Below are 230686 nucleotides of genomic sequence, written 5' to 3'. Positions count from 1 at the left end.
ACGCTTGATGAAAAGCTTGAAATCAAGTTAGAGCAATTATTTCATTTATCAGAATTTAGCCATCCATTGTTTAGCGCTGTACCTATCCCAAGACAGGATGATTTCTTTCATTATGAATACGATGATATAGAAGGTTTATTGCAAGCAGGGATAAGAGTATATGCGACACTTATTCACGCAGATAATCCTCTGACCGCCCAATTTAAAATCAATCCATCGCCCCACTTTCATTATGCACAAAACACTAGAGCGATGTATTTTTCAATTCATTCCCATCGACCTGCAGAAGAATTAGTAACGATTAAGCAATTTGAAGGATTGATTAGCCATTTGCATCATTATCCATTTAAATTTATAGAAGAGGTTGTTATAAACGACCAATTTACCATTCATGACCTTCCCGCGCAGGTTAATGGCGATGCCCTGTTTTATCAACAGCCCCAAGCTCTTGAATTATTAAAAACACCCGTTGATTTGCGACGACTTGAATTACGCTATATAAGTCCAATGATTGGTTTTGGTGTATTCAGTAGAACGGTCATTAAAAAAAATGAACACTTATTTATCTATTGTGGCATCAAAAAAATGATTAACCGTGGCAACATGGCTTATGTTTTTGAACATGAAAAAGACTGCCTCAACATGGATATTGATGCACGCCAATATGGAAATATAACTCGATTTATTAATCATGCTGCAGCTACGCATCCTGCTGCCAACCCAGAAGCGTTAGCCGCTAACATAACCTCAATGCCTTATTATCTTAATGGCATAGAACTCGTTGTTTATTCAACAAACCGAGACATCGCCTGTGGTGAACAGTTACTTGTAGACTATGGACAACCATTTTTTCAGAAAACTCTTCCTTATCAGTTTAATCAGCAAGGAAAGATCATCAATAACGATAGCAAGATGCTATTTAGCCACTTCTATCATAAATCAAGGGAGTTAAGAATCATGGCCGCTCACGACATTAAAAAAGCGCAACGTTATTTGTATGTAAGAATTTTTATTGTTCTGGTGTTATTCTTCGTTTTGCTTGAAAGTCTTAATTTTCTATAAATATTATCATAACTTAAAATGACGTTCTTCTTCATCATTTAACGAAGAAGCAGGAGAGCGATTACTTAAAGATTCGCTAGAAGAATAATCAACCGCTGTTAAAAGAGGCTGCTTTAAGCGTTTAGGAGCATCACTACCATATTCTGAAACCTCCCCACGAGGGCGTTCACCAACAGGTAGGCTGGATTGATATCTAGCAGTAGTCATTGTCTCATCATAATCACCTTTTCTTAATCCAGCTAACAATTTTGCTTGCTTTTGCTCAGCTTCGGTTTCTAGTGAAGACATCAAACAATCACCGCCAACCATGCCTCGTGTTTCACCATCATTGGTACCGGCAGTCCCTGTGGCCATTTCAACCTGATCATGTTTGGTTTTTGTTCGGCCATAAGTGGACAGAAATGCTCTTTTTTCTTCTTGGCTATCATTGTAACTGACAATTTTGCCTTCTGCAGCGAATTGCTTTCTCATCGCAACCCGCTGTTCTGCCATTTCCAAAGCCCTGTCGGCAGAACTCATACAACCACCCTGCAACTGCCCCAAATTTTCAGCCAGTATTCCTTCGTAGGCCGCCTTATAAACCGACTTCCTTTCGCCACGGTGTTTCAACATTTGAGGGAGGCTAAAAATACCTGTAACCAGTTTAAGTCCTAATCCTACCAATGTCATTGCTCCTCGAACTACCCAATCCGCTAAATGCCCTATCACCGGTACTTTGCGAAAATAATCACGGGTAAAATTGTCAACATTCCGCCTGAATGACCCTGCCCAGGTTTCATGAACAGTACATTTTAATTCAACCGCCGCCTGCATGCTCAGAGCCAGACTTTCTCTAGTTTCTTTTGGCAAATGACGAAACGCTCCATCTTCTTTTCTTAATTCTGCAGTTAAGCGAACCATCGCCTCTTTAACCGCTGGACCTCGAAATTTATACGGAGTTATGAAAGAATGATCAGATGAGTTTAAAAAGCGAACAATCGTGTTAAGATCCTGATTCGGTGGCTGCGGTTGTGCTCTGGTTAATACTTCTGCGGCAGTACCAATTAATTGCCGAGCATGATTAACGTCATGATTTCGTACGCGGGTTCTTGCACTCCACATATTAATGCCGTTATTGGTTTCCAGCAGATCGACTTTAACTTCTTGCCATCCATCGGGCACAGGACGTGATTCTGATTTAGGATAAATTTCAATCCGCCCATCCGCTTTATTTCTAATAATCTGATGCGCTGCTAACCAGGTACGCATCGCTGCATTGGCTGTTTCTTTAGAATCAATCACACTGCCATGAAGTTTGGACGCTTTTGATTTTTGCTGATCCGGTGAAAATGTCACTTCATCGCCAATTAATGTTTGATGAAGAACGGTAAAAGGAATGACACCCTCTTGATAAAGCGCTCCCCATTTTTCCATAAACGCATTTACACCTGCCTCTAGCCGCTCTTTTGCCAGCAATTGCCGGTGATTCCAGATGGTAATTGGTAAACGGCTTTTGGTTGAACCAACCGCTAAAGGTTCAGCAATTGCCGTTCTTACATGATGACTCATCTGCGCTACTTCATCAGCACTCACCATAAAATCAGTGCAGTCAAATGCATTGGCAGGATTAGGCGTAAAACGTGACATGGAAGTGGGAGACAATCGTTGCAAATCAGCAAGATGTGCTTTAAAAAACGGCTCTAACCAACCGGCACCAACAGAGCTTGCCAGTTTTCTTTTCCAGGGTTGCTCACCGTCCCATAATTGCGAATCCCCTCCATGAAACGTCATAGGTTCAGCATAACGCAGCATGTTGCCATCAAGCACACAACTGGCCGTGCACAAATCCCTTTTCCATAAAAAATCGCGGACAAAACCAATGGCATTATTGGCCTGCTCACGTTGTTCTACAATACCATGCCTGACTAACAAATCCGATAATGCCCCATTAAACCGTTGTAACTCCTCTTTGGCATTTTTTAATCCTGCATCACCCTTTGATTCATGATGTGCCATATTTCTCTGAAATCGCTCAATTAATTCTACAAGCACTCGTTTAGCTGGATGCTCTATTCCCAAATCGCCCATACGGCTTATAGAAATACCTGCTGGTACTAATCGCAAAATTTCGGTTACTGCTCGTGCTGAATCAATACCACGAGCATAGATATCATTGACATCACTATTGATATTTTGACCTGGTGTATCCGGGAAAACTCTGACTGGTTTACCATCAAAATCCACAATCATAGATTTGCGGTCAAGACTAGCTTTACGGATATCGAGCAATCTTTGTTGCAAACCATCAAAGTTAGCTACCGCTCCCAAAGGGGCATCAATCTGCCACCGGCGTCTCCCAACTTCTACTACGTTGTGTATCTCCATGCCACGAATAAGGCCATAAAGACGCTTTGCTTGTGTTTGTCTCAACGGCATTGTTTTTTATCCTCTATATCTATATACAGATTTTGCTTATACTTTTCAAATTATAGACAAATCATTTATTTTATTTGCAAAACCAGACTAAGTATAAATACATTCGGACAAAAGTAATATTTCTTTTTTCATAAGATTGAAATGAGCGGGTTTTCCTTGTTTTTTATTCTTTTGATTTATTAACAGTTGCTGCATCATTACAACCCAGCTAGAATAATAGTTTTACATGGAGTCTATAGCATGCCCGGTTTTTTCCCTACAGAAACAGCAAATGCTTTAACGGCACGTTTTCATCATCTTGTGGACTGGTCTCGTGTGGGTGAACTTCTTGCCTCCGGCCGTCATCGTTATACCACCCGTCAGCTCATTGAGCGAGGGGTCATTATTGCCGCCACGGGTGCAGGCGCCTATATGGGGTATAACTTGGCTGACAGTGGTTTTGGTTTAGGATCTGCCTTATACAGCATGGCAGGAAGTTTTGTTGGATTTGTGCTGTCGCATACGGTTGTCATTATTCCACTTATCTATAAACGATATCAGATGAGTCAGGCATGCAGTGCTGCGCAAGAAAACATTCTAGCCTTACTGCAAGACATCAATCACCTTGAGGGTGATCGGGAAAAAGTAAGTGCATTAATCCGTACTGTCAGCCGTGTGGTTGAAGAAACCATGACTCTTAATCTCTCCGATGAACAACATGCCAGGGCTTCGCAAACATGGGGAACAAGACGAGCCCTAATGGAAAAAATCAGCGACAAGCTCTCAGCCGATTTTGGCCGCCTTCACAATGCAGAAGATCAGGATGCTGTGCTAGATGAATTAAATCGTTTCTGGTCGCAAGAACAATCAGCCCTGCATACTGCACTTCGAGCATTTAAGACACCAGAAATATCATCAGAACTTCAGGAAGCAACTCCTGCATCGATGCATTTTAAAAGCGCTTAATACATTGGAACATCCTATATGGGTAATCGCCTTCATTCTATCTATGTGATTACCCATAGAATCAGAAATGATAGGGCATTTTATACCCTGCTATTATGTTATAAGGCATACCATTGCTTCCTTTAATGACATCTTTTACCCCATCCGCTGCCTTGTAAACAAGGCAAAATCTCCATAACGCTTGCGATCCAGGCATCATTCTCTTTTTTTCTTAATAAATGAGTGCGGCCATAAAGGCGACTACCAAGTTTACAATGAAGCCATTTCATAAGGTATTCATCACAACGAATGGTAAAATATTGTCGGTCGCTATCATAAACCGGAATGTTATTTTTTAGTAAGAGTGTGCCAAAAGGCACGTTACTTGTGAGAATGGCTGCAATAATTTTTTCGGATAATTCATTGAAATTGATGGTAATCAATGCAAGCTCAACAGTCATTGCTTCTTTACGTCGTTCTGCTATCGTTGCATTATTTCGTTGTTTGTCGCTGTCCATTACCATCGTAATGACACGCGAATAGGTGTTATTTTCCCTGTCACGAACAACCTTTATTATCTTAATTTTTCCCGTGCGCTGATAATAATGCTCCAACCCAGGTGTCATGAGTGGCTGCGTGAGTAAGAAATCATACGGTTTGGGTAATTGTTCTTGGCTAATGTTAACCGCGTGCAACCTTGTCAATCGTTGCAGTGGAGAAAAAGAACTGGACAACATGGATTCATCATTTGCCTGAGCTGAGAGAATTTCTTGTGCCAAAACACTTAAAATACCGAAAAGCAAAACGCTTATTCTTTTGAAATACATGAGGTTTCCTATGCTCAATAATGAGCTTCTAGCAAAGCGACTGATTTATAACAAATTTTTTCCTGTCTTAAAGGTCTCAAACCGTAGCATGGTTAGTTCATTAGGGACCTTTTCCGATAGGGCTTAATTGTAGTTTATTAATAGCCGGTCGATAATAAAAGTAATGGTTATATCATTAACTGCCTGCGGACATTATGATGAAATGGATGGTTGCTGTTTTATTATTCCTCATGCAAATAAGCGCCACATGTGCGCTAAAAATAGGTAATATTTTCTTTAATCCCCCATTCATTATGTCACAAGAAACTGGTTTTGATGTTGATTTAATGCATGCCATTTGCGCAATGGATGGCTGAAAAATGCGAATTTCATCCAATGACGTATGCAACCTTGTTCGAGGCATTACAACGGGGAGAAATAGATCTTGCTATCGGCGGCATTACTATTTCACCAGAACGAGAATCACAATTTATTTTTAGCCTATATAGGAAATTACACAGAAAGCATCTCTTATCCTGGAGCCAAGCCTTCTCTCTTCATTTCTGGCGAACAATGGGACGATCAGGAGTGGTTATCTCGACTGATTAAGATATCTTCAGCCGAGCTGCCACCGCCAAAAACGAAAAGCCACAAAAAAGCAAGCGTATTTAAAACTTCTTCGCAGATAACTTTGAATTAGCTATAAAAATAGCTGCAAGCCATCCTGCAGCTATTTCTTGTGTCACTATCTCCTAATTTAGTTAGGAGATTAAATTAAATCCCAGTCGCTCCTCTTCACCATCTGATTCCTTATCAAGGATAGCTAAAGGCTTTGCCGGTTTTGCTGTAAAAATACTCATGGGCCAAGCAACCGAAGAACTGTAGGGGATTGCTCTTGGTAAAGGCATCATGGACTCTTGGTTTTCAAGTTGAGTTAAACTTAATGCCACAGGTAAATACAAGCTAGCTCCTGGCAGTCTAACTGGACCCGTTAATAATTTTGCCAGAAGCCCTTCTCGTTCTCGAGAATCCAAAGGAATCAATTCATGTTGCGAAGTATGCTCATGAGCATCTTGAGCTAAATTATGCAAAAAAACGTGTTGTAAATAACTGCTATGACAATCTGCGTAGGAAGGGGCAACAAATTCAACCGTTCCTACAGGACTAGTATCCGTTTTTCGAAATGAGATGGAGGTAATTTGTGGCGTGGAGTATTGAAAACGCAAGTCTTTTGTATCCTTAATACCAGCAATTTCCTCGCTTATTTCAATCATTGCTGTTTCAGAAACCAAATTTCGACCATCATCAAAGTTGAGTCTTTTTTCATCGCCGTGAGATTCAAGGAAACCACCGGGAACAGAATACAATCCAAGTGCAGCCCTTTGTAATAAGATAGACATACCATTACGCGTTATGAGTGGCGCAAGCACTCCCGTTTTAAAAAAGTTGAGTTCATATAAAGCACTGCCTTCAGGAAATTTTTTATTACTAAGAGTGACAATAAATGAATATGGAACTTTTTTAGCTTCCATGTATAGGGTATTGGAACTCTCGTCATAAACCACTCCCGTGATAATCATTTGTTTCCCATCATAAAAACGTGGATTTCGCGCTTGTTGCTCCTCAACCACTTTCAAACGAGCTTCTTCCTCTTCTCTGGTCAAGGGTATCTCTGGCAAATTCTCATAAAAATCAGCGGACTCTAATGTTTTAATATTTTTTACAAAAATAACGTGAGGAGGTATTTTAAATTCAAAACTTGACTGCGTGGTATGTGCATCAAAATTGATTGCTGCAGGCTTGATATCTGGCGCATAAGAGGCAGGGGAAGGCTCTGCGCTGACGGTTTGCAAGGTTGTATTTTTCCATAATTGAATAAGATCAAACATTTAAAATCCTCTAGCCATTTTTCAAAAAAACTTACGCATTGTACCATAATGGTAAAAATAATTACATATTAAATATTATTTAACCTTTTCGACAGTGTAAAATCTTATCTTCCAATCTATTTAATTGATTCAAACCACCCCTCATGTTTAAATAGCAGTGAATTTGAGTATTATTTGGATTGTTTTATGGAAAAAAATGGCCTGCCTTGCTTTTAGCCGTGATGCCTTTATACGCATATGCAAAAAATTCAATCGAATTACCTTTAGCCATCACTTCAGAATCTCAAAAAATAGCCTACAATGTTTCTTTAGATACGTTGCAAATCAACGTTCTTTATAAAATAACTTGCCGTATCAATAATTTTGAACATGTTAATGTTAAATTATTATTCGAGCCACGCCTGCTTGCCTCGAGCTCTTATGGAAACGTTGAATTAAACGGCCATCCCCTTCCTGGTAATACAAGCTATTTACAAACAGGCCAAAATCAACTGACTTTTCGTGTCTTGATCGAAAAAGAAGATACAGAAAAATACAATCGCTTTGTATTAAGCAATGCCTTGGAAACTCCTTATGAAGTGGAGCAATGCCTTGCTTATCAACAATCGCCAACGTCAGACGCTTTAAAAACCAACATGGCTGCAAATTCAGACGGGGGTTATTTTTTCGCTTACAATGATACAGACCGTTTGGTGACTATTGCCGTAGGAAACTTTTGGCCAACGGCCTATGAAATCAAACCACACGATTGGAAAATCGTGTTTGTTTCCACCGATAATCAAAATATTCATATTAAACAAATAAAATGATTCAATCCTTTTTTAAACAAGGGAAACGCACTACTGTGCTTTCCCTCTCATATCAATATTCCATACATCAATAACAACGTCCTGTTTTGTAATGTAAAATTTATCGAATAAATTAATGGTTGGATCACAGTGGGGAACAATCAATTCCAAAACCTCACCTTGTCTGGGCAAATTGGCATGATCAATCGCCGTGACTTTGCCATGCTCATCGCCAAAGCCACCCCAATCGTATTGAAGATTTTTAAAGTTTATGATTTGTGGTTTATGAGATGAATCAACGTACACACTTTTTGTTCCGGCATCAACCGTAACATGCTCTTGCCGATTACTGCTAATGACTGAGGTAAGAAGCGTCATCGCATGCTTAAAAACAGGAAAAGCAGTGGCATTATGTTTTGAGCCAATCGCATAATACTCAACATCCATCACAGCATAGGAACCCGGTTGAATTTCAGTGACTTCAGGCACTGCAACGTCGATGTCATACGTTCCCGTTCCTGATCCTGTCAGAATAGAGCATTGCAAATGATGCTCCCGGAATAGATTGAGTACCTGCGCAGCCATACGCATCACTGCTATTGATTTTTTCCTGCGCTCCTCATAAGACAAGATGTGTTGCAAATTGCCAGCATAACATTGAATGCCTTGTAAAGTTAACCATGGACATTGGTCAATGGCCATGGCCAATTCCAACGCTTGTGCGGGATTAATCCCTGTCCGCCCAATGCCAGGGTCAATATCCACTAAAACACGAACCGATTGCCTGATTGATTCACCAATCTGATTTAAATCAAAAACATTGTTTATGTTATCAGTAACAACAAGTAATTGCGGAGCCGCAAGCAGTAAATGAGCAAGTTTTTTAAGCTTTTGTTTGGTTATAATGGGCGAAGTAATAAGCACATCCATGACTCCATGACTCACCAAAACTTCCGCTTCAGAGATCTTGGTGGCACAAATTCCTATGGCACCAAATTGCATCTGTAACTTCGCCAATTGCGAACATTTATGGGTTTTTGCATGTGGTCTAATATTCACATGATGATGCAAACCATGCTGTTGCATGACGTTTAAATTATCTTGCAAAGCATCTACATCGATAACGAGGCACGGCGTATCCAGATCGTACTTATGCAATCCTATTTCAGGTTTTTGATTCATGTTTGCTCAATGAAGACAAATTGGCGGCAGCAGATATCATTATATCATTACTGCCTTAATGTCTTAACGCAATGTTTTCATCGCATTCCCCCAAGCAATCACTTGGTCAAATAAAGACTTTAATGAATTTAGATGATGCTCGGCTGGTTTAAAGACGCTAAAATTTTCAAAGTCAGTATATAAAGATAGTGCAACTTGCGCACATACATCTGCGATTTGCAGCTCAGCCATTACCAGACGTAAGTGCTCCACCGCACGCACACCACCGGCGCTGCCATAACCAACAAAACCGGCCACCTTGTTATTCCATTCCTTATAAAGAAAATCGATGGCATTCTTTAAAGCACCTGATGTGCCATGATTATATTCAGGTGTTACAAAAACATACGCATCCAATCCTGCGATTTTCTTAGCCCATGTTTTTGTATGCTCTTTACTGTATTTTCCTAACGAAGGAGGTATTCCTTCATCCAGCAAAGGCAAGTCATAGTCGCGCAAATCAATTAATTCAAAATGTGCGTCTTGCCGCTTTTGTGCCTGTTCATACACCCATTTTGCAACGGCCTCTCCAACCCGGTTTGGCCGAGTACTGCCAATGATAATGCCTATTTTAATCATGGTTCATTCCTTTAACTTTCAAATTTAATGATACGTTTATAGACAAAACATCATCATGAACTAAAAATTATAGTCAGTCTTAAACATTTTATTAGCATGATACATTACAACAAAGGTCAACCTCCTTTGGTGCTGGCAATCAAATCCATCGGAATCTTGCACTTCCGATAATAAATAAATTAGATGATTTATCTCAATGGACTATGTCCCGGCCGGAGAACTGCGCATACTCTTCGCTTGCAAGATTTCGTCCTGAATTACTGTGATTTTCTCCAAATACAATTGATCTTCCATCCTTTTGTCTGTTACACACAATGCTTTTTCTTCAGGCGTGATTCTAAGCATCAATTGAATATAATCATCAGAAGCCGCCTTGGTTTCCGTTGAAAAGGTCGTGGATAAAGTACCATGCATGACCAGATCAATCATTTTTAAATTAATGCCCCGTGACCCGAGTAACGAATGTCTTGTTACTGCCGAATGATTTTCACGTTCAGCCTGACGCTTAAAATTGTTTAAAATATTCTGCATCATGTTAAGAAAGGCGCTCAATCCTTCTATTGGATTTATTATTCCTACGGATACATCATCCAAGATTTTTAAACAACTTTCCCGGCAAGCACTTTCCAACAGATCATCAAAATCATTTACAAAGGAAGGCAGCTCAACCGTTGAATTTAAACTATCCATAAAATGAGTGTTGCAAATCAAGCTCTTTCGTCTTTTTCCACCCCTCTCATAAATGGTCTTATCCAGCAAGGAAGGGATAAGGCTGCTATGGCAAGCTTCGGTTATCGTTCTCTGGGTGCTGGCATGGCGTCCCTTACCATGCTGAAGGTTTGTGTGGCCACTCGTTGGCACAATGCCAGTCTTATAGTAGGCAATTAGCGTATAAAAAATAAATCAACTCGACGATTAGCATGTTCAATCACATTTTTTTTAGACATGGCAAGAAGCGCCTGTTGATCATCTTGCTTTCGTTCCAATTCTTGCTGAGAATAAGGCAGTGCAAGGGCTGCACTGTGATTGTCGCTGTAATCAAACCGCGCACGTTTTTTTCGGGTGAATTGTCGGTGTTCCTCAGCTTTTAATTTTTCAAAAAATTGCGGACTTGGTACTTGAGTAATGCTTGTGGTGAATGCCCTATGTTCAAAAACGCCCGTGGGGGTTTTTGCTTCAACCACTACGGGCATCTTGGAAAGACGCGACAAAGAAGTTAAAGAAACGTTCGTACGTAATAAAATTGCTGTGGGGTTTCTACCAATCCCAAACATTCGCATCATGGTTTTCTCCTAGAATTGCCAGTATGTGGCAGTGCCCATCAAACGCATCCAGAGTTTTCTTCCATAAAGCCTAAAAATTTACCGTAAGAATTGGTGATCCAATGGATATCTTGAGACCTCCTTGCCTTAATTGATAAAAATATTGTCTATCACAGTAGCACAAATTTTACCAAAAATTCAAATTGATTTATCAAACGATGTGATTAAAGGGTGACAATACTCATGAGTTTGCTGCGTTTATTTCTGATAATTCCTGCAAACCTTGTCTAAGACACTCTGAAGAATGGGGGCTACGTTACCGCTGGAATATTTTTGCACCCGTTGAAATGCCTTATACCCCAGTTCTTTGGCGAGTTTTTTGTCCTTTATGATGCGCTCTAATCCATCCGCCATGCGCACAGGATCTCCTGAGGGAACGAATAGTGCGCTGTCTGAATTGCCTATAATTTCCATGGGGCCAGATAATTGAGAAAGAACCATGGGCAATGAATGGAGCATGCTCTCTAAAATGACTAAACCAAACGCTTCCTCGCGCGAAGGTAAACAAAATAAGTCAATATCTTGATAAAATGCATTTCTGTTTTCAATCCACCCTAATAAAATCACCTCATTTTCCAAACCATGGCTATGAATTAATTTCATATAGTTGTCTTTTTCTGGTCCATCTCCAGCGATTTTTGCTTTAAAGGCTATGTTTCTTTTTTTCAGCTCAGCCAGTGCCTCAATAAATACATCAACTCCTTTAATCGCTGTAAATCGTGCACATACGCCAATAACAGGAATCTCTGTTTCTTTAGGTTCCCTATAAACTGAATGCTCGGGAATGTGAACCATATTAGGTACCGTAAATACAGTATGTTCCGGTATTCCAGAATTAATAATGTCCTCACGCATTTGCTCTGTAATGGCAATAATGGCATCCGATCCAAAATCATAATGGCCTTTAACATGGCATACTGCAATTTTAGGAACGCTAGTCCTGGTTTTTTTGAATAAATAAGCGGCTCGATAACTGTGTGTAATAATACAATTTGGTTTATACGCTTTAATCAGCTTTCGCAATTTGAAAATAGCAATAAGATCATGCTGGTTATAATTGTGAATGGTGATGAGATTTTCTTTGGGACAAGCATCTTTTATTTGAGCTTTAGGATGAATAATTGGGATGACCTGATTTCCTTGTGAACATAAAGCGGGAATATAATTCAAAAACACTTGCTCTAACCCACCATTAACTTTGGAAAACATTGCATTAAATATCTTCATCTTAAGCCTTAAATCTTTAGCTAACGAAACAAATCGATGAATGCTATTTTAATTCATTATTAATCATATTGCAGTTAAATCTATATCACGCAATGACTGTTACCTAAGCAGATCCAAGCTTTTCTCCGATGGACACCCTATAACGGACGGACTATCTTTGTAACAGAGCACCGGCAATTGCAATAAGATATACAATATACTTTCTTCACCTACTCCTTCGTCTTCATCTCCATAGATTTTCATCTATTTTTTTCTTTTATCTTTACTATCTTCTGTGCCTTCTCGCTCAATCTCTGACTCCTCTTCTTCACTCTGCACCACTTTTACAGGCGAAAATCCAAACTTGCTTTGTTCCACCTGTTTATGAGAATTTTCCAATCCTTCATCGATGACAGGAAATTCACGAACCACTGCCATCAATCTTTGCGCATCTTCTTGAATTTCAAGTCTCTTTGATGCGTTTGCATTCGTCTCTTGACCTTTAAGAATACCAAAACCAGGATGCCTGATACACACTATTTCATCCATGAAAAAGTTATCTTCTTCCTTATCCTTATCTTCATCCACTACGATAAAATTAGTTTGGTCTTTTTTCTTTTCCTTACTCCTAAGATAAGTCGCCAGTTTTTTTGCATAAGGAAAAACGGCTCGTCCCACCATATAACTAATACCTCCTGCTAATGCCGCACCCATCATAGCAAGACCTGCAGGGGGGAAAAACAGAACAACCACTGCGCCAGCGAGCGCTAATAAACCTAAACCAATGGCAACCCCTTTATCCATAAAGGCAGTCGCCCCCATCTTTTTTAACTTGGCCTCGTATTGCAACTTGGTCGTATTTAACGCATTTAAAATTTTTAATTTTTCATAAGATTCTTCTTTAATCTCGGCCAAGCGACTCTCTAAGGCGTTTTTATTTATGTCTAAAATTTCACCTTTATTCAAGCGCTCAAGCTTGTCTTCTAGGTGCTGAGCTTCTTGAGCTACAGCATCTAGCTCTTTATTGATATTCTCTATTTCTTCTTTAATCGGAACTAATTTTTTCTTGGTTTGTCTCCGGTCATAACTTAACTTGGCCATAGTAAACACACTTGCCCCCATTCCTAAGGCAGCAGCGGCTATACCAATAAAAGGTGCAGCCGGAGGAAAAGCTATGACCATCACAGCTAAGGCTAAAATGACGCTGGAATAAGTAAATTTACCGGCTTTAGACAAAGTCAGCGGAGGTCTTTGGCCAGCAATAGCAGAGGCGATATAAACACCGGGAATACGCAAAAAGTCAATCGCAGCCACCCCTATACCAATGCCATGAATGGCAGTTCCAGCCGTGCTAAGTGCTGCTGTGACTCCTTTTTTTAAAGTAATTAACTGAGTCACAACATTTCCACCCTTATTGATGCGGCTAACCAGATCCGTTATAAACGGGAGCCTCTTAATAATGGAAAGCCAGACCGAGTTTTCAGACGGAGTTTCGCCCTTAGCTCCCTCTTGAAGTAATTTTATTTTCTCAGACAATGTCCCTATTGATAACAACGCAAGAACATCCTCATCTTGTATGCCTAAAGCCAATTTCTCTTCAGCACTTAACATGGCAGCGTCTTTTTTACTCATTGACATGACGCGTTCCGCCCAGAAATTTAATGGTATTAATAATAATATATCAATAAATAATTAACATACGCTGACGTCCTTCTCTTGAAGACAACCATCATTGACCTATCAGACAACCGTACATCATTTAAGTGTTTAACTTACGGCAAAATCATTCAAGATTATCTAAAATAAACAGAACAGTAATAGGGGAAATTAAACCACTTTTTGTAGGCAAGCCTACTTGGTTTATGGAGTAACCATGAATAATTTGGATTGGCGTAATCTGAGTCAGGAAGAGTTGAACCGAGCATATAATAACACCGCAGCAATTCCGAATAGAGATCAGATTTTCGCTGATTGGGAGCAGCGTTCTGCGGACATTAGTGCTCGTCTCCCTGAACATCTTAATCTTCAATATGGTCCTCGCCCACGTAACCGGCTCGATTTCTTTAAAGCCAAAGAAGGAGCTCCCACGCTTTTGTTTATCCATGGGGGTTATTGGCAAATGCATTCGAAAGAGCGCTTTAGAGCAATGGCAAGCGGACCAATGGCGCATGGCATTAATGTAGCAATCATCGAATATACTTTAACGCCTGAAATTACACTGGATCAAATCGTGGAAGAGATCAATCAAGGCCTTGATTTTTTGGTTGCACATTCAAGCTCTTTAGGGGGAGATCCAACGCGGATTGTCGTAGCAGGCTCCTCTGCAGGAGGACATCTGACCGCAATGGTTCTGGCCCATCCTTCCGTAATAGGCGGAGTAGGAATCAGTGGACTCTATGATTTGGAGCCTATTCGCCACAGCTATATTAATGTTGGTCTAAAGCTAAATAAAAGCATGTCTATTCATGAGTCCCCTACTCTGCAAGTGGGAGGCGCTGACACGCCAATTGCTTTACTGGTGGGAAGTGCGGAGTTACCACTCATGCGTAAACAAACCGCAGATTTTGCAATTCATCGTATACAATATCGTTTGCCAGTTACTTATGAAGAAATCCCTCATGCCAACCATTTCACCATTTTAAGTGAATTGATTTCACCCACCGGACGGATTACAGCATTAGTTCGAGCGTTATTGGAGTAGGTATGATTTCCCCAAAACATGGTTGCCAGCGGTGGTCTATATGTGCCAATAGGCAGATGAAACTTCTGGGAGCTGGATGGGCAATCCATTTATTCGTAATCTTTTGAAATACTGCAGCAAAATTAATCGTAACTCCCCACGTCATCCCGAGTGCAGCGAGGGATCTGCCTGCAGTGGCACAATTTTTAAAGTAGCGATGGATACAAATCGTTCCATTCAGGATTCAATGCATTAATCAAATCATGCTTCTTTTTTCGAGACCACCCTTTGATTTGTTTTTCTCGCTCAATAGCCATGACGATGCCTGAACAAACTTCAAAATAAACCAGTCGATCCACATTGTATTTTTGGGTAAATCCAGCCACCAGTTTATTTTTGTGTTCATAAACACGGCGTATCAAATCATTGGTAACACCGGTATACAAAACATTATTGTGTTTATTGGTCAGAAGGTAAACGCAAGACTCCGTACGCATATACTATTCCTTGCTCTGTTGGACTGTATTGTTATCTCAGATTCCTGATAACACAGGGATAGTACCAGAAAATATAGATTGGATGGAACTGATAATGCTTAATCCTTGTTTACGGATCGTACTGATAAATCCTCGGATACGAGCAAATTGTTCAGCGCCTTGAGCGGTCCGAAAACCACCGGATATTTTTTGTTTGCGTTTCATCATTCGTAAATCACGCTCAGCATCATTATTGGTAAATGGAACTGCCAGATCATGAAGAAACCGTAAAACGTCTTGTTTGTAATGAAATAAACGCCACAAGAGGTTGTGACCTGTCCGTCGAGGTTGTCGACCTGTTTGCCTTTGCATGGCAATGGCGGCAGCGTTTCATGATACGCCAGCCCATCTCGAATAATCTTCTTGTAGATGTTGGTCAACCGCTTGATGCGAGCAACAGGTATTGCATGATGTTCATTAAAATGACGACAGCGAAGAGCCACACGTAATAGTCGGGTCATAGCCTGTGCCCATGGTTCTTTGTCATGCTCGGTTATTGCTTTTAATTCACGCAAGTGATGCTGGTTGCATAGGGCATGCTCCACACCTCCCAAATTGTAATAACTTTTCCAGTGATCATGAATGACGGTACCTGAAAGGCCATCCAGTAATGATTTTCGTTTTGGAGATATGTGATAATAAGTTGCCGTTTTAGTCGATGCCACATGCAACCATTGTGTTTTTCCGGCCACACGAAACCCTGTTTCATCCAGGTTTTTTACGGCAGCAGTTTTGACTGCAGACAATACCGATTCTTCAAATGATGCCAATGTATCAAAGGCAATCCGGTTATATCCAGTCCGTGTTGCAGTAGCCAGTTGAATTCCGTACAGGTCATAAAACAACTGTTGCAGCCTGTCTTCTGGAATAAAATGCTGATATTGATAATACACGCTCCAACTACGAATAACTTCACCGTATTGGACAGGGGCAAGAACACCTGCAGGAAATGCTGCTGTTATCGTTTTATTACAGCACTCGCAATATTTTACTTCAGCCTGATGTTCCGTGACTTCAATTTTGGGTAGTGGAATATCAAAAACCTGGCGCTTCACAATTCCAATCATCGGCGTTGAAAGTAATGAACCATAACAATCCGGGCATGTTAGCAATACATGGTTTTTGACAATATCTGGTGATTTAATCTGTTTTAACGTTTCGCCCTTGTGGCCTTTTGGCCACCACTGTTACGTTTCCCATTTTCACGTAGTGATGTCGTACGGCGTAGTTTGCCTAACCCGTCACTTGACGGGGGCTTTGAGCTGTTGCTGCTATTCTTGTTCAGTCGTTTTTCCAGCTCTGCTATTTGTGCAGCTTGCTGTTCTACGATTTTTTCCAGTTCAGCAATCTTTGCCAAAAGCGTTGTGATGATTTGTTCATGGTCTTTCATGCAGCTATTTGATCATAACCGCATAATTTTTCAAGTGTTTTTTACATTAATTTAATACCTGCCAGTTGCTGGAGATCCCTCGCTGCACTCGGGATGACGTGGGGAGTTACAATTAATCAAATAATTCCAGAACTTTCTCAGGTGGACGCCCTATCACCGCTCTGCCTTTATAAGTAACAATTGGGCGTTGCATCAAGATAGGCTCTTTTAGCATGGCCTGTAAAATTTGCACTTCATTGTCCAATGATAACCCCTGTTCCTTAAAAACATGTTCATTGGTTCGAACGAAATCTTTGAACGCAAAATGAGACCGTAATGTCTTCAATTGTTCAAAATCAAGTGGCGTTTTGAGATAGTCGATCACAATAGGATTAAAACCTTTGTTTCGTAGTATTTCCAATGCCTCTCTTGATTTAGAACAGCGAGGATTATGATAAATAGTAATGTCTTGCATAGTATTTGTAAGTTCTTTGCTGAAATTGATTTCCCACTACCCATTAATACAGGTAACTCACGCTCAACAACACATTATGAGTGTATATATGAGATAATTTTGGACCATTATACGTAGCTGGTTCTGAAACGGTAAAAGAAGTCCCCAATATTTGAATATCGTCTTGAACGCCGAACGTGCCACTTCCTAAGCCACTTCGTCCCCAATCGGCAAATTCATACCCAAGTGCCACATTCCAATTTCTATTAATATTTTTCTGGATACCTAACCCAAGACTATACGTGTAGCTAAAAGATTGTGTTTTATCTTCAAACCAAGGAGCAGAAACACTTGAGTTGATAATGGGATAAGTATAATAAGCATGCGCCGTATTAAAAGAGGCGCCAAATGAACCTGTTATAAAAGGTTGTATAGGATAGTTTGGCAAGCAAAATAAGAGCTTATCACGAGCAACCACTTTTCCATGGTTGGTTTGATACTTATATTGTGAACCGCTCGGAACAGAATTAATAGTAATTGTACCTTGCAAATTCGCCTCTCCAGCCCCACCAAAAGCAACACCAAGCTGATTAATAAGCAAAGGGTTGATTGGCCATTGCAAACCCAAAAATACCTCACCTGTTCCCATTACTTGCCAATCTTTCCTGGCATTATAAGTATTGGCAACCGTGTTGGTTATGGACGTTGAACCCACAACGGCAGGCACACCATTGTTTAATCCTATAATAGGAATATTTATTACATTCGTAGGATATAATGTTTGAGTTTCACCAGGCTGGGATATAGCCACTCCCCCAGTAATGGTTATGACTCTTTCGAAACTGCTTGGAGCAACCGTGATTCCCCAGGCAGAGCTGCACAACATGAGCATCAAATAAGAGCAATATTGTTTTATATCCATATTTATGAAATACCTAAATAAAACCTTATTTCTACCTGATTTTGCAAGTCTGAGTCAAATATTACAATGAATCTGTTTAAACATAGTGAACTATCCTTAACGCCTGTTTTCCAGCCCATGCGCTATATTTACACATACACCATGTTTTTCCATAAAAGTATGCAGTTATGCCTATAGATTACTTCTCTTCTAAAGAAGGAACGTTAGCAGAAAGACTTGATAAGTCCTGGGCGAACTATCAAGATGAATCATTAAGTGTAAATGAACGTGAACAAGCCTTAGACTTTATGCTCTATGTTTTCGACATCGATAAATTAACGTTAGAAAAAGACGGTTTAAATCGTTTATTGGTGAAACTAATGGCGGATAGAGCACATAAAAAAGGGATGAATCCTAACTACATCCCTGTCCTGGCCTCAGGACCTTATCGCTTTGATACGGATGCACCGGTATTTCATGCAACCTACTCATCAGGCATATCCTATGATTCTAGAATTCAAGAAGCCTTTTACAGAAAAGACTTGTTGGATGTGACTGATGAAAGCAAAACAGATGACCTTGATTATCGTATAACCTTTTTTAATGTGAAACAAAGAGCTTCTTTTAATCTTGAAATTCGCCATGGATTATTTCATAAATCCGGCATTGTTTTTGACTCGTCCAATTTTGTTGCTCATGGGAAAAAAGGTTATGTGGCATTTACTTTAAATGCCATGGGCGAGCTTTCCGTTTTTAATCATTTAGGAGGACATCCGGATAATTTTGGCAGCCGTATGACCCACTCCTCCATGAATGCTGGTGCTCCAGTCCTTATCGCTGGCGAAATGCAAATAAAACAAGGAAAATTAATGTGTATTAACACTTACAGTGGGCATTATCAGCCTTCACTGTATAGCATCAACCGTTTTTTAAATTACTTAAACGATAGAGGCATGGATATTTCACAATGCGCGGTATTGTTAAGTAGGCCACCTGCCAGCCACTCAGGCTTGTCTGCAAAAGCCATACAGGTAGAGCATGGCGACGGAAGAAGCCATAAAAAAGAAGTGTGGTATCAAATTCAGGCATCACAAATCTTTCATAGCGTTAAACACATCATAAGAAGCAATATTGAATCAATTAATAACTATTTGAACAGTCCTAAAACAATGTTTTATCGCGATGTACTTAAACGTGAAAGCACCATTGCAAAATCCAAACTTGCCGAACACTACCTCGAAGAACTGTCCTACGCCATGAGGGCAATGAAAGACTCTTCTTCTCTATTGGAAATCAGCATTTATTTGGACGTTCTTCATACCATGGCTGAGCGTTATACGACAGAACTGGCAGGAATTGAACGCGACAGTGGACGCCTCGATATTAAATTTGCACACATAAGGCAAACGATTCAGGCCGCCCAAGCCAGCCTGAATGAGGTAGATGAAGCTCAAGAAGCGCTAAGAGAGGATGGTTTTAAAAGAAGTCATTGATACAGCAGTACGCTCAACTGGGCCTTGTACCAGGCTGGAATACCGCTAAGCCACCAGGAATGGTTATGACTTGGGGGTGAGCAGTTAATTAATATGCGTCGATTCTAAAGAATCGGCGCATTTAACCAGCCTCTTTCTATGGACTATGCGAGTAATCATCAGACTACTTACTGTATTACCTGTCACATTTAGCAGGGTTGCAGGAGGATCAATAATTATGCTAATTGCAGCAACGGCAATTAACACGGATGGAGGGAACCCATAAACGGTGAGAATGAGCAACTCTCCCAGCATTCCACCACTTGGAATGGCTCCCATTACCGTTCCGACTAGAATTGAAATAAAAAAAGCGAGACTTAATACAGATAATCCCGAAAAACTTAAATGAAAAATGCCAAATAAAAAGGCAATCTTGAAGACACCGCCAATAACGGACCCATCCTTATGAATAAAAGCTCCTAGTGGTAAGGTTGTTTCATAGATTTCTGCAGGAACTCCCATCCGCAAAGCCGCTATAAGATTAACTGGAATGCTGGCTGCACTACTGCATGTTGCAATCGCCGTAGAAGCAGGAATCAAAACATTTTTCCAAAATAACTTTATACCTGCCATATTACCTGCAAGATAGGCAAATCCTGTGTAGGCAATAACAAAGTAAATTAAGGCGGCGAGGTAGTAGAGAACGGCTATACGAAAATAAATCTCTATGAGTTGCGACCCTAGCTCACTGACTAGCACGGCGAAATAGGCAAAAAATCCAAAAGGCGCAAAATACATGATTATGGAAAAAGCCTGCATAAAAATTAACTCGCCAGATTGCAACAATTTGGCAAATGGCTTGCCTTCGTCCCCAGTCATGGTGACAGCAAGCCCTGTTATTATTGAAAACATAATTAATGCGAGCATGTGCTCATGAGATAAAAGCTTAGCAAACTCCGAAACGGTAAAAATCCCTACGATCTGACTAGCAATATTTGGCAAATGTTCTTGTCCGGCAATTTTTAAGGGTAGATAAACACCTTGTGCAGGAGGAAAAAGTTTGACAATCAATAACCCATAAATCGCAGAAACTATACTCATGATTAGAAAAACAATTGCCATGCAGCTAAGGATTCTTCTTAATCTTCCAACAGAGCCTGATTTAGCAATGGCTGAAGCAACACTGAAAAAAAGGAGAGGGACAATCATGGTAAAAATCAAATTAATAAAGATATCCCCTATAGGCTTAAGCATTTGTGCTTTTTGGCTAAAAAAACTCCCCATTAAGCCGCCTAAAATAATAGAGGAAATTAAAATCAAAGGGAAAATGTAAGCATGAATTTTTGGATATCGATTCGCCACAGTAGCTTCTATTTGGCATGGATTAAATGAAGAATTTGATAACAGAAATCCTGTAATTTGTCACGGAAGTATTAAGAATGTTATTCTTTGCGAACCGAAATAGGCCTGCAAGTTTGGTCTAAAGAGTCCATCACTTCCAGAGTCAATCGTTAATTAAATAAAAAAGTAAAACCCTGGCTTCCTTTGGAGCAAGCACCTGCTGATAAACCGCATGTCCAGCCTGGGGCAGTTTTCCCTTTAGAAAAATAACGATAAACCCGTTTAGCCTCGGCGCATGTTATACCAGCGGAGGTCACTATTTTTTTTCCCATAAATTGACCACAATTTTTTGCCGACAACTCCGCTGAAAAAATGGCTAAAAAAGCAAGAACTGTCATCCTTTTCATACATTTGTCCCCAATGTTCGAGCCTAACATAGTAAATTAATTTTTTCTGCCCAGGCAAAACAAAATCTAACATTGCCTTCCAACCTGTGCCAATTCAATTAAATTTTTATCTGGATCGCGAATATATACCGACAGGATGGGACCTTCAGCACCAGTACGCTCAACTGGGCCTTCTTCAATGGGAATATTTAAATGATTTAAATGCGTGATCACTTCCTGCAACGGTGTATTAACAATAAAACAAAGATCCAATGCTCCGATGGTTGGCGATACTGCCTTTGGTTCAAATTCATGCCCTTTTAAATGCAAATTAATCTTTTGATGCCCAAATTTTAACGCTTTACGTGTCATTTTAAAGGTCTGCACCTCCATCCCTAATACGTTTTGATAGAATTCACAAGTTCTTTCAATATCCTGAACAGTCATAACCAAATGATCTAAATGATTAATTTGAATCATTCGCAAATACTTCCTTATCATTATAAGACGTCATCGTTCTTGTGTTATGAATAGAAAAACGCAGGCATTTATTTCTATTCAATAGTAAACACACCCTTTCGTCAAAATATCCACGGCTCTCTCAGCAAGCCGCGCCTGATCTTCTCCTGTGAAAAAAAGAACATCTGCTTCCTTAATGATTTTTTAAAACGTCTTTCTCATCCGTCTGTTCTCTTTTTCAATATGTATAAAACCCGGTCTGGCAAATCCCACTTTATCAAATGCTTCTTCATGAATGGCTATTCCTCCTCTTTTACAATGAGCGTCTATCCTAGGATTATTAGCTTTCGTACTGAAAAGGGCTATATTTAAATGGGTATTAATTAATCGAGCAGTGAGCACAGAGTCCTTTGATTTCTACCGTATAATTTATAATTGAAAATTGAATGGCATTTGCTGCTTCGGTAATGGCAGAAAAATCAACAAGACACTCTAATTCTTTAACAAAATCACAATCGTTGCAAATGAGAAATTGAGCTTGCCCAACATGATGCCCATGCAAACAAGCAACATAAGATTTAAGGCTGTCAATGCAATGAATAAATCCCTCTTGATGCCAAAACTGAATGGCACGATAGACGGTCGGCGGCTTAGGATTATCAATCTCCATCGATAATTTTTGTAATATATCATAAGCACCGAGAGGCTTTCGTTCATCCACCAATATTTTTAGGACGCGCTCTCTTGGTCCGGTAAAACGATAACCACGGCTTATGCAATGCTTATAGGCCTTGTCCAATAAATTATGTTTCATCAATGATAGTTAAGTTAATAGCTTAATCCTGCCATTTTACCACAATCCCTGTTCCCCAGAGAAATAATCAAATCGTAACCGCATGACTAGCAGAAATGATTTCAATCTAAAAATTATTTTGATGCTTCTTGTTCTTCAGCAAGAAAGTGTTACAATGTAACACTTTTTTTTGCCAGACAGTATGCAACCAATGTCCAACCATTGCCCTATCAGTTTTTTTAAGAACAAGAAAAACCACTACGCTCAAGCCAGAACATGTCTTTTCAAAATGGGAATTCGCAAAAAGTGAACCGTTATCCTCTTAACATCCATATGGTCCTTAACGTGGAGGAAACCAATGCATTATAGTAATCATCGATTTCACCTTTTAGAGGATGTCCAACTTCTCGATGAGGAGCAAACCACAGAAAAAATTGAACGGATATTGGATAAAGTCAAAGGATTGGGATTAGTACGGGCAGCAATCGATTTGACCAGCCAACATAAAAGCGTCAGTTTGCTGTGTATATCCAACGATGCAATGACCATACAAGCCAGAGTAACACAACTTTTGTTGGCCGAGGGTATTGCCGTAAGCGACATGGTAGAGGTAGAAACGTTTTGGGGCAACGAAGACATGATGCATGAAATTCATGCGCATACTTCGCCTACCCCCATTAAAAACGCCGGAAAAATACTAAACACAGCCGCTTCCGTGGTCATTCCCATGACCATTCCCATGACCATTCCCATGACCATTCCCATGACCATTCTCATGACCATTCTCATGACCATTCTCATGACCATTCTCATGACCATTCTCATGACCATTCTCATGACCATTCTCATGACCATTCTCATGACCATTCTCATGACCACTCTCATGACCATGGTCATGAGAATCATTGGCTTAAAGCGGCATTAGGTTTGGTGTGGGGAATAGGCTTGCTCGTCATTTCCATTGGGAGTTTTAATATTCCTGTGATTGCTTACTACATCATAACAGGTCTTACCGCGTTGATGACCTTGTATTTAGGACGTAGTGTTTATCAATCAGCGTGGCGATCGCTCTTTGAAAAAAAATGGGATACTACTACGTTATATGCGATTAGCACATTGACCATTCTTGTGGTCTCTTTCGTAAGCCTATTTGTTCCTGGCTTACCTATGATGTTTGAAGCTGCCCCTCTTGTCTTAGGCTTTTGGCATTTGGGCGAAGGCATTGAACATACCTTAATTGGTGAAATTAGTAAAAAATTAGACGTACGCGATTGCGTACCACCGATCGTCTTATTAAAAGGGAATCCAAACCAAAAAATTTCAGTCAAAACATTAATTCCTAACGATGTTATTATCGTTACCGGCGGGAGTGTTATTCCTGTCGATGGGGTATTAACGACAGATGCACTGCTTTATACCACACGAATCGATGGCTCACCTGATCTTAAAAAATTTAAAGCAGGTGATGTTGTGAAAGCTGGGATGCGTTTAGCGGATCATATTCCTTCATTGAACATGCGTGTCACAAAAACTTACCAAAACTCCTATCTGTCATTAATCGCAAGAAATATTAATCAAGCGAATGCTGAAAAAGCACCCGTTGAAGTATTTGCGAATAAAGTATTGAAATATTTTATCCCCGCTTTACTTGCAATAGCGCTGGTATCAGGCATTGTCATAGGTTTATTGTTTAACCCGGCTCTTGCTATTCAATGTGTAATCTCCGTTCTTGTGAGTGCATGCCCCTGTGCTTTGAGTTTGATTACACCTCTGGCAGTTAAAATCGGCATGAAAAAAGCTTCTGAACAAGGAATTCATTTTAACAATGGCAAAGCATTACAAGCGGCAGCTAACATTGACACCATTGTCTTTGATTTAAATGGCACGCTTACTCAAGGTAAAATGGTGATACACAACTTACGCATCACCGATAAAAAATTTTTGCGCCATATCGCCCTATTAGAAAGTCAATCTGATCACCCAACGGCAAAAATCATTAAGTCTTATATAGAGGGTCAAAGCATTGTTTCCGATGAGCCATTAGAAATAACTTCTGTTGATAAAAGCCATCACTCTGGCATAAAAGGCAAAATTAATGGTGAAGTATTCATGATAGGCAATCAAGATATGTTATTGGCAAATGGCATTACACATATTGATAAGCCTTATGATAATCCTGAGAATGGCTCCATTTACATCGTGCGCGAAGGAACCGTCATAGGACAAATTTCCCTAACTGACCCTTTGCGTGAAGATGCTATAGCCACCGTTGCTCAATTAAAACGCCTGGGTAAAACCGTGCATATCTGTACGGGATCAGATAAAACCTCTGCAGAAAAATACGCCACATTATTAGGCATTTCTAAAGATAATATTTGTGCGAATGCAGTGGGAGCTGCCACTAAACCTGGTGAAGTACCTAAGACAAGTTATATTCAGCAGTTAAAAAGCAGAGGCCGTAAAGTCGCCATGGTGGGTGATGCAGCTAACGATATTACCGCCATTGCCTATTCTGATGTAGGCATTGCTGTTAAATCCAATATTGGCGATGACATCACGCAACAACATGCAGGCATCGTGATTCAACAAGGATTATTATTCCCCATCGCAACCGCCTTCGATGTGGCAGAAAAAACCAAACAAAATATTTTCCAAAACTTATTCGTGAGTCTAGCTTATAACTCGACGATCACTTTAATAGCAGCCGGTTTGTTTGTTGCCTTAGGGTTTACCTTGAATCCTGCCCTTGGGGTTGCCTTGGTGATACTTGAATCCACGCTTGTTTTAGCCAATTTATATCGACTTAAACAACAGGAGGTTGTCTCTGCCGCATCCATTAGCGCCCAGGCAGCAAGACATGAAGAAGTTCCTGGAAATACAACGTCAAAAGTCTTGAGTGCGTTAGGGTATCGTCCTCAACCCACGGCAAGTTTAACCGATGCAACAGAATATAAGAGAGCAGACTTCAGGAGCGGAAGTTTATTTGCGCCTAAAGAAAGTCTTTCTTTTCATTCTCCTGAAAGAACTCAGCAAGAGCTGCTATGTCACTATTAAGCAATAGGATGACTCTTACTATTTTTTAATAAAGTTGCCTTCATATGACTAAATTGCGAGAAACCAAGAGCGTTTTTATTACACATCCAGTGCAAGCAGAACGTCTATAAAATCCTTCTATGATAAGCTTGCAGAACAGGGAGTAATCCCTCAAGGTTTTCCACATGATAAAGCAATACATTGTGGCATTGGTATATTTAATCATAGAACAGAAGAAGTTGAATATGTGTTAGAAGGCTCTGGCAACTGTGAAGGAACACTTGTTCTTTATAAAAATAGAAAATCAACCTTAAATAAACTTAACTTCGGATACTTAAGAACCGCTGATGAGCAACAAGTGTACGGATTTTGGGCAGAAGCATATCAAATTAAGAGGTATCTTATAACAGCTAATGTTGAGTCTGCCATTGCACTATTTAATGAATTTTTTGACGATTTTAATCTGCTTTCTGCAGAGCAGCCTGTTCCCTATGAAGTTGGGAAAACCGATTGTCAAACAGTCGTGCATTATCTATTAAGACGTTTGACAGGAAAACCGTTTGCATCCCCTCATGGGAAATATACTTTGGGATGGGGCGACGGTTTAAAAAGCCCGCACGAACTCTATAATGAGAGCAATACGCTCGAATTTGATTCCCCCTGACATGCCCGTAATATTTCCTTACTCTCTTGCATTTAATGTGTCCCGTAGCGTTTTAGGCAGAATAGCCTGGACTTTTTGTGTAAGCCAGACTTCATTTTTTTGCCATAACGTTCCTAAATAAATAATTAATATTCCAATTGCAGTCAACGCCACAGGAAAAAAAGGGCTGTCGGCAAATACTTGCCACGCCAAATGGCCAAAGTATAAAACGGCTCCTAAGGCACCAAAGATCACAAAGACTCTTCTTACAAGTAACACGCCTACGCCTATCATCAATAAATTAATGCAAAGATAAATAAATTTTGATAATTCACTGTCTGAATGTTGACATGTCAACCCGCCCCAAAAGGCAAGAACTCCAAATATATACAACCAGAATGCATAATCCTTAGAAGGACCTGAACGCAAATCCACCCAAAATGCCAACAAAACCGTGGCTAATCCAAAATACATGGAAACCAGCGAACGCAGCTCAAAATTAAATCCTTCCTCTTGACCTAACATCGCGGCAAGATCCATGGACATATACCATAAAGTCACCGCAATCGGCATCATCATAAATGGATAGCGATACAGCCAAATTAAGATAATACCAACCGCCAATGTACCCAATTCCATGAATATCCAATGCCATTGTATGTATCTATGATAATCCCGATAAACGCTGGAGTCCGGCCACCAACCCATCGCTTGTTGCACGCCATAAATGGCCAATGGCGTTAAACAAATTACAAAGGTGGCACAAATACCCGCAGGCACTTTCAGATTCTTTTTTTCCAATAAAGCGGTGAGCCCTAAACCCAAAATCCCGTAAAGGATGGATAAAACAAAAATACCCCACCCACCCCAATACTCCCACCCCAAGTTCATAAAGAGAGTCATTGCCCCGATGGCCAAGAGTCCGCCGAAATAATAAATAATATAAGTAAAGCTAAAACTTGGGGCTTCATGAGATTTTATTTTTAAAAATTGAAATAAAGATTCAGCCTGCTTGGCATCAAGGATTTTTTCTTTTACTGCTTGATTTAGAAGTTCGCGAGAAATTTTCATGAGGTTCCTTAAGAGTGAACGATGAAACTATAAAAATTTTTTTAACACCTCCTATCGTGGACTAAGAGCTTCGCCTTTTAGGCCTCCTTCAGAGGATACAACAATCGTTGTTTCTATGTCAGAGATTTCCGATAAACTTTTGGAATAGAGGCTCTTAAAATGAAAAACGGTACAGCGCAGAATAAATAATAAAGGCAATAAAGCCCCACGAATCAGGAGTTGAAAAGATTTGTCAAAAGCCAGTGAACTGACAGAAAACTGAGTGAGGGAGGACAATGGCGAGAAATCACATGATTCACTAGGTGATTAACACCATGGGAATATCTAGCAACAGGCGGAGAAACTCTAATTTAGCTGCCACTCAATATTATCCTCCACACCCAACTAAAAGTATTATGCATCCTAAAATAAAGAACTTGTATATGATGTTCATAGTTTTTCCCTAAAAATTATAAAGTATAACTTCGTATTAGGTATTTTGACAACTCAATATAGGCATAACCCATAAGAGGGGCACCATTTTTTTCTCCAGTAACTAAACTTTGTCCATTCCAATAGGTGGTATTCAAAGTGGTAATTTCTTGATTTGTTATTATTGGAATGATTTTTAAATAATAATGATGGTTAGGGATTGTAAGGGTCCAACCAGAGGGATAAGTAGTTTTTGATTTTTCGCTACGCCATGAATTTAACCGGGTGAATTGAAAATCAGCCAAACTCAACAGAGTGGAACTCCCATCAGCATGACTTATAATGCAAAAACTATTAGGGGAAATAAAAAGACTCTTTTTTGAAGCGAAGATATAGAGCAAAATATCGTCACCATTATTTAATTGGATATTAAATTTATCCCAGACTACATCATTATTTTTGTTCATTTGAAATGCATGATCCATTCCACCTCTGACAGCGACTATTTGATATTTATTTTCATTCAACCTTAGCTCTCCATTCCCTTCTAAGTTAGGTAAGGAATAGTAATACAAACCCAACCGGTCAAAAAAACCATTCTGTGCAAATAAAAGAGGTGATTTTGCTGGTCTTAAACGTAAATTAAGCGCGGCATCTTTTGTTTTAGCTTGAAGAACTATATCACTGGCATTCATGAATGCTTGCCATCCTCTATTCCATATCCACAATTGCGTGTCGCTTGCTCCCGCAAAATTAAAGCTAGTACGGTTCGCTTTTTCTTGAGAATAGAATTGTTTTTGCTCACCATCAGTGATGGTAAAATATGAAGCGTAGATGTCTTCTGTTCTCCACAACGAAGGTGGTTGTTGAGAAGTGACACCGAGCCGTAAAAAAGTCAGACTAAATCCAAATACACGATTGTTAGCATCAATTAAATGACCAAAAAAATCCCACGACTCCCAATCTGCTTCACGATGCTTACCATGATCAATAGGAAAAGATAGCGTTTTAGGTATGGCTACTGCAATCATCGGGTTAATCAAGAGGAGGACTATCAAAAGCTTTAATAAGGATTTACTCATACTTCAATCCTTTCACATTAATAAACGTCCTCATTTTAAATGCCGGTAATAATCCATCCAGAACAACAAGCCCTGATAACAAAATAAAAAATGAAATAATCGATTGATATGAGACAACAAAGGTAATGTTAATGCCAAAAAGGAATTGTGTCAGAAACTTAAAAATAAGAAATAATCCAATTATTGTGGGGATAAGCCCACCTAGCACTGCAGCAATATAAATTATGAAAGACTCCCATAAACACATCTTAATAAGTGTATAATCATTAGCGCCTATAGACCAAAAAATGGTGAATTCATGCTTGCGACTAAGAATAAGTTGTTCTAACACATTGAATAAAGTTAATGCCGTTAAAACGAAGATGGCTAATATAATGGCTTTACTAATTTTAAACGTTTGCTCCATCATATTAATACCTCTATTCTTAACTTCCGTTTGATTTTGGATAGGTAAGTTCAAATCAGGAAATGCTTCTTTTAAAGAGTCTAAGAAAGGCTGATAAAGTGCCGGATGTTTCAAATAGAGTAGTGCGGACTCTATTCGTGGATCATCATATAATTGCATGAATAAACTATTGGACATTATCAATATGTTTTGATAATTAGCGTAATTATAAAAAATATTAGCTATTTTTAACTGCAATGAACCATGATGACCAGGAATAAGAATAGTATCGCCAATATGGTAGTTAAACTCATGGGCTAAATGCTCAGAAATAAGTATATTGCGTGGATCAGAAAATATGCTTTGTAACTGTTTTTTATCCATTGGCTGGACCAAGGGAAGCTTATAGTAATCTCCAATGGTTGGAAGTACCATCCCAATGATGCGTAATGATTTATTTTTATAACTAATGTCCCTATGAGTTAATAAATTGGTAGCCTCAACTTCAGGACGATTTACAATAAACTCGACCATTTCATTTGCAATATAGTTTCCCATAAAGGAAAAGGTTGAATTCTTGGTATTAATATAAATATCTGCTGACAAGATCTGATTGATCCAATTGGTGCAAGTATAGCGAGTGCTGTCAATTATAATCATCGCGGATAGATATAAAGAAATAGTAATACTCATTGCTGCAATAGCAACCACATTCTTACGCATAGTGATTTTAATGTGCTCCACTGCCATGATTGCTTCCAACCACAGGGGTGGAATAATTTTTCTTAGAAACACTAACAAATAGCTTAATAACGCAGGAAGAAAAAAAGCAGTCCCTAGTAAAATGCCCGATAATGAAATATAAACGATGTTGATGTTCCACTTTAATATAGCTGGTATTAACCCTAATGAAGATACCAGTATTAAAACCATCGCCAATAAGGTAAATCGAGGGATTTTAGCTTGAAATTGTTGTTCATACGTTTGATAAAAAGTAGTTTGCCTAGTTGAGGTTTTATAAGCTTCTAAACAAGGAAAAATACCGACTAGTAACGCAATAATCGTTACAATCAATATGACTTCCATTGCAAGTGATAAAGGAACGGATACTTCCATTATATCCAATGGCAAAAATAAAGAAGAAAACGTTTGGATAATATAGTGAATATTGAGCCATGTTATTAGATATCCAACTAAAAGCCCGAGAAAGGAACAGAAAACTGCGAGTAGCATGCTCGTTAAGAGAGTAAATATAAATAAATGATTAGGTTGAGCGCCTAAAATCAGCATAATTCCAAAGTCTCTTCTTCGTTCTAAAACATAATGACTGATAGCGTTATAGATAATAATGGCAGTTACTAATAAAGCTAAACACGTTAAAAAATTTAAATTAAATCGGTAGGTCGACGTGATATCTTCAGCATACTGAACATTTTCATTACCTTGGGTTACTGTAAGAGAAGGAGGCAGCACGGAGGTAACCATAGCGATTGCCTTCTTTATGTCAGAAGTATTAAATGTGAGGTGCAACTGATTGACTGTGGAATACTCCTTGAACAAATCTTGAAAATTTTTTATATCAACAATAATTACCTCATCTCCCCAAATCGTCGCATTATCAATTACCGCTTTTACTTCAATAGGCTTATACACGCCATTAATCAACAATTTCAAATGAGAAAAACCAACTTTTCGTGCAAGCCCCTTCGATATCACTGCATTCACAGGTTCATCTTGCAAAAAGCTTACGTAATTAGATAAACCTAATCCTTCAAAGGTATTTTTCGTAGGAATGATTTGATTGAGTGTTAGAATATCAATTCCAATTATTGGGACATAACCAATACTTTTATTATCGCTATATGCTTTTACAAAATGCATACTTAGCGGAGCAATAACATCAATATCAGGTATTTTTAATAGCTCGGGAATAACCGATTCTGCTATAGGCATGGTTGCAGAAATAATAACCGTGTTTTGTTCGCTAATATAGTTTGTGGATGCTTGGAAACTGGTGAGAATATTGTCAGTAGTCAGTCGTATAGTTACGTATACACTCACTCCTAATACAATGCTAACTATAGCAAATAACACACTAAGTTTTTGTTGTTTAAGATGAGAAATAACGACTAAATTAAATAATTGAATCAAATTCATGAACACAACCATTTCTTATGCTAATAACTCTGTTTACATTTTTAATTAAACTCATATCATGCGTGACAATCAGCGCAGTTAATTTCTGACGATCCACTAAACTTTGCAGTAATGCAAAAATTACCTTTGCAGTTTCTGTATCCAAATTTCCAGTTGGCTCATCTGCTAACAATAATTTCGGGTCATTAATTAGTGCGCGGCATATTGCCGTACGTTGAGCTTCGCCCCCAGAAATTTCATGAGGATAATTTCTTAGCAAATGGTGTATGCCAACTTGCTCAGCCAAAGCTTCAACTTTTTTGTTCAACAATTTATTGGCTGTTTTAGCCAAATATCCAGGAACCGCTATATTTTCAAATACTGTGAGCGTAGGGAACAAATTAAAGAATTGGAAAATAATCCCTATTTCATGTAATCGATATTTTGCTAATTGAGCACGATTGAGCCGAGTAATGTTATGTGATCCAACTAGAATTTTGCCAGAATCTGGTTGATCCAAAGCCGCAATTAAATTTAAAAGCGTGCTTTTCCCTGACCCACTAGGGCCAACAATAGCAATCATTTTTTCTTGTGGTTCAATCTTAAATGTGACATTACATAAGGCTTGATTGTTTTTAAACTGCTCATACTTTTTACAAACTTGGCTTAAAGAGATATACATGAATCACATCCGTGTTAAGTCATTTTGAAATCATACAAGATAAATCATCCCATATATAGCTCATACCACTAGAGCAAAATCACCTATTGTTTGCCCTGCTTATCGCATTGACTCAAAGTAAAAGATGAATTACGTTAGGAAATAATAAGATATCTTTATCATTCAATTGAAAATAAAAAATACTCTAGATTTATGAAGCAATTATATGGAAATACAACCATCATGGAGATAAAATATTGCAGAAAAGTCAGGAGAATCTGGAAGAAAAATTAAGTATTCCAGTAAGAGAGTCCACACACTCTGCCCCACTGAGTCTCATGAGCATCCCACAAGGGCAACCTTCAGAACCACCTGGCATGAATGCCGAATTTTTATTGAGTTTAATTGATCCAAGACCTCTTTGTATTCCCTTCAATCGCAAGCGTGTTATTTGGTGGCTTGCATTAACCGGATTGATTGCTTCTTACGCTGTTTTAGAGTGGCAAACAGGCATTACTTCATCGATTCATCATGCCCTATCGTATTCCTCTCTGCCGCTAATGTTGCTGTTGTTGTTGTATGAGCCCTTGATGCTCGCATTCGCACTTGCCTTGGTGAAATACCCGGAACCTGAGCCAGATAGAGATCCTCTTGAGAGAGCAGAAGAAGGCCATTCCAAACAGGATAGCGCAGAATTAACCCAAGAATTGGTTCTCCAAAGAGAAGCCTACGAGCGCAATCAAGCGCTCGTCGTTTTAATCCCATGCCACAAAAGCATTGAAGTCATTCGTGAAACAGTTCTCTCGTGCCTACCTCACGTTCCTCCAAAACGCATTTATGTTGTGGATAATGGCTTAGAAGAAATTGCACCAGACGGCACTCACGAATTGATACGAACAATAAATTCAGAAGTTCGCTACGTGTATTATGGCAATACAGGAAACAAAACGATTGCACTGTTGACTGCCATACAATACATCCATCACCATCATCCAGATAACATACAATATGCCCTACTCATTGATGACGATGTTCGCATTCCAAGACAATATAAGGTTCGTTATGATTTCTTTAGTGATGAAGCCGTGCAAGGAATTGTTTATCCTTTACGCGCAATTTCTGATTTTAAACCCCATTCGCTCTTAACCCGACTACAAGATTTAGAATATCAACTCTCTGACTTGGACATGGCATTCCTTGATCGCACTCATAGTGTGATTCGTCCACATGGAGCCGCTTCACTATGGCGAATTAAAACATTAATTGAAGTGTTATTGCATCATAATGCGGTTTTTAAAGGCGACGATGTCATGATGGGTCTCATTCTCCAACGCATGCGTACCGCTCAAGGTCCTGCCAAATTACGACTTGATCTTAATTGTTGCTTTGAAACGCAAGCTCCTCATACCATCCTTGGACCTTCACCCAATTTATATGAACAGCGAGTCCGTTCCTGGAACGAAGCGCAATTTCTATACTTCTGGAACCTGTCGCTTAAACCACTATTGACGGTATGGCAAAGACCATGCCTATCCTTATTAGCCATTAAAAACCATCAACTTTATAACGTTCATGCACAATTCATGCATGTTCTTCGCTTGCCACTATTAATTGCCTTTTCCACAAGTCCGGTGTATTGGGGAATGCAGGTTGGTTCCTCTCTCCTGCAAGGCTTGTTAGTGGCTGGTTTTAATTACTTAAAATTACCCAAAGAGCGCCGCAATGACTGGATAACTGTCGGTAGTTATCCAGCATATTCCTGGCTTAATGCCAGCTTCGGCACATTATCATTTCTTAGAGTATTATTTGTTAGTGGTCCGGCCGCGCCTTATCCCAGAAGCATACAAACAAGAATCCAACATCATCAATTGGCATTGCCAAACGTCGCTCCATCTCCTAAAACGCCAGCCTCAGACATTCAATCTCAAAAAACAGCAATGACTCATTTACGCAGCCATGGATTATTTAGACCTTCAAGTTTACCGAGGCACGATGAAACCCAGGAGGCAATAGAAGAAGACATTATTGAATTTGAAAGTGTTGAAAGAAGGTCAGAATTTAATTGAAATATAAAAATGATATAGCTAGTCATTAAGCTTTTGCAATCTTCATATTGCTTTACTAACCTTAACAGGCCAATCAAACCACTATTATTTTAAGGACAGAACCATGTGGCTTTATTATCTGGATAAAATTAATTCAAGTATGGATATTATGTATGTCCTTCTAAGAACCGTCATTATTTATATCTATGCTGTTTTTTTAATCCGCGTTGGTAATAAACGATTTAATTTTGAAACAACCATTGATTTTGTTCTAATCATTATTATCGGTGCGGTATTAAGCAGAACAATCAACGGCCCCTCAACATTAATGCAAGCCATTTCAGGAAGTACGTTACTTATTTTTTTACATTGGTTATTTGCTAGATTTTCATTTAATTATCATAAGTGTAACTCCCCACGTCATCCCGAGTGCAGCGAGGGATCTGCCTGCAGTGGCACAATTTTTAAAGTAGCGATGGATACAAATCGTTCCATTCAGGATTCAATGCATTAATCAAATCATGCTTCTTTTTTCGAGACCACCCTTTGATTTGTTTTTCTCGCTCAATAGCCATGACGATGCCTGAACAAACTTCAAAATAAACCAGTCGATCCACATTGTATTTTTGGGTAAATCCAGCCACCAGTTTATTTTTGTGTTCATAAACACGGCGTATCAAATCATGGGTAACACCGGTATACAAAACATTATTGTGTTTATTGGTCAGAAGGTAAACGCAAGACTCCGTATGCATATACTATTCCTTGCTCTGTTGGACTGTATTGTTATCTCAGATTCCTGATAACACAGGGATAGTACCAGAAAATATAGATTGGATGGAACTGATAATGCTTAATCCTTGTTTACGGATCGTACTGATAAATCCTCGGATACGAGCAAATTGTTCAGCGCCTTGAGCGGTCCGAAAACCACCGGATATTTTTTGTTTGCATTTCATCATTCGTAAATCACGCTCAGCATCATTATTGGTAAATGGAACTGCCAGATCATGAAGAAACCGTAAAACGTCTTGTTTGTAATGAAATAAACGCCACAAGAGGTTGTGACCTGTCCGTCGAGGTTGTCGACCCTGTTTGCCTTTGCATAGCAATGGCGGCAGCGTTTCATGATACGCCAGCCCATCTCGAATAATCTTCTTGTAGATGTTGGTCAACCGCTTGATGCGAGCAACAGGTATTGCATGATGTTCATTAAAATGACGACAGCGAAGAGCAACACGTAATAGTCGGGTCATAGCCTGTGCCCATGGTTCTTTGTCATGCTCGGTTATTGCTTTTAATTCACGCAAGTGATGCTGGTTGCATAGGGCATGCTCCACACCTCCCAAATTGTAATAACTTTTCCAGTGATCATGAATGACGGTACCTGAAAGGCCATCCAGTAATGATTTTCATTTTGGAGATATGTGATAATAAGTTGCCGTTTTAATCGATGCCACATGCAACCATTGTGTTTTTCCGGCCACACGAAACCCTGTTTCATCCAGGTTTTTTACGGCAGCAGTTTTGACTGCAGACAATACCGATTCTTCAAATGATGCCAATGTATCAAAGGCAATCCGGTTATATCCAGTCCGTGTTGCAGTAGCCAGTTGAATTCCGTACAGGTCATAAAACAACTGTTGCAGCCTGTCTTCTGGAATAAAAAATGCTGATATTGATAATACACGCTCCAACTACGAATAACTTCACCGTATTGGACAGGGGCAAGAACACCTGCAGGAAATGCTGCTGTTATCGTTTTATTACAGCACTCGCAATATTTTACTTCAGCCTGATGTTCCGTGACTTCAATTTTGGGTAGTGGAATATCAAAAACCTGGCGCTTCACAATTCCAATCACCGGCGTTGAAACTAATGAACCATAACAATCCGGGCATGTTAGCAATACATGGTTTTTGACAATATCTGGTGATTTAATCTGTTTTAACGTTTCGCCCTTGTGGCCTTTTTGGCCACCACTGTTACGTTTCCCATTTTCACGTAGTGATGTCGTACGGCGTAGCTTGCCTAACCCGTCACTTGACGGGGGGCTTTGAGCATGTTGCTGCTATTCATGCAGCTATTTGATCATAACCGCATAATTTTTCAAGTGTTTTTTACATTAATTTAATACCTGCCAGTTGCTGGAGATCCCTCGCTGCACTCGGGATGACGTGGGGAGTTACTCATAAGTTTGGTAAATTAGTAAAAGGGAGACCCACCATTCTGGTTAAAGATGGAGAAATTATTTGGGAAGCATTGGAAAAAAATCAGGTTTCTAAAGACGATTTACTAGAAATGGTCCGAGATAAATTGCATATGATGCATTTGAATCAGATAAAAGAAGCACGCTTAGAACGTACTGGCAAGATAAGTTTTATTATAAAAAATAATAATTAATTTTATAACTTATCATCGAATGCTGGCGTGTAACTCCATAACAAACCCACCCCAAAGCTTCTGTTGCTAAACAGGGCAAACGCATCTTATGACTAAAAATAATCCTAAATATCGTCTTTGCGGTACGTGTTCTAAATCCCATATAAAGGCTCGAAAAGACAAGTTTTTTAACAAATACATATTCAAAATTTAGATGCGTTTGCCCTGGATAAATACGCTTCTCGACGTTGACATCGCCCTGCACAACACTGGTAATAAAGACTTATTGCGGCAAATGTTACACATCATGGGTGGAACAATTAGCTCACAAAATGAAAGGTGGCACCGTCTACCTTGGAACTATTAAAATGAAGTACGCTTGCCAATACCTGGAACGTTATCAGAAAGCAGGCCACAGCACTTTGCTCGAACCTCTCTACCAACAACTCATCAAAGTCTTACAGGATACCAAACAATACCTTCAGCAATGGCCTGAATGCCAATGATGTCATGTCCATTCTTATTGCCATAATGACGACCGTCCTTTAATGATCTTCCATAGCATTTTAATAAACTCAATCGTTTTGCTGCCGTTAAGAGGGAGTTGCACAACGCCCTCATTGGCTATAAAATTGCCACTTTGTTTAACTGCCTTTGCCATTTAATCGTGCCACTTAACATAAAAAACTCTATTTGCCTCAATCAAGACATTCTGGATGCTGCTAATCATTTTAAGTCCCTCATACTATCTGAAACTCAGGGGATGAAGCATGTTTTACCGCGAATTGAAAAAACGATGCGCACCATGCCTCTATCAAGCTGTATAGCCGTTTGTGTTTATGTGGTATTCCATCATTTTTATGAGCAAGAGTTGCATCAAGAAGAACGTTTTTTGGATGCATTCAGTAATCTCAAGATGACTCAACTTCGGCATAAAAGTCATTATTACGAAAAACAGCTCAAAGATGCATTGCAAGATGCGAAAGTAAAACAAAGACGACTCTTAAGTCAAAGTTTTTTTGATTTAAGCAAAGCTATTGAACAAGAAAAGTCTGTTTCAGCGCAGGTTACTCAACTTGAGCGAGACGTGGCTAAATCTTCTCAAAACACCTTATCTCATTTTCTTTTCATTGCAGATATTGTTCTTTATCTTGAAGAGCACAATGAATTAACGAAAGACCAGCAACATCTCAAAAAGAAAATGCTGCAAGACCCGATAACTTTCATAAAAGATCTTGTTCCTTCATTGCTGCAACTTTGCGAATTGGCTTACAGTAAAAAAGAAGATGTTGAAGCCCAAGAAAAGGCAATTTCACAATTTAATGCCGTTATTGCAAATATAGTAAGCATTCTCAATATTCATATGCCTGAGCATGAAGCATGGCTTCTTAACTTACAACATATGCTCGTTGAAAGATTCATCGAAAAACCATGTGACACATTACCCAGCTCACCGTCCTTTGTTGTATGTTGATCACCAAACCCACGGTTAATCCATTCATAAGACAAAGAATATCCCGCATCAAGCAATGCAGATTCTGACAGCAATTCTGGTGGAAATTTAATTCTAAAATCTAGCATTGGGAGAAGTTTAGAGACGAGGTACCATGGCTGTCAATTCTGCCACATATTACTTGGCATATGACGTAATAACACGTCCAGACTTTTAGCCAACTCACTCTTTTTATGCTATTTACTTTAATAACATCCTTAAGTAAAAATGTTTATGAAAAATTATCGTCATGTGGCACAAGGAGAGTTTTTTGTTACGACTGATCCAAATACGGTTTTGATAACAATTGGCATGACAGAATGCATCGCCATAGCATTTATTGACAGAACGAATCCTAGTAATCGACTGTTGGCGCATCTTGATGGACAAATTTTATCTGATTTTGCTAATGCTCAAGAAAATCTTTTAACTTTAAAAAAAGCATTTATTGATAAAACCAAAGCAACGGAATTTGATGTTTATTTATTCGGTGGTCAACGAAAACTGAGAAATTACAGGATTCTTCTTCCAAAAATGCATGAGGTTCAATTACCCATAACATATTCTTTAGATATTAATGAATTTTGTCAGCGATACAATGCAAGTTCTCGCACTAAAATTAATCCTATTTCTGCCTGTTGCACGCTGATTTGCGAAAACACTTTGAAGCCCCTTTACACCAATTATGAGGCTAATTATTTTGTTCCATTTATGTCGGAAAGTGATTTACTGGAAGGAAATGGGCTTTTAGAACGACAAGAAAGAGATGAATATAAACAATTTATCCAAGCCAATGAATACATATTGTCAAAAGATCCAAGTGCCGCTCAACGACTTAGAACATCTGCTGATAAAGATTGGATACAAGAGCATAGTGCTCTCACAACAAAAAAATTTTCAATTTGATTTGAAAATAGCAAACATCATTCTTTGGTTAATTTTAACCAATTACTTTGGACAATCTGACAGGTTAAGAAAAGGTTACAATCCGTTAAAAACGGAACTTTTAAAAGCCCCATCAGGTCAAACTGATAGAGCTTTTTAAAAAGTTACTCACTATCTTACTTGGCAGCAGCGGCTTTCTTTTCTTTTTCTTTGGCGATCACTGCTTCAGCTACGCTGGTTGGACAAGCAGCATAGTGAGAGAATTCCATTGAAAATTGACCACGGCCAGAGGTAAGGGTGCGCAATGTACTGATATAACCAAACATTTCTGAAAGAGGAACATCAGCCTTAATGCGTACACCAGCTGCACTGGGCTCTTGGCCCAAGATCATGCCACGACGACGGTTCAAGTCACCAATTACATTACCGACATCATCTTCTGTACTATAAACGTCAACCTTCATAATTGGTTCAAGCAATTGTGGAGCAGCTTTTGGCATCGATTGACGAAAAGCACCTTTTGCTGCGATTTCAAATGCAATTGCTGAGGAGTCAACGGCATGGTAAGCACCATCGGTGAGGTTAACGACAACATCCAATACAGGGAACCCAGCCAAAGTGCCGGTGTCCATCATCGAGCGGAAACCTTTTTCAATTGCAGGGAAGAATTCTTTAGGCACATTCCCACCCACAACAGAAGTGATGAAAGTGAATCCGGTATTTGGCTCACCTGGTTCAATAGTGTAGTCAATTTTACCGTATTGACCTGCACCACCTGATTGTTTCTTGTGAGTATAGCTGTCTTGAATCGATTTGGTTATGGTTTCGCGGTAAGCAACTTGAGGCTGACCTACGATTAACTCAACATCGTATGTACGTTTCAGAATATCCACTTTAATATCAAGATGTAATTCACCCATACCACGAAGAATGGTTTCACCCGAATCTTCATCCGTTTCTACTCTAAACGTTGGATCTTCTGCAACCATTTTCCCGATAGCGATACTCATTTTTTCGGTTGAGCCTTTATCTTTTGGTGTGACAGCAATAGAAATAACTGGCTCAGGGAAAACCATCGCTTCCAGTGTGCACTCATGATTAGGATCGCAAAGAGTATGACCGGTTCGAACATTTTTCATACCTACGATAGCGATAATGTCGCCTGCTTCAGCACTTTGCAATTCATGACGCTCATTTGCTTGCATTTCAACCATACGGCCGATACGTTCCGTTTTACCAGTAAAGGAGTTAAGGATAGTATCCCCTTTATTCAATCTTCCTGAATAGATACGTACGAACGTTAACGCACCAAAACGGTCATCCATAATTTTGAATGCCAAAGCACGGAATGGCTCATCAGGAGAAACAATAGCGAATTCACCATTTGGCTCACCTTCAGCATTAGTCAAAGGCTGTGGATTCACTTCATGAGGAGCAGGTAAATAGTCAACCACGGCATCCAACAACAGCTGCATCCCTTTATTTTTAAAGGCTGAACCGCAATACGTTGGGAAGAAAGCTAATTCAAGCGTACCTTTACGAATACAACGCTTAATTTCTTCGATTGCAGGCTCTTCTCCCTCTAAATAAGCCATCAGCAAATCATCATCCATTTCAAGGGCCGTCTCAATTAATTGAGCACGATACATTTCAACGTCATCATGCATGTCTGCTGGTACATCAGTAATCTTATAATTTTCTGGCAGGCCAGTTTCGTCCCAAACATATGCTTTACGGGTTAATAAATCAACAACCCCAACGAAGGTGTCTTCAACACCAATAGGCAAGGTCATAATTAAAGGATTTGCACCCAATACTTTTTTAATTTGCTCAGTCACTTTCAAGAAATTCGCACCAACACGATCCAGCTTGTTTACGAAAATCAAACGAGAAACTTTTGAATTGTTCGCATAGCGCCAGTTGGTTTCTGACTGAGGCTCAACACCGCCGGAGCCACAGAATACCCCGATACCGCCATCGAGTACTTTCAGTGAACGATATACTTCTACAGTGAAGTCAACGTGTCCTGGGGTATCGATGATGTTGAAGCGATGACCTTTCCAGAAACAACTTACTGCTGCTGACTGGATGGTAATACCGCGCTCAGCTTCCTGTACCATGAAGTCGGTTGTTGATTCACCATCATGAACCTCACCTATTTTATGGATTCTACCAGTGAGTTTAAGAATACGTTCGGTGGTGGTGGTTTTTCCGGCATCTACGTGGGCGAAGATACCAATGTTTCTATAAAGGTTTAAATCAGTCATAGCACTCTTATAAAATTTAATGGATAAAAAATTGTCACATATTGTACAGTATTTTATCCGGATTTGCATCAAAACTTATTCTATTTACCGTTTTTATGATTATTTTGCCTTTGGCTTACAAACATAACCGCTAACACTCACTACAAAATTAAGCGTGGTAAAATACAAACAAGAAGAATTTTAATAGTGATACATCCATCAAATCCGGTTAAAAACAACAACTTATCTTTTATTTTCAAAAAGTTAATATATTTAAAAAATATAGGTTTACGACACTAAACTTAAATAATTAAAACCTTAGCTCCAGGGTTGGCTTTTACCCAATTCGCCACATACTCGATGTAGTTATTTTTACCAACAGCAATGCATCCACGCGTTGAGCTTGGTAAATTGTTTAACCAGCTAAATCCACTAGACGACTGCGTTGGCCCATGGATCCCTACATCTCTACCAGTATATCCTGCAGCTAATTGCTTTGAAGTCGGATAGAGAATTGGAATAAAGACTTTAAATTGATTGGATTTTCTTGGATAAGCCAACCCATATAAACCAATTGGAGTTTTATTATCACCCGCTCGTTTTTTACCAACGCCTTTATATCCGAGAGCGACTTTAAAGGTCTTAATGACAGTGCCTTGTTTACAAATATTTAAAATTCGCTTTGCAGTATGCACATTGATTCCGTTTGATAAAGGACAAGTCGCCGTATTAGCAAATAAAGCAACTGGAAAAAAAATAGAGATCATGAAGAGAATTGCTTTTATTTTCATATTAATAGACAAAATTTATTGAAATTGGTTAATAATTATTCCATAGTATTCCATTTATTCATAGGGTTGGCAGACGAAATCTTTCACCAACAGTCATAGCAAGAGAGCCTAATATTGTGAGCTATTAAGTCTATCTCTGAATTTGTTGTTTCCAAAGACAATCAAATAATTACATAAAATGCCCTGTAAATTGCATAATCTTAAAGTAATACTATATTTTACGTAGTTGATTATTTTGCTTCTGATATGAAAATATTAATTGCATTTGTGTTGCTGATATTTAATATAAATTACTGCTGGGCGCTACGCTGCAACGGACAGCTAGTCTATGAAGGTGATAAGCAAAAGATAGTATTGAGTAAATGTGGCGAACCTCAGGCTAAAAAAACACTTAGTACCACGCAGGCTTTATATAATGAAGAAGGGGTAAAATTTGGTTTTGCCCCTTTTCTTACCGAAGTGTGGACTTATCATAAGTCTCCCCAGGATTTCGTTTATAAAGTATATTTTACCAATAAAGTTGTGACTTCAATAACGGCTAATTTACCGTCTCCATAAAAAACAATCTACATTATTCGCCTGTCAGCCATTCAACTATAGCCGTCAAGATCACAGAATGGCCAAGAATATTTTGGCTTGTTTTTATCCATATTGGATTTTTTTGTGTTACAATAATTACCTTTTTTATTATCCTATATTTACAAGGAGTTATGTGGTTAAAAAAAATATATTTAGCTGCTTTATTGTGGGGGATGATAATCTCACTATCCAATGTGCAGAAATAATATTAGCGGCAAACCACAAAATACTAGGATTAATCTCTGCATCAAACGATATTAAAACATGGTGTGTTACTCATTCCATTCCTTATATCAGCAACATTAAAGAACTTGAGACTCGTTATAAGGCTCACCTCTTTGATTTTCTTTTTAGCATCGTAAACAGCAAAATCTTGCCTCAAAGTATTTTAAGGCTCCCTCGTTATTACGCAATAAACTATCATAATTCGCCATTGCCCAAATATGCAGGATTATATGCTACGACATGGGCAATTTTAAATGGAGAAACACGCCATGCGATTAGTTGGCATAAAATGGAGGAAATCGTTGACGCAGGTTCTATTTTAAAACAACCGTCGTTTCCAATAGAAGATGAAGACACAGCTCTGAGTTTGAACTTAAAATGCTATGAACATGCGGTTTCGTCCTTTCGTGAACTTATTCATGAGATAGCAACTAATACTATTTCCCCTACCCCGCAAAATTTATCTGTCCGCTCTTATTATGGACTGAGGAACAAACCAAAAAATTTTGGATTTATTTCATGGGAACAGTCGGCTGAACAGATTGATAGGTTGTGCAGAGCATTAACGTTTGGGCAATACCCCAACCAACTCGCAACACCAAAAATCATCATTAAAGAGAACGCTTTTGTAATTAATTCCTATAAAAAATTAAATAAATGCTCTGGGATAAAACCTGGAAGCATTGTATCGATTTCAGATAAATGCATACAAATTTCCACGAAAACAAACGATATTGCCATATTAAAGTTGACTGATCTTAATGGCAAGGAGCAAACAATTAATGCCTTAGTTCATAGATTTGGACTTATGGTTGATTCGTCACTGGATTCTATTAATAACGAATTAATTGCAAAATTAAGTTTGAGTCCTGCTCAAAACCCTACGGCCGAAAAATTTTGGATTAAGGAGTTTTTAGATGCGACTCCCGAGACCAACTTTTTATCTCCCTTGTTAAAGCTGGGGAATTCCTCTTGCAACAGCCAAAAAATCACGCCTATCTCTAAGCCATTACTCAAACAAATAAATAGATTGACCAATGCATCCAATGATTCAAAAAATGTTCTATTAACCACAGCTCTAGTCTATTTCTATCGATTAAATAATTATAAAAATTTATCCATAGCATTTAGTCATGAAGCATTAAGAACGACCTATGCTGATTTAAGTCTATTCTTATCCGATTATGTGCCATTAACCACCCATTTTGACAGTAACATGACGTTTAGACAGGCCCTTCAAGTCGTCTCTGATAGCTATACTAAATTATCTCAAAACAAAACCTTTGCTAAAGATATTTTTATTCGTTATCCAGAATTAAGCGACTCCCTCCATCCAATGGAAGTGAGTGTTGTATTTATAGACAAAGCGAACCCTACTAAATGCCATGTTGATTCGCCATTAACTCTCTACTGTTTTGAAGACGGTTCTGGTTTATACGTCCACCATAAAGCTCAAAATTTATCTACTATCTTATCTCATAATTTTTTAGAAAATATTAATGGTCATCTTTTGACTCTATTAGAGGATGCCATCAACAGCCCTAATAAGAAATTGTTTGAACTATCCCTCTTGGGCACGGAAGAAAAAAATAATCTGGCCATGTGGAATAATACTCAATCCAATTTTGATAAGAGGAAACCTTTACATCACTATTTTGAAAAACAAGTCCTAAAAACCCCGCATGCGATTGCTGCAGTCTTTGAAGACAGCTCATTAACTTATAATGAGCTAAACCAAAAAGCGAATACTCTCGCTCATTATTTGAGAAACCAAGGTGTACAACCCAATCAATTGATAGGGATTTGTTTAAACCGTAGCTTAGAAATGATTGTGAGCATCTTAGGCATATTAAAATCAGGAGGAGCATATCTTCCGCTAGATCCTAATTATCCTGATGATCGTATCACCTATATGCTCCGTGATAGCCAATGTCATTGGTTAATAATGGATAAAGAGTCCATCAAAAACAAACCTCAAGAATGCGGTAAACCCATACTGGAAATCAGTTCTATCTTGAGTCAGAACACACCTTTCCAGGAAAACCTGGAACACCTCAATAAACCGTCAGATTTAGCCTATGTGATCTATACATCAGGAACCACTGGAAATCCCAAAGGAGTTGCTATCCCACATAAAGCCATTTGTAATCACATGATCTGGATGAAAAAAACTACGCTTTTCAAAAATCTGATGTGTTTCTACAAAAAACCCCTTTTTCATTTGATGCCTCGGTTTGGGAATTTTTCATGCCTCTTTTTGTTGGTTCTAAGCTCATTATTGCGCCCAATCATGCCCATACCAGCCCTACACAACTAATTAATTTAGTTCAGAAACATCAAGTCAGTGTGTTGCAATTAGTTCCCTTCATGTTGAAGGAACTAATAATAACCGACGGTTTTCATGCATGCACATCATTACGCCATGTATTTTGTGGTGGTGAAGCCCTAAACCCTGAAACCATACATACCTTTTTTAAACAGAATTTCGCTGGTTCAAAACTACATAACCTCTATGGCCCAACCGAATGCACGATTGATGCGGTTTCCATCACATGCACTGAAGGAGATGGAATACATGATGGAAGTCTTATCGGTCAACCGATTAATAATACTCAAGTGTATGTCTTAGATAACCACATGCAGCCTGTTCCTATAGGCATAACAGGCGAACTCTACATTTCTGGAGAAGGATTAGCACAAGGTTACTTAAATAATCCCAACGCTACAAAGGAAAAATTCCTGGTAAATCCTTTTGGAAAAACAACACAAAATAGATTATACAAAACAAGTGATTTAGTGAAATGGAACTCTAATGGCGTTTTAGAATATCACGGTCGTTGCGATAGCCAAGTGAAAATTAGAGGTTATAGAATCGAATTAAATGAGGTGGAATTTTCTATCGCTAAGATTCCAGCCATTCGTCAGTGCATTGTCGTTCCTGAGTTGAATCAACATGGATCGATGTCATTATCAGCATATCTTGTCATAAATAAAGAAACGGACTTCAATGCTACGTACATTCGTGCTCAATTAAACAAAACACTTCCAGAACATATGATACCAAGTCGGTTTTTTGAAGTAGATCACTTATTAAGTACTCCTGGAGGTAAACTTGATAGAAAAAACATTCCTAAACCCTTAAGACAACTTGGTTTGGAACATCAAAGCAGAGAACCACGCACTGAATTCGAGCATGGACTTAAAAATTATGGTGTACTTCCTTAAAATTAGATCATATCGGAATTGATGATGATTTTTTTAACTTAGGTGGTAATTCATTATCAGCAATGGAAATCATATCGTCGATTAAAGATAGATTTGATGTAAACGTAACGATTAGAACCATCTTTGAGTACCCCACAATTTACAGCTTATCCGCAGCAATAGAAAAACTTCAGGGCGATATTACTGCCGAGCTAACTGATGATCATCGATCTAACGTTCCTGTTGTGCCCATTAAAAAAGAGGGTAGTGCCCCCCCTCTATTTTTAATTCATCCCATTGGAGGCAGCGTATTTTGGTATAAAAGACTTGGCAAATACCTTGATACAAAACAACCTTTATATGGAATACAAGATCCTGGGCTAGATAAGCATGATTTCATCTTTCATAATCTCGAAGAAATGGCAAGTTACTACATCAATGCAATACAAACCATTAAACCCAAGGGCCCTTATTTATTAGGTGGAGCATCTTTTGGCAGCACAGTCGCTATTGAAATGTCTAAACAATTACAAGAACAAGGTGAACATATAATTGCTATCCTCTCTCTTGATGGATGGGCCTATTACCCTTCTTTGCAAAACGATGAGCTTTATTTTCAGAAAATGATGCAAGCGCAAAACGCAAGGCTTTTAAAAAATTACCTAGAACATAATATCGCCAATGCCCAATTCTTACTGGAACTTCAATGGCATAGGGAACAAATGCTAACTCGCTATCAATTACCTTTGATTCAAACAAAATTTATTTTATTTAAGGCAAAAGAACTCTCTGAGATGTTTCAGTATGAGGCAGATTTGAATTGGTGGGAAAATTATGCAAAACACTCTATTGACCTTTATACAGTACCAGGAGATCACGAAAGCATGTTCTCTGAGCCGAATCTCCAAAACTTAGCAACTAAAATGAATAAAGCACTCAACAAACTGCTCTTTGAGTTTGGTAATTTTACCAAGACGACGGGCGATTTCTTAATGGAATCCACGTCCTCTTAAGCCTCATCTCTTTTATTTTCCTGTTGCCTAAATTTGTTTATTCCTACACCCTGTCTTATGATTTATATAAGATTCTCTTTATATAACATTGTATTAGGTCATTTCCTAAGTTTAAACATATAAATTCATTCTTGGCTTGTGCAACAACGCTACACTCAAGATGACAAGGACTTAGATGAATAAAAAAAACAAATCAAAAAACAAAGCTCCCCAAGAGGAAAATAATGAATTCACTTATCATGAAATAGCCTATCAAATGCTAACTGGGCATGTTTTTGAAAAAAACAAAACCACACAAACAGATGTAAATACCATTTACCGGTACATAGAAAATATCTTGGCGCAAATACCCGTGAGTGTTGATTGGATGAACAGGGATTTTGTGTATCTAGGCTGCACCAACAGCATGGCTAAATTGTTACGGCTTAAATCAAGGCATGACATTGTTGGGAAAACTTATGCTGATCTCTTTGATGAAAAATCAGCCTCTTATTATAAGAGAGCCGATAGAATCGTGATGGAAAAAGGTACTCCTTTACTATTAGAAGAGCCATTATACCACCCTGACGGCAAGCAAGAGATTTATTTATCCCAAAAAGTACCGCTTCACGACTTACAAGGCGAAATCATTGGTATGCTGGGTGTTTCAGTAGATATTACTGATCGAAAAAAAATGGAAGAGGAATTACATTTCGCAAAAAATCAGGCAGAAACCGCAAGCCAAGCCAAAACTGAATTTCTGGAAAACATGCGCCACGACATCAGAACACCACTCACAGGCATTGTAGGCTTTTCCGACATTATTAAATCAGAAGCCGAAAACCCGAATATTAAAGAATATGCGGATAATCTGGTCGCATCCAGCCACGCTCTACTTTCATTGATGGATGAAGTACTTGAAGCAGTTCGTGTAAGTTCTGGTGAAATTCCAGGAGTCAAAAAAAAGTTTTCTTTAAAAAAGACACTGCAACACATCATTGATTTAAACAAAGCTAAAGCGCTCAGCAAACACCTTGATTTACAATTTGATTATGATGAGTCACTCCCTAATTATGTCATAGGAGATAACGTCCGAATTCACCGTGTTGTGCTTGAATTAGTATCGAATGCTCTTAATTTTACCGATACAGGATTTGTAACCGTTAAAGTAGAGTTTGCTAAAAAAGAAGACTCAAAACTTATTATTAAAATCATCGTAAAAGATAGCGGGATAGGCATACCTCCTGAAAAAAAGCAGGAAATTTTCTTGCAGTTTAAACGTCTCACCCCTTCCTATCAGGGAATCTATAAAGGAGCCGGTCTTGGTTTGTCTGTGGTGAAACAATTTGTTGATGATATTCAAGGTGAAATCTACGTTGAAAGCCAACCTAATAAAGGTTCCATTTTTACGTGTATTATTCCACTGCAAAAACCTTTATTAGACGATGACAGTGGTGTTGAACAGGACGATTCTCTGGCTGATGATTTATCCACCAAAACGGGGGCGGTACCTCAAAGTTTATTTGCAACAAAAGAGTCCAAGGAATCAGCATCCAAATATCGTGTATTAATCATTGAAGACAATTATATTGCCCAAATCGTAGCCAAAAAAATTCTAGCCCAATTACATGGTGACTCAGACATTGCTGAAACAGGTAAAAAAGCGGTCGAGCTATGGAAACAAAACCACTATGATTTAATTTTCATGGATATAGGACTACCTGATTTGGATGGTTATGAAGTAACTCACTTGATTCGTGTGCAAGAATTGACAAGCAACACCCATGTCCCAATCATAGCACTCACGGCACATGCCGGTGATGAAAATAAAAAACGCTGCATTGATGCTGGAATGAATGCCGTGCTTACTAAACCACTGACTATAAAAAGCTGTACGGATATCGTTGATGCTTTTATACCGGGGCGGCATAAAGAAGAAATGGCACAAAGTACTGATCATTATCTATCTGATTTACCAGAACATGAGGAAGGATTGTTTAATTTATCTGAATTTTCAACCCTGGACATTGAAGAAGGAATTAAAACCACTGGGAATGAATCCATGTTAGCTGAAATGCTAACCTTTATGATCAATGATTCATTGCCCAATGATTTAGCCCTGATGAAAGCCGCTTATGAATCTCATGATTGGGACAAAACCCAACAACTTGCTCATAAAATTAAAGGAGGTGCTGTATACGTTGGCACCATTAAAATCAAAATGGCTTGTCAGTTCCTTGAACGTTATTGGAAAACTGGTCAGCGTGATTTACTGGAAAAACTATACCATCAAGCCGTGGCCACCATTGAAGAAAGCATGCAAGAAATAAAACGTTGGTTAGGGAATCAATAAATCAGCAATACTTAATAAAACTTCCACCAATTGCAATGATCAGTGGCGTTTAAATAGATGATTATTGATCAAGATTAGACAGTTATTAAATCAAGGGGCAGGAATATGCAGAAAATAGTTCCGCATTTATGGTTTGACAAGGAAGCCATTGAGGCAGCAGAGTTTTACACATCCGTTTTTGACGATTCGGCGGTTACATTTACGAGCCATATACATAACACGCCTTCAGGAGATGTGGACATCGTTGGTTTCAAAATAATGGGCTTCGAATTCATGGCAATCTCTGCAGGGCCATTTTTCAAACTAAATCCCTCGATATCATTTACAATATCATGCAGATCAGCCAAAGAAGTCGATGAATTATGGGAAAAGCTCTCTCTCGATGGAAAAATACTCATGGAACTCGGCGAATACCCCTTTAGTCCAAGATATGGATGGATACAGGATAAGTATGGAGTTTCCTGGCAAATAATCTTCTTTAATGAAATACGCCTAGAACAGAAAATAATACCGCACCTGATGTTCACAAAAGATCTTTGCGGCAAGGCTGAGGAAGCCATGAATTTCTATGTTTCGATTTTTCCCAACTCAAACGTAGAGGAAATATTCAGGTACCAGAATCAAACACCCGACAAAGATGGGACAGTCGCTCATGCTTTCTTTGAATTGGGAGAACAGAAGTTTGGTGCAATGGATTCTGCCCAGTCTCATGAGTTCAAATTCAATGAAGCCATTGCATTCATAGTCAACTGTAAGAACCAAAAAGAGATTGACTATTTCTGGGAGAAATTATCCGCAGTTCCTGAGTCAGAGCAATGTGGTTGGATTAAGGACAAATATGGAGTCAGCTGGCAGATACTTCCAGAAAATATGAACGAGCTGATGTCGAAGAATCCTGAAAAAACAACGCCAGCAATGCTTAAAATGAAGAAGATAGATATTGAGGATCTTAGAAAGGCAGGAGAAGAATATGAAACAGAGGACTAATATGCTAAAAGATTGATGCTGATGAGCTGAAAAAAGCAATGATACCTCGAATGGCCTAAGCATTATATGGTTCAAGGATCCTGCCGGAAATATCTTTTCATATTGCAGGAATAAAAAGGATTGAGAATGAAAAATAAAGAATCTGCTATCAATTTCCTAAATAAAGTTGTTGAAGGAAAAATCGACGAAGCTTATGAGAAGTATGTAAACACGAAAGGGATGCACCACAGCATGTACTTCGCATCGGGATTTCCCGCTCTAAAAAAAGCAATGAAGGAATCCCATGAAAAACAACCTAACAAGCAGTTCATTATCAAGCATGCTCTCGAAGATGGCGACATGGTAGCAGTACATTCTCATATTATTTTCAATCCAAAAGAGCCAGGCATGGCTGTTGTGCATTTATTTCGTTTCAAGAATGGAAGGATTATAGAGTTCTGGGATCTTGGACAAGAGATATCTACGGACTCTCCCAACCACGATGGGATGTTTTAACTAGCCCGACCAAGACTTTTTAATGGGTGACCCCATGGTGTCTTAAAGGAGAAATCCGTGAATGATGGTCCAGTGACCATACAACGTATTCAAACCGTTCAGGAGCGCATAAAGCAAATCATTAGTAGTTAGAGGAGGGCATCCTTTGCATCAGATTATTTAGATCAAGGAAAATATTTAGTAAAAATGTTGTGAATGAAAGGGTATTTAAAATACACAAAAAGGAATATTATTTATCATTTTTCTTGATATATTCAATGGTTTTAATTTAAAATTAGGATTAATTGGAAAAACCATCATAAATTAGGTTTAAAAAGCCATGAAAATTACATCTTAAGTACGCCCGTCTATAGGGCAAAGTGAACAAGTCATTTTTGACTTTGTGTTTTTTATTGTCCAAAACGACATACTTAAGAGTAAATCATGCACTATAAACCGATTCAATTTAAAGATCTAAGTCTTATTTATCCTCATAAAACCTGTTTTCAAGACTTTCGTAGTGAAATCCATGTTGACGATCGCATTGCACTAATTAGCCGTCCTGGCTCAGGAAGTAATTCATCCTTCTATCATTCTTTTTTAGATTCCATTCACATTGAAATCAAATATCAAACTCATCAAAGGAGGATACCTTGTTTCAATGATGCACATTTTTTCGAGGTAATCCATCATGACTAATCGTTTACCTAATCGATTGAGCTCTTTTACGTGGCATTTTTTAAAACCTTATAGAAACATAGTGATTTTATTTATTCTGCTTGCTCTATTAGCTGGGTTTTGGGGGCCGTTTAATAGTTTATTAATTAAGTCTTTCATTAATACTTTGGCCGCAACGACAACTCAGGACATATCCTCTTTGTATTGGATCGCTGGATTACTGGTATTGAACTTTATTGTTTTTGACAATGTAACCTGGCGAACGCTTGGGTACTTGAACTATAAATATGAAGCGGTTATCAAAAACCAAATCATTAGCCAAACGTTTGAGTATGTGTTAGGAGGAAGTACGCAATTTTTTCAGGATAATTTATCTGGGCGAATTGCTGATCAAATTACGACCCTTGCTGATAATCTTGAAATTATTTTGCATCGCGTGTCTGTGGATTTTCTTCGTGGTGCTTCATTGCTGGTGGTTTCATTTATTACAGCCTATTATGTTAATGCCTTGTTTTTTTATATTTTATTCCTCTGGTTCATTGCCTTTGCCTCATTTAGTATTTGGATGTCGGCGCAATTGGTCCATAAGTCTCACGATCATGCCAGCTCCGAATCGCAGCTTTCTGGGCAATTGGTGGATAGCCTGGCTAATCAATCCAATATTCGTATTTTTTCACGAAAAATCTATGAAGTAGAGCGCATGAACCATTTCTTCCGCTTGGTGCAACGAGCTTTTCAAAGAAAAGAACTTTTTATTGTTTTGTTATGTTGTGCACAAGGTGGAATGATTGCGGTAATGATGGGTTTGGCTTCTTTTACTTTAATCCATTTGTATAGCAAAGGTCTTGTAAGCATTGGGGATTTTGCTTTAATTCTTGGAATTTCCATGGAATTGGGCCATATGATGTGGTACACCATGTACCAAGTGGATCAATTTAACCAAGCCTTAGGCAAAGCAAAACAAAGTTTAAATGCCTTAGTGATCCCGCATGAAATTAAGAATAAAAACAATGCATCCCAATTAGTCGTCACTCAAGGGAAAATTGAATTTTCCAAGGTAAAATTTCATTACCAAGGTGGTTATTCTCTGTTCCAAAATAAGTCCGTAACGATTGCAGGGGGACAAAAAGTGGGTTTGGTAGGCTATTCAGGCAGTGGCAAATCCACGTTTGTAAATTTGATTTTACGACTTTATGAGCTAGTAGACGGGGAAATTCTCATCGATGGACAAAACCTATCCGATGTGACTCAAGAAAGTTTAAGACAAGCCATTGCTATGATTCCTCAAGACCCAACGCTTTTTCATCGAAGCTTGATGGATAATATTCGTTATGGCAAGACAGAAGCTTCGGATGAGGAGGTTATTTTAGCTTCCAAGAAAGCCCATGCTCATGAGTTCATCAGTCTTTTGCCAGAAGGTTATGAGACCTTGGTCGGTGAACGTGGAGTCAAGCTTTCAGGTGGTCAGCGCCAGCGCATTGCCATTGCACGAGCCATCTTAAAAAATGCTCCAATTTTAATGCTGGACGAAGCTACATCTCAGCTGGATTCCATTACAGAATCTAACATTCAAGACAGTCTCTGGATATTGATGCAAGGCAAAACAACCCTGATAGTTGCTCATCGTTTATCTACTCTGTTGCAGATGGACCGAATTTTAGTATTCGATAAAGGCCATATTGTTGAAGATGGGACGCATCATGAACTATTGAATCTTGGCGGTTTGTACAAAACCCTGTGGGATGCTCAGGTAGGTGGGTTTTTACCTGAGGAATGAAAAGAAGAGCCCGAATAGTCCATGACTTGACTAACAAAACCTATCAAGAAGTCACGACATTTGTTAATGAAATAGTTCAGCGTATTCAAGAGGGATAATAAATGATGTCAGTCAAACAAAAACAACGACTTATCGAAGTGGTTCCTTATGATTTCAATTGGCCTCTGCAATTTGAGCAAGAAGCAAAGAAAATTAAAAAAGCATTAGGCAATAATTGCATTGAAATTCATCATATTGGCTCCACCTCAGTACCTGATTTAGCTGCAAAACCAATCATCGATATGATTCCTGTTGTTTTGGAGCTCGATAAAGTAGATAGTGCCAATGCTGCCATGCAAGCACTTGGCTATGAAGCAAAAGGAGAATATGGGATTCTTTTTCGTCGCTATTTCCAAAAGGGAGATAATCTACGAACTCATCATGCTCATATTTTTGAGCTTGGAAACCCCGAAATCGAGCGACATTTAAAATTTAGGAACTGGATGAGAGCACATCCAGACGACAGAAAAGCTTATGCGCATTTAAAAAAAGAGTTGGCACATCAATATCCCTATGATATTACCGCCTATTGTTTGGGAAAAGAAAACTTTATTACAGCAATTGATAAAAAAGCTGGGTTTAATGGATTAAGAATGGTTAAGGCATTAACAGCCCGTGAATGGAATAAAGTACGCCATTTCAGACAATTCTATTTTTTGACAAAGCAGGGCTTTCTGACCCTTACACCTGGACTTTTGAGCATGATGCTCATGTTCATTTTGTCTTATTTCAAGGAAGTGGCGACATCATTGGTTATGCCCATCTGCAATTATGGCCACACAAAAGAGCCGCTTTGCGTATCATTGTTATTGATGAGACAAAAAGAAACCATCGATACGGTAGCCGGTTTTTGGCATTATGTGAACAGTGGCTCAAAAGCCAAGGGAATCATAGTTTGCACGTCGAGTCATCACCAGATGCACTAAAATTTTATAGAAAAAATGGTTATATCGATATGCCATTTGATGACCCTGATGGCTATGAAAGTGATGCTCGAGATACTGCGGTAGGGAAAGTATTATGATTTCAATTGAAATGTTTATTAAGACAGGACTATCCAGCATCCCCCTTCCAGTCGATGCCTTATTGGCAAAAACCTGCGTCATTGTTTGAAGCTTATTATCGGAACAACAACACTCAAAAATGGTTGGACTGGTATTAAACGATATAGATAAAACCACTCGCTTAATGGATTCAGATTTTAGCATACACTTTACCGACGTAACATTAAATGAAATCAGAAAGATCTACATTTTCTTCTTTTAAATTCAATAAAGTTTTTACACAGCGCTCAAAATTATTGTTCCTTGGGCGTTCAATGATTGATGTAATTGCATCAATATCTCCATCATTGACTCCATTAAATAACTGCGGATAGCAATTATCAACCATACCCTGAATAATCCTTTTCCATTCTGTCATCTCTTTTTCTATAGGCAGATCAACGTCAGATACGGCATGAAATGAATAAGAAAAGCTATTTCCAAAAACTTTGTCAAAGCTGTATTTAACAAGAGGAAAGTGAAATTGATTTGAAATAATAAAAATTGATTTAGGAAAAAGTTTGTTGTTCTTTATAGTCAAATAACCATAATAGGCGTTACCAAACGTGGTAGTAGATTGTTCCTCCTTATAGATTTTTTCTGCAGGAATTCCTTTTGCAATCAGATAATTTTTCATTGCCTCTGCTTCCGTGGTTTTTTGGCATGGTTCTGGAACCAAAGCCTTGGGCGGCCCATTACCACAAACCAAAATATTATCCTCTTTTTGGTAAAGTAAAATAGCCTTATCTAATCTAGATTGTAAAATGGGCTGTATCGAACAATCCCTATTTAGTGTGTAACCAAGGACAATAATTAATTTAATTGACATAAAATAGATCTCATAATCGATAAATAGCACCAATGTGATTTACTTGATCCAGTATCAAATTATATTCCTGCGTTTGCGCAGCTTAAGGTATTATAAAAAGATGCCACTAGTGTGGAACGGTTAGTGGATCTAAAGCAGCCTGTTACGATTCAGCATTTACTGACGCATACGTCAGGGTTGGTTTATGATATTTATGAGGATTTTTCTGTCAATGATTTATATCGAAAAAATAATTTATTATCACCAGAAAATTAATGAGAGAATGGATATTTCAGCATCATCACCAATTGATAACCCTAATTTCAGGCGAGGTGGATATGGATTGGTATCGACTGTAGAAGATTTTTTTCGCTTTTCGCAAATGTTATTAAATCAAGGTCAACTCGATGGAAAACGTATTTTAAGTCGGAAAACACTCGAGTTAATGCATATGAATCATCTGCCCTCAGAATTTTTACCTATTGGTTTTGCTTCTGATGCAAAATTGATGGGATATGGTTTTGGATTGGGCTCTAGAGTCATGGTTGATGTTGCAAAATCTGGAATAATAGGTTCCGTTGGTGAGTATGGGTGGGCTGGTGCCGCGAAAACCTATTATTGGATAGATCCTAAAGAAGAATTAATTGGGCTGTTTTTCACACAAGCAATGCTTAATTTTTCGATGATACTGCGACACTTTCAGACACTTGTCTATCAAGCGATTATAGATTGAACCAATCATCTTGCATAACACTACTTCGGTGACAATATGCCGCTATTTTCAAGTTTCCTAACAACATGACATACAGCTTTTCTGACTGTCGCTCTTCAAATTAGAATGATCACCTCTCCCCTGATTTGAGAAAGAGCCCGGATATTCCCATTCCATTGATACTATCTTATCAATTTGTTGATAAGCTTGATTGATAGCAGCTAGTTTTTTATCTTTTCCCCTGTTCACTCCTTCGGCACGAATGAACCTAATATCATGAATTCCCAGGAAATTAAAAACAGTCACCAGATAGTTTTCTTGATGATCCATCGCTTTAAGACTTGGTAATATTTCATACTCACCACCACGAGTAGATATAATATAAACTTTTTTCTCACCAGCTAAACCAATTGGACCCTGCTCTGTATATTTAAAAGTTTTTCCCGCTATCATAATCCGGTCAATCCATGCTTTCAAAACCGAAGGGATGGAAAAATTATACATGGGTGCTGCTATAACCAATCGTTCGGCTTCCAGAAATTCATTTAAATAAATCTTAGACAGATTAATTTGATAAGTAGTTTCATCAATCATTGAATTATCAATTGTATTCTTTTCTATGAATTCAAGAGATAAATGGGCGGGATTTTCTTCGACCAAATTTCTGTATTTGATTTCTGATTGATCACGTTCGATAAAATAACGCATCAGCTGCCTTGAAACAGAATGTTGTCCCATCATGCTTGAATCGATAGCTAATGTTTTCATGACTTAATCCAGTATGTTTACCTAGTATAAGTATATAGTTTCTATTTAAAAGATAATTATTATAAAATAACATTTACTGTTGCTTTATTTGCAACAGTAATTAGGAGCCCTGATGGATTTAAATGACATGTATTATTTTTTCACGGTAGTTGAGCATGGTAGTTTTACCAAAGCCAGCATATCCCTAGGAATTAATAAATCGATACTCAGCAGGCGTATTTCCAAACTTGAAAAAACTTGCAGGTAAAATTGTTGTATCGTACCACCCGCTCCCTATCTTTAACTGAATTGGGGCAGGCATTTTATCAGCATTGTCAAAGCATCATGCAAGAATCAGAAGCGGCATATAGGACTATATTACACGTCAGAGAAAAGCCATCAGGACGTATCCGAATCAGCTGCCCCACTTTATTTTCCCAGTTTCAATTTGGTCAGTATCTGATTGATTTTATGCACCAATATCCCGAGATACAAATTAACTTAATCGCAACAGAACGATTTGTTGATCTGAATCAGGAAGGCATTGATGTCGCAATACGATTTCAAACGTATCCCCTAACTGACTCTTCCTTGATTGCAATCAATCTTGGGCCATCTGAACATATTCTGGTTACCAGCCCAGATTATTTAAAATATAATCCACCAGTCATAACCCCTCAAGATTTACCTCAAGCAAAAACATTATTTAAGTCGCGTGCAGATGGTGCATTACAATGGAGCATTAAACATCAAAAAACAGCCCAACAATTATCTATTACCATCAATCCACTAATACAAAGTGATGAATGGCTAATACTAAAAAGAAGTGCCCTGGCTGGTCTTGGTGTTACTGTCATGCCACAAAAATATTGCCAACCCGAACTTGATTCTGGAGAATTAATCAGATTATTACCCGAATGGTCTGTTCCAACAGCAACGCTCTATTTAATTTATCCTTCAAAACGATATATGATTCCTTCTGTTCGACATTTTATTGACTTTATGTCTGCAAGATTGAATAAACCCTAATTACTCTACATCACTGCAATTTTAATTAAATAAAGAATTTTAATATTAACTGAGTTAGAAATGATTACACTTCGTGAACCTTCCGCCCAGGATGAAGCCATATTTGTTTCTACAATGAAAAATAGTCGCGATTTTCATTTTCCTTTTATAACGGCGCCCTGTTCTTCCGAAGAATTTCAAACTTATTTAACTAAAAGCCAACTGGAGAGTGAGCAATATTATATTGCCTGGGATAGCAATCAACAGATTATTGGAGTGTTTAATATCAGTGGTATCATGCATGGTGTCTTTAAAAGTGCTTACTTAGGCTATTATGCATCGGTAGATCATGCTAAAAAAGGCTTAATGAGTCAGGCATTAAAACTTGTCCTTAAAGAGATATTCACTTCTTTAGATTTACATCGAATTGAAGCAAATATTCAACCAGGTAATTCTGCATCCATCCATCTGATAACAAGAAATGGTTTTTAAAAGAAGGTTTTTCTCCTCGCTATTTAAAAGTTAATAATATCTGGCAAGATCATTTTCGTTTTGCATTAACCTTTGAAGATTGGTTAGCAAATCAAACATCTGCCCCCTAGGCGCAGATAAGTACAAAAGCGTTGTCGATCCTTCATCGACAATTGAGTATAATCCCTCATGCGGCAAGCTCCTTTGCTAGTTATTCAAGTTTCCGAAGAACATGAATATACTGCATTTTGCTTGCCGCACTTCTAGTTAGAGTTTGCCAAATGTGTTACTCATTGACGATTTTCTTTGCAAGAAATATCTTTATTTCTTGCGATCTATTAATTATGTATATTTAAAATTAAGTTATTTATAAAGGTCATCTCGATAACATTTAAAACTTATATTTAAATATCTGTAGCGGAAGTAGAAGATAACTTTATGAACTATTATGCGATTTTGTTGACCATTAACCGACTCATTACAAGCTTACTCCTAATACTACTGGTTGCTTGTACGCATCAGCAATCTAATGGTCCGGATCACTATGTGATCAGAGGGAAAACATATTATGTGATGAAGTCTGCCAAACACTACAAAGCAAAAGGAATTGCTTCCTGGTATGGGTCACACGCTCGGAATCAAAAAACATCGACCGGAGAGCGCTACAACATGTATGCGATGACAGCAGCTCATCCAACACTCCCACTTGCTACACGAGTACGGGTCAAAAACCTTAATAATGGCCGGTCGATTGTGGTTCGAATTAATGATCGAGGTCCTTTTTTATCGAATAGGCTAATTGATTTATCCTTTGCTGCAGCTAAAAAACTCGGTATAAAAGGTCTTGCTCCTGTTGAAATTGAAGTAGTTTGAAATTGCTAAGAAATCCATCGCGTTGTGAAATGGGATTTCATATAAACTAAGGTCTATTTGATAAATTTAAACTAGAGAAGAAACCCATGCGAACTCTTTGAAGGAGAAATATATAAAAAATTTTTTAAAAACAATAAATTATGATGTAGACAGGAATCGAACCCACTCACAAAGAATTTAAAGAATTATTTCTTAAATTTTAGACAATTGAAATATTTTCTACAAAAAATTCCAGTATTTAATAAAGGCACAGTGATATGAAATGTTTATAGTTTCACCTTGGATTTACTCATTTTTTTATGTGTTTTTGGGACACAGACAATAATGGATCGTTTTAAGGAAAATGGAGTCATGCTGATCGGTTAGAGCTATCATATTGATAGCAAGGCCAACCAACCTACAAGTCCAGATTTAGGATTAATCAGGCCTAAAGATAAAAACTCGAATCATCAAGGTAGATCTAAGTGTAACTTTAATGCAGAATTGATCTTAGATAGGATTAAATTGCTAACGATGCCCTGAACCTTCATGTTAGAAATTCTATTTTTTGAAATAGTTCTAATTTGATGACATTGGGCTTTTGAAGTTTTTGACAAGCCACTATCATTACTGTTAAGCAGGACTTCAAATGGATAAACTTTATTTACATTTGATGTAATTGGCACAATGGTAATTGTGTTAGCAACATTGTTATTAGCATTATTACTTATAATAAGTACCGGGCGAATTTTTTAGTTTCATCGCCCACTGTAGGATCTAAATCAGCATAATAAATCTCACCACGTTTCATTTTCTTCAAGTCCATCTAAAGATGTATTCTCAAATGCTAAATCAACCTCCTGATTCGCCTCTCTGTAATAAGCTTCAAGTTGCTTTTGTTGCAACAAATAAAGTGCTTCTTTAATAACCTCAGAGCGACTTTTTAGATGATGATCGACAAGGTAATTTTCAATAAATTCACATTGCTGTTGAGGCAAGGAAATAGATAGTTTTTGAACAAGCATAATATCTTCCTCCTTATATTCTTACTTTTAAGAATACCATAAGTAGGAAAAATTTCAAGTGCGCGTCAATAAAAGAATTATTTTCAACGTATAATGAGGAATAGTTGTTAACAAACCGCTTAAGAATTTTAATTATCGCTATATTCTTGAAGACAACTTCTCAATTTTTTTAATGTCAAGTTACAATTTAAATATTTATTTCAAAGAAACAAAAATCAGCGGGAGCGTTTTTATTAAAAATTATTAAAAATCAATAAGTTGTTTGGACGGGGGGATCGAACCCGCTACACCTGATTTTGGCCCAGATCATGATAAACAACGAAAGGCCATCAAAAACCATAAAAAATCATATAGTTAACGTGAATTTTAAAATGATCGTTAATGATTCAATATTTTTCTGAGCGGAGCTTTTATTCACGACCCACTGGAGCCCCGCGGAGCTATAGGCGACATATAAAATTAATAAAATCAACAAGTTATATGTAGGCATCGGGAATCGAACCTGCGACAATTTTTCGTAATCTATTGATATTGCTGCATTTTATTTTTATCCCAACTTTTTTGGGCAGAAAATGGGTAGTTTTAAGCGCGTTTTCGGTGGCCCGAACCATTTGGTGTAATGGATAAATGAAATCCCAATGCATGCAAGATTTCATTAGTATTTCTTAAATAAGGGTTTCCATTACTGGATATCGTTTTATAGAGACTGTTTCTCCCTTTAGATGTTTTCTCAGATAATTTAGTCATACCGCCATGAGCCTCTACTACATTACGCAGCGCTTCCAAAAAACCATCGATATCACCATCATCAAGCGCTGCATTTAAGTATCCAGCTGCCTCAGAGGGTTCTTTTAAGGATTCAATCAAATAATCATGATAATCAATACTCTTAATCATGATTCTCTCCCTTCAAATAATCTTTTAAATATTCTTTTGCCTGCTTAATGTCGCTGCTTTGTGACTTCTTATCACCAGCGCAGAGCAAAAGGACGATCACATCATCCAACTCGCTATAATAAACTCGATAGCCTGAGCCAAATTTAATGACTCCAGCCATAAAATAAAAGGGCAATCGCCATTATCCTTTTGATAAATCTTTATTGTTTTTCTTTTTATTTCTTTCATGTATTAATTGTATCCTTCAGGATACAAAATGGCAAGTTTTTGCTCACGTTTGCTTGCCTGACATACTGATGTTCAAATAATATCGGGTTGATTTGCGTTCACCTGTTTTTCTGAGCAAGTTTTTCTCAACCAAGTCTCGTAAATCCCTTGTCGTGGTGGCAATCGTAGTACCTGAAATACTCATATAATTTTTTGCACTCAAACCACCAATAAATCCATCTGGGCCTGCTCGAAATAAACGAAGCAATACTTTTTCTTGGCGTTCATTAATTAGACCTTGAGCCTTGCGCATAAATCTGACCTTCTCAATGATCCAATGAACCCATGACTTAGTATTTTGTTGTGCGACCATTCCCATCTTCAAAAGGATGAATACTTTCAAACCATAAATGAGCAATACCCGCTCTTGTGAGTGAAAGTAATGGATTATTTCCATTGGGTGATGTATCTTCAAACCACTTTATAAACCAACTCATTTCATCTGGCACAGTTTTTGATGGTGGCGCTACAAAATGGACTTTCTTTGCATAATCAGGACCAGATACAATTTCCATTGGTTCTTCATGCGTGCGATATGCCCCAACCACTTCTATACGATGATCATGCCTCATTAACAACCTGTGCCAATGATATAATGTTTCATGCGTCAATGGTTCATCAATTGTGCAGTATAAATCAACCATCATCATCGCGATACTTCTCTCAGCAGGCGTCGATTTTTTACCATCTACCGACAATCCCAGCTCTTTTTTAATAGATGACTGAACACTATCTCGATTTAAATGCTCACCCTCTATTAAAGAAGTATCCACTGCTTCAGAAGATAACAATTGTACAAATAATTCTTGCTTATCTTCTTTTGAAATGTGCTCAGATGAACCAATAATAACACCTGCACTTAAAATAAATTCGTGCTCATATTTTTCTAAATTGTCTTCATTCCACGTAAAATTCGGCCAATTTTTTAATTGCCAGTTCCAAGCCATGATTAATAACCTTATCTTTTATTAATCATTATATCACTTAAATTTGATTAATAAATGTAAGCTTTATTAATCATTAAAGTAAAATTCAGGATGTTATGTGTATATTTGGGCAGGATATTTGAAATCATCTCCGATAAGTATTAATTTTTGGTGCTTATCGGAGATCAAAACAAATAAAAAGGATTTTTATTATTATTGTCTATGATGATAAAGACATCCTTGTAAAATCGGTTAATAGCGCACATAACCACCCATTAATGCACGGGGAACTATCTGTTATTCATGACTTATATAATAACGGGTTTGATGGTGACCGCAGTAAATTAAGTCTTTATACTGCGGAACCTTGTCCGATGTGTGCTGCGGCAATCTATTGGGCGATAATTCCTAAAGTAATTTATGGTTCTTCGATTGCATTTTCGCATGAGTTATTTGGTCGACAGATTCAGGTTGGAGCTGAGGAAGTTTTATCCAAAACACCAGATTTTTATAGCTGTCATTTACTTGGTGGGGTGATGGTAGATGAGTGTAACCAGCTGTTTATTGATGCAAAGAGACTCAGAGATGGTATATAGACACTAAGCCAGTTTTATTTGATTGGAGGGAGCTTTCAAATTTATTGATAATTTTCGCTCATTTATTCTACTTAACATAAAATCTGCACATGTTTTTACAAATCCATCGAGATCATCCCAATGCTCTTCTTCATCACCTGTACATATTGATTTGGCTCTTTTCATCACAGGTCGGTATTTCGAAGGTAAGCGTTCAATCACCCAGTCAGCTGCATCTGGCTTGGAGCTAATCATATTAGTTTCTAAGGTGCTCCAAATTCGTGCGATGGTTAGCAATACATTTCGAGTATCCTCTTCAAGATCAGCTGCCAGTCTATCCACATCGTTGAGCATAGCTTTTATAAAGTCTTGGTATGGGACAGGTACTAACAATTGTTCAGGTTCTTCTCCCCATAATGTATGACTCTTCAATAAGATTTGAGTGATAATCAAAGCGAGGTCTGGCATTTCTCGACTCTGCCATGGTTCGAAATTTCCCATTTCAAAAGATTCGCGCAGCCACTCACCATATTGGAAATCAAAAAGAGGAGGATAATGCCAAGGGTTTACTGCTGCTTTTTCTACAAACGTCATTTCAATGGGTGGCTTGGTGCCTTTCATGTAAATACCAGATATTTGAAGAAGGTGGTTAGTTAGCTCTATTTTTTCTTCTGTTGTAGTGGAACGGTTTGTTATAACAAATAAGTCAATATCACTATATTTTTGTAAACCGCCAACAAGATAAGAACCATAAAGGTAAACACCCAGTAAATCAGCTCCTAAGACATTTGTTAATATTTCTAGGCACGCACTCAGTTGCTGATTCACAACATTGTTATTAAGCATAAAATAATCGACCATTTTTTAATCGTATAAAAATTTCATCTTTAATGAGGTCAACGCCTCTCAAAAGAGGACTCATTACTTATTTATCTTTGTGTCTCTCATACCTTTCAAAGAGGCCATAATAACATTCCTCAATACCTATGAATTGGAAATTACATTTTTCTAGAACTCTTTTTGAAGCAATATTTTCAGGCTCAACAAATGAGACAATTGTGTCGATATCGAGATGTTGAAATCCTCATTTAGCCAGTGCTGTTACAACTTCTGTTGCATAACCTTTATCCCAGTATTTTTTATGGAATCGATAACCTATTTCTATTTCTGGCTGTAAGTCATAATGTCCAATGTGGAATATGCCAGCTTGGCCAATAAATTCCCCGCTATCGCTTAAGAAAACAGAAGCCATGCCATGGCCATGCTTATCTTGATAGAGCAGAATCATTTCCATAAACCTTTCCATGTCTTTGCGACTCTGTTGTTTCTGGGTAGTATATCGCTGAACTTGAGGATCGGCACGTAATCGAAGAATATCATCAAAATGACTTTGTTCAGTGTAGCTGATGGTTAGGCGCTTGGTTATTAAAAAGTCAGTCATGGATGTGTAATAGGCAACAAATGACTAATGATAACGATGCTATAACGATACTGGCTTTTTTAATATAGCCAATCGGAATTGCCCTATGACTTGAAAGCCTAATGAGCGGTATACATGTGTAGCAGGAGGATTGTTGGTAAAAAGTATTGCATTATCAACTTGGTTCATTTTTGCTCGATTCAAGCAGAGGGCCACGATGACTTTTGCATATCCTTTATTCCTTAATTCTGGTGGCGTATATACTGGGCCAATTTGAACGATATCTTGCATATGAGCATTAAACCCACATAGCGATACCGGATTATTTTGTAGTATAAAACCCATCTATTTTTATTAACGCTTTCATCATTAATTTCATCTAAAACTTCAATTTCTAACTCTGGAGAGGATGTAGCACCTAAAGCTTCAATTTTATAATCAATGAACCATCTTTTGAGTATTGAAATGTCACACTGTTCTATTGATCTCAGCTGAAAGCTATTCTCTTTCGCTTTTTCCGGTACATTTAAATGATTAAGCGAGAGTGAAAATAAGTCTTCTGTGTAATTTATAGCAAATTGTGATGGTTTAATATCTAGAGATTGAATAACAAAACCCGCTTGAGAGTCATCCCCCAATATTCCAGCTATAGGCTTTATTTGATTAGTTTTGTATCTATTAATTAATGCATATAATATATTATTGTTTTCTGCTTGCATCATCAAATTGCCATTCCAATAATGGACCAACACACCATTAATGTTATTGGCATCATCAAATGAAGCCCAGTATTCTCCATGATAAGGAGTATTTTGATATTCAATACCGGAGTGATATAAATTGCTTCTAATGAACATACATGTTTCAACATGGTTATCAAGATAATCATTAAGTATGCCAATATGCGCTTTAGACAGCTTTTGAATATTCATAATAATTGCTAAGTTATAAATGGTTCCAATTGTTTTTATTTACGTAAATGCAGACTTCAGAATCCCTTTCATCTCAGAATCTTCGTTAAAAAACTTTACGAAAAAAGTCTTACTTAATTTAGGATTTTTTTTATTTATTCTCGTGAATTCTGCCGTAAAGCCACACTTCTTATAAAATTCCGGCGCTTGAAAAGCACTGGTCACTAAATTGATATTATTAAACCCCTGGCCTTTAAAATGATTTTCAAGGGCTGACAATAACTGCCTACCATAGCCTTTGCCACGGTAGGCACTGTCCACCCAGATATCATCAACATAAATTTCTGCAAACGCAGTATAGGCATTAATAACGCCAAGAATCTGCTCATTTTCATTGGAAATAACCACTGAAAATCGTTGGTAATTGACATCAATACCGTGCCTTGCTTCATAAGCAATGAGGTCCTTAGTCATTTTTTCTCAGTAGCCTCATCTATTTTTTCAACAAATCTAATCTGGCATTTTCCTTGAGTTTCTAATGGCTTTTGATCTAGGTGTGTACTAACATCAAGCTCCATTGATGATTTCAATTTTTTGTAAACCACAAAACCAAATCATCATCTACTGGAACACTGCTTCCTGGTTTAATCTCTTGATATTGATAAGTTAGACCATACCCATCAGGTGAGTACCCCTTTTTAATATACAATTTTTGTGCATTGCCATAATCGCGGTATAGTCCAACACCCAAGCCAACAACATCGCTGCGCGTTGCGGCCAATTGTTCAGCCATTTCTAGCAGTTGTGATCCAATCCCCTTGTTTCGATATGGAGGAAGCACATTTAGGTCCATAATTTCAGGAATTTTTTTTCTCGGAAAAGTTGATAACAGGAGTCCCATTTTAAAGTGGCATAACCAGCAAGCTGGTCTTTATAAAAAGCCACCCACATAGTCCGTTCATGTAGAGTTTGTTCATGCCAATACAATTCAAACGTCGATTTGGGTTTAGGCCAATGGTGACGTGCAAATTCATCGACCAATTGAGCTATATCCTTTTGGGAAAAAAGGCGTATTTTTATTTGACTCATGTTTAATTCAATCCCACATATTGTAAGTCTGTTCTGAAACTATCTGATTCATTTCTATCTAATAGTCTGATTTTTTGAGTCGATATAGTACATGTCTGCTTAAAGGGCTATCCAGAGCAAGTTTTGGATGATCAAAATCATCATCTGGGTTATGTTTTAAACCAATTTTCTCCATCACACGCCTGGAAGCATAATTATTTACGACAGTGAATGAAACGATTTCAGGGATTTGTAGAACAGTAAATGCATAATGCAAAACTGCACCTGCTCCTTCTGTTGCATAACCTTGATTCCAGTATTTGGAAGAAAGCCGCCAGCCAATTTCAACTGCGGGGGTAAAATGAGCTTCAAAAGATGGCCTCATCAAACCAAGAAAACCTATCATTTCCCCTGTTATTTTTAATTCAACAGCATAAAGAGAAAATCCTTTTTTCTGATGATGTTTCATAATACGGTTGATTAACTCTTCGGTTTCTTCTCGGCTGCCAATTGAAGGTAAATATTCACACACTTTGGGATCTTGATTAACCGCAGTCATGGCATCAAGATCGGATTTTTCAAAGGTGCGTAAAATTAAGCGCTTTGATTCAAGTATTTTCATGGCAAATCTTTAGATGGAGAAGCCAAAAATTTATCATGATAAGGCTATCTGGATCTTGACTAAATATTGTCTTCTTAAAACCCAATGGGGTTGATGCGGATCATAATTTATCGTCTTAATTTCTTCCTGATAATTGCCTACTGTAACACTTGAAATAGTTTTGCGCCAAAAGACAAGTGCTTGCTTATTTTCCGGAATCATGGAAACTTCCCATAGCTCTGGATGCATTTTCCATAGTTCAGAAGCAGCCAAATACCCTAAATCTTTGCCCTGAAACCTAGCAGTAATAAAAAATTCTCCCATATTCCATGCTGTATCCGGATACAGTCCTTTTTGATTTAATAGAGCAAAACCTGCCAATTCATTACCTACTTTGATAAGAAAGGCTTTTCTTGTCGGTTCCTCAAAGTAATTTTTAAAATCAAAGCTTTCATACAGACCATCGGCAGGTAAGGCCCAATCATCCGAAATAAAACCAAAGTTACGTGAGAGCTCGTATACATAAAATCATGCCATATTTTGGATAATAGGATAATCATCCAAGGTTGCTGTCTCAACTTTTAAAGCAGCGTGTAATCCTTTGATTTTCTTAAATACAATTCATCAAACAATGCATTGCGGATAATCAGTTCAGTAGACACTTTAGGGCTCCAGATTAACTCTATCTTTTGGTAAATGAGGAGATGATATCACCAAAAAAGAAACCGAATTTTTGAAGCTGTTTTTACTTTATGGGCTACCCCTGCTTTAATACTGATTCCTTCTTGTTCCTGCAGCACTTGCGCATAACTCTCAAGCTCAATAATCAATTTACCTTGCAAACAATAAAAAAACTGTTCTGTTTCCTGATGATAATGCTTTATCTCACAACTTCCTGCAGGCATCGTTTCATAAATAACAGTAAATTGACCATCATTTTTTAGCCACCATCCATCGCAACTTTGTCCCCATTTAAAATGGGGCGCATTGTTTAATGAGACAGGTTCTTTTCTCACTACCGATTCCAATATAGGCGATTTCAGGCTTTGATTTAAGCAAGAGATTGAATCATCTTTTAGGAGTCTAATATCTGTTGTTGCCTGAAATTCTTTACGCAAAAATAAAAACAGAGTTCTTTTGAAATCCATGTCGTTCAAATTCAAGTTTGAATCCTAATTTTTTATAAAATTCTATTGCTTCCCAATCCATGGTATTTACTGTTGCAAAAGCACAGCCTTTTTCACTGCCATACTTCAATGCCGCTTGCATGAGTTTTGTTCCCCATCCTTGATGCCTTATTTGCTCACTCACCCACAGATTATCGATGTGAAGACCCCCATAGAGTGTTCCACCACTGCAACCACCCACAATGCTATTGTCTGCATCACGAATAAAGCATGCAAAGAAATCTAAAGAGTCGAAGCTCCTTTGTTGTTTGGCATAAGCCTTAATCCCATTCGTCAATATTTGCACATCATCAGGGTCTGGATTTTCTAGAAACGATAATTTAAAAGTCATTGTGTTATTCCACTGTAGGAAGCCAAGCACCATGCTCCACATAATTTGCTTCATCACTTCCTGACCAAGGTGGCATCGTAACGCAAATAAACACCAAATCTGAAGCATCACTTCGGTATTGAAAATGTGCTCCTAAGGGAATATCAATGCTGACTCCAGCGGTTAAAGGAGTAATACTCTCTTTGTCATTCAACTTACGCCAAATAGCACCTTCCCCTGAAAGGACATGCCAAAATTCAGATACTGTTTTATGACGAACTGTTTTGGAAATCGTTCCTGCCTTTAAAGTACAGTGAGCCATTCCACCTAAATGATTATTCATCAGCAATCGAACTTCAGCACCTGCTGGAGATATGTGTTGATACTCTTTGGGTATTTCTTGTGTATTCATTTATTACCTCAATTATTTTCTGCACTCAAAAACAATGCTTTCATCTGTTTCATTAGGCGATGTATGTCGGTCAAAAGCTTTAACCATTCGTACCTCGCTAAAACCAGCCTCAGTAAGTAAATTGATCAAGAAAGAAGGGTCTTGATAAATACGAATTTTGTATTCTTCGATTTCTGCTTGAATGATACGGTTGTTATCAATCAGTTCATATTTACCTATAGAGTAACAAGCCTCTTCATCCAGCATAGCTAATTGGCTGAGTAGGATGATTGTACCATCTTCTTTTGGCCATCTTGTGCCTCTCCATATACCTAATTCTTTAGGAACCGCATGAAGTGTTTCTACTTCAAATACAAAAAGTCCTTTATCTTCCAAATGTTCATAAATAATTTTTAAGGTTTTTTGAATATCCGCCTTTTCTGTGATGAGGCAAAATGAACTACTTGGTATAAAAATTAAAGAATATTTATCAGATTGAATTAAATCTTCAATAAAACCATACCAGACTTTGGGATTAAGATTTTTGCTACTGGCTTTTGCATGCAGCCGCTCTAGCATTGGCTGACTTGCATCAAAGCCATGAACATCGAATCCTTCTTCAGCCAAAGGCAATAAAAATCGACCTGTGCCGCACATAAGTTCTAAAATCAAGCCTTTAGCCTCTGCAGCATTAGCTTCGGTAGAATAAGTACGCTTCTTGTGACGCATTAGGTTTACTTAAATCATAAACTTCAGTACAAAGGCTCAGATAGGTATCCAGTTTTTTCATGGGTTCCTCATTGAAATCCAATACCATTAAATATTCATCATAGAAAGTATCATTAATTTTAAGTGCTATAGGTTCGGTACCATGGCACTTCTTCATAAGAAAAGCCAAAACTTTCTGGAGAGTTCTTCCGAGCATCCAAACGAATTTCTTTCCATAGATGCCAATTTGAATCAAACAATTGTCTAATCTTCACAACATGATCTCCATGACTGTTACAGGATGTCCTTTAAATTCATCCATTCCAATCGGGCACCAACCAAGACGACAGTAATATTCAGGAATGGTAGGATCAAAAGCAAAAAGATAAAGATTTTTAAACTCTAATCTTTGTGCTTCCTCTTTTGTTCGATTAATAAGTTGTCTTGCAATGCCTTGTTTTTGGTGAGTTGGTGATATCACTAACGAACCTAGCCATGGGGTTAACTCAGGACGAATTCCATCATTCGCACGTAAAGAGCACATCCCAACAAGTTTGTCCTCATTAAAAGCAACGAAAGTGAGCGGCAACTGTTCGGTGTTTAAATGATTTCGTAAATTTTCTTCTACACGCAAAATGGGCACATCAGGAACCCAAATTTTTCCTAATACTTCATGCCAAATCTTGGCAAGCTCTGGGATGCAGTCTGAGTGATGTTTTAGATAGTCGATTGTTACCATGTTAACACCTTAAAAATTAACTTATTGCTTTGAAGGTACAGTGTTCTGTTTTCAATATACTCACTATCAATCTTTAGGCAGCAATAAGTATTTTATCATGACGTGATGGTTTGGATCCTCACTGAATCCTGTTTGACTAAAACCCGCTTTTTCATAGCAGCGAATAGCTTGGAGATTATTGACATTTGGATCGACGATTACGGCTTTAAATTGAGTAAAAAATTTTGAAATAAATTGATTAATCAGCAACACTCCTAACCCCTTACCTCTAGCTGTATCGGGTGCAATAAAAAGGTCGATTCCTACTAATTTATTCGTCTGGCATTGTTTAAAAAGCGGATGATTATAATCATCAATACCATCAGGTAAAGAGTTAGCGAGTAAATAATATTGAATGAATCCCAGAGGTGTATTATCGTGGTACACGATAAAACTTGGTACCTGTTCCTTGCCTAAAACTCTGGGTTCGTATTTTTTCTTTATTTCATCAAATGACCAGTTTTTATCTCTAGCATACCAATGCTTGATGGTTGGCTCCTGAAACCAGCGATGGAGTAAGGTTAAATCGCTCTGTCTAAGTGGTTTAAATTCAAAATGGCTCATGCTTTATGCGACCTCGTGTCTAAATCTGTTGACGCATAACGGAAAAATTACGCTTGTCAAAGCAACTAAAATGAGTAAGGTCTAAAACGCTATGAGAAACACTCAAGCCCTTTCAAACCAATTTGATTACTGTAGAAAACAGAATCAATTGCACATAGGTAATGTGCAATGTCTCTGGAATTATACAGAACTCATTTGGATGGGCTCAACTTAACTGATGAAGAGAAATCAGATCTAATTGAAGCTACAACTGTGCTTGTAGCAAATATTCTAAATGATCTTTTCTCCCATGGTAACGAACACAAGGTAAGCATGTATTTCATAATCCCCGTACCAATAAAGCTTGGGAAACGGATCATCAGATCAGAAGAACGGCATGGAGCTATGCGCTTGAACGTGCTGGCGTTCGATATCGTAATCCTTACCAAACACGCCATACATTCGCATCTATGATGTTATCAGCAGGAGAAAATATAATGTGGGTTGCGAGTCAAATGGGGCACGTTGATACGGAAATAGTTATGAAAACTTATGGTAAATGGATACCTGATAATTCACTTAGACTTGGATATAAACCCTTAAACAATTGGGGTGCGTTTTTTGGTGAAATAAACCCGCTGGAACCCCGCGGATTAGATGAATGCGGTAAAAATACTTATAAATCAACAAGTTATACGGTGGAGGCGGCGGGAATCGAACCCGCTACAATGGGTTTGTTACGTATTCATGAAAAACAACCAAAGACCATGAGAAACCACGCCAATTCAGGTTTATCGTCATGTTTTTAAAATATACAAAGTTGTCTTTCACGGTCTTTAATTGTCTGCAAATGGTGCCGTTTTGGTGCCGGTGATTATGCTGCTTCTAATTCAATATGAACACGTTGCCCAATAGCGGCAGCAATATTGACCAAGGCATCTAATGAAAATCGAGAAATACGACCACGTAACATGTCATTCAATCTTGGTTGGGTGATTCCGCAATGTTTCGCGGCTTCAACTTGTTTCCAGCCATTTTTTTTAACAATCGCTACAATTTGGCGCATCAATTCCGCTTTTGCTTGCATATTAGCTGATTCTCCAGCGGTATCAGCAATTGCATCCCAAATATTATCGAAGCTTTCTGCTTTACTCATTTCTGTTTGCTCCTCATCAGTTCAGTAAAACGTGCTTTTGCAAGATCAATATCACGTTTTGCTGTGGCTTGAGTCTTTTTCTGGAACGCATGTAAAACATATACCGCATCTGCAAGTCTTGCTGTATAAACGACACGATACGTTCCCGATTCATCCCAAATTCTAATTTCTTCAACACCCTTGCCGATTGAAGGCATGGGTTTAAAATCATCGGGTTGCTCACCACGTTGTATTTTATCCAGCTGGTAACCCGCATCCTGTTTCGCATCAGCATCAAACTCTCGTAAACGAGCTAACGAATCACCTAAAAATCGTATTGGTTTCATATTATTTTATATCCACTTTGATATAATTATATCTGTTTTGATATAATTTGCAAGTTTTCCAGAGATTGGTATGAATAGCAATTTCAATATAATGTATTAGTCATTATGACAAGGGTGGGAAGAAATCAAATGAACACACTAAAAAATTACTACGATAATGATTTTCAGAGTACTTTAAAATTATCTAAAACATTCACTAGTAATCAAAACAACTCTCAAATAATTGGGACATTGCATTTAGACTTTATGAGCAATAGTAAGTTCATTTCATATTATATTCCTGATAATAAAATAAATATACTAGATCAGGGGCTACAAAATTTTTTATTAGATACAAATCAAATATTAGATTGGTCAAAAGAGTTTTTAGTAAGTGGAGGGTTGTTTTTTGAACATCGAAGAACTAATGAGAAAATGATTTTCACAAACATAGTTTATATCTATTCAAATACTACTTTCAGTGATCAAGAAAAAATCTTTACATTCAAAATGCCTACAATAAAGGGCTAATACTTTTAATTAGGGACAGCGTGTATATAAAAAACGAGCAGAATTAGAAAAACCACGAGCATTTATTTCGCATGACTCACGTGATAAAAATGATTTTGTCCGACCTTTATGTGAAAATTTAAGAAGTCGATTATGTACTGTTTGGTATGATGAGTTTTCTCTGAGAGTTGGAGATAATTTAAGAGAAAGTATCGAGGATGGAATTAAAAAATGCAATAAATGTATTGTAATTATTTCACCAGCTTTTATATCCAATACAGGTTGGTCAAAAAAGGAATTTGAATCTATATTCCAACGTGAAATATCAGATGGAAAAACTGTTGTATTGCCAATTTGGCACAATGTTACAAGAAATCAGGTATATGAATACTGTTCTAGTTTTACAAATGTTGTCGCCCTAAACTCCGCTGAAGGAATAGATCTAGTAGCAAATAAATTATTTGATATATTGATGAATCCAAAACCTAGGAGCTAAATTATGAGAAAACGTGGTGCCGCAACAGTGCCGTTTGAAAAATTAATCAAAAATGGTGATATAAATCAGTAAGTTATGGAGGCGGCGGGAATTGAACCCGCGACGATTTTTTATAACCAATTGATTTTTATAGGCTAGAATTATTGATTACTAATTTTGGGGCGTAAATAGGGCTTTTTTGATGCTTTTTTCTTCACCCAAGACCACAATCTGTGACTCAAGTTTAATCACCATAACCCTAGATGTATTCTTGATTTTATGCAATTTGCTCTCTAGACTTAACAAAAAGTGTTAAGTAAATAAAGTGAATTGTATTGAGGCCTCGTATATTTAATTTTTTATCATTTAGATTGGCATTTGATCATAACACAATCAATTGTACGACATTTCACAGTGTTCTTCCTCTCTTTTCCTTTTTAGCCACATTCGAACCACTCATTCGCTACCTACAGGACAAGCTCCAAAAATTGACTGTATTTATTAATTACCATATAAATGTTTAATTATTGATCATAAAAATTAAAATATGAGCAAAGAGAAAATCCAAAAAGAATTTGCATTGAGTCATTGTCGTTTAAAATATGCGAATGGAGAAACTGTTCCTCCTGAGGTGGAAACTTACCAAAAAGACAGACTTTGGTTTGCAAAAGATAAAGATGGCCAAGAAATTAAAGTTTTTACAACAAGTGCTTTAAGTGGTCGTCGCTTAAAATATGCAAATGGAGAGGCTGTTCCTCCTGAGGTAGAAACCTACCAAAGTGGCAGACAATGGTTTGCAAAAAATGAAGATGGCCAAGAAATTGAAGTTTTTACAGCAAATGCTTTAGGCCATCGTCGCTTAAAATATGCAAATGGAGAGACTGTTCCTCCTGAGGTAGAAACTTACCAAAGAGGCAGGCAATGGTTTGCAAAAAATGAAGATGGCCAGGAAATTAAAGTTTTTACAACAAGTGTTTTATACCATCATCTCTTAAAATATGCAAAACGACAGCCAGCCTCTGGTGTAGCTCAAGCAGCTATTGAATCGGAAGAGGATGTTTTAGAAGAGGAAGAAGTTTTGTTTTCCAAACAACCAATGGCTGGCATTTCTGAGAAATACCTTCGCAATAAGATTCCGCGCCTTCCAATATCTGTTCGTTCAAGTAGAATTGATGAATCGGTATGGGGATCGTTTTCATCCCAGCTTGGGTTGATCCCCCTTGAAAATACTAGGGGCGTGGTTTCATCATTATTAAATGAAGTTCCTCACCTATTTCATGAGGAAGGCTTGCGTATTGGATTGTGCTTATACACGAGCAAGCCTTTTAGCTCGGGAGATAAACCTCTTTTTGTTTTCTCAGGACGAAAAGAAAAAGCCTATATTCCGCAGATAGGAAACAGGACTACTTCGGATGTGCGCGTGATATTAGTTGGAACTCGGGAGGAGTTTGGGTTATTGCAGGGGCATTTGCAACCTGGCATTGATTTTTTAGTCTTGGATGAGTTGTGGTCTTTAACGCATGGTAGTTATGAAAAGCTTGAGTTGGTGAATAGTCGACGGATAGCAGCTTTTTATTATGCACTACTTTTACAAGAGGAGCATGGGATAACACAAGCGTTGATGTTGGATGACAACATAGAGCGCATATACAGCAAACATCCAATATCGTCATGGGAAGAATACATAACGATATTAGATACGGAGGCGAAATCGGAGAAATCAGCTTGTGTGAGTCTTGCGACGGTATCTAATCAAGGGGTACGTCGCCAACAACCTGGTGAGCTGGGTTCAAAGTTTTATTCATTTGATTTGGCATTGTTGTATGAGATTTTGGGCCACACAAGATCTCATTGGCTGTTGCCTTTTTTCCCGGCAGAGGCGAATGGATTTTGGGGAGAAGATTATTATTTTCAATTGATGTTTGAAAAATTGTTATCGACTCGTGGCATGCAAGGTTATTTTGTACTTGATGTAAAGGAGCACGGTATTAAACGAGCCTCGTTACCAAGTTTATGCCGTAAGGTAGTCAAGACGGCAGATGCATTATGTCAAGTGAACATGGAGGGCTTGTTTCAAGAAGGATTAATGCATTTATTGTCAGTGCATCGAGATGCAATTGAAAAAACAGTACACATTTTGCAAGGCATCATAGAGAAAAACATCAAGCTTCACCAGACTTTATTGCATCATCATCAAACGAAAGATTTGATGATGACGCACGCATGGGCCAATCGGCTAGCTTATAAAGCGGAGGTGAGTCAGGTTCCTATTGATGAGGAAACCTTCTTAGCGAAATTAAGAGAGTCATTGATTTTCATTCAAGAACAAGGCCATTTGCATGAATATCAGAAAGAGATACTAACCAATATTAGCACCCGTCTGTCTCAAGAGCGTTTTATCGGGCAAATCACTATGGCCACAGGAACAGGGAAGACGTATGTCCAAATCTACTTGGCAATAGCGGCACTTTTGGCAGGGACAAGACGGCCTGTTGTGATAGTAACGCCGTATCAACACTTGGTTCAGCAAGCTTATGAAGATTTTCTTGCTGTTTTAGCTAGTTTTCCTAATTTTCCCATTGAGGCAAGCCAAATAGTGAAGGTTGATGCTAAAGAGACCTCGATAACAGCAGAAACATTGCTTTATAATCGAACCCTGGATGGACGTCCTTGTGTACTTATTTTTTGCCAAGACAGTTATTCGAAGTTACAGGAGACAGAGGCAGAGGCTTTAGCCCCTTACCAGCACCCAGCCCTGTTATTGATTGATGAAGCTCACATGCAATCAAAAATAATAAGTAAGATAGACATCACGCATCCTCAAACAAAACAAACGTTTGTGGCGGGGTTTACGGCAACTCCTAAAAAAAGCCAGGCACTTTGGTCGTTAGATAAAGTGGTGTCTATTGAATACACACGTGAAGCAGCAGTTGACCATGATTATTTAACGCCGTGCATTTTAGATACATTTAATGAGGCTTATAGTCCCGATGGAGTATGGCGTGTAATATCAGCCATGCCTACTATTCTTGATAGCCTATTGCCTAGTGGTGGTCCATTAAAGGAAAAAAAGGCATTATTTATGTGCCCAATAACGAAGGAGAAGTCAATTATTCAAAACAATTGAAAGGGATTTTAGAGCAAGCAGGTATTGCTTGTTTTGAAATCAATTCCAATGAGCCTGATTCATACGAAAACTTGAAAGCCTTTAAACGCTATCAGGCAAAAGACGGCCCTAGTATATTGATTTGCAAGGGTATGGCTAAAGTAGGTTTTAGTGATAAAGAGGTGTATTGGATAATATACTTACAAGCAGGAGATGCAGCGCAATTTGCCCAATCAGCAGGACGAACTATGCGCATGTTAAATCAAGAGAAAGTGGCTTATGCTCTTGCTTTTCATGATGTAAAAGCACACTTGGTGTTTAAAAAAGGCAGGGCTGATGAGAAAGCGTTATATCGTGCTACACGGGATTATTTTGACTTACGTGAAGAATCACAAGGGATTATTAGAATACCCACTTTGCAAGCCATGGAAGAAGTAAGGGAAGAAAAGAGTGATCTCAGGGAAACAATGGATGATCCCCCTAGTAAAAAAAGGAAAGTGTTGGCCAGTTATCCTGCTTTTTTTGCAAGAGAATCCACCAGTCTTTTGCAATCTAAATGGCTGGCACTGCCTGAAGATAGTCTTTCTTATTATGTCAAAACTATAAATAATTTAGCAGCTGAAATCAAAACTTATTATAGAGAAGGATATGGCCGAATTTCATACAGCCTGCTTTACGAACTGATTGATAAAATTAAAAAACTACCAGAAGATGATTTAAAGAGTCAATTAATAACTACACTTCAACAAAAAGTGTTGTTTCCTTTGCTACAAGTTTCACCTAAATTTAATGAATTATTAATAAATATGAGCTTAGAGCCTGCCTTCACAATTTAACACGAGTTTCACACTTTATGGATTTTTTGCTCTTATAAATCAATAAATTATATGGTTGCCGGAATCGAACCCGCTACTATAGGTTTTGGGAAAATCATGAAAAACAATGAAAGACTATGAAAAACCGCATCAAATCAAGACGGGATGCAGATAGGCAATTGCTATCTTGTTGTCTTTGGTTGTCCTTAATTGTCAGCAAATAAACCCGCAATAAACCCTTTTTTTAAACTATATCAGTTTCTTGAGCTATCCCTTTTATAAATTGTTAACAGGCTAAGACGCATGTGCATAAATCACATGAACACGCTCAAGATTAACATGTTGTCTAGCTCTCCAAAGCTCAAAATTAGTTTGCATCTGCATCCAACTTTCAGGACTTCTGCCAAACGCTTTACTAAGTTTTAAAGCCATTTCAGGAGAAAGATCCGATTTGCCTTGTATGAGCCGTGAAAAAGTTGAAGGCGCAACATCTAAATCCTTTGCTGCCTGCCTTAGACTTATATTCAATGTTTCAATATAAGTTTCTTTAATGAATTCACCTGGGTGTGGTGGATTATATTGTATAGCCATCAGTGATAATCCTCATAATTTACGATGTATGCATCACCATCTTCAAATTCAAATGTAATACGCCAATTACCATTTACTGTAATAGACCAACATCCCTTGCGATCACCTTTTAATTTATGCAGGTCATAACCTGGCAAATCCATATCTTCTATGACTTTAGCAGTATTAAGCGCACCTAATTGTAGTCTTAACCTTTTTTGATGCTTAGACTGTATACCTGAATGATCTCCAGTTTCGAAAAAGCGCTTAAGACCTTTATGTTTAAATGATTTAATCATATGTAAAAATATAGCATGTTGCGCAACACGAATCAATTATTTCCTCAAATTATTCAAATGCAGGGTGTTAGCAAGTGTAGGTTGGATCGTGACATAACATGAGATCTATATCACATTAAAGATACAATGTCGGGTCTTGATACAACCCTGCTAATCAAAATCAATTTTATAAACAAGTTCACAATACCTTTTAATATATCTAACGGGAATTTGAACGTCTAAGCAATGGAGGTTTTCTCTTTGAGATTTGGGTGTCCAAATTGCTCTAACTTCTGCATGATGTTTATGCAGTGGGGGTTTTATTATTGAAGCATGATAGTTATTATGTTCTCCATACGATTGCCTTCTATCTCCGTAGATGACAGAAGATAAGTTAACAAAAACTGCACAATTATTTATTACTTTGGATATACAATTTATAAATCTATAAGGACTTCTAATTTTGATGCAAGCATGTGCATTACCATACAACTGACTACCAAGTATTCTGTCAAACCTTTAGACATACAATATATAAAGCAATTGTTGCTATGTTGCTGTTCGACAAGCTCACAATTTATAAAAGTTGTATTTTGTGCTGTATTCTCTAATTTAATAAATCTTTGAGCAAATTTGCTTAAGGTGTTTTGAGAGGACGGATCCTCTATAGTTAAATCCTCAATATCCTCAAAAACCTCTTTCTTCCCCTCATTGCTATCACCTATTTCATCACCATGTTGTTTAATATCTCGAAAATAGAAAAGGGTGCCAATATGGATCTTTCCTTCCAGTAAAAAATCAGCATGCTCGTTTTTTAAATATTTATAAAGTGGTCTATCTTTTGGGAACTCTTTAAAATTAAAGGTCATAATTTTCGCAATTCATCTTTCAAATAGCCAGAGAAGCTCTGTTTGCTTGCAATCAGGGGCTTGTCTAAAATAATAAATGGGAATACTTATTAAATGGATTTCTGAATGCCGGCTCTACACCAATTAAGGGGGCACTTTAATCAAATTAGTCTAGACTAAGTCCTTGATTTAGCGATCAAAAGGAGATTAAAGTGCCTAAGAACAATCTTATCCTAAATTTACCTGGATTTTCCATATTAAAAGTGAGTGGGTATCAACCCTTATTATTAGATGTAACTTATAACCGATTAGCTCGGTGTAGTCATTGCCAAAGTAAGCAGGTTCGCAAGAAATCATCGTATGTAAGAACAGTACACCATGAGTTAATAGGGCATCGTCGAAGTGTATTGAGGTTTAAAGCGTATAAGCTTTATTGTCATACTTGTTGTCGCTATGGTAATCAACAGTTTCCCGGTATCAATAAACATCAACGTGCTACTTGGCGAGCTCAAGCTGCAGTGTTTCATGAGCATAGCCGCGGGGTATCTCAAAAAGATTTATCAGAGCGTTATAAGAAAGGAAAAGCGACCATAGAGCGCTGGTATCAGCGGCATTATGAAGAGCAACATCGAGAATTAATCAATAAACCATGTCCTGTGGTACTGGGTATTGATGAACATTTTTTCAGTAAGAAAGAAGGGTTTGCAACTACTTTTTGTGACCTAAGAAAACATAAGATATTTGATGTGGTTCGTGGCCGTCGTGAGCAAGAATTAAAAGAATATCTCCAGCAATTACCTGGAAAAGAACGTGTCAAAGTGATTTGTATGGACTTGAGCAGTACGTACCGTTCCTTAGTAAAGAAGTACTTTCCTAATGCTATGATAGTGGCTGATAGGTTTCATGTAATCCGTTTAATTCAACATCAGTGTATGATGACCTGTCGAGAACTCTCCACTGAAATTAAAAACAATAGAGGTATCTTAGCCTTATTAAGAACAAGACCTGATAACTTAAGTGATGAGAAGAAAGTCAAAAGAGATGCGTTTTTCACTGAAAATCCTGCAATAGAGGCTATATATCAATTTCAGCAACAACTGCACTCACTATTAATGAAAAGGGCGCTAACACAGCATGAGTGCCGTAAAGTAATACCTACTTTCTTAGAAATGTTGGCTGAGTTAAAGCAAAGTGGTTTTAAAGCATTAGCATCATTAGGTAAAACACTTTGGGCTTGGAAAGATGAAGTGGCCAGAATGTGGCGATTTAGTAAGTCAAATGGAATAACAGAAGGCTTTCATCGCAAAATGAAACTCATTCAGCGAAGAGCTTATGGTTTTAGAAATTTTGAAAATTATAGAGTACGTGTTAAGGTCCTCTGCGGGTGATTAAAGCTGCCCCCTTAAATGGGAAAGAGCCGATATACATCGGACAACAATGCACGTATGATATGGATAACTATTAGTATTTACAAGGATTTTTAAACTTTATTGGACTGTATCGGATAATGAATTGGTGGAGGCGGCGGGAATCGAACCCACGACAATTTTTTATAAGCTATTGATATTATATAGTTTTATTTTATCGCTTATTTTTTTGGGCAGGGATTGGGTAGTTTTTCCCAGAGATTAATCATTCTTTTGATCTTCAAAATCATTGGCATTACTCATAAATGAGATCCTAATGCTTTCAGAGTTTGGATTGTATCTCTCTTGAAATTTTTCTGATAACTTAGTCATACTACCATAAGCTTCTATTACATTATGTAATGCTTCTAAAAAACCATCAATATCACCATCATCGAGCGCTGCATTTAAATACCCAGCTGCCTCAGAGGGTTCTTTTAAGGATTCAATTAAATAATCATGATAATTAATATTTTTAGCCATGATTCTCTCGTTCAAAATAATTCAAATATCCGTTGCTATTAATTGACTCTGAAAATTTAAATTCTCATCGACATTAGTGAAAATTGAAACCTCGCTTCGCATCAAATATCGTCTATTAAATTGATATTACGAGCAACAAAAATTCCAATAATAGGTATTGAGGGGAATGCTTTCCTTAAAATGTATTGAGCTGCTTTAAAGCTCGCTCCAGTAGTTAAGACATCGTCAAAAACTGCAATGGCCTTTGGAGCTGGAGTTAATAATGCTTTATCTACTACTAAATTACTAATATGATCTTTAATGGTTGGCCGTACTTGATTGTCAGGAGCATGTGCCGCATTACGGCTTTTTTGAGCCAATAGAATCTCTCTAACATCAAGACATTGCTCAGTTTCTTTTAATTTTAATAAAACTTGCAACAAACGATCATCATATTCAGGATCATTTCGATCTTTTGAGGGGGGAATAGGAACCCATGTATACTGTCTAAGCTTTGCCCATCCCTTGCTAGCAGGAAGAATCTGAGAGATAGTTTCTATTGCTTTAATTTTATACTGCCAATCAGGTTTATTACGAGCTTTCATCGGCTTTTTAAAATTAAAAATTAATTGATTTGTCTCACTGAATGCATAGCCTTGCCGCCCAGCATATTCTCCGTAAAAATAACACTTATCATTCGCCTCTAAATAAAGATGGTCACGTAATAAAGAATCGTCTATTTGTTGTAGAATATATTTCACTTCATAGAACCTTCAAAATATCCTCTATATTACGTACTCGGATTGCACCAGCCTTTTCTAATCGATGTGGCCAAGTTAAGTTCGGATTTTCAAAATTATTATTTAAGATAAAAACTTTTCTTCCTTGTTTCAAAGCTGCATTTGCTTGTGTTAATGTACCGGAAGTTTCCCCTGCCTCAACAATCACAGTGGCTTTTGAGAGTGCAGACATTGTTTTGTTTCTTTCAGGGAAATAAAGACGATTAAATTTTATATCTTTCTGTTGATATGAGACTATTGGAACTTGACTAATTAAAAGAAAATCTTTAGCTATTTTACTATATAACTCTGAATTTTCTTTAGGATACTTTAACCAAAGTGGAGTTCCAACGACAGCAACAGTTAACCCACCTGATTCAATTGCAGTTCTGTGAGCAACGGCATCAATTCCCGCAGCCAAGCCAGAAAATATAGTATAGTTAGCCTCGACTAACCCTTTCACTAATCGGATAGTTCTTTTAATTCCCTCCGAAGATGGATGGCGAGTACCAACCACTGATATACCATTTGAAAAGACAAGATCCCAATTACCTATGTAATATAATAAAGCTAATGGATAATCTGCATCCTCCAACCCTTGAGGATAATCAATTGTGCCAGAAATTTTTACACCAAAATGTTTAATTCCAGCATTGTAGAGACGTTTAACTGCCTCTTTATAAAATTTTTCTGCACAATTATATTCAACAAGATTACTTAAATATCGATCTTGGGAGTTAGCTAGTTTTTCCCACAATTGCTTATATGACGAGACTTCTCTATTGGCCCAAAGTGCTTCAAAAGCCCCAATTTCAATAGAGGGCTTAATAGTATCGTTTTCCAAAGAAAGCGCAAATTCAGTAGCCATAGTAGATATATAGATTTTATGAAAGCAGTATATTATTAAGAAAGTATAAAATATTAACTAAGTAAATTCATTAATTATTAATTTTATATTCCGTTTATATATTTGTTTTTTGCTTTTCAAGTAAATTGATGTGCCAATCATGCTCAAACCAAGAAAACCTTCCCTCAAAATCCATTCCCTTAATAAAAATTTAGGCTTGCTTATGTCGAGCTGAGGTTAATTAACCTTTGGTGTTGCTTGATAACCCAATTTATGGTTGGTTGAGTGGTCATAAAAAAATTGTTCTACCATCATTTACTTTAATCTCCAGTAATAGGTAAGTATTAGTATTTAATGGAGATTAAAGTAAATATCATGTGGTGTTACCAGCCCTCAATACTTTAAAAAATTCAAATAACAACCCTCTGTTTTCCATGGCTATTAATTAAAACATGGTGCTGTTTTGTTGGTTTAATAATAAAAACAACCGTCTGTTTTGTTGACTTAAATATATTATTGCTTATAATTTAGTATATTACTAATGATAAGTATATTAAATGAAACGAACTCTATTAAATTATATGGATAACTGGCTGGTTTCACCTGACCGGAAACCATTAGTCATTCGTGGGGCAAGACAAGTTGGTAAAACATGGCTAGTAAGGCACTTAGCTGAAAAGACAGGAATGCAATTAATTGAACTCAACTTCGAGAAGCAACCTTCCTATGCCAGTCTTTTTGCTTCTAATGATGTAAATCAAATTTTATTAAATTTAAGTACGGTATTAAATCAGAAAATAGATCCCCCAAAGTGCTTATTATTCCTAGATGAAATACAGGCAGCACCTCAACTGCTTAGCAAACTCCGTTGGTTTGCAGAAGATTTACCCCAACTAGCAGTAATCTCCGCTGGCTCTCTATTAGAATTTATTCTAGCGGAGCACTCATTTAGTATGCCAGTTGGGCGAGTTAGCTATATGCATTTGGAACCATTGTCATTTGATGAATTTTTATTAGCAAATGACAAAGAATCACTTTATGACTATTTAAATCAATATGACCTAAGTGTCGAGCTCCCCTCTGCGATTCACGAGCAATTAACTACTTTATTTAAAGAATATCTGATTATCGGCGGTATGCCCGCTGTAGTCTCTAATTGGGCTGCTGAACGCTCTCTGAATAGAGTTAGTCAAATACAAAATGACTTATTGGCCACCTATCGCGATGACTTTTCAAAATATAAAGGTCGTTTAGCGATAGAAAGATTAGACGAAGTACTTAATTCTATTCCAAAAATGCTTGGACAAAAATTTGTATTTAGTAGAGTTAATAAAACGATTCAAGCATCGACAATAAAGCATGTATTAGATCTGTTAGAAAAAGCCCGAATTAGCCACCGAGTACAAAGTAGCTCAGCAAATGGTGTTCCCCTCGCATCTGAAATTAAAGAAAAATTTTTTAAAGAAATTTTCCTTGATATAGGCTTATGTAGTACAGCACTAGGACTGAGTTTAAACCAAATTAATTCAACAAATGAAATTCTTTTGATTAATAATGGCGGCATCGCTGAACAGGTAGTTGGCCAATTGCTAAGAACAATTGAACCACCCTATATTGAACCAGTTTTGTATTATTGGCATAGAGAAGAGGCTGGTTCAAGTGCTGAAATTGATTATGTAATCCAACATGGTAATAAAATTATACCTATTGAAGTAAAAGCTGGTGCCACAGGAAGCCTAAAGTCACTACATGTTTTCATGGGATTAAAAAAATTACCTCTCGCCATGCGAATTAATTCTGATTATCCAAGTAAAACTAATGTAGATGTAAAAGATAATTTAGGGAAATCCGTAAACTATACTTTTATATCCATTCCCTTTTATCTTGTGGGGCAGATACATAGATTACTTAGTTTGCTCAACTAACATATATAGTGCAAAAAACCAAGTGCAACTCATATGAGTTTGACATTATTTGTCAGTATCACTAATTAAATTAGTAATGCCGACTGATTTTGTCAAAAATCGAGCGTTCGCAAGAAACATGTACTCTGCAATTTGATTGAGTAACTTTACATATCTTGTTAAGAATCTCAACTAGACCGCATAAATTAACTATCCGATCTTGGTAGTACCCATGCTTAAATTCCAATCACTCACCGGTTGATATCCAGCAACAGTGGACTTATCAGGGATCCACCGCCCATAATGTTTGATAATCATCTCCGTATCTCTATGCCCCATCTGTGTGGCTAGCCATAAAGGGTTCTCACCGGCAGAAAGCAGCATTGATGCGTAAGTATGCCGCGTTTGGTAAGGATTGCGATAGCGCACGCCTGCTTTTTTCAAAAGATGCGTCCAGCAAGTTTTGCGAATCTGGCCGTCTGTCTCCCACGGAGAATTGGTTCTTGGGTTATAAAAAACCCTAGAGCCTTCCAGATAGGTAAATGCTTTTTGATTTTTTAATGCATCAACAGCTGGGGGTAGTAATAACACATCCCTCACCCCTGATTTTGTTTTAGTTCCCTTTTCCTGTTTTAAAACTACCGCCTTAGATACACGGACAGTTCCTTTGAGCCAATCAATATCATTCCACTCCAATGCAATAAGCTCAGATGTTCTCAAACCTGAAAAAAAAGCAAATTGAAACAAGTTTCTTGCCTGTCCAGTTGCTGCATCCAGAATTGCCTTAATTTCATCCTGATCAAATGGGTCAACCTCCCAGTCACTTTTACTGGTTTTCTTATTGAGCAATTTAGAAAGCACCAATCTATCAAGGGGGTTGCGTTCGATAATTCCATCATTCATAGCTTGGTCCAGCATATTTCGCAGGGGAGTCAAAATATTGCGAACCGTTTTTACCGTAACATTTAACCCTGTAATCCAGTTACGGATAATCACAGGTGATAATTCACGAATGGGTATTTTACCAAAAGCAGGATATAAATGAGCCTCACAAACTTTTCTATAGCCATTGTAAGTACTGGCCTCCAAAGTTCTCTCAGCAATGGCCATGTAATCCTTGAGTAACTCAGCCGTTGTGGCTTTGATGATTGCATGGCCAAATAACTTTGCACGTTTGGAGTCAGGGAAATAATCGGCATAGTTAAATGTTCCCAGGGCGATTGCATTAATGATCTCGCCCCGCAACCGCTCGGCATATTTTAGATTCGCCTTGGTGGGCTCCAGTTTCAACGTCTCGCGGCACTGTACTCCGCGATAACTGAAGATAATCCGAATTGCGGATCCAGTTTCCCACTGACGGATACTTACACCGCGCGGAGGCTGCAGTTCGTTGCCTTGTTGCCGTTTTCCACCCATTTTTCAACCTCAACTAAATTAATCCATATGTTGCCGTCTGGTCCTAATTTACATTGTACACCATCGAGCCAGATACCACGTTTGCGTTTAGCGTGTACTGCATCAGAAGTATCTCCTGAATCCTGACAATATTTTTTAAGTTTTACCCATTTCACGATATGTCACTCCATTGATGCACTGAGTTGCCGAAAACCTTTAGGAAGAGGTAAATATTTTTTAAACTGTTTTTCTTGAGTGTGTATTTCAAGAATCATTTGATATAACCGTACTAATTGTAGTTCGGAAGAAAAATTAAGTGGTACGAAGTTATCGCAATAAATTGCACGAATATTTTTAATTGGTGAATTAGAAAGGTCTGCAATATTTTTTAAGGTGTAGTTAGTTGACTCCAAAAGATATTGAATAATTCCTTTATAAATTTGTGCCTTGGAATTGTTATCCATGAATAATACTCCTTTGACTATCTTATCCAGTAGCTAACTTATTCATTAAATGTCAAATTATCTCGCAATTTTATTTGGTGAACTAATCAGCAACATGATATATTGGCGATAATTATTCTATTTAAGATTATTTTAGCAGGTTAATTGAATAAATTTATTCAATTAATGGTAATTTACATATCATTATATGTTTTTGTCAATCTATTTTTGAATAAGTCTATTCATTTTATCGGGTTATTATTAATGGCTGATATGACGTTAAGCGAGAATTTGCAACAACTCATGAGGATACATGGGAATATTTCTGTTAGTGAGTTAGCTCGGTTAACTGGCATACCTCAACCTACTATTCATCACATTCTAGCTGGCTCTACGAAAAATCCACGGAAAAAAGCATTAGAAGAATTATCCCGTTATTTTTCTGTTTCCATCGATGAATTAATTGGCCAAGAACCTTTGCCTGCTGTGATTCCTGATGCTGTTAAAGAGAACCTGCAGATCAGTACCATACCTGTCATCAAATGGGAGTCATTAAAAGAATGGCCTTCAGGAACAGCCAGAACTCAAGACACACAAGAAATATTAATTGATAAGAAAATTGACAAAAACTCTTTCGCGTTAATTATGCCCGACACATCAATGGAACCTCTTTTTCAACAAAATAGTCTTTTAATCTTTGATTCAGGTAAAGCTCCTAATGATAGGGATTTCGTAATCGTGCATTTATCAAAAGAGGGAATAATCGCTTTTAATAGATTATTTATCGAAAACAATACCTTTTATCTGCGACAAGGCTTAGAAGATGGAAGCCTCAAACTAATAAAATTAGACAAACCTCATGATCGAATTCTAGGGACACTTATTGAGGCACGGATTCAATATTAAGTTTGTATTCATTAGGAATTTCTTCATGTAATCCAAATATAAATGGATTAAAGTTTGTATGAATATCGTAATGGTCAACTTGCTCCACCTTCTTTAGATATTTCACGATCAACCAAGCAGGAAAAACCATTAGCACTGCACAACTCATTTTCCATAAATAACCACAAACCATCATCCATCCAAGATGATGTTCTGTTAGCTTGCCAAAATAATTAAGCATATCAACAACTATTGTAAGCAATGCTTGCCCTAAAGCTGTTGATAGTAGGCTTCTCATTATAAAAAATTTACCCTTTAGAAAAATCTTCCACTTTGATAAAAGGTAAACATTAGTGAGCTCTCCAATAAGCAAACCAACAAGCCCCGCACCTACATATCTTAGGGTAGGATCAAAAACAATTTCATATGCTGATGCTTGTGTGAAAAATTCGGGCGCAGGTAGATGAGATACAGTAATCACAACTAAAGAAAATATAAATTCAGCTAAAACACCAATCCAAATAAATAATCTGGGGTATGCATATCCATATACCTCACCAACAATATCACAAATACTAAAAGTAAGAGGAAATACAAAAATACCTCCGGGTTCAAGCATTGATCCAATCTGAGTTATCCTGCTTGCTAAACACACTGTTGATAGTAAAAAAGTTAAATAAAGACCAAGCAATAAGTAAGGGTATTTATATTGCTTCTTGCGAGCTAATGCGTCAAAAATTTCCTTCCTCAAAACATCTCCTTACTACCGCTATTTATCTTTATTAACTAATTGGTATTCTTTCACAGTTTCTCTAACCCCAGCCATATAACCAATTTTATTAGCATCTTCAGGTTTAAACTTTGCTATTAATTCTTTATCTTTTGAAAGCTCGGAAGGAGATTTTTTTATAGTAGTTGCTTTAGACTTTGATCTTATTTCAAGTAAATACTCATCTACTTCAGGAGTCATATGCTGAACCACGATAGAATAATCAGGTTTTAATCGCTCTACAGTAGCCATATAAGTTAAAGTACGTACGGTTTTAGTATCCAGATTCTCAATTAATTCGTTATCCATGATAATATCGCTGATATTTTTTTCTTTTGTATGCCTCTCAGACAATTTAATTACTGCTTTTGTGAAGCCTGTTTTTTTACACTCAAAAATATCAACAATCTCATATTGAGGCTTTTTCGCTGTTTCAGCCACAAATTCTTTTAGCATGTCGGCAAACCACTCATACCAACTGATCTTCTGTTTCATAATCCATTACTCAAATCATTCCAATTGCACCAATACTCTCTTTACCATACTCTGGCAATAATAAATCCTCAGGAAATTGTCCCTTTCTGTTTATGTACTCTGAGTGTTCTATTGTGAAACCAGATCTTACCAAACTCCGGTCTAATACTTCCTTTGTGATCCAATGGACAAACTTAGGTAAGGAGCTTGCCCGTCCACTACTTTCATATTTAGCTGGCTCCGTAATTTCACCAGGCCATTCTTCATTAATTTCAACCCTTCTATTGAATTCAGGAATAAAGCGTTGCCAGTTTTTTAAATACGGTGTTTCACATACGATGTATATCTTGCCATTTGGGGTCAACAATTTTGATAATAATGCCAATGATTCTTCTATTTTGGCACCAGTGAAAAAATGTAAAACACGGCAAATCAAAATAGCATCAAACTGTTTTTCAGGAAGACCAATGAGCTCATTAGGTAATTCACCCGGAACAAGAATTAGCTTACTACTATCTCCGGTCAAGGATTCACTGGAATCATCTGTTACTTCCAAGAATCGTTGACGAACAACGGCTAAATTTTCAGGCTCAACGTCATTACAAAAGACAGTTGCTCCTTTTGCAATTGCTTCCAATGTTGCTGCACCAAAAGCAGCGCCTATTTCCAATACCTTACCCCCTTGCTTAGCTGATAAAACTGCATGTTCAATGAACTTCTGAGAAACAGGATCGCAAGGGGTTGTTGTAAACCCTCCAAAAGGATTATGCGTTTTTGTAAATATTCCTGTGCTTTCCCTGGATGAGGGCGCTTCTACATGCGTAATACTTTTTGGATTAGTAACGATATTATTATCGTGATCTATGCTAAGCCCCTCAGTTTTGGAAATATTCCATGGAAGCTCAAGAGGAGACTCTACTTCTTCGGTTAATTCACTAAATAGTTTTACTGTTTGATCAATCTGTGTTTTGAATGATAAAAGGAAAGTAATTGTGGGTGTGCCAAAGTGATGAGCCCATCGATTAGCTCTTATAATCTGAAACTCATGTTTAAGAGATGCTGTGCTCAGATGACGGTAAAACCCTTCAAATAAAATGGTTGCTTGGGTCATGCAGAGAGATTGATTAAGATCATGGCTTTCGATGAGTTTATTTAACTCTGCTAATAAAAATAGGCTATTTTTAAAATACCATTATCTTTGTTATAATTTTCAACAGATTCTTTAATCGCTTTGCAAAAATCTAAAAATTCCATTTGAAGCTATCCTACATCCTAAAAAACTTTGGGAATATATAATTAAGATCAAATAATTTCAATAATTTTATTCAAATCTCTCTTATAGTGTATTGTACATATTTGATAATATTAGGAATTAAAAAACGCAAAAATGACTAACACTCTGAAATATAAAAATTATTAATTGGATTATTATTCGCATGACAACCACGCCACCAATAAACAAAAGAATATAAAGTATTTTTTCCAACCATCCCGGTAACTTGGGTGAAGGAATAATGTTTAATATTTTTGCAAACCCTTCATCTGATTTGACATAAGTATTAACATCACGAATTGTTATAGGTGGAAAATATAAATATGAAATAACTATTTGTTCTTGAGGAACTAAAGTAGGAAATATTAATTCAGTTCCTCCTTCAATTTCTTTCTTCTCATATTCAATTGGTGGGGTTACTGTGCAGCTTAACTCAGGGAATACATAATGCCCCACACGAACATTTTTTGCTGCAATCCTACCGGCATTTCTTATAACTATAGCGTGTGTATTTATTATACCGGCAGGATCTTTAATTTTATGAGCAGATGCGTGTAAGCAATAAGTTACTAATTTTGCTCTATTATATAAGTACTTACTTAATACAAAAGATATGAATACTGTTGCTAAGGTAGCAATGGTATTAATAATGATGGAAAGATCCATATAATGACATACTCCAAAGATTTATTTTATAAATAGGCTCTCGCCGCTAATTTCAAATAATTTTATATAACATTCATCTTGACGCATTAATTGGGAAACGTGCTCCAATGCCCCTAGAATTATTGCTTTATTATAATGATTCATGCCTGATTTGATAATTAACCCTCCTAGCTCAATTTTAAGGCGAGTATCAGCTCGACGTTTTTTCAATTTTTCCAATGCTATTGATTTTTCACATTGAGCAATCAATTGTTTTTCTTTCTCAATTAATCTATGAGTTGTCATGTCGCAACTCACCAGCAAGTTTTAAAAATGCTGCATCCAATCGCTTAGTATCAAATTGATGAAGGCCATGTTTGTAGGCAAGAGTACCAATCTCAAGCTTATGTTTCTGCTGCAACTTATCCAGCTTGATTTTGGCTTTTTCGATTCTATCCAAGAGTACTGCTTCCATTTGCGATACTGTCTTCGTTGACATAATCATTTCTCCGCAAATGAGGTAACAGCCCAAGCGTACAATGCCAGATCATTAAAATCAATAGGTTGTTCCATGTGAAGTGAGCGAAGCGAACAAAATGAATCCCGAAGCGAAAAGCAAGGGCGCAATATACATGTGCGACATGAAGTCGCAATGTCGAGTTGTTTTTCATAGAGAAAACCACCGGTGTCACCCGGTGATGCTAGGGCTGTGAATAAAGAGCTAGCCTGACAAAGTAACAAAAGATTGGAAACGATCTGGGGGATTATTTTGCGAGGAATACCCCTCCTGAGAGCCAGACCTCGGGTAAGTGCGAGCAAGTTGGTACGGTGAACATATGTGAATCTACATTAAAGGTCGTCATGCGCAACAAGTGAAACTGGCTGTAACACTTGAACCAAAAGGTAACGAAGAAGGGAGAGTAGTGTTTGTATTGCTGCTCCGTGACCCACACATCTTCCGGCTGAGTAGTAGGCACCTAACCCAACATTACTTGACGTTGCGGAACATGGAAACCTCATAGCGTTCCCCCTAGGGGAAGGAGTATCGTGAGATATTCTGGCAATGCTGTGAGTTTGGGATGTCAGAAGAAGCAAATGTCGTGCTGTAATGGCACGGATACGAGGTGAAATATACTCGATGCGAAAGCATGCCCACGTCTGACTGGTCTTTGATTGCAAGAGAGGTTCAAGAACCGATGATTACAACTGGGAAAGCAAATGATAGCAGCCACAATGTGACTAGCTGGTGCACCCGGCGCAAGTTAGACTGCTGGAGCCATATTGATTGGCGTAAAGCAACGAAACGTGTGCGTCGGCTTCAACTGCGTATTGCAAAAGCCTATCGTGAAGGAAGATACAACAGAGTAAAATCTCTGCAATATCTTCTAACACACTCACTATCAGCTAAGTTATTAGCAGTAAAACGAGTGGCGGAAAACAAAGGCGGCAAAACTCCCGGCGTGGATGGAGTCACCTGGAAAACAGCCAAGCAGAAATGGCGAGCTGCTTTGGATTTAAAACAGCGAAGCTACCGTGTCCAACCATTAAGAAGGATTTATATTCCCAAGCGGACAGGTAAACTTAGACCTCTATCTATTCCAACGATGCACTGTAGATCTATGCAGGCTTTACACTTGCTAGCACTCGAACCTATTGCGGAAATGATAACAGATAAGCATACCTACGGTTTCAGAACATTAAGGTCAACGGCCGATGCTAATGAGCAATGCTTCATTGCTTTAGCAAGGAAAAACGGTGCACCTTATGTACTTGAAGCCGATATTCAATCCTGCTTCGATCGGATCGATAAAACATGGCTATTAAACAACATACCCATGGATAAAAAGATACTGAAACAATGGCTGGAAGCCGGATATGTAGAGAAATATCAGTGGTATCCGACAAATGACGGAACACCTCAGGGCGCTATAATCTCGCCAACGCTTTTGAATATCACACTAAGTGGTTTGGAAGCTGTTGCAAAACAAGCAGCCAATCCGAAAGATAAGGTCAACGTCTGTGTTTATGCAGACGACTTTATCATAACTGGTGCGACAAAAGCAGTGTTGGAACAAAAAGTCAGACCTGCGGTGGAGCGATTTTTAAAAGAAAGAGGATTAAATCTTTCTCTAGAGAAAACACATATCACGCACATTAGTGAGGGATTCGACTTCCTTGGTGTGAACCACAGGAAGTATAACGGTAAATTTATCCAAAGACCCGCTAAGGATAACCAAACGCGGTTCTTGCGGGATATTCGTACCCTTATCAAAGCCAATAAAAGTGCAAAAACCGAGAAACTTATCCAAATCCTCAACTCGAAAATCAGAGGGTGGGCTAATTATCATCGGAGCATCTGTGCTAAGCGCGCCTTCAACTATGTCGACGCACAAATCTACCAAGCTCTTTGGTTCTGGGCCAAAAGACGCCACCCCAACAAGGGGGGCAAATGGCTAAGAAAGAAGTACTTTAGATCTCATGGGATGAAGCGTTGGATATTCTCTACAAAATGTATCGATAAAGAGGGTAATAAAGTCTTTCTTGATTTGATATCAGCTGCTAAAATCCCTATTAAACGTCATGTTAAAATACGTGCTGAAGCGACACCATTTGACCCTCAATACCATGAGTATTTAAGTCATAGAATGTTGTCTAAACAACGAAGCAAACAAGTGAGTTGTAAACAGCCGGATTGGCAACATTGTTGGTGGGAGCTATTTTCCAAGCCGCAGGCTGAGTCACCTAACGGGGCTTAACAAAGGCTTGAGCCGTATGACGCGAAAGTGTCACGTACGGTTCTTAGAGGAGTCTGCCGCAGCAATGCGGTAGGCTTACTCGACTCGTTCGAATGTTTGCTAAATTAGAACTGCGACTCAAAAATGCCTTTATGGATAAGGTATTTTTTCTTTTATTAAAGCAACCGATGGATCAGTTCGATTAGAGCGTGAATTCATGGCGATTGCTTTTGCCCAAGTATCCATTCATAGTCGTGCCAAAGGCCACAGTGCCATTGCTGCTAGCAGCTATCGTTCTGGTGCCAAGTTATATGATGCACGCACTGGCATAACACACGATTATTCCAATCGTCATGATGTCATTTACTCTGATATCCTGTTACCCGAAGGGAGCCCTGAAGCATTTTCCGAGCGTGAATTTTTATGGAATAAGGCAGAGCTTGCTGAAAAAAGATGCGATGCTCAAGTGTGTAAGGACATCGTTCTGGCACTTCCCAAAGAGCTGGATTTGGTGCAACAGATTGAGCTGGCAAGACGATTTGCACAAACTCATTTTGTTGATAAGGGGATTCCTGCTGATATTACAATTCATGATCATCATGATGGCAATCCCCATGCACATATTCTTATTACCACCCGCCGTTTGGAAAAAACAGGTTTTTCAAAATACAAAGCACGCGATCTGAATCCGGCTTTTGCCAAAGGATTTATTATCGAAAAAGATTATTGGGGCGAGCAGTGGCGTGATATGCAAAATGAATATTTTATTGAAAAAAATCTCGATTTGACAGTTGACCTGAATCACATCATTTCTGAACGGCACCATGGCAAACTAAAAGATACGGACAATCATTACCTACTCACCGAGAAAACCATTCTGCAACAAGCGCGGCAAGAGGTTTTGCTGAATGATATTGATAATGTCATTAACCATATTTCGGCGCAGAACAGCGTATTTACCCGACGTGACGTAGAGCGTTTGGTATTTAAAACCTTTCGGCCAAGCAACACCCCACAGAATTATTTGCACTGGGTTGAGCAAATCATGGGGCATGAGGATCTCATTGAGCTTGGAACAAATGAACGGGGGCAATTGTGTTATACCACACGTCACCAATATATTCAGGAGGCAAAACTTCGGGATGATATCGAAGCTATGATTAAAAACAAAGATGGTATTGGCGGTAAGGGCATCGACAACATCATCAAAAACTACCCATTGAGTGATGAGCAATTGGAGGCGGTTCGTTACATTACCGGAGGCTCTCAAATTTCAGTCGTGATAGGTCGTCCGGGTACAGGTAAAAGTTATTTGTTAAAGCCGATTAAAGAGCATTATGAGCAGCACAACTATCGTGTTATCGGTGCTGCCTTGTCTGGAAAGGTCGCTAAATCCTTGCAAACGGATACAGGCATTGCATCTTCTACCATTGCCTCATTGACTTATAAAATGGCGAACCAACAACTGAAACTCAACAGCAACGATGTTTTGATTATCGATGAGGCAGGCATGGTGGATTTTTCCAGCATGGCACTGCTGATTCGTGAAGCCAAAAAGGCAGGTTCCAAGGTGATTCTTGTGGGCGATCCGGATCAGTTAAAACCCATTCACAAGGGTGAAATTTTTAGGGGGATAGCCGCTTTAACAGGCTATATCGAGCTTGAGCACATTAAACGTCAAAATGATTTGGGCGACAGGCTTGCCAGTATGAATATGGCTAAGGGCATGATTGCTGAGGCGGTAGACCATTACCATGAAAAGGGAGCAATTGTCTTTTCTGAAACGACTGAGACCGCAGCCCAGAACTTAATCCACGATTGGCAAGCTGATATTACCAAGAGTAATTTGCAAGATTCTGTCGTGTTGGCATTTACCAGAGCTTCTGTTGGCTATTTAAATGAGCAGGCACGATTGGCATTAAAGGAAAAGCAAATACTTGGACAGGAAGAAATGACTTTTCAAGGGTTTGAAAGACTGTTAAAAATAGCCATCGGGGAGCGGCTGCTATTCCGGCAAAATGATAAAACCCTTGGGGTAAGAAACGGAGATTTAGGCACCGTTCAATCCATCAAAAAAGACCAGTTTCAAATCAAACTCGACAGCGGCGAACTGCTCACCATTCCAAATAGCTACAATAAAATAGATTACGGTTATGCGCTGACGGTTCATAAGTCTCAGGGAATGACCGTCAGGCATTCCAAGGTTTTGATTGACAGCAAATACTGGGATCGGCATTTAAGTTTTGTAGCCATGACTCGTCATAAAGACAGCCTTAAAATTTATACGGACTCTATAAATCATCCAACAATTAAAGAGTTGAAACAGACCTTATCGCGCAGTACCACAAAAGATAACGTCATTGATTGGCCACTGGATTTTGCAACCCGTGTCGGGTTTAACCCGGATCAGCTCATAGGTCGTGTCCTCAATCATATCGCTGGCGTGGGGCACAAAATCAAGAGCGCATTTAACTATGTGGTACATTACGAGGCTTATCTTGTCGATTGCCAGCTTCGAGAGTTAAAAAACGATAAGGCCGATTTAAAGGCAAAGGCTAGACTGGCTGCGGATAGACAAGATCGGCCAACTCAAGAAATAACTACAAGTAACTCAAAGGAAAATGTTTACAAAGAGTTACAAAAAAATTATCCGATTCTTGCCCAATATCAAAAATTGCTTGAAAAACGAAGGTATTTAAATGGCTATTTTGCCGAGAAAACAGGTAAACAAATTTCTGAACATGCCCATATATTATCAAAAGATAAGCCATTGATGAATCAGCTAAATATTCATTTACCCCAGATAGCAAAAAAAATCAGCGAGGTTAGTAAAATTGTAAAAATACAGGACTTGGTTGATTAAACGCCAAGTACCGTCGTTTTATCCTTAGAGAGGAGTTAGCAAAACTTTTGGATCGTAGCTCTTAAGCGTCTAACCTCAACTCTTGTTTTGCAATTTCTGTTACATCTATGCGAAGAAACATATAGTGAAACCATTTTTTGCGATTACCACGATTTTCATTAATGTAGTTGAGGTGTAAAAACTTTCTTGATCACTTCAATCGTCAACTCCTAAAGTTATAAAAACATTCAATGCGTGCGTTTTATTCACGTTTTTTTGATTAGTACCAATACTTATCAATTGCATAGTATAAACCACGAAATCCTATTCACTTTTGTTGCAGAGCTTACACTGATGAGCTATCTGTCCCAATTAAAACATAGCTTTTTATTCGAAGAGAAAATTGACGCAATACATCCAGACCTGATTCTTCCGCTTTTTTGCACCATTGGTTTAAAGATTCAATTAACTCATTTTGAGATGATACTTTTTTTAACCAAATTTGCTGCAATGATTGGCGATAATTATAAACAAGCTGCAATTGCTCAAAACGATTGAGCAGGGCTAGCAAATGATAATTAGCTTTTTTGGTTTCTTGGCGTAATAAACGTTTAGCTCCCTTAAATAAATACCATTCTTTTTTATTTTTAATATAGTTATAGTTTTGTTTTTCATTTTTCAAAATGGGAATAGTAACCCTTTTGTAGTAATCGGACATAACTTGAAAACGATTACTAGTGATGGCTTTTATCGTATTTAAATCAACATATTGTTTGCTATTGTCTCTTATCAATTTGGGAGGTAGTTTTTTTACCTTGGCAAGCCTTAAAAAAGATAGGCAACGTATATAAAACCAGCCCAAATCGAACTCCCACCATTTCACAGAAAATTTAGCAGACGAAGCGTAAGTGTGGTGATTATTATGAAGTTCCTCTCCACCTATTAGAAAGCCCAAAGGAAATACATTGGTTGACCTATCAAAGCATTCAAAATTGCGATATCCCCAATAATGCCCCACTCCATTTACTACACCTGCTGAGAGCGGAATCCAAATCATTTGTATTGCCCAAATAGTAATTCCAGGAAAACCAAACAGCAGCAAATCAATTAGAAACATAAGTAGTATACCCTTGCTGGAATAGCGAGAGTACAGATTGCGTTCAATCCAGTCGTTTGGAGTGCCATGAGAATACTTTTCAATCATATCTTTATCTTTTGCTGCTTCGCGATACAATTCAGGAACTTGCCAGAAGACCTTTTTAAGACTAAAGATTTGGGGGCTGTGAGGGTCTCCCTCAACATCTGTCATTGCATGGTGTTTACGATGGATAGCAACCCAGACTCTTGTCACCATACCGGTTGTTAACCAAATCCAGAATCGAAAAAAATGGCTCACTATTGGGTGCATGGTTAAAGCACGATGAGTTTGATAACGATGCAAATAAAGAGTGACCGAAGCAATGGTAATTTGAGTTAGAACAAAAGTTGCTAAAACATATCCCCAAAACGTTAGGTTTAAAATTCCAAAAATCATAGGGAAGCCTCATTGTCTGTACTTAAGCAACCCCCCTTTTTCCACATTATTCTCAAAACTGGATATTTTTCCTTTTCTCCAAGTTTGAATTCATTACATGGCTTATTCTAGTTGTTTAAGGCTAATTCCATTTAGAACCCGATAGGTACTTTACCTAGTAGAACAAGTATCAGATAGATAACCAGGATAAGTCCAATAAGACCCATCGGTGTATATCCCCAGCTTCTGCTATATCCCCATCTCGGTACGCTACCTAAAAGTAACAGGATGAGCAGAATTAGTAAAATTGTTCCTAACATGACGGCTTTCCTTAAAGAAACGGTTCATACTTTAATTATAGCATAATTAAAGTCCAATAAGTTCATTTATTGGTCTATAATTAAAAGAATGGGTGTACCGGTTGATAAATCATGGAAAATAAACAAATAAGGGAATCTCTTCAAGAAATTATTAGGTATTTGGAGAATTATGAAGAGAAGGAACGCTTGCCAGAAAATCCCTCCCATGGTCTTAAACAAACACAGTTTTCCTCAATAAGGGATGTCGTGCGTAAGTTAAATGAAATTCTTAATTCTATACGTTAATTTTATGCATAACCTAACCACACCAGAAGTTAATTAACGTGAATTCGATATAACTGTCTAAAAAACAAACTTAAGAATGGTAACATATTGAAAAACCAGACCATTTGTGATCTTATTCGTTTTTTCGAAGAACAAAAATAAGAATCAAGAGGTCTGGAGTGGATAAATTAATAGAATTATTCTGTGTTGTCGATGATTTTTGCCAAAAATATATGCCACGATTTGAGCAACATCTGATAAATATTTCAAGTAAGACCAGAAGAAAACCATGCAGCATGAGCATGTCAGAAATTATGACTATTGTAATTCATTATCATCAATCAAATTACCGAAATTTTAAAAGTTACTACTTGTTCGTGTTGCAGAAAAATTTACACCCCTATTTTCCAAGCTTGGTGAGTTACAGCAGAATGACAGAACTAATGTCTTCTTGTCTGGTACCCTTAATGGCCTTTTGCCACCATCAAACAAAAACACCCACTGGAATTTACTTTGTAGATTCAACACCAATAGAGGTGTGCAATGTAAAAAGAGCAAGCCAGAACAAGGTCTTTAAGGGTTTGGCAGAGAAGTCCAAGTCCACAATGGGATGGTATTTCGGCTTTAAGCTTCATTTGATAGTCAATGACAAAGGCGAATTAATGGCTTTTAAAATAACATCAAGCCGAACTGATGACCGATTTGTCGTTCCTAATTTGAGCGAAAATCTGTTTGGTAAAATGATTGGCGATAAAGGTTATATTTCTCAAAATTTAACTGACAAATTGGCTGAGCGAGGATTACAACTCCTTACTAAAGCCAGGAAAAACATGAAACAAAAAGTACTCAATACATTTGATAAAGCTTTGCTTAGAAAAAGAGCCATTGTTGAGTCAGTTATCGATCAATTGAAAAATATTTCCAATATTGAACATTCAAGGCATCGCTCTATATTCAATTTTATGGTCAATATATTGGCCGGTTTAGCTGCTTATGCACTTAAACCAAAGAAGCCCTCTTTAAATATTCAACGATCTTTTATGGCTGTTGTTTGAGCAGTTATATCGAATTCACGTTAATTAGTTTGTTAGATAATTGTAATTTTGAACACAGCTTTTTTGAATTCCCTCCCAAATAGATGAATAATCGCAATTAAAGACTAGGCAATTGAAAGTAATACTTTCTTTAATATATGAATAGGCTATCTTTCCCTGTTAGTTTGATTTCCACCTTCATTATCCATGGATTGTTTTGCTTCATTTTCTTCCTTTTCCTGAGTTTGAATGGACTCTTCAGAGTGATAAGAATGAGATACATCACAAACAGGGCAGGATGGTTGTTTTGATGAGAAAACGTAACTACAAAATTTATTAAATAAACAAAAGATGACACCTGCAGCAAATAAAGCGACTATTCCAAGGCCATTCCCAGAAGATATGGTCAAACCAGTTGCGATAATCAATAAGATAACTCCCAGCACTTCAAAGCGCAGAGCCCAGAGACATTTGCTCATTTTAGAAAATTCCATTTTTCTCATGGTATTACTCCTATACTATTGATGTATCAATATTAGCGGAAAAAATAACTTTCATTAATTTTAGACTACTATTTGATTCTTCGTATTTTTATGTATAGTTGAGATGAAAAATGATGGCGTAACGGAACTGGGGATACTTTTGCCGTTGAATCTTTTTTCCAAATCAGTCTTTTGGAAATTAGGGAGTTAGAATGCAGTAAAAAGTGTCCTTCTGGTGACTAAAATTATATTGTTATTAATGTGCTTATCTTCACTGTGAAGATAAGCACATTAATAAACTAAAACCGACTCACAGCCCTAACATGCCCCAAAGTACTAGCTTTGCCACTAGCCGTTAACTCCCCTGTAGAAAAATTCTGTAACCACGCCTCACCCACACCAGATTCTGTCGAACTCCAATAACAGTCTGGCGCAAAAGTGCTAATGCCCTGACGCTGCAAATTATTATGAAGCAAGGTCAATTCATAGGCCGAAGGTAGATACCATCCCCCGTAACAAGTAGCTGATTCTGGAGTCGGGATTGGGCAAGGCGTGATGCCATCGCCTAGCACGCGATAATTCGCAGCCAGAAGTGCTGCAAAAGTACCTGATTGGTTGTCTATGGTTTGTTGGGCAATGATGAGTTTGGTATTGGATTCGCCTGCGTAAATCCCATCAGCGCGGGCATTGGTTACTTTATTGCCACTTTCGCCGTTTCGCCATTGTATCCCTTCATTGTTATTGAGGTCAGTTTTGGAAGCAATTAATCCATGCTGTCCTGTTTTATCGACCCAGAAGATAATGCCCCCGTTATATTCTTCGCCAATGTGGTGGGTTAGAGTCGTTTTTATTTCACCATTGCTGATCGAAATGCCTTCTCCTGCTGTATAGGTTCCGGCAGGTCCTCGCTCCCCTTTTGGTCCTGCTGGACCCATTGGACCGGGTGCACCTTGGGGTATCGAGTTTATTTGCGTTTGCAAAGTACCAATTTTACTGTATAACGCCTCAATATGAGCCCAAAGTTCCTTGTCATTTGCCTGAGCTGCACATGACATCATGAAAAGCCCTGCTGTACCTATAATTTTAAGATGATTCATTCTGATTCTTACCTCAATTAAGTCTGTATGAATCCATAATCTCTTTTCAGAGCATCCTTTTAGTTTTGTTGGCTGATTTGGTTTTCTCCTGTGGTGGTTTATAGTTCGAATGCTTCGGGCAGTGCCGTTCTATCTGATGAACGATGGATAAATGGATGATGCTGAACGATTTGGCGCGGTACTTCGGTATGACCGCAGGCCAAATGCTTCATCTCAGGATCCAGATACCAAATCATTTGCGAAGCCTTAACGGGTGCATGACCTGTTCGCATAATCAGGGTTTGATCTTCGGGTAAACGCATGACTTCATCCGGTCTTAATAAAGGGATGGCCTGATAGTTATAGCTTTTAGACTCGGAATAACCTTGGGTTTGGGTACTGGTGGAGCCTGCGGATACTTTCACGGTGCGTGTACCTAACAATTTACTGACATACTCCGCATCAAAGATGTCTTCGGTAGCAAAAGCTATTTTAGTTTTAATGTTGGTAAAGGCTTTGGCTTCATCATGGGTGTATTGTTCATAGGTTTGGGCTATGTATTGCATGATGAGTACACAACGCACACGGTATTCGCGCAATAATTTAAGTGAACGCCTTAGCCTTTCAATACGGCCTAATGATGAAAACTCATCAATCAGGCATAACAGAGGATAGGGTTCATCCACTGGGTCGGGGATGTTTTTAATCATGACAGAAATAAGCTGCTGCCAGAACAGTGTTAACAACGGTGAGAGTCGTTCCATGTCATCATCGGTAAAACCGATGTAAATCGTTATTTTTTCTCGTCTTAACTGACGTAAATCAAAATCAGAATGCGCTGTGGCGGCATCAATAGTGGGATCATCGAATAATTCAAAGTAGCCGGAAAACGTTTCAAGAATCGAGCTTCTCGTCTTTTCATGATTATTCAAATAGGAATAGCCATTGCGGTAAAACTCCGGGTCGAGATGATCGGTTTCCTCCAAGACTGAGGCCAGCCAATCATCAAATCCGGCCTGTTTGACCAAGCGGTTTATTTCGCCAAGGGTGGTGGGTCTTTCAGGCGTATCCAGCAGGTACAGCACGGCCACTTTAAATAATTTACGTGAGGCTTGCTGCCAAATGGGGTCGGACTTTTTATTATCTGGCATTAGAATATGGGCTATGCGCTGAATGTCCGTTAGGCGTTGAATCTTATCCTCAGAGATTAGGGATAAGGGATTGTAACAATGCGTGATTCGGTTCTCATCAGCAGGTGCCCAGCAAAAGCATCGATGCCCTAACATACGCTCACGGTATCCTGAGGTTGTTTTAAAAAGCGTGAGTTTTACATCATTGCACACTACTGAGTAGGGGTAGTGAAACAGATTGGGTATGCCGATGCTTCGTGTTTTACCGCTTCCGGTGGGTGCAAAAACCAGAACATGTTCAAAGCCGTTTGAATACAAAGGCGCACCGTATTTTTTACCAATCAGTATGCTTTGTTCCTGACGCTCAAAAAATCCTGCGCGTTTGGTTTCAAAGCCATTTGAGAAATGGGCATTACCCAGTGCCTTGTTATCTGGCCTGAGCCAATGAAACAGGTAAATCACAAGCGCTAAAAACATCAGGAAGAATGCAACCCCTTCAGTAGTCAGAAAGTTTCGCCATAGTTCAGGTTCTTGATATCGAAGGGTAGCCAGCTCCACTACTTTGAAAGGACTTTGGAACGCATTTAAAAAAACCCAGCTATAGAGTTCAAATCCCAATAGCATAATGGCCATTACACCCACCAAGGTGCTTAAGATTAAAAGGGAAACGTATCGATAAAATCCCTGTTTCAAAAAGCCAGCCATGCAACCCATCACAACAGCGGTGATACAACCTGCGATTGTGGTTTCCCAATAGAATCCATGTCTGATTAAATCAATAAGCACCAATGGACTTGACCACTGGGTGATACCTGTCAACAGCACTGCAATTTGGGCGGTTATGGCAAGCCCGATGATTAAGGCGACTGCAATAACCCGTGGATTACGCATGTTTATAATAGACCTCCACTAATCGCCTGCCGTCTGATGTTTTTTGTAACTGGACGATGACATCAATGACTTCATGCAACACTTTGTAAATATCAGCCTCATCCATGCCTGCAACCTGATTCAGTTTGTAGAGTTGCGCCATACGCATAAAAGCAACTTTTGGGTTATTGGCATGGATGGTTGCAAGTGCACCGCTATGCCCCGTGGAACAGGCTGATACAAAATCAAAGAGTTCTCGCCCGCGAATTTCACCCATAATAATGCGGTCGGGTCTGAGTCTTAAGGTGGCTTGAACCAAATCCTGCATGGTGATCTTCTGTGCGTGATCCCCGATTTGCTTTAATGCTTTCAGACGAACAATATTGCTGTGGGGTACATCCATTTCATAAGTATCCTCAAGTGTAATGAGGCGTTCATGAAGCGGTATTTGCCCTACACAACTGTTTAAAAAAGTCGTTTTACCTGAAGAGGTTCCACCCGATATGATGATGTTTTTCTTACTCATAATGGCTTGTCTTATAAATTCCTGCCAGTTTTTAGCATCGTAGAGTTCAAGCAGCCCATCGGTTTTACCAATGCACTCCGAGTACTCTTTAACTCCTACCCCACGCGCCGATGAAAAAAATCCTTTGGCTTTGTAATCTTCGAAGCTAACCTGTTTTAAAGTAAATTTTCGGATGGATAGTGTTTCATGTAGGGAGGCTGGTGGCATCACCAGTTGAACCCTTGAGCCATCGGCAAGATTTCCAGAAAGCACGGGCGTTGACTCCGATAAAGTTTGTTTGTTTTCATTGGCTATGAGTAAAAACAAACGCCGCAGGTATTGAGACGTTAATACCGGAATATCAAAACGAGTCAATTGCCCGTGTCGCTCGATAAAAACCTCTTTGGGCTTATTGATTAAAATCTCAGAAACGTGCTCATCTTCCAGAAAATCCTGCAAGGGAGAGAGCAGCCCTGTTGCACCGGGTGAGAAGCAGGCTTTGATGGCGTCCATATTATGCCCTCCCAGCCACACGGTAGAAATCAAGGTCGTGGGCTACAAACACGTTAATGGCAGCTCCCTGATTGATTTGCAAAGTCGGGCGTGTTTGCATGTCTTGCTGTAGTGTTTGATTGGCTGCCTGTTGGAAACTGCTCGCAATGTTCATGCGGTATTGTGCCTTGGAGTTGTATTCGTCCTGACCATGAACACCACCTGTTGCGGTATACGCACCCAAAACAGACAAAAGCGCACCACTGCCAAAACGCTCAAAGAAATGGCGGTCTATGTAATCAGCCGCTTGTCCTGAACGACCAATCGGGTCACTGCCGGGGCTATTTAAGGTCACAATTACGCCGTTGGTCATCTGCAGACGATTCCATACGACAAAGATTCGGCTTTGGCCTTGGGTAATTGCGGTATTAAATTGTCCGACTAGCGTGGAGCCTTTGGGGATTAGTAATTTACTGCCTTCCAAGGCAAAGATATCCCGTGTTGTAATGGCTCGAACCATACCCGCCAGTTCCGAATTAATGGCCGTTTCGAGTGTCGCTGGAATCATTTCACCTGCAGGTACAGTCATCGCAGGATGCGGTAATCGTTTTGCAGAAACTGAAGTGATGTCATTTTGCTGATTCAAAAACTCAGAATTTCCATCACGGCCTGTCAGGGTTTTGCTGGCTTGAGCTTCGCCACCCGTTGTATTACTTATCACCTCATTACCGCCTGAGCTAAAAAAGGTGGAGGGTGCATTCATTCGAGCTAGAGTTTCCTTGCTAACCGTTTGGGTTTGCATGGTTTTAAGTAAAGGAGGATGCCTTGGGTCTCCGCCTTTATAACCCGATTGCGCTTTTGCATTCTTCTCCTTAAGGGCTGCAATCAGCTCCAGATTTTGATTTAAAGCCATGCTTAAACTTTGTTTTTCATCGGGTTCATTTACCGTATTTGCTTTTCGCTTAGGCAGTAACCCGCCAATACCGATAACAATACAAATCACCACAACGCCTGCGAGCAATAACTTGTCCTTTATGACTGCGTGTTTTGGATTTTTGGCAACCTGAGTCCGATTACCCAAAGAATCCTCCCGCTTTTTATCATCAATACTCATTTTGGCCTCCTGTTGGCTTTGATACGATTGATTTCCGGCGTGTTAAAGACCGATGCCGTAAGGCCACCTTGTCTTAAAGTAAATTGAGGAGCTAAACGCTGTACGACAATGTATTTCCCTTCGCGCCTTGTATTGACGGTTGATTCCTTTCCGCTTTGGTCATCCACCGCAAAAATGGCTGGAACGCTGCCTTGGCTACTTAGCTCAAAATAGGTGAATTTACCGTCATCAAATACATGGCGAGGAACAAGCTGCGGACTGCCACTAAATCGATACGCAGTGTTGACCACTTTTGGATGTATCGTTTTATTGGGAGTCATATTTTTTGCGTGAATGGGCTGGGTTTGAGGGTATTCAAATTTCAAGGCATAAGTTTTTTTACCTGGCTCCTGTTCCAGTTTTTTAGTGCTGGTCAAATGAAAATAATAGGCGCGTTGATTGGTAATCACCGTCATATTGGTATTGGAATCAAACATCGTGGGTTTTACAAAAATCATGTTCTCCAATTGTGGGTGATAGGTCACCATCCATGCGGTGGTGTCACCGCCTTCAATATCAAGAACCCGTTCTTGCTTTGCAAATTGAATTTGCGTGGTGGTAAAGGGTATGCCATGGACTGGAATCACATCGTTTTCCCGATAAACCACCTTCTTGATTCGGGTGTCGGTTGATAAAGACGTTGGGTTATTTTGGGCATAGGTGCCTAATGACAAGAACAGGACTGCCGCACTCAACAGTATTTTTTTCATGCTTGAGCCTCCATTAAACGGGTTTGCCTTGAGTAGCGCGTGACTTCAAATCCATCCCAGTTTTTCCAGCGGGTTTCCGGCGAATCAGGGGGATTGGTGTATCGCCATGAAATCATGGCGTTGTAATGCGTAGAGGTGGTTTTTCCGCTGGTTTTATCGGTATCAATCAGACTGAATACCACCTCTGCCAGTGCGTGATGATCTTTATGAAGGTCTTTTTCATTCGCCAAAACAGAATCAAGAAAATTAATGCTGTAAATGCGAACTTCTCGCTTGATATGATTCCCCAAGGCATGGATGGGTGAGGCAGTATTTGCAGCATCCTGCTCCTGCAGATATTCCTTGGCAACCGTACTGTTGGATAACAGGTGCACCAATTCAAATTGAGCGCGATAGCTTGATGCATCATAGGACTCACGGTATTGAATGTATCGTGCAATGTCGCTTTCGATTTGTGCGCGATTGATTGGTGTGTCTTTATTCTCTATCGGTTCAACAGTGGTTACCCCATTGTCGTAATGATGAACCAGCATGGGCACCACCGTTTGATAATGCGCGAGCACTCCAATGACGATAAGTGCTGCCACATTCAAGCCCATGGCTGATAGAAAGGCGGCCTGATAACGGTTACGTGATTGTTCGATTCGGCCAAACTGGTCATCTGCCCAGCTTCGCGCACGTTTAAAGTAATCATTCATATGGGTTTTGTTCATGATGCTCCTTTTCGCAGGTTTTTATGCAGTTGTTTGAATACGTTGTGACTTGCTCCACCTAATTGCTTGCCTTTTTCCATCAAACGCGATGCGTTTCCTAACCCTTGGCGCAAGGTATTTATTGGTTTTTGAACGGATGACTTGGAAAATCCCCATGCCCCTAAGCTGCCACCAATAAAGCCGCCAACCATGGCAGAGCCAGCGGAGGTGCACACCGATCCACCAATACTTTTGCCAATGGCTACGGCTTGGGTGATGCCCATCACACATAAACAGGCCACGATAAAAATCGGCACCCAAATGGCGGCAGTCAGCTCATCCGTATTACCCAGAAAGGCATAGGTCACCCAATGCAACAAGTGGATGCAAAGCCCCACCACGCTGGACACAAAAATAAGCACAAAGGCAAATCCGGCGAGCACGCCAAGCCATCGGTCAAAAAAGGATTTGGTTTGGTCAAAAAGCGTAAACAGGATGAATAAGGGTGCTGTGCACAAGGTCACAGCCAACATCAGTTTAGCGATGACGATTTCAATAAAAGCCAGACCTATCGTGACACTCCCTGATAAAAACACCATCATGCCCGCAAAATAGGGCGTGAGTTTTCTGAGTGATCCTGCATCAAATAAATCCGAACCCAGTTTGAGGATTTCATTCAATACATTTTGCAAACCCTGATTGATTGAGCCGCTTGAGGGATTTTTATGAACGGCCTGCATTAATGTAGTGGCAATGGACTCACTACCCGATACAAACAGATCGCGCATGTAGGATGAAAACAGATCCCAGTTCATGGCCATCATGTAAATAAGTCCCGCCCGCATACTGAATCGAAACAATTCATGCTGAGGTCGTTCGATAACACCCAAAGCAATTCCATAACCTTTCAAAATGATGTAAAGAACAATCATCGCTCCCAAAGGGGCTTTAAGCAGTGAAGCAAGAGCGGTATAGCCATCAAAAACAAAGTGATTGGTCAGCTTATCGACTTCACCAGAAAGCTGTATGATAAAATTATCAAACTGTAGTGTATTCATGATTTAGGTTCCCGAAACAAAATGAGGCCAAATGATGGCTGCTGTTTCGGCATATTCATCAGCCAGTGATTCAAACACTTTTTGCTCGGTTAAATCAGCCTGCGTTATCATTTGGAAGCCCGCATAATGACCTTCCTTGGCAAAGGCAATCATGCCTTGGTATAGCGCATTACATTGAATGTCTGGACTTTGCTTGCCTTCCATACATTCCAGATAGGCAAAGCCATAAGCATCTTTGTGAATGGCAAAGTGCAATCGCTTTTCAGCATTGGCCGAGGCGTTAATCAAAAACGTAACACTGGCCTTGGCAGGTTGTGTTTTTAACGGGTTTTCGTGATGACACGCGCTAATTGTTACAGCCATTAAACCAACCATTAGACCTTTGATGAGTGTGTTCATTTTGTGAGTTCCATAATGGGTTCATCGTTAATGGGATACTGAGGGCAATACTGCCCAAAGTGATGGCATGGAGAATCCAAATCGGGGGGCTTTGAACAGCCGCTCAGTAATGCAATCATCAATACACTCAAAAGCCATTTCATGTGCTTACTCCTTGTCACTTGGGTAATCGATTAAACTTTGCCATTTCAGCCCTGTCTTGGAGCGCAGATAAATTTTCCTGTGCTGCTTGCTGGCTGATTAACGCCTGAAGTCTTAAGCTCATTAATTGAATAAACCCGATTTCGGTAATGAGGCGGGAATTTAAATCAATAGCTCCCTTGGTGTTGGGTGTTTTTTCAATTTGTTGCGAGAGCTTATGAAGCGCCTCCATATGCTTGTTGATTTCGTTATAGCTTTCGGTGGTTTGCACCATCACCGCACGATTGACGGCCTTATCTTCTTTAAAGCGAGCAGCATTGGCAGGAGTAGTGAAACGCGAATAACTGCTTTCATCCAGTGCGGGATGGTTCTTTTCGTAAGCCTCCATGAGTGCTTGATATCGTTGTTGATTGCCACCAGAGAGGTTTTGCAATGCATCCTGCCAAGTGCTTACAGGGGATTGCCAGCTTTGTAAGGAATCGAGGCTATTATTAAAATCTCCAAATCCATAATGGCCAGAATTCATGGATTTAAGCTGGTTAAGGTTGTCCAATTGATTTCTGGCGGTTTGGTAGGTATCGGATAACACTCGATATTGCTCTTGTAGCTCACCAAGTTGTTTCATTGCCAATAAAATTAACTGTGCGTCCTCAACACCCAGAATATCCGCATGGCTGGCACTGCTGATGCCCATCGCTGCAATTAAGAAACAGGCGGTTCTTTTCATTTTTTGCTCCTTTCATAAAAGACAGGAAGCCAAAGTTCTGGGTCATGACCGACCTCTTGCATGATGTCATCCAGCAACTTAGCGGATTGGGTATTGGCAGAAAGTACCCGGATGTATTGGCTTAAACCGCTTAAATCCAGTTTGCATAAAAAGGCTTCGTGGTCTTGTTTATAAAGAAAAATGCGTGATTCAGGCGTGTTCTCTTTAATCGCTTCAAATTGAGCTTCAGTCAGCTTTAAATGCTCCATGTAGGTTTCTTTATCTGCTAGCGGATTAGGAAAGGCAATCAAGGTGGCCAGGTTATCCAGAACAATGTGTTTAATGGGGGAATCCGTAATCGTTTTTGGGGATTGGGTGTCAAAAATAAAATGCCCGTTTTTCTTTCGAATCGTAGGCAGCCATTCCCGCAGTGCTTTTTCCCAAAAAGGTGAGGCAAAAAGCTGCCATGCTTCGGCGATAATAAAAGAAGTTAACCGACCATCGAGGCATTGGCGCATACGATGCAGCAAATACAAATAGACAGGCGTTGCAATAACGCTGTGTACTTGGTCCATCAGGTAGGTCACATCAAAGCCCACCTTATCAAAATCAAGATTTAAGGCATCGTGCTGGTTGTCAAACAGCCAATGAAATTCGCCATCAATTCTGGAATCATTACGTTTTAACCATCTTTTTAAATGTGGCCAACGTGGAAAATCAACAGGTAGAAATTGGCTCAAGTGACTAAGTGTTCTGAACTCTGGTGCAAGTTGTTCAAAGCTGTAATCAATACAGTCATTGATGATTTCTGCAATAGGACTTGGGATAACACGTTCGCTTTCTTCTTGTACCAAGGTTGCAAACCATGATTTCAGAAAGGAGCGATTTTCTGAGGTGTCTGGGAGTTGCAAAGGATTCATGGCGATTGGGTTTGATGGCTCTATTTTGATATAGGAGCTGTTACCGGAAGCTAAAATGTAAATTTTGGAGGATTCATCCCGGTCAATAAAAAAACTTCTTCCACCAAAACGCCCCATTTGCGCATCAAGAAAATTCACCAGTGTGGTTTTCCCTGCGTTATTTCCTCCGAAAATGGCAGCATGTCCTTTGGAGGGATTGGTTTTAGAGCCTCGTGCATGGTAGTTAAAATAAACTGGCGTTTTCGAAGGAGTTTCCAGAAGCGTCACCGCGCCACCTAAAAAGTTCTCATTGGAAAAGCCCGTTTGGGTGTTATGTAATGGGCAAAAGTCCACGAAATTTTGAGAGGTAATCAGGGAGGCTCGTGTTATAAAATGCTGGTTGCAAGGTAATTGGCTCCAGAAAGCAGGCTCAAGTCCCAGCGTTTCTTTCACCACAACAATTCCAGCAGAGCCATAGCGTTTGGTGGCTTCCAATATGGCTGCATCCAATAGTGATTTGTTCGGAGCCAATAACATCACCGTATGATGATGTGCACCCAGTAACAGGGTTTCACTGGCAATGCCATCTTCCAAATCACTTAATGCAGTGGTTTGGCTTAATGCCTTGTCTTCGGCACTTAAGAGCTTGGATCGTTTTTTTGAAATCGTATCCAAGGCACTATCACGGCCAATGGGGGCAAAAGTGTGGGTGGCAATAAATTCACAATCCAGCGATAACATGGAATCCAAGAGGATGCTGACAGTGTTGGTGGGATATTTTTTGAGTGACAGCATCGCACCAAACACGCAATCCTTTTGAGTATTGCCTTGAAACTGGATGCATTCCCCAAATAAAAGCTGACAACTACTTAAATATTGGCCGAGATGTCCTTCAGGGTATTTGATTTCTTGTTTGAAGGTCTTGGGGATCGTGTTCGCTATTGGAGGACTGTACACAGGATGTTTGAATAATGCTGTTTGGCCTGCATTTACCACCAACCCAAGAAACTGAAGCAGCTCGCTAAAACCCAATACCTCATCCTGCTTGCCAAGTATCGTTGCCCCGAAAGGATTGAGGTTCGCTTGCAATTGCTCAACAACACGATTTAAGATTTGGATGTTTTGTTCCCTGTGGTGTTCAGACAACTCACTATTGCCCTTCATCGAGAGGCTTTTTGCCCACTGCAACCAAGTTCCGGTCTTACTGGAGTCATCTCCTTTAAGTACAACGGTGATGTACAGGGTATTTTTATACAGGTTTTTATCTTTAAATCGTTGTTGATAACGCTCATCCAGATCCTTGGCAAACCCTTGCTTAAATTCCCCAATCAAAGGGCATGATATTTTTTGTCGGTGCGTGGTCACATAAATAATGAAACGTGAATCCAAACTCACTAATGCCTGATGGAGCAAGAAGCGTTGGTGATTTAGAGTCTCAGCTTCTTCGATTTCAAAAGTCGCACCATTCACCTTAATCACCGACCCAACCAAGCCTGATTGCGATTCAAAAATGCTGGGGCTATTAAGATGCGTTACGGGAAACAAATCTGACACTTTTGCTTCCTGATAAACGTGCTTCAATGTCTTAGAAAGGTTCATAAGCGCGAACCCTCCATAATGACGTATTGGGAGCTTCTGGCAATAAGAAACGCTTTGCACAGATGGTAAAAAAATGGGTGTCGTGTCGACACACCAGCCATCCAAAAACATGCAGTGGAATAAAAATTAGCCCGTACAGTGGGGAGAATCCAATAAAGGCGCACATCGAGACAATGAGGTTTAACATGTGGTATTCAAAGGTCACCCCAGCCGTCATTGCCGGACGGGTCAGCGCATTGAAGATAGGACTTATTTCCAAATCGCTCACAAGAATCTCCTATCCAATGAGTGTTGAATACAGGGAAGAGCCGCCAAAAATGATCCCCATTCCTACCAGAATCATCACAAAATATTCTTTGGGAAATTTTTGACGCGCCAAACACAGGTAACCTGCAATGATGATGCAAAAAACGCCTACGGTTCTGGCAAGCCCACCCTGAAGGTAATTGATGGTTCTGTTGATGATGCTTTCTATTGATTGGGCATGTGACAGCGTTGGCAGCAAAGTGCAAACTGCTATTAAATAGAGGTTGCCAAGGGATTGGCTCCATCGTTTTAATTTGCTCATGGCGCCACCTTTTGCATGGAAGATTCAGCCTGCTCCTGTTGGAGTTTTTTCAAATAAATCTCTTCGCGGTCAATATCAATATGCTGGGGGGCTTTAATGCCAATGCTGATGATGTCATCATCGACCTTGAGCACCTTCATTTGAATTAAGCCCTTACCTATTAAAATCTGTTGCCCTGCTTTTCGAGTTAAAACCAACATGGTGTTCTCCGGTTATTTTGCTAAAAGTTCCTTGCACTTCTGCAAACAGGAACTCACAACGGCTTTGTTTGCAGGTTGATACACATCCTTGACCACATAAAACGACTCTTGTTTTCTTATTTGTCTGCAGCAATACAACATTTGCGGCAGCGTAGGCGGTAACTCATAAAACTCACGACAATTTAAAATCGCCTTGGTCAGTACCGCATCGGTAAAATCCGCTAATGCTTCTTGCCATTCTTTTTTGGCAAATTTCAAAAACACTTCATCCTTAAACTGACTTCTCCAAACATGGCCGTAAAAGGCAGCAAACTTGGAAAACAGCAAATCAATACGTCTCTCAGCTTTGAAGGTATCTTTGGAGCTGGATGACATTGTTGTGCTCTCGATCTTCGGCGTCCCTTGGTGGGCAGAACAGGTCTTCTGTGGTGTGACGTTTACGAGTATTTTTTGTATGCTCTGCATGGTGCTTCTCCTGTAATGCATCCGTAGGTAACTCATCCTCCCAGCAACGTTGGGCAAGCCAGTTTGCGGGGTATTTCCAAGGTGGCGCCCAAGTGCCTTGTAGTTTCATGGTGTCACGATGATTAATTTGGGCTGTCAGTGCGTTGATGATGGTATTGCACAGTTCAGCATTAGGCTTAAGCTCTTCAAATACAGCTTGTGCATTGTTCTTTGATTTTTTCTCAGGATAAAGCGACCAGAATTTTTCGAATTGCGATAATAAATAAATATAATAATTATCTTTATGAGGTATGGCGGCTTTTGGGGGTTCCTCTGTGTCGGCTTTTAGTATCTCAACCTCAGATAACCCAGTATTTTCAGGGGATTCCCCACGCGGCTTTGTGGTGGCTTTCTGTGGCGGGTTTATGGCGGCTTTATTTTGGACAGAATAATGCGGTGAAGCCAAAAGGCATTTTAAAATCAGATGCATCCCTTCGGATTGCACTTCGATTAAGCCAGCACGAACTAATCCTGAAACAGAACGCCGAACCTGATCGCGCGAAAAGCTCTGGCTTTTTATGCCTTGATGCGGCTCAACATAAAGCTGCTCAGAAATAGACTGATGACTGATGCGCCTTTTGATACCGACTATTCCAGTTTTAACGTCCATATAAGGTCGTATCCCTCTTAAATAAATCAGTTGCTGGATATGGGGCAGCCCACACATAGCCTCTAACTCATCACCATTAATCACAAAATCCATCATGGGTAATATCCCTACTCATCCTCGTTTTTATTTCCACAATGTGATATCTTTATAAAAATAAAAGACAATTACTCACGATTCGTGAATTTAAAAACTAATTTATATCACTAAATGTGATATTGCAATACTTGATTCTCATTTTTTAGGGGTAAATTTGACTGAGCTGAATATCAAAAAGGAAATTGGCAAACGTATTTTTGAAGCACGGAAGGCTAAAGGCTTGACGTTAAAAGCTCTTGGCGAGCTTGCTGGGGGATTAAAACAAACGCGCCTGACGAATTGGGAACAGGGTGTGCGTACTCCGGGGCCGGAAGAGATTAAATCGCTGGCACGGGCGTTGGATGTTTCGCCTGCTTATTTGATGTGTTTGTCGGACGAGCTGCAGTTCAAAGAAGCGAAAAATCCTAGTCGGTTAATTCCGCTTTTGGATTATCGGCAGGCTTGCGAGGCAAGGTTACATGTCAATGCAATTCGTGAACACGGAATATGTATCGATGCGGGATTAATTTCTGTAAGTACTGCATTATTACCAGAATTAAGCGATGAAGCATTTGCGCTTAAAATGACAAATGAAAGCATGATGCCTGAAATTCGAGTGAATGATGTGCTGGTGATCGACCCAGCATTTTCACCCAAACCAGGAGATTATGTTGTAGTTAAATTAGCGAATAAGCTGGAAACGATCGTTTGCCAGTACAAAAAATTGTCTTATACCTCTCATGAATTTGAACTAGTGACTCTCAATGATAATTGGCCAAATGTTAAAGAAACAGAAAGTGTTGAAATAGAAATTATAGGCAGGGTGAGCCAAAATATACGTTTGTACTGACTTGCTCGTTAATTACGTTATTAACGAGCCAGCCAAAGTGAGCAACTGGTTTTAATGAAATTTGAAAAGATATTTTGGATTTTTTAACACGCTAACTTAATAATAAATATAGCAATTCCTCTCATAACAAAAAATCGTACTCAAAAAACGATTGAAATTCTTTCAATCGTAATCCATACTTTAATTGAAAATCGTTTTATGAGTACGAAAAAGAGAGGTAACATGATTAGAACATTAGAGCAAGTAAGCAAAATTATTTCTGGGGTAACTAATAATTCATACACTGATTTAGGAACCCACGACTGTCAGCAAGTTTATCTTCTGAAGGGTAATGACCTAAATCAGAATGGTTTTATTTCAGTAGAATCAATGGAGCAGGTATATTTGTCTAGTCCACAAAAGTCCAGTCGCTTTATGCTTGAATGCGGAGATGTTGTTGTTTTGGCTCGTGGGTCAGCAATTAGAGCTGGGTTCGTAACAAAAGAAATATCTTCATTAGGAGTAATAGCAAGTGCAAATTTTATAATTTTACGTTCTAACAAATCAGAAGTTAAAGGAGAGGTTATTACAGCCTATCTTACTTCAGAAGTTGGTAGAGAGCATCTATTGGCATTGAGTAAAGGTGCAGTAATTCAACATATACCCGCATCAAACTTAAAAAGCATGGAAATCCCAGTCCCGAACATGGATATTCAAGATAAAATTTGTGAAATTTTTTATGCCGCTCATACCGCATATCGAGCGGCTATGGAGCTAGCTGAGCAGCAAAAAAGAACAGCAAATGCATTAATATTGAATTTGATGCAGGAGGCAGCATGAACATTAATAAGCGTTCTCAGATGTCTAATAACTATGATGATCTTGGATTACTTTTGGATTGTACACGCAATTGTGGTTTGCAAATTGAGGAAGCGTTAATTGGGTTAGTTACTCTATCGGTGATAGCTAAAGAAAACCCAAATAATTTCCATGAATTATGTATTGGGCCTAAAAATCAAAAAGAATTATTCTTTGATATTATCAAAAAAATAAATTCCTGGAGAAATATGAACTCTCTCGTTGTCTAATATCAGCAATGCAATTTACTTCTGCGGATGCCTTAGAAAAGTTAGTTTCTTATATTAACAATGTAACTGACTTTAATAAATTTGCTGACGAATTAACCAACGCATTTCAAAAATCAGCGTCAAAAGAATTTGAACTTTCAATTACTGATCAAGTTATAGTTGAAATAATTAAAGGGATTATTGGAGATACTAGTCAATTAACAATATATGACGGCGCAGCTGGTATTTGTTCTTTAACTAGTCAGATGACTTCTAAAAAACTGTTATTAGAAGATATAAATTCTAAATTTGTGGCTATCGGGAGATGCATTCTATTCCTGAAAGATATGGACGCTGAATATACCTTGGCAAATAGCCTAACCTCAAATAAAAAATCGGTTAGTGCCGATCTGGTAGTTACTCAAGCACCTTGGGGCGTTCGATTTACTCCAAATGATATCGAGAAAATAAAAGAGTCAAAATATATTCAACTGAAAAATAAAATAGAGATTCCTACCTCGGCTAATGATTCCTTGTGGATACAGCATTCGATATATCACCTTAATAAAAATGGTAGAGCTATTTTGCTTATGCCACAAGGCTGGTTATTTAGAGGCGGGTACGATGCAGAATTAAGAAATTATTTAATTGGATCAGATTTAATTGAGGCAATAATAGGATTGCCCAGTGGTCTGCTAAAAAACACAATGATTCCTACCGTTCTATTAATAATAAATAGGAATAAATTCATTAAAAATATAATACATTATATAGATGCAAGTAAGTTTGGACGCAAACAAAAGCGTCACTTAGAACTGAGTAAAGATGAAATTAATCTCATAGCTAAGTTGGCCTCTGGTCTCCTCTCTGAGAGCCCATATTATCGGGCTGTATCTTTATGTGAGATAAGTGAAAATAGTAACGACTTAAATATTAGTCGTTATTTTAGTGCCGAGGTTAAGTTCAAAAAACATGATCTTGATCATGAAATAGAACTACTGAAAATAGCTCGGCTAAAATTTGATTCTGCAAATGAACATTTAATCGGATTATTGACACAAAAAATCTAAGCATGGATTGGGTTATAATTCATAAATGGTTAGAAGAACGCGATACAAGCTCCAAAAGTTAAATATTAACGAATGGGTATTATAATTTGTACTATGGAAAAAATAACTTATGACTGAAAATCAATTTTTAAAAAGTCTTGAAGCTAAGCTCTGGACTGCCGCCAATAAATTACTCCCCTCCTTAGATGCCGCTGTTTACAAACACGTGGTGTTAGGAATTATCTTTCTTAAATATGTCTCAGACAGCTTTGAAACTCGGCGAGAAGAATTGCGCGTAGCGTTTGCTAATCCAGAGCATGATTATTATTTGGGCGGTGATATTGAAGAAGATATAATCAAAGAAGAATTGGAAAACAGAGACTACTACACAGAGAAAAACGTGTTTTGGGTTCCTCGCGCTGCTCGCTGGCATTATTTGCAAGACAATATCCGTTTATCACTGGGTGCACCATTACCCTTGGGCGGGGAATTCAAAGGTGCTGGGATTCTCATTGATGATGCCATGGCATTAATTGAAGCAGAAAATCCAAAACTGAAGAAAATCCTTAAAAAAGACTTTTCTCAATTACAGATTGAACAGGCTAAACTGGCTGACTTACTGGATCTGATCGCCACCATCCCCTTTCATTACGATGGGATGAAGTCTAAAGACATACTCGGGCATGTATATGAGTATTTCCTCGGCCAGTTTGCCGCTGCTGAGGGAAAAAAAGGCGGCCAGTTTTATACGCCAAAATCAATTGTTAATCTCATGGTTGAAATGGTCGAACCTTTCAAAGGCCGAGTTTATGATCCAGCCATGGGATCGGGGGGCTTTTTTATTTCCTCTGAAAAATTCATTGAAGAACACAGTGGAAAAATAGGTGATATCTCTGTTTATGGGCAGGAATCTAACCCTACCACATGGCGACTGGCTGCTATGAATATGGCTATTCGCGGCATTGATTTTAACTTCGGAAAAGAACCCGCTGATACCTTTACCAAAGATCAGCATCCAGATTTAAGGGCTGATTTTGTTTTGGCTAATCCCCCATTTAACATGAAGGAATGGTGGGATGGTTCACTGGATGGAGACAGTCGTTGGAAATATGGTAAGCCTTGTGAGGGCAATGCGAACTTTGCGTGGATGCAACATATGTTGCACCACACCAGCCCTAATGGTGTAGTAGGCTTAGTACTCTCTAACGGTTCGTTGAGCACCAATACTACTGGTGAAAAAGAAGTACGCGAAGCAATCATCAAAGCAGATTTGGTCGAAGCGATTGTGGCTTTGCCATCTCAATTATTCAGTAATACTCAAATTCCAGCTTGCATTTGGATATTAAACAAAAACAAAGCTCAAAAAGGCAAATCCTTATTTATTGATGCAAGACAAGTTGGATATATGCTTGACCGCAAGCAAAGAGCTTTCTCAGATAATGACATCCATGAATTGGCTAATGTATTTCATAAATGGCGTAAAAATAATGGTTATGAAAATGTTGCTGGAAAGTACTATGAAGCTTCTATAGAAGAAATTGCCAATCAAGACTACATCTTAAACCCCGGTCGATATGTTGGATCTGTGGATATTGAGGATGATGGAGTGAGTTTTGCTGAGAAAATGAGGAAATTATCTAACTTACTTGGTGAACAGTTTGCTGAGTCTGCCAAGCTTGAGAAACAAATTAGGAAGAATTTAGCGGAGCTAGGTTATGAGCTCTAAATGGAATGAATTTAAGCTTGAAAATTTGGCGTGCAGTTTTGCTATGGGGCCATTTGGCTCAAACATAAAGGCAAGTAATTTTGTTAATCAAGGAGTACCAGTCATTCGAGGTAGTAACTTAAATTTTGATAAATTTGTTGATGGCGAATTTGTATATTTGACTGATGAAAAGGCAGATCAATTAAAATCAAGTGTTTGTTACCCTGGGGACTTAGTATTCACTCATAGAGGAACCATTGGTCAAGTTGGTTTAATTCCCAAGGGCAAATATAAACGATACGTTATTTCTCAATCAGGGATGAGATTATCTGTTGATAAGGAAAAAGTTGACGAGCATTTTTTGTTTTATTTTTTTAAATCACCAAAAGGTCAGTTTGAATTACTAAAAAACAAATCACAAGTTGGAGTTCCTGCAATTAGTAGCCCTTTAACCAGTTTAAAAGCCATAAAATTAAAAATACCCGATTTGAAGGTTCAAAGAAAAATAGTCCAAACACTTTCTTCTTTAGACGACAAAATTGAGCTCAACAAAAAAATCAATCAAACCTTGGAATCCATAGCGCAAACAATTTTTAAATCATGGTTTGTGGATTTTGATCCAGTTCATGCCAAGGCCAATGCTCAGAGTGAGGATGAGCACGATACGATTGCAAAAGAGCTTGGTATTTCCAGAGAAATTTTAGATTTATTTCCCAGTGAATTTGAAGAAAGTGAGCTGGGCTTGATTCCGAAGGGGTGGCGGCCAACTAAAATTGAAAATTATATTGAAATTTTAGATTCAAAAAGAGTTCCACTTTCAAAAAACGAAAGGGAAAAAAGAAAAGGAAATGTACCTTATTATGGTGCCACTAGCATAATGGATTATATAGATGATTTCCTATTTGATGAGCCATTAACTTTAATTGGTGAGGATGGTTCTGTTGTAAAAGAGGATGGAACTCCATTTACCCAATACATCTGGGGCAAATCATGGGTAAATAATCACGCGCATGTTTTAAAGGCAAAAAAAAATCTTTCTACAGAAGGTATCTATATTTTATTCAAAGATACAAATGTAAGCAGTTATGTAACTGGTGCAGTTCAGCCTAAAATAAATCAGAATAATTTAAAAAGAATACCCATTCTTGAACCCAGCAATCATTTATATGGTGAGTTTTCAAAGTTTATTGATCCATTATTCTCGATGGTTAGGATACGAACTGATGAAACTTTGCAGTTATGCAAATTAAGAGATTATCTCTTACCGAAGCTTTTATCTGGTGAAATCGATGTATCAAATCTAAATCTGGAGCCAGAAAATGATTAACGAAGATCAAGTTGAACAACTGGCTATCCAATGGTTTCAAGAATTGGGCTATGACTATTTATATGGTCCCGATATCGCCCATGATGGCATAAGTCCATTAAGAGCAGACTATCAATCTGTCCTGATTGAAAGCCGACTGAACATAGCTCTGACTCGGTTGAATCCAGATGCGCCTGCCTCAGCTATTGAAGAAGCTAAGGCGAAACTTAAGAATCCACAAAAAGTCAGTCTCATTCAAAATAACTTGTCCTTTCACCACATGCTGACCCAAGGTATCGGAATGGAAGTGAAAACGGAAGATGGTTGGCAAGGTGAACGGATTAAACTAATTGATTTTCATCACCCAGAAAATAATGATTTTCTGATTGTGAACCAGTTTACGCTGAAGGGTAGTAAGATGAACCGCAGGCCAGACATTGTGGTGTTCATTAATGGTATCCCTATCTTTGTTATTGAGCTAAAAAACCCTGCGGATGAATCAGCTGATATTTTTAAGGCTTATAACGATTTGCAAACCTACAAACAGGAAATTGAAGATTTATTCATTTTCAATGAGGCTTGCATCATCAGTGATGGAGTTAATGCCCGAATCGGTTCGCTAACTGCGTCAGAAGAACGTTACATGTATTGGCGAACCATTAAGGATGAAGCGGATAGACCTTTATTATCTTATGAGTTGGAAATTTTAATTCGTGGTTTTTTTGATAAGACTTTGCTATTGGATTATTTACAATATTTCATTTTATTTGAAGATAATGGTAAGTCGATTATTAAAAAAATTGCTGGATACCATCAGTTTCATGCAGTTAGAGAAGCTGTGAATTCGGTAATTGAAGCCGCTAAGAACAAACACCGTAAAGGTGGTGTGGTCTGGCATACTCAAGGTTCTGGTAAATCAATTTCCATGGTGTGTTTCGCCAGCAAATTGACCAAGCAACCCGAAATGAAAAACCCAACTTTGCTGGTAGTAACCGATCGCAATGATCTGGATGGTCAGCTGTACGGCACCTTTTGCAAATCAACACAACTGCTTGGCCAACAGCCAGTGCAAATAAAAAGTATTGATACTTTGCGCGAGTATCTGGGCAATAAGCCTGCTGGTGGCATAGTATTCACTACTATTCAAAAATTCTCTTTGAAAAAGGATGAAGAGCATTTTCCTTTGCTGTCAGATCGAGAAAACATTGTGGTTATTGCTGATGAAGCACATCGCAGTCAATATGGTTTTGATGCCATGCTTGATGATGATGGCAGTTTTAAATATGGCTATGCTCAACATTTACGAGATGCTGTTCCCAATGCAACCTTTCTTGGCTTTACTGGAACACCCATAGAAGGCACAGATCGCGATACACGGGCTGTGTTTGGTGATTACATTTCTATTTATGATATTGAAGACGCGGTTAAGGATGGCGCAACGGTTCCAATTTACTATGAAAGCCGTTTGGCCAAACTTGATTTAGATTCTGAAATCCTCAAAGAAATTGATGAGGATGTGAGTTGTTTGGTTGAAGATGAAGAATTGGCGAATCGAGAACAATTCAAAAGCAAATGGACGGCATTGGAAAAATTGGTTGGGGCTGAACAGCGCATAAAGCAAGTAGCGCATGATCTGGTTTGTCATTTTGAAGAACGAACCGCCGCCATTCGCGGTAAGGGTATGATTGTGGCGATGAGTCGACATATTGCTGTTCGTATGTATGATGCCATCATTGCTGAACGCCCAGACTGGCACAGCGAAGCCCCCCTCAAAGGTAAAATAAAAATTATCATGACAGGTACAAAAAGTGACGATACCATCATGCAACCACATTTGTATTCTAAAAAAATTAAAGAAGACATTGAAAAAAGATTTAAAGATCCAGACGATGAGCTGCAACTAGTGATCGTTCGTGATATGTGGCTCACAGGTTTCGATGCCCCCTGCGCCCATACAATGTACATCGACAAACCCATGAAAGCACACAATCTCATGCAAGCTATTACTCGGATCAATCGGGTGTTCAAGGATAAAAAGGGCGGTGTAGTAGTTGATTATATTGGAATTGCCAGTGAGTTGAAGTCCGCACTCAAAGATTATGCTAACTCAGGAGGCAAAGGACGAACTACTATAGACGTAGCTGAGGCATTGGCTGAATTTTTAAAACGTCTGGATATTGTACGCAATATGTATCATGGTTTTGATTATTCTGCATATCAAACGAATGCCCATCAACTTCTGGTTCCTGCAGCCAACCATATTCTTGGCTTGGACGATGGCAAAAAGCGTTATTTAGATGAAGTTCTCGCCTTATCAAAAGCATTTAGCCTATGCGCTACAACAGACGAGGCTAGAGCATGTCGCGAAGAGGTTGCATTTTTTCAAGCAATCAAGTCGGTTATCCAAAAAGCGTCCCGCTCAAATCGAAAAAGTATTGATAAACAGGTCGCTATCAAACAGATCATTGATAATGCGATTATCTCTGAAGGCGTGGAAGATATTTTCGAATTAGCCGGATTGGATAAACCTAATATTGGTATTCTGTCAGAGGAGTTTCTGGAAGATGTTGCACACATGCCCTATAAAAACCTGGCAGTTGAGTTATTAGAAAAACTCATCAATGACAATATCAAAGCCAAGACCCGATGCAACGTGATTCTGGAAAAGAAATTCAGTGAACGGCTACAAGCATCAATGAACAAGTATCACAACCGTGCAATCCAAACTGCACAGGTTATCGAAGAGTTGATTCAAATGGCTAAGGACATGGCTAAAGCAACACAGCATGGCCAAGATCTTGGTTTAAACGATGATGAACTCGCCTTTTATGATGCGCTGGCTGAAAATGAGAGCGCATTACGAGAGCTAGGTGATGTAACTTTAAAGAAAATAGCGCAGGAATTGACACAAAAAATCCGTAACAGTGTAAGTGTTGATTGGCAAAAGCGGGAGAGTGTACGCGCAAAAATGCGTAATCACATCCGAATCATTCTCAGAAGATATAAGTATCCCCCAGATAAACAGCATGCAGCTATTGATATGGTCATGCAGCAGGCTGAGGTTTTAAGTGATATATGGAGCAGCTAGCCTATAGCTTCGTAAATTTTTAGAAATTTAAACAAAAGTAAATTATGCGGATAAAACGATTAGAAGTTGAGAATGTTAGAAGTTTCCTAGATAAAGCTGAATTAATTTTAGATGGTAAAATTTCTATTATTATTGGGCCAAATGGTGGTGGTAAGACGAACTTACTAGATATATTAGTAATTATGTTAAGACGCTACCTATATAAGTCGATGTATGCAGTCCGACAACCTACCCCAGATAAACCATGCCTCCAAGTCTTTAGGGAAAATGAAACTCTAAGCAACATGACATTGGAACGACATACTTTGGGAGCAGAGCGCGATCAATATATTGAAATAGAAATAGAAGTGACAGAAGAAGATATACAGAATATGACAGCAATGCAAAAAGATTCAGTTCACTTAATGAATCAGGCAAGTTCTAATTATTCTAATTTGAACCTGACGTTAGCTAATAATTGGGATCTAAATCAAATTTTTGTGGGGCAAAGATTTTCATATTGTCTTAAAAATAATAATTTAATTTCACCCGAAGGTAGTGCTAAATATTTTCTGCAGTATCTACAATTATTTGAAATAGAAGCGAAAATTCGTGAAGAATATGGAGAAAAGTCTTTAACTACCCCGCTAGTATATTTGCCTGTAAATCGCACAACTTCTAATTTAAAAACAGATATACAGCTATCTGGATATGAAGAATTTAGTTTAAAGCGCGATATTGATTCATCTACTTCACGATCAACAACTCCTCTTGTCAGTCTTGCTGTAGGACGCTTAGCACAAAAATATCGTCTTTTGTTAGAGAAAGATAGTGGACTTGCTCAAAATGAGTTTAAAAATGATGCAAATATAAAACAGCTTACCCTCTTACTTGAAGAGCTGGGATACAGTTGGGATCTAAAATGTATAGACCCCATGAAAAATCACTATGATATTAGATTAGTGAAAGACGGATTAAGATTCTTTGTTGGTTCCGCTTCATCCGGTGAAAGAGAGTTACTAACCTATCTTTTTGCTATCTACGCATTAAATGTGAGAGATGCTTTAATCATAATTGATGAAGCAGAATTACACCTTCATCCCAAATGGCAAAAAACCCTTGTAAATTTATTTATTCGATTGTCAGAAGCAACTGGAAATCAATTTGTGATTTCAACGCATTCACCAACATTCATAAGTTCTGATTCTATTCAATTTGTATCAAGAGTTTTTAGTAAAGAGCAAAAAAGCCATATAGTTAGATTAAATTATAATAGATTGCCAGAAGCCAAACATCTTTTAAAAATTATAAATAGTCAAAATAATGAACGTATATTTTTTGCTGATGAAGTAGTTCTAGTCGAAGGCATATCAGATCGTATATTTTTTGAAGCATTATTGGACTACTATGGTCGATCTAATTCGCGAATAATAGAAATAATTAATGTTGATGGGAAGAAACTATTTAACCAATACAAGCGAGTACTTGAAGCTTGCCGTATAAAATACTCAATCATAGCGGATTTAGATTATGCTGAAGATATTGGGTCCCCAGAGGTAAAAGCCTTATTTCAAACATGTCCATCTAAGATAAAAAAGAATTTAACTCAAAATAATAATAGCAAAGATGCTCAATCGTTTGTAAAAATAATTGATGAGGCAGTTCAGACCCAAAATTGGGATGCTGCAAAAGAGGTTTGGAACTATATAAAAAATAGGCATAAAACATTGAAATCCACACTATCTACTGAAGAAACTGTTATCTTACATGATTTCATAGAAAAGCAACGGGATGAAAATTGTTACATCCTTGAAAAAGGCTCTCTCGAGGCCTATTTACCTACGGCTAATCAATCCAAAGATATAGAAAAATTAATTACGTTGATATGTGAAGAGAATTTTATTGAACGTTTGCCTAAAGAAGGAATTGCAGAACTAGAAAAAATCATCCGAAGAATACTAGCATCAAACCAAGTCTCAAAACCTGACTAATTTTGAAAATCTCTTATAATGGCCGGTAATATTGGATTATGAGACTCCCAGGTTTTAGAAAGATCCTGTATATAAACCCCAATTTTTTGGGCAGATATTGGGTACTTTTTCAAAAATTTTGGGCATATTTTGGGTGATTTTTGAGCCAACAGAAAACCACAAAAGACAACCCCATCAACCAGAAAAGTGGATTTAACTCGTTGATCTACATGGGTTTATGATGGTCTTTAGTGGTCAGGAATGGTTTTAATGATTGGTGGAGGCGGCGGGAATCGAACCCGCGTCCGCAAATCCTCTGCCATCAGCTCTACATGCTTAGCCTGGTCTATTATTCTGACCGTGGACCCTCCGACTGGCAGGATGATACACGGCGATTCCCTGAATTTCGCCCTTTGATGCGGGACAAATCAAAAGACTAGCTTATCTTCTATGACCGTTGATTCGATACCGACAAGCGAGCTCGGTCAACGGGGCGCTGGTTTTTGGCAGCGCACAGTGATGTTTTTGGTAAAACCATCAATGCTTACGCAGCGATAGCTTCTCCCTCAACACCAGCAAAGTTTTCATCATTTGCATTTATATTTAGTGAGCCTTATTTACGAGAGATCTCATTCTCGGCATGCACTTCAGGTTTCGCAACCCACGTCGAAGCCAGGTCGCCCCCCTTTCAGGTACAATTTAATTATAACATAAAATGCACTGAAACAATCTATTGTTATTGTTCTGCGACCTCAACAGCCACTTGGCGACTATGGGTCTTGTTTCGGCGCATGGCAGGATGGTGGTTGAGAAAATGCTGCAAATCCTCAGGCGTACCCAACCCCCACATTTTATCAACCGTATACGCTTTAAATTTCATGCCGTCGGCGATGGCTTCATTATAGACAGGCGCGACATAAAATTCGTTATTTACCCGGATATTTTTGGCAATCATTTGTTTAGCGTAACGCACATAATCCGTACCGCGTGTCCAGTAATAAATACCGACGGTTGCCTGATTGGAAATGACTTCCTTTTCCCGCAGCGTTGTGACATTCCCATATTCATTCAGGCGAATATAACTCCATTTAGGATGAGTGCTTTCAAACGTTAAAATACCACCATCAATGTGAGGGGCATTCATCGAGTGAAAAAATGCACCGCTTTCCCATTCTACATATTGATCCGAATTGGCGATCAACAATGGCGCATCGTTGTTGATGTACTCTTCGGCTAACAACGTACTGCAGCAAGCCCCCTCGGTGACACCGTCCGTTAATACGATCTTGCAGCCCGGGGCAATAATTCTCAACAGTGATTCCAGGTGATACGTTTCATAATGATCGCGTCGAACAATAAAAATAAAATTGGCGGCGATGTTCAAATTTTCAACTGCCAATTGGATCATTGGTTTTTCACAAATGCTGATGAGCGGTTTAGGAAAGCTAAAACCCGCATTTACAAAACGGCTGCCAGCCCCGGCCATCGGAATGAGGACATTGAGGGTTTCATCAGACCATTTAGCGGACTGGAATGTACGCCTCATATCCTGATAGATTTTAGCCAAAGTAACTTCTGCAGGGCTTTTCACCGCACACAAATTAGCGCCGGAAGAAATGGCTGCAGTACGGCCGACGTAGGAATCCTCCACAATGAGAGTTTCTTTGGGCAATACTTTTTCTTTAGTCATGGCCATCCAGTACATTTCTGGATGTGGTTTGGGAGATAATACATCCTGATTGGAAATGAAATAATCCACGTACTTCATCAGCTCCATTTTTAATAAAATTTGCTTGACGGTTTCACGGATGGAGTTGGAGCACACATAAATTTTTAAGCCATCTTTTTTTAACTGTTGAAATAATGCAATGATTTCTGGATTAGGTTTGAGCAACTCATCGATGACTTGGGACGTTAGCTCTTGTTTTTTTGCCAAATACGTTGGTGCAAGCTGCTGTCCAGGCCACGCTCTTGCGTAAGCAAATTCAATTTACGCTGGGTGCTTAAGCCGTCAAACAACTGCAAATGGTCTTCTTGCGAAATGATAAATCGTTCATCCACTTCAGCCAAGGCGCGATTTAAAGCAACAAAATGATGCTCGCGTGTATCAACCAACACACCATCCAAATCAAAAATAATAAGCTTAATATTCATGCGACTGCTCCATCGAGGCTTACTATTAATTCCTGACAATGTTGCATCACTCGTTGATGCTCCGGAGGCAACGTCATGTAATCGTCGCCGTACAATTGCGTCAAAATAATCTCGGCCTTATTGATAATATTAAATTCTCCCGTTTCAAACTTCGTTCGTCGCAAAGGATAAATATCGTCGTAAGAAACGATATTGCTATTGCTGCAATCATAGCCGTAGCCATAAAAAGGACTATTGCTACCATTGGCCTGTTGAATGATGGCTTGTAATTTATTATCGAGAACTTTTTTAGGAATAAAACGCCCCACAGCCGTATATAGCCAGGGGTTATGTCCCATCACCAAAGACGTGTATTTATGACGCATCAGCCGCAGAATTTTTTTAGCCATGAATTTATAACGCTTGCGCAAGCGCACATCAACTGGCATGGAATCATACACAAACACATCAATAAAAATCCCTTGCTGATAGGGTTCTTTTCCTGTCTCATGCGTTTCAATAAAACGGCTATTGCGATCGCGGATTTTAAGAGGAACACAAAAATTAAAATAACCGGGATCGGTGTGGGGGGTTTGCAGCCACATATGCTCTGGAATTTCTTGTGGTGCCAAACGAAGAAATGCTTCATAGCTGGCACGTGGCATGGATATATCGAGGTCATCATCCCAGGGAATAAAGCCCTGATGGCGAATAGCGCCCAGCAACGTGCCACCTTCCAGCCAATAGTCCAGCCCATGTTTTTGGCAAATAGTATCAACCACTTCAAGCATGTTTAACATTTTAAGTTGCGCTTGTCGTAAACGACCGTCCTGCTGTGCCGTGGCGGCTGAATGTTGTTCGACTGAATGTCCTTGCTTCGTCATAGCATCGTCTTTAAGAAAATAGAAAGCAACCATTATACTAATCCTAAGAAACAGTAGCGAATTATTTTCATGGCTAACAATCCCAGATAACAGGGATAAGCTATCATTGTTTGGTTAACAATGTATCCAAGGCATTGCGGATGGTTTTAAAGGACGTGGTTGGCGGGTAGCGTCTTAAAACCCGGCCATGTTGATCAACCAAAATTTTAGTGAAATTCCAAGGAATAAATATCCATGGCTTTTTCTCGATGTGGCTAGCAAGATAAGCGTATAAAGGCGCTTGCTTTGGTCCTTTGACATCACACTTGCCAAATAAAGGAAACGTAACCCTAAAGCAACTTTCCGCAAACGCCTTGATTTCTTCATTGCCACCAGGCTCCTGCTCACGAAATTGATTGCAGGGAAACCCCAACACCACAAAACCACGCTGACGATAGTCCTGATACAAGGATTCAAGCTCAGCGTATTGCTTGGTAAATCCGCAACGGCTAGCCACATTCACAATGAGCATTACCTGCCCCTGATAAGGTTGCAATGTTGTGGATTCTCCGTTGATGGTTGTCATCGGAATATCATAAAGGTCTGTTGGCATAACATGCTCTGTCATTGCAAAAGTTAATAATAGATTAATGACTTATTTAAAAAATACAAAATCCCGATAACAATTCATTGACAAAAGGGATTAATTTTTGCAAATTTGCATGATTATAAATCATTCAAGATGACAAAAGCGAATTATGAAATACATTGAATTGCCACCAGGTGTTGACGTTTTGCAACAAGATTCAGAGGGTTATCATTATTTTAAATACCAAGAAAATACTTATTACCTTCACACCATTGTTGCAACCGCGGAAAAAGAAATTTTTTATGGACACAATGGGTTATCGCTATACGTGGGTGAGCGCTGCCCAAGAAAAGACGTCTTGTATGCTGAATACCTATCAAGGGAAGGACAACCTGCCAGTTGGTGCAAAATATACAATGGCATTCAAAAAGGCAAAGACATTGATCGCATGATGCAAGCGCAATCCTGGATAGTGACTACGCCTTTATCAACATCCCGTCGTGAAAAAGCTGAAGACGCACGCCAAGAGCAACGAGATGACCGCCGGCAGAAAGGTCCAAAAAGCATTTAGTCCATGCGCCCTCTTCAGCCATGGACTTTGAGAAAATCAAACATTATTCAATGCCATTATGCCTTAATAAAGCATCGACAGTAGCCGGCCGTCCTCGGAAGGATTGGTAAGCGTCTTCTGCGTTTCGTGCACCCCCCACTTCAAGGATACAACGAAGAAAATCACGTCCCGTGGTTTCATTAAAAATCCCTTCTTCTTCAAACCGTGCAAAAGCATCGCTGGACAGCACTTCAGCCCATTTATAACTGTAGTATCCGGCCGCATACCCGCCACCAAAAATATGGGCAAAACTATGCTGAAACCGATTGTAAGGCACAACTGGAACCACGGAAATATTCCGACGAACGTCTGCAAGGATTGAAGCAATAAACTCTGGTTGATTACTCACGTACTCCTGATGAATACGAAAATCAAAAATAGAAAATTCAAGCTGACGCATCATCATCATGGCGGATTGAAAATTTTTTGCAGCCAACAACCTTGCAAGCATGTCTTTCGGCAAAGCCTCTCCTGTATCACGATGCGACGTTAATAGTTGCAACGCTGGCTCTTCCCAACACCAGTTTTCAAAAAATTGACTGGGTAACTCGACCGCGTCCCATTCCACTCCATGGATGCCGGAAACACTCAAGTAATCGACTTGTGTCAACAGATGATGCAAACAATGACCAAATTCATGAAACAGCGTCAATACTTCATCATGCGACAAGCAAGCCACTTGATTTGCCGCAGGTTTAGCAAAATTACAAGTCAAGGTTGCAATTGGCCGCTGAATACTGCCATCTGCAAGTTTACGTCGGCTTTGGCAAGAATCCATCCAGGCCCCGCCGCGTTTTTGCGAACGGGCAAACAAATCGGCATACAGATAACCACGGGTGTTATGTTCAGCATCTTTGATTTCATAACAACGTACATCCGGATGCCAAGTATCAACGCCTTTAACCTCTTGAATGCTCATGCCATATAATTTATTTACAATGGTAAACAATCCTTCCATCACCTTGGGCAGTGGAAAAAAAGGACGCAACTCTTCTTCAGAAATCGCATGCAGTTTTTGTTTTTTCTTCTCGGACATGTAAGCAATGTCCCATGGTTGCATAGCATCGATTGCATAATGCTCTTTAGCAAATTCCTGCAAATCCTTAAACTCTCTTTTGGCTTGTTCGTAAGCACGATGACTTAAATCCCATAAGAAATCCGTCACCTGCTTGCACGATTTTGCCATTTTGGTAGCCAACGATAATTCCGCATAATTCGCAAACCCAAGCAACTGGGCTTTTTCATGGCGTAACGCCAGCAACTCGTTCATGACTGCGGTATTATCAAATTGTCCTGCGTTAGGACCTTGATCGGAGGCCCTGGTTACATAAGCCTGATAAATTTCTTCGCGCAACGCGCGATCATTGGCATAAGTAACCACAGCAAGATAGCAAGGAATTTCGAGATTAAGCACCCAACCATCCAATTTCTTTTCTTCAGCCAATACACGCGCATGATGCAAGGCATGTTCTGGCAAACCAGTCAAACGAGAAGCGTCGGTGACATGCAGCTGGTAAGCCTGGCTTGCATCAAGAACATTGTTTTCAAATTGGTTGGATAATTCCGATAAACGTGTCTGAATTGCTTCAAACCGCTGTTTTTTTTCAGCAGACAGTGCCACACCAGACAATTCAAAATCACGCAATGCATCTTCCACAATTTTAGTCTGGGCGTCGTTTAAAATGTTCCTGTCTAAAGATTTGACCGCTTCGTATAAGCGTTGATTATGACCGATGGTCGCTTCATAAGAGGACAATTTAGGCAAACACGCCTGGTAACAGTCCCGTAAAGCGGGCGAATTAACCACAGCATGCAAATGCGCTACAGGGGACCAGAAACGCTCAAGCGCATCCTCCATGTCTTCTAAAGGCTGCATGAGATTATCCCAAGTAAATGAATTGTTTTGAGACAATAGACTGGAAATCTGCTGTAAATTAGCATTTAAGAGCGCATCAAGCCGTTCAACAAAATGTTTAAGATCAATATCAGTAAATTGGGGTAAAGATATAGTGGACATAAAAGCCTCAAGTTAATCTTAAAGGCAATAAGGATAGCATTGAAAATCAGCGGACTGCTACTAGAGATTCAACGCGTACGCTGTTCCTTCTTGATAAGAAGCAAGATCATCTGTACCGGCTGGTAATTGCAATTCTTGCTGCGAAATTGGCAATGAAAGGCCAGGTTTAAAGAGACTATGACGGACTAAATTAGATTCTTTCTGCGGTTCAATCTTGAGGCAAGAAACATCATCCGATGGTCTTTGCCTTTGCAATTGTTGACTTGCATTATGAATAACAATAGTCGTTAATACAGCCAGTGCTGCGCCAATGACGGGAATTAATGGATTAAAAGCAAACACCGGGAGTGCAAGACTGATGGCCACCAGTAACACAACGGTGTTGGTGACACTAAGATAAAGCCGCGTACGCTCATGGTTAATGCGTTTTTCCAAATGCACTTGATAATTCCGAATTTCGTCTTGTTCTTCTGCAGAAATTCCTTCACGATTAAGCATTTGCGCATAATATGCCTGTAATTTCCGCAACCGACTGATTTCAACATAAGCTTGTGTGGCAGCCATTGCGATATCAAATACTTGCAATGCCACCGCAAGATAAATACTAAACGGTGCCAGTGTGCCAATCAGCACAAAACAGTTCAGTAACCCGGCAGTCAACCAGGCAGAGTCATTCCCCAGTAAAAACCATCGGCGCTTCCATTGCAGCATGAACCTTGTTTGCCATCCTAAATCATATTCTTCTTTGCTCATCCACCAACCAGGGATTGTATGTTTTGCCATCATGGTTAGATTAACAAGCAATCTTGGAGTGAAAAAAATCCAGTTAAAATACGCCAAAGCAGGGCGAACCCATTCATCCATCAAACCCACCCATTGCCGGTAAGGGGAAAGTTCTTGCGTCAAAAGGCTGGAAGTGATTAATAATCGCCTGACACGTATGGAATAAAGTCGCGCCCAATTGAGTGGAGCAGATACCTCATGAACTCTTTTACTAATCCCCAATTCCTGGCTAAGGTTTTCTTCATCGACTTGTGGCTTAAATTGATAGCCTTGTGCCATCAATAAATTGCGGTAAATGGTTTGCTCGCGGCGCAAACGCTCAATTTCACGTGGAACATTTAAATAATCGCGATAAACAATCTCCAGAGTTTCTGCCAATATCAGCGCTGTTTTTATTTGTCGAGTTAATTGCGACGGATCTTGCAGGCGCATGAAATCATGAGCCAATTGCGTACAAAGCACACTGTATTCAAAACGGAGCAACGTATGGTGACAAACCAGTTTACGAAAAAAATCAATATCTTTCTTACGCAACTGCTCTGTGAATGCCCACGTTTTTAATTCTTCACATGCTTCAGGCAAATTAAATCCGTCGGATTGTAATCTCTGTAAAATGACTGACATTAGGCACAAATGTTAGTTAAATAGTACGATCATCCTAGAAAATGGACAAAAAGTAAAATTTTTTTCACTTTGCCATTAGGTCAACTTGCCGAATGACCTCTTCTGAGCGACAATAGTGCCCCTGTTGACCGTCAATGAGCACGCATGAGTTCAATCAAAGAATTATCTCTTGCCATCCGCTTTCTAAGCATCGATGCTGTTGAAAAAGCCCAATCTGGCCACCCAGGTATGCCCTTAGGTATGGCCGACATCGCCACGGTATTATGGAAAAAATTCTATAAACATAACCCTAAAAATCCACATTGGTTTAATCGCGACCGTTTTGTTCTATCGAATGGTCATGGCTCCATGTTGCTTTATTCGCTGCTGCACTTGACCGGTTATAATTTAAGCTTGGATGAATTAAAAAATTTTCGTCAACTGCATTCCAAAACGCCCGGACATCCAGAATGCACGGAAACGCCTGGCGTGGAAACGACTACAGGCCCGCTAGGCCAGGGGCTTGCCAATGCGGTTGGCATGGCCATTGCTGAAAAAATCCTTGCCACCCAATTTAATGATGAAGAAACCACTCTGGTGGATCATTTTACTTATGCATTTGCTGGCGATGGTTGCATGATGGAAGGCATTTCTCATGAAGCCTGTTCTCTTGCGGGCACGCTCGGGCTTGGCAAATTAATTGTCTTTTATGATGACAATGGCATTTCCATTGATGGCAAAGTCGACCCTTGGTTTACCGATGATACGGCCGCCCGCTTCAGAGCCTATCATTGGCATGTGATTGATGCTGTTGATGGGCATGATTACGCAGCCATTGAGCAAGCAATCTCTGCGGCTCGCCAGGAAACCACCAAACCAACGCTCATTATCTGCAAAACCATCATTGGCTATGGTTCCAATGCAGCAGGCAGTGAGAAAGTCCATGGCGCGCCATTAGGAAGTGAAGACATTCAGCAGCTAAGAGAACGCTTCCATTGGCCACATCCACCATTTGTTATCCCTGATGCGCTCTATGCTCGTTGGAATCATGTTGAGCAAGGTGTGCAAGATGAGCAACGCTGGCTCAAGGATTGCCATCATTATCAACACCGACGCCCCAAGGATTACCATGAGTTTTTACGGCGAATCAACGGTGATTTACCCGACCATTGGCCAACCGATGCCAACGTATTTATCCAACACTGTCAGGAAAACAATAAAGACGTCGCAACTCGCAAGGCATCCCAGCAATGTCTGGAACATTATGCAGCTTTACTGCCGGAACTTTTAGGAGGCTCTGCTGATCTTACGGGCTCCAACAACACCAATTGGTCAGGCAGCAAAGCCATTACCCACGATCATTTTAACGGCAATTATCTTTATTATGGCGTGCGCGAATTTGCCATGTCAGCCATTATGAATGGCATTGCCTTGCATGGTGGTTTTATTCCTTATGGCGGGACATTTTTAGTGTTTAGCGATTACGCCCGCAATGCAGTACGTTTAAGCGCGTTAATGAAGCAACGGGTGATTTATGTGTATACCCACGACTCCATCGGATTAGGTGAAGATGGACCGACGCATCAACCCATTGAACATGCCGCTATGTTACGCATGACTCCGGATCTTGACGTATGGCGTCCGGCGGATCTGACAGAAACTGCCGTAGCTTGGCAACAAGCCATTGAACGTCACAATGGCCCCTCATGCCTGCTGTTATCACGACAAAATTTGCCTCCCTTAGGCCATTCTGCTCAGCAACTTACTCAAATTCAACGCGGCGGTTATATTCTTAAGGATTGCCAATCTTTACCCGATATCATCCTGATTGCTACTGGTTCAGAAATGCAAATAGCCGTGGCTGCTGCAAGTTTACTCGAAGAACAAGGGATACGGATGCGAGTCGTGTCCATGCCATGCGCTGAACGTTTTCTGTTGCAAGAAACCACTTATCAAGAGCAGGTACTGCCAAAAACCGTACGCAAACGAATAGCCATTGAAGCGGCTGCCACAGCATACTGGTATCGTTTTGTCGGTCTTGATGGAATCGTGATAGGTCTGGATCGCTTCGGCACCTCAGCACCTGCACAAAAAGCCTATAATTATTTAGGAATCACAGTAGAACAAACGGTAGCTGCAGCGCAGTCTTTACTGACAAGATCGAGTTAAAGCCAAGCCACAAGCCACCTACTTTTTATAAAGCGAAAAAATAATTTTAAATATGCTCTTAGGTTCGGAGAAGTAACATGACAATACGCATTGCAATTAATGGTTATGGCCGCATCGGCCGTTGTATTTTACGATCAATTTTTGAATACGAACGTCAACATGATTTTAATGTCGTCGTCATCAATGATTTGTCAGGCATTGATATTACCGCCCATTTAACCCGCTACGATTCAACGCACGGTCGTTTTCCAAAAAAAGTCGAAATAGATGGAGAATACCTCGTTATCGATGGCCATCGTATTCTTGTCACAGCTGAACGCCGTCCGGAAGCATTACCATGGAAAACGTTAGACGTTGATCTCGTTCTAGAATGCACAGGACATTTCACCACGCATGAAGCGGCCATGCAACACATCACCGCAGGCGCAAAAAAAGTGCTGATTTCAGCACCTGGAAAAAATGCTGACACGACGATTGTCTATGGCGTCAACCATCATACGCTTCAGGCTTCTGACATCGTCGTATCCAATGCCTCTTGCACCACCAATTGCCTGGCACCCGTCGTTAAACCGCTCCATGATGCCTTGGGAATCGAATATGGCTTATTAAATACCGTTCATGCTTATACCAAAGATCAAATGCTTCTTGACGGCAGCCACCCGGATTTACACCGCGCACGTGCCGCAGCCCATTCCATCATCCCGACAAAAACTGGTGCAGCTTCTGCCGTTGGTCTGGTGTTGCCTGAATTGGCCGGCAGATTAGATGGATTTGCCATGCGTGTACCAACGCTGAATGTGTCTGCCATTGATTTAACATTTACAACAAAACGCCCTACTTCTGTCGATGAAGTCAATGACATCATGCGGAAAGCAAAAAGTGACATATTACACATTAATGAAGAGCCTCTAGTTTCTTGTGATTTTAATCATCACCCAGCATCCGCAATCTTTGACACCACCCAAACAAAAGTCCTAGGCCACTTAGTCAAGATTGTTGCCTGGTATGACAACGAGTGGGGATTTTCTAATCGTATGCTGGATACGGCTTATCACATGATGAACCTTTAAGGAATGGTCATGAACCTTATTAAAATGAGTGATCTTGATTTACATGACAAACGTGTCTTGATTCGAGAAGACTTAAACGTACCCATTAAAGAAGGGATAATCACCAGCGATCAGCGTCTGCAAGCTGCATTACCCACCTTGCGTATGGCCTTGGAGAAAGGTGCTGCAGTGATTGTACTTTCCCATCTGGGTCGTCCCGAAGAAGGTAAATTTGAGACTCGTTTCTCTCTGGAACCAATTGCTGAATATTTAGCTTCCCACCTTGATTATCCCGTGCATTTTTCCAACCATTATCTGGACGGCGTTGAGGTCAAACCAGGTGAACTCATAGTATGTGAAAATGTACGCTTTAATCCAGGTGAAAAAGCCAATGATGAAATCTTGGCTAAAAAACTTGCTGCTTTATGTGATGTGTTCGTCATGGATGCCTTCGGTACTGCTCATCGCGAGCAAGCGTCGACTTATGGCGTCGCTCAATACGCCCCAATTGCCGCTGCCGGACCACTCTTGGTTCGTGAGCTTGAAGCCTTGCAGCACGTGCTTGAAGCACCGGAAAAACCAATTGTGGCCATCGTCGGTGGCGCAAAAATCTCCTCTAAATTATCGCTTCTTAAACAAATGGTAACCCTGGTGGATGTTTTAATTCCTGGGGGAGGCATCGCTAATACGTTTCTCAAGGCACAAGGTCATGAAATTGGCGTTTCCCTGTATGAACCAGGGCTGCTTGATGAAGCGCGCGCCGTATTGGCGCTTGCTGCAGAAAAAGGATGTCAAATTCCCCTGCCTGTTGATGCCGTGGTTGGAAAATCATTTAGCGATAGCTGTCCGGCTTTTAATAAAGCATTATCTAATGTTGCAACAGACGACATGATTATGGATATTGGTCCCAATACCATCACTCAATATATTGATTTTCTTGATGCCGCCAAAACCATTATATGGAATGGTCCTGTTGGAGTATTTGAATTTCCGCAATTTGCTTATGGTACTCGTGCATTAGCCATTGCCATAGCAAACAGCGAAGCATTTAGCATCGCCGGTGGCGGAGATACATTGGCAGCCATTGACCAATATGATCTGACAGATCAGATTTCTTATATCTCTACTGGAGGTGGGGCATTTCTGGAATACCTTGAAGGCCGGCCACTGCCTGCAGTCGTCATTTTGGAAAAACGAGCCAAGAATGCAACGTCGTCGCACTAAAATTGTCGCCACCATAGGCCCTGCCAGTCATGCACCGGAAATATTACGAGCCATGCTTCTGGCGGGCGTGGATGTATTGCGCATTAATTTTTCTCACGCTACCAAAGAGTTTGCTCAAACCATTAAACTGGCACGCACGCTTGCAGCTGAGCTTCATCGCCCACTAGCCATCATGGCCGATTTGCAAGGTCCTAAAATTCGTATAGGGCGTTTTAAAAATAACACCATTATCTTGGTGGAAAAACAAACCTTTACCCTGTCATGCGCAAGCGATGCCAAATTGGGCGATGAAACTGGCGTGTCCGTTGCCTATCCCAATTTATGCAACGAATTAACCGTTAATGATCATTTATTGCTGGATGACGGTTTAATTGAATTGATGGTGACGGCTATCAGAGCACCTTACATCGATTGCATCGTCATTGAAGGCGGTGTATTGAGCAATAATAAAGGCATTAACCGCAAAGGCGGAGGTTTAGCTGCCGGGGCGCTCACGGATAAAGACAAGGAAGATATGGCTGCAGCAATCGCTGCTAAAGTGGATTATATCACGTTGTCTTTTGTAAAAGATGCTAATGATATCCGCACCGCGCGGCAAATTTTAACGAATTTGGGTGCATCACAGATACCAATCATTGCAAAAATTGAGCGAACCGAAGCATTAGGCTGTTTAACCGACATCATTCTGGAAGCAGATGCCGTGATGGTTGCCCGCGGCGACCTAGGGGTAGAAATTGGCGCGGCGGAAGTACCCGCCATTCAAAAACGCATCATTGAGCAAACCCGGCAATTAAATAAAATTGTCATTACTGCAACTCAAATGATGGAATCGATGATTACTCATCCACAACCTACACGTGCCGAAGTATCGGACGTAGCAAATGCCATTCTCGATGGCACAGACGCAGTCATGCTATCTGCAGAGACAGCCAGTGGACAATATCCGGTAAAAGTCATCCAAATGGTTGATAAAATTTGTCTGAGTGCGGAAAAGCACGCAGCTTTTTTTTATCAAACAGAAAGCGACTCATGTCGCTATCCACGAGCCGATCAAGCCATTGCGATGGCAACAATGCATGTCGCCAACCATTTCCCGATTAAAGCCATTGTTGCACTAACCGAATCCGGAGCAACCGCCATCTGGATGTCGCGTCATTATAGTACAGTCCCCATTTATGCCATCTCAGATAATGAAGACACGGTAAGGAAATTAAGCCTGGTCAATAACGTTTTTCCTTTATTTTATGATTATCGCGAGATAGCCAGCAAAAACATTAATCAGCAAATAATTACTTATCTGCTGAAAAAAAATCTGGTTGAAGAAAATACCTTTTTATTACTGACGCGGGGTAATGTGATAGGCAAGCCTGGCGGTACGAATTGCATGGAAATCATACGCGCCAAGTAAAGCAGTCTACGCTCCAAATTGGGGTGCAGCAACCGTCATGAGTTTTTCTGTAAAAGTATCTAGCTTTTGTTCAGAATCGGTCTTTGCTGGTTTAAAGAAACGAAACTCCCCGGTAAATGCTTTATGGATTAATGGCACCACTCCCCCTGTCACGATTGCCGTAAACCAAAAAGCCAAATCCGCAAGAACCTTTCCCCAGCCACGGTGTTCTTTCAATACTGAACGAGCCTCTTCTATGGCTGTGCTGCAACGTATATGAAACGTATTAAAACTTATTTTTTTATCCTTAAAAAAATCCTGAGCCGCTTGCTCAAGTTTGGTCTGTAATGTTTCACCAACTTTACTAGCCGCAACGTAACTAGCGTTTGTTTTTGCCTTGTTCGTCAGCTCCTCACTTTTCAATTTAATTTGCTGCAATAACTCTTCAAACCCAGGCCAGCATTGCTCTATCAAACCCTCATTCGTTGATTGTATTTGTTTTCTAATTATGACGCGCATTGCTTCATATTTGGACAACGCTGACACCAAGGCACGTTGGCCATTCTCTATCTTATTCAACGGTTGATCAATCCCTTGCAAACATTCTGGTGTTTGCGTAGTTTCAAAAACTGCTGTCAAACCTGCCGCCAGTGCATTTAACGTACAATACAATCGACCAACACTACAGCGCAACGCGAACTCACTGCGATAAAAATTTTTCGTCTCTAAATCAAATTGCGCGAAATTTTTAGACGCTTGCAATTGCCGTTGAGCTTCCTCACTGAATAAATACGTATCTGCAAGTTCCGTGATTTCTGTTTGCAGAATGCCAAAGAGCTCCGTTAAATACTGATGAGCCTTTGTGGAATTATTTTTAGCAACAGCCCCTAATAACTTATTTTTAAGGTCAGTAACATGATTTTCTTCTGTACCATTGGCTTGACGAGAATGCTGAGAATACTGTTGCTCAAATTCGCTCAAATCTTGCACAGGAGGATGATAAATAAAACTATCCAGCCGCCATCGGCGATATTTACCAAGAAGATTAGGATATTTTTGTTGCAAAAGAGCCAATGCTTTTTTTAGCTCACTCAGGCGCTCTAACTCTTTCATATAGCCTCAAAATAATGAATACAAAAAAACCCCATGATGGTTACATAATAGGCAATTATTTGCAAGTCATGATGCGCGTATGTTAGGGCAAGCACATCTAAATTTTGAACATGTATTTATTAAAAAACTGTCCTTGCGATAGCGAAGCAACCCAGATCGATACCCTATTGAAAATTAGGTCTGGACAATTGCTTCGCTATCGCTCACAAAGACGACGTTCAGGATTATTTTTAATCATAAGATGCATTTGCCCTGATGCGTATGCGGGTTAATCCCAAGGGATTATGTCATTACTCAACCGGCTCTTTTTTTCGCGATAACCCTAATTTTTCCTTCAATCGAGCAACTGCTTCCGGATCATAAGGTCGAGCAGATTTATGTTTAACCATCACCGGCGCTGATTTAGCTGGTGGTGAAAATGCACTTTGCGCTGAGAGTGCAGGAAACTGTTCTGAATAAGACATTAATTCTGATTCTGAGTGATAACTAAGCGAGCTCGTCATTTTAAAGTGGTTGGGAACCGATTTACCAATCAGATTTTTACGCGCGTTTTTGGCGCTTTTTTCTACCATTTTTTTGATTTTTGTCGCGGCTCTTTCCGCTTCTTCTTCCGTCACTTGCCCAACTGGACTCCCGTGTAAATCAACACGCGTTTCACGTGCTTTTATTGATGCCAAATAATCAATGCGTCGAGTAAAAATAACAACAGCTTCCCGCAACTTTCCTCTGGAAATTCCCGCAGTAGCTGCTTCTTCTGCATGAACTAAAATATCATTCATAATCCCTACTTTTAGTGGCCTTATCTGCCTGGTATTATCAAAAGCACTCGGGAACGTAGCAGCCAACCAGCGTAAGGCTTCAACACGCAACTGCTTGGACTGATTTTTTTGTTTTTATTAATGACAGCCGTACGGGGATGCAACTCCTGTTTTCTCATGCGCTAACCCTTGTCTGGTACATTTGGTGAGAGGGGAAAATTGAGCATGCAATGTACAGCGTTTATGCTCATTTTGCAAGTCGCGGCAAACCATTCATTCCAGGTTGCATCCAACCATTAAATAGAAGATTATTATCAAAATTAGTTAAGCTATATAATTAATTAATAACATTCACTGAAAGGTAGCAGCACTATGAAACGTTTTATTTTGTCATGCATCGCTTTATTTTTCCCCGCCCTGGTTTTACTCATATACGATAATCCTGGCGGAGCCTTGGTAGCACTCATCCTGCAAGCAACCATAATCGGTTGGATTCCAGCCGCCATGTGGGCGTTTAAGACCATACATGAAGAAAAGAAAAGCTCATCCCAAAGAAAAAATAGCTAATCTCTTTTTCGTGCATTGTTTGGAGCCTATATGCAAACTCGTGTCATTGTAAACGGCGCACATGGAAAAATGGGGACACTGGCATGCGAAACCATCACCAAACACCCTGATTTCCAACTGGTAGCTGGTTTAACTCGAGAAGATGATTTGCAATCCGTTATCATGGAGACAAACGCGCAAATCGTCATCGATTTAACACGCGCCGATTGCGTTTATCAAAATTGCTTAACCATCATTAATAGCAAAGTTCATCCTGTGATTGGCACCAGTGGTTTGCTTGATGAGCAAATTAAAACGTTAAGAACACTTTGCGAAGAAAAAAAACTGGGCGGCATTATTGCACCCAATTTTTCCATCGGTGCCGTATTAATGATGCGATTTGCCGCCATGGCTGCTCGCTACTTACCCGAAGCTGAAATCATTGAGGTCCACCACCAGCAAAAATTGGATGCCCCTTCTGGAACGGCAATGAAAACGGCGGAATTAATTGCTGCTGCAAGGCGGTATGAGAAAAATCAACTTCCATTAAAGGAATTGGTTTCCGGCGCTAGAGGCGCTTCCTATCATGAAGTAAACATTCATTCACTACGCTTGCCTGGCGTGCTTGCCCAGCAGCAAGTCTTGTTTGGTAATCAGGGAGAAACCTTAAGCATTCATCACAACAGCATTGATCGCAACTCCTTTATGCCTGGAATAATTCTGGCCTGCCAACGAGTACAGACGATAAATTCACTCTATTACGGGCTTGAACATTTACTGGATGATTAATCCTATTGGATCATGTTACACTGACTCGCTGCACTCTTAAGAGTCCCTCTCATTATTAGAGTTTAGAAAGGAAGAAAAAGGATGATCGCAAAAAAAATAGGAGATTTTACTGGCTACTCAAATTCTGGAATTTACGACGCGATTCAAAATGCTTTAGAAAAAGCTGGAGAACACGTTTATTTCGAGGTAATAGAAACGTGTTGTTCCCAAGGAGGCGAGCATGATCGCCAATATCAAGTGACGTTGGCTACATTTGGTGAATAATTGCATTTAAAGGAGTTACGCAATGGTTTATACGGTACCTCATTATATTGCCGGCAATGCATACACAGAAAAAACAGATAAACGCCTCACCATTCATAATCCTGCGTTGGGTGAAGCAATCGGCGAAGTTTTTTCTGCCAACCAAGCCCTATGCAATAAAGCCATTGCAGCGGCGCAGGAAGCTTTCCCTGCCTGGTCAGATACCCCACCATTAAAGCGCGCGCGCATTTTATTTAAATTTCGTGAACTGCTGGAAAAACATCAGAATGAGCTTGCTAGCATAGTGACCCGCGAACATGGGAAAACGCTGGATGATGCCAAAGGTTCTGTAGCGCGTGCAATCGAAGTGGTTGAATTTCATTGTGGACTCATGACGCAACTGCAAGGCACTTTTTCATTGAATGTTGCCAACAATATTGATTGTCATACACTACGACAGCCTTTAGGTGTATGTGCCGGGATATCACCGTTTAACTTTCCAGTGATGGTTCCCGTTTGGATGATGATTCCTGCCATTGCCTGTGGAAATACCTTCATCCTTAAGCCGTCGGAACAAGATCCATCAGCACCCGTACGCTTGTTAGAATTACTTAGTGAAGCCGGATTGCCGGCCGGCGTTGCCAATTGCATTCACGGCGACAAAGCGGTGGTTGAGCTCTTGTTAAAACAACCCGAAATTCAAGCTTTTACTGCGGTTGCGTCCACGCCCGTTGCCGAATTTATTTATACAACCGCCTCCATGCTTGGCAAACGCGCTCATACGTTTGGGGGAGCTAAAAATCATTGTGTGGTCATGCCGGATGCTGATCTTGATTATGCAGCTAATGCCATCGTAGGCGCCGCCTATGGTTCCGCCGGCGAGCGCTGCATGGCCATTTCTGTGGTGGTCGCTGTCGGGGAACAAACAGGCGATCAGCTGCTGGAAAAACTTGTCCCATTAATTCAGGCTATTCGCGTCGATGCTGGTGATGCCCCCGGCGTAGATATGGGGCCTGTCATCAGTGCTAGCCATCGCCAACGCATACTGACAGCGATTGACAAAGGAATCGAGGAAGGCGCCAAACTCATGATTGATGGACGAGATTTCAGACACAGCCAATATCCCAATGGTTTTTTCCTAGGGCCATCCTTATTTGATGGAGTGACGGAAAATATGTCAATCTACCAAAATGAAATTTTTGGTCCAGTCCTGGTTGTCGTTCGAGTTCCAAATTTTGAAAAAGCCTTACAATTGATCAATCGTAATCAATACGGTAACGGCACTGCAATTTTCACTCGTGACGGTTATGCAGCACGAGAATACAGCCAGCGCGTCCAAGTGGGCATGGTTGGCATTAATATCCCCATTCCTGTGCCCATAGCAAGCCATCCTTTTGGCGGTTGGAAACAATCTTCCTTTGGCGACACCAACATGCATGGCTCGGAAAGCATTCAGTTTTATACAAGACGCAAGACCATCACCAGCCGCTGGCCAGTAACGGAATTGCATGCCAGCCAGTTCATCATGCCCAGTCATTAAAGGTCGCTTAACGCGCTATTTTCAAAGGAGAAAAAATGGCAAACATCGCTTTTATCGGATTAGGGCACATGGGCTTACCGATGGCAATTAACCTGGTGAAAGCCGGACATGTCGTCACAGGATTTGACTTACAATCTCAGGCACTGGATGCCTTAAACCAAGCAGGAGGAAACGCTGCCTCTTCCTTACAGGAAGCAGCCCGAAACAAAGACATTATCATCACCATGCTGCAAACAGGAGAGCAAGTGAAGGGAGTATGTCTGGGGGATGGTGGATTATTTACCGCTGCTCAAAATCATACCTTATTTATTGATTGCTCCTCCATTGACGTCCTAACCTCTCGCGCCATTCATCAGCATGCTGGCCAGCATAATATACAGGCTATAGACGCCCCTGTATCCGGAGGGGTAGCCGGTGCAGCAGCCGCTACATTAACTTTTATGGTTGGCGGTCCAGAACCTTATTTTACCCGTGCGCAGCCAATTCTTGCACATATGGGTAAAACCATCATCCACACTGGAGAAGCTGGCAGCGGTCAGGCAGCAAAAATTTGTAATAATATGATTCTTGGTATTTCCATGATTGCCATATCGGAAGCCTTTACTTTGGCCAGTCATTTGGGACTTTCAGCAAAAAAATTGCATGAAGTAGTCACTCATTCATCCGGACAATGTTGGGCGATGAGCCGTTATACGCCTGTGCCAGGTATCTTGGACAACGTTCCTGCCAATCATGATTATCAACCTGGTTTTACGGCGGCCATGATGCTTAAAGACTTGCGTTTAAGTCAACAATCTGCAGAAACCGCTGGCATTCATACGCCTCTGGGCCATCATGCCATGGAGCTTTATCAGCAAGTCAAAGAGCAAGGCATGGGAGAGTTGGATTTTTCTGCCGTGATCAAACTTATAAGTGCAGAATAATAGCCATTCAGGGCAACGCATCTTATGACTAAAAATAATCCTTAATGTCGTCTTTTCGAGCAAAGACAAGTTCTTTAACAAATACATGTTCAAAATATAGATGCGTTTGCTCTGATAGCCATTATTCATAGTTGACAAGAATTTTAATTTCAATTAAAGATTAAAGTTCAATCAACTCGCATGGAGAACTTACTATGGGTGATGAAGAAACAAATTCTACAGAAGATTCTACGTCAACAACACCTCTATGCCCTAAGACTCCTCCTCCCACCCCCGTTACAGATACTCTTCCAGTTCCTATACAGCGAAGGCCACCAACCCCTCCACTCTCTTTAAGCCAAACACCTGGCTCTTTTTTCTTTTCACCACGGGACGAGGAGAAAGCAAGACAAAGAGAATTCATACTCAGGGAGTTGCAATTTAAACCGGTTCAAAGAAAAGCACGTTACGTCTCAACGGTTCGAGAACATCTGCAAGATGAAGATGAATTATTGCAGAAAGAGACTATGATGGAAGAATTACTAAGAAAAGTGTCCCGAGCCAAATCAGGAACACCACCACTCCCAGTACCCAAAATTATCATACACCCAGCAACAGGTGAGGAAACTGACGATGACGCCGACGAAATTGAAACGATTTTCTCAATGGATCCTTAGACTCATCAACAGAATGCAAAGGCAACCAACGATTGAGGCGCAGAGTTACATGGGGTAAAACACTCCAGCAACACTTGCAACGCAGCACTAAAGAGACTGGTTATGCAAGAGGTCTATTGAATTCAAACCATTGATTTAAGACTTGAATTAATTCGTCTACTCCTTGGATTTTCAGGGAAGAAAACACTTGGACAGTCAGCAAATGTTGTACGGATTGATAATGTCTACGTACTTGCAACAAAGTACTTTGCGCCTGGCCACGACTTAATTTGTCCGCTTTGGTTAGTAAGACATGAACAGGGAGCTGGCGTTCAATAGCCCAGGCTGCCATCATTTGATCGAGCTCCTTAAGCGGATGACGAATATCCATCAAAAGCACCAGTCCGCGCAAACTGCCTCGGACTTCCAAATAATGAGCCAAGTTGTTTTGCCACTCTTGCTTGATTTGTTGCGAAACTTTCGCATACCCATACCCAGGCAAATCAACCAGACGCCGATTAGCATCACTCAAGCCAAATAAGTTAATCAATTGCGTCCGTCCCGGCGTTTTGCTGGTGCGAGCCAACCGCCGAATTCCAGTCAAACAATTTAGTGCGCTGGATTTACCAGCATTGGAGCGACCAGCAAAAGCAACCTCATAACCTGTATCGGGAGGTAATTGTTCAACGCGTGCAGCACTTTTTAAAAACTTGGCCTGAGTATACGGATTAATTAGCATGATAGAATTTGCAGATACGCTTTAAGACAGTGTAACATTAAACCAGACATAACCTATGGGACCAGAATGAAAAAAATAGCATTGGCCGTTGTCTTATGCTGTCCAATACTGGCAAATGCCGCAGGCAATTATGAGGCTGGAGAAAAAAAATCAGCCATTTGCATCGCTTGTCATGGACCCAAAGGCATTAGCAGTAATCCAGCCTGGCCCAGTATTGCAGGTCAACACGCTGCTTACCTCGTCAAACAATTGCAGGACTTTAAAGAAGGGAAAAACCGCAATGCAGCAACCATGACGCCGATTGTCGCAAACTTAAATAAGCAAGACATGGAAGATCTGGCTGCTTTTTATTCAGAGCAACCATTGCCTGAACTTGCGACCACCAAAAAATATCTGGCGCGCGGTGAACAATTATACCGTGGAGGGGATTTCAGGCAACATATTACTGCCTGCATTGCCTGCCATGGCCCACAAGGCAAAGGAAATGCTCAAGCCGGTTTTCCAGTACTTTCTGGCCAACAACCCATATATACGATTCAACAATTGCAAGCTTTTAAAGATCATGGGCGTCAAAATGATTTAAATGCAATCATGCAAGACATAAGCATGCGTATGACGAAAGAAGACATGGACGCCGTAGCGCATTATGTGGCTGGTTTGCATTAATAGGCTGTTTTTCAATGTTAATTTGCTTTAAAATAAATCAAATATTACCAGGGATTTTTGATCGTTTAACTGTACAATGCTCAGCCCTTGACATACGGCTTCATGATTCATTCATGAAAACAATAGAATAGTCAGAATAACCTAGGTAAATTTTTTATACTACATTATCGATCGATTTGCTAATAAGGTGGCTCATGCTGAAACAGATATTTTCCATGATTTTTTTGTTTATCATCTCTACAATGACCTTTGCCGAGGAATTTATTGCTGGAAAAGATTATGTCGTGATTAAAGATCCAGAGCCGGTTTCCTCTTCCGCCAACACGGTGGTTGTCACTGAATATTTCAGCTATGGTTGTCCTTGGTGTTATCGCCTTGAGCCTGAATTAAATCGTTGGGTCAATGCTCAAGGAAAAGCGATTTCTTACGACAAAATTCCTGTCATTTTTAACAAGGATTGGGAATATTACGCCAAGGCCTATTATACCGCCAAAGCACTGGATTTAGGCATGCAATTATCTCCGGTCTTATTCAATGCCATTCTTAAGGAAAAACAGTCACTCAACAGCGACCAAGCAATGATTGATTTTTTTGCAAGTCATGGGGTGGATGCCAAAATAGCCAGCAGCGCTTTCATGCATTCACCAAGCATTGATTTGGAGATTAATGATAGCAAAAGGCAAATGGCGCGTTATCAAATTGCAGCAGTCCCTGCTTTAATCGTCAATAATCAATATAAAACTGATTTACAAATGGCAAAATCCGAAGAACGGTTGTTTGCAATTCTGGATTTTTTAGTTAATAAATCAGGAAAAGAGCACCGTTAATGTTCAAATACCCAGGAGCAGGAAGCTATGGTGGCAAAAAAGACTGAAGTAAAGAAAAGTAAACCCGCTCATAAACAAGCGCTTGGTCTCATCAATAAACCTGAGAAATCTACTGCCAGCAAGCAAACCTATGACCGAATTGCCTGCATCTTTCAAGGTGGTGGGGCTTTGGGTGCCTATCAAGTCGGAGCATTTAAAGCCATTCATGAGCGAGGTTATAATCCCAATTTCTTAGCAGGCGTTTCAATTGGTTCTATCAACAGTTCTATCATTGCTGGCAACCCTCACGACCAACAAATAGAAAAATTGTTAGAATTTTGGAATACCATTACACCAACCTTACTCTCTGATTCATTAGGTCAGTTTCATGATTTTGATTTTACCCACCATTTAAGAAATCAAATGGGAGCTTTACATTCCTTATTATTTGGTTTGGACGGCTTTTTTAAACCCAGGCTCCTTCCACCTACTCCTTTAACGCACGACACTCCAGACAAATTAAGTTATTACGATACGTCAGAATTACGTAATACTCTGGAAAAGTTAATTGATTTTGATCGGATTAATAGCAAAAAAGTGACCCTTTGTCTCGGGGCTGTGAATGTGGCTAGTGGGGAAATGGAGTTTTTTAATAACCAAATGATGACTATTACCGTCGACCATATCTTGGCAAGTTGTGCGTTGCCTCCTGGTTTCCCAGCCATTAAAATCGGCGAGAACTATTATTGGGATGGTGGAATTTATGCAAACACACCGCTGGTCACAGTATTAGATGCCTTACCAGAACAAGATACCCTTTGTTTTATGGTCGACTGCTTCAGTTTGAAAGGAACGGTACCAAAAACCATGGACCAACTGGAGGAACGACAAAAAGATATCCGCTATGCCAGCCACTCGCGCCGTTTAACCAACGTTTACGCCAGCCGTAAAAACTTACAAACTGCTATTAATTATCTGGGACAAAAATTAACGCCCGAAGCCAAAAAAGATCCTGAAGTTCAAAAAATATTAGCGTTAGGGCATGAAAAAAGATTTAGTGTGGTACACATCATTTATCGTGATACGCCCTATTCCCACTCGTTTAAAGATTATAATTTCATCCGTCCTGTCATTAAATTGCGTTTTGAAACAGGCTACAACAATGCCACAGAGGTGCTTAATAACCCCGAATGGGAGAAAAAATCCGACAAAAAAATGTCTTGTTCCATTTATGGGGTCTCCGAAGGCTATTTTGAGCAACATTAACCATAGAGTAAGATCATACAATATTGATCAACAAACGCCTTCATAAAGTAAAATTTAGTCGTTTCCACGCGGGCGGAAATCTATTTCTTATAATGGGTCATAACTTTGTTTGAAAGATGGATTTCCGCCTGCGCGGAAATGACACAAATAGAGGATAACACAATCAAAATATGATTTTGTTCTACTTAGTGCCAAGTGGTTTTTTTCATAATGTTGACTAGACTTAAATATATGCTAGAGAGACCGGAGAGAACCATGGCCAAGAAAACACGTTCGCTAACATCGTTAGCATTGTTTGTGCTAACATCGGCTGGCGTTGGCATCATTGACCCAACACATACTGTTATTGCCGCCGCCAACGCAGCTGTAAGTCAGCCATCTTTCTCATTAAGTCAGTTCAATACTGATCTCAGCAATGGCAATGTAACTGATGCTGCAAACCAATTACAGGCAGCAACCACTGCCCAGCTAGGGTCTATCTCCATCAATCCCCAAGATACAACTGCAATGACTACCATGACCAATGCCATTGAGCAATCCTGGTGGACATCAGGAACATCACAATTTACGTCGATCGTTCAAGGCCTTTCTCCAACAGTATCAGCAGCCACCTTTAATTATGCGATAACCAATTACAGTAATCAAAACGATTTCGAAGCCACTGCTCAAAACATGATGCAGAATTTCTCCCAAGGACAATGGGCGAGCCTGGATCCTGCAACTCTGTCAAGTCAAAACTTCGCATCAACCTTTAACACTGTATATGCTAACGAGAGTACCGCACAATTTAACACTATGATTAGCGGGCTTAATAGTAATCCAGCCAATGCTGGAGCTGTGCTAACTGGCCTCGCTCAATATGACAGTGGCTATACCAGCGTAATAACTTCTGGGCTAAGCGCTACAACCTTTTCAGACCCCAAGTTCACTCAGAGTATAAATTCCTTAACCGCTCAAATTAATAGCAACAATCCCTAAACATCCCAGGCAGCCCAAGCAGCGGTTAATAATATTGTTAGTAATTTATCTAATTCACAATATTCAAATTTAGTTACAGGCATTGTAACGTCCGGAAATGCCAATTCATTGGCAAGCATCTTGGCCACCAACTCACCTCAAGAGCAAGGCCAAATAGGAAGTTTAAGCGCCACGACTTTATCAAGCCCAACGTTCAGCAGTGCCATGGGCATCTTAAGCCAAAACTCAGGACAATTTACGAACTTCATGAATGATCTAAACCAAACTCAACTTAATGCCATACTACCTAGTGGGTATTCCTATAAGAATGGCAATATATACAATAGCAATAATCAAATAGTATCCGCATCAGACGTTTTTCCTCCACCATCACCATCGGCTACCACCATGGGGGCAACTTCGCCTTCGATGAAAAGCGGCATCACAGATAGCGCATTAGAATCAAACAATCCATCCAGTAGTACGAATACGCTTCCAACATTTGATGCAAGCAAAGCAATCGAAGCAACTGAAGAAGCAGCGCCGGCACAATCACCAAACACACTATCACCACCGCAACAAGAGCAATCTGAAGGAGCACTTACCCCCCCTCCATCTGGGTTGTATAATAAATAAAATCCATTCCTTATTCTATGCTCCCCCAGCGTCTTACATAAACTGGGGGAACCAATTCTAAGTTACTAAACTTAATAATCTATTTATAAAAGTAAGCATCATCGGCTGGAATTTGATAACATTTTTTTTAGGACTTGTTTTTTATTAGGTAGGGCATGATGCAAAAAGGGTTCAAACGAGTGTTTGTAACCATTCTGGTGCTGACAACCACACTTTCAGCGTGTGAAAAACAGGATAAAAAACCCGACAAAACTGAACAAACGGCCGTTCCGGTCACGGTCATTCCTGCCACTTTAGAATTGGTCAATGTCCAATATAAATCCATCGGCACCTTGGTTGCGAGGGAAGCGCCTGTCATTCGGGCTCGTATTTCCGGTCAAATTGAGCAATTACTCGTTCATGAGGGCGAAGAAGTTCATAAGGACCAGCCATTACTTAAAATGAAACAAGAAGAATTGGCATTGGCTCTCCAACAGGCAGAAGCCAAACTGATACAGGCCAAGGCGCAACTCAATGAAAGCGACCAAGATGCCGCTCGCGCCGACAAACTCATCGGCAAAGGCTACATTTCTCAGGAGCAATACAGCCAAATCCAAGCACAGCGTCAAACAGCCCAAGCAAACGTCACCGTTGCCATGGCGGATTTGGCACACGCGCAATTTCAAGCCGCTCAAGTGAATGTATTATCTCCTATCAACGGCCATGTTGGAAAAATTGCCGTGTCCGTCGGTGAATACGTATCCGACGGACATCACGTTTCCTGTAATTACAGTAACAACAGACCTTCCGGGCGGGGATTCGGAAATCATCAATGAAACCATCACGAAACCAATAGAAGTCGTATTAAACACCATTGCCGGCATTAAAACGATCAATTCTTCCTCCAGTCCAGGAGAGTCGAAAGTTGAATTGCAATTTGCTTTAGGCACAAACATGGATGCCGTATTTAATGAAGTGCAAAGCAAACTTAATCAAGTGACGGGTCAATTTCCAGCAGGAACAAAATCGCCAGTCATTCAAAAAGAAAGCATTGGTGCAACACCCATCATGCTGATAGGTATTTCGGGGAAAGAAACCATTGAAGAATTGGATGAAATTGCTCGCACAATAGTGCAAAAAAAATTACAAGGCTTACCTGGCGTTGCTGAAGTTACCGTCGTAGGATCCGACGGCGTTGTGGTGATGGTAGAGCTTAATCTGGCAAAAATGGCCGCCTTAAATATTAGTCCCGGGATGGTAAAATCTGCATTTTCATCCCAACATGTGCAGTTACCTGGTGGTTTCGTGCGTGCTGGCAATAAACAATTTTCTCTGAATCTAGACCTTGAATTTCATCAACTTGATGAGTTGGAACGCATGGTCGTCGCCTACCGTCAAGGTGCTCCCATTTATTTAAAAGACATCGCAACACTTACACTCACGGTTCCAGACAAGGAAAACGTAGCCACCTTAAATGGTCAAACCGCATTAGGTATTAATATCGTCAAACGACCCGAAGCAAATACGGTTCAAGTGGTGGAAGCAGTTCAGAATCGTTTACAAGAAATCCAGACGCAGTTACCACCCAATGTTCATCTAAAAGTAGTCTATGAGGAAGCTCAATATATTTTATCCGTCGTTCATGAGCTGGAAGAAGATACGATTTTAAGTATTTTTGCCGCAGGGTTTGTCATCTGGCTGTTCCTGCGCAATCTGCGTTCCACATTAATCATTGTCACAGCAATCCCTGTGTCTTTGTTAGGCGCTGTTTTAGCCATTTATGCGTTTGGCTTTACTCTTAATATCATTACCCTGCTTGGCATCATTTTATTAGTTGGGGTAGTCGTAGATGATGCCATTGTGGTTTTGGAGAATATCTATCGGCAAATGGAAAGCCATGCCCTGAAACCCAAAGACGCTGCAATCAAAGGCAGCGATCAGGTTGTCTTTGCTGTTCTGGCTGCCTCATTAAGCTTGGTTTCAATTTTTTTACCCGTTGTTTTTATGGGCGGTACCCTAGGATTGTTTTTTAAATCCTTTGCCGTTGTCGTGACAGCAGGAGTAGCGATCTCATTATTGATTTCATTGACTTTAACGCCTGTTTTGTGTGCAAGATTCATGCGAATCATTACAGAACACGGCTCGATTTATCATCATCTAGAGAGAGGATTCCTAGTCATTGAAACATTTTACAAAAAGATGTTACACCTCGCGTTGCGTTTTCGCTGGTTGATGGTGTTTCTGGCTTTAGCCACCGTACTCCTTGGTTTACCCGTATTGATGACGATTGGTAAAGGTTTTTTGCCGGAAGAACGTGATACAGGCCATTTCCAAATTCTGGTACAAACGGCGCAAGGCTCCAGTACCGCTTATACAAAATCCCGAATTGCTGACGCAGAGAAAACCCTGGCAAAAATGTCCAGCATTGAAACTTATTTTTCCTCTTTAAGTAAAGCCAATTCAGGCACAATAAATGTTAACTTATTGCCAGAACAAGAGCGAAAATTATCACAGCCGGAAATCATGTCAGCCGTTCAAAAACTTCTGAAAGAAATTCCAGGAGCCTTGTTTTTAGTGTATAGCACCCAAGCGGGTGGAAACATGAGTTTTGAAGTGCGCGGTGAAGACTATCTGGGAACCGTTGAAGCGGCCTTTAAGCTTTATTCCGTATTAAAAAATGAGCCAACCATTGCGCCAGTCTATATGCATATTGCTCTTGAACAACCTCAATACCGATTATTTTTGGACCGTGTATTGGCTAGCAGCCTAGGGCTTTCCGCAGAAGAAGTGGGAGCAGTCACCATGGTGCTCAATGATCATGGAGTAAAAGTGGCCAAATTTAATAAAGAAAACGGCAACCAGCGTCATGACGTCGTGATAAAAGCCGATGAAAGTCGATATGTAACACCAGAAGATTTAAGTCAAATTTATTTAATCAATCAAGCAGGCAAGCGCATTAGTCTGGATACCATTGCCTCTTTTGAATCCTCCTTGGCACCTTTGGAAATCACCCGTACCAATCAAGAATACAGCGTATCCTTTAGCGCTTCTCCGAAAATTTCGCTCAATAAAGCCATTAATCTCGTGCAAGACATGGCCGAAAAAGCATTACCGCAAGGTTATACAGTAGCCATGACCGGTGATACTGAAGCGTTGGGTAAAACGGAAAGTTCCATGCTCTATACGTTGGCCTTGATTTTGATTTTGATGTATATGGTTTTAGCCAGCCAATTTAATTCTTTTATACAACCTTTTATCATTATGATTGCTCAGCCGCTTGCTTTAATTGGCGGTATTTTGATTTTATGGCTCACCCATAAAACGCTAAATATTTATTCCATGGTTGGCGCACTATTATTGATGGGATTAGTTGCTAAGAATTCAATTTTATTGATTGACTTAACCAATCAATATCGAGAAAGAGGCAAATCCATTCAAGAAGCTTTACTAGAAGCCTGTCCATTGAGGATGCGTCCGGTATTAATGACTTCCTGTGCAATTATCCTAGCGATGTTGCCAGCCGCCATTCTGCCTGGTGCCGCCTCCAGTTCCCATCGTCCTCTTGCCTTGGTTATCATCGGCGGCATGATTTCTTCCACAATTCTGACTTTAGTCATCGTACCTGCTATTTATTCATTGATTGAAGGAACATTGAAGAAAAAATAATGATTAATTTTTACAAATCAAAATAATCACCATAAATTTTCACTAAAGTACCATCTGCTTTCATGTCGGATAACGCCTGATTAATTTTTAATATAAGGTCATCAGTTCCTCGCTTGGCCATTATACCGTAACCCTTGCCTACAGGAAGTCGATTGCCAATCAGTTTAAATGTATTGTTGTAGTTGGCATTCCAATAAATTGCGCATTCATTATCCATAAGTCCGACATCTATATCACCATTTTCAAGAGCACTGAATAAATCATTAACAATATCGTATTCTTTTACTGTCACGTTATCGTTGTATAATACGGTAGCCAATTCCTTATAGGGCGAACCTGCCCGTACACCGACCTTTTTGGATTGGATATCATCAAATGTATTCAGTTTTGAATCAAATGGGGCAAAAAAACGGCCGTTACTATTCATATAGGGTATGCTAAAAAGATAGTTTGCTTCGCGTTCGGGCGTAATAATAATCGCTGAGATGGCCAGATCTATTTTACCTGCCTCCAATTGCATAAATAAATCATCAAACGGCACAGGAACAAATTTACAGTCAGCTTTGATGCGACTGCACACAGCCGTCATCACATCAATATCAAATCCCATGAGTTGCTGTTCTGCGTCTGAAAGTCGGCTAAAGGGCGGATTTAATGGAGAGGCTCCAATAATAAGTTGATTAGCATAAACAAGGGGCACCACAAACAAAGCAATTAAAATCCCTAAAATTTTCATTTGACCATCCAATGGTTGCACTTGCGATATAATGACCAATAAGATACTAAGTCCTGCTTATTTTATATCAAAAGCAATCAGATTACTCTCCCGAAATGCCCGGGTTTTCCAGGCTAAGAATGCCCGTATTAAAATCATAGGCAAAAAGCTCAGCGTAACGCCCCCAGTCAATCATGGTTCGTAAAACCCGGTCGGCTTCTTTTTCGCTCAAATAATCTTCTAACTTACTTAAAAACCGCTCTTCAGAAACCCAGTGTCCGCTTTTTTCATCAAGAATTTTACGAATGTAGCGGGCTAAAGGTACTTTTTCTAATAATCTCTGGGCAAACAATTGTTTTCTCTCTTGTAAATCTGCTTCGGAAAATTGTTTGCCTAAATCACTCAAATGAATATCACCATCCAAAACCTTGGCAAACCCCAAAATTTCCAGGGTTTCAAGAATTGGGAATAGATCATCGACATTCATCATCAATTCATCCGCCAATTCAGGTAAGTCAATTTTTTCCTCAAATGATTTCATCGTTTCAATCAGGCCAGACAACTCGGAAGGTTCAACATCAGGCAAGCGGTACCCCAATCCAATCTGGCGTTCAAGCCGAGCATGTCTTGCCCGCTCTTTAGGTCCGGTCGTCATGAGGGTATAAATTCTATCGACCAAAGCGCGAAATTCAGGCGTATCCGCTTCTCGAGGTTGGGGCAAATCAACGGACAAATCAGCGCGGATATATCCAGGATCACTGCCTAAAATAACAATGCGGTCTGCAAGCATGGCTGCTTCCTCAATATTATGCGTGACCAACAAAATACCATTGGTGTTTGTTTTCTTTTCCTGCCATAATTCTAATAAGTCTGATTTCAAGTTTTCGGCAGTCAATACATCCAATGCAGAAAATGGCTCATCCATCAACAAAACATCCGGATTAATCACCAGTGCCCGAGCAAAGCCTACGCGCTGACGCATGCCGCCGGATAATTCTTTAGGGAAAGCGGATTCAAAGCCATCCAAACCAATGATATCAATCGCCTCAATGGCACGACGACGACGCTCTTCTCGAGGAATGCCCTGCGCTTCCAATCCTAATTCCACATTTTCCAAAACCGTAAGCCACGGCATAAGTGCGAAGGATTGAAAAACCATAGCAATGCCGGGAACAGGCTTCATGACTGCCTGTCCTCGATAAGTGATCTCCCCACTGCTAGGAGAGACCAGACCGGCAATAATACGCAACAGCGTCGATTTACCAGAACCCGATTTTCCCAATAAGGCAACGATTTCGCCTTCTTTCAATTCAAAATTAACATCTTTGAGCACTAATAAATCTTGTGTCGCTGCTTTTTTAAACGCTTTACGCAAATTCTTAAGGCAAATAATGGTTTCTGGCATGAATATCTCAGTTAACATTAAATCGTTCTTGCGCCAAACGATAAAGAGGCCGCCAAAGAACATGATTAAAGAATAGTACATACAAACACATCATTGCCGTGCCTAAGGCAATTTTAGGAAAATCTCCGGCAAGCGTACTGGCCTGAATATATTCTCCAAGTCCTGTCGCTTTAAGTGTCGTATTACCCCAGCTGACCCATTCAGCAACAATACTGGCATTCCAAGCTCCTCCTGCAGCCGTGATAGCACCGGTAATATAAAAAGGAAAGATCCCGGGCAAAGCCAGACGTCGCCACCATTGCCATCCTTTTACCCCGAAATTGTCTGCTGCAAGACACAGATCGCGAGGAATCATTGAGGCGCCGGCGATGACATTAAATAAAATGTACCATTGGGTGCCTAAAATCATCAAAGGCGTCACCCAAATTTCCACATTTAAATTAAAGCGCACAATAGCAATGACAAATAAAGGATAAAATAAATTGGCTGGAAATGCGGCAGCAAATTGAATAATTGGCTGAAGTTTTTGAGCCAGGCGAGGCCGTTGCCCCACCCAAACACCCACCGGGATCCATACCAACGAACTCAGTAAAATAAGCACAAGGACTCTGGTTCCAGTTGCAGCACCCAAGAAGAAAACGTGTAAAATGTCTGAAACCTTAAGCTCCGCCAGTATAAATCTTAATAAAAAATAACCGCCGCTGACGATCGCAAGCCAAACCAGGCTGTTCCATAACCAATCGATACGTCTTTGCCAGCCATAATCAACCTCTTTTATTATTTTTGGACCAGAGCGACGAAACCAGGTTGTATTAACAAAGTGATCTTTTAAAATTCCAAAACCGGAACCAACACGTTTCATCAACCGACTGCCACGCATCCAGTCAATCAACCATGATTGATATTCCTCTTCATCCGGCGATTGTTCCATTTTAAATTTCTCTGACCAAGCAATCAGAGGCCGAAATAAAATCTGATCATAAAGAAAAATAACCACCACCATGGTTAAAATAGCATAGCCGACACCCGGCAAATTACGCTGCTCAATCGCCAAAGCGATGTAAGAACCTACCCCCGGTAAGCGAATATCCTGATGAGATACTGCAATGGATTCTGACAACACCACAAAAAACCAACTTGCAGACATGGACATCATCATGTTCCACAATAAACCGGACATCGAATAAGGAACTTCAACTTTCCAAAATCGTTGCCAAGGAGACAGTTGGAACATTGCCGAGGCTTCACGTAAATCATGAGGTACTAACTTAAGTGACTGGTAAAATCCAAAGGTAATATTCCACACTTGTGCCGTAAAAATAACAAAGATGGATGCACATTCAGGGCCTAATAAACTTCCTGGAAAAAGATGAATGAAGCCCGTGATGGTAATTGCCAAAAAGCTTAATACCGGGACCGATTGTAAAATATCAATAGCAGGGATGATGAGTTGTTCGGCTCGACGATTTTTGGCCGCCAGTGTTCCCACAACAAACGTAAAAAGAATGGATAATAATAGGGCAATAAACATTCGCAGTACCGTTCTTAAGGCATAAAACGGTAATCTTTCCGGAGCAAGTGAAATAGGCAGAGGCTCGCCCAATTCATAAGGAACTGCCATTTGTTTGCCTGCCCATGCCAAAAAAAATAAGACAGAAAACACCAATATTAACAACAGCAGATCCCAGCGATTAATGTAGCGACTGACATGTTCACGATTGGCAAAGTAAAAACGGTTGTTAATCACAGCCTCTCCTCAAGTCAGTCCTTTGAATCTTTTTATTACAATGTTTAATATATCTCCCTTTGAATAGGGAGGAATGCCCAAGGTTTTTGTTGATTTGCATCAACGCATTAAAAAATGCTTATCAAGCAATCAAATTAAAATTGAGGTTATACAGTCAGGGTAATAGGAGACGCCATTCTACTACATATCAGAAACTCTAAAAACGTTTAAATTCTAAATGCAATCTGAACGCTCATCCGTCATAATAAAAATAACAATAAAAATAGCGTACGGGAATAATCATGTCATATCCGAGAATTTTATTGATTTGTATTGCTTTATTACTTCCATTGCAAATGCATGCGGCACCTGATAATACCCAACTGGCGGTTTGGGTCAACGAAGCCATTATTGCAACGTACACTTATAATTATCAAAATTATCTCGACCGCCAGAAAGAAATTGCCAAGTACTTCACCGCTAACGGCTGGATTGCCTACAGCAAAGCACTTAATGACTCAAAACTTCCTGACGCCGTACAAAAGAATTCCTATTTTGTCAGCGCCGTCGCAACGATGCCTCCTCAAGTCAAAAGTATACGCGACAATTATTGGGAGGCATCCATGCCTCTTTTGGTGGTTTATAAAAACCCTCAATATCAGCAAAAACAAACTCTAGGAGTCACCATCAACTTTACGATAGTTCCTTCCGGACAAGGAGTCAGAGGGCTGGCCATCACCAGTTTGCAATCAAAAATTATTGAACCACCCTGTAAATGTGCGGCTACGGTAGAAAATAACCATTCAAATACTCCAACGGGTAAATCCCCTCAATGATTTGACTAAGGCCCGGAGTCAACCGTTCAACCGGGATGTCGTGTCACCATGAGCGATTCTGGCGAGGCGCTTGCTGCTTTTGCCGATGAAAAAAATCTAACAGACGGAAGCATTTGACTTTTTGTAATGGCCATTAATCTTTCACGGGCGATATCTTGCAGAGTCTTCCCTCCTTGTAATGCTTCTTTCATTTGCTGCAATGAACGCATTCTTCCTTCCAGAATATTTGCAAGCGTATATTCATCTTTTTTCCCCCTATTGTCCTTGGTAATCAAAGAAGGCAATAAGGGCTGCAAGCAACAGCTGTCTTCGGCAGACATCGCCTCATGCAGTGTACGCGTTATTATCGTTGGAATAAGCTCTTGTAACTCATCCAAAACACTCATTGCCCGATCACACGCCTCATAAAAACCCAGTCGCTGTGCCTCTCTTAAAGCCGGCTCGTCTTCTGCTGTTAAATCAAACAAGTTTGGCACGACTTGTCTAGGTAACAGCGGGTAAACCACTTCATCAAAGGGCATTACATGCTGAAATCCAGTAATATCTTCCGGTCGATGCCCTAAATAATCGGCGCGATCACTTTGCCTGGCAAATTGCGGATTTTTAAAAGCCCCTTCCTCTGCCGTCAATCCACTAAATCCTACTCCAAGAGAATTTCCCCAATCTACGATGCTAAGTTTTAACGTATCATCGCTTTGGCGGACATATCCAAAATTGGATAAATTAATGTTATTGACCAAATCATAATGACTAAACAACAAGGCAATAAAATAAGCTTGTCCAAGAAGACGGGCTTGCTCTCTTGTCGTCACTAAGGTTGTAAAACTTGGTGCAGGATGACTTAGCCAATATTCGGGGGTTTTTGCTGCCTCGACCGAAGAGTGCTCAGACAAAAATTCCACAAGTCTTCCAACGGAAGGGGAAGCAATTAAAGGTTGCCCGTCATGAATATGAAGATAATTTTGGGGAACAATCACTAAATCCCCCATAATAGCGGCGCTCACTCGCGACGCTATCACTTCAAGGGCACTATTGGATAATATTAATTCATCAACATGTCTTACGTAATTCTTAAGCTTGTCCTGGATTTGGTCAAGCTCTCTCCTGTTTTCAACGGACAATTCTTCAATTTTGCACAGTATTTCTTCATCATCTGGAATGGCAATGCCATCAATACTCCCGTCCAGTAATTCCCTGCGACGATCAATAAGCGTATTAAAAAATACATCTTTTTAAAAATTTCTGTTACTTTTCTAGGTTTGGGCTCTTTGACGTAATACTCTCTCTCATCTTGATCTTGATATACTCCTTTTTTGAAGACCCGGATAATTCCCTATCCTTCTCCTTACGTCTTAACACAATGGTAGAATGATCTTGCAGCTCTATGGTTAATGCTTCATTGCTATCGGGCATGATAAACCTCAGCCAATTATTTCATCCATGCTGTTCTGAGACTTTTTTGGTGATTTTTAAACTTATCAAAAAAGAAAAGGTTTTCAAAGCACCCAACCCGTTTTGATAAAACTCTATCTAAAACATATTAATTTAAGAACCGTAACCCTATAATAATGAGATGTGCGACAATGAATGCAACAATAAGTACCAGAATAAAATTCAATTTGCCTGGTATACGGGTATCAAGCACTGCTTGTTCTGGCTTGGCCGGATTATAATACACATCAATCGTTTCATCTTTCTGATAAGCCTTCGCTACTTTATAAGCCAAATTACGTGCATATTTGCTACTGGGATCACGATGAGAAGTGTCCAGGAATAAATGTTCCCCAATAAAATCTTGCTCACCTATGTGATAAATGTATTCAATTTCCGGCCATAGGCGATGCCCCGCAACGGTCCATTTGCAATAGGTGATCCGTCCTTTTGTTTTTGGCCAGACTTGCGCTTGCCTTATTTCTCGACGTATGCTCCAAAAATAACCTAAGATTAATAATAAAAATAAAAGCCACCCCAAATCGAGCACGCTCTGCCAGGAAATGTATCGGGCCAGCATAAAAAATCTATCCTGATAAAAGATAATGTCTTTGATAGTAGAGCACAGCTGATGCTTCTGCAAAATACATTTCGCTTGAAATACCTGTCGTGGCCACCAAATCTTCTTTACATGCAAATGCAATTCACCGGAGAAATCTCGTATTGACTTATGCCTTTGCCGCCTGCGATCATCTAGGTATAATCAAAAAAATCCATCTTGGAAATTTGTATTTGCCTGATTCTTACATTCATCGCAACAATGATTGAACGATTAGTTACAACGTTTAGTCTCTAAAAGATAATATTAGGCAACAGGCAGGACAGCACGATGTTTAGATAAAAGGAAGGAATCACCATGCTTGCAAAAACACCTCTTCATGCCCATCATTTAGCGCTTGGCGCAAGAATGGTTGATTTTCATGGCTGGGAAATGCCGCTTCATTATGGCTCACAACTGGAAGAGCACCATATTGTGAGACAGCAGGCAGGAATGTTTGATGTTTCGCACATGACGGTTGTTGATGTTTTAGGAGCTGGAGGACGCCAGTTTTTACGTAAATTATTGACCAATGATGTTGATCAACTTCGACATGCAGGACGTGCATTATACAGTTGCATGTGCAATGAGCACGGCGGCATTATTGATGATTTGATCGTATACCAGCGTGCTTCTGATAATTACCGACTTGTTTTAAATTCTGCTACTCGCGCCCATGACTTGGTATGGCTACGCGAGAAAATTCAAGGATTTTCTGCCGGTCTGCAGGAACGAACAGAATTGGCCATGATTGCCGTTCAAGGTCCAGAAGCCATATCCCGAACATCCACTGCATTAACACCCGCGCAAGCGGATGCTATTTCCACATTAACACAATTTGAATGCGTTGATGTAGGGGGGTGGTTTTTTGCCCGCACTGGTTATACTGGCGAAGACGGCTTGGAAATTATCCTTCCGCAAGATGAAATTGCAAATTTTTGGGGTACGCTCTTACAAGCTGGTATTAAGCCTTGCGGATTAGCGGCTCGTGATACTTTGCGTCTTGAAGCCGGATTATTACTATATGGACAGGATATGGACGAATCCACAACACCATTAGAATCAGGATTAGGCTGGACCATCAAATGGGAACCGGAAGATCGTGATTTTATCGGTATGGGGGCTCTTTTATCACAAAAACAACATGGCTTGAGTCGCAAACTGGTCGGCCTCATTCTGCAAGATAAAGGCATCATGCGCTCAACTCAGCGCGTCATCGTTGAAGGTCATGGTGAAGGAGTGATTACCAGCGGGACGTTTTCCCCCACGCTGCAAAAATCCATTGCCTTGGCACGTGTTCCAATCGACACGAATAATCAAGTCCTGGTTGAAATTCGCGGCCGACTACTCCCTGCTACAGTATGTAAGCCACGTTTTGTAAAACAGGGAAAACCTTTACAAGATATTTAAATTCAAGTACCACCTATTAGAATTGCAAAGAGGACGCAATCATGAATGACATTCCTAAAGACTTACGATTTACTAAAACACATGAATGGATAAAAGGAAATGAGGAGGCACTAACTCTCGGGATTACTGACCATGCCCAACAATTATTAGGTGATCTGGTATTCGTTGAATTGCCTGAAGTAGGAAATACCGTCTGCGCTGGGGATGAAATAGGAGTGGTTGAATCCGTCAAAGCCGCCTCTGATTTTTATGCTCCGGTGGGTGGTGTGATAATAGCCGTCAATCACAAAGTCAGTGAAGACCCAGGCCTTGTTAACAAAGACCCCTATGGAGAAGGATGGCTGGTAAAAATCAGAGCTAATAACTTTAATGAAGTCAAAACATTGCTTGACGCTGAGCAATATGGACATGAAATAACAGAGGATAATTAACCATGCCATACATTCCTCATACTGCTGAAGATGTTGCTGCCATGCTTGCCAGCATTAATGTGGCTGATGTACAGGCATTATTTGATGAAATTCCGCATTCCATGCTGCATGATGAACTCAAAAACATTCCCTCTGGCATCAGCGAAATGGCTATGCTCAGAGAAGCACAGCAACTGGCGGCTAAAAATCATAATGCGATCTGTTTCATTGGCGCGGGATGTTACGATCATCACATTCCGGCAGCAGTATGGGATATTGCTTCACGTGGCGAATTTCTGACTGCCTATACTCCCTATCAGGCCGAAGCAAGTCAGGGAACATTGCAGCTGCTGTATGAATATCAAACCATGATCGCTGAATTAACTGGCATGGATGTTGCCAATGCCTCATTGTATGATGGTGCAACCGCGCTTGCTGAAGCAATGTTGATGGCTATCCGCATTAATCGCCATAGCAAGAGCAACCGCATCCTGGTTGCTGGAACCGTGCATCCTTTCTATCGTGAAACCATAGAAACAATCGCACGTAACCAACATATTGAACTCATTACTTTACCTTTTGATAAAGAATTGGGAATTACATCTCTGGCGACGCTAGAAAAATATCGTGGGGAAGACGTTGCGGCGTTAGTCATTGCTCAACCCAATTTTTTTGGCTGTTTGGAGGAAGTGGATGACCTCTGTAACTGGGCGCAAGCTAACAATACCATCAGTATTGCCTGCGTAAATCCCATTTCGCTGGGGTTGTTGAAGCCACCAGGACTTTGGGGAGAGCAAGGTGCGGACATCGTTTGTGGTGAAGGCCAACCATTGGGTGCACCCATGGCATCTGGCGGTCCCTATTTTGGTTTTTTCAGTACCCGCCATCAATACGTCCGTCAAATGCCTGGCCGGCTGATTGGCCGAACGTTGGATAAAGATGGCAAAACAGGGTACACCTTGACATTGCAAGCGCGTGAACAACATATTCGCCGAGGAAAAGCAACGTCCAATATCTGCACTAATCAAGGTCTGCTCGTCACTGCAGCAACCCTTCATATGAGTTTATTGGGAGCACAAGGGTTAATGCAAACTGCCCGTCTTTGCCATCACAACACACAAATGTTGGTCAATGCATTAACTCAAATTGAAGGAGTCAAAACCGTATTCAAAACGCCTTATTTCCATGAGGCTTTATTGAAATTAAATAGGCCGGTCAATAAAATTTTACACCTACTGCGCGAAAAAGGCATTGCTGGAGGATACCCTGTCGAATCGCATTATCCGCAACAAGCCAACACATTATTGGTTTGTGCAACCGAAACACGAACGGAGGAAAATATTGCGCATTATGCTCAAACGCTCAAAACCATCTTGGCTGAAATAAACGAATAAACTAATGCACCCGAAATTTTCATGGAGTACTGCATAAACAATGCTCCTGCTAAAGGCCGAACATTATAGTCAAGAGAACAGGACTCAAAAACCGAATAACAAAGAGATCAACGACATGTTTATTGTACAATTAACCTATAAAACCCCCCTCAGCGAAGTGGATAAATATTTACAGGCTCACCGTGAATATCTTGACTACTATTTTAAGCAAGGATTGCTTTTAGCAGCAGGTCCGATGAAGCCGCGGACAGGAGGCATCATCATTGCCTTAACCACCGATAAAAACTATCTGGAATCCATTTTACAGAAAGATCCTTATCATCTTGCTGAAATTGCAGATTACCAGCTGATTGAGTTCACTCCCGTGAAACATCGTGATGAGATTAAAGACATTATTCTCAATATGGAAGGGAAATTATGTTGATTTTCGAACAATCTAAAAAAAACCGCCAGGCTACAGCACAATTGCCGAATATAAAAACCGGCAAGCCCCTGATTCCAGAACGGTTCATGCGCCAAACGCTTCCTCGCTGGCCAGCCTGCTCGGAATTACAGGTTGTACGTCATTTTACTCGTTTATCGCAAAAGAATTTTAGCATTGATACCAATTTTTACCCGTTGGGCTCTTGCACCATGAAATACAATCCGCGCGGAGTTCATAAAGCGGCCTCACTGCCAGGCTTCAGCAACCGTCATCCATTAGACGCGACAGAAGCAAGCCAAGGATTTTTACAAATCCTGCATGAACTGCAAAATTGCCTTGCCGATATCACTGGCATGGCCGGTGTATCATTAACACCCATGGCCGGTTCTCAAGGTGAATTTGCTGGGGTGGCCATGATAAAGGCTTATCACCAGTCGCGGGGAGATTGTCATCGCAATGAAATATTAATCCCGGATGCAGCCCATGGCACCAATCCGGCCTCGGCCGTGATGTGCGGTTTTAAAATCGTTGAAGTTCCAACGGCGGAAGATGGTGATATTGATCTTGAGGAACTAAAGAAAAAAGTGGGACCGCAAACCGCTGGCATCATGCTTACCAATCCCTCCACGTTGGGATTATTTATGCGCCAAATCAAAGACATTGCCATGATTGTCCATCAAGCCGGAGGCTTACTTTATTATGACGGCGCCAATTTAAATGCCATCTTGGGTAAAGTAAGACCGGGGGATATGGGGTTCGACGTCATGCATCTTAACTTGCATAAAACATTTGCCACACCACATGGTGGCGGTGGGCCTGGTGCTGGACCTGTTGCTGTCAATCAACGTTTGTTACCATTCTTACCCTTACCGATCGTGATGCAAGAAAATCAGCGTTACCGTTGGGCAGATAGAAATGACTTTCCCCAGAGCATTGGCCGTCTTTCTTGTTTTATGGGTAACGCAGGTATTTTATTACGAGCTTACTTTTATATCCGTATCTTAGGAAAAGAAGGCCTCATTCGCGTGTCGGAACATGCCACATTAAATGCCAACTATCTGTTAGCCGAGCTTAGAAAGGCAGGATTTAGCCCAGCTTATCCTACACGTCGTGCCAGCCATGAATTTATTTTGACTTTAAATCCTGAAAAAAAACAATATGGCATCACTGCCATGGATGTGGCCAAACGCTTGCTTGATTATGGTTTTCATGCGCCAACCACTTATTTCCCGCTCTTGGTTCCCGAATGTCTATTGATTGAGCCCACAGAAACAGAATCTAAAGAAGAACTGGACGCTTTTGTAACTACGATGAAAGCAATCCGCCATGAAGCAGAAAGCAATCCTGCTTTATTAAAAGAAGCACCTCATACTTTACCGGTTAAACGGCTGGATGACGTCAAAGCCGCACGCGAATTGGATTTGAATTATTACGAAGCGCACCATGAATAAAGTTCCACCCTTCTTGTATTTAACAGAAGGGTGAGAAAATTAAAGAACTATATTCCGTAAAGAGGGCGTGGGGAATTCTGCCTCCATGACCTTGTGTAATTCAGCCAATGTCCGTCTTGAATGCCCAGCTTCAAGCTTATCCTGAAATTTTTGCACTGCCTCAATAAAGCGATATTTCAGCTGTTCTTCCCTCTGTCTTGCATGCTGTCTTATATGCTCTGGAGAATCCTCTGGTGATGGCATCGATGAGGCATGTATTGCACGCAACTCTTTGACAAAGGCATGAATGGTGTCGCTGTGTACTCCTTTTATGAAAAAGGCAAAAATATTGGCGCGATGATGTAGTGCTTTATTGGTTGCAAAATCATCCGCTATTTTAGCAATAACATCTTGTAATTGTTCATGCTCCATTGCCAATATGGGCGACGTTTGCACAAGACGCGGCGTTAACAAACGCTCAGTACTCTCTTTTCTTACCTCTTCCAGCTGCTCTATTTCGGGCAGATTTCTTTCCAGGTCAAGTAAATGCATGTCGCGGATGTGCAAGATTTTTTTATCATCCACATGAGAAAAATCCTTGTTTAGCAACCATGGAAGCACTTCATGTAAAAATCCTGTATTATTCGTTTTAAGCATTTGCAAAATAACCACGCGTTGATCCAATCCTGCAAGCTCTTCTTTCTTTATATGACATTTTTGATGCTTATTATAACTTGCTAAAAAGTCATCAAAGCGACTGGGCAGGTTTTCTAATGCCTGGCTGTGAAGCGCATTGAAATAACGGCCAACTTTCTCTTTATTTTCATCAATAATATCCCGCGAGCGCGCCATGAAGAGTTCGTCCTTAAAGACGCGTAATATTTTTTCATCGGTTATGTCATCATCACTCTGACTAATAAGGCGTACATATTGAAGACGTACTTCTGACTCATCAACCCTGTCTTGAATGATTCCATGCTCTTTAGCCCATGCGAACAAATCAGAAAACGTCTTTTGTCCATAAATTTCAGCATAAGCTTCATTTTGTAAAAAAGCGGTAACAAAACCACTACCGGTTTGATAATGAGGAAGATAACGGCTGTCACCATGATTAAATATCTGAATATTTACCGGGCGTTCAGCAGCTTCCCAGGCAACTGTTTCAGGTGGTGTCGTTGTAAGAACTTGCCCACGCTCTCCTCGTGCCGTTGCGAAACGTGAGCGCAAATACGTATTCACAGGCAATTCCGCAATTTGATCACGAAGGCTTGGAAAAACCAAGCCCGCAATGGCGCGCGTATACTCAGTGACAATATGCTCATAGTCACGTGGCTGCATCGAATGTTCTTCCATTGCAACCGGAATTTCGGCACCAATATAGAGCACATCATTGGCATAAAACACACGAATTCTTGGAGGACGCACCAAATTCCAGCCATAGTCTGCTAACGTCTTGCGCCATTCCGTTGCATCCAAAGAACGCTGAGCGGCTTCCAATTGCTCGCAGGAAAGCAACGAAGCGCCTGTTTCCGGATCCTTAATGAAAAAAGTGGTTGTACCATGGGTAGGCACTAACGGCATCGCTTCAACATCAGGGGAAGTCTCTCCCATGTATTGCGTTGCTTTATCAGGATAAACAATGGAATCTTTTTTATCATCATCACGAAGTCCACCGGTAGCGGCGTGAATTTTAATATCCAATTCACCGGCACCAAGATCACCTAACTCTGCAGCATGTTCCTCTAATAAATGCAATACGCCTTCTTTGGTGGCAGCATATGAATCGGTACTGACGTTTTGATTCAGTAATAAAGGCGGCTCACCTAATCGGTCTAACGTTTGTAATAATAAAAGTTGCAAATCACGAATTTGAATCTGGGTAAACCGTTTATCAGAAAAGACACGATCGTCGTGATGCTGAAATCCTTGTGGTACTGAAAAGTCGCGATCGTAAGTTAATGGCGCTAATGCCTCACTATCTACTCCATCTGCAATTAAACGCTCCGTGACCACTTCATTTTCAAAACGGAAAATATTGGCACGTGCTTGCACTCTATCAATATCCCGTGAATCTGGACGTAATCGCTTATCCACAATGACAATTTTAGCATCTGGATCCATCCTTCTTATCTTCAAGGCGCGATGCAAATTAGCAGGACCAGCACCAACAAATACATGAATTGTCATAACGTTTACCCCTATATTCCATTAAATGAGTCATGCCGATGTCAAAACTCACTTAATCTCCTGCCAATATGAAAAAATAAAATATATAGTGTATTAATAAGCAGGAATGTGGTTATTATCTAGACATAAAGATAGCAGGTGAACCTTAAGTCCACGTTAACTAGAACCACAAAAACGTAAAAATATGTAAATGTTGGTGATAATAATTACCAATATTAAATTTTTGCGCGTTTTTTGCTTAACCTTTAACGTACCTGTGCACTTCCAAGCAGTTTCAAAGATCCATTGAAAATAAAATTCACGTAAGCTATTAAAAAATATTCAAAAAAACACTTTTCTGCCGATAAGAAATAAGTTATAACAAGCTGGCTGGCTCTGATGAATTTTATGAACGGTTGCCGATAGAGAATGGCGCTTCATAAAAAATGGTTTGTTGAAGAGACCATGGTAGTGACAAGGATTGTATGGCTAGCATTTTATCTTGAAACAGATTGCTATAATTATTTTTTTCAAGGAGTGAAAAATGAACAGTAAAGTGTTTTCACAGCGGTTTAACCGTGAGTTGTCTTTACTTGGTTTTCCAGAAGAAATTAACGAAAAAACCAAAGCAGTTGCCAAGGTGTTCGGCGTAACGCGACATTTAGCCAATGCCATGATTTTTGGTCATCTCTTACCATCAGAAGCCCAACTGGATAAAATTGCCGAAATTCTTGAAGTATGCCCGCAATGGTTATGTGGCGCGTCTGATAGAAAAAAAGCTTATTCGGGTCGTGAAACTGCGGATCAAGTTTAATATCGTTTATAAAGGCTTGTGCAAGCCAATACCCACAGGCCTTAGAATATGATACCCTGTAGGTAAGTCATTTATTCATCCACTGAGTGGATTTAATATGGAATGCCTAAGTTTTTGCATCGCTAACAGCATCGACCTATCACGATTGGATAATCATTATAAAACCAATCTGCCACACTACACGTCCATTAAATCACGCGATATCTTAAAACTGGGGCATTCTAATACCTCCAATACTGTATTTGTTTTTAAAAATGGAACGGTAGTTTCCTGGGGCGTTAAACGTCATCAGATTAATGCCTATTTGGACACCATTCGGCTTTTTGCTGATAAACCAATCACCTTTCGGGTTCATGATGAATTCAGTTATCAAATGAGTGATAAAACAGCCATCGAGCCACATGACTATTTTGATGTGGATTGCATAAGTATTGATTCTGATAGTGATGAATTAAAACTTAGTCTATCGTATGGTTTTTCCCAATCCGTGAAACTGCAATATTTTGAAACCATATTAGAAACACTGATTGAAAAATATACCCCCTTAATTCATAGCTTGTCCTCCCAAGGAGAAATAGGCATATCCCGCAAACAAATTCGTCAAGTCATCGGTGAAATCGTTGGCGCAAAAAGCGAAATGAATTTAATCAGTAATTTTCTTTATCATCCTAAATATTTTTGGCAACACCCGACTTTAGAAGAATATTACGCCATGCTTGAACGCTACTTGCACATACAACGACGTGTAAATGCCATTAATCATCGCCTAGATACTCTAAATGAAATTTTTGATATGTTTAATGGTTATTTGGAAAATCGTCATGCTCATAGTCTTGAAGTCATTATTATCGTTTTGATCGCCATAGAAATCGTATTTGGAGTATTAAATTTTCATTTTTAACGTGAATCCAATTGTCGACAGGCCTAGTCATTTATGATCTCTTTGCTCTCATCTGCTGCAAAAGCTTCATCGTATAAAACAGAAGTAATCGCTGGAGCAACCACTTTTCTTACCATGGTCTATATTGCTTTCGTCAATCCCGTCATTCTTCATGATGCCGGGATGAATCAAGGCGCTGTTTTTACTGCAACGTGCCTCATTACTGCTTTTGCCTGCGCATTGACCGGCATGTATGCCAATACTCCTATTGGCGTTGCCCCGGGCATGGCTTTAAATATTTATTTTTCTTATAGTGTGGTTATTGGCTTAGGAATCGACTGGCAACATGCCTTGGCTATGGTATTTATTTCAGGGCTGTTATTTCTAATAGTCAGTTTGACCTATTTACGTCGCTTGTTAACTGATTCAATTCCTCATGATTTACAAGTTGCCATTTTAGTCGGCATTAGCCTTTTGATTGCCCTTATTTCCCTGGAAACCAATCAGATTATTATCAGTAACAAGCATACGCTTATGCATCTTGGTGATCTTTCAAATCCTAAAAGCATTTTGTTTTTACGGGTTTTTTATTAATCCTCACCTTGGATTATTATCGTATCCCCGGAGCCATTATCATTAGCATTCTTGCCATCAGCGGCTTAAGTCTTGTCTTTGGTCTAACCACTTGGCAAGGCATTGTGGGATTACCTCCGTCCATGGGTGCAACATTTCTGAAACTTGATTTTTCCGGCATGTCTAGCGTGGCAGCCTTGAAAGCAACCTTTGCCTTTTTTCTAATAGCTGTGTTTGATGCCACGGGTACCCTGATTGGTTTATTAAATCAACCCATTTTTAAAAATCGCTCCGATTATTCCGGACGTTTACGTAAAAGCCTGACAGCGGACGCAGCCGCATCAACCATAGCTGGTCTGGTGGGTTGTGCCAGTACGTCTCCTTTTATCGAATCAGCGGCTGGCATTGAAGCCGGAGGCCGTACCGGAATAACATCCCTGATTATCGCTGCAGGCTTTCTTCTAACTTTATTTTTCTTTCCCTTGGCGGAAGCTATTCCAAGCTATGCTTCCGGCCCTGCCATGCTGTATGTGGCCTGTTGTATGATGAGAAGCGTCTCTCAATTAAAATTTACTGACATCACCGATATCGCCCCCTGTATGCTAACCATCATGATGATTCCATTTACTGCATCCATTGCTGATGGCATCGGTACTGGTATTATCCTCTATACTTTACTTAAATTGCTTGCTCGCAAACCGGTGAATCCTCTCATTCTAATTTTAAGCAGTATATTCGTAATCTTTTTTCTTATTAGTTAAATAATATGTTCATTCAAATCAACCAACTTAATAAGCATCAATTAACAGAACTTGACGATTTGGTTGCCGAATGTAAAAAAAAAGATGGCAATACCATTCCCATTTATAAACACCTACTCTCACAACAGCGCAATAAACCTTGCAATGTCCTATTTTATCATCAACAGCATTTAGTAGGTTTTATTAGTGCTTTTTTCTTTTATGAAACAGCATGCGAAATTGTTTTAATGATAGCCCCAGCCTTTCGCAAACAGGGAATTGCATTAAAATTACTGGCAAAACTGCTTCCCCTGTTTAGAACTTACTTTATTAATACCCTCATTTTCCCTGTGGCTCATGGACTAAACGAACCCTGGATATCCAATTATAATTTCCATTATCAGCATAGCGAATATGAAATGCAACGATTGGGTAGGCAAGGAATACCACATCAACAAAATGTGCTGCAAATGCGGTTGGCTACAAGCTCTGATCTTGAGTTCATCTGCACGATTGATAAGGCTTGTTTTCCACAACAAACCGATACGACCATGCACTTACAAGCCCTCTTAGCTGATAAAAACTATAGTATTATTCTTGCCCTATTAAATGATGTTATCATCGGCAAGGCACACCTCCATTGGTTAGAAGATAATGTTCGCCTTACCGACATCGCCATTACGCCCATACATCAGGGGCGTGGCTTTGGTCGCTCTCTTATTTCCTATTGCATTAATTATGCGATAAGACAAGGTAAATCAGCCATCATTCTGGATGTAGAAACCAAGAATAAAAAAGCCTTAAGCCTATATACTAATCTGGGTTTTAAGATAACAAACGCTTGTGATTACTGGCTCATTCCAATTAATGCATTCTCTGGTCAATTTACTTGACGGCTTTCAATGCCACCATTAGTATTGCGTTGCATATAAAGGAATAGCAGCAAAAGGCAATAAAATGAGGATACGGCATGAAAAGAAGGGTTGTAATCACTGGTATGGAAATAACATCCTCCATAGGATGCGGACTCGAGGCATTTTGGCACGCTGCAATTAATGGCATTTGCGGTATTAAACGCATCCAATCTTATGACCCCTCTCCCTACACAACTCAAATTGCCGGAGAAATTACTGATTTATCCTTAGCTCATTTGCCTGAATTTGATAAACGAAAACGCTATCCTCGCACAGCACAATATGCCCTATATTGCACTCATCATGCCATTGAACGCGCCGGATTAACCGCGCAGGAATTGACTACTGCCGGTATATACATCGGTACTAGTCTGGGAGGAGCTCCTGAGCTTGAATCCGCTTATCAAGCATTCTTTATGGAAAATTGGAAAAAATTCCTGCCTTAAGCGTCATTCGAGGCATGCCCAATTCGATTGCGAATCACATTGCCATTGCATTTGGTGTTGGCGGCCCTAATTCAACCATTTCCAATGCATGTGTTTCCTCAGCAGAAGCCATTGGTCATGCTTATCAACAAATCTCTCAGGGAAGATTATCGATTGCAGTATGCGGTGGCACTGAATCCTTAGTCTGGGAAGCAACCATGGCAGCCTGGTGCAAATTGCGCGTGATGTCAACGCAAAACGACAAGCCAGAACAAGCCAGTCGCCCTTTTGATAAGCATCGTGATGGAATGGTCATGGCGGACGGCGCAGGCATATTAATTCTTGAAGATATGGAACACGCGCGCGCGCGCGGAGCCAAAATATACGCAGAAATTATTGGCTATGGCGCAAGCTGTGATGCTCATCACATCACAGCGCCTCATACTTCGGGCCAAGCACGTGCAATTCAAGCTGCCCTTGATGATGCCAAACTGGCAATCAGCGACATTCAATACATCAACGCACACGGAACTGGCACTCAGTTAAATGATGTTACTGAAACAGAAACCATTAAAATGGTCTTTGGTCCTCTTGCCTATAAAATTCCTATTACGGCACAAAAAGCCATGACGGGTCACGCCATTGGAGCGGCCGGAGCAATGGAAATCATTGCAACCGCCTTAAGCTTACAACATGGGATATTATTACCCACCATCAATCTTCATGAACCCGACCCCTTATGCGATTTAGATTATATTGCTAATGAAGCCAGAAAACAGCGCATTGATATCGCTCTTTCCAACCATTTTGCGTTTGGTGGAGCAAATGCAGCTTTAGTGTTACGTGGGATATAAGCGATAGGATTCGCAACTTCATCATCATCACGTTATAATTGCAAAATTTTTGCAGGAATATAAGGTTATTATGAATGCTTCATTATTTGAAATAGCAACCATGGTTCAAGGCGTGGTGGTTGGCGATGAAACGCTAAGGGTTTCAGCATTATCACCCATTGATAATATCACCGCCAATTCCTTAGTCTTTGCCGAAGGCGATGACAATATCAAAAGAGCAGAGGCTTCCCAAGCAACCGCCATCTTGGTAGCAAATCAAGCCCAGGGAATCAACAAGCCAGTGATTCAAGTCTCCAATCCTCTTAAAGCGTTCATCACTCTTCTCAATCATTTTTACCCAGAACTCAAGCCTGATACAGGCCTTCATCCAACTGCCATTATTGCAGACAATGTTAAACTTGGCCGTAATTTGTCGATTGGTCCTTATGTTATTATTGAAGATGGCAGCAGCATTGGTGATAACTGCATTATTAAGGGCCATGTTCACATAGGCCGGGGCGTAAACATCGGCGCAAACACCACATTATACCCACATGTAACCATCTATGATGGCTGTCAAATCGGTGCGCGCGTCAATATTCATGCATCCGCGGTAATCGGTTCTGATGGCTTTGGTTATACTCAAGATAATGGCAAGCATTTGAAAGTACCGCATGTAGGGAATGTCATCATTGGCGATGATGTAGAAATCGGCGCTAATACCGTGGTTGATCGCGCCACCATGGGTTCTACTATTATTGGCGAAGGAACTAAAATCGATAATCTTGTTCAGGTTGCCCATTCAGTAAAACTTGGCAAACATAACATTCTATGCGCATTTACTGGCATTGCTGGAAGTACAGTTAGCGGTGATCACGTTATCTTCGCTGCCAATGTTGGCGTTAGCGATCATGTCCGTATTGACAATGGCGTTGTGCTGGGAGCCCGCTCTGGCGTTCCTCCGAAAAAACATTTAAAACAAGGCAATATTTATTTAGGAAATCCGGCCAGACCAAAAGATAAAGCCATTGAGCAAGAACTTGCAACAACACGTATCCCCATCATGCGCAAAAATCTGAAAGCATTAACTGAAAAAGTAGAAAAGCTGGCCAAACAAATAGAGCAACAGGAGAATTAATAACCATGTCCAAGCCTTTGGTTCTGGTTGATGGATCATCCTATTTCTTTCGCGCTTTTCATGCATTACCCCCGCTGACAAATTCTAAAGGGCAGCCTACTGGTGCAATTTATGGGGTTGCCAATATGATTAAGCGTTTGATTAAAGATTATCAGCCTGAACGTATGGCCGTCATTTTTGATGCAAAAGGCAAAACATTTCGTGATGAATGGTATCCTGATTATAAAGCCCACCGTCCTCCTATGCCTGCTGAATTAAGCAGTCAATTTAATCCCTTGCAATCGGTACTTGCAGCCATGGGCTTGCCTTTATTAACCGTTGAAGGTGTGGAAGCCGACGACGTAATAGGCACCCTGACCAAACAAGCAACGACGCAAGGCTTGTCCGTTTTAATCTCAACGGGTGACAAAGATATGGCGCAATTAGTCAACCCGCAGGTTACGCTCATTAACACAATGACAGGGACCGTGCTTGATGGTGACGGGGTTAAAGAAAAATTTGGTGTAAGGCCGGATCAAATCATTGATTATCTAACATTGACCGGGGATCCTTCTGATAACGTTCCAGGTGTAAAAAAATGCGGCCCCAAAACGGCTGTTAATTGGTTAAATGAATATAAAACCTTGGATAATTTAATTCAACACGCCGATGATATTGGGGGTAAAATTGGCGAAAATCTGCGTGTTGCCTTATCGCATCTACCACTTGCAAAAAAATTAGTCACCATACAGACCAATCTTGAGTTGCCGGTCACCATTGATGATCTGATCCCTCGCGCAATTGATCGTGAGCAATTAATTGCTCTTGCCCGTGAATTTGAATTCAAAACCTGGCTAAAAGAATTATTAAATGAAGAATCACAAAATAACCAGGCAGCAACTAATGCCCCCAAACAGGCGTTAGAAATCATCACTACCCAATCTCAGCTCCATGATTGGATAGAAAAATTACAATCCTGTTCAGAGTTTTGCGTGGATACCGAAACAACCAATCTCGATGCTATTTGCGCCAGTCTTGTAGGAATTGCATTGGCTATAGACGCCAATTTTCCTGTTTATATTCCCCTAACCCATGATGATAACAGTCAGCAATTAGAGCGTGAAGAAGTCCTCACCGTTCTCAAACCAATCCTTGAAAACCCCAATATAAAAAAAATTGGTCAGAATTTAAAATACGATTACACCGTATTGAAAAATCATGGCATCACCCTTAGAGGCATTTTTTGTGACACCATGCTGGAATCTTATGTGTTAAATAGCACTGCCGCTCGCCATGATATGGATTCACTTGCCTTAAAATATCTTGGTTATAAAACCATCAGCTTTACTGATATTGCCGGCGTGGGAGCAAAACAACTGCGATTTAATCAAATTCCTGTGGCAAAAGCAGCACCCTATGCGGCAGAAGACGCAAGCATTACCTTGAAATTACATCAAACTCTTTATCCAATGATGGATGAACGCTTACGCAGTGTGTTTCATGAAATAGAAATGCCGTTGCTTACCGTTCTTGCAGAAATTGAGCGCCATGGCGTTCTTATTGATACCACGACTTTGGCTAAACATGGAGAGCGCCTAAAAGCCGAAATCGTGGATTTGGAAAAAGAAGCATGGCAATTAACAGGTAAAACATTTAATTTGAATTCCCCCAAACAATTGCAGGATATTTTATTTAATGAACAACAATTGCCAGTTCTCGCTAAAACCCCAACTGGTCAACCATCAACAGCCGAATCTGTCCTTCAGGAGCTAGCGTTTGACTATCAGTTACCTGCTGTAATCCTGAGATATCGCGGTCTAAGCAAATTGGTTTCCACCTATATTGATGCATTACCAAAACGAATCAATCCTCAAACTCACCGCGTTCATACCTCATATAATCAGGCAGTAGCTGCAACAGGGCGCCTTTCTTCCAGTGATCCCAACTTACAAAATATACCGATTCGTACGGAGGAAGGGCGTCTGATCCGCAAAGCATTCATTGCGCCAGCCAATCACTTATTATTGGCCGCAGATTACTCCCAGATTGAATTGCGCATCATGGCTCACTTATCCAAAGATGCCAATTTGCTCAAAGCATTTGCGCAAGGTTGGGACATCCATGCGGCCACCGCCAGTGAAATTTTTTCTGTGAACTTACAAGAAGTGACAGCAGAGCAACGTCGTAGGGCAAAAGCAGTTAATTTTGGTCTAATATATGGAATGTCAGCATTTGGCTTAGCCAAGCAACTTGGGGTCGAACGTGAAGATGCGCAATCTTATATCGACAAATATTTTGAACGCTATCCCGGCGTGTTGGAGTACATGGAAAGAACACGCAAGCAAGCTCATCAGCAAGGTTATGTAGAAACCCTATTTGGAAGACGTTTGCACTTACCAGAAATCAATGCCCGAAATATGATGCGTCAAAGGGCCGCAGAACGTACTGCTATTAATGCTCCAATGCAAGGCAGTGCTGCGGACATTATTAAAAAAGCCATGCTGGCCATTGCCAACTGGCAAAACAAACAATCCATCAAAGCACGGATGATTATGCAAGTGCATGATGAGCTGGTTTTTGAAATACAGGATGATGCGGTGGATGAAATAAAAACAACCATTAAACAACTTATGGAACACACCGTTGAATTATCTGTGCCACTGGTGGTCTCTATAGGCACTGGCAAAAATTGGGATGAGGCGCATTAACAGCACCCTAATTTATGCGTAAAAACGTGCCATATGAATTGACGAAGAAGGCCGGGTGTAATATCTAAAATCAAATTCAGCGGCCAAATGAGCCAACGATTGATGCAACCGCTTGGGGCACATTATTTTGTTCCAGCTGCTGTATTCGTTAAAATGCTTATTATGTTGATGAAATATTTCGGCAAATTGCATGCGCATATGCTTGCAATCTGTCCAGGCAACCACAGCAGCATTGGGGTATTTTCTCCATAATACATCGGCTAAAGCCGGGCCATTGCAATAACGGCCTTCACCTGCTCCCAGATCACCATCCAGAACAATCAGTTCAGGTTGATATTTTTCAAACTGCTTTAAAGCAACATAGCTATTATGAGCAACGGTTACTTGTACATGCTGACAAGCCGCTTCCAACAAACGAGTCAGACAAAACGCATTAAATGCATTATCCTCAACAATTAATACCCGCATTACCACTCTCCTTAGTCAATGGATAGCAGTATAACGACCGAACCTTAAGAAAAAATTAACAACGTTGCTTTTAAAAAATTGCCTCAGGGCGATTTCATCAAAGTTTAAAAACCAATCACTTTTTTAAATATTGTGTAGAAAGAGCGGCTTTCATTCGTTTAAGGTGGTTGCCAAGCGGCAGCTATAGGCATTTATCAGATGAGTGGCTTTCTTATGATTGCGTTTATGAGAAGAACCTCGCATCGTTTTTCCGTCAATAGCAATGAGGTCATCGGTAAATAAAACACATATCCCTTGTATCCACTCTCGCAAGCACCGCTCAAATTCTTTGGGGTCAATTAAAGAGAAAACTCGGGCTAAAGTTTGGTGACTGGGTATCCCTTCACTTAAATCTATCCATTGGCTTAACCAGCGTTTACGTGACTTTGCTAATAACTCCATAGCCTTCCAGCTATCACAACCACAAACTAGACCGCAAAGAACAATCACTAGAATACTTAACAATGAATAAGTACAACGACCACCGACTCGTGGATCCCTTATTGTGAGAAAACAATCGAACAAATATTGATTTTTTCCAAATTTACGCGTAACTTGCATCATAATCAGGCTCCTTCTTAAGATTTTTATAATCTACGTTGCCCAACGTAGGCGCCTGATTCTTAACACCTTTTTCTTTAATCGCCAGGTTAATAAGTAAACTCTTCTACAATTTACCTCTTCTCCGTGATGAATTTTTAAACTTTGATGAAATCGCCCTGATTGTCCCGTACAAAGAAAATCCCCAAGCAACAAAAATTAAGATAGAAAGCGCCGACCTATATGTTATATAAGCTACTGATTTAAAAATAAATAACTCAACAGCTATTGCAGTATTGATTGCAGATAAGCAATTAAAGAAGCCTTATCAGCCGGCATTGAAGTAAATCCGATGTATTTATCCGGACGCAGCAAAATCACGGCAGATTGATTGATATCATAAGTATGGTGTACCTCTTGCCCTTCATCCAGCCACACAAGACATGGCGATGCTGGGATATCCATGGGTTGACTTAAAATAAGATGAGAAACGATCGTCTCCGGATGATTTTTTTTAATAAATTTTGCTATTTCTACCAAATTCATAACATCGGATGCATTTTTTCCTGAGAAAAGAAATAAATGATGCAAAGTACCGTTAACCATTTCAATCAACGATTGACGCTGTCCGTTATCCAGACGTGATAAATTAAAATTTGGAACAAAATGTCCAGCTTTCAGCCGTTTAAAATGAGCTAAATCTTTAACGATTGGACTGCCCGCATAGGAAATTTCCAACTCAGCCATCTGTCTTGTCAATTTATTTTGAATAAAATCAAACGACATCATTAATGACATAAAAGCATTGCGTATTTTGATAAGCACGGGATTCTTTATGAGCATCATTCGCGTCATCATATCTGTCTTTTTCAATACTTCTTTTCCTATGGGATATCGTTCCAAATGATAACTGTTAAGAATTGTTTCCTGGGCATAGCCTTTTTGTACCAGGGCCAATTTCCATATCAAATTATAAATATCCTGGATGCCAGTATTTAGACCTTGTCCCCCCATGGGGCTGTGAATGTGGGCAGCATCCCCGGCAAAAAATACTCGCTCGCGGCGATACTGCTGAATTTGGCGATGATGAATATTAAATTTTGTAATCCATATTGGATTAGATAATTTGGCTGAATCAGAGCTTCGTCTATTAAAATGATCTTGAATATCCTCGAAGGTAGGCTCTTTGTCATCGGGCGCCGTTAAAATCAAACGATAGCGTTTTTCACCCATAGGAAAACAAGCCACCAGTTCGTGTCCATGCAGATAGACAACCATGCGCTCTTCAGGCATTGCCCAATCAATTAATAGGTCAGCCAACCACCAATTTTGACTATATTCAGCACCAATAAACGGTATATTAAACAAATGACGAACCGTGCTGTGGGAACCATCGCAGGCAATCAACCAGGTGCTATGCACCTGTTCAGAAGAACCATCCTCTCTGGTTAAGGTGGCTTGAACGCTATTAATATTTTGAAGAATAGCAGTCAACTCCGTCTGCCACTCGACCCTCCCTCCTTTGCTCAATAAACCATCAAATAAGATACGCTCTGTTTTATCTTGTGGTAAATCAACGATAAAATGACTGTTTGCTTCAATGTTGGTAAACATTGCGTTAATTAATGTTTTACCATGTGATTTAAGTAAGATGCCTTCTACCTTATGCCCTTGCGCCAGTATTTCCGTAATCAATCCGCAGTCTTGCAAAACATCCTGGGTACGAACATGAATAGCTAATGCCTTGGATTTGTCACTTAAATTGGTCTTCTTATCAATAATACGGCAAGTTAGCCCATGCCGTATTAATTCATTTGCACAAAATAATCCAACAGGTCCTGCTCCCACAATCAATACATCCAATAATTTCTCAGCCATGACTTAAATCCTTTTATATTGGAAATTTGCAACATCCAGATATATTAGATATCCACCTTATAAGATTATTATTTCAACGTTATTATTTCATTAGGTTTTGCAATCAACACCCGATCGGCAAGTCGTTTGGCAAACAACCCATTTTCTACAACACCTGGAATCATATTGATGGCATTTTCTACTTCACAAGGAGAGTCTAAATTCAGGCCAAATACATCAAGAATGATATTACCATTGTCTGTAATCAATCCTTCTCGATACTGCGGATCGCCCCCAAGTTTCACTATTTCTCGTGCCACAAAACTTCTGGCCATTGGGATCACTTCTACAGCAATCGGAAATTCGCCTAAATTCTCGACTAGTTTTGTTTCATCTACAATACAAATAAACTGCCTGGCAGTGGTAGCAATGATTTTTTCTCGTGTTAAAGCACCGCCACCGCCTTTAATAGTTTCACGTTTGAAATTAACTTCATCTGCTCCATCAATATAAATCGGCAAATCATCGGCAACATTTAAATCAATAACAGGGATACCTAATGAACGCAACCGGGTTTCTGTTGCATTGGAGCTGGCAATACAGGCATCAATACGGTGCTTAACCGTTGCCAGCTCCTGAATAAAATAATTCACCGTAGACCCAGTACCAACACCAACAATCATATTATCATCAATATAGGAAAGTACGGCTTTTGCCACTTTTGCTTTTAATTCACTCATTCATAAGACCTTAAAAAGTGAAAAATCTATGTTCCCGGCTGATATTAAATTTTCACATAATTAATCACTTATTTCCATTATAGAATAAGTCCATGTATTGCATTCATTGAAATACGCGTATAATGCTTGCAAAAAATAACGAGAAGATAATCATGATTTACGACAATATTCTACACATCATTGGCCGTACACCTGTAGTAAAAATCAATCACATTGGAACAGAACTTCCCTGTGCATTATATGGAAAATGTGAGTTTCTCAATCCCGGTGGTTCCGTGAAAGATCGTATCGGTTATGAAATGGTAAAAAATGCTGAACGAGAAGGACGCATTAAACCTGGCGATACGCTTATTGAACCAACTTCTGGTAATACCGGCATTGGTATTGCGCTTGCTGGCGCAGTCATGGGCTATAAAGTAGTAATCACCATGCCCAATAAAATGAGCCATGAAAAGCAAGCTGTTCTTGAACGTCTGGGGGCCACCATTTACCGTACCCGCACGGAAGCGGCATGGAATGATCCAGACAGTCATATTTCCTTAGCCAAGCAATTACAACAAGAGATTCCCAATTCTCATATCCTCGATCAATATTCCAATCCGGATAATCCAAATGCACATTATATTGGTACGGCACAGGAAATTATTGATGATTTTGGCGATGATTTACACATGGTTGTTGCTGGAGTTGGAACCGGCGGCACCATCACCGGCATCGCAAAACGATTGAAAGAACATAAACCAAACATTCAAATTGTTGGCGTTGATCCTATCGGTTCTATTCTTGGAGGAGGAAACGAAATCAAGCCCTATCATGTGGAAGGGATAGGCTATGACTTTTTCCCAGAAGTCCTTGATAATACATTGATTGATGCCTATGTTAAGACCAACGATAAAGATTCTTTTCATATGGCCAGGCAATTGATTCGCAAAGAAGGTCTACTGGTAGGCGGCTCCAGTGGGGCAGCCATGTGGGCGGCACTTCAGGCAGCTAAAACATTAGAAAAAGGCCAGAAATGCCTAGTCATCTTACCCGACTCCATTCGTAATTACATGTCAAAATACGCCAGTGATGAATGGATGAAAGAACAAGGTTTAACAATCTAGTGACTCCTCTTAATACGAGACACTAGCTAAAACAATGCATTCTGCCATTTTTTGGCATGTCCGCAAAATGGCAAATATCCTTCAGCATGGCATTTAAACATTTAATAGCAATGTCTTAATTTTATTGATAGCATGGAGGCTATAATTACTTTGAATAATTTTTTAAAATCTAATTTATCAAAGCCTGATTGAAAATTCAATTTCAAGGAACATCTCATGTCAAGATTAAGGACAATCTTAAGCAGTCTGTTTTTGTCTTTATTTTGTGTTTATGGTTCGGCCGCACAAAATTCTTTATTGCAAACGCCAGTCGAAAAAATTCCTTATGCTGATACCTTGGAAGATGCAACGTTCAAAAAAATTCTTACGCTTTATCAAACTAAGTATGGAGCTGAGTGGGTTCAAGCGATGAGTCAATTGTTAGATCAAGATGCAGTTATGCTGCATTGGCAAGGTCAACAAACGATGCCAATACGAGGAGCAACCAATATCCAAAATTATTTAACAAAAGAGGTACAACAATACCCGATGCTTACCAAAAATGTAGGGCGTTTTATGGTGGCAGGCAGTCGAGTAGGGGGAGGGAACGATCCCGAAGGAAGCGTGTTAATATTATTTTACGTTGGCTCTACTCAGCCTGAGAATAAAAAGCCGTGGGTTTGGGCCGGATGTGACATTATCACGCTCTCTCATGGGAAAATAATAGATTGGCGAATAGAGGAAGATACTTATATGAAATGGGTGAAACATCCCGAAAAAATTGATATTCAAAATGAATACAACATTATTGATAACTATTGGAAGCCAATGACCACCACCAATAATTTAGTAGGAATGGCTTATGTACAAGATTTAAAACGTACAGTTATGCCCACAAAACAACGTGGTGATCTACTGTTGCAACGTATGAAAGACTCCATCGAGCAATCCACTTGGGAGCCAGATGGCATTTTGTTTTTAAAAGGCAAAAACAATGTAAAAGCAATGTTTTTTGATGGGCTTTTGTCGGTCTTACCTGATTTTTATGAAAATGTGGAGCGTACTCTGGTTTCTGGTAATGCCTTTATTATGATCCAAAACCCATCTGGGACTCAGTCATTACCAAATGGGAATAATCACCGTGCTTGGTACAATTGTGATATTTACTTTTTTGATGGGGTTAATATTAGCGCTATGCTGTTTCAGCGCGATACCCAAATGGATATTGTAGAAGAACAACGTGGAATGAAACAATGATAAAGTCTGTTTGGGGCTGCATCATTGTTTTTAGTATATTTTTCCCCTCACTAATAATGGCAGAGAATCGTTTGGCTAAAACAGCTACAGCACTGACAGAAACGGAATCGGTGCTATTTTCTTCCCAGCCCATTTCTCTTCCTCCAGGCGTAAAACAGGTAAGTATTCCCTTCCTAACAGCAAATTTGGATGATTTCTCTGCTTTATTGGGACAATCCCCCTTACCGACACCAAAAATAAAATCATCTCTTTTAGGCTACTTGCCAAACAAAAGAGCACGCGGCGTTGTGATTATTTCTCCAAGTTCAGAAGGAGTTCGTGACGCTTTAATAGGTGAACACATCCGTAATTTTTTAAAGATATCTTATGCAGTCATTGTGGTTGATTCATATTCAATCCGTGGTACAACTGAAGTACTGCATAACCAGGCACGGGTTAGTTTTCCTGCACAAGTTTTGGATATATTACTAGCCATCAAAAAAATACAGAATATGAAACAATTTGCTCCTCTTCCAATTGGGTTATTTGGAGCGTCGAGAGGTGCTATGGCAATTACTCTCGCTTTAGATAAACGTTTGTTTAACACATTGGCAATTAATGCCCATATACGCTGGGCTTGTGTGCTCTACCCTTTAGCTAACTTATATTACGATTTAGCCGACATACAACCTGTGCAATTGCCTTTTCTCTCTATTGTGGCAGAAAAAGATGATGAGGTTTCACCAAAACAAGCTATTGATTATGCTCATTCTATTAAAGAAAAAAACCCTCAAATGCAGCTCATGATATGGCCTGATGCCGTTCATTTATTTGATGCTCCTTTTGCAAAAATCTGGCTTCCCGATGCAAATTCAGCACTTCATACTCCAATTGTATTAATAGATGATAAAGGACATTTTATTTTTCATGAAAAATCTATAAGTAATTGGTCTGCCGTGGTTGCTTTATGGAAAGAGTATGAAACCAAAGGAATACATATTGGGCATACCAATAATAGTAACCGAAAAGTGCTGGCGGTAATTAAAAATTTTGTGAATAAAAATTAATGGGATGGAGTTTTAAATGAAAAGGAGCTCTTGGTTTAAACGTATTTTTACCGGGATCAGTTTATTAATAGTGGCGCTAAATAATTATGCAACCCCTTCAGCTATGGAGAAAAAAACAATTTTTACTACCGATGTTGTGATCGTTGGTGCCGGATATAGCGGGTTGTTGGCGGCGCGCGAAATTTCAAGAGCAGGCTATCGCGTTACTTTAGTAGAAGCCCGTGAACGAGTGGGCGGTCGAGCTTTATCTGTGCCATTACCCGGAGGGGCTGTAGCTGATTTGGGGGCTGGATGGATCATAAGCCCCACGCATCACCATATGATTGCCTTGGCTAAAGAATATAAAGTAAATCTTTACCCTACCTATATCACGGGTGATGCATTAATCATGGAAAATAATAGTATTCACCGCGTACCTATGGATGAACTATCGTTTTCTCCTAAAAATCCCCCGCCAACTTTGCAGTCTGCAGCGAAGGTCTTAAATCATTTGATTACGATGAGTGAATCGCTTGATCCAAACCAACCTTGGCTTTATCCGAACGCAGAAAATTTAGATAATATTACTTTTCTTGAATGGTTTAAGACCAACTATTCCAATTTGGATACAAAAAACGCGCAAATTGTTGTACGTACTATTGAGGGTTATATTGGTCCATTAAGTAACACATCCTTATTGAATGTATTAACCTACGCCAAAATGTCCCATGGATTTGAAAACTATGCGGATATGAAGCATTGGTTGCGTGCTGAAGGAGGTGTTGCTGCCATAGCCTATAAAATTGCAGATGAATTGAGCAAAAATCCTAAAAATAATCTTTTATTCAATAACCAAGTATATCGAATTGATCAATCCGACTCGATGGTCACAGTCTATGCTACCAAATCCATTGTACATGCAAAATATGCTATTGTGGCAGTTCCTCCTGCTGTAGCAAGTGGCATTCATTTTCAACAGGATGGAAAACGAATTGTACCTAGAGCGGGCGCTACAAATATGAACCAACGTGTGATAATGACCCCGGCATTTAAAGCGATGTTTGTTTATAAGACACCGTTTTGGCGAAAACAAGGATTATCAGGTCATGTAGTTAGTCAAACAGAGCCCCTTGGAGTAGTATGGGATGCCTCTCCTCTAAATACGGAATCTGGCTGCTTAATTATGTTAAACACTCCTTTTAATTCACATCCAAATCTCGCGGATATGCAATCTTCTGAGCGCGAACAATTATTAGTAAATTCTCTTGCAAAATTTTTTGGTGAAGAGGCTCGACATTACCTTGCCTATGTAGAGCAAATCTGGGATTCACAGTCTTTTTCTCTTGGCAGTGTGGGAGTGCCTACTATTGGTTCTTGGGTGAGCTACGGTCAATATTTACGCCAACCTATGGGACGTATTCATTGGGCAAGTTCCGAGCGAGCAACAGAATCTTGGGCTCAAATGGACGGGGCAGTTCAGTCAGGAATACGGGTTGGGAAGGAAGTATTAACGGCATTACATTCGTAATGCCTATTCAAAATAGTAATGAATAAATTTATAGAATGAAAAAATTGTGAAATATACAAACATTTATTCTTTATAAGCAGCATTGACTATAACATCAGCGCAAAACACTATGATGTCTTACTTCATCAACCTCATCGATTTGAGCAAAAACCCGCTCGGCTGGCATATCGCCGATGCTGATGGCACGAGCAAGCGCATGGATCAATTCGGCAATAATGTGCTCATCGTACTGTTCCTTGGTTAAAACAAGAGCTTCTGGCTCTTTTTGTGCCTGGGTAATGGCTTCAAAAAAATGCTGCGTACCATGCTCAGTCCCTACGTATTGCACCCGCCCTTGCAAATAATCACTGGTCGCCATGCCTTTCACATAAAGTTTTAACAAATCAGCTTTACTTAACTCACCGGCGGCAACCATCGCTGTTAAACGGTGTCGTAAAGATTCAAATTCTTCTTGCAAACGTTTGTCTTCTGTTGCAATGACTGCAAGAATTTCAGATAGGTTAGGATCATGTTGGACTGCATTGGTCCTAACCACAGGAGCAGGTTTATGTCTTACTGCAGCAAATTCTTCTTGGTGAACAACCCGGGGAATGTAATGATCATTTTGAAGCTGCATAACGATACCAGGATTAGCAGCACCGGCATTGTATTGCAATCTCATAGGCAACTCTTTGCCTTTCTCCACCACTCGCACCTCAATGGGAAAATCCAACGCATTTGCCAATGCAGCAATGGCACTTTCATCCATCCAAGTGGATGGCTTACGCATACTATCCGGAGAAGTATTCTCGTGGCTACCAACAAAAGCGCCACGATATCGGGCAGGATTGACACAAAGCTCATTAACAGCCATTTGTCTTAACGTATAAGATAGTTTTTGAATCAATTCCGCCATGGATACACGCCTTGTTAATTCGCGCAATTCTTCCGTTGGTGTTGCCAAAATCATATTGGAACCATGCTCCGGGAAATAAGCGACATGTTGTTTCAGCACTCTGGCAATTACATTAGCTTTGATGCGTTGTCCACTTAAAAAATTATCAATAAAACCAGCAGCTACGGACCGAAAACCACAATCGCCAGTACCACCCATATTTACAAAGGCTGACCGTAATTTTGCAACCGCTGCAGTTCGAACTGGAGGATGTCCAAAAAAACCTGAGTGTTGGCGCACCGTCGGCATAACACTCTCCTGTAATGATGTGAATAACTTCATTGTAATGAATAAAGATTAAGAAAGTATTAACTATTGTTTTACAATATCGTGTTTAAAATTCATACTCTAGCTCACGCAATTGCTCTATTTTAAATTCCCCACCAAATACTTTAGTATCCTTCAATCATGGATCTTCAATCTGTTGAATCAGCCCGTGTTAGGCGTCCTAAATCCTTTTCATACTAGCCTGGTGGGATAAATAGGCTCCGTAAAAAAATGAAAGTAAAATATCATTCATCACTCTAAACAAGGAAACATACTATTTACAATGTGCCTTGATAAACTGAATTACTTCCTCAGTAAAAACCGACTCGTTCCACAGATCATTATGCCCGCGTAGAGGAAAAGAATACATTTTTTTTGGCTGATTTGCCGTATTATAAAGAACAACACCTTGTTGATAAGGCACAATAGGATCACGCTTACCGTGCAATATTAACAGAGGCACCCGAATGGATTGGATTCGTTTTAATGAATCAAAGCGATCCCGCGGTTTGATAAAAAGCCAAGGATAGTGATAACGTGCCAAAGCCGTAAGTGAGGTAAAAGGAGACTGCAGAATCAACGAACAAATCTGATGATCAGATGCCAATTTGGTTGCGATTCCCGTACCCAGGGATTCTCCATATAAAACCATGTGCCGGGGTTGAATTCCTTGTGCTTGTAAAAAAGCCATCGCCGCCTGTCCATCTAGATATAAGCCTTGTTCTGTTGGAGAGCCGGCATTTCCCCCATAGCCACGATATTCTAATAGGAATATTCCAAGTCCTGCCTCCAGTAACTGACGTACAAATGGCATTCGGTAACCAATATGTCCTGCATTGCCATGTAGATAAAGCACCGTGGGTTGGCCTTTCGCCGCCGGTTTATACCAGGAACTTAATTGCAATCCATCTTGTGTCTTTAGGTGAATCACTTCCATATCGCTGGCATGAAAATCAATCTGCTTTGGAACTTCCCGCAGCGGGAAATAAATTAGATGACGTTGCCATACATATAAAAATATCATTAGAACGCCGAAAACAAGCAGACTGACAATGACCAACTGTTTTATCATCATGACTCTCATTAATAAAAATTTCTAACTCTATTCTGGCTTTGCAAGAAACAGATATCGCAAATTCCCTAATAACAGGTATATAATCAATATAGCAATGAGATGTCCATGACAACATGATTTGCCCAAGGTGTACCCAGATAGAAAAAAATTGCTGAAAACCGCAACATACATCAGCGAGGAGGTCTACATGGAGCACATGGATGAGCAAGACATTCTACGGTTAAAAGAGTTATTACGCCGTACAGGGGAATTTATTGCCTATTTTGAATTCGCAGAAACAAAAATGATGGAATGGCGCCAAGATATTGAATTACGGGCATCGTCTCATCAGCAGCAGTTTCAGGAGCGATTATGCTCTTTGCAAACTGAACTTAATTCCCTTCAAGAAATATTTACCCAGGCCGGACTAGCACGTTTTCGTCTAACGGCAGAAAATGCCCTTAAACAAGGAAAAGAGTATTTGACTGCTATGCAGCAAATTGAGCAGCAAATCCTGACGCATCTATCCAATAACCAAAAACAACTGTCCAAATTTTGTGAACAAGCCGTCACCGAGATCAATCAACATACCATGCACGCACTGGAACGTATTGATAACCAACTATCGCAATATGATCCGCAACACTTTCACCGTATTGCTAATGAAAGCTGTGAGCAAGTTGCAAAATCAGCCAACCATGTCATCCTGAAAAGCGACAAATTATTACGCATGTTTCAATGGAGAACCGTTGCCTTGGCATTTCTCACTTCACTGCTTACAGCCTTTTCCATTGGCCTATACATAAGTGATGAATTCCCATGGGAAATTCACCAACACGCCATGAATGAACGCGGAGCAGGAAAAATGCTGATGAATGCATGGTCAAAATTATCCTATCAGGAAAAATAAAAATTCTGGGAGAACCTGTTAATCAAAAAAGTTGACTCCTGTGAACAATATCATCTTCTTATTTTTTTGAGTCTATTGATTCTCATCTTTCTGCAGACCTTACGCCAAATGAGAATCAATATCTGGAGAAAAAAATTACACATAAAGCAACACTTGAACATTTACCAGCAATTATTTGCCGATATTAATGGTTTTAAGCTGTCGCGCAAGGCACGAGCAAGTCAAGATGCCATGGAATATCTCTATGGAGAGATTGATTTTGTTTCCTTCATCGCTTTGTTATCATGCACAAATCCTACCAAAAATACGGTTTTTTATGATTTAGGTAGTGGTATTGGGACAGCCGTGCTGGCCTGCACCATGGTATTTGACGTGGAAAAAAGCTGTGGTATTGAGTTATTTAGTAGCCTGCATCAGGCTGCTCTAAAACAAAAAGAAGCGTTAGAACAAATTCCCGAATATTCAACGGCTGCCAATAAAATTCACTTTATTCATGGTGATTTTTTAAAAACCAACTTTTATGATGCAACCCTGATTTTTATAAATTCAACCGCATTTATTGGGGATACTTGGAGCGCACTTTGCCAGCGATTAAACAAGATGCCTGCTGGCACTATAATTATAACAACCAGTAAAAAACTTCCATCGCAAGACTTTCATGTGATTCGAGCCACCACGGTAAAAATGAGCTGGGGGTTGGTGACTGCCTATATTCAAGAGCGGTTGATGCAAATCAAAAATAAAAATCCACTCCATGCAGTTGATAACATTGAATAATTTTATTTCACGTCTATACTAATATCATAATATACAAATAACTGCTCAAATGAGTTCTTGATGCCCTGTGCTTCAAGTTGGGGAGTTAAAAACGAGATCACCTGTAGTATTGGTGGGAAATTAATCACACTGCAAATAGAGGTGGACATGATTAAATCTGAACTCATTGCAAATCTTGCTGCAAAAACGACGCATCTGCCCGAAAAGCAAGTCACAAACAGCGTTAACTACCTTCTTCAGTTAATGAGTGAAGCACTGATTCAAGGTAAACGCATTGAGATCCGCGGATTTGGCAGTTTTTCACTGCATTACCGCCCTCCGCGCAATGCACATAATCCAAAAACAGGAGAAAAGGTAGTCACTGAAGCAAAATACAGTCCTCACTTTAAGCCAGGTAAGGAATTACGAGAGCGAGTTGATGCTTCACGACATCGTCGACCCATCAGTGATGAATAAAACCTTAAGTGCGCGGTAAAGTTACGCCGGTTTGTCCTTGATATTTACCATTCCGATCACGATAGGATACAGCACATACCTCACTTGCTTCCAAAAATAGCATTTGCGCAACGCCTTCATGCGCATAAATTTTCGCTGGAAGCGGTGTTGTATTGGAAAATTCCAAGGTAACATGACCTTCCCATTCTGGTTCCAAGGGAGTTACATTCACAATAATCCCACAACGAGCATACGTTGATTTTCCCAAACAAACCGTCAGGATATTGCGCGGTATGCGAAAATATTCCACGGTTCGTGCCAATGCAAATGAATTTGGCGGAATAATGCAAACATCCGCTTGCACATCAACAAAACTGTTTTCATCAAATGCTTTGGGGTCAACAATGGCTGAATTAATATTGGTAAAAATCTTAAACTCATTGGAACAGCGCACATCATACCCATAACTGGAAACGCCATAAGAAATAATGCGGCCCGTTTCATTTTTACGAACTTGGCCTGGCTGAAATGGAGAAATCATCCCATGTTCCATCGCCATCATTTCTATCCAGCGATCGGATTTGATTGACATAAATACCTCTAATTACCTAACGCAAAGATAACCTCCTTCTATCATATCTTCCTCGGGAAAGAAAGCACTTTGTACCGCAGGCCTTCATACATGACCAAAAATTCTGTTATGCTGCTGAGGCGGGCAACCATCCACCAAAATAATCCAATACTCAAGTCAAGCCACTGAGGATTGTTTTGCTCAATCAAATTTATCTCCATTGCCTTTGGTATATCAGAGTTACCATGCCAACCCAGGAATGGTTGCCCCGCCTGCGCGGGCATGACATGCATCAGACGCTACTCTTTTTTATTAAAATTTTTTAAAATTTCTCCCAATTCCATTGGCATAGGAAAAATAATTGTCGATGCATTCCCACCTCCCGCAAGTCCAGAAAGTGTTTGTAAATAGCGTAACTGCATAGCTTGCGGTACTCTTGCCAAGACTTCGGCCGCTTGCGAAAGTTTTTCAGACGCTTGCAGTTCACCTTCTGCATGAATCACTTTTGCCCGTCTATCCCGCTCTGCTTCTGCCTGTTTGGCAATTGCACGAATCATACTTTCATCAAGATCAACGTGTTTGATTTCTACGTTGGATACTTTAATCCCCCAACCATCTGTCTGGGCATCCAGTATTTTTTGCACGTCGCTATTTAACCGCTCGCGTTCTGCCAACATTTCATCAAGTTCATGCTGGCCAAGTACAGACCGCAATGTCGTTTGTGCCAATTGACTGGTCGCTTCAAAATAATTTTCTACCTGAATAATCGCCTTTTGTGGCTCCATTACACGAAAATACACCACTGCATTTACCCGTACAGAAACGTTATCGCGAGAAATAACATCTTGACTGGGAACATCCATGACGACCGTGCGTAAATCAACCCGAACAATTTGTTGCAGCACAGGAATGATGATGACAAGCCCTGGCCCTTTCACTCGCCAAAAACGCCCCAGCATGAAGACAACCCCTCGCTCATACTCTCTAAGTACTCGTAACATGGACACCAATAAAAAAACAAAATAATGATCAAAAATCCCATAAATGCCATTTCATTCTCCTTCTATTTCTCTTACCTCAAGCTTTAACCCATCCACACCCACCACAATGATGGGCTTATCTGCCTGAATAGGCTCATGGGCATAAACACTCCAAATTTCCCCACGAATAACGGCCTGCCCCTCCAAATTAATCATCGCTAACGAACGGCCTTTAGACCCAATTAATAATTGAGTCCCGTGTTGTACCGGTTTTCGTCTCGATTGAATAGCCATACCAAGTAATGCTATAAAAACTATAATATTGGCAGCTGCCATCGCCCAAATGGCTGACCAAGCGATCTGATAGCTTTCATGCTCCGTATCAATTAACAAGATTGAGCCAATAATAAATGCAACTGAACCTCCTAATCCTAACGCACCGAAACTAGGAACAAATGCTTCAGCAACAATAAAAATCAAACCTAATAATATCAAAGCCAATCCAGCGTAATTTATCGGCAACAATTGCAGCGCATATAAAGCAATCAGCATGGATACTGCTCCAATAACGCCTGGCGCGATGAAGCCTGGATTCATTAATTCAAAGAAAATGCCATAGATACCTAACAATAAGAGTAAATAGGCAATGGTTGGATCTGTAATAACCAATAAAAAGCGCATGCGCCAATCTGGTTTGATGGACTCAATCTCTGCATTGGCTGTATTTAACTTAATTTCTCGCCCAGCCTGGTTAACTAACAAGCCATTGACCTTTGCTAATAAATCATCACTATTTTTAGCAATTAGATTAATAACACCGGCTTTTAATGCTTCTGGCGCTGTCATGGTTGCCGCATCTAGAACCGCTTTTTCCGCAAAATCAGCATCACGTCCTCGCAATTGTGCAAGTGATCGTATATAGGCAATCGCATCATTGGTTACCTTTTTTCCCATGATATCTTTTTCTTTTCCATCCTTATCCTCGCCATTCATTCCACCGGTCAGATTCACTGGGCTAGCCGCTCCAAGATGAGTCCCTGGTGTCATTGCTGCAATCGTACTGGCATAGAGCAAATAAGTGCCAGCACTAGCCGCTCGCGCACCTTCAGGCGTGACATATATCGCAACAGGGGTGTAGGAAGTGAGTATGGCTTGAACAATTTGACGCATGGATTTATCCAATCCTCCAGGCGTATCAATCTTAATAAGAATTAAATCCGCTCCTCGTCCTTTTTCAATACCACGAATGAGATAATCCGCCGTAGCTGGTCCTATCCCGCCATGCACCGATAATTCAATTACTTTTGCCGCCATGGTCATTTGAGCACATGTCAACAATAGGAGTGTGATCAGCAACAATTTATGCCAGAACCCATAAGAAATCCCTAAACACTGCTCAGCAAATTCATACACCCAAAGGTATTTATTTTTACGGTAAATAACATGTCTTACGAAAGAATAGATAACAAGTAGAGCACCGAATAGCGAATTGTTATAGCCATAATGATAAATCCTGCAGGCAAGCTGTACGACGCAGCTATGCTTCATCGCTTGCTGGCTATGCATAGAAAGACGTCCTGTTAAAATGTTCTCATCTTTTTAAAAGATAGCACATTTGTCGAGATAAATTTTTTCACTCTAATTGACACACCTTTAAAAAGGCACTAAGAAAGAGACATCACCATCCAGCATAAATCATGAATGGCGATGTTCATTAGGAGGAACGCTTTATTCCTGGAAAGAATATAGGGAAGCTTGCCAATCCTGGTGTTTAGAATCTGTCTTAAAAGTAAACACCAATTTGAGCCAATACCGAATCAGCCGACTTACCGGTGCCAACCGTATTAGCATTGCCTCCACTACCGGCAGGCGCCGCACCATTGGCATATTGATTGGTCTTATAATCAATGTCATGCCGATATTCGAGGCTTTCCACGGTATCTTTCCATAAAGAAATGTTAAAAACACCACTAATGCGCTGTGAGGGCAAATTCAAAGCCAGTGCTTCTTTCGACCACTGATACCCTAAAGCCACAGAAGCAGGTTTTTCAAATGCCATAAAGGTAACGCCAGCTTCTAATTGCGCAGCCTGTGGTTTGGCGCCTTTGCCATTGAAACTTAAATCTTGTGTTCTAAATCGCCCAGAAGAACCTACCCATTCAGCCGTTAGATTGTAGCGATCAAAACTTACGTTACCATGAACACCAACACCAGGTACCTTATGAACCGCTTCATTACCATTGGTAACCGAAGAGAATCCTCCAAAGGTAGTTCCCGGCATCGCACCATTAAATTGCATGCCAGTTGAATCATTTAAAGCGCTGATGATACTAGCACCAATTTCACCAGTCGTATCACCATGACCAAAAATATAACCCAAATTAAAACCACCAACACCAGAATTTCCTAGCGTCGTATCACTTTTGAAGGCGTATACAGCAGCAAAAGGACCTGTTTCATGTTGGGATTTATAACCTAAAATGAATGGTCTGGCATTGGTTCGCGCCAATCGCAACGTTAATGGAGAACTAACCATCGCTGAGGAAAAACGGCCAAACGGGACATACAATTGGCCTGCGGTAAAATAATAAGGAGATTGATCCAGGTTACCAATATTGACAAAACCCATATTGAGAAAAAGAGCTGAGTTGTCTACACGCTGTCCCCCACTTTCCGGTGGGGCATCGTCATAGGCAAGAGACATGTAAGCCTCTACTTTTTCATTTAAAGCCGCAGCAATATCCAACTCACTGGATCCTAAATTCAAATCACCAACGGTATTACCAAAAAAGGTATCTCCAAGTGAGCCTACTGGTTCAACTTTTCCACTTAAAGCAATAATGGGCATTTGCGGAATAGGATATCCAATGCGCTGATAAGCTCGATATAACCGCCGACGTTGTTGCATTAACCTAATATCGCGGTTAATACTGGAAATATTCACAATATAATCCGAACCATCAAAAGCAGGACGGCTGCCCAAATAAGGAGAGCTAACCACAGGAGTTCCAGCAATATAAGTGACAACGTGCTCATCCGCTATGAGTGCCGTTGGATAAAATTCCAACGATTCCGGATGTGCGTCCAAGGCATGCACACTCACGGCGCTACTATGAAATGCTTGAGGTGTTTCATGTACGGCATCTGGTGCAGAAAGAGTTTGCGCGGGTTTGGCCTTTTGTTCTTGTTTTTTTATAGGTTGCGCTGGCAAAGAAGCATTTTTTGTTATCACCGGACTTTTTTTCTCCGAAGTCCGTGTTACAAGTTGTTTTTGCAGTCGATCTAGCTGTGCTTGCAACTCACGAGTCTGTTGTTGCAAGCGCTGTACTTCGCGCTGTAGTTGCTCACCATCTGTGGCAGCATGCAAAGAAAACGAACAAGCTGCCATGATCACAATAAGCGCTTTGTGTTTCATACACGGAACTCCTGTTTATTTTTTTTACTTATGGAAAGCGATTATAACGTGCGGAATAAAGACTAGCTAGCAATAAATGATAGAAAAACCAAGACTGGAAAAACTAAGAGAGCAGATTACGTTGATAGTGTACACTATTCCATTTCAATCCAATAAATTGGAATAAAAAACCCACCATAAGGTGGGTTTTTAAATCGCTTTTACTGCAGATTAGACAACGCTGCCAACCCACTTCAGGCCAATGAAAGGACCTTGTAAAGCAAAGTCAGACTCGCCATCACGTGTATTAGCCAAGCTACCACGGTGGTGAACATTGAAGTAATTAACCCACATGTAACCAACGTCTAAACTCAGATCGCCTTGAGCCATAGCGTAGGTGTATTTAGCACCCAATTTAGCTTCCAATTCAGGAACTAGAATTGTGCGGCTGCCGCTTCCTGATAAAGCCAGAACGCCAAGACCAGAAGCACTTGCAGTACCTGAATGGCTAAACTTGCTTGTACCAGTTAACAGAGCACCAGCGCCGTTAGCATAAACAGCCAAGCCATTGCCTACGTCGTAAGACATGTCAGTACCAAGGCGAGGTCCGAAACCATTGAAGGTGTGCTCATCAGAAGCATTGAGTGATGCAGCTACGCCGTCAAAAACAGTACCAGGAACGGTTACAGTGCCTGAACCATTGTGGGTCAGTTCAGTTTTGATACGAACATACTGTACGCCGCCATGGAAGCGAATGTTTTTGAATTGACCAAAATCAACATGCTGACCCAGCTCTAAGTTTACTGCATCCCAACGTGGGGTGATAGAGTTGGTGTAAGAAGCGTCAGTAATATCTATGATTCCCGGGATATCAAGACTAGCGCCACTAACGCTGTGGGTTCTGGTTTTGTTACCCAAATGATACCAGTTCAAGTTCAGATCGTTACCAGTGCTGAAGTGATAAGAACCTTCCAGCTTGAAGCCCCAGCTCCACTCAGGATCACGATCAAAATCACGGGTAACTGTGCCGCTAGCATTTGATACAGTAGCAGTTCTTGAGAAATCCCCAGTATACATTGGCTGAAGATATAAAGCCTGAATACCAACATCCCATGCTGTATTTTCACATGGAACAGTAACGCTGCCTGGTGTGCAGACAGGGCCCATGGTACCAGCAAATACTGCACTGCTACCAAAAGCGAGAACAGCTACGGCTGTTTTTTTCAGATTCAACATACTTTTCTCCACTTTTTTATTATTAATTTCCGTTTTTTCGTCAAGCCACAACTTTGTATTGACTACAGTACGCCATCATCGCTCTAATCCGAAAACGTACTTGGGACGATTATCCAGCCTCAATTTCCCATTGTCAACAGCAATACCAAAAATTCTATATTATTTTTAAAATCATTTGCTTATTATTTTTACAAAGCCAACATTTATTGCTCTAAGTGCTGTTTTGATAATAAGCGAACCTATCAAAAAATTTCTAAAACCACTCCTTATACATACCCCATGTATTTGATACCAATATATGGGCCCTGCAGACCAAAATCAGTATCATCTCCCACCCGGGTAGCCGTCAGAAAACTTTGAGCATCAAAATAATTTTGCCACAAGTAACCAACGTCCAACGTCAAGGCTCCTTGAGCCAGAGCACAAGTGTATTTTGCACCAAGTTTGGCTTCCAGCTCAGGAACAATGATCGTATTGGAACCATTGGAAATTCCTGCCGGGTCTATCACACCAAGCGTTGTTGTATTAAATGTGCTATCGCCAATCAGTAAGGCGCCAGCGGTATTTGCGTAAACCGCAAACCCATTACTCCAGTCATAAGATAGATCCATCCCTACCCGTGGACCAAATCCATTATATTTCGTACGTATGCGTTCGGTAGGCGTGGTGCCTGTAATGTTATCATAATAGTCATTACTGATGCGAGCATATTGGACACCACCATGAAAGCGGATATTTTTAAACTCGCCAAAATCCACATGCTGACCAAATTCCAGATTAACTGCATCCCATTTTGGCTTAAGCTGTGTGCTAAGACTTACAGGAACATCTGCATCGCCTATTAAAACGGTATGATTCGTTGTTTTGCTGTAATGATACCAATTAACATTAATATCATTGCCTGAATTAAAGTGATAAGCTCCTTCCAGTTTAAATCCCCATCCCCAATCAGGATCCAGATCATGCCAATTGGTAACTCCTGCGGCATTTACAAAGTTAGTTAGGTAAACATTCCCTTTATAAGTTGGCTGAAGATACAATGCTTGAATACCAAAATCCCAACCTGAGCGATCACAAGGTATGGTCACACTGCCAGGCGTACAAACAGGTCCCATCGCGCCCGCAAACACCGCACTACTGCCAAAGGCAAGAACAGCAAGGGCTGTTTTCTTCATATTCATCATCCTAAATCTCCGCTAGATTATTGTTTTTCCTTGCAAGCATGCAGGCATTTATGGCTTGGCTGCTCACTATGCTTCAGAGTCGCAGCGAATGGATACAGTCAAACAAAAAAGAATTGCCCACATCCCTATGATTTACCCACAGTTGGGAATTCTTGCGCTCCCTTATTTACAGGAGCGGGAGTACCGATTATTTATGGATGTATTTGAAATGTCAATTTGTTCTTAAATTTCTGACCAGCTTGATAACAAAGCATGCTATCCTACAATATATTTATCACTCTTGGAAAATTGCTTGTGCGTACCCTATCCATATCGCGCCCCGATGATTGGCATGTTCATTTTCGAGACAATGAAGTTCTGCAACATACTGTTTTGGCCACCGCAAAGCACTTTGGCCGTGCTCTAGTGATGCCAAATTTAAAGCCAGCACTCACTTCTTTAGAGGATATTCTTGCCTACCGTCAGCGCATCCTATCTATCCTTACGCATCAGCCATTTACTCCCTACATGACCTTTTATCTTAATGAAGCAGTCAAAGGAGAAGCATTACAGCAAATTAAAAAACACCACCCTTACATACTGGGTGCAAAGCTCTATCCTGCAGGAGCAACCACCAACTCAGAAGAAGGGGTTTCTTCACTGAGTGTCTTATATCCCTTATTGGAATTGATGCAAGCTGAAGATTTAGTCTTACAAATTCATGGCGAAGTAACGTACGGTGATATTTATCAAAGAGAGCGCTTGTTTATTGAAGAAAATCTTAAACCCTTAATAAAAAATTTTCCAAAATTACGTATGGTGCTGGAACATATTTCTACTCGGACAGCCGTTGAATTTGTAACTGAGGCACCAGATACCGTCGCTGCGACCATTACGCCCCATCATTTGATGTTTAACCGTAATCATTTACTGGCTGGAGGTATCAGACCTCATTATTATTGCCTTCCTATATTAAAACACGAACAAGATCAGAAAGCAGTACAACAAGCAGCTGCCAGCGGTAACAGAAAATTTTTTGCTGGTACAGACAGTGCTCCTCACACGCGAGAAAATAAAGAAAGTGCTTGCGGATGCGCTGGTATTTATTCAGCACCATTTGCTATTGCCATGTATGCGCAAATTTTTTCAGGTTTAAACAAGCTGGAAAAACTTAATGCATTTCTCGGGCAATTTGGAGCAGATTTTTATCACTTCCCAGCCACACAGGAATGCATTGAGCTCATTGAACGCCCCCAACTCATCCCGCAGACCTTACCATTTGGTGATAAAGAAGTTGTACCGGTTGCCGCTGGAACAACGCTGCAATGGAGTATTCATGAAGCCGCATAATTCGATGATAAGGAAACAAATAAAAGATCGTTTCAGAGGATTCCTGCCTGTCGTCGTTGATGTAGAAACAGCAGGAATAGACCCGAAAAAAATGCACTTCTTGAAATGTGTGTTGTGTTACTGGATATTGACAACCAGGGACGACTATCCCAGGCAAATACTTTTTTGAGCACATTTTGCCCTTCGATGGAGCAGAACTGGACGTTGAATCTCTGGCATTTACTGGCATTGATCCCTATCAGCCACTACGATTTGCCGTCGATGAAGCCACCGCTCTGCAACGACTATTTCATCCTATTTATAAAGCTTTGAACCAACATCATTGTCAACGAGCAGTGCTGGTTGGTCATAATGCGTGGTTTGACTTGCTTTTCATTAAAGAAGCCGTTAAGCGCACCAATCTCAAATCACCATTTCACGCATTTACTTGTTTTGATACAGCAACACTTGCGGGGCTTGTCTACGGACAAACAGTATTGGCTAAGGCAGTAAAATCAGCAGGCATCCCATTTGATGTTAATGAAGCGCATTCGGCCATTTATGACGCACAAAAAACCGCTGAACTGTTTTGTGCTATTGTAAATTCCTGGGATGAAATAAATGCATCCACAAAGATGCAACCGAATTAATGAAACGTCTGAGCAAGGTATTACTGCATAACATTAACCATTCCCTTTTATTAAAAAGAACTAATATTCTTGCGCAGTAATACCTTTTGCATACCTCTTAAAGAGAACCAGAATGCTCAGAAAGATATTCAGCAACCCCTTGGGGAGAAGCTTTCATGCCTGGCTTTCCTTTTTCCCAACCTGCTGGACAAACTTCGCCATTTGTTTCAAAAAACTGAACCGCATCAATAATACGCAACAATTCATCTATATTTCGGCCAATAGGCAAATCATTTACAATCTGGGAACGAACAACCCCGTTTTTATCAATAACAAAAGCACCGCGAAATGCAACACCTGCTACAGGATGCTCAACCCCATAAGCTTGACAAATGCTATGGGTGACATCAGCCGCCATGGTATATTTTACCGGACCTATACCGCCATCTTTTACTGCCGTATTACGATACGCATTATGAGTAAATTGAGAATCAATCGATACAGCGATGACTTCAACATTGCGACTGACAAAATCATCCATCCGATGATTCAAGGCAATAAGCTCTGAAGGGCAAACAAAGGTAAAATCAAGAGGATAAAAAAATACTAACCCGTATTTGTCCTTTAATGCGTTATGCAAATTAAACTTTTCAACGATTTCGCCTGATCCCAATATTGCCGGAACAGTGAAATCAGGCGCTTTACGACCAACTAAAACACTCATGCTTCATCTCCGTTATCCATCTATTATTAATAGCTAAAACAATAAAATTCGACTTCTTCGAGCGTGCTTGCAATTTTGCTCTACTCTGCCATTTTTTCAAATAAATAAACAGCAGAATAGTGCTATGAATACTCTTTCAACACAATTAATAATCGACGTGTAGAATTCTAGTTATCAGGTTGTAACCGCTTCACGTAAAATTATTTCTAACTCGCCTTGCTCATACATTTCAGCAATAATATCAGAACCACCGATTAACTCGCCTTTCACATATAACTGCGGAAACGTTGGCCAATTGGCGTATTGTGGTAATGTTTGTCGAATGTCAGGATTAGCAAGAACATCTACATAGGCAAAATCGACACCACAAGCATCAATGCATTGTGCAGCGCGGGCTGAGAAGCCGCACTGAGGCATTTTCGGGCTACCTTTCATGTATAGTAATATTGAATTTTCTGCAATTTGCTTTTTAATTTTATCTATCGTGTCCACCGCACACCTGTTTGTTAGTAAAACATTAATACATCGTAATTATGGCGAAAATCAGCACATATCGCAACTCTTACACGATTTTGCTCCACATAATCAACGTTGAAACTGTTTATTAACCTGCTACACTTACCATTCCACGAAAAACAGGAGAATAACATGACGTTTACCTTGCCCTCATTACCTTATGCAAAAAATGCCCTGGCACCGCATATTTCTGAAGAAACACTGGAATATCATTACGGCAAACATCATCAAACTTACGTCAATAATCTAAATAAATTGGTTGAAAATACCGAATTTGCTGCAAAAAGCCTTGAAGATATCATAAAAAAATCTTCAGGCGGTCTGTTTAATAATGCAGCGCAAGTATGGAATCATACCTTTTATTGGCATTGTATGTCTCCAAATGGCGGTGGCGAGCCTTCAGGAAAACTGGCAGACGCCATTAATAAAGCATTTGGGTCTTTTGCCAAATTTAAAGAACAATTTACCAATACCGCTGCAACCACCTTTGGTTCAGGCTGGGCTTGGTTAGTGCAAGACAGTGATGCTCACTTAAAAATTATCAGTACCAGTAATGCCGGGACCCCCATGACTCAAGGCTTGAATGCCATTTTGACTTGCGATGTCTGGGAACATGCCTATTACATTGATTATCGTAATGCTCGGCCAGATTATATCAGCGCCTTTTGGAAGTTGGTCAATTGGGAATTTGCATCCGATAATTTGAAATAACTCAAAAGCAGGCTTTCATCGTTGAACGATAACCAGGAGTTTTCATGGCTCTAGTAACAACCTATAATTCTCTACCTATATCATTTACCCATGGAAATGGTGTCTGGTTATATGATGAGCACGGTAAGGCTTATCTTGATGCCTTCAGCGGGATTGCCGTGTGTGGTCTTGGTCATGCGCACCCGGACGTTACTCAAACTATCCAGGCACAAGCAGCCAAGCTGTTACATACTTCCAACATGGTACAAATTAAAGAGCAGCAGCTTCTTGCCGAAAAGCTGACCGCCATGACGAACATGGAGCAAGTTTTCTTTGGTAATTCCGGGGCAGAAGCCAATGAAGCGGCTATCAAGCTTTCACGGTTGTACGGACATAAAAAAAATATTGAAACGCCCTCCATTATTGTCATGGATGGTGCTTTTCATGGCCGTACCATGGCTACTTTGACCGCTTCTGGAAGTCGAAAAGTTCAAGCAGGCTTTGAACCTCTGGTCCCAGGATTTATTCGGGCGCCATTTAATGATATTGATGCCATACATACTATCGCCGCTAATCGAGAAGATGTCGTTGCTGTCATGATAGAGCCTATCCAGGGAGAAGCTGGTATTTATGTTGCTGATGAAACGTATATGCGCCAATTGGCCAAACTCTGTGAACAACATGAATGGCTGCTCATCCTCGATGAGATCCAAACTGGAAATGGCCGTACAGGAAAATTATTCGCCTGCATGGATTTAGGAGTTCAACCAGACGTATTAACCACCGCAAAAGGGCTGGCAAATGGTATTCCTATTGGCGCGTGCTTAATGAGTAAACGTGCCTGTAATCTTTTTAAACCTGGTAATCATGGGTCTACTTTTGGCGGCGGCCAATTGGCCTGCGCTACTGCCTTGACCGTACTGGAAGTGATTGAACGTGATAAGCTATGTGAAAAAACAGCACACAACAGCCTCATTCTTAAAGACAAATTGATTAAAGAATTAGGAGAACATCCTAGTGTACGTGCCATTCGTGGCAAAGGTTATATGTTGGGCATTGAACTGGACAGGCCCGCCCTTGAGATAAGAAAAATAGGGCTCAATAACGGTCTGGTATTAAATGTAACGGCAGAAACAGTTATTCGTCTACTACCAGCTTTAATCATCAGTGAAGAGGAAATCAATGAACTGGTAGAAAGACTGGTTAAAACCATTAACCAATTTATAGGTGACAAACCCTGATCACAAAAGCCTAAGATCTGTTTACAATTCATTGTACGAAGCGAAAATTTGGGTGATTGCGTATCACTTGCGTTTGAATGAGGCGAACAACAAGCTCTCTAACGAATTCAAACGTAACGTGGCGCCAATCAGACGAATTTGCAGCCATGAAATGAATTGTAAGCAGCCACTAAAGGCGCTGACGTACTATCTCATAAAGGCATACGCCTGCAGCCACTGATACGTTCAGGCTTGATACTGAACCTAACATCGGCAACGAAAATAAAGAATCACAATGTTCGCGTGTTAAACGTCTTAGTCCCTTTCCCTCAGCGCCCATCACTAATGCCACGGGCCTTTGATGATCGAGAGCATAAATGGAGGTCGTTGCTTCACCTGCCGCTCCGTAAATCCATACTCCCTCTTGCTTAAGGGTTTCCAAAACTCTTGCCAAATTTGTCACACGCACAAGGGGCATAAATTCAGCAGCACCACAAGCAACTTTACTGACCACGGGTGTTATATTGGCACTTTTATCTTTAGGTATAATAACAAAATCCACACCTGCCCCATCCGCTGTACGTAAACAAGCCCCTAAATTATGCGGATCCGTCACGCCATCGAGAATCAAGATAAGACAAGGGGATTTACTGGACTTTAGCAAAGGCCCAATATGTCGTTCATTAAATTCGGGCAATTTATCAGCCTTGGCAACAACCCCTTGATGAACAAAATTGCCAAACTGCTGATTCATAGCTTGAGCAGTAAGATACTCAATGAAAATTCCCTGTTGATTTGCCAGAGAAAGCAAATCTTGAATGCGGCTATCAATACGCTCCTGATTCACATATAGTGTTTCTATTCGTCGATGCTGATTAGTCAGCAAGGCAGCAACCGCATGAACGCCATACACAAATTGCTCACTCATCTTCAAACTCATCTTCAATCGGTTCAAAGTCAATTTTACGCTCATCCAAATCCACTCTTGCCACCAATACGCTCATTTTGTCACCCAAACGGTAAACTTGTCCGCCACGCTCACCAACCAATCGGTGTTTAATGGCATCAAATGCATAATAGTCATTTTTTAGTGACGTCACATGCACCAAGCCTTCCACATAAATATCATCCAGCTGAACAAAAATGCCAAAACCAGTTACTGCAGAAATCCTGCCACGGAACACTTGGCCTAATTTATCTTGCATGTATTCACATTTAAGCCATGCCACTACCTCGCGGGTTGCTTCATCTGCACGCCGCTCCGTTGCTGAACAGTGCTTTCCTAGCCGATTCATGTCTTCTTCATTGTACTCAAATTGTTCTATAGCTTTATTATCAAGCAAATGGCCAACAGCACGATGAACTAATAAATCAGGATAACGACGGATAGGAGATGTGAAGTGCGTATAGGCAGAGTAGGCTAAACCAAAATGGCCATCATTGGACTCAATATATTGGGCCTGTTTTAAAGATCTTAACATAACCGTCTCAATTAAATGCTTTTCCGGCTTTCCGCTAATCTGCTCCATGGTACGCTGAAAATCTTTAGGATGCGGCTTTTTCCCTCCTCCCAACTGCAACCCCAACTCCCCCAGGAATTGACGTAAAGCAATTACTTTATCTTCTTCAGGAGCCGCATGCACACGGTAAAGAATAGGAATCTTTGCTTTTTGCAAAAATTTTGCCGTTGCCATGTTGGCAGCCAACATGCATTCCTCAATCAATCGGTGAGCATCATTGCGAATCACAGGAATAATACGCTGAATTTTCCTATGCTCATCAAACAGGATTCGTGTTTCCGTCGTTTCAAAATCAATGGCACCGCGCTGTTTTCGACTGGCATATAGAATGCCATATAAAGCATAAAGCGATTCCAGCATTGGCCATAATGGCGTAAATGCTTCATCGGCAAATCCCTGGGTAATCCATTGATTTACTTGTGTATAAGTTAAACGAGCATGGGAATGAATCACTGCACGATAAAAACGCGAACGGTTTATCTTTCCTGCGGGAGTAATTGCCATTTCAACAACCATGCATAAACGGTCAACCCGTGGATTAAGCGAACAAATACCATTTGACAATGCCTCGGGCAACATGGGAACCACTTTACTTGGAAAATAAACAGAGTTTCCCCGTCGAGCGGCTTCTTCATCCAACGCAGACTCTATTTTTACATAATGACTGACGTCTGCAATAGCCACATAAAGCTGATATCCTCCTTTAGGCTTTGCATAACAATAGACAGCATCATCAAAATCTTTAGCATCTTCACCGTCAATCGTCACAAACGGCAAATGACGCAAATCTATTCTGTTTGCCAATTGCTCCTTGTTAACTTGCATTGGAACACCGACAACATCGGCAGTTACATCATCAGGCCATTCAGAAGGAATTCCATGAGCAAGAATAGCTATCTCAGTTTCCATTCCTGGAGCCATATGTTCGCCCAAAATATGAACAATTCGTCCAACAGCCTGATTTCGGCGGCTTGGATAGGCAACTAATTCTACCAACACAATTTGTCCATTCTTAGCACCGAGAGACATATCAAGCGGAATAGAGATATCCTGGGTCAATCGTTTACTATCAGGAACAACGAAGCCTACGCCATGTTCAGAAAAAAACCGACCGACCACATTGCTGTTAGCATGTTCGATAACCTCATGAATTTTGGCTTCCGGACGACCGCGCCTATCCACCCCAATCTGATAAGCCAGAACAACATCACCATGCATCACCGCCCGCATTTCCTTAGCGGCCAAGATCATATCTTCATCCCCTTTATCCGGGATAAAAAAACCATACCCGTCCGGATGTCCCTGCACTGTACCGCGCTGCAGATTAATTCTCTGTAATAAGCAATATCGCCCACGCCGATCAAGCATCAATTGTCCATCACGCAACATGGCCCGCAAGCGGAACCCAAGCGCCTCCTGTTTGCTTTCTTCTTTCAACTCTAATTTGTTGATCAGCTGATTACGTGTCATTGGCCGACCAAATTCCTCAAATATTTTTATAATTAATTCACGACTGGGAATAGGGTCCGCGTATTTCTCACTCTCCCGTTTTAAAAAAGGATCCATTTTATAAAAGGGAGTTTTCGATTTTTTACTCATGGCTCACCATGTCTTTAATAAAGACTTCAATTACTAAAATTCCGACTTATTGTCGTGGTTCAGGCAGTTCAAATCCACGCCGCCCCAAATAGGCTGTTAAAGCGGATAAGGACATATCCTCGCCAGCCCAATAAGTGGCTTGACTCTGTGGCATAGAAACATCAGACCACTGACAAACAGCTAATACATTGGCGCAAGAAACCTGTTGCTCATGACCAGGTTTTGATTCAATGCAACTCAACTCAAACGATTTATTTTGCACTGCAAGCGCTGACCAATTTCCTGCCTGCAGTCGACTGCTCCAACCAGCACTGGCGCTTGGCTCAGAAACTGGATGGGTAACCCAAAGATCCGTATTGGAAATATTATGAATCATGACTAACGTCGGCTTTGGTGCTGACAACATAACCGTTTCATCATTTACTTTAATAGCCTTGCATCCTGTTGGTAAAATTTCCTCAGCGTTCGCTACCCATGAAATCATAACGAATGTAATCAATAAAAAATATCTCATAACTTGCTCCAAAAAATAAAAAAATATTCAATGAATTACCGAAAAGACAACTATAATTGCATAGGTAACGCAAAGCTTAGCATGAATGAATGCTTGGCAATATCGTTTAAATAGCTTGCCTTTAATATTAAAGAATTTAAGATGATGCGTATTTTTACTTTACGTATTATTTTTGCTACGTTTGCTGCATTATTTTGAAACATGATTCCTTTTATAGGAATCCTTTCCTCTTTTATTTACTTAGGCTTCTTATAATTAAATAATTTGAAGACAATATCATCAAGAATTACAATGGCTCTCAGACGTAAGCCTTGCCCTGACGTCTAATGCAGTGAATGCAATCATCCCAGATGCTGCAGAAAAACTTGCCTGCAAATAAATAATAAATCTTACATAAATTAGGAATGTTATGCACTTTTTAAATTTAGTAACGCAAATTACAACGCTGCAACACGATTGCATTATTGCTTGGAAAAAAAATGACATTAAGCTGACTCAAGAAGGCATTTTAAGATTTGTAGAAGAAAATCATGCTTTTAACTATCAACTTTGGCATGCTGAAGATCGCGCGCGACGAGACGATATGGGATTTGAGTTTGTCTATCGCGCTAAACGTGAAATTGATCATTATAATCAACAACGTAATAATCGCATGGAAGCCATGGATGAATGGATATTTAATCAATTGCGACCCTCTCAGGCTCCCCATTGTCCAGTTCACTCTGAAACACCGGGGATGATGATTGACCGATTATCGATTCTAGCCTTAAAAACTTATCACATGAAACTGCAAACCCAACGAACGGATGTGGAAGAATCGCATCGGCAAACCTGTCTCGCCAAATTAGCCGTTATTGAAGAACAGAAGCTGCAATTACAAGCCTGCCTAACCCAGCTTTTTGATGAAATTCTCAAGCAAACAAGAACGTTTAAAATCTATCATCAATTTAAAATGTACAATGATCCTAAACTAAATCCGGAATTATACCAGAGTAAGGCTTAGGAACAGGTTTTTGTAGTTTTGGTAAGTCATCAGCGCTAGCCGAGCGAGGGAAGGAAGAAGGTTGAAAGAAGCGGAGCCATTGGCCGGAAGAGGAAGCAGGAGGAGTTGAAGCAGGGCGTTTAATGGGCGGCTGCGCAACCTTCTTGCTAGGCCTCTCAGCATCCCCAGTCCCCCTTTCTGCTGAAGGTTGACTGGTGGCCCGGATCTCCATCGGTTCCTCTCGCGAAACGTCACTCCGCTTAACTTTTTTCTCTTTTGGCGGCGCGCTATCAAGGGATGGACGACCAAAACCGCGTGCATGCGCCCTGAGTGCCAATGCCGAAGAATATACCACGGCGCTTGCAGCCGCCAAGCCCAGCATAATTGGGGTATCATGATAATGACCTTGCTCATCAGCCTCTTGCCAGGAATTAAATGTATAATCTATGGATTTTTGCCCTTTGGATACCCCGGAGAAAAATGAGCGAATGACTTCAAACCATTCTTGAAAGAAAAACTGGGGTGAGGGATCAACCACCATGCCACCTAAAATGGCTTCTTCAACCTCATCAGGCTGCAACTCACGGGCTTCTTTTTTATGATCCTTGATTCGCTTTAATAATTCAGATAATTTTTCCGGTGGCTTATTTTCATGCTCCTCTTGCTTACAGCGATGCATGTAGGTGGCATGCAAGGAATGCGCCACGAATCCAATCAAACACGCCAGTCCCGCAAACACCGCAACCATAAGCAACAGTGGGGGGAAAGGCGCAAAAGTCAGGGTATATATCGTAGCAACAGCAAACAGAAGGCTTGCAATAGCACCATAAGCAGCCAAACCACTTTTTAGTCCATCCAGCGCTGATGATGTATATGACAGCGTCACTTGGGAGCGTAAAAAATTCCGTTTTTGCTCAAATTCTTTTATTTTACTTTCCAAAGACTGTAATATTTCTTTTTGATGGCTTTGTAAATCTTCATACGGAGGGGCAAGACGAGGATCGGAAATTTGCTGTAACTGATTAAATAACGCTTCTAGCTCTTTACCACAAAGAGCCAGTTCAATCTTTGCCTGACTAGCTACTAATTTGCGCTGATAATCGTATTCTTCATAAACACGAGTAATGATGCAAGTTAATGTGAAAATCACACAGAAAACAGCCATTGTCACAAAAACAGGCGGCGCTAAAGTGGCCAGTCCCATAATGCCCATGTAAAGATACAGGCCGTCTATAATTCCACTATACGCTTGAGAAAGTAGTCCTTTGATTTTTTCAGAAGGCGTTTGTTTGGCAATTCTTTTTCTAAATTCAGCACATTGCTGCTCAGTGAGATTGGTTTCTGCTTGAATTTCTGCTAATAATTCCGCATTTTCCTTCATCATTACCTTGCGGCGATCTTTCATACTTCGGTACCAAATACGGTTAAATACCGAAAGAATGCCAAGCACGAGGCCGACGGGAACTATCAAATAATTTAAATCTTGACCAGCAAATATGCTGGCTACCATCATGGTACTGCGAACCCCTTTATAAGCATTTTTCAAGCCTTTCAACGTATCACGAAAATAAGGCCAAAGCGTTGCGACATAACGCTTGAATGCATTTTTATCTTTTTCATTAAAAACATTGGCAAGCAGAGAAAAACCAATTAAGGTTATGGCCCCGGTGGCAGCAACTAGCGCACCACCTGGAGTCGTCATCCAGTCATGCATTAAATCGGAAGAATTCACACCGTTATTGGTGCAGAGCAAATCAAAACTGTATTTGATCGTACTGTAAGAAAGACTTAAACCATCTAACGCGCCATATAAAGCATAAATATACCCTGCTTTATGTAATCTTTCAGCCAATGAACGCTTACGAGCACTTGACCTTTTTACAGGCACCGTAGTCTTGTCAGGACTATCCATTTCCCTTATAAATGTGGTCGATTCATGCTCTTTCGTCATGGGGATCGTTGGAAGGGGCTAAGATGGTGCAGATTGTACCCTGTCATGTACTAAATGACAAGTATGACTTCAAAATGACCTAAATTGTTACAAAAACATTTAGCCCATCAACAATCATATCACATGAGAACCTAAAAATAAAAAATTTTTCATTGCCCAAACAGAAAAATAACCTCTTCATAGCATGAATACTGTGCCCCGGAAAACAAACCATGCTAGGATTATGGCCTATTGCGTTTTAATATCTTTGGGAGACTAAATGCGGTTTTCAGTTTTTATTTTTTTTTCTGGATATTGTTAATTGGGCACGTTATGGCAAGTAATGAAAAAACGATTTACGGCTATATTGAAAAAGCTACTCTGGTTAGTGAGAATCTGACCCTGTCAGCCAAGCTTGATACTGGGGCCAAATCTGCCTCCCTAAATGCAACCCACATCAGTAAAATCGAAATAGACGGAAAACCTTATTTAAGATTTATTGTACCAAGTAAAGAAGGCGATATAATATTCAAATGCGAATATGCCGGCGATGTCAATATCAAAGCGCGGGTAGGTGAACGACATGCAGAGCCACTGCTACGACAAGCCATTAAGCGTCCAGTAGTATTAATGAAGATTAAAATTGCCAATAAAGAACGTCTTATTCGTGTTAATCTGACAAATCGTAAACATTTTACTTATCCTCTCCTGTTAGGCAGGGAAGCAATCATTGCTTTTGATGGCATTATCGATCCCAGTTTGACATACACGATTAAAACCAAACCTATGGATACAGAATGAATTCCAATAAACGCCATCTCTATGGATTAATTATCCTATTATTTTTAGTCAGTATAAGCATTTTTTTCTATCGTCATTTTATTCTTGATGTTCCATTAACAGAAACAGAAAGTGTTAATAGCTGGATGGTCGAAGCCAATCTTCGTTTTATTGCCGAAAAAAACAGACCGGTTAAGGCAAGCTTTACCATTCCCTATATGCCTCCTAATTTCACGATTTTAGATGAATATTTTGTCTCCCAAAACTATGGCGTTACGACCAATTTAAGTGGTTACAATCGTCGGGTAGTTTGGTCGCTCAGACGTGGTAACGGGCCACAATCACTTTATTACCGCACCATTTTGCGAGAAACAGGGAATATGGAAACCCATCTCTCAAAACCCATCGCCATGTTACCCAAAACAGAAATACTGCCTGAAAATCAGAAGACTGCCATAGACACCATTATAGACAAAGCCAGACAATCTTCTGCTGATATTCAAACATTTGCACAAAGCGCGGTAAAAGAACTTAATAAAAAAGATGGCAATGCTAAATTATTAGTCGGCAATGAATTCAATGATGAAAAAGTAGTCGCTGCTGCAATTACCTTGCTAAATCAGGCCAAAATTTATGCCATCCCAGTACAAGGCCTCATGCTAAGTCACCAAAATAAAGCCGATTTTGTCCTTTATCTTGCTATTTTCAATGAAAACGATTGGATATATATTAATCCTCGCACAGGAGATGCCGGTTTACCTAAGAATTTTCTGGTGTGGCAATATGGCAATGAAGCCATGTTTCAAGTTGCCGGTGGCAAAAAACCCCTATTCACCGTTACCGTCTCTCTAACCCCCATGAATGCACTCACCATAGCCAAAGCACGAGGATTACAAACGGAATCCGAGTTGTTACGGTTTTCTTTATTACAGCTTCCAGTCAATGCCCAGGAAACTTATAAAATCCTGCTAACTGTGCCTATTGGCGCCTTTATTATTCTGATATTACGCAATTTTGTAGGTTTAAGTACATTTGGCACATTCATGCCCGTCCTAATTGCTCTTGCTTTCCGTGAAACCCATGTTATATGGGGCATTACCTTATTCACCCTGATTGTTTCTTTCGGATTGCTGGCACGTTTTTATCTGGATCAATTGCGTCTTCTGCTTGTGCCACGGTTAACCGCCATTTTAACCATTGTCATTCTCATGATGCTTTTCATCAGTATATTAAGCCAAAATCTGGGATTCGACAGTGGCTTATCTGTGGCTCTCTTCCCTATGGTTATTTTGACCATGACCATTGAGCGCATGTGCATTGTATGGGATGAACGCGGCGCTTATGAAGCCATTAAATCCGGAGTCGGTAGTATGATAGCGGCGGTGATTTGCTTTGGGGCGATGAATTACGCACCATTACAATATCTTGTTTTCGCCTTCCCCGAGCTGTTATTGCTATTATTGGCATGTGTCTTATGGTTCGGCCAATATCGCGGTTACAGACTCTTTGAGTTGTTTCGATTTAAAGCATTGGCAGGGCCGAAATAATGTGGAATCTGTATCATCGTCTACGTCGACGCGGCGTTTTAAGTATTAATCAGCGCAACAGCGACTTTGTATTACGCTATAACAAGCGCAAATTTTATCCCTTGGTTGATGATAAATTAAAAACTAAACAATTAGCATTGCAAGCAGGTATTGCTGTTCCTCCTCTTTATCAAATCATTGACACAGAACACCAACTTAAGAAACTGGATGCATTACTGGAGCCTTACCAGGATTTTGTTATCAAACCAGCCCGGGGAGCTGGCGGAGATGGGATCATTGTAATTGTCAATCGTGTTCTTGGCCGTTATCGACAAATCAATGGCAAATTACTCACTTCACAGGAATTAAACTATCATCTCTCTTGTCTGCTATCGGGTGCCTACAGTCTAGGAGGCCACCCCGATTATGCCATTATTGAACATCGTGTCATTGTGGATCCGATTTTTGCTGAAGTAAGCTACGAAGGCGTTCCAGACATTCGCGTCATCACCTTGCTTGGCTATCCGGCCATCGCCATGCTACGTCTACCCACCCGTCAATCAGACGGAAAAGCAAACTTGCACCAGGGAGCCATAGGTACAGGCATTAATCTGGCTACCGGTATAACTTTCGGTGGTGTATTCCATAATGATCTTGTTGATTATCATCCTGACACATTAAATTCCATCAATGGCATTCAGATTCCTTATTGGGACAAGATATTGGAAATTGCTGCCAGTGCTTATGAATTAACAGGTTTGGGCTATTTAGGGGTTGATATTGTTCTGGATGAAAAGCATGGGCCATTGATGTTGGAATTAAATGCCCGCCCCGGCTTAAACATTCAGATAGCCAACCGTGACGGAGCACTTCATCGTTATCGAATGATTGAAACACACGTCGCAGCGCTTAAGGAAAAAGAATCCGTTGCAGCGAGAGTTGAATTTAGCAAACAACAATTTGCCGGATAACATATGGTTCGGCCTTTAATAGGCCAAACCGTGGATGTCTTAGCATTTATGAACGTAAATCTCGAATACGCTGCGCCTCGATGGCCAGGCTTTTAAAATAATCATAAGACATATAAAAATCGCCTTTATTACCTATGTCCGCACCCCAGGAATTACGCAAGGTTAATAAACCACGATGGGTACGTCCATGGTTATCAATGGCGACAGCATTATCATCATAACCAGTAATGATCATTTCATGACCGGCAAAATCCGCTTCATTTTCGAGATCATGCATAATTTCAGGAGTTAATACCCAGGTATCATTAACAGTCTTATGCTTACCCACTGCGCCAACTACACCCAAATTATAATCAACCAGCAGCACACCAAAGGTCACCCGTTCTCCGCCGTGTAAAGCCAACTTAATATCATTTAAGATCTTGGAAGTATCCGTTTCTTTTAAAACAGCTTGATAAATATCCAACATGGGAGACCAGCCAAAACCTTCCTGAGATAGATCTTCACTGAGTTGATGATAATCTGATAATGACATTTCGGTATCAGGATCCGCTCCATAGGAAGGATAATCAGTAAACCCTCCACAGCCGTAAGTTTTCTGTTGTTCCTTATTTACAACACCAAATATTTCCATTTGATTCAAGACGATACGACCAAGCGATCCATCCCATCCACTGGGACTATAAGCATTATTTTCCAAATAGCGGCCCAATTGCAATTGGCACAATTGACTGATGTAATCACCTTTACCCAAGGCAGCATCAACGGCAGCCGTATTTGCAAACGTTGCACACGTTCCATGACTCCCTTGATCCATCACTGGAACATTATTCATTCCCAGTTGCACCTGCCCAGGAAATTTTTCTGAAACCGCCCATTGCGTATTTATACTAGCTGAATGCTTTGCCCGGTTACGAAACGTCTGTTGAGCCTTATCAGATAATTGTAATTTTAATAAAGTAATCTGTTTTACGGCAGGCTGGATGTTTGACTCCGTGCGCAGCAATGAGCGACTATACACGTTTGGAAGAGGAATGGATTGTTTTACATGACCAACAATTTCTATATCTTGAGCAAACACACCACCACTGATAAACAACATCAATAAATATAACCGGGACAACTTCATAAAATGCCTCTCACCTAAGAATCCATGAGTGCACAGGATAACAAATGCATTAATTTTAGGCAATTAAAAACCTTGTCCGGCAGCTTGCTCAATAAAAAATCTTTTTACCATCGGGATCGTATTACAGGCGCTTAATCCGGCACCACGTAAACGTTTGACAGGCGACAAAGGATTTGCAAATAACGCTTTTAATGCCTCCATAATCCCTATAATTTGCCAAACAGCATGTTTGCGTCGACGCTGATAAGCACCGAGAGTTTTCTCAGCCCACATAGGTGATTTAGATTGATCAATGATGTCAAGCCAGGCCGATACATCGGCCAATCCCACATTAAGACCAAGACCCGCCAATGGATGAATGGTATGAGCAGCATCCCCCATTAACATCCAGCGCACACCATGATATTGGCTTGCATGGCGCATGTATAAAGGAAACTGATGACGCTTACTCACCAACTGGCTTAATCCGAGTTTTGCCGAAAACGCGGCGGTAATTTTTTGATTAAATTCAGATTCACTCATCGCCATTAAAGCTTCTGCATGGGCAGGTGTCGTAGACCAGACAATAGAGCACTGTTGAGGATCGCTTAATGGTAAAAAAGCTAATGGTCCATCTGAATTAAACACTTGATACGCTGTGGCTTGATGAGGCTTTTCAGTCTGCACCGTGCCTACAATAGCATGCTGATGGTAAGGCCAGCTCGTCATTACAACCCCTAGCAATTGCCGTGTTGCCGAGGTAGCCCCATCAGCCACCATCAACAGTCTGGAATACCAAGAACCGGCAGAACTACTAACTTGTACTTGTTCAAGCCCGGTTTGGACATGATTTACCCGACTTTGAGGAAATAGCATAATTCCCAGTTGTGATGCTCGCTGCAGCAATGCCTGCCTCATGATTGCTTCTTCAAGAATCACACCCAACTGACTAGTACCAATTAAACGCGCATCAAAATCAATACAGGCACCGTTGGCCGCATCCCATACATGCATGTGGCGGTATGGTGAAATACGTGCTTTATCTAATTGCGACCAAACATCCAGCGCTTGTAATAAAGATTGAGAAGCCTGATTAATCGCATATACCCGTGTGTCGGAAACAGCCACATCCATTGTTAAAGAGCCAGCATCAATCACTGCAACCTTATAATTGCGCTGACTCATAGCAATAGCAGCACTAAGACCAACGATTCCGCCGCCAATGATCATGACATCAAACATTTCACGCATCGGAACTCCTTATTATGATTACCTGAGCGTCCGTAGTGGTATTTCGCAGACAAGATCTGGGATAACACCAGCAAAACCACAGGTATAGCGGGCAAACAATTTCTTTAATAGATGGTGATTATCCAAAGCAATTAACCCCATGCCCCGCATTATACCCATTCCTGGTAATTTACAGGCAAATAGCTCAACTAACGAATCAGTAAATTGAGTAATCGCCTTTTGATCATGACGCCGTAATTGCTGATATTGGCGTACCATGTCCACATTCAACCCATATTGCACAATGCATTGCGCCAATAAAGCCACATCACGCAACCCTAAATTAAATCCTTGTCCAGCAACAGGATGCAAAGTATGAGCCGCATTACCCACAAAAACCACTGGCCAAAGCGATTGCTGAGTCATGATCACTTGCCGTAATGGATATAAAGCTCGCTCGCCAACCCTTACAAACCGTCCAAGTCGATAACCAAATGCCTCTTGCAACGTCTTTAAAAAATGAACATCCGTCATTGCCATCAACCGCTCCGCTTCTTGTGGCGGTAATGACCACACTAAAGAAGCGCGCAAACCAGCCATAGGCAGCAAAGCCATTGGACCCATTGCCGTGAAACGTTCATAAGCCCATTGTCGATGAGGGCGAGCCAAACCAATATTGGCAATCACTGCATGCTGATGATAATCCTTTATTTTTGCCGTTAAACCACACAACTGACGTACGTATGAATCAGCTCCATCAGCCGCTGCGATTAATTGTGCCTGCACCGTTAATATTTGCCCAGAGTACTGGATTGTTGCCACACCCGTTTTAATATCAAGGGTTACAAGTTTTGCAGGAGCAATGATGTTTTGCTCGTCAAGCAAATGGTGCAAGGCGCTATGAATATGCTGCATCTCAACAACATGGCCCAGCGGATTTTTTTATCCGAATGTAACTTTGTCGAGCCAAATTGTTGCTTCTCCGAGACATGAATGGATTCAATAGCCGTCGCATTATTTACCAATTCTGGCCATACATTAAGCATTTGCAAAATTCGTGCACTGGCTGGTGATAAAGCCAATGTGCGGGCATCAAAATTGACTTGCGCTTTATCTGAAAAAGGTCGTGCCTCCACCAACAATGTCTGATAGCCAGCATTTGCCAATGCAAGCATGAGCGTTGCACCAGTTAAGCCACCACCAATAATAAGAATATCAACCTGCCGATCAGCCACGTACTAACGCCTCAATATCATTTATTTCCACAGCCAACGCACCGGTCAGATTTTCACAACCGTCCACGCTCACCCTGATGTCATCCTCAATACGAACACCAATCCCTCGCCAACGTGCATCAATATTTGGTATATCCTCGTGAATATATAAACCTGGCTCCACAGTTAATACCATACCAGGCTCTAAAGGCCGCCACTTGCCCTCTATTTTATAAGAGCCACTATCATGAACATCCAAACCTAACCAATGGCCAGAATTATGCATGTAAAAGACTTTATAAGCCTCATTGGCAATCAAATCATCGACATGGCCACGTAATAATCCTAAATCAACCAAACCACTGGTTAACATACGTACGATGCTTTCTTGTACCTCATGCCACAAACAACCCGGCCGGATACGGGCGATACCCGCTTTTTGCGCGCTTAAAACCAACTCATAAATTTGGCGCTGCTCTGCGCTGAATCGCCCATTCACAGGAAAAGTGCGAGTAATATCAGCAGCGTAGTTTTCAAACTCTCCTCCAGCATCAATTAAAACCAGCTCGCCCTCTACCAATGGTTTATTATTTTCCGTGTAATGTAAAATGCAGGCATTGCTCCCTCCTGCAACAATAGGATCATAGGCAACACTACGGCAACCTTGGCGGGTAAATTCATACAGTAATTCTGCTTCCAGATGATACTCATGATGAGCCTGCTGACAACGTTGCATGGCTCGTTGATGTGCTGCGACTGAAATAGCCGCTGCTGTTTGCAGCAAAATCATTTCTGCTTCGCTTTTAAATAAGCGCATCTCACTTAAAATCAGAGTCAAATCACAAAACGCTTCTGGGGATTTCACGCCTTTTCGCACTTGTGCCTTCACTTCTTTCCATGCCCGATGAATAGTATGTTCCCACGCTGGGTATCGTCCCATGATATAATAGACAGCCTGGCGGTCAGCCAATAATTTGGGCAATTCCCTGTCCACGTGAGATATGGAATAAGCAGCATTCACCCCCAATAGTTCGCAAGCATCTTCCTGACCTAATCGTTTTCCGGTCCACTGCTCATGTACTGGATCTCTTGGACGATTAAAGAGAATGCTCTCACCGCTCTTGCCACTGATAATGCACAACAGTGCGTCCGGTTCATTAAAACCGGTCAAATAATAAAAATCACTATCCTGTCGAAAACGATAATGAGCATCACCATTACGCGTCAACTCACTGGCAGCCGGAATAATAGCAATAGAGTCGGCCGGCAATTTCATTGCCAGAGCTTGCCTTCGTGCCTGATATTCTTTGAGTGTAATCATAATGCCCTTAATGAGTGGTTGTTGAAGTATCCTTATTTAATCCTTGATGCTGCAAGTCATGGTATATTCGCAGTACTGCCATACGTGCATATTCACTGACCTCCATAAGCGCACGTTCGTCTTCTTCATTGACTTGCAAAGCTTCATAATCCAATTGGGCAAACTCCACTAAATGCTGAGCTGCTTCCTGAACTTCTTCTTCCTGGAATTGATTAAAATCAACCCCTGCCATCGTCAAACCCTGTGTAAATCCTTCACACCATTCACTGAACGCTTGAGCACGAGCCATCAAAGATTCATCATCATTTGGAAGCATTAATTGAAATTCAAAATCAAACCCAGTAATTTGTTGTTGGCTTGCCGCATAGGCGTCAAACAAAGCCAACATCGCCATACGCTTTTGTGCATCATTTTGGTTTATAGTCAAAGCACGCAAATAAGCCTCGCCACTGCCTGTGGCCCCAGCGCATAAATAACCACACATAATGCCATGTAATTCACTGCCAGAAAAAGGAACAGCAAGCATAGCCACTGAATCAATAAAAGTCTGATAATCAGGTAAACGAAGGGAGGTATTAAGGCCGGTCATATTAAAAGTGCTCTTCATGCAAATAAATAATGATACCTGATTTGCCCGCGCAAACCAAAATTGTTACCATTTGAACAGTGCTGCAACATATCAAAGAGCTTAATATGACAAAAACAAAATCTTGTACGATTCGCTTATTAAACAAGCCTTATGAGATCAAATGCCCTGAAGATGAAGCAGACAATTTAAAACAGGCTGCACTTAAACTCAATGCCCATCTGTTGGAGCAAAAAAGGAAATTCAAACAACTTGATGATTTCCAAGCACTTTTGCTTGCTGCATTGCACATCAGCCACGAATTAATCACCTCCCAAGCAAAAGAGGAAGAACGCCGGCAACAATTGACCCAATTTATCAGCTCACTTGAAAACAAAATCAATCAAATCGCCACAGGCTCTCCTCTTTCAGAAGATGAATGAGCCGAACTTATTTTCTAGAACTTTTTTCCATGGCAGTAACATTCTGCAATCCTCGCGGCAAAAGCCTGCCTCTGCGACCTCGTTCTCCTTGATAATGCAGTAAATCTGTCTCTTTCAAGGTAAAATGGCGCTTTCCGGCAAAAATGGTCAAACCATCGTCTGTGGAAAGAAGTTGGATATCAATCAGATATTCTTCACGCTGCATTAATTTGGCTGCAGGAATATTCATTAATTTATTCCCCTTTCCTCGAGCCAAGACTGGTAATTCATTTGCAGGAAATAAAAGCAATCGCCCAGTATTAGTCACACATGCGAGCTGCGCTGACTCCTTCTCCGTTACAACTCGTGGAGAAAGCACGCGACTACCCGTAGGTAATTTAAGACAAGCTTTTCCATTGCGGTTTTTCACATATAATTCCTTAAGCTGGGTTAAAAATCCATATCCGGCATCGCTTGCCAATAAGATCCAATCATCCGGTTCACCACTGGCTAATGCTTCAAACAGCATGCCTTCAGCCGGATTTAACTTTCCAGTCAAGGGCTCACCTTGGCCTCGGGCTGAGGGCAATACATGTCCAGGTAAGGAATACACTTTACCTTCCGTATCAAAAAATACGACTTGCTGATTAGTGCGAGCATTGGTTTGCGCCTTAAACTCATCACCCGATTTATAATTTAACTCTCGTCCATTCATGTCATGCCCTTTGGCTGCCCGGATCCAGCCTTTCTGAGAAAGCACAACAGTAATAGGTTCATTTGGCAGAATATCTTCTTCTTTTAAAGCATGCGATTCCTGACGTTCAATCAGTGGCGAGCGGCGCTCATCACCAAAACGGTCGCGATCCGTGATGATTTCTTCTTTTATTAAATTTTTAAGTTGCTGTTCATCAGCCAGCACCCGCTGTATATAATCCCTCTCCAAACTTAGCTCATCCAGCTCTCCGCGCAGCTTGATTTCCTCTAATTTAGCCAAATGCCGCAATTTTGTCTCAAGAATTGCTTCAGCCTGGCGCTCCGTTAAGGAAAAGCGGGTCATTAATGCTTGTTTTGGCTCTTCTGCCTCACGAATAATGGCAATCACTTCATCAATATTTAAAAAAGCAATCAATAATCCCTGCAGGACATGCAAGCGATCCAACACCTTATCCAATCGATATTGCAAACGTTTTTTTACCGTCTGTAAACGGAAAACCAACCACTCTTGCAATATTTCCAGCAAACTTTTAACTCGTGGTTTTCCATCGAGTCCAATCATATTGAAATTCACCCGATAACTGCGCTCCAGATCGGTGGTCGCAAATAAATGCGACATTAACGCTTCTATATCCACACGATTCGAACGAGGAATAATCACCAAACGGGTAGGATGTTCATGATTTGATTCATCACGTATGTCTTCAACCATAGGCAATTTTTTTTGCTGCATTTGTGCTGCAATTTGTTCAACAATTTTAGCGCCAGATACCTGATAAGGCAGAGCGGTAATTACAATATGATGTTTTTCAATTGCATACACGGCACGAAGTTTTATCGAGCCATTGCCCGTCGCATACATGGTACGAATAGCCGCTTTCGAAGTAATTATCTCAGCTTTCGTAGGGAAATCCGGCCCTTTGATTATTTTGATAATGTCATTTAAACCAGCCTCTGGTTTATCAAGTAAATAAATGCAAGCATTGGCCACTTCTTTTAAATTATGAGGCAAAATATCCGAAGCCATGCCAACTGCAATTCCTGTTGCACCATTTAACAACACATTAGGCAACTTCGCAGGAAGCAAGGCCGGCTCTTGCAGCGTTGCATCAAAATTATCGACCCAGTCTACTGTTCCTTGTTGCAGTTCAGACAATAAAACCTCAGCATACGGTGATAAACGAGCTTCGGTATACCGCATGGCCGCAAATGATTTGGGATCATCGGCAGATCCCCAATTGCCCTGGCCATCCACCAAAGGATAACGGTAAGAAAAAGGCTGTGCCATAAGCACCATGGCCTCATAGCAAGCTGAATCACCGTGGGGATGAAATTTACCCAAAACATCCCCCACCGTTCTTGCTGATTTCTTATATTTGGCAGAAGCCTTAAGTCCAAGTTCTGACATGGCATAAACAATTCGGCGCTGTACAGGTTTAAACCCATCGGCAATATGTGGCAATGCACGGTCTAAAATCACATACATGGAATAATCAAGATAGGCTTTTTCAGTAAATTCAGTCAGCGGTTTACGTTCTATAATGTCATTCATGAATAGTCAATTCGGTTATTAAATACGTGGGATGAGCTTAGTTAAGTTATTTTAGCAGAAAAAATATCCAATGCGAGTTAATCCATGGTTGTAACAGGGCAAAAGCATCTAAATATTGAATATGTATTTGTTAAAAAACTTGTCTTTGCAAGCGATATTCAAGACTATTTTTAGTCATAAGATGCGTTTGCCCTGATGGTTGCATTCGCTCATTCTTTTAGGTTGGTCTTCTTTCTTTTAAACTAACGATGATACATATCGGCCAGTAAAAACACACACTGTGAATAACTTTGGATACACTGATATTATGAAGCAATAAAATAAATTAACCCTTTGATTATAATAAATAAAAATCCATATCCTATCAGAAAATACCAGCCATCCTGTGGATAACTTTGTGGATGAGCTGGTATATTTTTGTAGGTGCTTGCAAACATTAGGAAAATATCCACATTATTCTCGTCCTCCTTTTGCCATTTTGTAGGGATCAATGGCTTTCTTAAACGCTTCTGGAGAAAGAAACTTAAAGTGCTGATTAGCCTCCTCTAAAGAGCAATCATTATCATCGGCATAATGCGCCATTTGGGAAGCCTTATCATAGCCAATAATAGGACTGAGTGCGGTAACAAGCATGAGAGAGTCATGTAAGTATTGATCTATTTTTTTCTTGTTAGGCTTTGTACCTTGCAGTAAGAACTTGGTAAAATTCACACAGCTGTCGGAAAGCATGGCTATCGACTGGATGATATTAAATGCCAGCATTGGTTTATACACATTCATTTCTAAATACCCGGCAGCACCCGCGATGCTATTTGCCAAGTCCAAACCCATGACTTGAGCAGCAACCATGGCCATTGCTTCACATTGAGTAGGGTTGACCTTCCCAGGCATAATAGATGAACCTGGCTCATTTGAAGGAATTAACAACTCATGAAACCCCGCGCGCGGACCACAACTTAATAACCGAATATCATTTGCAATTTTAAATAAAGACGTAGCCAGGATTTTCATCGCAGCGCTCGTAGCCACAATTGCATCATGTGAGCCTTGCACTTCAAATTTATTAGGGGCGGATATAAACGGCAATCCAGTAATTTGGGCAATATGCTTTGCGGCCTTTTCTGCAAAACCTGCGGGCGCATTTAAGCCTGTACCAACTGCTGTCCCACCAATGGCAAGCTCATAAACGTCATTTAAAGCAAATTTAAGTCGGTTAATGTCTTTTTGCAGTAATGCGGCGTACCCTGAAAATTCCTGTCCCAAGGTTAAAGGAACAGCATCTTGCATATGAGTTCGACCTATTTTGACAATGTCTTGCCACTCTTGAGATTTCTTAACCAATTCCGCATGTAACATATTCACAGCAGGAAGGAGGCGTTTATTTAATTCAACCGCAGTTGCAATATACATGGCTGTTGGAAACGTATCATTCGATGATTGCGACATGTTTACATCATCATTCGGATGAATAGGCTTCTTACTTCCCAGCTCACCCCCTGCCATTTCTATTGCCCGGTTAGAAATGACCTCATTAACATTCATATTGGATTGTGTGCCACTGCCCGTCATCCAGACATGCAAAGGGAAATGTTCCATTAATTTTCCTGCAATCACTTCTTCAGCCGCTTGAATAATGAGTTTTTGCTTGTCAGCAGGCAAAATTCCCAGCTCGCCATTCGCTAATGCTGCAGCTTTTTTAAAATTCCTATGGATTGAATGACTTCCTGTGGAATTAAATCCTTGCCTATGGAAAAATGCACCAGCGAACGTTGCGTTTGTGCACCCCAATATTTACTTGCATCCACTTCAATGGAGCCCATGCTGTCTGTTTCGGTTCGGCATTTCATAGTCGACTTCCTTTTCTTAAAATCAAACTTAAATAAACATAATATAGACTGATTTAAACCATAAGTGGTTTTTTTCTAATATTAATTATGTAATTTAGTGCCATAAATTCTGTCTCCGGCATCACCAAGGCCTGGGAGGATGTAGCCATGCTCGTTAAGTTTTTCATCAACGGCAGCTGTATAAACGGTTACATCCGGATGTGTCTCATGAAAAGCAAGCAAGCCTTCAGGAGCGGCCAAAAGACAAAGAAATTTAATGGACTTAGGCTTTGCCTGTTTAATCTCATGAATGGCCGCAATAGCACTGTTTCCGGTAGCAAGCATGGGATCCACGACAATGACATCGCGATCTTTAATATCTTCAGGTATCTTAAAATAATATTCAACTGCTACTAAGGTCTCGGGATCGCGGTATAAACCAATATGTCCAACGCGCGCAGAGGGGATAAGCTGTAACATCCCATCTAAAAGTCCATTCCCAGCACGTAAAATGGAAACAAAACAAGTTTTTTCCTTTTAACACCGGGGCACGCATAGCCATCAATGGCGTTTCAATCTCTTCATATTGAATTTCAAGATCACGAGTAATTTCATAAGCCAGCAACATGCTTATCTCATGCAAAAGATTGCGAAATTTGGCTGTACTAGTCTCTTTTTTACGCATGATAGTCAGCTTGTGCTGAATCAATGGGTGGATAATTTCAATAACTTGTTTATTACTCATCAGTCAGTCCCTGTCGTTAAAAAATAGTACCGTCACTTATAATTTGAATGGGCGGAGTTCCTTCAATACGCTTTTGTTTGGCAATACGCCGGCCCGCTTCCCAAGTGCCACCTTGCAAAATTTTGGCAAGCGGCAAATCCGATGATGTTCTCCCAAGCTGTCGGCGAATAACCTTGGCAATCTCATCCAGCAACGCCACCGTTAATCCTCTCCATTCAACGATTAATTCGGAGCCCGGATCTTGCGGTTGCTGATAATTCTCCTTATTTTTCAATCGTAAAAGTCCTAAATCAAGCAGTAAACCACCGTTTCGGTATTCAGGCAAACCCGTGAGATCATCCAATCCAGTGACCTGAATAGCCGATTGCTCCAATGGCTCCATTAATGAATAAGTCAACCATTGGGACAGTTTATGAAAAGGAATAAATTCGGAACCTGGTGCATCGGTTTTAAGAGATGGGTGACACCAGACATCCCCCAGGGCGACGCCATGAAAACGTAGCCGTTCGGGCCAGACATTACCAAATCCAGCCAATACGGATTGAAACAATTGATGGGTGGCAATGGTTTGTTTGAATTGCAACGACGCAATGTACGTGTAAAAATCTCCCAACCGGCCTTCATGACCAAAATAGTCGGTTTCCTTTGCAAGGATAGCACCGAGGCGATTAAGAAGCTTAACACGTCCAGCAACGCCTTCAAGTAAATTGTCTGCATCCACCTGAAAACCATGCCTTAGATCAACCTCGCTAAATGCCAGCAACCGCTTACTGTCAACCCGCCAGGGTTGTTCAGGATGAGCACTAAATGCACCCTTTAGATAAAGTGCCAGACTTGCAACAGCCAGCCCCTCGGAACGGCTTAATTTAAGTCCTGTATCAGGCTCAATATAATGCCAATGCTTACCGGCGCCTGCATCAAGCAAAACACTGATAATCACAAGCTCATAGAAGATTTTCCCCCGCTCTTCTGGCGAGAATGAAGCCAGCTTTAGTTGCAATGCCTTGATTCGGTCCACCCCGCCTGCCTCAAAATGCCGCCAACGACTATGGTAAGGAATATCAAGCTTGGGATACTGATCATAAATAACATCCAGCACAAATGAAGCCGTTGCAGTCAACTGTTGCATATCAACGGCAAAGTACTTCAATTTATCCTGGCAGGCCAAATTAAAAAGACGTTGTGCCTGCTTGCGAATGGTTGGTAATGCTTGCAAGGATTGCAAGACCTTTGCAGCAGAATCATCATGGTTATTCATCCAATCCACGTCCTTTAGGTTTGGCCAATTCATTGATATCAAGAATACCGTCTGGCGAAAAATATCCAGCTGCCCGTTTCGCATCTATTTCAACCTGAGCATCTTCCGGAATCAGCTCATCGGGAATTTTGACACGTTCCACCACTTCGATCCCTGCTTTTTCAAGCGCATCAAATTTCATGTTAGACATGGACACAAAGCGCTGAATTTTGGTGATGCCAAGCCAATGCAACACATCTGACATGAGCTCCTGAAAACGCATATCCTGCACACCGGCCACACACTCTGTGCGTTCAAAATATTTTGCAGCCGTATCACCGCCTTTTTGTCTTTTCCGAGCATTATAAACGAGGAATTTAGTCACTTCACCTAATGCCCTGCCTTCCTTACGATTATAAATAATGAGCCCAGCACCCCCTCTTTGTGCGGATTCAACGCATAATTCAATGCCATGCACCAAATAAGGGCGACAGGTACATATATCAGAACCAAAAACATCCGAACCATTACATTCATCATGGATGCGACAAGATAATTCGATCGCAGGATCATGAATGGTAGTCACATCGCCAAAAAATAAGCGGTTAATCCGCCGATAGGCGGCAGGAATATATCCAGATCAGGACGGGTTACCAGTTCAGGAAACATGCCAGCGGTGTGTTCAAATAACGTACGCCGCAATTTTGCCTCAGAAATCTGAAAACGCTCTGCAACCCCAGGTAAATACCATACCGGCTCAATGGCCGCTTTGGTAACCACCACATCACCGGATTCTCGCAATATTTTTCCATCAGGCTTAAGCCGTCCTTGTTTAATAGCATTTTGCAACTCGGGCATGTTGATATGAGCTTTAGTCACCGCTATCGTTGGCCTGATATCAAAGCCTCTCGCAATTTCTTCAGCAAATACCTCAGCAACCAAATGGCCCCAAGGATCAAGGGACACAATGTTTCCCGGCTCATGCCATTGCTGGTGCGGTCCAATTACAACGGGTGGAGTCGTATTCGTTAAATCAGGCTTGTGCTCAGGATCAAGAACATTCGCAGCAACAGCAAGCGCACGATAGACGGAGTAGGAACCTGAATGGGTGCCGATGGCGTTGCGGTTTTTAATATTAGTTAGCGATGCAATGATGGGTCCACGTTCTTTGGATCCCTGGCTCCCCATTTGATCCCCATTGGCACATTGGTGTGCCTTGAAGGATGCGAAGTTAGAATAATATGGCCTTTGGTTTTCCTTTGGGTTTTCACTAATTGACATTCCAATCCTACCAATTGATGTATACGACAGCGCCATGATTAGAGCAACATAAAAAATGCTGCTCACCTCTATATATAAATTAAAATGACCGTTATTCCAAATGACTAGGTTGGAGAAGGAGCTTCTTCGCTGGGGTCTTCGCCAGACGAAAAGCTATCATGCCGCCCGTGAGGATCTTGAGAAGGTACCACGCCATCCATATCATTTTCTGAAAGTGTTACGGCAGGGGTAGCGGCATCAGACATACGAGAAAGAAAAAAAGCCCCTTCGGAATGAGATGGTGCCTCTTGGGAAGGTGATGGCGCTTCTTGAGAACTGGCCTTGCCCAGTTCTTCTGAGAATTTTTTGAAAAAGCCAGCAAAGCCTCCTGTCACGGCTCCTTGTAACGTACTGCTTAGCGTTTCTATGCCTTTACCCTCCTCAAATCCTTTTTTCATTCCTTTAAACATTCCTACAATCCCATCAATTGCAGCCAGGACAAATGCTTTCATTACATTCCACACTTTACTTCCCAAAGACTTGGAGGAGTCATCCAGTAAGGCATTAAAATTTTTTGCCGTATCAAGAACATCCTTACCCAATTGTTCCAATAATTGCGGGTCAGCCCGTTGATGACCGAAGATTTTGTCAGAGATATTATGCATTAACTTCAGCCCTGAAAAGAGGAGTGAAAAGCCACTGGTATTGAGATTTAAAACTCTAAGCGATCGCAACGTTTGAGAAATAGCTTTTTCATCATTTTCAGCAGAAGCTTTATTTAATTTATCTTCTAACTCTGCCAAATATTGCCTTGATTCATCCATGACTTTATTTTTAACTTGTTGAAATTGATTCGGATTGTCTCCCCCTACGGGTTCAAGTTTACGACGTATATCTTTAATCACGTCAAGCGCAATCTCTCTTTCACTACGGCCAGGCATTTGAAGTCCTCATACCAGTAAATGATTACTATTAGTATAGCTCTTTTTTATATAGGCATAATGAAAACTTATACAACACCAGGCGAGGTAAACGATGAGAACGTTCTCCCTTCTCCTGGCTTAAGAATAGACGTGTCTGCCGCCGGTTGCGTTGTTTCCCCCATAACGGGGAAAAAGCGGCTGTGGCTTGCAGCAAGCATTGCTTGGGGGCCGGTGATAACCACTATTTTACCCTTTAAAGGCGTATCAGATGGCTTCATTTCGGGAGCCGTTCTTAAATAAGCTGGAGAAAATTTACCTTCATTTAACATCCAGCATGTCTTGCCCACCAGTGTATCCATGCGTTTTACAAACGTTTCAGGAGTTCGACGCTCTACCAGAGAATGGCACGCAGACAAGGCAAGTTCCATCCCGTCAAAATCATAATACCGCCCCCACATGGTGACGATAAAACGAGTTTCATCGCTCTCGGTTTTATAATAAGCAACCACCGTAGCTCCATGCTCATTAGAACCATCTCCTATACGTGGGAAACCATAGCGTTCTCCGGGCGTCCGATCCAAATCATAAAAACGACCGGTGCAAGATTTTTATCGACCAGTTGAGAAATTTGCAAAATATATTCGTCTTCGTTAAACGGCGCATACGTCGTTGCAGAAAACCCTGCATCTCGACAAATAGCCAATAACATCTCCAGCGAATACACTTCGCCGATCGCTGAGCCATTGGCTTTTGCCAGCTGACGTAAGGAGGGACCTGAATATCTTCTGTCTTTATATAGAGGCGGACGGGTGACGCGAGCTTTATAAGCTGCATGCTGCATTGAGTCAGCCAGGGCTTTCAGTTTGCAAGTCTCACCGCGTTGTGTTTCCGCCGGCAACACCTCAGGCACTGTAATATGAAATCCTTTTTTTAAATCTGCGTGCTCTTTAAAATAATGTAATAATTTATGCAATACACTCTGTCCAGAAAGAGTGTCCAGATCAATAAAGCCCATATTATGCCCAGTGAGAATTTTTAATGAGCAATTATTCTAGCTAATAACCAATGTTAAGTAAAATTTTTATTCAATCTTTCGCTTAACATCTGCTCTTAAATTTTCCCTCAAGTCTTGCTTATATTTTCTATTGCATTATTTCTTCTTAATTTTATAACACTGATGGATGCGTTTGTTTCTCTTAAAATCAACGTCAAGCGTTTCTGCGGTAATATCTTGCACATCGTATTGGGCAGTAATAACTGAAGACATTTTAAAATGTTTGAAATTGGTAGAAAAATACAAGACCCCCTCCTCGGCAAGCAAACGCATGGCTGCGGTAACAAGCGAAACATGATCTCGCTGGACATCCAAGGTTGTCGACATTCGCTTCGAATTGGAAAAGCTGGGCGGGTCAAGGAAAATGACATCAAAACGATGACGTGCTCTCTTCAGCCAATGGATACAATCCTCTTGAATAAATTGATGCTTCGATAAATTAAGATGATTTAATTTAAAATTATCTTCTGCCCAACGTAAATACGTGTTAGACAAATCGACATTCGTCGTTAGTGCGCCAGCCAAAGCGGCCTGAACACTGGCTGCCGCTGTATAACAAAAACAATTAAGAAAGCGTATACCCGAAGGCAGTTGAGCAAAACTTAAACGTAAGGGGCGATGGTCCAAAAACAAACCTGTATCCAAATAATCATATAAATTGACTTTCAGCCTGGCTTGTCCTTCCTGAACGACCATAGTGCGCTGAGTCTTATTCATCTTCTGATATTGATTTTTCCCTTTTTGCTGGCGGCGTTGCTTAACGACCAAATGCTCGGCAGCAATACCTAATACTTGTGGAACCACCTGCAGCACATCAAGACTGCGTTGCTCTGCTTTATGAGGTGCAATGGTTGCAGGAGCGGCATATTCTTGCAAGACCACATAATCATCATAAAGATCAATTGCATAAGCATATTCCGGTAAGTCAGCATCATACACACGATAACAACTGATTTGATTGCGCTTCGCCCATTTCTGCAGATGATTGAAATTTTTTTGCAACCGATTTGCAAACATTTGAGCAGCCGAAGACCATGTGCCACTCATGCTGCCTTTTAACTGATTACCCTTTAAATCAACGCAATATAACTTGCATTCCAAAGCACCGTTATAAATGGTGTATTGTTTATTTGCCCGCAACCCTGTGGCTTTGGCAAGCATGGGATTAGCCGTCAGAAAAGCGGCTTGCCATCCCTGATAATGCGCATGCAGAGTGTTTCCTAATTGTTGATATAAAGGAATTAACTGCGTTGCCTCGCCCAAACGCTCACCATAGGGTGGGTTACAAATCACCAGTCCTTTTTCTGCCATGGGTTTGCAATCACTCAAAAGCATGGACTCGAACTCCACTAAACGAGCAACCCCTGCACGTTCGGCATTCTCGCGCGCCATTGCAATTAATTTTGCATTACTATCGGTTCCTCGCAATTTTATTTTAACGGGTTTAACTTGTTGCAAGGCCTGAGCCCTTACCTTATCCCATAAGGAAGGCTGGTGTGCTACCCAATAATGCAATGATTGATCATCTCGCAATAGTCCCGGAGCAATGTGCGCTGCCATCATTGCTGCCTCAATCACCAAGGTTCCTGAACCACAAAACGGATCATGCAAAGCAAAATCAGCCGCAGCTAATTGCGGCCATTTGGCGCGCATTAACAAGGCAGCAGCCACGTTTTCTTTTAAAGGAGCAGCTCCCGCTTGCGTTCGATAGCCACGAAGATGCAAACTGTAGCCGGTCAAATCAAAACTAACCGTCAATGTTTCATGTTTTAAATGAGCATGGATAAGAATTTGTGGTTTATCACGCTCAATGGAAGGACGGCTTCCTTGCAAATGGCGAAAATGATCAGCAATTGCATCTTTCATAACCTGAGCGCCATACATGGAGTTGCGAATCTGATCGGAAAACCCATGAAACTCAATCGCAAAGGTTTTGTCGGCTGAAAAGACGGTTTGCCAGGGAAATTGATGGCAAAGCTTATAAAGCGTCTGTTCATTGTATGCCTGACCTGAAAACAAAATCAGCTGCACACGGTTTGCCAATCGCGACCATAAACACAGATGATAGATAATCGCCAGACTAGCCTCACCATACACGCCTTGAGGACTGACACGGGTAACTTGCAAGCCAAGTCCTTGGAGCTCTTCTTGTAGGAGATATTCGAGGCCTTTAGGGCAATTAACAAACAACGAATAATTCATGACAGACAAGTCCTCAAATAGCGAAACAATGCTTTGCTAGCACCGCTATGTTGCTCATTTTTTTGTTCTTCAACTGCTTTTTTAATTAATTGACGCAATTGCTGAACATCTGCTGATGGATAATTCTCAATAAATTCCGTCAACGCCTCCCGACCTTCGTGAATCAACCGTTCACGCCAATACTCCAGTTGATGAAAAGCAGCGGTTTGTGCATTTTCTTCTGCCAGCAGCTGCTCATAGGCAGCAAGAATTGCTTCACTGTCAGCCGTACGCATTAATTTTCCAATCAATTGTGATTGCCGTCTAATCGCACCATGACTGCGTATGGATTTGGCGTCCACAATAGCGCGCTTCAATTCTTCAGGCAGTGGAAGAGCATTGAGCTTTTCCATGCTTAACTCAATGAATTTAACCCCTATTTTTTGTAAGGCTACAGCCTCTCGTTTTTTTTGCGATTTGCTCTTTGGTTCATCCATCAGATAACTCAATTGACTAAATTGCCAATGATTATACGCATCATCAATCAAAATGCGAGATTTGATGCAGTAGAGACAGGCACAATCATACTTTGATTGTATTATATCTTATTGGTGTCATTTCCAGCCTTTGTTTCTTAATAAAGAATATGGATTTTATTTTATCATTCCCATGTAAAAAGTGTGTTTGTTATCAACACGGTATGATCTTATCCTGCCCATTTACCAGAAAGCCTTGATCGGCTCTTTTAAAAAAAAGACGTTTATAGTAATTTATGCAAACAAATCATACCGAACAGGTTCCCCATTCCATGTTATGGGGAGAATCCTGCCATCCAGGGTGCATTAGACCTGCTTTCAGAGTCTAACTATGCAGGGAATATAATAAAAGGAATGACGACATGAAGTTAAGCCACTTAAAACATCTCGAAGCTGAAAGTATTCACATCATGCGCGAGGTTGTGGCTGAAGCAGACAACCCGGTCATGCTTTACTCCATTGGAAAAGACAGTTCCGTGATGCTGCATTTGGCCTTAAAAGCATTTTACCCCGCCAAACCGCCCTTTCCTTTATTGCATGTGGACACCACTTGGAAATTTCGGGAAATGATAACATTTCGTGACCGAACGGTTGCCAAGCATGGACTTGAGTTAATTGTCCATGTCAATCAGGAAGGACTGGAAGCCGGCATTAATCCTTTTACGCATGGCTCAGCCATTCATACCGATGTGATGAAAACAGCAGCCCTAAAACAAGCACTGGACAAATATCAATTTGACGCGGCTTTTGGTGGTGCCCGCCGCGATGAAGAAAAGTCTCGCGCCAAGGAACGTATTTTTTCGTTTCGTGATAAAAACCATCGCTGGGACCCTAAAAGTCAACGACCGGAACTATGGAGCTTATACAATACCCGCAAACGAGCCGGGGAAAGTCTACGTGTATTCCCTCTGTCGAATTGGACGGAGTTGGATGTCTGGCAATACATTCATCAGGAAAAAATTGACATTGTACCACTTTACTATAGTGGCGTGCGCCCGGTTGTGGAACGTGATGGGGCTTTAATCATGGTGGATGATGAGCGCCTGCCCCTGATTGCGGGCGAGCAACCGCAATTGCGACAAATACGGTTTCGCACACTGGGCTGTTATCCATTAACAGGCGCCATTGAATCAAAAGCGGACACATTACCTGCCATTATCGAAGAAATGCTGTTAAGCACAACGTCTGAACGTCAAGGACGAGTCATTGATCATGATGGAGCGGCTTCCATGGAGAAGAAAAACAGGAGGGGTATTTTTGATGCATGCACATTCTTTTATAAACAACGATTTCACCGCTTATCTTAATGCCCATGAAACCAAAAGCTTATTGCGCTTCATCACTTGTGGCTCCGTAGACGATGGCAAATCCACGTTGATTGGCCGATTACTCTACGAATCGCATATGATTTATGACGATCAACTTGCCGCACTTGCTTCAGACAGCAAAAAATTTGGCACAACCGGGGAAGGCTTAGATTTTGCCTTACTGGTGGATGGTTTGGCTTCGGAACGCGAGCAGGGGATTACCATCGATGTCGCTTATCGTTTTTTTTCCACCGCCAAGCGCAAATTCATTGTCGCGGATACACCAGGTCATGAACAATATACACGCAACATGGCAACAGGCGCTTCCACCGCAGAATTAGCCGTGGTGATGATTGATGCCCGTAAAGGAGTTCTCACTCAAACCAAACGCCACAGCTTCATTGTTTCCATGCTGGGAGTAAAAAACATCATTCTGGCCATCAATAAAATGGATTTGGTGGCTTATGATCCAGGCATTTATGCGCAAATTACAGACGAATACCAGGCATTTGCCCAGAAACTGGGAATTACCACCATTCAAGCCATTCCCGTTTCTGCATTAAAAGGCGATAACATTATTCAACCCTCCATGCATACACCATGGTATCAAGGCCCAACGCTCATGCAGCATCTCGAAGACGTGGCCATTGAAACGACGTATGAAGATTTTCCTTTTCGCATGGCGGTGCAATGGATTAATCGCCCCAATCTTGATTTTCGCGGTTTTACCGGGCGCATTTCATCGGGTACAGTTTGTCCTGGTGACCGTATCAAGCTCTTACCTAGCGGAAAGGAAACGGAAATTGCCCGCATTGTGACTTATGATGGCGATTTGGATAAAGCCTTCCCTGGCCAATCCGTCACGTTCACCCTGAATGATGAAGTGGATGTTTCTCGCGGTGATGTATTTGCAGCCGCCTCTGCTCCCTGTGAAATAGCAGATCAGTTCGAAACAAAACTCTTATGGATGGATGAGCAACCGATGATAGCTGGCCGCCAATACCTCCTAAAAACCGGCACAAAAACTGCTCTTTGCACACCCAGCAAACCCAAATTCCGTCTTGACATCAATACCATGGAGCATTTGGCGGCAAAAGAATTGACATTAAATGAAATCGGCTGTTGTGATATTGCCCTCGATAGACCCATTGCTTTTGAACCTTATGAGATCAATCGAGAATTGGGAGGTTTTATTCTGATTGATCGAATGTCAAACGCCACCGTTGCTGCCGGCTTAATCCATTTCGCCCTGCGACGCTCAACCAATGTCCATCCGCAAAACTTACTGGTGGATAAAACCATGCGCTCCGACATTAAACATCAAAA

223 protein-coding genes, 1 other RNA gene and 14 pseudogenes (2 of these 238 only partly in view) are annotated in these 230686 nt (G+C 40.3%); 100 read left to right on the top strand and 138 right to left on the bottom strand.

Going from position 1 to position 230686, the window contains the following annotated elements; genetic code table 11:
* Nucleotides 1-1062: the 3' portion of an SET domain-containing protein-lysine N-methyltransferase gene (locus LOA_RS01420; RefSeq protein ID WP_025384828.1), read on the top strand. 78 nt of this gene lie to the left of the window's left edge; the window shows 1062 of its 1140 coding nt (coding positions 79-1140); its start codon lies beyond the left edge, outside the window; the stop codon is at nt 1060-1062.
* Nucleotides 1063-1068: 6 nt separating this feature from the next.
* Here LOA_RS01420 and LOA_RS01415 read toward each other — a convergent pair whose 3' ends face one another.
* The gene (locus tag LOA_RS01415; RefSeq protein ID WP_025384827.1) at nt 1069-3477 is read right to left on the bottom strand and encodes a hypothetical protein; all 2409 of its coding nucleotides are present in this window, start codon (nt 3475-3477) and stop codon (nt 1069-1071) included.
* 240 nt (nt 3478-3717) lie between these two features.
* Here LOA_RS01415 and LOA_RS01410 point away from each other — a divergent pair, with 240 nt between their 5' ends.
* Nucleotides 3718-4422: a hypothetical protein gene (locus tag LOA_RS01410; RefSeq protein ID WP_025384826.1), complete on the top strand. Its 705-nt coding sequence runs from the start codon at nt 3718-3720 to the stop codon at nt 4420-4422.
* Nucleotides 4423-4544: 122 nt separating this feature from the next.
* On the opposite strand, the gene LOA_RS01405 is transcribed toward LOA_RS01410, so the two are convergent.
* Nucleotides 4545-5228, bottom strand: a complete 684-nt coding sequence (locus LOA_RS01405; RefSeq protein WP_025384825.1) for a hypothetical protein — start codon at nt 5226-5228, stop codon at nt 4545-4547.
* A gap of 194 nt (nt 5229-5422) precedes the next feature.
* Between LOA_RS01405 and LOA_RS14775 the strand changes: the two genes are divergently transcribed.
* The gene (locus LOA_RS14775) at nt 5423-5584 is read left to right on the top strand and encodes a hypothetical protein (RefSeq protein WP_162471550.1); all 162 of its coding nucleotides are present in this window, start codon (nt 5423-5425) and stop codon (nt 5582-5584) included.
* A complete protein-coding gene (locus tag LOA_RS16125) occupies nt 5559-5816 on the top strand; it encodes a transporter substrate-binding domain-containing protein (RefSeq protein ID WP_081724918.1) in 258 nt (85 codons plus the stop codon). The genes LOA_RS14775 and LOA_RS16125 overlap by 26 nt, the downstream gene beginning before the upstream one ends.
* A 152-nt stretch (nt 5817-5968) precedes the next feature.
* Here the strand turns inward: LOA_RS16125 and LOA_RS01400 are convergent, their stop codons facing one another.
* On the bottom strand, nt 5969-7096 hold the full coding sequence (locus LOA_RS01400; RefSeq protein WP_025384824.1) for a hypothetical protein: 1128 nt from the start codon (nt 7094-7096) through the stop codon (nt 5969-5971).
* A gap of 179 nt (nt 7097-7275) precedes the next feature.
* On the opposite strand from LOA_RS01400, the gene LOA_RS01395 reads away from it, so the two are divergent.
* Nucleotides 7276-7905 (top strand): hypothetical protein, encoded by a 630-nt coding sequence (locus LOA_RS01395; RefSeq protein WP_025384823.1) that lies wholly within the window; start codon nt 7276-7278, stop codon nt 7903-7905.
* A 30-nt stretch (nt 7906-7935) separates the two neighbouring features.
* On the opposite strand, the gene LOA_RS01390 is transcribed toward LOA_RS01395, so the two are convergent.
* The 6 genes from LOA_RS01390 to LOA_RS01370 form a co-directional block, all read right to left on the bottom strand.
* Nucleotides 7936-9066, bottom strand: a complete 1131-nt coding sequence (locus LOA_RS01390; RefSeq protein ID WP_025384822.1) for a DSD1 family PLP-dependent enzyme — start codon at nt 9064-9066, stop codon at nt 7936-7938.
* A 63-nt stretch (nt 9067-9129) separates the two neighbouring features.
* Nucleotides 9130-9684 carry an NADPH-dependent FMN reductase gene (locus LOA_RS01385; RefSeq protein WP_025384821.1) on the bottom strand — a complete coding sequence of 185 codons (555 nt, stop codon included), beginning with the start codon at nt 9682-9684 and terminating at the stop codon, nt 9130-9132.
* Between the two features lie 201 nt (nt 9685-9885).
* Nucleotides 9886-10545: a hypothetical protein gene (locus LOA_RS15050; RefSeq protein ID WP_238551289.1), complete on the bottom strand. Its 660-nt coding sequence runs from the start codon at nt 10543-10545 to the stop codon at nt 9886-9888.
* Between the two features lie 23 nt (nt 10546-10568).
* On the bottom strand, nt 10569-10967 hold the full coding sequence (locus tag LOA_RS15045) for a hypothetical protein (RefSeq protein ID WP_238551288.1): 399 nt from the start codon (nt 10965-10967) through the stop codon (nt 10569-10571).
* Nucleotides 10968-11204: 237 nt separating this feature from the next.
* Complete coding sequence (locus LOA_RS01375; RefSeq protein ID WP_025384820.1) at nt 11205-12233, bottom strand: glycosyltransferase family 4 protein; 1029 nt, start codon at nt 12231-12233, stop codon at nt 11205-11207.
* Between the two features lie 243 nt (nt 12234-12476).
* A complete protein-coding gene (locus LOA_RS01370; protein WP_148294847.1) occupies nt 12477-13823 on the bottom strand; it encodes a hypothetical protein in 1347 nt (448 codons plus the stop codon).
* A gap of 262 nt (nt 13824-14085) precedes the next feature.
* Between LOA_RS01370 and LOA_RS01365 the strand changes: the two genes are divergently transcribed.
* Complete coding sequence (locus LOA_RS01365; RefSeq protein WP_025384818.1) at nt 14086-14913, top strand: alpha/beta hydrolase; 828 nt, start codon at nt 14086-14088, stop codon at nt 14911-14913.
* A gap of 185 nt (nt 14914-15098) precedes the next feature.
* On the opposite strand, the gene LOA_RS01360 is transcribed toward LOA_RS01365, so the two are convergent.
* From LOA_RS01360 to LOA_RS01340, 7 genes and pseudogenes are all read right to left on the bottom strand, one after another.
* Nucleotides 15099-15389 carry a GIY-YIG nuclease family protein gene (locus tag LOA_RS01360; protein WP_025384817.1) on the bottom strand — a complete coding sequence of 97 codons (291 nt, stop codon included), beginning with the start codon at nt 15387-15389 and terminating at the stop codon, nt 15099-15101.
* 36 nt (nt 15390-15425) lie between these two features.
* Nucleotides 15426-15596 (bottom strand): hypothetical protein, encoded by a 171-nt coding sequence (locus LOA_RS16120; RefSeq protein WP_158423000.1) that lies wholly within the window; start codon nt 15594-15596, stop codon nt 15426-15428.
* Between the two features lie 3 nt (nt 15597-15599).
* Nucleotides 15600-15740, bottom strand: a pseudogene (locus tag LOA_RS16115) (IS66 family transposase); the annotation flags it as partial.
* Nucleotides 15741-15874: 134 nt separating this feature from the next.
* Nucleotides 15875-16558: pseudogene (locus tag LOA_RS14875) on the bottom strand (IS66 family transposase); the annotation flags it as partial.
* 20 nt (nt 16559-16578) lie between these two features.
* Nucleotides 16579-16818, bottom strand: coding sequence for a DUF6444 domain-containing protein (locus LOA_RS14870; RefSeq protein WP_025384608.1), 240 nt, complete (start codon nt 16816-16818; stop codon nt 16579-16581).
* Between the two features lie 112 nt (nt 16819-16930).
* On the bottom strand, nt 16931-17272 hold the full coding sequence (gene arsC / locus LOA_RS01345; protein WP_025384816.1) for an arsenate reductase (glutaredoxin): 342 nt from the start codon (nt 17270-17272) through the stop codon (nt 16931-16933).
* Nucleotides 17273-17315: 43 nt separating this feature from the next.
* Entirely contained in the window at nt 17316-18173 is an 858-nt protein-coding gene (locus tag LOA_RS01340; RefSeq protein ID WP_025384815.1) for a hypothetical protein, read from the bottom strand.
* Between the two features lie 167 nt (nt 18174-18340).
* On the opposite strand from LOA_RS01340, the gene LOA_RS01335 reads away from it, so the two are divergent.
* The gene (locus LOA_RS01335; protein ID WP_025384814.1) at nt 18341-19645 is read left to right on the top strand and encodes a hypothetical protein; all 1305 of its coding nucleotides are present in this window, start codon (nt 18341-18343) and stop codon (nt 19643-19645) included.
* Nucleotides 19646-19729: 84 nt separating this feature from the next.
* Here LOA_RS01335 and LOA_RS01330 read toward each other — a convergent pair whose 3' ends face one another.
* From LOA_RS01330 to LOA_RS01315, 4 genes are all read right to left on the bottom strand, one after another.
* A complete protein-coding gene (locus tag LOA_RS01330) occupies nt 19730-20986 on the bottom strand; it encodes a dicarboxylate/amino acid:cation symporter (protein ID WP_042238629.1) in 1257 nt (418 codons plus the stop codon).
* Between the two features lie 149 nt (nt 20987-21135).
* Entirely contained in the window at nt 21136-21372 is a 237-nt protein-coding gene (locus tag LOA_RS01325) for a hypothetical protein (RefSeq protein WP_147370102.1), read from the bottom strand.
* Nucleotides 21373-21438: 66 nt separating this feature from the next.
* Nucleotides 21439-21831, bottom strand: a complete 393-nt coding sequence (locus tag LOA_RS01320) for a VOC family protein (RefSeq protein WP_202814052.1) — start codon at nt 21829-21831, stop codon at nt 21439-21441.
* Between the two features lie 358 nt (nt 21832-22189).
* Complete coding sequence (locus LOA_RS01315; RefSeq protein WP_025384810.1) at nt 22190-22624, bottom strand: Fur family transcriptional regulator; 435 nt, start codon at nt 22622-22624, stop codon at nt 22190-22192.
* A 337-nt stretch (nt 22625-22961) separates the two neighbouring features.
* On the opposite strand from LOA_RS01315, the gene LOA_RS14045 reads away from it, so the two are divergent.
* The 3 genes from LOA_RS14045 to LOA_RS01300 all read left to right on the top strand — a co-directional run bounded on the left by LOA_RS14045 (nt 22962) and on the right by LOA_RS01300 (nt 26300).
* The gene (locus LOA_RS14045; RefSeq protein ID WP_042238626.1) at nt 22962-23528 is read left to right on the top strand and encodes a hypothetical protein; all 567 of its coding nucleotides are present in this window, start codon (nt 22962-22964) and stop codon (nt 23526-23528) included.
* 5 nt (nt 23529-23533) lie between these two features.
* Nucleotides 23534-25657, top strand: a complete 2124-nt coding sequence (locus LOA_RS01305) for a heavy metal translocating P-type ATPase (protein ID WP_238551287.1) — start codon at nt 23534-23536, stop codon at nt 25655-25657.
* A gap of 226 nt (nt 25658-25883) precedes the next feature.
* On the top strand, nt 25884-26300 hold the full coding sequence (locus LOA_RS01300; RefSeq protein WP_025384809.1) for a hypothetical protein: 417 nt from the start codon (nt 25884-25886) through the stop codon (nt 26298-26300).
* A gap of 18 nt (nt 26301-26318) precedes the next feature.
* Here LOA_RS01300 and LOA_RS01295 read toward each other — a convergent pair whose 3' ends face one another.
* The 4 genes from LOA_RS01295 to LOA_RS01280 all read right to left on the bottom strand — a co-directional run bounded on the left by LOA_RS01295 (nt 26319) and on the right by LOA_RS01280 (nt 32046).
* Nucleotides 26319-27350, bottom strand: coding sequence for a hypothetical protein (locus tag LOA_RS01295; RefSeq protein ID WP_025384808.1), 1032 nt, complete (start codon nt 27348-27350; stop codon nt 26319-26321).
* Between the two features lie 449 nt (nt 27351-27799).
* A complete protein-coding gene (locus tag LOA_RS01290; RefSeq protein ID WP_025384807.1) occupies nt 27800-28843 on the bottom strand; it encodes a carotenoid 1,2-hydratase in 1044 nt (347 codons plus the stop codon).
* Complete coding sequence (locus LOA_RS01285; protein ID WP_058388859.1) at nt 28836-31385, bottom strand: ABC transporter permease; 2550 nt, start codon at nt 31383-31385, stop codon at nt 28836-28838. The genes LOA_RS01290 and LOA_RS01285 overlap by 8 nt, the downstream gene beginning before the upstream one ends.
* Complete coding sequence (locus LOA_RS01280) at nt 31363-32046, bottom strand: ABC transporter ATP-binding protein (protein ID WP_052335865.1); 684 nt, start codon at nt 32044-32046, stop codon at nt 31363-31365. Before LOA_RS01280 ends, LOA_RS01285 begins: the two co-directional genes overlap by 23 nt.
* Before the next feature lie 236 nt (nt 32047-32282).
* On the opposite strand from LOA_RS01280, the gene LOA_RS01275 reads away from it, so the two are divergent.
* Entirely contained in the window at nt 32283-34091 is a 1809-nt protein-coding gene (locus LOA_RS01275; protein ID WP_025384804.1) for a glycosyltransferase family 2 protein, read from the top strand.
* Nucleotides 34092-34194: 103 nt separating this feature from the next.
* Nucleotides 34195-34473: pseudogene (locus LOA_RS01270) on the top strand (DUF421 domain-containing protein); the annotation flags it as partial.
* A gap of 61 nt (nt 34474-34534) precedes the next feature.
* Here LOA_RS01270 and LOA_RS01265 read toward each other — a convergent pair.
* From LOA_RS01265 to LOA_RS16110, 3 genes and pseudogenes are all read right to left on the bottom strand, one after another.
* Complete coding sequence (locus LOA_RS01265) at nt 34535-34825, bottom strand: GIY-YIG nuclease family protein (RefSeq protein ID WP_025384802.1); 291 nt, start codon at nt 34823-34825, stop codon at nt 34535-34537.
* Nucleotides 34826-34861: 36 nt separating this feature from the next.
* Nucleotides 34862-35767, bottom strand: a pseudogene (gene tnpC, locus LOA_RS14310) (IS66 family transposase).
* A gap of 83 nt (nt 35768-35850) precedes the next feature.
* Nucleotides 35851-35979 (bottom strand): annotated as a pseudogene (locus tag LOA_RS16110) (IS66 family transposase zinc-finger binding domain-containing protein); the annotation flags it as partial.
* A gap of 263 nt (nt 35980-36242) precedes the next feature.
* On the opposite strand from LOA_RS16110, the gene LOA_RS01250 reads away from it, so the two are divergent.
* From LOA_RS01250 to LOA_RS01235, 4 genes are all read left to right on the top strand, one after another.
* Nucleotides 36243-36473: a YetF domain-containing protein gene (locus LOA_RS01250; RefSeq protein WP_025384801.1), complete on the top strand. Its 231-nt coding sequence runs from the start codon at nt 36243-36245 to the stop codon at nt 36471-36473.
* A gap of 290 nt (nt 36474-36763) precedes the next feature.
* The gene (locus LOA_RS01245; protein ID WP_042238623.1) at nt 36764-36958 is read left to right on the top strand and encodes an Hpt domain-containing protein; all 195 of its coding nucleotides are present in this window, start codon (nt 36764-36766) and stop codon (nt 36956-36958) included.
* A gap of 161 nt (nt 36959-37119) precedes the next feature.
* Nucleotides 37120-37926, top strand: a complete 807-nt coding sequence (locus LOA_RS01240; RefSeq protein ID WP_147370101.1) for a hypothetical protein — start codon at nt 37120-37122, stop codon at nt 37924-37926.
* A 252-nt stretch (nt 37927-38178) separates the two neighbouring features.
* On the top strand, nt 38179-38850 hold the full coding sequence (locus LOA_RS01235; protein WP_025384799.1) for a hypothetical protein: 672 nt from the start codon (nt 38179-38181) through the stop codon (nt 38848-38850).
* 155 nt (nt 38851-39005) lie between these two features.
* Here the strand turns inward: LOA_RS01235 and fusA are convergent, their stop codons facing one another.
* Nucleotides 39006-41096 (bottom strand): elongation factor G, encoded by a 2091-nt coding sequence (gene fusA / locus LOA_RS01230; RefSeq protein ID WP_025384798.1) that lies wholly within the window; start codon nt 41094-41096, stop codon nt 39006-39008.
* Nucleotides 41097-41377: 281 nt separating this feature from the next.
* Nucleotides 41378-41866 carry a L,D-transpeptidase family protein gene (locus LOA_RS01225; protein WP_025384797.1) on the bottom strand — a complete coding sequence of 163 codons (489 nt, stop codon included), beginning with the start codon at nt 41864-41866 and terminating at the stop codon, nt 41378-41380.
* Between the two features lie 246 nt (nt 41867-42112).
* Between LOA_RS01225 and LOA_RS01220 the strand changes: the two genes are divergently transcribed.
* The 10 genes and pseudogenes from LOA_RS01220 (at nt 42113) to LOA_RS15035 (ending at nt 54198) form a co-directional block, all read left to right on the top strand.
* Nucleotides 42113-42424, top strand: a complete 312-nt coding sequence (locus LOA_RS01220; RefSeq protein ID WP_025384796.1) for a DUF2845 domain-containing protein — start codon at nt 42113-42115, stop codon at nt 42422-42424.
* Between the two features lie 154 nt (nt 42425-42578).
* The gene (locus tag LOA_RS13515; RefSeq protein WP_052335863.1) at nt 42579-44987 is read left to right on the top strand and encodes an AMP-binding protein; all 2409 of its coding nucleotides are present in this window, start codon (nt 42579-42581) and stop codon (nt 44985-44987) included.
* Nucleotides 44918-45895 carry an amino acid adenylation domain-containing protein gene (locus LOA_RS13510; RefSeq protein ID WP_052335862.1) on the top strand — a complete coding sequence of 326 codons (978 nt, stop codon included), beginning with the start codon at nt 44918-44920 and terminating at the stop codon, nt 45893-45895. The genes LOA_RS13515 and LOA_RS13510 overlap by 70 nt, the downstream gene beginning before the upstream one ends.
* A gap of 11 nt (nt 45896-45906) precedes the next feature.
* Nucleotides 45907-46887, top strand: coding sequence for a thioesterase domain-containing protein (locus LOA_RS13505; RefSeq protein WP_338010475.1), 981 nt, complete (start codon nt 45907-45909; stop codon nt 46885-46887).
* A gap of 175 nt (nt 46888-47062) precedes the next feature.
* Complete coding sequence (locus LOA_RS01210) at nt 47063-49219, top strand: ATP-binding protein (RefSeq protein WP_025384795.1); 2157 nt, start codon at nt 47063-47065, stop codon at nt 49217-49219.
* 105 nt (nt 49220-49324) lie between these two features.
* Nucleotides 49325-50206: a VOC family protein gene (locus tag LOA_RS01205; protein ID WP_025384794.1), complete on the top strand. Its 882-nt coding sequence runs from the start codon at nt 49325-49327 to the stop codon at nt 50204-50206.
* A gap of 126 nt (nt 50207-50332) precedes the next feature.
* Nucleotides 50333-50701 carry a nuclear transport factor 2 family protein gene (locus LOA_RS01200; RefSeq protein WP_042238621.1) on the top strand — a complete coding sequence of 123 codons (369 nt, stop codon included), beginning with the start codon at nt 50333-50335 and terminating at the stop codon, nt 50699-50701.
* Between the two features lie 670 nt (nt 50702-51371).
* The gene (locus LOA_RS01190; RefSeq protein WP_042238618.1) at nt 51372-53135 is read left to right on the top strand and encodes an ABC transporter ATP-binding protein; all 1764 of its coding nucleotides are present in this window, start codon (nt 51372-51374) and stop codon (nt 53133-53135) included.
* Nucleotides 53136-53236: 101 nt separating this feature from the next.
* A pseudogene (locus LOA_RS15040) lies at nt 53237-53683 on the top strand (GrpB family protein); the annotation flags it as partial.
* Between the two features lie 137 nt (nt 53684-53820).
* Nucleotides 53821-54198, top strand: a complete 378-nt coding sequence (locus tag LOA_RS15035) for a GNAT family N-acetyltransferase (protein ID WP_338010474.1) — start codon at nt 53821-53823, stop codon at nt 54196-54198.
* A 203-nt stretch (nt 54199-54401) separates the two neighbouring features.
* On the opposite strand, the gene LOA_RS13495 is transcribed toward LOA_RS15035, so the two are convergent.
* A complete protein-coding gene (locus LOA_RS13495; RefSeq protein WP_025384791.1) occupies nt 54402-55046 on the bottom strand; it encodes a YdcF family protein in 645 nt (214 codons plus the stop codon).
* Nucleotides 55047-55257: 211 nt separating this feature from the next.
* Here LOA_RS13495 and LOA_RS01175 point away from each other — a divergent pair, with 211 nt between their 5' ends.
* Nucleotides 55258-55758, top strand: coding sequence for a serine hydrolase domain-containing protein (locus tag LOA_RS01175; protein ID WP_158422996.1), 501 nt, complete (start codon nt 55258-55260; stop codon nt 55756-55758).
* Nucleotides 55759-55815: 57 nt separating this feature from the next.
* Here LOA_RS01175 and LOA_RS01170 read toward each other — a convergent pair whose 3' ends face one another.
* Complete coding sequence (locus tag LOA_RS01170) at nt 55816-56505, bottom strand: FMN-dependent NADH-azoreductase (RefSeq protein ID WP_025384789.1); 690 nt, start codon at nt 56503-56505, stop codon at nt 55816-55818.
* A gap of 112 nt (nt 56506-56617) precedes the next feature.
* Between LOA_RS01170 and LOA_RS15030 the strand changes: the two genes are divergently transcribed.
* From LOA_RS15030 to LOA_RS01155, 4 genes are all read left to right on the top strand, one after another.
* On the top strand, nt 56618-56752 hold the full coding sequence (locus tag LOA_RS15030) for a LysR family transcriptional regulator (RefSeq protein WP_338010463.1): 135 nt from the start codon (nt 56618-56620) through the stop codon (nt 56750-56752).
* Complete coding sequence (locus LOA_RS01165; protein WP_238551285.1) at nt 56743-57513, top strand: LysR family transcriptional regulator; 771 nt, start codon at nt 56743-56745, stop codon at nt 57511-57513. The genes LOA_RS15030 and LOA_RS01165 overlap by 10 nt, the downstream gene beginning before the upstream one ends.
* A 60-nt stretch (nt 57514-57573) precedes the next feature.
* A complete protein-coding gene (locus LOA_RS01160; protein ID WP_238551284.1) occupies nt 57574-57984 on the top strand; it encodes a GNAT family N-acetyltransferase in 411 nt (136 codons plus the stop codon).
* 417 nt (nt 57985-58401) lie between these two features.
* Complete coding sequence (locus tag LOA_RS01155) at nt 58402-58836, top strand: septal ring lytic transglycosylase RlpA family protein (RefSeq protein WP_025384788.1); 435 nt, start codon at nt 58402-58404, stop codon at nt 58834-58836.
* A 449-nt stretch (nt 58837-59285) separates the two neighbouring features.
* Here LOA_RS01155 and LOA_RS16105 read toward each other — a convergent pair whose 3' ends face one another.
* The 6 genes from LOA_RS16105 to LOA_RS01135 all read right to left on the bottom strand — a co-directional run bounded on the left by LOA_RS16105 (nt 59286) and on the right by LOA_RS01135 (nt 61951).
* On the bottom strand, nt 59286-59564 hold the full coding sequence (locus LOA_RS16105; RefSeq protein ID WP_202961903.1) for a type II toxin-antitoxin system PemK/MazF family toxin: 279 nt from the start codon (nt 59562-59564) through the stop codon (nt 59286-59288).
* A 48-nt stretch (nt 59565-59612) separates the two neighbouring features.
* Nucleotides 59613-59840: a ribbon-helix-helix domain-containing protein gene (locus LOA_RS01150; RefSeq protein WP_025384787.1), complete on the bottom strand. Its 228-nt coding sequence runs from the start codon at nt 59838-59840 to the stop codon at nt 59613-59615.
* Nucleotides 59841-60422: 582 nt separating this feature from the next.
* Nucleotides 60423-60737, bottom strand: coding sequence for an addiction module antidote protein (locus LOA_RS01145; RefSeq protein WP_025384786.1), 315 nt, complete (start codon nt 60735-60737; stop codon nt 60423-60425).
* Nucleotides 60730-60912, bottom strand: coding sequence for a type II toxin-antitoxin system RelE/ParE family toxin (locus LOA_RS14030; protein WP_237758104.1), 183 nt, complete (start codon nt 60910-60912; stop codon nt 60730-60732). Before LOA_RS14030 ends, LOA_RS01145 begins: the two co-directional genes overlap by 8 nt.
* A 96-nt stretch (nt 60913-61008) precedes the next feature.
* A complete protein-coding gene (locus tag LOA_RS15025) occupies nt 61009-61257 on the bottom strand; it encodes a Fic family protein (protein ID WP_237758106.1) in 249 nt (82 codons plus the stop codon).
* Nucleotides 61258-61294: 37 nt separating this feature from the next.
* A complete protein-coding gene (locus tag LOA_RS01135) occupies nt 61295-61951 on the bottom strand; it encodes a Fic family protein (RefSeq protein ID WP_237758108.1) in 657 nt (218 codons plus the stop codon).
* Between the two features lie 143 nt (nt 61952-62094).
* Between LOA_RS01135 and LOA_RS01130 the strand changes: the two genes are divergently transcribed.
* Nucleotides 62095-62526 carry a deaminase gene (locus LOA_RS01130; RefSeq protein ID WP_042238615.1) on the top strand — a complete coding sequence of 144 codons (432 nt, stop codon included), beginning with the start codon at nt 62095-62097 and terminating at the stop codon, nt 62524-62526.
* 3 nt (nt 62527-62529) lie between these two features.
* Here the strand turns inward: LOA_RS01130 and LOA_RS01125 are convergent, their stop codons facing one another.
* From LOA_RS01125 to LOA_RS01065, 15 genes and pseudogenes are all read right to left on the bottom strand, one after another.
* A complete protein-coding gene (locus tag LOA_RS01125) occupies nt 62530-63366 on the bottom strand; it encodes an aminoglycoside adenylyltransferase family protein (protein WP_237758110.1) in 837 nt (278 codons plus the stop codon).
* Between the two features lie 223 nt (nt 63367-63589).
* Nucleotides 63590-63946, bottom strand: a complete 357-nt coding sequence (locus tag LOA_RS13490; protein ID WP_051398890.1) for a GNAT family N-acetyltransferase — start codon at nt 63944-63946, stop codon at nt 63590-63592.
* A gap of 39 nt (nt 63947-63985) precedes the next feature.
* Complete coding sequence (locus tag LOA_RS15020) at nt 63986-64216, bottom strand: GNAT family N-acetyltransferase (protein WP_238551283.1); 231 nt, start codon at nt 64214-64216, stop codon at nt 63986-63988.
* Nucleotides 64168-64857: a hypothetical protein gene (locus LOA_RS01115; protein ID WP_238551282.1), complete on the bottom strand. Its 690-nt coding sequence runs from the start codon at nt 64855-64857 to the stop codon at nt 64168-64170. Before LOA_RS01115 ends, LOA_RS15020 begins: the two co-directional genes overlap by 49 nt.
* Nucleotides 64858-64896: 39 nt before the next feature.
* Nucleotides 64897-65310: a GNAT family N-acetyltransferase gene (locus LOA_RS01110; protein WP_042238614.1), complete on the bottom strand. Its 414-nt coding sequence runs from the start codon at nt 65308-65310 to the stop codon at nt 64897-64899.
* A gap of 112 nt (nt 65311-65422) precedes the next feature.
* Nucleotides 65423-65677 (bottom strand): GNAT family N-acetyltransferase, encoded by a 255-nt coding sequence (locus LOA_RS15015; protein WP_238551281.1) that lies wholly within the window; start codon nt 65675-65677, stop codon nt 65423-65425.
* Between the two features lie 2 nt (nt 65678-65679).
* On the bottom strand, nt 65680-65925 hold the full coding sequence (locus LOA_RS15010; RefSeq protein ID WP_238551280.1) for a hypothetical protein: 246 nt from the start codon (nt 65923-65925) through the stop codon (nt 65680-65682).
* Between the two features lie 58 nt (nt 65926-65983).
* A complete protein-coding gene (locus tag LOA_RS01100; protein ID WP_025384783.1) occupies nt 65984-66526 on the bottom strand; it encodes a GNAT family N-acetyltransferase in 543 nt (180 codons plus the stop codon).
* A 33-nt stretch (nt 66527-66559) separates the two neighbouring features.
* Nucleotides 66560-66886, bottom strand: coding sequence for a hypothetical protein (locus LOA_RS16100; protein ID WP_025384782.1), 327 nt, complete (start codon nt 66884-66886; stop codon nt 66560-66562).
* Nucleotides 66887-67215: 329 nt separating this feature from the next.
* Nucleotides 67216-67521, bottom strand: coding sequence for a cupin domain-containing protein (locus LOA_RS15000; protein ID WP_238551279.1), 306 nt, complete (start codon nt 67519-67521; stop codon nt 67216-67218).
* 94 nt (nt 67522-67615) lie between these two features.
* On the bottom strand, nt 67616-68023 hold the full coding sequence (locus tag LOA_RS14995; protein ID WP_025384781.1) for a GNAT family N-acetyltransferase: 408 nt from the start codon (nt 68021-68023) through the stop codon (nt 67616-67618).
* A gap of 4 nt (nt 68024-68027) precedes the next feature.
* Nucleotides 68028-68414, bottom strand: a complete 387-nt coding sequence (locus LOA_RS01080) for a cupin domain-containing protein (protein WP_025384780.1) — start codon at nt 68412-68414, stop codon at nt 68028-68030.
* 12 nt (nt 68415-68426) lie between these two features.
* Nucleotides 68427-69376 (bottom strand): annotated as a pseudogene (locus tag LOA_RS01075) (class I SAM-dependent DNA methyltransferase).
* A complete protein-coding gene (locus LOA_RS01070) occupies nt 69373-69840 on the bottom strand; it encodes a GNAT family N-acetyltransferase (RefSeq protein ID WP_025384779.1) in 468 nt (155 codons plus the stop codon). Before LOA_RS01070 ends, LOA_RS01075 begins: the two are co-directional and overlap by 4 nt.
* Before the next feature lie 66 nt (nt 69841-69906).
* Nucleotides 69907-70443, bottom strand: a complete 537-nt coding sequence (locus LOA_RS01065; RefSeq protein ID WP_025384778.1) for a GNAT family N-acetyltransferase — start codon at nt 70441-70443, stop codon at nt 69907-69909.
* Nucleotides 70444-70805: 362 nt separating this feature from the next.
* Here LOA_RS01065 and LOA_RS15965 point away from each other — a divergent pair, with 362 nt between their 5' ends.
* Nucleotides 70806-71231, top strand: a complete 426-nt coding sequence (locus LOA_RS15965) for a site-specific integrase (protein ID WP_081726601.1) — start codon at nt 70806-70808, stop codon at nt 71229-71231.
* 65 nt (nt 71232-71296) lie between these two features.
* On the opposite strand, the gene LOA_RS01050 is transcribed toward LOA_RS15965, so the two are convergent.
* Both LOA_RS01050 and LOA_RS01045 read right to left on the bottom strand, forming a co-directional pair.
* Nucleotides 71297-71578, bottom strand: coding sequence for a helix-turn-helix domain-containing protein (locus LOA_RS01050; protein WP_025384775.1), 282 nt, complete (start codon nt 71576-71578; stop codon nt 71297-71299).
* Nucleotides 71575-71904, bottom strand: coding sequence for a type II toxin-antitoxin system RelE/ParE family toxin (locus LOA_RS01045; RefSeq protein ID WP_025384774.1), 330 nt, complete (start codon nt 71902-71904; stop codon nt 71575-71577). The genes LOA_RS01050 and LOA_RS01045 overlap by 4 nt, the downstream gene beginning before the upstream one ends.
* Nucleotides 71905-72033: 129 nt before the next feature.
* Here LOA_RS01045 and LOA_RS01040 point away from each other — a divergent pair, with 129 nt between their 5' ends.
* The 4 genes from LOA_RS01040 (at nt 72034) to LOA_RS01030 (ending at nt 76810) form a co-directional block, all read left to right on the top strand.
* Nucleotides 72034-72414 (top strand): hypothetical protein, encoded by a 381-nt coding sequence (locus LOA_RS01040; protein WP_148294846.1) that lies wholly within the window; start codon nt 72034-72036, stop codon nt 72412-72414.
* 64 nt (nt 72415-72478) lie between these two features.
* Nucleotides 72479-72889: a toll/interleukin-1 receptor domain-containing protein gene (locus LOA_RS16095; protein WP_081726600.1), complete on the top strand. Its 411-nt coding sequence runs from the start codon at nt 72479-72481 to the stop codon at nt 72887-72889.
* A 526-nt stretch (nt 72890-73415) separates the two neighbouring features.
* The gene (locus LOA_RS01035) at nt 73416-75995 is read left to right on the top strand and encodes a DEAD/DEAH box helicase family protein (RefSeq protein ID WP_025384772.1); all 2580 of its coding nucleotides are present in this window, start codon (nt 73416-73418) and stop codon (nt 75993-75995) included.
* Nucleotides 75953-76810, top strand: a complete 858-nt coding sequence (locus LOA_RS01030) for a DEAD/DEAH box helicase (protein WP_025384771.1) — start codon at nt 75953-75955, stop codon at nt 76808-76810. Before LOA_RS01035 ends, LOA_RS01030 begins: the two co-directional genes overlap by 43 nt.
* A gap of 273 nt (nt 76811-77083) precedes the next feature.
* On the opposite strand, the gene LOA_RS01025 is transcribed toward LOA_RS01030, so the two are convergent.
* The 3 genes from LOA_RS01025 to LOA_RS01015 all read right to left on the bottom strand — a co-directional run bounded on the left by LOA_RS01025 (nt 77084) and on the right by LOA_RS01015 (nt 78506).
* The gene (locus LOA_RS01025; protein ID WP_025384770.1) at nt 77084-77380 is read right to left on the bottom strand and encodes a HigA family addiction module antitoxin; all 297 of its coding nucleotides are present in this window, start codon (nt 77378-77380) and stop codon (nt 77084-77086) included.
* The gene (locus LOA_RS01020; RefSeq protein ID WP_269458314.1) at nt 77380-77694 is read right to left on the bottom strand and encodes a type II toxin-antitoxin system RelE/ParE family toxin; all 315 of its coding nucleotides are present in this window, start codon (nt 77692-77694) and stop codon (nt 77380-77382) included. Before LOA_RS01020 ends, LOA_RS01025 begins: the two co-directional genes overlap by 1 nt.
* Nucleotides 77695-78074: 380 nt before the next feature.
* A complete protein-coding gene (locus LOA_RS01015) occupies nt 78075-78506 on the bottom strand; it encodes a hypothetical protein (RefSeq protein WP_025384768.1) in 432 nt (143 codons plus the stop codon).
* A gap of 191 nt (nt 78507-78697) precedes the next feature.
* Between LOA_RS01015 and LOA_RS01010 the strand changes: the two genes are divergently transcribed.
* The gene (locus LOA_RS01010) at nt 78698-79873 is read left to right on the top strand and encodes an ISL3 family transposase (protein ID WP_025384767.1); all 1176 of its coding nucleotides are present in this window, start codon (nt 78698-78700) and stop codon (nt 79871-79873) included.
* Between the two features lie 240 nt (nt 79874-80113).
* Here the strand turns inward: LOA_RS01010 and LOA_RS01005 are convergent, their stop codons facing one another.
* The 3 genes from LOA_RS01005 to LOA_RS00995 all read right to left on the bottom strand — a co-directional run bounded on the left by LOA_RS01005 (nt 80114) and on the right by LOA_RS00995 (nt 82000).
* The gene (locus LOA_RS01005) at nt 80114-80374 is read right to left on the bottom strand and encodes a helix-turn-helix domain-containing transcriptional regulator (RefSeq protein WP_011214460.1); all 261 of its coding nucleotides are present in this window, start codon (nt 80372-80374) and stop codon (nt 80114-80116) included.
* A gap of 101 nt (nt 80375-80475) precedes the next feature.
* Nucleotides 80476-81114 (bottom strand): hypothetical protein, encoded by a 639-nt coding sequence (locus tag LOA_RS01000; RefSeq protein ID WP_011214459.1) that lies wholly within the window; start codon nt 81112-81114, stop codon nt 80476-80478.
* Between the two features lies 1 nt (nt 81115).
* Nucleotides 81116-82000 carry a DNA-processing protein DprA gene (locus tag LOA_RS00995; RefSeq protein WP_011214458.1) on the bottom strand — a complete coding sequence of 295 codons (885 nt, stop codon included), beginning with the start codon at nt 81998-82000 and terminating at the stop codon, nt 81116-81118.
* A 536-nt stretch (nt 82001-82536) separates the two neighbouring features.
* Here LOA_RS00995 and LOA_RS00990 point away from each other — a divergent pair.
* Nucleotides 82537-83904, top strand: coding sequence for an ATP-binding protein (locus LOA_RS00990; protein ID WP_011214457.1), 1368 nt, complete (start codon nt 82537-82539; stop codon nt 83902-83904).
* Nucleotides 83905-84093: 189 nt separating this feature from the next.
* Here LOA_RS00990 and LOA_RS00985 read toward each other — a convergent pair whose 3' ends face one another.
* Genes LOA_RS00985 through LOA_RS00980 form a run of 3 tightly spaced genes read right to left on the bottom strand, consistent with a single transcriptional unit; the run spans nt 84094 to nt 85742 of the window.
* Nucleotides 84094-85299: a tyrosine-type recombinase/integrase gene (locus LOA_RS00985; protein WP_011214456.1), complete on the bottom strand. Its 1206-nt coding sequence runs from the start codon at nt 85297-85299 to the stop codon at nt 84094-84096.
* The gene (locus LOA_RS14015) at nt 85248-85454 is read right to left on the bottom strand and encodes a hypothetical protein (protein ID WP_011214455.1); all 207 of its coding nucleotides are present in this window, start codon (nt 85452-85454) and stop codon (nt 85248-85250) included. Before LOA_RS14015 ends, LOA_RS00985 begins: the two co-directional genes overlap by 52 nt.
* Nucleotides 85455-85460: 6 nt before the next feature.
* Nucleotides 85461-85742, bottom strand: a complete 282-nt coding sequence (locus tag LOA_RS00980; protein ID WP_011214454.1) for a hypothetical protein — start codon at nt 85740-85742, stop codon at nt 85461-85463.
* A 144-nt stretch (nt 85743-85886) separates the two neighbouring features.
* Here LOA_RS00980 and LOA_RS00975 point away from each other — a divergent pair, with 144 nt between their 5' ends.
* A complete protein-coding gene (locus LOA_RS00975) occupies nt 85887-86627 on the top strand; it encodes a LexA family protein (RefSeq protein WP_025384766.1) in 741 nt (246 codons plus the stop codon).
* Here LOA_RS00975 and LOA_RS00970 read toward each other — a convergent pair.
* From LOA_RS00970 to LOA_RS00945, 6 genes are all read right to left on the bottom strand, one after another.
* Nucleotides 86602-87357, bottom strand: a complete 756-nt coding sequence (locus LOA_RS00970; protein ID WP_011214452.1) for a queuosine precursor transporter — start codon at nt 87355-87357, stop codon at nt 86602-86604. The two genes, LOA_RS00975 and LOA_RS00970, sit on opposite strands and share 26 nt — an antisense overlap.
* 18 nt (nt 87358-87375) lie before the next feature.
* The gene (locus tag LOA_RS00965) at nt 87376-87870 is read right to left on the bottom strand and encodes a hypothetical protein (RefSeq protein ID WP_011214451.1); all 495 of its coding nucleotides are present in this window, start codon (nt 87868-87870) and stop codon (nt 87376-87378) included.
* A 10-nt stretch (nt 87871-87880) separates the two neighbouring features.
* Nucleotides 87881-88960: a class I SAM-dependent methyltransferase gene (locus LOA_RS00960; protein ID WP_238551278.1), complete on the bottom strand. Its 1080-nt coding sequence runs from the start codon at nt 88958-88960 to the stop codon at nt 87881-87883.
* Between the two features lie 261 nt (nt 88961-89221).
* On the bottom strand, nt 89222-89788 hold the full coding sequence (locus LOA_RS00955) for a hypothetical protein (protein WP_011214449.1): 567 nt from the start codon (nt 89786-89788) through the stop codon (nt 89222-89224).
* A gap of 21 nt (nt 89789-89809) precedes the next feature.
* Entirely contained in the window at nt 89810-90073 is a 264-nt protein-coding gene (locus LOA_RS00950; protein WP_011214448.1) for a conjugal transfer protein TraD, read from the bottom strand.
* A complete protein-coding gene (locus LOA_RS00945) occupies nt 90060-90266 on the bottom strand; it encodes a hypothetical protein (protein ID WP_011214447.1) in 207 nt (68 codons plus the stop codon). Before LOA_RS00945 ends, LOA_RS00950 begins: the two co-directional genes overlap by 14 nt.
* Nucleotides 90267-90915: 649 nt before the next feature.
* Between LOA_RS00945 and ltrA the strand changes: the two genes are divergently transcribed.
* Together ltrA and traA are read left to right on the top strand one after the other, a co-directional pair.
* On the top strand, nt 90916-92523 hold the full coding sequence (gene ltrA / locus LOA_RS00940) for a group II intron reverse transcriptase/maturase (protein ID WP_201030563.1): 1608 nt from the start codon (nt 90916-90918) through the stop codon (nt 92521-92523).
* 196 nt (nt 92524-92719) lie between these two features.
* Nucleotides 92720-95365 (top strand): Ti-type conjugative transfer relaxase TraA, encoded by a 2646-nt coding sequence (gene traA / locus LOA_RS00935; protein WP_025384765.1) that lies wholly within the window; start codon nt 92720-92722, stop codon nt 95363-95365.
* Between the two features lie 325 nt (nt 95366-95690).
* On the opposite strand, the gene LOA_RS00930 is transcribed toward traA, so the two are convergent.
* The gene (locus LOA_RS00930) at nt 95691-96878 is read right to left on the bottom strand and encodes a DesA family fatty acid desaturase (protein WP_011214445.1); all 1188 of its coding nucleotides are present in this window, start codon (nt 96876-96878) and stop codon (nt 95691-95693) included.
* A 131-nt stretch (nt 96879-97009) separates the two neighbouring features.
* Nucleotides 97010-97177, bottom strand: a complete 168-nt coding sequence (locus LOA_RS14010) for a DUF3309 family protein (protein ID WP_011214444.1) — start codon at nt 97175-97177, stop codon at nt 97010-97012.
* A 497-nt stretch (nt 97178-97674) separates the two neighbouring features.
* Between LOA_RS14010 and LOA_RS00925 the strand changes: the two genes are divergently transcribed.
* Complete coding sequence (locus LOA_RS00925; protein ID WP_237758065.1) at nt 97675-98496, top strand: IS982 family transposase; 822 nt, start codon at nt 97675-97677, stop codon at nt 98494-98496.
* A 146-nt stretch (nt 98497-98642) separates the two neighbouring features.
* Here the strand turns inward: LOA_RS00925 and LOA_RS00920 are convergent, their stop codons facing one another.
* The 17 genes from LOA_RS00920 to LOA_RS00845 form a co-directional block, all read right to left on the bottom strand.
* Entirely contained in the window at nt 98643-98978 is a 336-nt protein-coding gene (locus LOA_RS00920; protein ID WP_011214441.1) for a hypothetical protein, read from the bottom strand.
* 278 nt (nt 98979-99256) lie between these two features.
* The gene (locus LOA_RS00915; protein WP_025384763.1) at nt 99257-100054 is read right to left on the bottom strand and encodes a DUF1566 domain-containing protein; all 798 of its coding nucleotides are present in this window, start codon (nt 100052-100054) and stop codon (nt 99257-99259) included.
* Nucleotides 100055-100152: 98 nt separating this feature from the next.
* Nucleotides 100153-102054, bottom strand: a complete 1902-nt coding sequence (locus LOA_RS00910) for a type IV secretory system conjugative DNA transfer family protein (protein ID WP_011214439.1) — start codon at nt 102052-102054, stop codon at nt 100153-100155.
* Entirely contained in the window at nt 102047-103051 is a 1005-nt protein-coding gene (virB11, locus tag LOA_RS00905) for a P-type DNA transfer ATPase VirB11 (protein WP_025384762.1), read from the bottom strand. Before virB11 ends, LOA_RS00910 begins: the two co-directional genes overlap by 8 nt.
* Before the next feature lies 1 nt (nt 103052).
* The gene (locus LOA_RS00900; protein ID WP_025384761.1) at nt 103053-104144 is read right to left on the bottom strand and encodes a TraB/TrbI/VirB10 family type IV secretion system protein; all 1092 of its coding nucleotides are present in this window, start codon (nt 104142-104144) and stop codon (nt 103053-103055) included.
* The gene (virB9, locus tag LOA_RS00895; protein ID WP_025384760.1) at nt 104141-104893 is read right to left on the bottom strand and encodes a P-type conjugative transfer protein VirB9; all 753 of its coding nucleotides are present in this window, start codon (nt 104891-104893) and stop codon (nt 104141-104143) included. Before virB9 ends, LOA_RS00900 begins: the two co-directional genes overlap by 4 nt.
* The gene (locus tag LOA_RS00890; protein ID WP_025384759.1) at nt 104890-105606 is read right to left on the bottom strand and encodes a VirB8 family type IV secretion system protein; all 717 of its coding nucleotides are present in this window, start codon (nt 105604-105606) and stop codon (nt 104890-104892) included. The genes virB9 and LOA_RS00890 overlap by 4 nt, the downstream gene beginning before the upstream one ends.
* Nucleotides 105603-106643: a TrbL/VirB6 family protein gene (locus LOA_RS00885; protein WP_025384758.1), complete on the bottom strand. Its 1041-nt coding sequence runs from the start codon at nt 106641-106643 to the stop codon at nt 105603-105605. Before LOA_RS00885 ends, LOA_RS00890 begins: the two co-directional genes overlap by 4 nt.
* Before the next feature lie 3 nt (nt 106644-106646).
* Nucleotides 106647-107042, bottom strand: coding sequence for a T4SS-associated protein LvrD (lvrD, locus tag LOA_RS00880; protein ID WP_025384757.1), 396 nt, complete (start codon nt 107040-107042; stop codon nt 106647-106649).
* Nucleotides 107039-107185, bottom strand: coding sequence for a T4SS-associated protein LvhB7 (lvhB7, locus tag LOA_RS14785; RefSeq protein WP_011212804.1), 147 nt, complete (start codon nt 107183-107185; stop codon nt 107039-107041). The genes lvrD and lvhB7 overlap by 4 nt, the downstream gene beginning before the upstream one ends.
* A 14-nt stretch (nt 107186-107199) precedes the next feature.
* On the bottom strand, nt 107200-107910 hold the full coding sequence (locus LOA_RS00875) for a TrbJ/VirB5 family protein (RefSeq protein ID WP_011214432.1): 711 nt from the start codon (nt 107908-107910) through the stop codon (nt 107200-107202).
* Nucleotides 107907-110387: a VirB4 family type IV secretion/conjugal transfer ATPase gene (locus LOA_RS00870; RefSeq protein ID WP_025384756.1), complete on the bottom strand. Its 2481-nt coding sequence runs from the start codon at nt 110385-110387 to the stop codon at nt 107907-107909. The genes LOA_RS00875 and LOA_RS00870 overlap by 4 nt, the downstream gene beginning before the upstream one ends.
* Nucleotides 110374-110655, bottom strand: a complete 282-nt coding sequence (locus LOA_RS00865; protein ID WP_025384755.1) for a VirB3 family type IV secretion system protein — start codon at nt 110653-110655, stop codon at nt 110374-110376. The genes LOA_RS00870 and LOA_RS00865 overlap by 14 nt, the downstream gene beginning before the upstream one ends.
* 9 nt (nt 110656-110664) lie before the next feature.
* On the bottom strand, nt 110665-110955 hold the full coding sequence (locus tag LOA_RS00860; RefSeq protein ID WP_014843090.1) for a TrbC/VirB2 family protein: 291 nt from the start codon (nt 110953-110955) through the stop codon (nt 110665-110667).
* Nucleotides 110952-111155 carry a carbon storage regulator gene (locus tag LOA_RS00855; protein ID WP_010946989.1) on the bottom strand — a complete coding sequence of 68 codons (204 nt, stop codon included), beginning with the start codon at nt 111153-111155 and terminating at the stop codon, nt 110952-110954. The genes LOA_RS00860 and LOA_RS00855 overlap by 4 nt, the downstream gene beginning before the upstream one ends.
* A gap of 12 nt (nt 111156-111167) precedes the next feature.
* A complete protein-coding gene (locus LOA_RS00850; RefSeq protein ID WP_238551277.1) occupies nt 111168-111413 on the bottom strand; it encodes a Vir protein in 246 nt (81 codons plus the stop codon).
* Nucleotides 111414-111495: 82 nt separating this feature from the next.
* Complete coding sequence (locus tag LOA_RS00845) at nt 111496-112365, bottom strand: hypothetical protein (RefSeq protein WP_025384753.1); 870 nt, start codon at nt 112363-112365, stop codon at nt 111496-111498.
* 154 nt (nt 112366-112519) lie between these two features.
* Here LOA_RS00845 and LOA_RS00840 point away from each other — a divergent pair, with 154 nt between their 5' ends.
* The 8 genes from LOA_RS00840 (at nt 112520) to LOA_RS00805 (ending at nt 123358) form a co-directional block, all read left to right on the top strand.
* Entirely contained in the window at nt 112520-113194 is a 675-nt protein-coding gene (locus LOA_RS00840; protein ID WP_080441852.1) for an XRE family transcriptional regulator, read from the top strand.
* A 222-nt stretch (nt 113195-113416) separates the two neighbouring features.
* Complete coding sequence (locus tag LOA_RS00835) at nt 113417-114013, top strand: restriction endonuclease subunit S (RefSeq protein ID WP_025384751.1); 597 nt, start codon at nt 113417-113419, stop codon at nt 114011-114013.
* A complete protein-coding gene (locus LOA_RS00830) occupies nt 114010-114261 on the top strand; it encodes a hypothetical protein (RefSeq protein WP_025384750.1) in 252 nt (83 codons plus the stop codon). The genes LOA_RS00835 and LOA_RS00830 overlap by 4 nt, the downstream gene beginning before the upstream one ends.
* A gap of 8 nt (nt 114262-114269) precedes the next feature.
* Nucleotides 114270-115310, top strand: a complete 1041-nt coding sequence (locus LOA_RS00825; RefSeq protein WP_025384749.1) for an HsdM family class I SAM-dependent methyltransferase — start codon at nt 114270-114272, stop codon at nt 115308-115310.
* Nucleotides 115311-115419: 109 nt separating this feature from the next.
* Nucleotides 115420-117015, top strand: a complete 1596-nt coding sequence (locus tag LOA_RS00820) for a type I restriction-modification system subunit M (protein WP_025384748.1) — start codon at nt 115420-115422, stop codon at nt 117013-117015.
* On the top strand, nt 117005-118321 hold the full coding sequence (locus tag LOA_RS00815) for a restriction endonuclease subunit S (protein WP_025384747.1): 1317 nt from the start codon (nt 117005-117007) through the stop codon (nt 118319-118321). Before LOA_RS00820 ends, LOA_RS00815 begins: the two co-directional genes overlap by 11 nt.
* Nucleotides 118314-121388 carry a type I restriction endonuclease subunit R gene (locus LOA_RS00810; protein ID WP_201030564.1) on the top strand — a complete coding sequence of 1025 codons (3075 nt, stop codon included), beginning with the start codon at nt 118314-118316 and terminating at the stop codon, nt 121386-121388. Before LOA_RS00815 ends, LOA_RS00810 begins: the two co-directional genes overlap by 8 nt.
* 44 nt (nt 121389-121432) lie before the next feature.
* The gene (locus LOA_RS00805) at nt 121433-123358 is read left to right on the top strand and encodes an AAA family ATPase (protein ID WP_025384745.1); all 1926 of its coding nucleotides are present in this window, start codon (nt 121433-121435) and stop codon (nt 123356-123358) included.
* A 254-nt stretch (nt 123359-123612) separates the two neighbouring features.
* Here the strand turns inward: LOA_RS00805 and ssrA are convergent.
* The 5 genes from ssrA to LOA_RS00785 all read right to left on the bottom strand — a co-directional run bounded on the left by ssrA (nt 123613) and on the right by LOA_RS00785 (nt 126946).
* Nucleotides 123613-124022: a transfer-messenger RNA gene (ssrA, locus tag LOA_RS14005) on the bottom strand.
* 51 nt (nt 124023-124073) lie between these two features.
* Nucleotides 124074-125273 (bottom strand): HAD-IA family hydrolase, encoded by a 1200-nt coding sequence (locus tag LOA_RS14000; protein WP_025384744.1) that lies wholly within the window; start codon nt 125271-125273, stop codon nt 124074-124076.
* Complete coding sequence (locus LOA_RS13480; RefSeq protein ID WP_025384743.1) at nt 125252-125491, bottom strand: HAD hydrolase-like protein; 240 nt, start codon at nt 125489-125491, stop codon at nt 125252-125254. Before LOA_RS13480 ends, LOA_RS14000 begins: the two co-directional genes overlap by 22 nt.
* Entirely contained in the window at nt 125488-126387 is a 900-nt protein-coding gene (locus LOA_RS00790) for a LicD family protein (protein WP_237758053.1), read from the bottom strand. Before LOA_RS00790 ends, LOA_RS13480 begins: the two co-directional genes overlap by 4 nt.
* A gap of 70 nt (nt 126388-126457) precedes the next feature.
* Complete coding sequence (locus tag LOA_RS00785; RefSeq protein ID WP_035892575.1) at nt 126458-126946, bottom strand: glutathione peroxidase; 489 nt, start codon at nt 126944-126946, stop codon at nt 126458-126460.
* Nucleotides 126947-127091: 145 nt separating this feature from the next.
* Between LOA_RS00785 and LOA_RS00780 the strand changes: the two genes are divergently transcribed.
* Nucleotides 127092-127493 carry a hypothetical protein gene (locus LOA_RS00780; protein WP_025384740.1) on the top strand — a complete coding sequence of 134 codons (402 nt, stop codon included), beginning with the start codon at nt 127092-127094 and terminating at the stop codon, nt 127491-127493.
* A 43-nt stretch (nt 127494-127536) separates the two neighbouring features.
* On the opposite strand, the gene LOA_RS00775 is transcribed toward LOA_RS00780, so the two are convergent.
* Together LOA_RS00775 and LOA_RS00770 are read right to left on the bottom strand one after the other, a co-directional pair.
* Entirely contained in the window at nt 127537-129549 is a 2013-nt protein-coding gene (locus LOA_RS00775; RefSeq protein ID WP_025384739.1) for a M3 family metallopeptidase, read from the bottom strand.
* Nucleotides 129550-129609: 60 nt separating this feature from the next.
* On the bottom strand, nt 129610-130914 hold the full coding sequence (locus LOA_RS00770) for a hypothetical protein (RefSeq protein WP_147370100.1): 1305 nt from the start codon (nt 130912-130914) through the stop codon (nt 129610-129612).
* Between the two features lie 186 nt (nt 130915-131100).
* Here LOA_RS00770 and tkt point away from each other — a divergent pair, with 186 nt between their 5' ends.
* The 4 genes from tkt to pyk all read left to right on the top strand — a co-directional run bounded on the left by tkt (nt 131101) and on the right by pyk (nt 136785).
* The gene (gene tkt / locus LOA_RS00765) at nt 131101-133104 is read left to right on the top strand and encodes a transketolase (RefSeq protein WP_025384737.1); all 2004 of its coding nucleotides are present in this window, start codon (nt 131101-131103) and stop codon (nt 133102-133104) included.
* A gap of 77 nt (nt 133105-133181) precedes the next feature.
* A complete protein-coding gene (gap, locus tag LOA_RS00760; protein ID WP_025384736.1) occupies nt 133182-134174 on the top strand; it encodes a type I glyceraldehyde-3-phosphate dehydrogenase in 993 nt (330 codons plus the stop codon).
* A gap of 9 nt (nt 134175-134183) precedes the next feature.
* Nucleotides 134184-135377: a phosphoglycerate kinase gene (locus LOA_RS00755; RefSeq protein ID WP_025384735.1), complete on the top strand. Its 1194-nt coding sequence runs from the start codon at nt 134184-134186 to the stop codon at nt 135375-135377.
* Nucleotides 135358-136785: a pyruvate kinase gene (gene pyk / locus LOA_RS00750; RefSeq protein WP_025384734.1), complete on the top strand. Its 1428-nt coding sequence runs from the start codon at nt 135358-135360 to the stop codon at nt 136783-136785. Before LOA_RS00755 ends, pyk begins: the two co-directional genes overlap by 20 nt.
* A gap of 6 nt (nt 136786-136791) precedes the next feature.
* Here the strand turns inward: pyk and LOA_RS00745 are convergent, their stop codons facing one another.
* Together LOA_RS00745 and LOA_RS00740 are read right to left on the bottom strand one after the other, a co-directional pair.
* Nucleotides 136792-137877: a hypothetical protein gene (locus tag LOA_RS00745; RefSeq protein WP_025384733.1), complete on the bottom strand. Its 1086-nt coding sequence runs from the start codon at nt 137875-137877 to the stop codon at nt 136792-136794.
* Between the two features lie 290 nt (nt 137878-138167).
* Nucleotides 138168-138722 carry a ProQ/FinO family protein gene (locus tag LOA_RS00740; protein WP_420795679.1) on the bottom strand — a complete coding sequence of 185 codons (555 nt, stop codon included), beginning with the start codon at nt 138720-138722 and terminating at the stop codon, nt 138168-138170.
* A 285-nt stretch (nt 138723-139007) separates the two neighbouring features.
* On the opposite strand from LOA_RS00740, the gene LOA_RS00735 reads away from it, so the two are divergent.
* From LOA_RS00735 to LOA_RS00710, 6 genes are all read left to right on the top strand, one after another.
* The gene (locus tag LOA_RS00735; protein ID WP_025384732.1) at nt 139008-139202 is read left to right on the top strand and encodes a hypothetical protein; all 195 of its coding nucleotides are present in this window, start codon (nt 139008-139010) and stop codon (nt 139200-139202) included.
* A 30-nt stretch (nt 139203-139232) separates the two neighbouring features.
* Entirely contained in the window at nt 139233-139970 is a 738-nt protein-coding gene (dapB, locus tag LOA_RS00730; protein WP_025384731.1) for a 4-hydroxy-tetrahydrodipicolinate reductase, read from the top strand.
* A gap of 81 nt (nt 139971-140051) precedes the next feature.
* A complete protein-coding gene (locus LOA_RS00725; RefSeq protein WP_025384730.1) occupies nt 140052-140234 on the top strand; it encodes a dodecin domain-containing protein in 183 nt (60 codons plus the stop codon).
* A gap of 22 nt (nt 140235-140256) precedes the next feature.
* A complete protein-coding gene (locus LOA_RS00720) occupies nt 140257-141753 on the top strand; it encodes a CoA-acylating methylmalonate-semialdehyde dehydrogenase (RefSeq protein ID WP_025384729.1) in 1497 nt (498 codons plus the stop codon).
* 35 nt (nt 141754-141788) lie between these two features.
* Nucleotides 141789-142676, top strand: coding sequence for a 3-hydroxyisobutyrate dehydrogenase (gene mmsB, locus LOA_RS00715; RefSeq protein WP_025384728.1), 888 nt, complete (start codon nt 141789-141791; stop codon nt 142674-142676).
* A gap of 194 nt (nt 142677-142870) precedes the next feature.
* Complete coding sequence (locus LOA_RS00710; protein ID WP_025384727.1) at nt 142871-143332, top strand: hypothetical protein; 462 nt, start codon at nt 142871-142873, stop codon at nt 143330-143332.
* A gap of 100 nt (nt 143333-143432) precedes the next feature.
* Here LOA_RS00710 and yihA read toward each other — a convergent pair whose 3' ends face one another.
* Nucleotides 143433-144050, bottom strand: coding sequence for a ribosome biogenesis GTP-binding protein YihA/YsxC (gene yihA, locus LOA_RS00705; RefSeq protein ID WP_025384726.1), 618 nt, complete (start codon nt 144048-144050; stop codon nt 143433-143435).
* Nucleotides 144051-144116: 66 nt separating this feature from the next.
* On the opposite strand from yihA, the gene LOA_RS00700 reads away from it, so the two are divergent.
* The 4 genes from LOA_RS00700 (at nt 144117) to LOA_RS00685 (ending at nt 147766) form a co-directional block, all read left to right on the top strand.
* On the top strand, nt 144117-144716 hold the full coding sequence (locus LOA_RS00700) for a c-type cytochrome (RefSeq protein ID WP_025384725.1): 600 nt from the start codon (nt 144117-144119) through the stop codon (nt 144714-144716).
* Nucleotides 144717-144910: 194 nt separating this feature from the next.
* The gene (locus LOA_RS00695; protein WP_025384724.1) at nt 144911-145543 is read left to right on the top strand and encodes a thiol:disulfide interchange protein DsbA/DsbL; all 633 of its coding nucleotides are present in this window, start codon (nt 144911-144913) and stop codon (nt 145541-145543) included.
* Between the two features lie 27 nt (nt 145544-145570).
* Nucleotides 145571-146788 carry a DUF3734 domain-containing protein gene (locus LOA_RS00690; RefSeq protein ID WP_052335859.1) on the top strand — a complete coding sequence of 406 codons (1218 nt, stop codon included), beginning with the start codon at nt 145571-145573 and terminating at the stop codon, nt 146786-146788.
* Nucleotides 146789-147043: 255 nt separating this feature from the next.
* Nucleotides 147044-147766 carry a hypothetical protein gene (locus tag LOA_RS00685; protein ID WP_042238605.1) on the top strand — a complete coding sequence of 241 codons (723 nt, stop codon included), beginning with the start codon at nt 147044-147046 and terminating at the stop codon, nt 147764-147766.
* On the opposite strand, the gene LOA_RS15685 is transcribed toward LOA_RS00685, so the two are convergent.
* Entirely contained in the window at nt 147763-147894 is a 132-nt protein-coding gene (locus LOA_RS15685) for a hypothetical protein (RefSeq protein WP_272946926.1), read from the bottom strand. The two genes, LOA_RS00685 and LOA_RS15685, sit on opposite strands and share 4 nt — an antisense overlap.
* On the opposite strand from LOA_RS15685, the gene LOA_RS00680 reads away from it, so the two are divergent.
* The 3 genes from LOA_RS00680 to LOA_RS00675 all read left to right on the top strand — a co-directional run bounded on the left by LOA_RS00680 (nt 147887) and on the right by LOA_RS00675 (nt 152026).
* Nucleotides 147887-148381, top strand: a complete 495-nt coding sequence (locus LOA_RS00680) for a hypothetical protein (protein WP_042238603.1) — start codon at nt 147887-147889, stop codon at nt 148379-148381. The genes LOA_RS15685 and LOA_RS00680 overlap by 8 nt on opposite strands.
* 155 nt (nt 148382-148536) lie before the next feature.
* Nucleotides 148537-149196, top strand: a complete 660-nt coding sequence (locus LOA_RS13475; protein WP_052335858.1) for an efflux RND transporter periplasmic adaptor subunit — start codon at nt 148537-148539, stop codon at nt 149194-149196.
* Nucleotides 149111-152026 (top strand): efflux RND transporter permease subunit, encoded by a 2916-nt coding sequence (locus tag LOA_RS00675; protein WP_025384719.1) that lies wholly within the window; start codon nt 149111-149113, stop codon nt 152024-152026. Before LOA_RS13475 ends, LOA_RS00675 begins: the two co-directional genes overlap by 86 nt.
* Nucleotides 152027-152036: 10 nt before the next feature.
* On the opposite strand, the gene LOA_RS00670 is transcribed toward LOA_RS00675, so the two are convergent.
* The 3 genes from LOA_RS00670 to LOA_RS00660 all read right to left on the bottom strand — a co-directional run bounded on the left by LOA_RS00670 (nt 152037) and on the right by LOA_RS00660 (nt 155893).
* On the bottom strand, nt 152037-152762 hold the full coding sequence (locus LOA_RS00670) for a transporter substrate-binding domain-containing protein (protein ID WP_025384718.1): 726 nt from the start codon (nt 152760-152762) through the stop codon (nt 152037-152039).
* A gap of 82 nt (nt 152763-152844) precedes the next feature.
* Entirely contained in the window at nt 152845-154146 is a 1302-nt protein-coding gene (locus LOA_RS00665) for an ABC transporter ATP-binding protein (protein ID WP_025384717.1), read from the bottom strand.
* Nucleotides 154147-154153: 7 nt separating this feature from the next.
* Nucleotides 154154-155893, bottom strand: coding sequence for an ABC transporter permease (locus LOA_RS00660; RefSeq protein ID WP_025384716.1), 1740 nt, complete (start codon nt 155891-155893; stop codon nt 154154-154156).
* A gap of 281 nt (nt 155894-156174) precedes the next feature.
* On the opposite strand from LOA_RS00660, the gene LOA_RS00655 reads away from it, so the two are divergent.
* Nucleotides 156175-156708 (top strand): DotI/IcmL family type IV secretion protein, encoded by a 534-nt coding sequence (locus LOA_RS00655; RefSeq protein WP_025384715.1) that lies wholly within the window; start codon nt 156175-156177, stop codon nt 156706-156708.
* A gap of 26 nt (nt 156709-156734) precedes the next feature.
* Here the strand turns inward: LOA_RS00655 and LOA_RS00650 are convergent, their stop codons facing one another.
* Together LOA_RS00650 and LOA_RS00645 are read right to left on the bottom strand one after the other, a co-directional pair.
* Complete coding sequence (locus LOA_RS00650; RefSeq protein WP_158422995.1) at nt 156735-157829, bottom strand: hypothetical protein; 1095 nt, start codon at nt 157827-157829, stop codon at nt 156735-156737.
* Between the two features lie 419 nt (nt 157830-158248).
* Complete coding sequence (locus tag LOA_RS00645; protein ID WP_025384713.1) at nt 158249-158719, bottom strand: DUF3592 domain-containing protein; 471 nt, start codon at nt 158717-158719, stop codon at nt 158249-158251.
* Between the two features lie 336 nt (nt 158720-159055).
* Between LOA_RS00645 and gcvT the strand changes: the two genes are divergently transcribed.
* From gcvT to gcvPB, 5 genes are all read left to right on the top strand, one after another.
* The gene (gene gcvT, locus LOA_RS00640) at nt 159056-160147 is read left to right on the top strand and encodes a glycine cleavage system aminomethyltransferase GcvT (RefSeq protein WP_025384712.1); all 1092 of its coding nucleotides are present in this window, start codon (nt 159056-159058) and stop codon (nt 160145-160147) included.
* Nucleotides 160148-160188: 41 nt separating this feature from the next.
* Nucleotides 160189-160578, top strand: coding sequence for a glycine cleavage system protein GcvH (gene gcvH, locus LOA_RS00635; protein ID WP_025384711.1), 390 nt, complete (start codon nt 160189-160191; stop codon nt 160576-160578).
* Nucleotides 160579-160580: 2 nt separating this feature from the next.
* Nucleotides 160581-161951, top strand: coding sequence for an aminomethyl-transferring glycine dehydrogenase subunit GcvPA (gene gcvPA / locus LOA_RS00630; RefSeq protein WP_025384710.1), 1371 nt, complete (start codon nt 160581-160583; stop codon nt 161949-161951).
* 115 nt (nt 161952-162066) lie between these two features.
* A complete protein-coding gene (locus LOA_RS00625) occupies nt 162067-162375 on the top strand; it encodes a YciI family protein (protein ID WP_025384709.1) in 309 nt (102 codons plus the stop codon).
* A complete protein-coding gene (gene gcvPB, locus LOA_RS00620) occupies nt 162369-163826 on the top strand; it encodes an aminomethyl-transferring glycine dehydrogenase subunit GcvPB (protein WP_025384708.1) in 1458 nt (485 codons plus the stop codon). Before LOA_RS00625 ends, gcvPB begins: the two co-directional genes overlap by 7 nt.
* Nucleotides 163827-163865: 39 nt before the next feature.
* On the opposite strand, the gene LOA_RS00615 is transcribed toward gcvPB, so the two are convergent.
* Nucleotides 163866-165992, bottom strand: a complete 2127-nt coding sequence (locus LOA_RS00615; RefSeq protein ID WP_025384707.1) for a hypothetical protein — start codon at nt 165990-165992, stop codon at nt 163866-163868.
* A gap of 523 nt (nt 165993-166515) precedes the next feature.
* Here LOA_RS00615 and LOA_RS00610 point away from each other — a divergent pair.
* From LOA_RS00610 to polA, 7 genes and pseudogenes are all read left to right on the top strand, one after another.
* A complete protein-coding gene (locus LOA_RS00610) occupies nt 166516-166785 on the top strand; it encodes a hypothetical protein (RefSeq protein ID WP_025384706.1) in 270 nt (89 codons plus the stop codon).
* 97 nt (nt 166786-166882) lie between these two features.
* A complete protein-coding gene (locus tag LOA_RS00605; RefSeq protein ID WP_025384705.1) occupies nt 166883-167686 on the top strand; it encodes an RMD1 family protein in 804 nt (267 codons plus the stop codon).
* A 33-nt stretch (nt 167687-167719) separates the two neighbouring features.
* Nucleotides 167720-168999, top strand: a pseudogene (locus LOA_RS00600) (NCS2 family permease).
* 5 nt (nt 169000-169004) lie between these two features.
* Nucleotides 169005-169871, top strand: a complete 867-nt coding sequence (locus LOA_RS00595; protein ID WP_025384704.1) for a GNAT family N-acetyltransferase — start codon at nt 169005-169007, stop codon at nt 169869-169871.
* 77 nt (nt 169872-169948) lie between these two features.
* Nucleotides 169949-171171: pseudogene (locus LOA_RS15675) on the top strand (beta-ketoacyl-[acyl-carrier-protein] synthase family protein).
* A 70-nt stretch (nt 171172-171241) separates the two neighbouring features.
* Nucleotides 171242-172288: a UDP-3-O-(3-hydroxymyristoyl)glucosamine N-acyltransferase gene (gene lpxD / locus LOA_RS00585; RefSeq protein WP_025384703.1), complete on the top strand. Its 1047-nt coding sequence runs from the start codon at nt 171242-171244 to the stop codon at nt 172286-172288.
* Nucleotides 172289-172293: 5 nt separating this feature from the next.
* A complete protein-coding gene (polA, locus tag LOA_RS00580; protein WP_025384702.1) occupies nt 172294-174975 on the top strand; it encodes a DNA polymerase I in 2682 nt (893 codons plus the stop codon).
* Between the two features lie 12 nt (nt 174976-174987).
* Here polA and LOA_RS00575 read toward each other — a convergent pair whose 3' ends face one another.
* The 4 genes from LOA_RS00575 to rpiA all read right to left on the bottom strand — a co-directional run bounded on the left by LOA_RS00575 (nt 174988) and on the right by rpiA (nt 178619).
* Complete coding sequence (locus LOA_RS00575) at nt 174988-175443, bottom strand: response regulator (RefSeq protein WP_025384701.1); 456 nt, start codon at nt 175441-175443, stop codon at nt 174988-174990.
* 150 nt (nt 175444-175593) lie between these two features.
* On the bottom strand, nt 175594-176046 hold the full coding sequence (locus LOA_RS13995) for an ISAs1 family transposase (protein ID WP_025384700.1): 453 nt from the start codon (nt 176044-176046) through the stop codon (nt 175594-175596).
* A gap of 261 nt (nt 176047-176307) precedes the next feature.
* Nucleotides 176308-177900, bottom strand: a complete 1593-nt coding sequence (locus tag LOA_RS00565; RefSeq protein WP_025384699.1) for an FAD-dependent oxidoreductase — start codon at nt 177898-177900, stop codon at nt 176308-176310.
* A gap of 68 nt (nt 177901-177968) precedes the next feature.
* Entirely contained in the window at nt 177969-178619 is a 651-nt protein-coding gene (gene rpiA / locus LOA_RS00560) for a ribose-5-phosphate isomerase RpiA (protein ID WP_025384698.1), read from the bottom strand.
* A 152-nt stretch (nt 178620-178771) separates the two neighbouring features.
* Between rpiA and LOA_RS00555 the strand changes: the two genes are divergently transcribed.
* The 4 genes from LOA_RS00555 to LOA_RS00540 all read left to right on the top strand — a co-directional run bounded on the left by LOA_RS00555 (nt 178772) and on the right by LOA_RS00540 (nt 183514).
* On the top strand, nt 178772-179725 hold the full coding sequence (locus LOA_RS00555; protein ID WP_025384697.1) for a pyridoxal-phosphate dependent enzyme: 954 nt from the start codon (nt 178772-178774) through the stop codon (nt 179723-179725).
* Between the two features lie 216 nt (nt 179726-179941).
* Complete coding sequence (locus tag LOA_RS00550; RefSeq protein ID WP_025384696.1) at nt 179942-180961, top strand: nuclear transport factor 2 family protein; 1020 nt, start codon at nt 179942-179944, stop codon at nt 180959-180961.
* Nucleotides 180958-182007 (top strand): dienelactone hydrolase family protein, encoded by a 1050-nt coding sequence (locus LOA_RS00545; RefSeq protein WP_025384695.1) that lies wholly within the window; start codon nt 180958-180960, stop codon nt 182005-182007. The genes LOA_RS00550 and LOA_RS00545 overlap by 4 nt, the downstream gene beginning before the upstream one ends.
* Before the next feature lie 16 nt (nt 182008-182023).
* On the top strand, nt 182024-183514 hold the full coding sequence (locus LOA_RS00540; RefSeq protein ID WP_025384694.1) for a flavin monoamine oxidase family protein: 1491 nt from the start codon (nt 182024-182026) through the stop codon (nt 183512-183514).
* A 94-nt stretch (nt 183515-183608) separates the two neighbouring features.
* On the opposite strand, the gene LOA_RS00535 is transcribed toward LOA_RS00540, so the two are convergent.
* Complete coding sequence (locus tag LOA_RS00535; RefSeq protein WP_025384693.1) at nt 183609-184697, bottom strand: hypothetical protein; 1089 nt, start codon at nt 184695-184697, stop codon at nt 183609-183611.
* Between the two features lie 292 nt (nt 184698-184989).
* A complete protein-coding gene (locus tag LOA_RS00530) occupies nt 184990-185787 on the bottom strand; it encodes an alpha/beta hydrolase (protein ID WP_025384692.1) in 798 nt (265 codons plus the stop codon).
* A gap of 190 nt (nt 185788-185977) precedes the next feature.
* Here LOA_RS00530 and LOA_RS00525 point away from each other — a divergent pair, with 190 nt between their 5' ends.
* The 3 genes from LOA_RS00525 to LOA_RS00515 all read left to right on the top strand — a co-directional run bounded on the left by LOA_RS00525 (nt 185978) and on the right by LOA_RS00515 (nt 187912).
* Nucleotides 185978-186679: a hypothetical protein gene (locus LOA_RS00525; RefSeq protein ID WP_042238596.1), complete on the top strand. Its 702-nt coding sequence runs from the start codon at nt 185978-185980 to the stop codon at nt 186677-186679.
* Between the two features lie 108 nt (nt 186680-186787).
* On the top strand, nt 186788-187456 hold the full coding sequence (locus LOA_RS00520; protein ID WP_081726667.1) for a class I SAM-dependent methyltransferase: 669 nt from the start codon (nt 186788-186790) through the stop codon (nt 187454-187456).
* Nucleotides 187457-187603: 147 nt separating this feature from the next.
* On the top strand, nt 187604-187912 hold the full coding sequence (locus LOA_RS00515; protein WP_025384691.1) for an integration host factor subunit beta: 309 nt from the start codon (nt 187604-187606) through the stop codon (nt 187910-187912).
* Between the two features lie 4 nt (nt 187913-187916).
* Here the strand turns inward: LOA_RS00515 and dcd are convergent, their stop codons facing one another.
* From dcd to LOA_RS00480, 6 genes are all read right to left on the bottom strand, one after another.
* Entirely contained in the window at nt 187917-188483 is a 567-nt protein-coding gene (gene dcd, locus LOA_RS00510; RefSeq protein WP_025384690.1) for a dCTP deaminase, read from the bottom strand.
* Nucleotides 188484-188761: 278 nt separating this feature from the next.
* Nucleotides 188762-189463 carry a slipin family protein gene (locus LOA_RS00500; protein WP_025384688.1) on the bottom strand — a complete coding sequence of 234 codons (702 nt, stop codon included), beginning with the start codon at nt 189461-189463 and terminating at the stop codon, nt 188762-188764.
* Nucleotides 189464-189514: 51 nt separating this feature from the next.
* Nucleotides 189515-190762 (bottom strand): NfeD family protein, encoded by a 1248-nt coding sequence (locus tag LOA_RS00495; protein WP_042239054.1) that lies wholly within the window; start codon nt 190760-190762, stop codon nt 189515-189517.
* Between the two features lie 463 nt (nt 190763-191225).
* Complete coding sequence (locus tag LOA_RS00490; protein WP_025384686.1) at nt 191226-192857, bottom strand: LbtU family siderophore porin; 1632 nt, start codon at nt 192855-192857, stop codon at nt 191226-191228.
* Nucleotides 192858-193067: 210 nt separating this feature from the next.
* Nucleotides 193068-194072, bottom strand: coding sequence for an Lpg1974 family pore-forming outer membrane protein (locus LOA_RS00485; RefSeq protein ID WP_025384685.1), 1005 nt, complete (start codon nt 194070-194072; stop codon nt 193068-193070).
* A gap of 266 nt (nt 194073-194338) precedes the next feature.
* The gene (locus LOA_RS00480) at nt 194339-195256 is read right to left on the bottom strand and encodes an Lpg1974 family pore-forming outer membrane protein (RefSeq protein ID WP_025384684.1); all 918 of its coding nucleotides are present in this window, start codon (nt 195254-195256) and stop codon (nt 194339-194341) included.
* A 294-nt stretch (nt 195257-195550) separates the two neighbouring features.
* On the opposite strand from LOA_RS00480, the gene pyrC reads away from it, so the two are divergent.
* Together pyrC and rnt are read left to right on the top strand one after the other, a co-directional pair.
* Nucleotides 195551-196585 carry a dihydroorotase gene (gene pyrC, locus LOA_RS00475; protein ID WP_025384683.1) on the top strand — a complete coding sequence of 345 codons (1035 nt, stop codon included), beginning with the start codon at nt 195551-195553 and terminating at the stop codon, nt 196583-196585.
* A pseudogene (gene rnt / locus LOA_RS00470) lies at nt 196572-197214 on the top strand (ribonuclease T). Before pyrC ends, rnt begins: the two are co-directional and overlap by 14 nt.
* Before the next feature lie 97 nt (nt 197215-197311).
* On the opposite strand, the gene LOA_RS00465 reads toward rnt, so the two are convergent.
* Nucleotides 197312-197917, bottom strand: coding sequence for a peroxiredoxin (locus tag LOA_RS00465; protein WP_025384682.1), 606 nt, complete (start codon nt 197915-197917; stop codon nt 197312-197314).
* Between the two features lie 174 nt (nt 197918-198091).
* A complete protein-coding gene (grxD, locus tag LOA_RS00460; protein ID WP_025384681.1) occupies nt 198092-198409 on the bottom strand; it encodes a Grx4 family monothiol glutaredoxin in 318 nt (105 codons plus the stop codon).
* A 156-nt stretch (nt 198410-198565) separates the two neighbouring features.
* Between grxD and LOA_RS00455 the strand changes: the two genes are divergently transcribed.
* Both LOA_RS00455 and LOA_RS00450 read left to right on the top strand, forming a co-directional pair.
* Nucleotides 198566-199144: a superoxide dismutase gene (locus LOA_RS00455; protein WP_025384680.1), complete on the top strand. Its 579-nt coding sequence runs from the start codon at nt 198566-198568 to the stop codon at nt 199142-199144.
* 44 nt (nt 199145-199188) lie between these two features.
* Nucleotides 199189-200364 carry an aspartate aminotransferase family protein gene (locus tag LOA_RS00450; RefSeq protein WP_025384679.1) on the top strand — a complete coding sequence of 392 codons (1176 nt, stop codon included), beginning with the start codon at nt 199189-199191 and terminating at the stop codon, nt 200362-200364.
* Between the two features lie 169 nt (nt 200365-200533).
* Here LOA_RS00450 and rlmB read toward each other — a convergent pair whose 3' ends face one another.
* Genes rlmB through LOA_RS00435 form a run of 3 tightly spaced genes read right to left on the bottom strand, consistent with a single transcriptional unit; the run spans nt 200534 to nt 203976 of the window.
* A complete protein-coding gene (rlmB, locus tag LOA_RS00445) occupies nt 200534-201271 on the bottom strand; it encodes a 23S rRNA (guanosine(2251)-2'-O)-methyltransferase RlmB (protein ID WP_025384678.1) in 738 nt (245 codons plus the stop codon).
* Nucleotides 201264-203462: a ribonuclease R gene (gene rnr / locus LOA_RS00440; RefSeq protein ID WP_025384677.1), complete on the bottom strand. Its 2199-nt coding sequence runs from the start codon at nt 203460-203462 to the stop codon at nt 201264-201266. The genes rlmB and rnr overlap by 8 nt, the downstream gene beginning before the upstream one ends.
* A 46-nt stretch (nt 203463-203508) precedes the next feature.
* Entirely contained in the window at nt 203509-203976 is a 468-nt protein-coding gene (locus LOA_RS00435; protein ID WP_025384676.1) for a hypothetical protein, read from the bottom strand.
* A gap of 409 nt (nt 203977-204385) precedes the next feature.
* On the opposite strand from LOA_RS00435, the gene LOA_RS00430 reads away from it, so the two are divergent.
* On the top strand, nt 204386-204979 hold the full coding sequence (locus LOA_RS00430) for a DUF4254 domain-containing protein (protein WP_025384675.1): 594 nt from the start codon (nt 204386-204388) through the stop codon (nt 204977-204979).
* Here LOA_RS00430 and LOA_RS00425 read toward each other — a convergent pair.
* Complete coding sequence (locus tag LOA_RS00425; RefSeq protein WP_147370099.1) at nt 204942-206909, bottom strand: AAA family ATPase; 1968 nt, start codon at nt 206907-206909, stop codon at nt 204942-204944. The genes LOA_RS00430 and LOA_RS00425 overlap by 38 nt on opposite strands.
* 312 nt (nt 206910-207221) lie before the next feature.
* Between LOA_RS00425 and LOA_RS00420 the strand changes: the two genes are divergently transcribed.
* Genes LOA_RS00420 through LOA_RS00410 form a run of 3 tightly spaced genes read left to right on the top strand, consistent with a single transcriptional unit; the run spans nt 207222 to nt 210165 of the window.
* On the top strand, nt 207222-207689 hold the full coding sequence (locus LOA_RS00420; RefSeq protein WP_025384673.1) for an ATP-dependent zinc protease family protein: 468 nt from the start codon (nt 207222-207224) through the stop codon (nt 207687-207689).
* Nucleotides 207686-209215: an inactive transglutaminase family protein gene (locus LOA_RS00415; protein ID WP_025384672.1), complete on the top strand. Its 1530-nt coding sequence runs from the start codon at nt 207686-207688 to the stop codon at nt 209213-209215. Before LOA_RS00420 ends, LOA_RS00415 begins: the two co-directional genes overlap by 4 nt.
* Complete coding sequence (locus LOA_RS00410) at nt 209215-210165, top strand: alpha-L-glutamate ligase-like protein (RefSeq protein ID WP_025384671.1); 951 nt, start codon at nt 209215-209217, stop codon at nt 210163-210165. Before LOA_RS00415 ends, LOA_RS00410 begins: the two co-directional genes overlap by 1 nt.
* Nucleotides 210166-210211: 46 nt before the next feature.
* Here LOA_RS00410 and LOA_RS00405 read toward each other — a convergent pair whose 3' ends face one another.
* The 5 genes and pseudogenes from LOA_RS00405 to LOA_RS00385 all read right to left on the bottom strand — a co-directional run bounded on the left by LOA_RS00405 (nt 210212) and on the right by LOA_RS00385 (nt 215627).
* Entirely contained in the window at nt 210212-211294 is a 1083-nt protein-coding gene (locus LOA_RS00405) for a C1 family peptidase (RefSeq protein ID WP_025384670.1), read from the bottom strand.
* A gap of 63 nt (nt 211295-211357) precedes the next feature.
* Nucleotides 211358-212524, bottom strand: coding sequence for an FAD-dependent oxidoreductase (locus LOA_RS00400; RefSeq protein WP_025384669.1), 1167 nt, complete (start codon nt 212522-212524; stop codon nt 211358-211360).
* A gap of 18 nt (nt 212525-212542) precedes the next feature.
* Nucleotides 212543-213738 (bottom strand): annotated as a pseudogene (locus LOA_RS00395) (FAD-dependent monooxygenase).
* Entirely contained in the window at nt 213731-215038 is a 1308-nt protein-coding gene (pepP, locus tag LOA_RS00390) for a Xaa-Pro aminopeptidase (protein ID WP_025384668.1), read from the bottom strand. Before pepP ends, LOA_RS00395 begins: the two are co-directional and overlap by 8 nt.
* A gap of 7 nt (nt 215039-215045) precedes the next feature.
* Nucleotides 215046-215627, bottom strand: a complete 582-nt coding sequence (locus LOA_RS00385) for a UPF0149 family protein (RefSeq protein WP_025384667.1) — start codon at nt 215625-215627, stop codon at nt 215046-215048.
* 104 nt (nt 215628-215731) lie between these two features.
* Here LOA_RS00385 and LOA_RS00380 point away from each other — a divergent pair, with 104 nt between their 5' ends.
* The gene (locus tag LOA_RS00380) at nt 215732-216046 is read left to right on the top strand and encodes a cell division protein ZapA (RefSeq protein WP_025384666.1); all 315 of its coding nucleotides are present in this window, start codon (nt 215732-215734) and stop codon (nt 216044-216046) included.
* A 7-nt stretch (nt 216047-216053) separates the two neighbouring features.
* Here the strand turns inward: LOA_RS00380 and parC are convergent, their stop codons facing one another.
* From parC to yjgA, 10 genes and pseudogenes are all read right to left on the bottom strand, one after another.
* Nucleotides 216054-218291 (bottom strand): DNA topoisomerase IV subunit A, encoded by a 2238-nt coding sequence (parC, locus tag LOA_RS00375; RefSeq protein WP_025384665.1) that lies wholly within the window; start codon nt 218289-218291, stop codon nt 216054-216056.
* A 453-nt stretch (nt 218292-218744) separates the two neighbouring features.
* Nucleotides 218745-220138, bottom strand: a pseudogene (gene fumC / locus LOA_RS00370) (class II fumarate hydratase).
* Nucleotides 220139-220219: 81 nt separating this feature from the next.
* A pseudogene (gene upp / locus LOA_RS00365) lies at nt 220220-220862 on the bottom strand (uracil phosphoribosyltransferase).
* A gap of 16 nt (nt 220863-220878) precedes the next feature.
* On the bottom strand, nt 220879-222120 hold the full coding sequence (locus tag LOA_RS00360; RefSeq protein WP_025384664.1) for a URC4/urg3 family protein: 1242 nt from the start codon (nt 222118-222120) through the stop codon (nt 220879-220881).
* Nucleotides 222113-223370, bottom strand: a pseudogene (locus LOA_RS00355) (GTP cyclohydrolase II). The gene LOA_RS00360 and the pseudogene LOA_RS00355 overlap by 8 nt, the downstream one beginning before the upstream one ends.
* A 114-nt stretch (nt 223371-223484) precedes the next feature.
* Complete coding sequence (locus LOA_RS00350; RefSeq protein WP_025384663.1) at nt 223485-224300, bottom strand: hypothetical protein; 816 nt, start codon at nt 224298-224300, stop codon at nt 223485-223487.
* Between the two features lie 68 nt (nt 224301-224368).
* Nucleotides 224369-224791, bottom strand: a complete 423-nt coding sequence (locus LOA_RS00345; protein ID WP_025384662.1) for a hypothetical protein — start codon at nt 224789-224791, stop codon at nt 224369-224371.
* Nucleotides 224792-224820: 29 nt separating this feature from the next.
* Nucleotides 224821-225297, bottom strand: a complete 477-nt coding sequence (locus LOA_RS00340; RefSeq protein WP_025384661.1) for a hypothetical protein — start codon at nt 225295-225297, stop codon at nt 224821-224823.
* Nucleotides 225298-225432: 135 nt separating this feature from the next.
* Nucleotides 225433-227538, bottom strand: a complete 2106-nt coding sequence (gene rlmKL, locus LOA_RS00335; protein WP_025384660.1) for a bifunctional 23S rRNA (guanine(2069)-N(7))-methyltransferase RlmK/23S rRNA (guanine(2445)-N(2))-methyltransferase RlmL — start codon at nt 227536-227538, stop codon at nt 225433-225435.
* Nucleotides 227535-228014: a ribosome biogenesis factor YjgA gene (gene yjgA / locus LOA_RS00330; protein WP_025384659.1), complete on the bottom strand. Its 480-nt coding sequence runs from the start codon at nt 228012-228014 to the stop codon at nt 227535-227537. The genes rlmKL and yjgA overlap by 4 nt, the downstream gene beginning before the upstream one ends.
* 401 nt (nt 228015-228415) lie before the next feature.
* Here yjgA and cysD point away from each other — a divergent pair, with 401 nt between their 5' ends.
* Both cysD and cysN read left to right on the top strand, forming a co-directional pair.
* Nucleotides 228416-229360, top strand: coding sequence for a sulfate adenylyltransferase subunit CysD (gene cysD, locus LOA_RS00325; RefSeq protein ID WP_025384658.1), 945 nt, complete (start codon nt 228416-228418; stop codon nt 229358-229360).
* Nucleotides 229314-230686, top strand: the 5' portion of a protein-coding gene (gene cysN, locus LOA_RS00320) for a sulfate adenylyltransferase subunit CysN (RefSeq protein WP_025384657.1). The gene runs 517 nt beyond the window's last position; 1373 of the gene's 1890 nt are visible here — the first part of the coding sequence; its start codon is at nt 229314-229316; its stop codon lies off the right edge, out of view. The genes cysD and cysN overlap by 47 nt, the downstream gene beginning before the upstream one ends.

Origin of the sequence: Legionella oakridgensis ATCC 33761 = DSM 21215 (assembly GCF_000512355.1) — a bacterium.
GTDB lineage: Bacteria > Pseudomonadota > Gammaproteobacteria > Legionellales > Legionellaceae > Legionella_A > Legionella_A oakridgensis.
This window is presented reverse-complemented; position numbering and strand designations above follow the sequence as displayed.

What these genes read in the sequence shown, in the direction of transcription:
- LOA_RS01125 (WP_237758110.1), bottom strand. Translation starts at nt 63,366, where the DNA reads ATGGTCGATTATTTTATGCTTAATAACAATGTTGTGAATCAGCAACTG.
- LOA_RS00860 (WP_014843090.1), bottom strand. Translation starts at nt 110,955, where the DNA reads ATGAGCAAATTAAAACGATGGAGCCAATCCCTTGGCAACCTCTATTTA.
- LOA_RS00465 (WP_025384682.1), bottom strand. Translation starts at nt 197,917, where the DNA reads ATGAGTGTTTTAGTTGGTCGTAAAGCGCCTGATTTCACTGTTCCGGCA.
- LOA_RS00775 (WP_025384739.1), bottom strand. Translation starts at nt 129,549, where the DNA reads ATGTCCACTATATCTTTACCCCAATTTACTGATATTGATCTTAAACAT.
- LOA_RS00900 (WP_025384761.1), bottom strand. Translation starts at nt 104,144, where the DNA reads ATGAGTATTGATGATAAAAAGCGGGAGGATTCTTTGGGTAATCGGACT.
- gcvPB (WP_025384708.1), top strand. Translation starts at nt 162,369, where the DNA reads ATGTTGATTTTCGAACAATCTAAAAAAAACCGCCAGGCTACAGCACAA.
- LOA_RS00360 (WP_025384664.1), bottom strand. Translation starts at nt 222,120, where the DNA reads ATGAATAACCATGATGATTCTGCTGCAAAGGTCTTGCAATCCTTGCAA.
- LOA_RS00490 (WP_025384686.1), bottom strand. Translation starts at nt 192,857, where the DNA reads ATGAAACACAAAGCGCTTATTGTGATCATGGCAGCTTGTTCGTTTTCT.
- LOA_RS01400 (WP_025384824.1), bottom strand. Translation starts at nt 7,096, where the DNA reads ATGTTTGATCTTATTCAATTATGGAAAAATACAACCTTGCAAACCGTC.
- LOA_RS01365 (WP_025384818.1), top strand. Translation starts at nt 14,086, where the DNA reads ATGAATAATTTGGATTGGCGTAATCTGAGTCAGGAAGAGTTGAACCGA.
- LOA_RS00830 (WP_025384750.1), top strand. Translation starts at nt 114,010, where the DNA reads ATGAACATTAATAAGCGTTCTCAGATGTCTAATAACTATGATGATCTT.
- LOA_RS00420 (WP_025384673.1), top strand. Translation starts at nt 207,222, where the DNA reads ATGGCAAGTAATGAAAAAACGATTTACGGCTATATTGAAAAAGCTACT.
- LOA_RS01410 (WP_025384826.1), top strand. Translation starts at nt 3,718, where the DNA reads ATGCCCGGTTTTTTCCCTACAGAAACAGCAAATGCTTTAACGGCACGT.
- LOA_RS01280 (WP_052335865.1), bottom strand. Translation starts at nt 32,046, where the DNA reads ATGTATATCTCTTTAAGCCAAGTTTGTAAAAAGTATGAGCAGTTTAAA.
- LOA_RS00955 (WP_011214449.1), bottom strand. Translation starts at nt 89,788, where the DNA reads ATGGATCTTTCCATCATTATTAATACCATTGCTACCTTAGCAACAGTA.
- LOA_RS00410 (WP_025384671.1), top strand. Translation starts at nt 209,215, where the DNA reads ATGTGGAATCTGTATCATCGTCTACGTCGACGCGGCGTTTTAAGTATT.
- LOA_RS00430 (WP_025384675.1), top strand. Translation starts at nt 204,386, where the DNA reads ATGCACTTTTTAAATTTAGTAACGCAAATTACAACGCTGCAACACGAT.
- LOA_RS15025 (WP_237758106.1), bottom strand. Translation starts at nt 61,257, where the DNA reads ATGCGCAAGGCTCAAGGTCTAATTAATGAACGCCAAGAAAAAGTATTG.
- LOA_RS01385 (WP_025384821.1), bottom strand. Translation starts at nt 9,684, where the DNA reads ATGATTAAAATAGGCATTATCATTGGCAGTACTCGGCCAAACCGGGTT.
- LOA_RS01115 (WP_238551282.1), bottom strand. Translation starts at nt 64,857, where the DNA reads ATGAATATTCAAAAGCTGTCTAAAGCGCATATTGGCATACTTAATGAT.
- LOA_RS01315 (WP_025384810.1), bottom strand. Translation starts at nt 22,624, where the DNA reads ATGAAACATAATTTATTGGACAAGGCCTATAAGCATTGCATAAGCCGT.
- LOA_RS01200 (WP_042238621.1), top strand. Translation starts at nt 50,333, where the DNA reads ATGAAAAATAAAGAATCTGCTATCAATTTCCTAAATAAAGTTGTTGAA.
- LOA_RS15010 (WP_238551280.1), bottom strand. Translation starts at nt 65,925, where the DNA reads ATGAGTCAAATAAAAATACGCCTTTTTTCCCAAAAGGATATAGCTCAA.
- LOA_RS00405 (WP_025384670.1), bottom strand. Translation starts at nt 211,294, where the DNA reads ATGAAGTTGTCCCGGTTATATTTATTGATGTTGTTTATCAGTGGTGGT.
- LOA_RS01005 (WP_011214460.1), bottom strand. Translation starts at nt 80,374, where the DNA reads ATGGCTAAAAATATTAATTATCATGATTATTTAATTGAATCCTTAAAA.
- LOA_RS01205 (WP_025384794.1), top strand. Translation starts at nt 49,325, where the DNA reads ATGCAGAAAATAGTTCCGCATTTATGGTTTGACAAGGAAGCCATTGAG.
- LOA_RS13480 (WP_025384743.1), bottom strand. Translation starts at nt 125,491, where the DNA reads ATGAATATTAAGCTTATTATTTTTGATTTGGATGGTGTGTTGGTTGAT.
- LOA_RS00480 (WP_025384684.1), bottom strand. Translation starts at nt 195,256, where the DNA reads ATGATGAATATGAAGAAAACAGCCCTTGCTGTTCTTGCCTTTGGCAGT.
- virB9 (WP_025384760.1), bottom strand. Translation starts at nt 104,893, where the DNA reads ATGAAAAAAATACTGTTGAGTGCGGCAGTCCTGTTCTTGTCATTAGGC.
- LOA_RS01295 (WP_025384808.1), bottom strand. Translation starts at nt 27,350, where the DNA reads ATGAAAATTTCTCGCGAACTTCTAAATCAAGCAGTAAAAGAAAAAATC.
- LOA_RS00435 (WP_025384676.1), bottom strand. Translation starts at nt 203,976, where the DNA reads ATGAGATATTTTTTATTGATTACATTCGTTATGATTTCATGGGTAGCG.
- LOA_RS00950 (WP_011214448.1), bottom strand. Translation starts at nt 90,073, where the DNA reads ATGACAACTCATAGATTAATTGAGAAAGAAAAACAATTGATTGCTCAA.
- yihA (WP_025384726.1), bottom strand. Translation starts at nt 144,050, where the DNA reads ATGCTAATTAATCCGTATACTCAGGCCAAGTTTTTAAAAAGTGCTGCA.
- LOA_RS00825 (WP_025384749.1), top strand. Translation starts at nt 114,270, where the DNA reads ATGCAATTTACTTCTGCGGATGCCTTAGAAAAGTTAGTTTCTTATATT.
- LOA_RS00500 (WP_025384688.1), bottom strand. Translation starts at nt 189,463, where the DNA reads ATGTTACGAGTACTTAGAGAGTATGAGCGAGGGGTTGTCTTCATGCTG.
- LOA_RS01150 (WP_025384787.1), bottom strand. Translation starts at nt 59,840, where the DNA reads ATGCTTGTTCAAAAACTATCTATTTCCTTGCCTCAACAGCAATGTGAA.
- LOA_RS00985 (WP_011214456.1), bottom strand. Translation starts at nt 85,299, where the DNA reads ATGGGTGGAAAACGGCAACAAGGCAACGAACTGCAGCCTCCGCGCGGT.
- rpiA (WP_025384698.1), bottom strand. Translation starts at nt 178,619, where the DNA reads ATGAGTGAATTAAAAGCAAAAGTGGCAAAAGCCGTACTTTCCTATATT.
- LOA_RS16120 (WP_158423000.1), bottom strand. Translation starts at nt 15,596, where the DNA reads ATGATGAAACGCAAACAAAAAATATCCGGTGGTTTTCGGACCGCTCAA.
- LOA_RS01325 (WP_147370102.1), bottom strand. Translation starts at nt 21,372, where the DNA reads ATGAAAAGGATGACAGTTCTTGCTTTTTTAGCCATTTTTTCAGCGGAG.
- LOA_RS13995 (WP_025384700.1), bottom strand. Translation starts at nt 176,046, where the DNA reads ATGATGCAAGTTACGCGTAAATTTGGAAAAAATCAATATTTGTTCGAT.
- LOA_RS01335 (WP_025384814.1), top strand. Translation starts at nt 18,341, where the DNA reads ATGCCTATAGATTACTTCTCTTCTAAAGAAGGAACGTTAGCAGAAAGA.
- LOA_RS00515 (WP_025384691.1), top strand. Translation starts at nt 187,604, where the DNA reads ATGATTAAATCTGAACTCATTGCAAATCTTGCTGCAAAAACGACGCAT.
- LOA_RS00565 (WP_025384699.1), bottom strand. Translation starts at nt 177,900, where the DNA reads ATGGCTGAGAAATTATTGGATGTATTGATTGTGGGAGCAGGACCTGTT.
- LOA_RS00815 (WP_025384747.1), top strand. Translation starts at nt 117,005, where the DNA reads ATGAGCTCTAAATGGAATGAATTTAAGCTTGAAAATTTGGCGTGCAGT.
- LOA_RS15045 (WP_238551288.1), bottom strand. Translation starts at nt 10,967, where the DNA reads ATGATGCGAATGTTTGGGATTGGTAGAAACCCCACAGCAATTTTATTA.
- LOA_RS00525 (WP_042238596.1), top strand. Translation starts at nt 185,978, where the DNA reads ATGGAGCACATGGATGAGCAAGACATTCTACGGTTAAAAGAGTTATTA.
- LOA_RS00885 (WP_025384758.1), bottom strand. Translation starts at nt 106,643, where the DNA reads ATGAATACACTACAGTTTGATAATTTTATCATACAGCTTTCTGGTGAA.
- LOA_RS14870 (WP_025384608.1), bottom strand. Translation starts at nt 16,818, where the DNA reads ATGAAAGACCATGAACAAATCATCACAACGCTTTTGGCAAAGATTGCT.
- traA (WP_025384765.1), top strand. Translation starts at nt 92,720, where the DNA reads ATGGCGATTGCTTTTGCCCAAGTATCCATTCATAGTCGTGCCAAAGGC.
- rlmKL (WP_025384660.1), bottom strand. Translation starts at nt 227,538, where the DNA reads ATGAATTATTCGTTGTTTGTTAATTGCCCTAAAGGCCTCGAATATCTC.
- LOA_RS01160 (WP_238551284.1), top strand. Translation starts at nt 57,574, where the DNA reads ATGATTACACTTCGTGAACCTTCCGCCCAGGATGAAGCCATATTTGTT.
- LOA_RS01290 (WP_025384807.1), bottom strand. Translation starts at nt 28,843, where the DNA reads ATGAGTAAATCCTTATTAAAGCTTTTGATAGTCCTCCTCTTGATTAAC.
- LOA_RS13475 (WP_052335858.1), top strand. Translation starts at nt 148,537, where the DNA reads ATGATGCAAAAAGGGTTCAAACGAGTGTTTGTAACCATTCTGGTGCTG.
- yjgA (WP_025384659.1), bottom strand. Translation starts at nt 228,014, where the DNA reads ATGGATGAACCAAAGAGCAAATCGCAAAAAAAACGAGAGGCTGTAGCC.
- LOA_RS00545 (WP_025384695.1), top strand. Translation starts at nt 180,958, where the DNA reads ATGATAAAGTCTGTTTGGGGCTGCATCATTGTTTTTAGTATATTTTTC.
- LOA_RS01415 (WP_025384827.1), bottom strand. Translation starts at nt 3,477, where the DNA reads ATGCCGTTGAGACAAACACAAGCAAAGCGTCTTTATGGCCTTATTCGT.
- fusA (WP_025384798.1), bottom strand. Translation starts at nt 41,096, where the DNA reads ATGACTGATTTAAACCTTTATAGAAACATTGGTATCTTCGCCCACGTA.
- LOA_RS00340 (WP_025384661.1), bottom strand. Translation starts at nt 225,297, where the DNA reads ATGGGCTTTATTGATCTGGACACTCTTTCTGGACAGAGTGTATTGCAT.
- LOA_RS01040 (WP_148294846.1), top strand. Translation starts at nt 72,034, where the DNA reads ATGAACACACTAAAAAATTACTACGATAATGATTTTCAGAGTACTTTA.
- gcvH (WP_025384711.1), top strand. Translation starts at nt 160,189, where the DNA reads ATGAATGACATTCCTAAAGACTTACGATTTACTAAAACACATGAATGG.
- LOA_RS01070 (WP_025384779.1), bottom strand. Translation starts at nt 69,840, where the DNA reads ATGGTAACAATCGACTATCTAAAACATCACTCAGACTGCATCCCAGAG.
- LOA_RS00605 (WP_025384705.1), top strand. Translation starts at nt 166,883, where the DNA reads ATGGAATGCCTAAGTTTTTGCATCGCTAACAGCATCGACCTATCACGA.
- LOA_RS14045 (WP_042238626.1), top strand. Translation starts at nt 22,962, where the DNA reads ATGCATTATAGTAATCATCGATTTCACCTTTTAGAGGATGTCCAACTT.
- LOA_RS00855 (WP_010946989.1), bottom strand. Translation starts at nt 111,155, where the DNA reads ATGTTGGTTTTAACTCGAAAAGCAGGGCAACAGATTTTAATAGGTAAG.
- LOA_RS01375 (WP_025384820.1), bottom strand. Translation starts at nt 12,233, where the DNA reads ATGAAGATATTTAATGCAATGTTTTCCAAAGTTAATGGTGGGTTAGAG.
- LOA_RS00820 (WP_025384748.1), top strand. Translation starts at nt 115,420, where the DNA reads ATGACTGAAAATCAATTTTTAAAAAGTCTTGAAGCTAAGCTCTGGACT.
- LOA_RS00690 (WP_052335859.1), top strand. Translation starts at nt 145,571, where the DNA reads ATGGTGGCAAAAAAGACTGAAGTAAAGAAAAGTAAACCCGCTCATAAA.
- LOA_RS00555 (WP_025384697.1), top strand. Translation starts at nt 178,772, where the DNA reads ATGATTTACGACAATATTCTACACATCATTGGCCGTACACCTGTAGTA.
- LOA_RS00610 (WP_025384706.1), top strand. Translation starts at nt 166,516, where the DNA reads ATGAACAGTAAAGTGTTTTCACAGCGGTTTAACCGTGAGTTGTCTTTA.
- LOA_RS00485 (WP_025384685.1), bottom strand. Translation starts at nt 194,072, where the DNA reads ATGTTGAATCTGAAAAAAACAGCCGTAGCTGTTCTCGCTTTTGGTAGC.
- LOA_RS01405 (WP_025384825.1), bottom strand. Translation starts at nt 5,228, where the DNA reads ATGTATTTCAAAAGAATAAGCGTTTTGCTTTTCGGTATTTTAAGTGTT.
- LOA_RS00380 (WP_025384666.1), top strand. Translation starts at nt 215,732, where the DNA reads ATGACAAAAACAAAATCTTGTACGATTCGCTTATTAAACAAGCCTTAT.
- virB11 (WP_025384762.1), bottom strand. Translation starts at nt 103,051, where the DNA reads ATGGACGCCATCAAAGCCTGCTTCTCACCCGGTGCAACAGGGCTGCTC.
- LOA_RS00990 (WP_011214457.1), top strand. Translation starts at nt 82,537, where the DNA reads ATGAAACGAACTCTATTAAATTATATGGATAACTGGCTGGTTTCACCT.
- LOA_RS00425 (WP_147370099.1), bottom strand. Translation starts at nt 206,909, where the DNA reads ATGACGAAAGAGCATGAATCGACCACATTTATAAGGGAAATGGATAGT.
- LOA_RS00845 (WP_025384753.1), bottom strand. Translation starts at nt 112,365, where the DNA reads ATGATGGATTTTGTGATTAATGGTGATGAGTTAGAGGCTATGTGTGGG.
- LOA_RS01015 (WP_025384768.1), bottom strand. Translation starts at nt 78,506, where the DNA reads ATGACCTTTAATTTTAAAGAGTTCCCAAAAGATAGACCACTTTATAAA.
- lpxD (WP_025384703.1), top strand. Translation starts at nt 171,242, where the DNA reads ATGAATGCTTCATTATTTGAAATAGCAACCATGGTTCAAGGCGTGGTG.
- LOA_RS00540 (WP_025384694.1), top strand. Translation starts at nt 182,024, where the DNA reads ATGAAAAGGAGCTCTTGGTTTAAACGTATTTTTACCGGGATCAGTTTA.
- pyk (WP_025384734.1), top strand. Translation starts at nt 135,358, where the DNA reads ATGCAACGTCGTCGCACTAAAATTGTCGCCACCATAGGCCCTGCCAGT.
- LOA_RS00455 (WP_025384680.1), top strand. Translation starts at nt 198,566, where the DNA reads ATGACGTTTACCTTGCCCTCATTACCTTATGCAAAAAATGCCCTGGCA.
- LOA_RS00720 (WP_025384729.1), top strand. Translation starts at nt 140,257, where the DNA reads ATGGTTTATACGGTACCTCATTATATTGCCGGCAATGCATACACAGAA.
- LOA_RS00655 (WP_025384715.1), top strand. Translation starts at nt 156,175, where the DNA reads ATGTCATATCCGAGAATTTTATTGATTTGTATTGCTTTATTACTTCCA.
- LOA_RS00915 (WP_025384763.1), bottom strand. Translation starts at nt 100,054, where the DNA reads ATGAATCATCTTAAAATTATAGGTACAGCAGGGCTTTTCATGATGTCA.
- LOA_RS00670 (WP_025384718.1), bottom strand. Translation starts at nt 152,762, where the DNA reads ATGAAAATTTTAGGGATTTTAATTGCTTTGTTTGTGGTGCCCCTTGTT.
- LOA_RS01360 (WP_025384817.1), bottom strand. Translation starts at nt 15,389, where the DNA reads ATGCGTACGGAGTCTTGCGTTTACCTTCTGACCAATAAACACAATAAT.
- LOA_RS13490 (WP_051398890.1), bottom strand. Translation starts at nt 63,946, where the DNA reads ATGACTGACTTTTTAATAACCAAGCGCCTAACCATCAGCTACACTGAA.
- LOA_RS01110 (WP_042238614.1), bottom strand. Translation starts at nt 65,310, where the DNA reads ATGACTAAGGACCTCATTGCTTATGAAGCAAGGCACGGTATTGATGTC.
- LOA_RS01155 (WP_025384788.1), top strand. Translation starts at nt 58,402, where the DNA reads ATGAACTATTATGCGATTTTGTTGACCATTAACCGACTCATTACAAGC.
- LOA_RS00735 (WP_025384732.1), top strand. Translation starts at nt 139,008, where the DNA reads ATGAAACGTTTTATTTTGTCATGCATCGCTTTATTTTTCCCCGCCCTG.
- LOA_RS01285 (WP_058388859.1), bottom strand. Translation starts at nt 31,385, where the DNA reads ATGAATTTGATTCAATTATTTAATTTAGTCGTTATTTCTCATCTTAAA.
- LOA_RS01225 (WP_025384797.1), bottom strand. Translation starts at nt 41,866, where the DNA reads ATGAAAATAAAAGCAATTCTCTTCATGATCTCTATTTTTTTTCCAGTT.
- dapB (WP_025384731.1), top strand. Translation starts at nt 139,233, where the DNA reads ATGCAAACTCGTGTCATTGTAAACGGCGCACATGGAAAAATGGGGACA.
- pepP (WP_025384668.1), bottom strand. Translation starts at nt 215,038, where the DNA reads ATGATTACACTCAAAGAATATCAGGCACGAAGGCAAGCTCTGGCAATG.
- LOA_RS00595 (WP_025384704.1), top strand. Translation starts at nt 169,005, where the DNA reads ATGTTCATTCAAATCAACCAACTTAATAAGCATCAATTAACAGAACTT.
- LOA_RS00925 (WP_237758065.1), top strand. Translation starts at nt 97,675, where the DNA reads ATGCCACGATTTGAGCAACATCTGATAAATATTTCAAGTAAGACCAGA.
- LOA_RS01340 (WP_025384815.1), bottom strand. Translation starts at nt 18,173, where the DNA reads ATGGATATAAAACAATATTGCTCTTATTTGATGCTCATGTTGTGCAGC.
- LOA_RS00665 (WP_025384717.1), bottom strand. Translation starts at nt 154,146, where the DNA reads ATGCCAGAAACCATTATTTGCCTTAAGAATTTGCGTAAAGCGTTTAAA.
- LOA_RS01135 (WP_237758108.1), bottom strand. Translation starts at nt 61,951, where the DNA reads ATGGCTTGGAACTGGCAATTAAAAAATTGGCCGAATTTTACGTGGAAT.
- tkt (WP_025384737.1), top strand. Translation starts at nt 131,101, where the DNA reads ATGAGTTCAATCAAAGAATTATCTCTTGCCATCCGCTTTCTAAGCATC.
- LOA_RS01080 (WP_025384780.1), bottom strand. Translation starts at nt 68,414, where the DNA reads ATGAATACACAAGAAATACCCAAAGAGTATCAACACATATCTCCAGCA.
- LOA_RS00995 (WP_011214458.1), bottom strand. Translation starts at nt 82,000, where the DNA reads ATGGCTACTGAATTTGCGCTTTCTTTGGAAAACGATACTATTAAGCCC.
- LOA_RS00725 (WP_025384730.1), top strand. Translation starts at nt 140,052, where the DNA reads ATGATCGCAAAAAAAATAGGAGATTTTACTGGCTACTCAAATTCTGGA.
- LOA_RS01170 (WP_025384789.1), bottom strand. Translation starts at nt 56,505, where the DNA reads ATGAAAACATTAGCTATCGATTCAAGCATGATGGGACAACATTCTGTT.
- LOA_RS01320 (WP_202814052.1), bottom strand. Translation starts at nt 21,831, where the DNA reads ATGATTCAAATTAATCATTTAGATCATTTGGTTATGACTGTTCAGGAT.
- LOA_RS01370 (WP_148294847.1), bottom strand. Translation starts at nt 13,823, where the DNA reads ATGTTAAGTGCTGAAGAGAAATTGGCTTTAGGCATACAAGATGAGGAT.
- LOA_RS00890 (WP_025384759.1), bottom strand. Translation starts at nt 105,606, where the DNA reads ATGAACAAAACCCATATGAATGATTACTTTAAACGTGCGCGAAGCTGG.
- LOA_RS01035 (WP_025384772.1), top strand. Translation starts at nt 73,416, where the DNA reads ATGAGCAAAGAGAAAATCCAAAAAGAATTTGCATTGAGTCATTGTCGT.
- rnr (WP_025384677.1), bottom strand. Translation starts at nt 203,462, where the DNA reads ATGAGTAAAAAATCGAAAACTCCCTTTTATAAAATGGATCCTTTTTTA.
- LOA_RS00450 (WP_025384679.1), top strand. Translation starts at nt 199,189, where the DNA reads ATGGCTCTAGTAACAACCTATAATTCTCTACCTATATCATTTACCCAT.
- rlmB (WP_025384678.1), bottom strand. Translation starts at nt 201,271, where the DNA reads ATGAGTGAGCAATTTGTGTATGGCGTTCATGCGGTTGCTGCCTTGCTG.
- LOA_RS00495 (WP_042239054.1), bottom strand. Translation starts at nt 190,762, where the DNA reads ATGACCATGGCGGCAAAAGTAATTGAATTATCGGTGCATGGCGGGATA.
- LOA_RS00550 (WP_025384696.1), top strand. Translation starts at nt 179,942, where the DNA reads ATGTCAAGATTAAGGACAATCTTAAGCAGTCTGTTTTTGTCTTTATTT.
- LOA_RS00700 (WP_025384725.1), top strand. Translation starts at nt 144,117, where the DNA reads ATGAAAAAAATAGCATTGGCCGTTGTCTTATGCTGTCCAATACTGGCA.
- LOA_RS00810 (WP_201030564.1), top strand. Translation starts at nt 118,314, where the DNA reads ATGATTAACGAAGATCAAGTTGAACAACTGGCTATCCAATGGTTTCAA.
- LOA_RS00755 (WP_025384735.1), top strand. Translation starts at nt 134,184, where the DNA reads ATGAACCTTATTAAAATGAGTGATCTTGATTTACATGACAAACGTGTC.
- polA (WP_025384702.1), top strand. Translation starts at nt 172,294, where the DNA reads ATGTCCAAGCCTTTGGTTCTGGTTGATGGATCATCCTATTTCTTTCGC.
- lvhB7 (WP_011212804.1), bottom strand. Translation starts at nt 107,185, where the DNA reads ATGAAATGGCTTTTGAGTGTATTGATGATTGCATTACTGAGCGGCTGT.
- LOA_RS00835 (WP_025384751.1), top strand. Translation starts at nt 113,417, where the DNA reads ATGATTAGAACATTAGAGCAAGTAAGCAAAATTATTTCTGGGGTAACT.
- LOA_RS00790 (WP_237758053.1), bottom strand. Translation starts at nt 126,387, where the DNA reads ATGGTTGCTTTCTATTTTCTTAAAGACGATGCTATGACGAAGCAAGGA.
- LOA_RS15020 (WP_238551283.1), bottom strand. Translation starts at nt 64,216, where the DNA reads ATGCAAGATATCGTTCAAATTGGCCCAGTATATACGCCACCAGAATTA.
- LOA_RS00520 (WP_081726667.1), top strand. Translation starts at nt 186,788, where the DNA reads ATGAGAATCAATATCTGGAGAAAAAAATTACACATAAAGCAACACTTG.
- LOA_RS01145 (WP_025384786.1), bottom strand. Translation starts at nt 60,737, where the DNA reads ATGATTAAGAGTATTGATTATCATGATTATTTGATTGAATCCTTAAAA.
- mmsB (WP_025384728.1), top strand. Translation starts at nt 141,789, where the DNA reads ATGGCAAACATCGCTTTTATCGGATTAGGGCACATGGGCTTACCGATG.
- LOA_RS00645 (WP_025384713.1), bottom strand. Translation starts at nt 158,719, where the DNA reads ATGCTGGCCCGATACATTTCCTGGCAGAGCGTGCTCGATTTGGGGTGG.
- LOA_RS01210 (WP_025384795.1), top strand. Translation starts at nt 47,063, where the DNA reads ATGAATAAAAAAAACAAATCAAAAAACAAAGCTCCCCAAGAGGAAAAT.
- LOA_RS00415 (WP_025384672.1), top strand. Translation starts at nt 207,686, where the DNA reads ATGAATTCCAATAAACGCCATCTCTATGGATTAATTATCCTATTATTT.
- LOA_RS01025 (WP_025384770.1), bottom strand. Translation starts at nt 77,380, where the DNA reads ATGGCTATACAATATAATCCACCACACCCAGGTGAATTCATTAAAGAA.
- LOA_RS00965 (WP_011214451.1), bottom strand. Translation starts at nt 87,870, where the DNA reads ATGAAACAGAAGATCAGTTGGTATGAGTGGTTTGCCGACATGCTAAAA.
- LOA_RS01265 (WP_025384802.1), bottom strand. Translation starts at nt 34,825, where the DNA reads ATGCATACGGAGTCTTGCGTTTACCTTCTGACCAATAAACACAATAAT.
- LOA_RS00535 (WP_025384693.1), bottom strand. Translation starts at nt 184,697, where the DNA reads ATGCCGACGGTGCGCCAACACTCAGGTTTTTTTGGACATCCTCCAGTT.
- gcvPA (WP_025384710.1), top strand. Translation starts at nt 160,581, where the DNA reads ATGCCATACATTCCTCATACTGCTGAAGATGTTGCTGCCATGCTTGCC.
- LOA_RS00780 (WP_025384740.1), top strand. Translation starts at nt 127,092, where the DNA reads ATGAAATACATTGAATTGCCACCAGGTGTTGACGTTTTGCAACAAGAT.
- LOA_RS00745 (WP_025384733.1), bottom strand. Translation starts at nt 137,877, where the DNA reads ATGAAAGAGTTAGAGCGCCTGAGTGAGCTAAAAAAAGCATTGGCTCTT.
- LOA_RS01050 (WP_025384775.1), bottom strand. Translation starts at nt 71,578, where the DNA reads ATGAGTAAAGCAGAAAGCTTCGATAATATTTGGGATGCAATTGCTGAT.
- LOA_RS00870 (WP_025384756.1), bottom strand. Translation starts at nt 110,387, where the DNA reads ATGAACCTTTCTAAGACATTGAAGCACGTTTATCAGGAAGCAAAAGTG.
- LOA_RS14010 (WP_011214444.1), bottom strand. Translation starts at nt 97,177, where the DNA reads ATGTTAGGAACAATTTTACTAATTCTGCTCATCCTGTTACTTTTAGGT.
- LOA_RS13510 (WP_052335862.1), top strand. Translation starts at nt 44,918, where the DNA reads ATGCCTCTTTTTGTTGGTTCTAAGCTCATTATTGCGCCCAATCATGCC.
- dcd (WP_025384690.1), bottom strand. Translation starts at nt 188,483, where the DNA reads ATGTCAATCAAATCCGATCGCTGGATAGAAATGATGGCGATGGAACAT.
- LOA_RS00710 (WP_025384727.1), top strand. Translation starts at nt 142,871, where the DNA reads ATGGGTGATGAAGAAACAAATTCTACAGAAGATTCTACGTCAACAACA.
- LOA_RS13495 (WP_025384791.1), bottom strand. Translation starts at nt 55,046, where the DNA reads ATGTCAATTAAATTAATTATTGTCCTTGGTTACACACTAAATAGGGAT.
- LOA_RS01175 (WP_158422996.1), top strand. Translation starts at nt 55,258, where the DNA reads ATGATTTATATCGAAAAAATAATTTATTATCACCAGAAAATTAATGAG.
- LOA_RS15030 (WP_338010463.1), top strand. Translation starts at nt 56,618, where the DNA reads ATGGATTTAAATGACATGTATTATTTTTTCACGGTAGTTGAGCATGGT.
- LOA_RS00945 (WP_011214447.1), bottom strand. Translation starts at nt 90,266, where the DNA reads ATGTCAACGAAGACAGTATCGCAAATGGAAGCAGTACTCTTGGATAGA.
- lvrD (WP_025384757.1), bottom strand. Translation starts at nt 107,042, where the DNA reads ATGAACACACTCATCAAAGGTCTAATGGTTGGTTTAATGGCTGTAACA.
- LOA_RS00385 (WP_025384667.1), bottom strand. Translation starts at nt 215,627, where the DNA reads ATGACCGGCCTTAATACCTCCCTTCGTTTACCTGATTATCAGACTTTT.
- LOA_RS14995 (WP_025384781.1), bottom strand. Translation starts at nt 68,023, where the DNA reads ATGACTTTTAAATTATCGTTTCTAGAAAATCCAGACCCTGATGATGTG.
- LOA_RS00960 (WP_238551278.1), bottom strand. Translation starts at nt 88,960, where the DNA reads ATGACCCAAGCAACCATTTTATTTGAAGGGTTTTACCGTCATCTGAGC.
- cysD (WP_025384658.1), top strand. Translation starts at nt 228,416, where the DNA reads ATGAAGTTAAGCCACTTAAAACATCTCGAAGCTGAAAGTATTCACATC.
- gcvT (WP_025384712.1), top strand. Translation starts at nt 159,056, where the DNA reads ATGCTTGCAAAAACACCTCTTCATGCCCATCATTTAGCGCTTGGCGCA.
- LOA_RS00805 (WP_025384745.1), top strand. Translation starts at nt 121,433, where the DNA reads ATGCGGATAAAACGATTAGAAGTTGAGAATGTTAGAAGTTTCCTAGAT.
- LOA_RS00785 (WP_035892575.1), bottom strand. Translation starts at nt 126,946, where the DNA reads ATGCCAACAGACCTTTATGATATTCCGATGACAACCATCAACGGAGAA.
- LOA_RS00615 (WP_025384707.1), bottom strand. Translation starts at nt 165,992, where the DNA reads ATGACAATTCATGTATTTGTTGGTGCTGGTCCTGCTAATTTGCATCGC.
- arsC (WP_025384816.1), bottom strand. Translation starts at nt 17,272, where the DNA reads ATGCAAGACATTACTATTTATCATAATCCTCGCTGTTCTAAATCAAGA.
- LOA_RS00910 (WP_011214439.1), bottom strand. Translation starts at nt 102,054, where the DNA reads ATGCGTAATCCACGGGTTATTGCAGTCGCCTTAATCATCGGGCTTGCC.
- LOA_RS01190 (WP_042238618.1), top strand. Translation starts at nt 51,372, where the DNA reads ATGACTAATCGTTTACCTAATCGATTGAGCTCTTTTACGTGGCATTTT.
- gap (WP_025384736.1), top strand. Translation starts at nt 133,182, where the DNA reads ATGACAATACGCATTGCAATTAATGGTTATGGCCGCATCGGCCGTTGT.
- LOA_RS01220 (WP_025384796.1), top strand. Translation starts at nt 42,113, where the DNA reads ATGAAAATATTAATTGCATTTGTGTTGCTGATATTTAATATAAATTAC.
- LOA_RS00400 (WP_025384669.1), bottom strand. Translation starts at nt 212,524, where the DNA reads ATGCGTGAAATGTTTGATGTCATGATCATTGGCGGCGGAATCGTTGGT.
- LOA_RS01235 (WP_025384799.1), top strand. Translation starts at nt 38,179, where the DNA reads ATGAAAAATTATCGTCATGTGGCACAAGGAGAGTTTTTTGTTACGACT.
- LOA_RS01390 (WP_025384822.1), bottom strand. Translation starts at nt 9,066, where the DNA reads ATGAATCAAAAACCTGAAATAGGATTGCATAAGTACGATCTGGATACG.
- LOA_RS00625 (WP_025384709.1), top strand. Translation starts at nt 162,067, where the DNA reads ATGTTTATTGTACAATTAACCTATAAAACCCCCCTCAGCGAAGTGGAT.
- parC (WP_025384665.1), bottom strand. Translation starts at nt 218,291, where the DNA reads ATGAATGACATTATAGAACGTAAACCGCTGACTGAATTTACTGAAAAA.
- LOA_RS00685 (WP_042238605.1), top strand. Translation starts at nt 147,044, where the DNA reads ATGGCCAAGAAAACACGTTCGCTAACATCGTTAGCATTGTTTGTGCTA.
- LOA_RS00575 (WP_025384701.1), bottom strand. Translation starts at nt 175,443, where the DNA reads ATGCGGGTATTAATTGTTGAGGATAATGCATTTAATGCGTTTTGTCTG.
- LOA_RS14775 (WP_162471550.1), top strand. Translation starts at nt 5,423, where the DNA reads ATGATGAAATGGATGGTTGCTGTTTTATTATTCCTCATGCAAATAAGC.
- LOA_RS00350 (WP_025384663.1), bottom strand. Translation starts at nt 224,300, where the DNA reads ATGCCTGGCCGTAGTGAAAGAGAGATTGCGCTTGACGTGATTAAAGAT.
- ltrA (WP_201030563.1), top strand. Translation starts at nt 90,916, where the DNA reads ATGCCCACGTCTGACTGGTCTTTGATTGCAAGAGAGGTTCAAGAACCG.
- LOA_RS01100 (WP_025384783.1), bottom strand. Translation starts at nt 66,526, where the DNA reads ATGAAAATACTTGAATCAAAGCGCTTAATTTTACGCACCTTTGAAAAA.
- LOA_RS00980 (WP_011214454.1), bottom strand. Translation starts at nt 85,742, where the DNA reads ATGGATAACAATTCCAAGGCACAAATTTATAAAGGAATTATTCAATAT.
- LOA_RS01065 (WP_025384778.1), bottom strand. Translation starts at nt 70,443, where the DNA reads ATGAGCCATTTTGAATTTAAACCACTTAGACAGAGCGATTTAACCTTA.
- LOA_RS01045 (WP_025384774.1), bottom strand. Translation starts at nt 71,904, where the DNA reads ATGAAACCAATACGATTTTTAGGTGATTCGTTAGCTCGTTTACGAGAG.
- LOA_RS00695 (WP_025384724.1), top strand. Translation starts at nt 144,911, where the DNA reads ATGCTGAAACAGATATTTTCCATGATTTTTTTGTTTATCATCTCTACA.
- LOA_RS01250 (WP_025384801.1), top strand. Translation starts at nt 36,243, where the DNA reads ATGACGTGGGGAGTTACTCATAAGTTTGGTAAATTAGTAAAAGGGAGA.
- LOA_RS00920 (WP_011214441.1), bottom strand. Translation starts at nt 98,978, where the DNA reads ATGAGAAAAATGGAATTTTCTAAAATGAGCAAATGTCTCTGGGCTCTG.
- LOA_RS16125 (WP_081724918.1), top strand. Translation starts at nt 5,559, where the DNA reads ATGCCATTTGCGCAATGGATGGCTGAAAAATGCGAATTTCATCCAATG.
- LOA_RS00875 (WP_011214432.1), bottom strand. Translation starts at nt 107,910, where the DNA reads ATGAAAAGAACCGCCTGTTTCTTAATTGCAGCGATGGGCATCAGCAGT.
- LOA_RS00530 (WP_025384692.1), bottom strand. Translation starts at nt 185,787, where the DNA reads ATGATAAAACAGTTGGTCATTGTCAGTCTGCTTGTTTTCGGCGTTCTA.
- LOA_RS00930 (WP_011214445.1), bottom strand. Translation starts at nt 96,878, where the DNA reads ATGATTTTTGGAATTTTAAACCTAACGTTTTGGGGATATGTTTTAGCA.